This is a genomic window from Staphylococcus carnosus (genome assembly GCF_900458435.1).
GTDB lineage: Bacteria > Bacillota > Bacilli > Staphylococcales > Staphylococcaceae > Staphylococcus > Staphylococcus carnosus.
The window spans coordinates 1,901,751-2,132,436 of sequence record NZ_UHCT01000001.1; the positions used below are offsets into that span (position 1 = coordinate 1,901,751).

Genomic DNA, 230,686 nt, shown 5'->3' on the forward strand with positions numbered 1-230,686 from the left:
AAAAGGAGTAGTTTCATGTCTAAAAAGTTTCATTACAAAGCACCCGCTATCATAGCACTCACTATTGCAGGCACTGCAATCACTACGCATCAAGCTTTTGCAGATAGTTCAACTGGAACTAATACAAACACAGACAGCAATCGTACTGCAGATCAGACACAACAACCGACTAATCAAACGAAAAGCACTCAAGTTCAAACGAATGATTCAAATAATAAAGTTGCAGGTACACAAGCATATAAAGATCCTTCTCAAGTACAACCTGTTAATGATAATCAAAATTTGAACTATGATTCAAAACTTGAGGATTTAGATTCTAAAGCAGACAATAGTAATGTTACTGCTGCAGGACAAACTTCTGATGAGCAGCCATCAAATGTATCTAATACATCTGAAGACAATTCTACAAATACATCTCAGCAACCTGAGCAATCAGCAAAAGACGAGGTTCAAAATCCGACAAATCAAACTAATGTTGACAATAATCAGGCTCAACAAAGTACAAATGATGCAACAAAACCTCAACAAGAACAAGATGCTGTTCAACCACAATCTAATGAAAAAACTTTAGATAATTCAAATGATCAACAAAGTAATATTGAACAAAATAAAGACCAAATAGACAATACAGCGACTGTAAACCCAGAGCAACAAAAGTCTGAACAATCGAACAAAGAAGCGGTACAACAATCTGTACAATCAGAAACTGCAAATACAGAAAGCAAAGCCGCACCTAAATTAGCTATGCGCTCTTTCGCTGCACAACCGACAACTAATACAACTCAAAAACTAGCAGTTCAACCTGCTGCTCAAACGGCTAAAGCACCGGCAACTGCAACTGCTAAAACAGCTGCCACTTCTTCGTTACCGAAGTATAAACCAGCTGTGAACTCATCTATTAATGATTATATTCGTAAAAACAACTTTAAAGCGCCAACTTATGAACAAGATATTTCTCCATATCTTCCTAAAAATGAATACCGCTACGGCAAACCAGAAGGTATTGTAGTTCATGATACAGCGAATGATAATTCAAATATTAATGGCGAAATTAGTTATATGAAAAACAATTGGCAAAATGCCTTTGTACATGGATTTATCGATGGAAACCGTATTGTAGAAACTGCAGATACTGACTATCTTGCATGGGGTGCTGGTCCCGTTGCTAACCAACGTTTCATCCACATCGAGCTTGTGCATGAACATAGTTATGATGGTTTCGCTCGTCAAATGAATAACTATGCCGACTATGCAGCAACTAACTTACAATATTATGGTTTAACACCAGATAGCGCTGAATACGATGGTCAAGGTACAGTTTGGACTCACTATGCCATTTCAAAATATTTAGGCGGAACTGACCATTCAGATCCACACGCTTATTTACAAGCGCATAACTATAGTTATGATCAGTTATATGATTTAATTAATGAAAAATATTTAATTAAACAAGGAAAAGTAGCACCTTGGGGTACTACATCTAGCACAACAACAAATACATCAAACACACCAAAACCATCAACAACACCTTCTAACTCACAATTAAAAGTAATTCCTGTTGATTCAATTGGTCGTGTTGCAGCTAATAACCATGGTGTATATACAACTGTATATGACAAAGCTGGCGTACAAAAACCTTCAGTTAATAACAGAACATATCGTTTAACTAAAAAAGCTTTATTAGGCGATAAATCATTCTATTTAATTACTGACTATAATAAAAATACTAACGTGGGATGGGTTCAAACTAGTGATATCGACTACCGTGTTGGTAAACCTGTCACAGCTAATACAACAACATATTCTGTGCAGCCAGGCACAAAACTTTATCACACACCTTGGGGTTCTGAACTTCAATCTATCGGTTCAGTAACAGGAACAGGCGCTCAACAGTTTAAAGCTCAAAAACAAACTGAAGTCGGTACTTCAACATACGTTTATGGTGCAGTGAATGGTAAAAACGCTTGGGTTGATAGTGCAAAATTATCAAAATATACTGCACCAAAAACTGCTACTAAAACTGTTGCAGCACCAAAAACACAAGTTAAAGCAGCTAGCACTACAACACCATCAACAACTAAAACTGCAGCTAAACCTGTTGCTAAAACTAATACAGCAACTAAAACTGCGGCTAAACCTGTTGCTAAAGCTAATACAGCAACTAAAACTACTGCCAAAACTAATGTTGTAACTAAAGCTGCAACTGCAGTTAAAAAAGCAGTTCAACCAACAGCTAAAGCAGCAACTACAGCTAAACCTGCTGCCAAAACAGCGACTAACACTGCTGTTAAACCTGCTGCGAAGACAACAACTGCTACTAAAGCTAAGAGTACTTCTCCACTTAATCAAACTGTTGTTGTAAATAAATTAGGACAATATGTTTCTAATCAATATGGTTTACGTGCTTCAGTTTATGATGCTAAAGGTTCTAATGCAGCTAAGTATTTAGGTTACACTTACGACATTTTAAGAGAACGTAATCAAGATGGTACACTTTACTATCTATTACAAAACAATGGGCTTACAACACCTCTTGGTTGGGTGAATGCTAAAGATGTGAAAGTTGTAAATCAAAGTAACGCTACCCCTGTTTCAACAAAATACAATGTTAAACAAGGCAGCAACGGACTTTATACAATGCCTTGGGGTACTTCAAAACAACAAATTGATAATTTAAAACAAACTAATAGTGCCTTCCAAGCATCTAAACGTAAAATAGTTGATGGTGCAGCTTATGTTTACGGTACTGTAAATGGCAAAACAGGTTGGATTGCTGAAAAAGATTTAGTTCAATCAAATGCTAAAGCAGCGACTACTCCTGTTAAAGCACAACCTGCTACAGCATATAAACACAACTATATCATCGCAAATGCTGGAAGTAATTATTATAATGCGCCAAACGGTAAAGTTTTAGGTTCATTAAGAGATAAATACGGTAATATCATTTCTGTATATGAAAAACAACTTGTAAACGGTGTTACTTGGTATCACGGAACTTTAGCAAATGGTACTGCAATTTGGGTTAAAGCTGCAGATGTTCGTGACACGTTAACTAGAACAACTACTTCTAATTATTCATTAAACCAAGCAGCTAATATTCAATCTAGCTCACCTTGGCCACCACAGGTTCAACACACACCTGGCAAATGGGTAAATGCGACTAAAGATGAAGTGAAAACTGCAATAGATCCAAAAACTATAACTGAAGATGCTACACAAAAATACCAATTCTTACGTCTAGATAAAGCACAAAATCTTTCAACAAGCAGTGTTAACCAATTGTTGAAAGGAAAAGGTATCTTAGAAGGACAAGGTGCAGCATTTGCTCAAGCTGCACAAAAATATGATATTAATGAAATCTACTTAATATCTCATGCTTTATTGGAAACTGGCAATGGTACATCCGAACTTTCAAATGGCGGATATGTAGATAATAATAATAAAGTTGTTACAAACAGCAGCAAAAAATATTACAATATGTTCGGTATAGGCGCAATTGATACTGATGCTGTCCGTGGCGGATTCAAAACTGCTCAAAATTATGGTTGGGACACAGTAAGCAAAGCAATTGTCGGAGGCGCTCAATTCATTAAAGATGCTTATATTAACCAAGGTCAAAATACGTTATATCGTATGCGCTGGAACCCAAGTTCACCTGGCAACCACCAATATGCTACTGATATTAACTGGGCAAGCCATAATGCAACTCGTATGAAAACAATGTATGATTCTATTGGTGAATCAGGTAAATATTTCGATGTAGATAATTATAAAGGCTAAACAACTACAAAAGGAACGCTCTTCAAGTTGAAGTGCGTTCCTTTTGTTTGCCTAAAATCACATGTCATACCTATGTAAAAACAACTTGTGCTTCTATCAATTATATGACTATATGACAAAACTTTTTTTATTCAATTTCACTAATAGTTCGTTTAATTGTTTAACATCATCTTCAGACAACTTCTCACATCGTGCTTCTATTAATTCTTGACGTGCTTCATTGATCTGGTTAATCAAAATACGTGATTTGTCTGTAATTTCTAGTTCCTTGCATCGTAAGTCTTGATGTGATTGATGACGTACTACATAACCAAGATTGACCAATTTTTTTATCCAACGAGAAACAATAGATTGTTCCTTCCCTACTTTCATTGTTAAATCAAATTGAGACAAGCGATGATACTCGTTAAGGGTTCTCAAAAGTTCTATTTGCTCTGTTGTTAAATTTGCGCGTTGTCCAAAACGTTTGTTTACTATAATCAAATCATTATTTGTAACAGTAATTTGTTGTTCAAGTTGTTTATACATAGCTGACTACTCCACTCATTTTAATTATTTATATTATGAACTACATCGCTACTGAAGTAAAGAGTTAATAAATTTTTAGAGTTGCACAAGATTTATTTCGTTATTTTAAACTCAGTCAGACAATCTCATTATTTAATTGAAGTTTAATTCAAACCAGTAATTCATTATTTTTTGAGCTGCTTTCAGATTAAATACATCTATAATTCATCAAATTTAAACTTTCAACATCATTTAAGTTATAAAAGCAACAAAATATACGACACTTTGCATCAAAAAGTTGTTTATCTTGCAATTTACTATAAATATGTAATACGTTAGGGATATCCTAATTATTTAAAGGAGATACATATCGTTATGCACAAGACACTCGATCATCGCGATTATTTTTTCGATAATGCACGTGCGTTTCTCATATATCTCGTGGTACTTGGTCATCTTATTAATCCTTATGTAGAAGGCCATAAGTTTATGGGATCGCTATATTTATTGATTTATAGCTTTCATATGCCCTCTTTCTTATTTATTTCAGGGTATTTTTCAAAAAATGCAGGTAAACCTGGCCACCTAGAAAAAGTAGCTAAAAAATTATTAGTTCCCTACATCTGTTTTTTCTGTTTCTTTTCAGTTTATTATTATTTAACCGGAAAAAGCAGTAATTTACAGCTAGATCCATTTAATCCTGTATTTGCTTTATGGTTTTTACTTACACTATTTATGTTCCATGTTATTTTAGTTATCGTAAAAAATTATAAAGCCTATTATGTAATGCCTATTGCCATTTTAGTGGCAATGTTTGCTGGTTTTTCTTCTAATATTGATGGTTATATGAGTTACTCTAGAACAATCGTCTTTTTCCCGATTTTTTATCTTGGTTACTTAATGAACAAACATCAAACTATGATTTTGCGTAATAAAAGATGGTTGCCGATATCTATTTCGATATTAATAGCATTTTATGTCATTTATACGATACATCCGATTAATCCTGATTGGTTATTAGGAAGCTCTCCTTATAGTTCATTAGATGGCAAAAATATATTCAGTCCGCTCAAAAGGCTATTATTATACTTTATTATCTGTATAACGATGTTTTCTTTTATGAATTTGATGTCATCCAAAAAACATTTTTATACCTATATAGGTCAGCGCACAATGTATGTTTATTTATTACACGGCATAGCAATCGGTGTTATTCGCGGATTCGACCTTTATCCATTTAAGGATCCGATTTCGATTTTCACTTATATCTATTTATTCGTTACATCTGCTATTATTGTTTATGTATTATCTACAAACTTTGTAGCAAAATGGACAAATCCAGTTATCAATTTAAAATCACCTTCAAAATTTGTACCTTAGTTTTAACAGCTGGCTCATATTCTGTGAGTCAGCTATTTTTATTTTATTCTAAAATTTCTTATCTTCAGATAACTATTCGATTTTTTGCCATTAAATATGATAAGATGAAATTTATATACATATCGAAGTCAATAATAGAGGTGTAACACAGTGAAACTATCTTTAAATAACCAATCTAAATTTTTACGTGCTCCAAGTATTCGTCAATTTTCAAGTCGCATTAAAAATATCCCTGATTGCATCAACCTTACTATCGGACAACCCGACTTTCCAATGCCTGATGTTGTAAAAGAGGCATACATCGAAGCTATTAAAGAAAACAAAACAAGCTATTCACATAATAAGGGTTTAATGGAAACAAGAACAGCGATTAGAAACTATTTTAATCAACGTTATGCTGTTGATTATACAGAAGAAGAAATTATTGTTACGAATGGTGCAAGTGAAGCAATTGATACAGCATTAAGAAGTATTTTAGAGCCTGGCGATGAAATTATACTTCCAAGTCCTATTTATGCAGGTTATATTCCTCTTATTGAAACCTTAGGGGGCAATCCAGTTTACGTAGATACGACAGAAACTAATTTCAAAATCACACCGGAAGCAATTAAAAACAATATTACACCAAATACTAAAGCTATTATGCTTAATTATCCAACTAACCCAACAGGCGTAATTTTGAGTCATGATGAAGCCGCTGCACTTGCTGAAGAATTGAAACAACATGAAATCTTTATTTTAAGCGATGAAATCTATGCTGAGAATACTTTCAAAGGGCAACACACTTCTTTAGCAGAATTTCCAGAAATTCGAGATCAACTACTCTTAATCAGTGGATTAAGCAAATCTCATTCTGCAACTGGGATACGTATCGGCTTTTTATTAGGTCCAGAATATTTAATAGAGAAACTAACATTTATGCATGCCTATAATACAATATGTGCAAATGTACCTGCACAAATTGCCACTGTAGCAGCATTAACAGACGGTAAAGATGCACCTAAAAAAATGAATGAGGCATACAAAGCGCGATTGGCTTATTTGAAATCTCGTTTATTAGAAATGGGCTTCAAATTAGATGCTGAACCTGAAGGTGCTTTTTACATCTTCCCTAGCTTAGCACCATTTGGAATAGACGATGATTTTCAATTTTGTGTAGATGCTTTAGAAAAAGGCCATATCGCCATGGTACCTGGCTCTTCCTTTACAGATGCCGGCAGCGGCCACGTTCGTATTTCATATGCATATGATTTAGATACAATAAAAGAAGGAATGGACCGTTTAGAAAGCTTTTTAAATGATTATATTAAATAAATAATAATAGCGAGAAAGTATCCTGATTTAAGATACTCTCTCGCTTTTTAAATTCCAATGTAAATTATCAAGATTAATTATTTCACTATACTCTAGTTAACTCTACTAAATTTCTACGCTATCAATTTTAAAATTTAAAATCCATTAAGATTCCGCTAAATTTTTATCCACAAAAGTCTGCATCAAGTTATAATAGTTTGATTTTTCATCTTCAGTTAAATTTAACTAATCAACGACATGTGTTGAAATATCAGAAAATTCCTTTTTTAAAGACGTTCCTTCTCCAGTCAAACGAAGCACAACTTTTCTTTCGTCTTCTGGGAGTCTCATTCTTTTAACTAAGTTTTTCTTTTCTAATCTTTTTACAATTGGACTGATAGTTCCAGAATCTAAATGCAATTTGTCACAGAGTGTTTTTACATATATTTCTTCACTATCTTTTATGTAAGATAATACAATATAATTTGGAAAACTAATATTATACTGCTTTAAATATTTGTTAAAGCGATTCACAATTTCTTTAGTTGTAATGTAAAAAAGAAAGCACAAGTCTTGATCAAATTTGCTATTCTGATTATTAGTCAATATATTCCACCTCCATTTAAATATATTCAACTTTTCAATGAATGTCAATATAATACTTTAATTTTTAAAGTAATTTCATTCTGGTTTTTTATAATTTGTTTAATTTAAGCAACTATTTTATTTATTTAATTGATTGCATATTGAGATAGATGTTTTCTATCATGTTTTCTTAAAAATATAAACGTGTACTTTTAAATCACATTAATAAAATTATCAAATATAATTTATTAATAGTTTGTAAAATATTCAAAATAATACAGACTAAAAAAGCTCCCTTTTCAGGGAGCTTAGATTATATATAATTTCTTTAAATATTAAGGGAATTTAGGGAACTGATCAAAATCAGGTTTACGTTTTTCTTTAAATGCATCGCGACCTTCTTTTGCTTCATCAGTTGTGTAGTAAAGTAATGTTGCATCCCCTGCCATTTGTTGTAAACCAGCTAATCCGTCTGTATCAGCGTTCATAGCTGCTTTTAAGAAACGTAAAGCAGTTGGAGAATGTTGCATCATTTCTTTACACCATTGTACTGTTTCGTCTTCGATACGATTTAATGGTACTACTGTGTTTGCCATGCCCATATCCAATGCTTGTTGTGCATCGTATTGGCGGCATAAGTACCAGATTTCACGTGCTTTTTTATGTCCAACGATTCTTGCTAAATAGCCTGAACCATAACCTGCATCGAATGAACCTACTTTAGGACCAGTTTGACCGAATTTTGCATTGTCTGCAGCAATTGTTAAGTCACAAACAACTTGTAATACGTTACCGCCACCAATTGCATAGCCTTTTACCATAGCGACAACTGGTTTAGGAATAACACGGATTAAACGTTGTAAATCAAGTACGTTTAAACGAGGAATTTGGTCATCACCAACGTAACCGCCGTGACCACGAACTTTTTGGTCTCCGCCTGAACAGAATGCTAAGTCACCTTCACCTGTTAAAATAATAGTTGAAATGCTTTGATCATCACGTGCACGTGAAAAAGCATCCATCATTTCTTGAACAGTTTTAGGTGTGAATGCATTACGAACTTCTGGTCGATTAATCGTAATTTTAGCGATACCTTCAAAAAATTCATATTTTATCTCTTCATATTCTTTAAGTGTTTCCCACTGTCTAGTCATTTTGCTCCTCCTTATTTAAAAAACCTATTACTATTATATCAAATTGTTTTGCATCTTCCACATGAACTGTATGTCCTGCTTGCGATACAATATGCACTTCGCAATGCGGGATGACATCTTCCATCTTTTCTGCAATGTTTACAAACTTTTCATCTCGTTCACCGACTATAATACAAACAGGAATAGAAAGTTCATTCAATTCCGGCCATAAATTAGGCATATTACCAGTACCATAATCTCTTAATGCTTTTGCTAATCGTTGAGGATTTTGTGCTAATCTCATCTCACGGATGCGCTGTCTTTCATCTTCACTCATCATTTCAGATTGACTTGCGAACAACGGTAGCTTTTCCCAATCATTAACAAATACTTCAATACCTGCAATTTCTAAAACTTTTGCACGTGCTTCATCGACTTGTATGCGTTCGCTACGTGAAGCATTATCTTGGATACCTGGAGAGGCACTTTCTAAGATTAGTCCTTCTAGTTTGATTTTTCCATGAAGTGCATAATACAAAGCAGTACGTCCGCCCATAGAATAACCATGCATTGTAATGTCATACTTACGGAACGTCTGCAGAACCTCATCTAACTGCTGTTGAATAAACGCAAAATCCCAAGTCTCTGTGTCTAAACTTTGATCTGCTCCATGTCCCGGCAATTCAATTGTTAATACCGAAGTGTGTTTAGCTAAGTGTTCAATATGCTTATCAAATGTAGATGCATCACTTATAAATCCATGCAACATAACCAATAGTTGGTTAGAATGCTCTTTAGATTTGCTTTCATAAAAATTATAGTTAAGCATTGACGATTTCACTCAATTTCTTATATAAAATTTGATGTTGTTGGAGGTTATCCTCACGGTCAGTACGTACTTCATAAATATAAGAATCCAGTTGTGATAAAGAGGTATATTTAAAATCTTCTACTGTTTCCAAATATTTATAACCGAAATCATAAAGTAACGCAGCATGTTTAAATTCCAAATGCGTCGGTGTACCGAATAAACGCTCGAAGTATTGTGCTGCTGATTTTTTTTGAGGAAGATAAGAGAAAATACCTCCTCCATCATTATTTAAGAGCACAATATTAATATGAATATCATTCAGTTTAGCCATCAATAAACCATTCATATCATGGTAAAATGCTAAGTCTCCTATAAGTAATGTCACTTTTTTGTGTACTGCCATTCCAAGTGCAGTTGAAATAACACCATCGATGCCATTAGCCCCTCTATTTGCATAGATTTGCACTTTACCTTTCACAAACAAATTGTCGATGTCTCTGATTGGCATGCTGTTGCTGACAAACAATGTATCTTCTTCTGTAAGTTTTTCTAATAAAACGCCTATATTTGCAGCTTCATCTGTTGCATGATTGACGTAACTTTCAACTTCTGCCACAGCTTGATAATTCATTTGTTGCCACTGTGTCAACCATGATCGACGATGTACAACCGGCACTTCTCCAAGAGATCTAAAGAAATCATTTGCAGACATTTCGAATGTAACATCCGAAGGAACCGGAAAGGCATCAGGCAATGCACTATTTTGCACTAATATTTGGTAAGCATCCGAAGTTTTTAACCATTGATTTAACTTTTTAGATAATGCAGGTTTGCCAACTCTGATGACAAAATCAACATCAGGATTAAATCCAACACGATACAATAGATCATATGTCGAAATAATATTAGGATGTTCTGATTGTCGTAATCCGCTTAAAGGGCCAGCAAGAATCGGCAAATCATGTACAGTAGCGAATGGCAATAATTCTCTTGCATCTTGATGTTGCATGTCCCCTACAATGATAATACCTTTCTTTCTTTTCAAAATTGGAATAATACTATCAATTGAAGCCGTCTTTTGATAAGTCGGAATCTCTTTTTCTTCTGATTTCAATAAATCTGTCATATCAAAATCAGGTGTAAGCGGCTCTCTGAACGGCAAGTTGAAGTGTACAGGTCCTCGTTGGGGACCTTGGAAAAATTGACTCGCTATTTGCATTTGATATCTTACAACTTCAACTGCCCCATTCGAATCATCTGCCAACGGCATATCAAATTGGTGGCGCACAAAATTTTGAAACATATTAACTTGATTCAAAGTTTGCGGAGCCCCGATACCGCGTAACTCATGCGGTCTGTCACTTGTTAAAACAACAAGTGGCAAGTTGCTGATGTCGCTTTCTGCAACAGCCGAAGTATAATTTGTTGCTGCAGTACCTGATGTACATAAAATGGCAACTGGTCGATTACTTCCTTTAATTAATCCCAATGCAAAAAAAGATGCGCTTCGTTCATCCGGATGAATCCAAGTTTTAATATTTGGATGTGCCTCAAATGCTAAAGCAAGCGGAGTAGAGCGTGATCCTGGGCTGATTACTACTTCTCTTATTCCATAAGCATACATCTCAGATGCCATTGTAAATACTTGTTTAGTTAATAAATTTTGATGATTATCCATGATTTTCGACTCCTAAAGCATTCATCATCGGTGTAAATTTAAGTGTTGTTTCTGCTAATTCACTTTCCGGTTCTGATTGCTCAATAATTCCACAGCCAGCATATAATGTTGCTTGATTTTTCTTAATCAGCATTGAACGTATTGCAACGATAAATTGACAATTATCATCCATATCGATATAACCTACCGGAGATCCGTACAAGCCGCGTGTACCAAATTCTTTTTGTTCAATAAATTCAACAGCTTTCTCTTTGGGGTACCCACCAAGAGCAGGTGTAGGATGCAAACGATCCAATAAGCCGATATAAGTTTTATCTTTGAGTTCACCAGAAATTTCAGTATATAAATGATAAAGGTGGTCATTTTTTAATATTTTCGGGTGTTTATTATATTCTACATCAGTGACATAAGGCTCAATATCATCTAATATACTTTGAACAACAAAACGATGTTCATGTAAATTCTTTTCATCTTGTAAAAATTCATTTAAATGCTTTTTATCTTCTGCTTCATCATTAGTACGTTTAATTGTACCTGCAACAGCTTTTGTGGATAAAACTTTATTTTCTACTTCCATCAATTGTTCAGGTGTTTGTGAAAAGAATATAGATTGATCAGATTCCATCACAAAAATATAACTGTTCGATTCATTTTTTAATGCATTTTCTAATACATAAGCAATATCAATATCTTTTTTAAATTGAATCATACGACGACGTGCTAAGACGATTTTTTCATCTTCGTTCATTGTATCAATTGCTTCTCGAACAATATTCAACCATTCATCTTTATAAATATCTTCACTGCGTTTAATATCCCCATTCGCATGTGTTGGTTGAACTTCTGTACTTTCAATTTTATGTGCTAGTGCTTTTAAATCACCTATATCAAATGTTTCTCTAGGTACTGTATAGGTTAAAATAGTTTCATTTTCTTCCATAGTAATCAGTACTTTTGGTAATACAAAGTGATTCAATCCGAATTGACGCCATTCATCATCTGATTTGTGACTTGAAAACTGGAAGCCGCCACAAACTTTCAGATGGTGTTTAGGTGTATCCGGATGGATGAGTGCAATTTTTTCTTTATATTTCTCCCATTCTCGAAAAATAGATTGTTTATTTTCATGATTATTTTTCAATTTTAATAGTGCATCATATCCGAAAAATGCTGTTTTGCCAGAGTTGTCTTTAAAATAAAAACGATCTTTAGCTTGTCCCTCAGTCATTTGAAAGAGCATAATCGGATTTGTCGGCTGGTCAATTTTAATCTCGACAGAAACCCAGGATTCTGAATTTTCATATATGGCGTCGAGAATTTGATCATCCTTAACACTTACAGTCATCTATCTCACTTCTTTCATCATTCAAATTATTCACATTATATCATTGTATCATTTTTTATCTTATACTGTAGTTTGTTTTGCCCATAAATTAGTTGAAAACTTAACAAGATTTGACCTTTCCACTTTCATTGCTTAAAATAAATTTGTTAATCAGATTGCATTTTAACAATTATTATCCGCACTCTGAAATTTGTTATTCCAAAGATTAAGAAGGAGAAAAAATGTCAAATCAATATCAGCAATATTCTACTGTTAGAAAATACTGGCATTTAATGCGTCCACACACACTAACAGCTTCAGTTGTTCCTGTTTTAGTCGGTACCGCAACTGCTAAGCTTTTTCTATTAGGCAGTGAAGATCATTTAAAACTCAGCCTATTTCTAGCAATGTTACTTGCATGTTTACTTATTCAAGCTGCCACAAATATGTTCAACGAATATTACGACTTTAAGAAAGGCTTAGACGATCATACATCCGTCGGTATCGGTGGTGCGATTGTGCGCAATGGTATGAGTCCAAAACTGGTAATAAATCTTGCTATCGCATTTTATGTTATCGCAGGATTACTCGGTCTTTTTATTGCTTCACAATCATCATTCTTATTAATACCAGTTGGAATTGTCTGCATGGCAGTCGGTTACCTATATACAGGCGGACCATTTCCTATTTCATGGACACCATTTGGAGAATTATTCGCTGGCGTGTTTATGGGTCTTATCATTATCTTAATTTCATTCTTTATTCAAACTGATAATATCCAAGGTTATGCAGTTTGGATTAGTGTACCGATTATTATTACAATTGGGCTTATAAATATGGCCAATAATATCCGTGACCGTGTTAAAGATAAACAAAGCGGACGTAAAACTTTACCTATTTTATTAGGTAAAAACAACTCTATTCGCTTTATGGCAGTCATGTATATTGTTGCTTATGTTTGGGTCGTTTACACAGCTTTCTTTGTTCCAGGTGGTTCAATCTTTTACTTGCTTGCGTTATTATCATTCCCATTCCCAGTAAAAGCAATTCGCCGTTTCAAGAAAAACGACACACCTGCTGAAATGATGCCAGCAATGGCAGCTACAGGCAAAACAAATACTGTGTTTGGTCTGCTTTATGCATTAGGTATCTATATCAGTGCCTTATTAGGCGGCATTTAAATAATCATTGTAGTGAAACGTTGAACAGTTATTGTTCAGCGTTTTTCTTATTTATAACCATGTGGTGATATGCATGTCCGTACAAATCTATCGTTCCCTCTGTTTCAAAACCTAATCGTTGATAGAGTTGATATGCACCGTTATTTTCATAATCACAACTCAAACTCAACTTCTTATCTCGATGTTCTTCTATGACATAATGCATAAGTTGTGTTGCAATTCCCTTTCCACGATATTGAGAGAAAACAGCTACTGTTTCAATATACAGTTCATTATCTTCAGCTTCTTTTAATGGTAAAGGTGTTCCTATATCACGCACTTTTTCAGGCAAATCTAGTTTCATCCAGTTTTTTTCTAAATGCATTTCATCTTCGCCTTTATAAGTGATGATAATGCCCGCAACATCTCCATCTATTTCATAAACCAATACATTTTCATAATAAGTTCGATATGGTACTTGTGTAATTGCTTGTTCTAACCAAGTGATAACTTGTGCCTTATCAAAATTTTTCACAATAGGCAATTCCATATCTTCCCAAATAATATAAGATAGCTCTGCAATCTCATGTTGATCTTCAAGTTTAGCTTGTCGTATCATAATGTCCCCTCTTTTTTTATATTAATCACTTATATTTTATCAATAATGTGCAGTTTTTGTGAAAGATGTGTATAGAAGCACAGCTAAATTAATAAAATTATAGATTGTCCTTAAGAATCTCGTCTCTTTTTTCCTTTCACCATACAGTGAACAAGTATCTAAGTTGGAAATATTTCCTTAATTATTACATAATAAAGGTACAAGTGAATTAAACTTAGACAAAAAGGAGAAATTGTAATGAGAGTAAATAAAGTGATTTATATCGCCCTTGCAATCTTTCTAGGAAGCTTCGGCGTTCACAAGTTTTATTCTGGTCAAAAAGGATTAGGAATTCTTTGTCTATTATTCTTCTGGACAGGTATCCCGCATATCATTGCGATTATTGATGCTATTATTACTTTATTCTTCAGACCTGCAGATGAAGACGGAAATATTGCTTTTAATTAAGGAGAGATTTTTTTGAACAAATCAACCATTTTATCGTATTTAGAATCATTTCCTAGTAAATATTTGATTTTATATATGGACAATCAAGCAGAAATTTCAGTTGAAGGTATAAATAAAGATACAGACGAAGGGGTTCTTCATGTAACAGAACCTGCAGAATATGTTGTAAACATTTCTAAAATATCACACTTTGAAATTTTACAACGCTCTACGTATTAAATATTGATAGCAAAAAAACCTGGGATATTCCGAAGATGGAATATTCCAGGTTTTATTATTTAACCATGAAAAATCAGTAACAATACAACCGCCGCAATTTGCGCAATTGACGTTGTGATAATGCGACGTGTATAAAAATAGCTGATTGATAAAATAACTTGAACAATAAGAACAAATATACAAACCCAAATTTGGTCAAAATAGAAAAACAAAGAAGCTGAACATAAAGCAGTAATCACAATTGCTGCCCATGCAGGCAACTTCAAGTTCAATAATTGTTTTTGCAATACAGTACGCATGTAAAGCTCATGACAAGGGATTACAAATAATAATGTTACTAAAATCTGCCATTTAAAATATACTCCTGAACGTGATAAGTCTTTTATTAATGACGTATATGTCACTTCTTGAGACATTAATGACATGATGAGTTGTACAATTATTAAAACAACAGCAGTAATGAGTCCAATACCAATTGATGGCAATAATCGTTTAGAAGCGATATCGCGTTGATAAAACACATAACTGATTTCAGCAAACAACATGATTCCAGTATAAAGATACCAGTATTCTTGTCGTTCTCCCCACATGATAAATAGTATGATGTGGAATATAATGAAACTGATTATAAACCACAACAAAGCTTTTGTATTTGTTTTCATTGTTTATTAACCTTCTTGATCAACTATCTTATAGCGTTTATGATTAATCACCGTTTTTTCCGGTAGATCTAATTCTTCAAAGTTTTCCATAATTGTTAAATCAACAATTACTGAATTATCATTAATTTTTTCAACACGACCTCTAAGTCCATCATAAAATTCTACAATATCTCCTACTTCTGCAACAGTCATTACAGGTCCTCCTCGAATTATACTAAATTATATTGTACTAAAATTTGTGCTCTAAATAAACAAATATCATATGAAAGCGATATAATTATACTAAATTCTAACTTAATTGTGAAATCCCAACTATTTTATTGGCATTTTAGTTCAAAATAAGAGATAAATAAAGTATTAAGGAATAGTAAGTAAGGTTAAAGGAGAGAGAAACAGTGAAATTTGTAAGCAATAACAACATTACAGACCCCAAGCTTAATTTAGCAATGGAAGAATACGTTTTAAAATATCTTCCTCAAGATAGTGATTATTTCTTATTTTACATTAATCGCCCTTCAATTATTATCGGAAAAAATCAAAATACAATTGAAGAAGTTAACCAACAATATGTAGAGGAACATAATATAGATGTAGTGCGTAGAATATCAGGCGGCGGCGCAGTCTATCATGATTTTGGGAATTTAAATTTCAGTTTCATTACTGATGATGATGGAAACAGTTTCCATAACTTCAAAAAATTTACACAACCTATTGTTCAAGCATTAAATAGTATGGGTGTGGATGCTGAAATGACAGGAAGAAATGATATTCAAGTTGGCCAAGCCAAAATTTCTGGGAACGCTATGGTTAAAGTCAAAAATCGTATGTTCAGTCATGGAACATTAATGCTTGATAGTGATTTAGATGAGGTTCAAAATGCACTGCGCGTAAACCCAGCTAAAATCCAATCAAAAGGTATTAAATCAGTTAGAAAACGTGTTGCTAATATTTCTGAATTCCTTGAAGAACCAATTGATATCGAAGCTTTCAAACAAATTATTTTAAAACATATCTTTGGCGAACATGAGGTCGAGGAATATAAATTAACTGATGAAGACTGGAAAAATATCGAAGCGTTAAGCGATGAAAAATATCGAACTTGGGATTGGAATTATGGTAAAAACCCTAAATATAACTTCGAACGAGAAGAAAAGTTTGAAAAGGGCTTTGTACAAATTAAATTACATGTTAAAAGAGGTCGTATCGAGCACGCTAAAATATTCGGAGATTTCTTTGGTGTAGGAGATGTTACTGATTTAGAAGAAGCTTTAATCGGAAGCTTGCATAATTTTGAAAGTATCGAAGAAGCACTTTCAGAATTTGATTTATATCATTATTTCGGGGATATACCTCGTGAAGAATTAATCAGATTAATGTCCTAAAAAAACACAAAAATAAGGACTATTCATTATTAATTAGTAATGAATAGTCCTTTATTTTACCCAGGAACAAGATGATGAATTATCCAATTAAAACATCCTCCAATTGATTATATTCTTCAGTATATCGATTAAAAGCTTCTTCGTCTTTATTAACAAGTGCTTGATCTATCAGTTCAGTCAATTTTTCTTTTCGAACATTGCGTAATGCTTGATCAATCACGAGCTCTACCCCCAAATCATTTACATTAGCTACAAATGCCTGCAACGTCCCATTTTTTACATTGATATTGTGATTCATAGTAATCACTGCCTTTCTCTTTTTTATGTAATTAAGAGTATACCTCGTATTTATTTTAAAATCAACGAATATTCTGACTTTTTAAAAAATAAATAGTGTAATTTTAACACTAAAGTTTCTATTGACTTTTTAAGGTGCTAGTATACAATAATTATAGATTTTGATTATTTTTATAATTCAACATCAAACAATTTAATAGGAGGACATTGATTATGGAAGAACACTACATCTTCAAAAGTAACGACATCGCTATTATACCCATCGTCAAAGAAAATGGACATTATCCCGTCACCAAAATTCTCACTTATGAAAAAGAACCTCGTATATTTAACATTTCCCCGCGAAGAGTATTAGAAAGTTCATGTAAATTTTATGGATCAAAATTTTCTATTTTACGTTCTGATACCATTCGAATAACGGACATCAAAAGTAAACCTCCCATATTGCTCTCACCGATTATTTCTATCATATTATTTTCTACCCAGTCTATCAGCTCTACTTCTAATATTTGGATAAATATTGAATACGTTAAAGATATCAAATCAATAGGATCGAAAGAAACACGTATTAATTTTATTGATGGTCAATTTATCACCGCCCCTGTCACTACACGAACCGTTAACCACCAGTATAAAAACGCAATTTATTACGAACATCTTCTTAAAAAACGTGTGAAAACAATCAAATGGAATATTGAACAACCCATTGACTATTCAAAGCCAGCTTTAGATGTCTATGAAACACTTTGTACTTATCTTATTATAAATCAATCCAAAAACTCATAGCTTTATTTTTTAGTTATATAATTATAGTAGTAAGTTAATAAGCGGGATATTCATATTAATTTGGTGTAAATGTTCCGCTTATTTTTCGTTATTTTCTCTTGAATTTTTTAAAGGTCTTGTTATAATAGTACTTGTGCTTGAATAAATCAGATTAATCCACAGTAGCTCAGTGGTAGAGCTATCGGCTGTTAACCGATCGGTCGTAGGTTCGAGTCCTACCTGTGGAGCCATGGAAACGTACTCAAGTTGGCTGAAGAGGCGCCCCTGCTAAGGGTGTAGGTCGCGAGAGCGGCGCGAGGGTTCGAATCCCTCCGTTTCCGTAAATTACATAGAATAGCTAGAAGCAGTTATAATAATTGCTTCTAGCTATTTTTTTTGTCCTCTAAAACCTTTAATACATAAAGATTTACTGCAAGTTTTGAAGTTTTATCATTTTTATTACTTCTTTTCCTTTTTAGCAACACTCTTAGCAAAAGTCTCAATTAAAAATGACTTTTCATAAGAAACCCCATCTAATAATTTATTGCATTAAGGTTTTTATTTCTTATCTAATTTTCTTCCTAAAATCCCTAATAAAGTTCCAATTATAAATATAATAAGTATAATTAAAAAGTTTAAAAACTGATTGTCATTCTTCAAAAATGGCTCTACTTTGAAAGTATATATGAATATCAAGATTATGAAGAATATTCCTGTTGTTATTTTGTATTTCATACGAATTCTCCTAAATTCAAAAATTATAATATATATATCAATATATTCAACGCTTTGTTACATGCTCATCAAATTCTGCATCTGTTGTTATATTTTTGGCAATACATAGCATTTTTAATTACCTTTTGAAATACCAGCCTTCTTTTGCTGTTTTCTACCAGAAATTCATATGCATGAGTCAATTCGACTTTAATTCCAAAAGAAGCTTCTTTAATCTCCACTTTATTATTAAGTATGGTTTTAATCGTTGAAATTGTTATCCCTTAAATGTCAGATGGTATATTTTTATCTAATTTGTCTCTTTGTTATCCCAGTAGATTTCAACTTCCTTGTCAAAAATTCTTTGAAATTTACCAAATATATTTACTAATGCATCAATGCCATATCCAGTTTGATCAATATAAAGTGCTTCTTTATATTCTTTTTCATATTCGCTGTTTACTACAATTAACTCTATATCATTATCTAAGCATTGTTTTAAAATTATGAACCGTCCAATTCTTCCGTTCCCATCATGGAATGGATGGATTTTTTCAAATTTACTGTGAAACTCAGCGATTTTATTGATATCCATCTTGGTTTTTTTATATTCTTCCATTAACATTTCCATATCAAAATGTATCATTTCTGGACTTGATAATTCTAAATTTACCTTGTTTAATCTAGATGATACAGGTCTATATATATTCCAGCAAGTTTATCAGCGAAAGTATTTAAAGTGTTTTTGAATAAAATACTATGAAACTCTTTTAATAACCTCTCTGTTAACTTTTCATTATGCGTTTCTACCATGAAATCAAATACTACTATTGAATTTGCTGTTTCTATAACATCTTTTAGTTCATGCGGACCAGTAACCTCACTATCAGCAATCAGTTTCATTATTTCACTTTTACTAAACTTACTGCCTTCTAATTTATTAGAATGAAACAAGAACTCTGTTTTAAATTTATTATAAATATCAATATTTGATTTTTTTAACCAAAATAATTGCTTTCCTGTTAACTTCATGATGTTCACTTCCCTATTTTAGGCTAATTTTTTAAAATCCTAAAAAATAATACTTGTTTATTGAATTTCAACTTTGCAACAGAACTTTAATCTCTATATGTATTCAATAATGTCATTATATGTTTTTTTATTGCTATTCGCTCTTTTTCTCCATCCATTAAGTATTGATCTATCATACCAACCAACCCATAGCTAAGAAAATTTAATGTCATATTGAAATCCATTCCTCTTTGCGCACAAACTTTAGGAGATATAACCTCTGATAACATTTTCTGTAAAAATTGGATTAAATGATGGCGACTACCCATGGGTTGTTTATTTACAAATAAAGAGATATAGAATTTTTGATGTCGGTAAAAGAACTCTAACCATTCATCGATGATTAGGTTCAAATTTTCAAATTTTCAACTTTTAAATTACGACAAATTTCTCTTAGTTCTTCTAATCTTTTGATGAATATTTTCTCTAATAAATCATATTTATCTAAATAATGAAGATAAAAGGTCTTTCTAGCTATTTGAGCTATTGTCGTAATTTCTTTCACAGAAATTTGTTCTATTTCCTTTTGATAAAACAGATTCAAAAAAGCATTTTCAATATTCATTTTAGTTTTAATTACTCTTAAATCTTCTTTTTGCATTATAATTCACCTCACTTACAACCCACAATCATAAAAAGTGAGTATTAATTCTCGATTAATATTTTAATTATTTAGTTTTCTTGTTTTCATATCTTAACATAATCATAAGAAGTTGCTATATTAGGTTGCCTAAGTTTCTCAAAAGTATACTTGGGGTATAGTAATCTTCGTACAATAAATGAATGGAGGCAATAATTTATGAAACACAGAATACAAGTAAGCGATGAAGTTGCATTAAACGTTGATGATTTCGGTTCAGGTCAACCATTGGTTTTCTTACACGGCTGGCCAGCAAATAATACGATGTTCGAATACCAAGCTGATTTTGTAGTTGAAAATGGTTACCGCTATGTAGGTATTGATCATCGTGGCTTCGGCTTATCTGATAGAGCAGCAGATGGATATGATTATGACACTATTGCAGACGACATTCAAAAAGTAGTAGACGAATTAAACTTGAAAGATTATATCGTTGTAGGTTTCTCTGTAGGCGGTGCTTTAGCATTGAAATACGGAGTTAAACATAATAATGATAACTTGAAAAAAATGGTATTACTAGGACCTGCGGGACCAAGCTTTGTACAACGCGATGGTTACCCTTATGGATTAAAAGCAGAAGACGTTACTGCTTTAATTGACTCAATCAATGACGATCAACCTAAAGCAATTGGTGACTTTGGTGAAAATTCTTTCTTCAACTCAGATGTTGAAGTATCAGAAGAATATAAAGATTATTTTAATAATATGACTTTAACTTCTTCTCTTATCGGAACAGTAAAACTTGCTGAATCATTAAGAGATGAAGACTTACGTGAAGAAATCAAATCCTTAGATTTACCTGTTTATGGTATTCACGGTACTGCAGATCATGTGTGCCCTATCGAATTCTCTGAATATCTTGAAAAAGAAGCACCTGATTATACACTTTCTAAAGTTGAAGGTGCAGGACACGCTTTATTCTTCGAGAAAAAAGATGAAGTAAACAGATTATTATTAGAAGCTTTAAAAAAATAACTACTTAATATAGATTTATTTATGAGGCGCTATCATGCGCCTCATTTTTTATTTTTATTAATATTCAGAATTTTCTATTGAAATGCCTTTTGTTTCGTGCTATGATACTGTCATTAATTCATTTTTACTTTAGTTCGGTAGAGAGTAAAAGTGTATGTGAAAGCGAGGCTAAGAAATGGACTACATCGAATATCAAGACAAAGTGCTGGAACGTAAAAATTTAGAATTCAAATTTTTAAATTATTTTAAAAACCATCATTATACAGTAATTGATTTGCATTTTATCGAACGATTAAATTGGCAGCAGTTAACCCAAGATGATTTAGAGAGTATGAGTACTAGAAGCATTTGGAAAAATGGTCAAAACTTCTTTGCATTGCGCAACGACTGGACAGATCAGCTTCAACATTATGCAAGAACCTTTGATTTGAATTTCAAACGTGCAGTTTATGCAGGTCCAATTGCTAATAATGAACATATAAGCACCAATCTTGGTATTGAAGTTTTCAATCCATCTTACGAAGATATGCTGACAAGCTTTCAATACATGTTGAAATTCATAAAAGAAGAAATGCAGCAACCAGTCGACTTTGCAGTAATTGGTCATTACCAATTACTAAACTTGCTTTTATCGGAATCAGAGCAAACACCAGAAATCTTACAACTGATAAATGAACGCAACATTTCAGAACTAAGTAAAAAATTATCAGAAATACATCCTCTGGTAAATTTACTGAAACAGCCTACTCATTTACAGTTGGATTATATTCCATCCCTTATTCCTAACGACCACCCTACCTATTTATCATTATTACGCTGGTCTGAGGAATTAAAACGAGTTGGTATTGAAAGTATTCATTTAGACATTACAACAATGCCGCCTAAGTCATATTATATTGGTAGTTTTATGCAAATATTTAAAAATGATCAGTCAGAACCTATAATGTCGGGCGGACATTATGATGGCGAAATTGAAGGTTTCGGCTTTGGTATTAAATTGGATTAGGAGGTAAGTACTATGTTAACTGTTGCCCTCAGTAAAGGAAGATTACTCAAAGACTTTATCAAATTCTTAGAACGAAATAACAATCATGTATGGGCAGATGCAATAATTCATCGCGAACGTAAATTACAAATCACTGCAGACTCTATTAAATTCATACTAGTAAAAGGCTCAGACGTACCGACATATGTAGAAGAAGGTATTGCAGATATCGGGATAACTGGCAGTGATATTTTAAAAGAAAGACCTAATCGCAATATTAATAATTATATCGATCTCCCATTTGGAGAATGTCATTTTTCTGTAGCCGCTAAACCGAACGTTACTAATATACAGCGAGTAGCCACAACATATGTAAAAACAACACGTGATTACTTTAATCAAAAGGGCACTGATATCAGCATCATTCAATTATCCGGTTCAGTTGAATTAGCTGCTGTAGTCGATATGGTAGATGCAATAGTAGACATTGTACAAACAGGTACAACGCTTAAATCGAATGGTTTGGAAGAGAGAGAACAAATCGGTGAAATCAATGCACGTCTTATCACAAATAAGCATTCATTTTTCAGCAAATCAAAAGCAATTGAAAATTTCATCCAACAATTGGGGGTTTCTATTCATGCTCAGTAAAAAAGAATTTTATCATCATTTTGAAACAGCATCGGCTTTAAATCAAAAATTAATTAATAACGTCCAAAACATTATTGAAAATGTTCGAGTACATCAAGATGAAGCTCTTTTTCAATATAATCAACAATTTGATAATGTCGAGCTTTCAACGCTTGAAATATCTCAGACTGATATTGATAACAGCTTAGATAAGATTTCTTCCGAATTACGAGATGCGCTTAAAGAAAGTTACGAAAACATAAAATCCTTTCAAGAACGTATTAAACATGAAAATGTTATCGGAAAAAATACGAGTTTAATATATAATCCACTAGAAAGTGTCGGTATCTATGTGCCTGGCGGCAAAGCTGCTTACCCTTCTACTGTATTAATGACTGCAACACTAGCTGAAGCAGCAGGTGTCGAAAATATCATTGTTGTAACACCTCCCCAACCTGAAGGTGTCGCACCTAGCATTTTAGCTGCTTGCAAAATCGCTGGTGTCAATCGTGTATTCCAAGTGGGCGGAGCACAAAGTATTGCTGCTTTAGCTTTTGGAACAGAAACCATTCCGAAAGTAGATAAAATTGTTGGGCCAGGTAACCAATTTGTCGCTACTGCTAAGCAATTACTTTATGGGCAAGTTGGTATCGATCAGATTGCAGGTCCAAGTGAGATTATGATTATAGCCGATGAAACATCTGAACCTGAGTTTATTGTACAAGATATTCTCGCTCAAGCTGAGCACGATGAAAATGCACGTACCTTCTTACTTTCTACGAGTAAAGTACTTTTAGAAAAAGTAGAAGCATTATTACCTGAAGCGATTAATAAAGCACCTAGAAAAGCAATAATTGAACCAAGCATCCAAAATTTCCATTATGCAATATTAACAAAAGACAACGAAGAAAATATCGAAATCGCTAATTTTGTAGCACCTGAACATTTATCAATTCAATCAAGCAACCCTGAACAATATATTCATAAAATCAAATATGCTGGTGCGATGTTTTTAGGGCCCTATGCTCCAGAAGCACTTGGTGATTATAATGCTGGTCCAAGTCATGTATTGCCGACAAACCAAACTTCTCGTTTTACAAATGGTCTTACAGTCAATGACTTTTTAACAAGTCATTCTGTCATCAGCTACAATAAATCAACGTTTAATCAGCTTGCAGAAGGCGCGATGGAAATTGCACATACAGAAGGATTATACCAACATGAAGAATCGGTGCGTGTCAGAGTGAATAAGGTGGTGCAAGAAGAATGATTAACATTAACCAAAATGAAAGTCCTATCCCTGCTTTGACTCAAGAAGAGATTCTAAAAATAGTAGGCTCTTCTGATTTCAAAGTATATCCGGAGGGACAATATAATGATTTTTTACAAGCTTATGCTGATTACTATAATTTAAACGTCAACCAAGTTTTAGCAGCAAACGGCTCAGATGAATGGATTCAAAAATGTATGCTTACATTACCAAAGGGACCAGTTTTAGCGTTGAATCCAGACTTCGTGATGTATACAGAGTTCGCACAACAAACAGACCGCCCTATTGAATATGTAGAAAGCGATGAAAATTTCCGATTTTCACTTGATACAATACTCTCGCGAATCGAAGAGGTGCAGCCTGCTTTCTTCATCATGAGTGTGCCGCATAATCCGACTGGTGTACAGTATCCTACAGAATTTTTACTCGCAATCAGCGATAAATTGAAAAGTATCGGAAGTTATTTTGTTTTAGATGAGGCGTATATTGAATTCGGAAAAACCATTGATATTCCGCTTCAATCCCATCTCATCATCATGAAAACGCTAAGTAAAGCCTTTGCTTTAGCAGGATTACGTATCGGTATCGTCATTTCAACACCAGAAACGATACAACAACTTAATCGTCTTGCACATCCCTATCCAATGAGCACCTTATCATTACGTCTCGCTGAAGCACTTTTTAAAGACCAAAAGCGTGTAAAACAATTAATTGCTGAACAACGTTTCTTGTGCCGTAAATTACAAGATATTTTCAACCAATATGTTGCCGATAAAATTACAATAATTCCTTCACAAGCTAATTTTGTATTCACATACGGCAAACATGCACGTGAACTAGGTGAATATGTCAAAGCACATGGCTTCTTGCCTCGTATTTATAAAGAACCTTTATTATCAGAAGCCGTACGTTATTCTATCGCAACAGAACAAGAGCTCGATCAATTGGAAGCAATTGTAAAAGAATGGAGTGATCAATTTGAGTTACAGAAAACAACGTGAAACTAAAGAAACAGCAATCGATATTAGAATGGACTTGAACGACAATCAAGCATCCTCAATTAATACAGGTGTCGGCTTTCTTGATCACATGCTGACATTATTCAGCTTCCATAGCGGCATTAATCTGCAAATCAACGTCCAAGGTGACACTGAAGTAGATGATCACCATACAACAGAAGATATCGGAATTGTATTAGGTCAGTTACTCTTAGAAGCCATCAAAGATAAACAATCCTTTACACGCTATGGCGCTTTCTATATTCCGATGGATGAAACATTAGCACGTGTTGTTACAGACATCAGCGGTCGACCATATCTTTCTTTTAATGCTGAGTTTTCCAAAGAAAAAGTGGGTACTTTCGATACTGAACTTGTTGAAGAATTCTTCCGAGGCCTCGTGATAAATGCGCGTTTAACGACACATATCGATTTAATCCGTGGAGGCAATACACATCATGAAATCGAAGCAATCTTCAAAGCATTTGCCAGAAGTTTAAAAATTGCATTATCTGACGATGGTTCAAAAGGTGTGCCTTCCTCGAAAGGCGTGATTGAATGATAGCAATCGTTGATTATGGTGTCGGAAATATCAAAAATGTTGAACGTGCAATTCACCACCTGAGTTATGAAACAGCTTTAACAAATGATCCTGAAGTTATTCGTTCAAGCTCTCATATCGTTTTGCCTGGAGTCGGTCATTTTAAAGACGCCATGCAAGCACTCAAAAATTCAGGACTAGATAAACTATTAATTGAACTGCAAAATGATAAACCATTTATCGGAATATGTCTTGGTATGCAGTTAATGTTCAATCATAGTGCAGAGGGAGACACAGATGGTCTTGGCATGATAAATGGTGAAGTTGTCCCTATCAAAACAGACTATCCAGTCCCCCACCTTGGTTGGAACAATTTAGAAAGTAAACACCCCTTACTTAATCAGGATGTTTACTTTATTCATTCTTTTTACGTACAAACAGATGCACCGATTATTGCTGCAGCCGATTACGGCATACCGATTACGACGATTGTCCAATCAGGTAATAAAATCGGCATACAGTTTCATCCAGAGAAAAGCGGCGACTATGGTTTGGAAATTTTAAATCAGGCATTGAAAGGCGGTTTTATTCATGATTGAAGTATGGCCAGCGATAGACCTTATTGATTCAACAAGTGTGAGATTAACCGAAGGTGATTATGAAACTAAAGAAGCAATGTCACGTACAGCAGAAGAAGCTATTGAATTTTATAGCCGATATAACTGCGTCACACGTATTCATGTCATAGATTTAATTGCTGCAAAGCAACAAACGCCTTTAGAAACGAATTACATTGAACAACTTGTCGGGTTAACTCAATTACCATTTGAAGTTGGTGGCGGTATCCGTACACTTGAAACGATTGAAACCTATTTTGATAAAGGCATTCAAAACGTCATTATAGGCACTAAAGGTATTCAAGATCCAGAATGGTTGAAAACTGTTGCAGAGAAATACCCTGGACGTATTTATATCTCTGTAGATGCCTACATCGATGAAATTAAAGTCAACGGATGGTTAGAAGATACAGGATTAAATTTGTTTGATTACGTTCAGCAAATTGATAGTGCACCTTTAGGCGGCATTATTTATACCGATATTTCTAAAGATGGAAAATTAGAAGGACCTAATTTTGAATTAACCGCAAAACTCGCAGCATCAACGAAACTCCCAGTCATCGCATCAGGCGGTATTCGAAGCAAAGAAGACTTAGAACGGTTAGAAAAAGCTGGTGTTGCTGTAGCGATTGTAGGCAAAGCAGCGAATACACAAAGCTTTTGGGAGGGATTATCGTGATTAAAAAACGTATTATCCCTTGCTTAGATGTAAAAGATGGTCGTGTAGTAAAAGGGGTTCAATTTAAAGGACTGCGAGATATCGGAGACCCTGTCGCATTAGCCGCTTATTATAATGCAGAACTTGCTGATGAATTGGTTTTCCTAGATATTTCTCGTACTGAAAATGGTCATCAAATGATGTTAGATATTATTGAAGAAACAGCATCAAAATTATTCATTCCTCTCACTATCGGCGGAGGTATCAGTTCGACTGATGATATATCAACCTTGCTGAAGCACGGTGCAGATAAAGTTTCATTGAATTCCAGTGCTTTACGCAACCCATCGTTAGTAAAAGAGGCCAGTGAAAAATTCGGTTCCCAATGTATTTGTATTGCTGTAGATGCGAAATGGGAAGATGAACGTAATGATTGGTTTTGTTATACCCATGGCGGCAAACAGCCGACAGATATCCGTGTCCTTGACTGGGTGCGCCAAGTAGAATATTTAGGTGCTGGAGAGTTGTTAGTCACAAGTATGGATTACGACGGTGTCAAACAAGGTTTTGACCACCAACTGCTGAATCAGATTAATACGGTGGTATCTATACCAGTTATCGCATCAGGCGGCGGCGGAAACGCACAGCATTTTGTAGATCTATTCCAACAAACAAATGTTTCTGCAGGACTGGCTGCAAGTATCTTTCATGATAAAGAAACAACCATCGGCGCTGTTAAAACGTATTTAAAAGATAAAGGAGTGGATGTAAGATGGCACTAAAACCAGACTTTTCCAAGGGACTTGTACCAGCAATCTTACAAGATAATCAAACAAAGCAAGTCTTGATGTTAGGCTATATGAATGAAGAAGCCTATGAATTGACCTTACGTGATAAAGTATGTTGGTTCTACTCTCGCAGTAAAGGCCGTTTATGGAAAAAAGGCGAAAGTTCTAAAAACTATCAGCACGTTGAAGATATTCGTCTTGATTGCGACCAAGATACAATACTTGTGATGGTTACACCGGATGGTCCTACTTGCCATACTGGCAATACCAGCTGCTTCAACACAGAAGTTCCCTTCTTTGTCGATAGTTTAGAACAAATCGTAACTTCTCGCGTAAATAGCGATGATGAAAAATCTTATACACAATATCTATTGAAATCTGGTGTTGAAAAAATCACTAAAAAGTTTGGAGAAGAAGCGTTTGAAGTTGTGATTGCAGCAATGAAAAAAGATAAAGCAGAACTTACGAATGAAACTGCAGATGTCTTGTATCACTTATTTGTCTTATTAAATGCTTGCGGTGTTTCTATTTCAGAAGTCAAAGCAGTATTACAATCCAGACACCAAAAAAGCGGCAATTTTAAAGGTGAAAGAAAAGATATTAAAAAATGGTAAATACTATAATACAAAAACAAAGCGATGGTGCACTGAAAAGTATCACCATCGCTTTATTTTTACTTATTTGAATAAATCATTAAACGCTTCTGCCATTGTTGGATGTGTATAAATGTTATTTCCTAATACACTGTATGGAATTTTTTGATCAATTGCGAGTTTTACCAAATTGATAAGTTCTTCAGAACCAGTACTATATAGCGTAGCTCCTAAGATTAAACCAGTTTTTTCATCCATAACTGCTTTCAACATACCTCGTCCATCATTATTTATTTTATGACGCGGAATATTATTAACAGGTAATTTTGTTTCATACACGCTATAACCCGCTTCTCTCGCTTCATCTCCTGTCATACCTACTCTAGATAATGGAGGGTCAATAAATACTGTATAAGGCACAGCACCTCTATTTTGAGTACTGCGTTCTCCGTTGCCGAATAATTGATCTTTTATAATTCTGAAATCATCTAAAGAAATATACGTAAACTGCATACCGCCAACAACATCGCCTGCTGCATACACATTTGGTACATCTGTTTGTAAATGATCGTTAACGACGATTTCTCCTCGTTCTCCTACTTTTATATCTGTATTTTCTAAACCTAAACCTTGTGTATTCGGCTGACGACCTGTCGCTAGCAACACAGCATCTGCTTCATATTCACCATCATTTGTATAAACGATAGTACCATTCTCAATATCTTCAAAACGTTTTGTGTCAACGTTAAACACCAAATTTACACCCGCTGCAGTTAAATCTTCTTTTACTAATTCAACAATCTCAGGATCTTCTTTAGGTAAAATATCGTCATGATTTGCAAGTACAGTGACGTCTACATCTAAATGCGCAAAAAGTGAAGCAAATTCTAAAGCAATGTATTCGGCACCTACAATTACTAATTGTTTAGGTTTAAATGGCAAATCCATAATACCTGCTGAATCATATAAGTGTTCTGATGTTTCAATGCCTTCAATATCCGGAATGACAGGAGTTGCACCTGTATTAATTAAAATATCATCTGCAGTCAACTCACCTAAATCTTGATTTTCATGATCTAATAACACAATTTCATGGTTCGATTTGAATTGTGCAACTGCATCAATGACATCAATCGAAGGTTCATCTGCCAACATATGATAATTTTTTTGATTTAATGCACTTACAACCTGACGCTTGCGATCAAAGGCACTTTCGAATGAGTCACCTTCTAATCCATCGTGAATTAATGTTTTTGAAGGAATGCACCCTACATTAATACATGTTCCGCCATACATTTTTTGATCTCTTTCTATCATAGCAACACGTTTACCTTGTGATGCTGCAAATTTTGCTAATGTTTTTCCTGCTTTACCAAAACCAATTACTGCCAAATCATACTGTTCCATATTTTATCCTCCTCAGAAGTTGAATCACTTTATATCGTTGTTACTGTTTCTTCTAAAATATCTTGAATTGTAAAATCGTCATAATACTGTTTCAACAATGCTTGTTCTTTTGCATGGTGTACTTTCATCGTATCTTCAATTTTTTGAGATATTTCACAATCACTCTCTTTAGTTCCCGTGTACAAACGTCCTTGTGTGCTATGTGCTGTAAAAATCTGAAATAAATCACCCAGGTTAGCAGTTGCGGTGCTTTCATTAGCTTGATACCCGCCATATTTTCCGCGAATCGTTTCAACGTATTGATGTTCGACTAATTGACTTGTCACACGCCGTAATTGTACGGGATTGATACATATCAACTCTGATAATGCTCTACTGCTGAAACGTTCATCTGCATGTTTCGTTAAAAAAGCCAGGAAGTGTACTGCGATATTAAATTCTAAATTGATGGTAGTCACCTTCTTAATGTAACTTTTATAATTACATTTAAACATATGATTGACCTCTAAAGCAATTTATCCAACTCGGTTATCCTATTTTCCTCAATTACACTACTTAAAACTAATTACTCAGATAGACGAAACATTTTGAGGTGATTAAAAATACTGGTTGTATAACGCAAAAAATACGCACTTTATTGTAAATTCTGCTAACAGAATTTACAATAAAGTGCGTATTTATAATGTGATTATTCTTATAGTATTTTAAATGATTATCCTATCTGAATTTTTTCTTTAGGATAGTGATACATGACTGGATCTTTACGTCCCCCAATCATGATAATAAAGGAAATTAATCCCACACGTCCTATAAACATCAGTAACATTAAAATCACTTTTGTGAAATCATTGCCGTCGCCGGATGCGCCAAGTGACAAGCCGCATGTTCCAAAGGCTGACATAATTTCAAAGAACACTTGTAAGAAAGATAATTTTGTCCCTTCAAAAGCTGAAGTTAATATAATTGCAACGGATGTTAAGATTGTCGCAACACCAAATACAGTAAATGTTTTTTGGATATCTGATGGTTGGATTTCACGGTTGAACACCTTGATTGTCGTGCTGTTGGTATCATTTCTGAAATTAATAATAAATAATATCAAAATTGCAAAAGTGGTTGTACGGATACCGCCTCCGACTGAACTTGGTGATGAACCGATAAACATCAATAAGCCCATCAAAATATTGGTTGCATCTGAGAAATGCGTGATGTCGATCGTTTCTAAACCTGCACTTCTTGTTGTTGTCGATTGGAACATCGCATAAAATAATGCTTTGTGCCAGCTAGCACCTTGGAATGCATGGTTGGCTTCTAATAACAAAATCACAATTGTGCCGAATGCAAATAAAGCAAAATATGTAATTGTTGTGATTTTGGCGAAGAGTGAGAAGCGAAAGTTTGGAATTCTATTTTTAATATAAGCTTTCACTTCCAACAATACAGGAAATCCTATCGATCCTAATGTAATTAAGAACATCACGATAGTTTGTACAAAATAATCATCTGCATATGGAATCAAAGAATTACCTGTAATATCTAAACCAGCATTTGTGGTAGACGAAATAGCTACAAAGAATCCTTGCATTAATGCATATTGGATATCTGATGAATCTCTGTAAAAGTAAAACGCCAATAAAAGTGCGCCGACTAATTCTATCAGTAAAATCGCACGAACGATTTCAATAATCAATTTTACCGCACCGCTCATCGTATTACGGTTATTGTCTAACATTATCAATTGTCTTTCTCTTAAACCGATACGCTTTCTAAGCACTAACCATAAAACTGTACCCATTGCCATAACACCCACACCACCAATATTTAAGATGATGAGGATAATAATCTGACCAAATGTTGAATAAGTATCCACTATTGAAATTGATGTTAATCCAGTCACACTAATCCCAGATACTGCCACAAAAAGTGTATCTATAGGATTTACATGTACACCTGGTTTGTGTACGTACGGCAGGTTCAACATTAAGAATGCTGCGACGATGGCAATCAGATAATACATTACTATACCTTGTTGAGGACTGGTTTTTTTAAATAATTGATTAAAAATGGACAACTTTTTTCACCCCAACGTTACTTCAATTTAATCGTAATATCTTTCAGTTTACCATTTCTATAGATTTTTGCCGATAGTGATTTTTTGTCATCTTTATGTTCAAAAATAATTTGGCGATAACGTAAACTATCTTCTATATTCGTACCACCTAATTTTACTATAACATCATCAGGTTTCAAGCCTGCTTTTTCTGCGATAGAACCGTCTTTTACTGCTCTAACAACAGCGCCTTGTTTTACACTGCTAGGCAAATCAAACTGCTGACGTTCACTATCAGATAAATCACCTACGTTTGAAATTTGAACACCTGTATTAGGATAATCAATATGTCCATGTTTTTCTAATTGTTTTGCTAAATCAAGGGCATGATTGACAGGGATTGCAAAGGCCATTCCCTCTACTGCCTGCATATCAATTTTCAAAGATACAATACCGATTAACTTACCATTTTGATCTACCACTGCCCCACCTGAGTTACCAGGATTGACTGGTGCATCGATTTGAAATGCTTTTGTTAAAGTATCATAATTTCCGTCTTTGTCCATATCGACAGGCACGTTTCTATTTAATCCAGAAATAATCCCGCTTGAAACACTGCCTTTAAAATCAGCTCCTAACGGATTCCCTACTGTAATAATAGGTTCAGCTAACTGTAATTGATTAGAATCACCGATTGCTATCGGTTGGACATTGCTATTCTTTTTCACTTTAGCTTTGACAACCGCTATATCTGAATACTTATCTTTACCAATCACTTTGCCGTTTGTTTCTTGTTTATCATCATATAAAATATTCTGGCTTGATTTATCTCCTACTACATGAGCGTTTGTTAATATAAAAATAGAGTCGCCTACTTTTTTGTAGACGACACCTGAGCCGATTTCTCCGTCAGATTTTGGTGCTTCTTTTTCTACCGAACTTTTATTGCTTCCTTTATTTTCAACTGTTACAACAGAATGAATAGTTTCTTTTGCTGCTTTCATCATCGCTGTTTGTTTTTTATCACTGCCGCCAAAGGAAGAAACTTGACCTGAAGATGTTCCATCTCTATCTTGCAGGTTATGGAAAATCGCAAATAACAACAATACTAGAATAATCGCACCGATTACAACTGCAATCTTAGCCCAATTGCGACGCAGAAAATCTGACACTTTAGAATTGCCTTCGTTTTTAGATACATCATTTCTTTTAGAATTCATATTTTTATTTTTAGGTTCCTCATATTCTGACATGTGTGCCGTATCTTCTTTCGATGCTGATTCATTTTCGTATTTGTTTTCAGTTGCCTTGGTTTCAGCTGTATGTACTTCTTTTTGAGTATCCTTACCAGTGTCTTCTGGTCGAATACCTGCTGCACCAGTTTCAATTGCTTCTTTTTTGTCCTGATTGTGATGTTTCGGTGACTCTGCAGTAGCAAATTCTGACTTATCTTTTTGGTTTTTGCTTTCAGCGCTATGTAAATCATCAGAAGATGAATTTTTATCAGTGTTTTCATGCGCTTTTTGTTTTTGATGTTGAATTTCTTCTTGTGTCAGTTTTTCAATCCTTGCTTTTCTCAAATTATCTTTTACACGTTCTTCGTTGTTTTTAGCAAGTTTTGCTTCACGTTCTTTCTCTAGTTTTTTTGCTTCATGTTCTCTTTGTACACGTTCTTCGCGCTCTTTGTTATGGAAGAATGCACGACGTTTGCGTTTATAATGACGTTTCGGTATGACTTGTTTTCCATCCTTATGATTTTTCTTGTCATTTGAATGATTATCTTCTGCCATATTAACGCCTCCTTCACTACAATATAACTATGTCTTATTATGACATATCTAATTATGAATTTCTTGTAAATCCTTGTTATTAGCACAAATAATTTATATTTATCCTTCTAAAAATTAAAAATACTTTCTGATTGCACCTTTTCGGCCTATCAGAAAGCATTTTCTTACATTCCTATATTATTTATTTTTATCTTGTGCTGCTTTTTTATTATGACGTAATGACGTTAACCAACCAATGATAACTAATCCGATCATAACGCCCCAGAAAATACATTGCCATAAAATTGTATGCGGGAAGTTTTCTGGAATAATTTGCACTTGTGGATGTGCAAGTACTAATACAACTAATTTAATACCTACCCAACCTACAATTGCGAACGCTGCTCCTTCTAAACCTGGATACTTATTAAGCAATTCAACAAACCAAGTTGCCGCGAAACGCATTAAGATAACACCAATCATTCCACCAGCAAACATAACTAAGAATTGACCTAAGTCCATTCCGCCAAAGTGAATACCTACTGGTTTTAAAGTGAAAGCAATTGCCATTGCAGCTAACATTGAATCAATTGCGAAAGCGATATCTGCAAATTCAACTTTTGCTACAGTGCCCCAGAAAGCTTTAGGTCCAACTTTCTTTTCATTTCCATGTTGATCATAATGATGGTCATCCCCAGCTTCTGGACTTTCAGGTCCATGCTGGTCGACTTTGAAGAATTGATATAAATTCCGCGCTGACATATAAAGTAAATAAACGGCACCAGCTGCTTGAATAAACCAGAAGTTCACTAAGTAACTAATTAAGAATAATGAAGCAAAACGAAATACAAATGCACCAAGCAAACCATAGAACAATGCTTTCTTTCTTTGTTCAGGTGGTAAATGTCTAACCATTACGGCCATTACAACAGCATTATCTGCTGCTAACAAGCCTTCCAAAAATACTAATACGAGCAATACCCATAAATAAGGTAAAATTAAACTCGGATCCATTAAAAGACCAACTCCTTATTTCATCAAATGTCGCAAGTAATACACGTTGTATACCCACTTTTACACAATAAAAGAGACCCATGCTAAATAAATAGCAAAGGTCTCACTTGAATGTCTCTTTATATAACATTCCATTTTACCGGAAGTAGATTACTTCGTAATGACGATAAAATGTACCGGCAAGCTTTCTGCTTGTCCATCTAAGTTACTCCCCTCTGACATTGCTGTCATAGGTATTCAATTATTTAAAACTATTATACCTTATGCAAGTCTTACAATAAACTATAAAGTTTAATTTCTGGGAATTTTTCTTCAAACCAGCGTGTCGCAAATTCATTTTCAAATAAAAATACCTTTTGCTCATATCGGTCTTGCACTAAGATGGAACGTGATGTACTCATTTTATCTTTGATATCATCTTCATTTTCTACCCAGCGCGCAATCTTACGTCCTACTGGTTCCATAACGACATCAACATTATATTCATTTTTCATTCGGTGTTCGAATACTTCAAATTGTAATTGTCCAACTGCACCTAAAATGATTTGGTTCGTATGCAATGTTTTATAGTATTGAATCGCACCTTCTTGAACAAGCTGCTCAATACCTTTATGGAAATGTTTTTGTTTCATAACGTTTTTAGCTGATACTTTCATGAAAAGCTCAGGTGTAAACTGTGGCAAATCTTCAAAACTGAATTTTTGATTTCCACCAACTAAAGTGTCTCCGATTTGATAATTACCAGTGTCATATAAACCGATAATATCGCCTGCAACCGCATGATTAACAGTTTCTTTATCATCTGCCATAAATGACGTTGAACGTGTGATCTTTTGTTTTTTATTCGTACGTTGCAATTTAACATCCATACCACGTTCGAATGCACCGCTGACAATACGCATGAAAGCAATACGGTCACGGTGTTTAGGATCCATGTTAGCTTGGATTTTAAAGATAAAACCTGAAAAATCTGGTGTAAATGGACTGACTTCCTCTGCTTCTTTTGTAATACGTCCATTAGGCATTGGCGCATGGTCAACATAAGCATTCAAGAAGCTTTGTACTCCAAAGTTAGCTAATGCAGAGCCGAAGAATACTGGTGTTAATTCACCTGCTAATAACATTTCGTTATCAAATTCTTCTCCAGCTTCTTCTACTAACATGAACTCATCTATTGCTTGAGAAAACGTACTGTCTTTTGTGATTTCATGTTCTTCTTCCAACTCATAATCATCATTAAGATGTAATAAGTGTTCTTCATCTCTGAATGGTTCAATTGTACGTTGTTCACGATCGATTATTCCGAAGAAATTTTGTCCCATACCGACTGGCCAATTCATCGGATACGTTTTAATGTTCAATGTTTCTTCAATTTCATCTAATAATTCAAACGGTTCTTTACCGACACGGTCTAACTTATTGATAAATGTAAAAATTGGAATACCGCGCATTTTACATACCTTGAATAATTTTAAAGTTTGCGGCTCAATCCCTTTTGCACAGTCGATTACCATTACAGCACTATCGACTGCCATTAATGTACGATACGTATCTTCAGAGAAGTCCTCATGCCCTGGTGTATCTAAAATATTAATATTGTAATCATCATAATCAAATTGCATCACTGAACTGGTTACTGAAATACCACGCTCTTGTTCTACTTTCATCCAGTCACTTGTTGCAAATTTCCCAGATTTCTTACCTTTAACAGTACCCGCTTCACGAATGGCACCGCCGAATAACAATAATTTTTCTGTTAATGTGGTTTTACCAGCATCCGGGTGAGAAATTATCGCAAAGGTTTTTCTGGATTCTATTTCATCCTTAATACTCATCTTTTGTCTCCTTTTCAAAAATAATTAAAGTAATTTCTTGTGCAAGGTTTTCTGCCTTGTCTTCATCCATTAAATTAAATAGATACATAATCAAATTTTCTTCTACATCTTCTGCAGACTCCTTTATATCTAATTCAGCAGACCAATTGATATCAGGTATAACAACTAATATACAATTTGTCGCAGTTACTTTATCTATATAAGCAGTTGCACCTTCTAAATGCTGAAGTGTTCTAATCTTCAGAAGGCCCACCTCCGAATTTTTTATAAGCAGCTTCTAAACCGATCAAATCATCACGGTGTGGTACTTTAACATGTCCTGGCATAATTTGATAAGGTTCGCGGCCTTTAGAAGCTAAGACAACTGTATCTCCAGGTTCAGCTACATCAATTGCATGGCGAATGCCTTCAGCACGATCTGTATATTCTACATAATTATCATGTGTAGCACCTTTAGCAAGTTCTGCTGTTAACATTTTAGGATCATCGTTTGCTGGGTTATCTGGTGTGAAAATAACATAATCCGCACGGCTTGCTTGTTTACCCATTTCAGGTGTTTTTGTAAGGTCTCTTTCTCCGGCCATACCTATTAAGAAAATCAATTTTTGTTTAACAAACGGTTTGACTGCATCAATTAACTTTTCAATGCCGTCAGTAGTATGTGCATAGTCAATAATCAAGTCTATCGGCAAACTAGGGTCCAATACTTCTAAACGCCCTTCAACAGGCTCCAATTGACTCACTACATCTACAATTTCCTGCATAGGTGTTCCTGTTCCCCATACAGCTGTCATTGCAGCCATGATATTAGAAATATTGAACTTTCCAACATATGGAGAATCTACATGAAACGTTCCATCTGGTGTTACAAAATCAAACGAAGCGCCTGTTAACGATTCTTGTATACGTTCAGCTTTGAATTGAGCAGGACGATGAATACCATAAGTAAATACTTCATATGGTGTCACGCTTGTGAGATACTCAGAAAAATCATCATCTGCATTAACTACCGCAAATTTTTCTTTACGCAAATCTTCGCCTAGCTGGCTGAAAAGCAATGATTTCGCATGACCATAAGCTTCCATAGTCCCGTGAAAATCTAAATGGTCTTGAGTTAGGTTAGAAAAGATTGCAACATCAAATTCAACACCGCTTAAACGTCCTAAAGCTAGACCATGACTTGATACTTCAAGTGTCATCGATTCCGCACCCGCTTCAACTGCCTCATGTATTTTCTTTGTTAAAGTCACAGTTTCTGGTGTTGTATTTTCACCTTTAGTGACAGTTTCATTAATTTGAAATCCGTTTGTTCCAAGATAGGCACTGCCTTTACCTAATTTACGATGAATTTGATGAATCATAGTTGCAATAGAAGTTTTACCATTTGTTCCAGTTACACCATACGTTGTAAGTTGTTCACTCGGATAGTTATACAATTTATGTACAATTAAACTTGCGACACGGCGTGTTTTCGGCACAATAACTTGTGTTACGTCCCCTTCAACTTCTTGTTCACTTTCTACCACAATCAATTTGCAGCCTTGGTTCACTACATCCTGACAGAATTTATGACTATCGACGGTATAACCTTTTGTAGCTACAAAAACACTGCCTTCTTCAGCGGTACGAGAGTCTGTAGTAATGTCAGTAATTTCTCTATCCAAACTGCCCAGCACTTGTTTCGATTTTATTTTTTCGAACAATTCGTTCGCTTTCACATCGATCGCTCCTTTTTTTCCAATACTACTATTTTATACATTTTTATCTCATAAATCTACATACTGATGTTTAATTCTATTGTACAGATTTTTTGTTTGTACATATATTGATTTCTATCGGCTTAATTGTCTCATTATAGTTTGAAAAAGTTTAAACCAGGCAATATGATAGTGTAATATATCTCATTTATTATACAAGAAATGTTAAGTCAGTATGAAAATATTTTTATCTCTTATTAATAAATGTTATAATTCAGTGATGTTAACACGAATCCGGTTTAATGTTCTTAAAATATGCGTTAAACTCATAGCAAGCGGTGGAGGGACAAGCAATTTTTTCTTCACGACATATAGGATAAAACTATAAATTCAATTAACTGGAGGGTGGCTACTCACATGGTTACTCAAAATAAGAAGATATTGATTATTACAGGCTCGTTCGGTAATGGCCACTTGCAAGTAACCAATAGCGTTGTGAACCAATTAAATGAAATGAATCTAAAGCATCTTTCTGTGATAGAGCATGATTTATTTATGGAAGCACATCCTATTTTAACTTCTATTTGCAAAAAGTATTATATCAATAGTTTTAAATATTTTAGAAATTCATACAAGCAGTTTTATTACAGCCGCCCAGAAGATGTAAATAAATGCTTTTACAAATACTACGGTTTAAATAAGCTCATTAATTTACTGATTAAAGAAAAGCCCGACTTGATATTACTGACTTTCCCTACTCCCGTTATGTCAGTTTTAACAGAACAATTCAACATGAATATTCCTATTGCTACTGTAATGACAGATTATAGACTACATAAAAACTGGGTTACACCGCATTCATCTCGTTATTATGTAGCTACACCAGATTTGAAACAAGAATTTGTGAATGTAGGTGTGCCAGAAGATATCATAAAAATTACAGGAATTCCTATTTCTGAACAATTTGATGAAGACATAGATACTAAAGTATGGATGCATAAAAACCATCTTGATCCAAACCGACCTACAATTTTAATGTCTGCAGGTGCCTTTGGTGTTTCAAAAGGATTCGACGTAATGATTTCTGATATATTAGAACGTTCTCCAGAGACACAAATTGTCATGATATGTGGACGTAACAAAGAATTAAAACGTGCTTTACGCCAACAATTTAAAGAATATGCCAATGTATTAATTTTAGGCTATACACATCATATGAACGAATGGATGGCCTCATCTCATTTGATGGTAACAAAGCCTGGAGGCATAACAATTTCAGAAGCATTAGCTAGAAAAATACCAATGATATTCTTAGACCCGGCACCAGGTCAAGAATTGGAAAATGCACACTACTTCCAATCTAAAGGAATGGGAAAAATTGCAGACACAACTGAAGAAGCTATTCAACTGATAACAGAGTTAACTCAAGATGAAAATGCATTAGCTCATATGGCAGAACAGATGCAAGACTTAAAAGTTAAATACCCTACCTATAAATTATGTCGTGATCTTTTACATCTGTTAGATCATTCATCACAATTCGAAGAAATTTATGGAAAGGTTCCTATGTATGCAAAGCTCTTCATCAAGTAGATACAATAATAAGAACTATCAACGTAATTTCATAATTATGCTTGTCATCCTATTCTTAATTGAGTTTGCACGAGGGATGTTTGTCTTGAGCTACTTGCCAATCCTCCCGACTGTGTCATCAGTAGCAGTAGGTCTTACTTCTGCAGCTGTTTCTGTCCACTATATTTCAGATGCAGCAACCAATTTTGTAATTGGATTTTTATTAAAGCGATTTGGTGCTAAACCTGTTTTAACTTTAGGCTTTTTAATGGCATTCGGCAGCCTATTCTTAGTAATATGGTTCCCGTTCAATCCATATATCCTGTTTATAAGTGCAATCTTACTAGGAATTGCATCTAGTCCGATTTGGGTTATTATGCTATCTAGTGTCCGTGATGAAACACGCGGAAAACAAATGGGACATGTTTACTTTGCATGGTTGTTCGGTCTTTTGCTTGGTATGATCGGTATGAATTTGATTATGAAAGTTCATCCGACTTCCTTTGCATTCTTGATGTCATTAATGGTTTTAATTGCTTGGATACTTTATTACTTTGTAAAAATAAGATTAACAAACTACAATACGCGTAAAGTGAGTCAACAATTGAAACAAATCGGTGGGGTGGCTAAGAAAAATGGTGTACTTTTCCCCGGCATTATTTTACAAGGTGCCTCAATTAGTGCGCTTGTCCCAATTTTACCTATCTATGCAACAAAAATTATAAAAGTAAGTACAGTTGAATACACAGTTGCGCTTATTATCGGTGGTATCGGGTGCGCGATTTCAATGCTCTTTTTATCTAAAATCATTGATAATCATGGAAAATCGTTCATGTATCTTACTATCTTTACAGGGTTTATACTGTATACTCTAGGAATATTTGGACTCTCTTTAATTACGAATATATACATTGTTTGGGGAATCGCACTCTTTATCGGCTTAATGTATGGCTTCTTGCTTCCGGCATGGAATACGTTTATGGCTAGTTTTATTCATAAAGACGAGCAAGAAGAAACTTGGGGTGTTTTCAATAGCATTCAAGGTTTCGGAGCAATGTTCGGCCCTATCATCGGCGGTATGCTTTACCAATTTACAGGCTCTGTCAACAACACATTCTATTTTTCAGCAGGTGTATTTATCTTCCTTGCGATTTTCTATGGAGTTTATTTTATAAAACTAAGAAGACATAGAATTTCTTCATAAAAATAATAAAGCGGCACTGATTCCATTTTGAATCAGTGCCGCTTTTGTTATGTATGAAAGTATGAGGTCGGGACATTGAATTTGAAATCTTTCAGATCAATTTTCATTTCAATTAAAAGCCCACTATTTCTGTACAATGTCCTAGCCTCGTACTTTAAATCATTTTAATCAGTACATTCAAAATTGAATGCTTTTCATTCATTATTTAAAGCTAAATGTGTCAATCTCTTTCCACTTTTCAGCATCATTATCATATTGCAATAATGTCAATGCATCAATTGTTTCTTTATAATCGATACCTGCAAGTGCAACTTGACCAAAAATATCTTCGAATTCTTGACTAGTTAAACCTTGGGCAATTGTAAAATGCGGAACAAATGAGTGTTCTGGTTTGCCGTAAAAATCGCCATTATTAAAGCGATTGTCCAACTCTTCTAATTCTGGTGTTTTTTCAACTTTAAAATAAATAACATTGTTGATTGGCGCAAAATTTGACGCTTTAGTTGCGTGAATATGCAATGGCTCAACACCTTGCACACGCTCTTTAATTTCTTCTTTTACTTTATCGAAATCCCCATCTTCTACCTCAAACGAATCTTTAATTGTGATGTGAGGTGGAATTTGCGCATAACGCTCATCGTAACGTTTACGATATGCATCGATTTTTTCACGGAACGTTTTTGATGGAATTAATGCTAACCCTAAGATCATTTGAATTCCTCCTTAATTTAACTATATTGCCATTATAGCAAACATTCAATGAAATCGTTACCAAAAACAATAATTTTACAGAATTAACTGAATAATTTATTCTGCCAAAAAATAAATTAACAACGGTTCCATTAATGTTTTCCATGATTTCCATCGATGTGTACCGTCAAATTCTTCATAATAATGCGTGACTTCTTTTTGATTCAAGACTTGATTTAATTCTCGGTTCGGAGTTAAAAAATCAGCACGTTCTCCTGTTGTCGGTAAAGCAAAATCAATTTCTTCTTTTCCAACGGCCTGCCAAATATTTAAATGGTCGATAAATTGACAACGATCAGCCAAAACATCTACAACTTCATTGAACATTGGACTAAACATTCCAACTTGACTAAATAATCTAGGATAAGAAAGTGCAGTCATCAATGCAATTGAACCCGCTAAACTATCCCCTAATAAAATACGTCCATTTGCGACTTTATATGTTGGGAAGTTTTGATCAATGTATGGAAGTATTTCTTTAGCCATCGCTTTTACTGTCAGAGGGGCTTTACTACCATTCGGTGAAAACTCTTCTCTGCGCAAATCTACTGTTTCATAATGAAAACCAATAATAATAGCACGTTCAATCTTGTCTTCTTTTCTTAATTTTTCATATGTACGATGAATACGACCGTATCTGAAAAAGTCTAGACCATCAAAACAAAAAATCACTTTATATTTAAATAAGGGTGTGTAATCCTCAGGAAGATAAATGGAAAATGTGATATCCCGTTTTAAAAGTTCACTATGGAAAGTTGTTTTATTTACAGTACCTATTTTAAATTCAGTCATCATTCATCTCTCCTCAATTAATATATGCTTCATTGTAACAATTTTTTAACTGATATGGTATCAAGCTAGATATATACTACATCTTTCAGCAAATTTCCGATAGATTTACTACGAATTTGAATTGTTAATTTATTTATTAATTTCATTAAAACTGTTGCACGGAACCTTTTATAACAGTATAATTATTAAAAATCATTGTAACTTATGCATGTCGACACACATACAAATAAATTGAAAAGTTATACGTTTATTTTTAGGGATGGATATAAACGTGTTATTTTTCGGTTTTATAAGGGGGAAGTCATTATGCTAGAAAGTATTGTAGCTTGGTTTAATGAAGTAGTATGGAGTAAACCACTTGTTTACGGCTTGTTGATTACTGGTATTTTATTCTCATTAATGATGAAATTTTTCCAGGTCAGGCATTTTAAAGAAATGATTCGACTGATGTTCCATGGTGAAAAATCACCTACTGGGATTTCGAGTTTTCAAGCGATTGCATTATCTCTAGCCGGACGTGTAGGAACTGGTAACATTGTCGGAGTATCCACTGCTATCTTCATTGGGGGGCCTGGAGCTGTTTTTTGGATGTGGATTACAGCATTCTTAGGAGCAAGTAGTGCATTTATTGAATCTACTTTAGGTCAAATTTTCAAACGAGAAGAAAAAGGTGAATACCGAGGCGGGCCTGCATACTACATTCAATATGGAATTAAAGGGCGTTTAGGCAAAATTTATGGTCTTGTTTTTGCGATTGTAACTGTGATTTCTGTTGGTCTCCTTTTACCTGGAGTTCAATCCAACGCAATTGCCAGCTCTATGCATAACGCTTTTAAAGTTCCGAGTTGGATTATCGCTACAATTTTAGCTGTAATTTTAGGCTTAATTATATTTGGCGGTGTTAAATGGATTGCTAACGTCGCAACTGCAGTTGTTCCATTCATGGCAATTATTTATATCTTAATGGCTGTATTTATTATCATTCTTAATATACAAGCAGTTCCTGCATTATTCGCACTTATTTTTAAATCAGCATTCGGGATGCAAGCAGCATTTGGGGGTATCTTCGGTGCTATGATTGAAATCGGTGTGAAGCGTGGACTTTACTCAAACGAGGCAGGTCAAGGTACTGGGCCGCACGCCGCTGCAGCTGCAGAAGTTTCTCACCCAGCTAAACAAGGACTTGTACAAGCTTTCTCAGTTTATGTTGACACATTATTTGTATGTACAGCGACTGCATTAATTATTTTGATTTCAGGAACATATAACACAACTAATGGCGATGTAGGACCTGGCGGATTACCGAAACTGATTAAAGATAACGGAATATTCGTACAATCAGCTGACGGAACAAAAGACTATTCTGGTACAGCGATGTATGCACAAGCAGGTATTGATAAAGCCTTGCAAGGCGGCAGTTATCATTTTGATCCGACATTCTCAGGTGTAGGTTCATACTTTATTGCAATTGCATTATTCTTCTTTGCCTTTACTACTATTTTGGCATACTACTATATCGCAGAAACAAATATCGCTTATATGACACGAAATAGCTCACGCTTTACGACTACTATCTGGATTAATGTTGCACGTGTGGTATTAATTGGTGCAACTGTATATGGTTCAATTAAAACAGCTGACATTGCATGGAGCATGGGTGACTTAGGTGTAGGTATGATGGCTTGGCTAAATATCATTGCTATTTGGATTCTTCATCGTCCTGCCGTAGACGCCCTTAAAGACTATGAAAGTCAGATGAAGCGTTTAGGATCAGGTAACCACGCTATTTACCACCCTGACCCGAAAAAATTGCCGAATGCGACATTCTGGCTCGAAGATTATCCAAAACGATTGAAAAAAGCACATTTCAACGAAGAACAGGATAACGATGAGGATAATGATCAAAATCCAGAACCTAATGTACCACTTGGCAAAAATTTGAAAGAAGTTTAACTAATTCCATCTATATTTTCTGATTCTATTTATACCTTAAAAAGTAATTATGATATTCAATGATTATATGACATGGGTTCCAAGAGAAACTTTAATTCTTTTGGAACCCATGTTCTTTCAATAACCAATCAATTGACCCTATTTTATAATGTATCTGTTTTCTCTTACAATTTCTTTTAAAATATTACTTTTTGAGCGTTATTAAATAGGATATACTAATATGTAAGTCTATTTCTTTAGGAGGAAATAATTATGCTTAACAAAGTATGGTTCAGGACAGGCATAATGCTTATCATTCTGTTCGTACTGATTAAGTTGATAATGGAAGTTCATGTTATTTTCAATCCAATTATCATTATAGTTAAATCAGTATTATTGCCATTTATTTTGAGCGGATTCTTATTTTATGTATTCCTGCCGCTTCAAAAGTTATTAGAAAAATATCGCGTTCCTCGTTGGGGAAGCATTACAATTATATTTGTAATCCTAATTGGTATCATAACAGCTGCTGTTACTGTAGTAGCTCCACTAATTATGAACCAAATCAACAACTTAATAAAACAAGCACCGCAATTACAACAAGAAACTCAAACGATGATTAAATATGCATTAGATCAAATGGATAAATTGCCTAATGATGTGACAGATCGTGTAAATAAAGTCGTTAAATCATTTGGAGATAACGTTACAAATGTCTTAACAAACTCTATTTCGATTGTATCTCAAATCATTTCAACGTTATTCTTATTGATTATGGTTCCGTTCTTCTTAATTTATATGTTGAAAGACCATGAAAAATTCATTCCATCCATTGCTAAATTGTTTAATGGAGATCGTAAAGTATTCGTAGTAAACTTGCTAAAAGATTTAAACCATACTTTGCAATCATATATTCAAGGACAAGTAACAGTTAGTTTTATCTTAGGTGTAATTCTTTATATCGGATATTCAATTATCGGATTAGATTATACATTATTACTTGTACTCTTTGCCGGTGTCGCTAATATGATTCCGTTCTTAGGACCTTGGATGTCCTTTGCACCTGCTGCAATTATCGGTATTATCCAAAGCCCTACGGCGTTCATATGGGTTTGTGTCGTTACACTTGTAGCACAACAATTAGAAGGTAACGTCATTACTCCTAACGTAATGGGTAAATCATTGAGCATTCACCCGCTTACAATCATCGTCGTCATTTTAGCTGCAGGTAATCTAGGTGGATTCGTATTAATTTTAGTTGCTGTTCCATTATATGCAGTGATTAAAACAATTGTACGTAACGTCTTTAAATATCGTCAGTCTATAATGATGAAAGCTCAAAGCGATGTAAAAGATTAATACCATTAAAACTTAAAAATTAACAACATAACAGGCGTGCATACTTGAACAAATAAGTATGCACGCCTGTTACTTCTACAATAAAGCGCTGTAATTATCTCTTTAAAAAGAAATTACAGCGCTTAATTTTATGCGTTTTCTAAATAGCGTTTCCCGCGCAACGGAATATGTTTCAATGATAAAAGCATCACGAGTGAAATCATATATAAACAAGCAAGGAAAATCATTGTACCTAACATACCTGAATGATCCATCAAGAAGCCAATCGCAATCGGCGATAATCCCCCTACTGCACGCCCAACATTGAAAATAACATTATTGGCCGTACTTCTGATATGTGTGGGATAAAAACTGCTGATAACAGCCCCATAACCCGCAAACATTCCATTAACGAAAAAGCCGACAAAGGCACCACCGATTAATAAAGCAATGGAACTTTGCGCAAAAACATAAAGAAATACAGAAGCCGCAGAGGCAATTAAGAAAATACTATATGATATTTTGGCTCCGAATTTATCAAGAATCTGTCCAAAGCACAACATACCAAGGCTCATACCAATAATTGTACTTATCGTCCATAAAGATGAGTTGGAGACACTTAATCCATGTTGCTTTTGCAAAATTGAAGGCAACCAGTTCATAAGACCGAAGTATCCTGCTACTTGTACACTAGACATTATTGTCAAAGCGATAGTTGTGTGTGCTTTATTCTTTGAATTAAACAAAAGCGTAATCGGTGAATTCTCTTTCTTTTCTAGCGTCTGTTTTGCTTTTGTACGTTTCCAAGCATCTGTTTCATCGAGATTTCGGCGAATATAGAAAGCTAAAATAACTGGAATCACACCGATTAAAAAGAGCGCACGCCATCCCCATAAAGGTAAAATTGCTGCAGCAAGCAATGCTGCTGTTAAAGCTCCCACTTGACCGCCAATCGCAACAACTGAAGATACTCTTCCTAACTTTTTCATCGCAAACACTTCGGCTACGAGTGCCATTCCAATTCCAAACTCTCCGCCGCCTCCCATTCCGGCAATGAAACGTAAAATATATACAATATAAATGTTATGCGCTATTGAAAGCAATGCAGTAGCAATCGCAAATAAGAATATCGTATATGTAAAAATACGAATACGTCCATATTTATCAGCAAGCACTCCGAAAATCACGCCGCCAAAAAGCATACCAAAATTAGTAATTGATGATATAAGCCCCGCTTCTGCAGACGTAATATGAAATTCATTAATAATACTTGATAATGCAAATGCTAAAAACATCACGTCCATGTTCTCAAGACCGAATCCAAGCATAGAAGATGTAAGTATCTTATTAGAATATGACTTGTCTTGCTGATTAATCTTTTTTACCATGATAGTCACCCATTTCAATAATATGTATTATTAAATTTTCTCTGTTACATATCATACACTTTTAAAAACCTATTGGATAGATGTTTTTATACAAAAAACTCTGTAACCCAAAATAGGTACAGAGTAATAGATACATATTTATTATTTAAGCTCTCTCTAATAGGACTGGCTGCTCAAATTATAGAGGTTAAGCAACTTTTAGCTGCTTAACCTTTTTTATACTCTTTTTCTTCAATCATAGTGTCGAATTCTATATTTTTTAATTTCCAGTGTAGTTGATATAAAATGATTCATAGGCGCAACTTATCTCCTTTAATTTTGGTGTGGTTACTTTAAATTATAGAGATAATTGCGCTATTTTTATATCAAAAAATCGGACGAGTGATTTTCTCACCAGTCCGATTTAGTATAGAACTATTATTTAATAGCATGGAAACCAGCGTCAACATGAATATTTTCGCCTGTTACACCACTTGATAAATCACTTAATAAGTAAGCAGCTGTTTTACCGACTTCTTCTTGGTCGACATTACGTTTTAATGGTGCACGTTCTTCGACTTCTCTTAAAATCACATTTAAGTCGCCTACACCTTTCGCACTTACCGTACGGATTGGCCCAGCAGAAATAGAATTTACGCGAATGTTTTCTCCGCCTAAATCTAATGCTAAGTAACGTACATTCGCTTCTAAACTTGCTTTTGCAACGCCCATTACATTGTAATTAGGGATTGCTAATTCGCCGCCAAGGTAAGTTGTTGCTACAATACTTCCGCCTTCTGGCATTAATTTCTTCGCTTCACGCGCAACAATTGTTAAAGAATAAGAACTGATATCTTGTGCAAGCAAGAAACCTTCACGTGATGTATCTGAGAAACGGCCGCGTAAATCTTCTACATTAGAAAATGCGATTGAGTGATAAACACCGTCAATATTTCCTAAGTCTTCACCAATTTGTTTAAAGCCATTGATGACATCCTCATCACTTTGAACATCAATTTGGTACATGTGCTGTTGTTCTTGATTTAATTGATCGTACAATTTTTCTAATTGTTTTTTACTGCGTTCTTTACGATATGTAAATACAAGTTTCGCTCCTAATTGATCTAATACTTTAGCAACACCAAAACCAATACTGCGTTTGTTTGCTACTCCCATAATGACATAAGTTTTACCTTCTAAACTGAACATGAAAACGCTCCTTCATTTCATTATTATTTTCATTCACGATTATAGATATTATAACATTTTTAAACAGTTTACACTGCTTAAAGCTATTCTAGTTATTGGCAATAGAAGTATTTTATCACTTCTAACATATATAGCACAACTCTTAAATAAAACGAAGAAACCCTCCGTATACTTTTCAATATACCGAAGGATTTCTAAAATCTTTATAACTATTATGAATTAAATGCATAATATTCGAGGTCTCGTTTTAATTCGTCTACATATTCTTTTGAACCTGTAACAATCAAACGGTCACCATAACGAAGCGTTGTATCACCATGCGGTACAATTGATTCATTATCACGTACAATTCGAACAAAGATAATATCACCATCGAATGGGAAATTACGTAATTGGATATGATCGAATTTATAGTTAAGCATTTGAATTTCGTAAAGTGATGTTTCAACGTTACTTAATAAGTTCAACATGTTCGGTGTTTCAATTAAACCTGTAAGTAAAATTTTATTACTTAAGAAACTGCTGAAGATTTCGATGCCCTCTTCACGCAAGTTAGATTCTCTTTCTCCTCCTGCTTCAAAACGACAAATCACACGATTGACACCATGTTCTTTTGCCATCGTAGCCACATTGAAGTTAATATCATCATCGTTCGTTGAACATACAACAATATCACTATCGAAAAGCCCTAATTTATCTAGCATTGCTTCATCATAATCCGCAATTTCTACAGTTGTAATGTCATTAGATAGATTACGTTGATCACTTAAATCTTTACGATAATACAATGTAATGGCGTATAAATCAGACATCAAGTTCTGAGCGATTGGAATTGTCAATTGGTTTTTACCAATCAAACTTACATTAATACGTCGCGTTGCTTCTTCTGGCATTGGGAATGTTTTCTTAAATACCATTGGGACAAAGACACATGTAATAACGGCACTTAAAATCAAAATACCTGAAATCTCTGGCGTAATCGTTTTTAATTGTTCAGCAATTTTTGCAGCTGCGATAACCAAAGATAGCGTAGATGTTAATAAAAATGCTGAAGATATCGTTGTCTTTTGATCAAACCAAGGACGTATTGCAAAAACAGGTATAATTTTTGAAATCAAGAATGCTACGATTAAAATTGGAATGATAATCAAAATAGACGGTTCTTTTATTAAAGAAGGAATATTTAAGTCTACACCTACCATAATGAAAAAGATTGGAATAAAGAATCCATATCCAAAAGAATCTAGTTTCTCTACCATATCCTCATTCGGTCCTAGTAAGGATACAATGACCCCGGCTAAAAATGCGCCTAAAATATTTTCAGCGCCTACTCCTTCTGCAAGTGCAACGAGTAAAATAATCAACGCAAAACAAGCACGAACACCAATTTGCGTTGTTCCATCATTTAATTTTTGTAAAAATTGTGCTTTCTTAAACACACCGCCTAAGAAATAAAAGATGACTGTGAAAATGACTAAAACGCCGATCAACCATAATGTTGCACCGCCCTTGCCATTTAAAGCACCATATACAGTTAAAAGAATCATCGTGAATAAATCAGCTAAGACTGCAGTCAATAAGATAAATTGACCGATTCTCGTGCGCATAATATTCATTTCTTTTAACGTTGGTACTACGACACCTAAAGAAATCGTTGAGATGATAATGACCATTAAGAGTACATCATCAATTAAACCAAACCATTTAAATAAATAAGCCAAGATTACAGAAACAACCATAATAAGTCCGAATACAAGTAAAGCTAATTGTAAATGACTTGGTTGCTTTTTCTTATTTTTAGATTTCTTTGTGTTTTGTGTAGGCTGGCTTTTAAAAGCGCTGAAATCTATTTCTAATCCACTAAGGAACATTAAGAAAATAAAACCTAACGTGGAAAGGATGTTTAAAACGTTATCTCTTTCTACCAAGTGAAAACCTGATTGACCAATAACAAGTCCCATAAGTATTTCAGCTACCACTACTGGCAAAAAGTTAATGTTAAGTCTGTTGACAATGATCGGGGTTAAAAAGGCCGCCATGACAACAATTACGAGTGATACAAACTCCATGCGTCCCTCCTTATATGAGATATGACATAAATGTTGTTGCTAAACCGAAATAAATTAACATACTGACAATATCATTTATTGTAGTAATAAACGGACCACTAGCTACTGCCGGATCAATTTTTAATTTATTCATTATCAGAGGAATAATTGAGCCCATAATCGTACCTACTGTCATGGCAATTGTCAAGCTTCCAGCGACAATAAGACCGAGGAGCGGTGTGCGGTAAAGTATCATAATAATAGTAAATAAAACGATAGCACATACTAATCCAGATAAGAAACCTGCACCAGCTTCACGCAATGTAATTTTAAATTTACTCTGATTCTCTACTTCACCTGTTGTAATGTTACGTACTGAAACGGCAAGTGACTGCGTTCCAGAATTTCCGGACATCCCACTGATAATTGGAATAAATGCTGCAAGTAATGCTACTTTCTCTAATGTATCTTCAAATGAGCCTAAAATGGTTGCAGTTATCATACCTAAAAACGTCAATATGAGCAACCAAGGCAGACGTTTAGATGCAGTTTTAACAATAGAATCATCTGTTGAATCGATATCAGATACACCGGCTAAACCAGAGTAGTCTTCTAATGCCTCTTCATCCATAACATCTAAGATATCATCAATTGTGATAATACCCAGTAAGTGGTCTTGATAATCCACTACAGGCAATGCAATAAAATCATAATCTCGCATCGTTTGTGCGACATCTTCTTGGTCATCAGCCACATTTACACTGACAACACGCTCGCTCATAATATCTTCGATATAATCATCATTTTCAGCAACGATTAAATCCCGCAGTGAAAGTACGCCGACTAGTTGCTTATCGTCATTTACTGCAAAGATAACATAAATCGTCTCTGCTTCAGGTGCTTGTTCTTTTACTAACAGCAGCCCTTCTTTGACCGGTGTCGTTGTTTTCAACGAAATATATTCCGTTGTCATAATACCGCCGGCAGTATCTTCTTCATAATGCATTAAAGCTTTAATTTCTTTAGCATCATCTTTATCCATTATTGCAAGTAAAGTTGCAATTTTACGTTTAGATAAATGGTTCATTATATCTACTGCGTTATCGTATGACATATCTTCTAAGATGTTTGCAGCATAATTTACTTTCATTTGGTCAAAAATTTCTTCATATTCATCATCGTCTATTTCTAATTGATCGAAGAAATCTGCCACTTCTTTCGGAGACAGTAAATGATACATTTTTTGATGAATTTCATTATCGCTGTCTTCGAAATATTCACTTTGTTCATAAGTATGCATAGATAAAAATTCTTCACGGAATTTATCAATATCATTATTCAACAAAAGGTTATCTAAAAGCTCTTTATTATATACTTCTTTTTCATCCATGAATTTTTTATCGTCTTTTGCCAATTCATTGTCCTCCTCACTTCTCAATTTGCTTTACAAAGTTGTTGGAAAAGATTATCTAATTCTATCCTTTTCGCATCATCTCTTAACTCAATTTGTTCGTGAGTAATTGGATGCTTGAAACTTAAATAACAACACGCTAACGCTTGACCAGTCACAAAAGTATGTAACCCGCCATATAAACCATCTCCTACAATAGGATGATTGATATATTGGAAATGAACGCGTATTTGGTGTGTTCTTCCTGTATGCAGACGTACTTCACATAATGTATATTGCTCCGAAGCATTGATGGGCTGGTAACTTGTTGCTGCATACTTTCCAGCTTGATCTACTTTCCGCTCAATGATACTGTCTCCAGCTCTCATTATAGGGGCAACTATCTTACTAGTATTTTCTAATTTTCCATTACAAATACAATGATAAACTTTCTTCATTTCAGTTGAAGACATCCTATGATGAAGGTGTCCATGTTTCGCAAACAAAACAATACCGCTTGTATCACGATCTAAGCGTGTAACAATATGAGGTATGGACTGATAATTCCCATCAGCAGCTTGGTCTTTCAAATATCCGATGACTTGTTCAATCAAACTGCCATGCGGGTGTTCACGAGAGGGTGCACAATTCTGCTTTTTGCCTTTTGAGACAGCTATAAAATATTGATCTTCAAAAAGAACATCAATCGGTTGATAATCAGGCACTAGATTCTCACTAGCTTGTTCATCTGGCAATTTCACCACTAAAACATCTCCAATTTCCAATGTTTTTCTAACCGTGACGGGTACTTCATTCACAATTAAAGCACCATCACGTTTAATGGCACTTATCATTTTCTTGGAATATTGGTTTTGTTGTAAAAAGTTTTTTAATACTATAGGCGATAATATTTTATATCTAAATTCCATTAGTCATCGCGTCCGTCAGATATGAACGAATCGTGTACACGTTTCCAGAACGGAAATGGTCTAAAACGTGCAAAACGAATTTCTTCTTCAGATACTTTATATTCAATACTCTTCACGTTATGATGCTTTGTTGTAACGTGATCGATTGAAGTCATAATTGTTCTTTGGTCTACAGGTGTAATTAAGCAATAATGGTGTGCTGGCAGCACTAATGGTGATCCTACTGTACGGAATACACGGTTATTGATAGATGCAATTTCTGTTAATTGAATTGCACGCAATGATGGATGAATCAAAGCACCGCCAAGTGCTTTATTATAAGCAGTAGATCCTGAAGGTGTCGAGATACATAAGCCGTCACCTCTGAAACGTTCGAAATGCTGCCCTCTCAAACTGACATCTGCAACTAATGTAGTATTATCCTCAGTTTTCATTGTTGCTTCATTTAGTGCAATATGATGTGATGGGTTCTTCTCATCATTGTAATTAACTGTGATGTCTATTAAAGGATATTTAATCACTTCGTAGTCACCATCAATAATTTCTCTAATCAATTTATCTGATTCATGCGGCAGCCAATCAGCATAGAAACCTAAATGTCCCGTATGCACGCCTACAAATGCTGTTTCTGATAATCTATAGCTGTATTTATGAAAAGCTTCTAAAAGCGTCCCGTCCCCACCGACTGAAATGACAATTTCAGGCGTTTCGGTATCTTTTATCATCTTTGTATCTTGCATTTGTGCTTCCATATTTTCTTTGATGCTGTTAGATTTATGATCTCCCTTTGACACAATATTATATCGCATGCTGCACCTCACTCTTGATTATGTTTTTTTGCCCTTTTTTTCGAATAGTATCGTTGCGCTTCTTGGATTTCATCTTTAATTTCAGACATTTCTTCATCTAATGAAAAGGCGGCTTCAGCTGCATTTTCTAAACGCTTTTGAATTTCCGGCGGATAATCACCATCATATTTATAACGTAAAGTGTGCTCAATTGTAGCCCAGAAATTCATCGCTAATGTGCGGATTTGAATTTCAGCTAAGATTTTACTTTGTCCCTCTAATGTTTCAATCGGATATTCAATAATAACATGATATGAACGATAACCGCTCTCTTTTGTATTATTAATGTAATCTCTTTCTTCTACCACTTTAAAATCTTTTCGTTGACGCAATAAATTTACGACAATTTCTATGTCATCAACAAATTGGCACATGATACGCAATCCTGCAATATCGTACATTTCTTCGTGCAGACGATCAAACGGAATTTCTCGTTCTGTAGCCTTTTCAATAATACTAGTTAAAGGTTTAACGCGACCAGTCACAAACTCAATTGGTGATGCATCTTGCTCTAAATCGTATATTTTGCGTAAACCTTTCAATTTTATCTTTAATTCATCAACTGCTTGTCTATAAGGGGTTAAAAATCGGTCCCATTGATTCATAGTGATTCACTCCGCTTCACTCCAACTCAAATGCTTCTTCAACTTCTGCTACAAAGTCTTTACCATAATTTGAGTTGCCTTTAATATTGCTTAAAATGTAGTCTAATTCTTGATCAAACTCTTCTAATTTTAAATCATCATTGATATATATTGTTTTACCCTTATTTTCATGAAGCATCGACCACGTTTCTTTCACAAAGATAAGATACGAATAGGATTGACCGTCATCTAATATATAGGCAAATCCATAATTATCGCTATCTACCAGCATTTGTCCTGCCTCTTTTAAGCCTTCTGTAGATTTATCAGTATAGCAATAAATGCCATCGTCTTTCACCTTGATTTCATTCACATAAATTCGCATACCTTCGTTCCTCCTTGTGTTATTCTCCATTATTTTAACATATGTACAGATTCCATTACATAACCTAAACCATTCCTATACTATTAAAGAATTTGAATTACTTTCAATCAATTAAAAAATCATCCATAATAGATAGACAAAGAGGTGAAAATATGGCGATTAATCAAGAAATTGAATACAAACAACTCTTATCTGAAGACCAATATAATGAAATCAAAAAAGCCTTTTTCAGTGGGCAAAAACCTTTCACACAAACTAATTTTTATATCGATACGCCTAATTTTGAATTAGCAGAACAATTAATGGCCTTGCGTATTCGTCAAATTGATAATAATTATGAAATGACACTAAAAGTTCCTGCCAAAGTGGGTCTGACTGAATACAACCATGAAACTGAAATTGTGCCAGAAGAAGGACTACATATTCAGCCTGAACAGCTACCTGATGATATTTATTCAGTATTGCAAAAAAACAATATCAATTTTAAGCAACTCGATATACTAGGTTCCCTCACGACGCATCGTATCGAAACTAAAATTAAAGAAGGATTACTAGTTTTAGACCACAGCGAATATTTAGACACAGAAGATTATGAATTGGAATTCGAAGTTGAAAATCCTGAAATCGGTTTGAAAAAGTTCCAAGAGATTTTAAAAGAATTCAATATAAAATCTGAAATTCCAAAAAATAAAGTTGCACGATTTTTCGAAGCTAAAAGTAAATAAATTCACATATAATGTATAACTCTCTACATCAAAAGTCGTATTACTTTAAAATGTAAAAATTCATGTTATATTAGATATATATTTAAGAAACAGGGTGATGTTATGGCTCCAAAACCATATGAAGTCATAGGTAAAGAGAGATTATATAGTATGATAGATTACTTTTATTCGCTTGTTGAAAAAGACGAAAGAATAAATTATCTATTTCCTGGAGATTTTGCTGAAACCAGTCGCAAACAAAAACAATTTTTAACACAATTTCTAGGCGGACCAGCACTATATACTGAAGAACATGGCCACCCTATGTTAAAAATGCGGCATATGGAATTTAGAATTACGCCGTTTGAAAGAGATGCTTGGTTAGACAATATGAATAAAGCGATTCAACATGCAGAACTGCCTGCAGGTGTTGGTGAATACCTATATGAAAGATTGCGTATAACCGCACATCATATGGTTAATTCTGAAAATTAATTGTAGGTGAATTAGATGTCTGAAGAATTGAAATTAATATGTAACAATAGACAAGATGAAACCAATCTTTCACCTGTGAGTAAAATTGAAATTTATTCTTTCTTCGATCCTTTTGATGAAGATTGCTTCAAACTTTCAGCAATCTTGTCAAAATTAAGAGTTGAATATAAACAATATATCCGTATTCGTCATATTTTAAACCCATCATTGAGAATTTTGACGAAATGTCAAGCACAAAGCAGCTCTGAAAACGATAATATCGCGTTAGCATACAAAGCAGCAGAGTTACAAGGTCGCTCTCGCGCTGAGCGTTTCATCCATTTGATGCAGAATGAAATTATTCCTAAACGAGATATTATTACAGAACAAATGATAAAAGATGCTGCTAAAAATGCAGGTTTAGATTATGAAGTTTTCAAGGAAGACTTAAAGAGCGGAAAACTTAAAGAGAGCTTGAAAGTTGATTTGCACATTGCTCGTGAAATGGAAATAGATCAAGCACCTTCCCTTGTTTTCTTCAATGAAGATGTTACTGAAGAAGGGTTGAAAGTTGAAGGTTTATATCCTTATCATATTTATACTTATATTATTAATGAATTGATGGGTACACCTATTGAAAAAGAATTACCGCCTAAACTTGAGACTTATATAAAAGAACAACAATTTGTTACATTTGAAGAATTATTAACGATATATGAATGGCCAGAAAAGATGTTGCTGAAAGAGTTGAAGAAATTAGCTCTGCAACAAAAAATAGAAAAACTCAGCAATCCTGAAGGCGACTTCTGGAAAGCGAAATAAATCATTTACTTAAGCACTTGCACATTCAGTAGCTTAACCAAAAAGTACAACTTTTGGTTAAGCTATTTTTTAGGCAAGTGTTTTTTTCTATCCAATACATGTATTGGATTGCATTTAACATATACATTTCCCCTATAATCTCAAAACCTCTTTAAATTTATATAACTTACAATACATTTTACAACCATATTTATTCGTACTCCACTAAGGCCTCCGCTACTATTATCTCTGCTACCCAATTGCTCGTAATTAAATTTTTATTTTTAATTTATCAATTTATCTTATGCTAAATAATTTGTTTATACTTTAATTCTATCACACGAAAACAAATGTTTTATATAACAAATTATATGTTATATTCGAATTGAGATATTTTGCATTATTAATTATTAAAAAATGATTGGAGGAATTATTTTGAATAACACCAAGTCTCTTTTAAAAAGCTTTACTATTATTTTGTTCTCATTGATTATGGCACTAAGCGGACTACTCTCTTTCTCAACATCAAGCCAAGCACAAGCAGTACACAAAGCACCTTTAAAAGTAAAAGTCAGCAACACTGAAGTTCCTGCGAAAGCTGAACAACAAGCTGAAACTCAATTCTCCAGCTACGCGCAAGCTTTGTCTCAAATCGACAAATCAGGTACAAATGGAGAATATCAATTAGGTAAGCCTTTTAAAATTTATAAATTTAATGGACAAGAAGACGGCAACTATTACTTCCCTGTATTACAAGGCGAACATATTAAATATGTATTGACTGTTACTCCTAAAAATGAAAATGATGTCAACGCCAATAAAAATAGTGCAAATTACAGTGTGCGTATTTCTAAATTTATCGCAGATTCATTAAATCAATATCGCCAAGCAAATACACCAATCACTATATATACAAATAAAGATGGTTACTTTGCAGAGCATAATCATAAGATTGAAATGATCAAACAAAATTAGCAGATGATAAAACTGCTCCAAGCACACCAGCTGCCCCTAAAATGCAAATGAACAAGACAGTGGACGCTTCACAACCAATTTCTCAACAAAGAAGTGTTGCTACAAAATATGTCAACACATTACCTCACTTCCAAATCCGTGAAACTCAAGGCAATAATGGTTGGTGTGCAGGATTCACTATGGCTGCATTATTAAATGCTACTAAAAATACAAGCCAATACAGAGCACAAGATATTATGAGAACGATTCACCCTGGTTTATCAGGACAGCGATTCCAGTTTACAGGTTTAACACCTGATGAAATGATTCAATATGGTCGTTCACAAGGAAAAAACCCAACTTATTATAACAGTATGCCAAGTTATGATATGGTAGACCAATATACATCAGATAATAAGGGTATAGCTATACTAAGTGAAAGAGTAGAATCTACTAACGGACTACATGGACGTCATGCTATGGCCGTGGTAGGAAATGCTGTACTCGCAAATAATCAAAAAGTAATTGTATTTTGGAACCCATGGGATAGTGACGTATCATTACAACCAGTAGATAGTAACATTATTCCAGTTTCAGACGGTTCTCACTTTAGATGGTTTGCTTCTATCCCTGGTTACTAAACTGGTTACTGAAAAGGAATGACTTGTAATATGGATAAAATAAACATTAATGTGAAATATCTCGAATCTTTATCAAAAGCAGAAGAAGAATTATTGAATCACTTTAAAGGCGAATGGATCAGCCAAGATGATTCGTTATCAGTTAATATACGAATACTTTTTGCGGAACCTAGCGACTTAGAAGATATATATGATATCAAAACAATAAGTACTACGGATAACGAATTAACTTTGTCACAAACTTCAACTCAAGATTTTGTAGTTTGTTTAAAGAAGAAGGATTTACAACATATCAGTTATGAAGTTATGGATATTGAAGGTATCGGAAGTTCTAAGCCTTATTTATTAGAAAAAGGATAACCCCCACTTTTTTCTAATACTAAAAGCCTCTCTCACCTATACAATAAAGTTAAAATACCGGCAGGAGCATGAATTCAATTCATGCACTGCCGGTATTATTTTATATCAATTAAAAAATTCCAATAAAAAAAACGCCGTGTATTCAGACACGGCGCTAAACAAAGGGGATGGGAGAAATTTTTCACTTCAAACAAAGGGGTATGTTTGTTATGTGATTAATTTCATGGTCATAATATACCATGCAGAAATCCCCTTTTCAAGACGGTTGTATTATGAAAACGTTTTTGTCACAAACTTGTCATATTATAAACGATTTCACAATGTTTAAGCTTTGATTAGCTTTTCAAATTCGTCTAATTTTCTTTCAAAAGTTTGGCATGCTTGTTCAATCGGTTCAGGTGATTTCATATCCACACCCGCATTTTTAAGAATTTCAATTGGGTAATTTGAGCTGCCTTTTTTCAAGAATTCATTAATATAACGTTTAACTGCAGGTTCTCCTTCGTTTAAGATTTGATAACTTAAACTTTGTGCTGCACTATAACCTGTAGCATATTGATATACATAATAATTCATATAGAAGTGAGGGATTCGAGACCACTCTTTACTGATATCTTCATCAGTATCTACAATATCGCCAAAGTATTCACGATTAAGTTTCGCATATTCTTCATTCATTCTATTAGCAGTCAATGGTTCCCCTGCTTCTTCGATTTGATGAATTTTATGTTCGAATTCTGCAAACATTGTTTGACGGAATAAAGTTGCGCGGAAACGCTCTAATTCTTGATTTAATAATAATAAACGACGTTCGTCATCTAAATGTTTTTCCATATAGTCACTTAATAATGCTTCGTTTGTAGTAGAAGCAACTTCTGCTACGAAGATAGAATAATCACTGTGATTAGATGGTTGATTTTTTCTGCTGAAATAACTATGTGCAGAATGACCGAATTCATGAATTAATGTGAATAAATCAGATACAGTGTCTGACCAATTTAATAAGATAAATGGATTAGTTAAGTGTGCACCTGAAGAATAACCACCTGAACGTTTACCTTTATTTTCGTAAACATCTACCCAGCGATTGTTTAAGCCTTCTTTAACCACTTCTAAGTATTCATCGCCCATTGGTTCTAACGCTTTTAACATCCAATCTACCGCTTCATCATAAGGCATTTCAAATTTAATATCTTTTACTAGCGGTGTATATAAGTCATACATTTTCATATCATCTAAACCTAATACTTCTTTACGTAAAGCAGTATAGCGATGAAGTAAAGGAAGATATTTATGAACTGTTTTAACTAAGTTATCATATACTTCTTCTGGAATATGGTTGTTGCTTAACGCTTGTTCACGTGCAGTTTTATAATTGTGTGTACGTGCATTGAATACATGTTTTTTCACTTCGCCTGTTAACGTAGCAGCTAAAGTATTATTGTATGCACCGTATGCTTTATATAGATTACGGAATGCAGAACGGCGTAATTCACGATCATCAGATTCAAGATATTTAATAAATGTACCTTGAGTAAGCGGATGTTTATTTCCATCTTTATCTACTGCATCTTCAAATTCTAAATCTGCATTGCTGAACATACCATACACATTACTTGGTGTAGACAATGCATCTTGTGCTTCTGTTAATAATTTTTCTTTATCCGCACTTAAAATATGTGGACGTTGTTCATTGATTAATTTCAAATCAAATGCATAACGTTCTAAATCTTTATTTTCATCAATGAATGATTGGATTTTATCTTCATCGATTTGTAGAATTTCTGGCACAAGGAAACTCCAGCTAGAACTTAATTTAATTGCTAATTGATGAGCACGTGCTTCATATCCTGTATATTTATCATTGCCTGTATCTTGGTCTTGTTTAAGATGAGCATATACATAAACTTTCTCTAGCTCTGTTTCAATCTTATCTTCTAATGCAAGTGCATCATATAATGTTTCTGCATTATCAGCTAAATGGCCTTTATATTTTTCTTCAGCTCCTAAGTAGCTTTCAACATCTTTGAAAGCTTTCTCGAACGCTTCATCACTCTCAAAAATAGTTGTTAAATCCCAAGTGTACTCAGGATATTTTTGTTCTTGTTGTTCTCTTGTCAATTGTTGACTCATACTAAAAAAAGCCTCCTTGAATGATTAAAAATAGTAATAACTTAATTTTCTCATTTATCCCGCTAATTTGCACGTCATTACAACTACACCTATCTCATTTATTAGAATTTACTGATATCTTTAATTAATCGTCGCTGTTAAAAATAGAACAATAGTCAAAAGCACCTTAAACTTTCAATTCATATCTGAAATTTATTTTATTTATAACTAAAAAGCCCCTAAAACCGAATTTTTAACACTCGATTTTAGGGGCTCAATATATAATAGAACGATTTTATCTATATCAAATTAAATTTCTTCAGTATCAGTAAAGAAACGACGAACTTGAGCTGTAACATTGTGGCTCATAATGATTTTAGCGTAATCATTCAAGTACATTTCTGATCTGTCGCTTGGTTGTGTAAATTCAAGTAATTGACTATAGAAGTCGTTAATTACTTCTTCACCTACGTTATCATCAAAATGAATAGCGTAGTAGTATTCATTGTTCAACATATATAATAAATCTTCAAAGTCATCAGTAGGTTGGTTGCTATGATGTGCATAATCAATTACTGACTCTAAATCTTCAAATTTCACGATTACTAAACGTCCATTTGTATGACGTGCACGTTTAGAATGATCAGAAGCATGTGATCTTCTTTGTTGTTGATTACCTTGTACGCTTTCTTCATTTTCATCTTCAAACGATTGTTCTAGTAATTCATTTAATTGTCGGTCGAATTCGTTATTCATATTGTCATCAGCCATATTCATCATTTCTTCATTTTTTGATTTAGAAATGACAACTTCCACGCCTTTTTCAAAAGCATGAACTTGAATCCATAATGGTCCTTCAACTACAAAGTCTTCTTCTTCGTTGATTTCTTCCATCATTGACCAGAAGAATTCTTCGCCACGTTGACGGTTTGTCCATAAATCTTCTCTTTTGAAGCCTCTTGATTCAATATCACCATACGTTATGAAAAGTTTAACTGTTGTGTCATCTACGCGCTCTATTCTCATATCATCTCACTCCTTACAGTCGATGAATAGCAAAACTAGACTTTAGACAAACTTCCTAGAGTCTAGGTATGGTCTACTTTTTCGACAACCTAGAATAGTACCCATATTGTATTAAAACGGTATGCAAATTACAATTTATTTGTTTATAAGTTTGTTAAGTGAAGAGTGACGTACCGTTGACTTATTATACTAACATATTACCCTGTAATACTCTATGAAAACGGTTTGCATTTCAAAATCATAAAAAGCCACAGCACAACTGTACTGCAGCTCCTTACATGGTAATTCAGTTAGAACGTGATTCTTATAAGTCGACCATTCGTTGTGCTTCTTGTAATTGGAACGTACGCACTTTTCTTGGTAAGAAACGACGAATTTCGTCTTCATTATAACCAACTTGCAAACGTTTTTCGTCTAAGATAATTGGACGACGTAATAATCCTGGATTATCTTGGATGATTGTGTATAATTCTTGCAATGGTAAAGAGTCGATATCGACGTTTAATTTTTGATATGTTTTAGAACGAGTTGAGATAATCTCATCTGTTCCGTCTTCTGTCATTTTTAAAATTTGTTTAATTTCATCAATTGTTAAATGTTCTGAAAAAATGTTACGCTCCGTATACGGAATGTCATGTTCTTGTAACCATGCTTTCGCTTTACGGCAAGATGTGCAGCTTGGTGATGTGAATAGTGTTACCATACATCTCACTCTCCTATTATCATGAATTAAATTCATTGATTTTAAATGAATTGGTTAAGGAAATTATTCTAAATTCAAACGCAGTGCTTGTTTATGTTAAGTTAAGTATACTTATCATTTACCTTGGCTATACGCTACAAATTTCTCTTTCTCTTAACTCTATATCTGAATTATACCCACTCTACATTAAAATTAAATGAGAATCGGAAAATTATTTATAGAAAATTTCAAACACATCGACTATTTGATTAATTAGTTCATAGTCTACTTTAAAATCTAAGCAGTATGACATGTAAAAAACTGTCTATGTATATATTTTAACACACCTTACAAACAATGAAAATACTGGTATAATGAAATAAATATTATAATCTACATAGAAAGCGGGCATCAAAAATGGAAACTCTATTTTCAGGAATCCAACCAAGCGGAATTCCGACTTTAGGAAACTACATCGGTGCATTAAAACAATTCAGCGAAGTCCAAGATGACTATAATTGTTTCTTCTGCATCGTAGACCAACATGCGATTACAGTCCCTCAAGATAGACTTAAATTGCGCGAACGTACGCGTCAATTAGCAGCAATTTATTTAGCTTCAGGTATTGATCCGGAGAAATCAACATTATTCATTCAATCTGAAGTTCCTGCACATGTTCAAGCAGGCTGGATGCTAACAACAATTTCTTCTGTTGGTGAATTAGAAAGAATGACGCAATTCAAAGACAAGTCTCAAAAACAAACAGAAGGTATTCCGGCTGGGTTGTTGACTTATCCACCATTAATGGCAGCAGATATTGTGTTATACAATACTAATATTGTTCCTGTCGGCGAAGACCAAAAACAGCATCTAGAATTGACACGTAACTTAGTGGATCGTTTCAATAGTCGCTATAATGATATTTTAATTAAGCCAGAAGTACGCATGCCGAAAATCGGCGGACGTGTTATGAGCTTGCAAGATCCAACTAAAAAGATGAGTAAAAGTGATGATAATGCTAAAAACTTCATTTCTTTATTAGATAATCCAAACACAGCAGCTAAAAAAATCAGAAGTGCTGTAACAGACTCAGATGGCATTATTAAATATGATAAAGATAATAAACCAGGCATCAGTAATTTATTAAGTATTTACTCTAGTCTTACAGACGAATCTATTGCTGATTTAGAAGTACGTTATGAGGGCGAAGGCTACGGTAAATTTAAAGGTGATTTAGCTGAAGTTGTTAAGCAATTCCTTACTGATTTCCAAGAACGTTATGAAAGCTATTATCATTCTGAAAAATTAGATGACATCTTAGATCTTGGACGTGACAAAGCTATCAAAGCTTCTGCACGTACTTTAGAAAAGATGGAACGTGCTATGGGATTAGGACGTAAACGCAGAAAATAACATATTACACACTGAAATGCACCCTGAATTTTAGGGTGCATTTTTTAATCTTACAATTATTTTTAAATTACACAACTTTATATTTATGCAGTAATGAAAACGTTGTATAATAAAATTACAACAACGAATCGGAGTGAGACATCTTGAAATTACATCCATTTAGAATTCTTTTATACATCGCGCTAATCTTATATTTACTTTTTAATTTACTCGTTACTTATCATGCTATCGTAAACTACACTTTGTTTGTTTTATCATTTGTGATATTTGCAAGTATTTTAATTAAAAAGTTATATCATGGCGGTCATTTTCACTTCAACAATAAAAAACAACTGAAAAATCCGCTTCTCAAACATTAAGCTCTATCCAAAATTCGGATGCTTTTTGGATTATCACAAGCCTGATATTATATGTCGAAACAATGTTGCTTGCAGTAATACATCATTAAATAATAAATCCCTCTATTAAGCAGTCGCTGAATAAGCGAAATGTTAATAGAGGGATTTTATATTATTGATAAACTCGACTACCTTGTTCTACAAAATCTTGTGCTTTTTCTTTCATTGCTTCTTTTCTTTCTTTTTCGTCAAAATGATTTTGGCGCAAATCATGTGAAATACGCATTGAACAGAATTTAGGACCACACATACTGCAGAAATGAGCAACTTTAGCAGATTCCTTTGGTAAAGTCTCATCATGGTATTCTCTTGCACGTTCAGGGTCTAACGAAAGATTGAATTGATCAATCCAGCGGAACTCAAAACGGGCTTTACTGATGGCATCATCTCGTTCTGCTGCGCCAGGAAGACCTTTTGCTAAATCAGCAGCATGTGCTGCAATTTTATAGGTAATCACACCTTCTCTGACATCATCTTTATTTGGTAATCCAAGATGTTCTTTAGGCGTAACGTAACAAAACATCGCTGTACCGTGACTGGCAATTTGTGCTGCTCCGATTGCTGAAGTGATGTGGTCATAAGCTGAGCAATATCTGTTGTCAGTGGTCCTAACGTATAAAATGGTGCTTCTTTACAATAAAAATCAGCTAAGTCCTGATTTTCTTTAATTTTATGCATTGGAATATGTCCAGGTCCTTCTATCATTACTTGTACATCATGCTGCCATGCAATGTCTGTTAATTCTCCTAATGTTTTCAACTCTGCAATCTGACTTTCATCATTCGCATCATAAATAGAACCAGGGCGTAACCCATCACCTAAAGAGACTGCAATATCATAACGATTCAGGATTTCACAAATATCACTGAAATGCTCATATAAAAAACTTTCTTCATGATGCGCAAGACACCATTGCGCCATAATAGAACCACCACGGGAAACAATACCTGTTAAGCGATCGACTGTTAATGGAACATACTGTAATAAGACGCCTGCATGAATGGTGAAGTAGTCCACACCTTGTTCAGCTTGTTCAATCAAAGTGTCTCTATAAATTTCCCAAGTCAAATCTTCAGCTACACCATTCACTTTTTCTAAAGCTTGATAAATTGGAACTGTACCCACAGGAACTGGTGAATTTCTTAATAAATATTCTCGTGTCGCATGAATGTTTTTACCTGTAGATAAATCCATAATTGTATCTGCACCCCAATGTGTTGCCCAAACCAATTTTTCAATCTCTGCTTCAATAGATGAAGAGACAGCGGAATTTCCAATATTCGCATTGATTTTCACTTGGAAATTTTTACCGATAATCATGGGCTCTGACTCAGGATGATTGACATTATTAGGAATAATTGCTCGGCCTCGTGCAATTTCATCACGCACAAATTCAGGTTCAACACCTTCACGCAGCGCTACGAATTTCATTTCTTTCGTAATCATACCTTGTCTTGCATAATGCATTTGTGTAATTCGTTTACCGTCTTGTGCACGTTTAGGCTGATATTTAAATGGTGTTTCAACAAATTTTTTATGTCCTTCTTTTTTAAATCCATTATCGATTGATTGAACTCTGCGACCTTCATAACTTTCAACATCATCTCGTGAAAGAATCCAATTTGAACGTAAATCTGGGATACCGTTTTGTACATCCACTTCATACTCTTCTTCATGATAAGGTCCTGCAGTATCATAAACTACAAAAGGTTCATTAACTTGTGTATCATATTCAGTCACAGTATCACTTAATTCGATTTCTCTAAAAGGAACACGGATATCTTCATCCTCACCTTGCTTAAAAATTCTGCGACTTGCCGGGAATCCTTTTTTCAATTCAATTTCATCTTGTCTCATTAAAAATAGCCTCCTCAAATCAATGCTAGGAGGCGTATTTGCCGAAAAATACATGATAAAATAAAAACGCATTCATTTTATTTATGAATGCGCAGAAAAGACTCTATTTTATGACTTCGAAAAAATTATGTAATAACTAACCTATTACAGGAATATACATATTTTCGAGTTTAAATTTCTCTTATCATTTTTACACGCTTCCCTACGCTAGTGCTAACTAGATCAGGTTCAAAGGGTTGATAATATATCTTTCAGCCTATACGGCACCCCTAGCAATGAATATTTAATTTACAAATTTATATTAACATTCATTATTTTAATGTTCAAGTCAATATCTAAAATGAAAAGTAATTAATATCATTCGAGTTTTTTAGCAGTTACACGTTTTCATTTGGATTCAACGGCGCTAATTCCCTGATTGTGTTCATTCTTAATTTATGGCTTTGTACAGGCATATGCAACATCCATTCATCAATCAAACCGCTTCGATTAACCTCATTCAATGTATCAACCACTTCTTCTTTGCTTCCGCTGATAATCCTCATTCTTTTCTCGGTAACTTCGAAGTTTTTTTCTGACTCATTTCGGTATTCATCCACTTGTTGTTTCGTATTTAATACAATTCTGCTTCCATCTTCAAATGTTAATTCGTAATGTCTTTGGGAGAATCTCATAGGCATCTTTTGATTTCCATCTGTTGTCACCACAGCAGGTATCGATACGATGAAACGCCCTTTTGGATAACGTTTTTTATATGCTTTCAACGCATTTTCTAACTCCGACAAATCAGAGTTAATGAAATAAGCATAGACAATACCTGTTTGTGCTTCTGCAGCTTGAATGGCTGAATGTTCACTTGTTCCTAATAAATATACCGGCACAGGTTTATCAGTTTCATCACGATGTGCAGTACGAATACCTTCATATTCACTATGATCAGTAAATTTTTGGGTGTTCAGTTGGTTTAAAAGTGAGAATTTCTCATCAAATTGCTTTAATGGTTTTTGCAGCTCTTCTTGTAATAAATCAACGACTTTTGGATATCCTCCAGGTGCTTTACCTACTGCTAAATCAACACGTTGATGCGACAGTTTATCTATTAAATGAAATTGTTCAATTACTTTTAGAGGATGACAGTGTTGCAGCATAACACCTCCAGAACCAATCCTCATTTGTTTTGTATGATCAAGCAAATACATAATCAGTATTTCTGGAGAAGTTCCTACCACATCTTTAAGATTATGATGTTCAGAGAGAAAATAGCGTGTATAACCTGATTGATCTGCTAGTTGGGCTAATTCTAACGTATGATTCAAAGCTTCTGTTACTGTTTGCCCTTTGTTTATGGGTGTTTGATCTAATATACTCATCGGTAACATGACATTCACCTCAATCTATTTCTTTTCTTAAATGCTAGGTTTGTTCGCTTTTAAAGTCAATTTTATAGCTTTCAGCAAACCAAAAACACACAGCCGAATTGACTGTGTGCTTTATTATATAGATTCTTTTGTTGAAGTGAATTTCTACCATTAAATTTCACTTTATTGATCTTTCTTTTTCTTTCCTGTTTCTCTATCAATACTCTTGTCGATATAGGCATGTTTAAGTGTAGTCTCTCCGCCAATTTCATGGTATACAATACCTTTCAATTGAGGATTACGAAGGCTTGCTGCACCTTGTTGATAAATCGGTGCAACTGGTGCTTCACTTAACATAAATTCTTCAGCATCTTTTAGTTCATTAATACGTTCATTAGGTTTTTTCAATAATGGACCATTCGCTTCTTTCAGCATGTTGTCATATTTCTTGCTGCCCCAACCTGTATTATTTTGAGCATTGCCAGTAGTCATTGTGTCTAAATAAGTCATTGGGTCAGGATAATCTGGTCCCCAACCTGATAATGACATTGAGTAATTCATTGTTAACTCTGCAGTTACACGTTGTTTAAATGGTAATTGTTTAATATTCACAGTTACCCCTGGCAGATTTTTCTCAATCTGTGATTTGATAAACTGTGCTGAAATTTTAGAACTTGGTGTATCTTCAGTGTTCAATGTAAATGTAAATTGGTCTTTACCTAAAGCTTTTTTCGCTTTATCGAGATGTGTTTTTGCTTCTGATTTATTATATTTAAGTGGTGATTTTACTAAATCAGCATAGTCTTTGCCATCTGGAAGAATATCTGTCTTTTTAGAAGTAAATCCATCAAATGGTTTCGAACCATCTCCTAATACATTATCAACATATGCTTTTTTATCAATTGATTGTGCAATTGCATAACGCATATCTTTATTTTTAAATTCAGGCTGCTCTTTTTCGTTCATTTTCAAGAAGAATGTAGAAGCTTTTAAGCGTTTAAATAATGCTGGACTATCTTTATATTTATCAACTTGTTCAGATGTAATACCAGTATTATCTACTGAACCTGTATCATACAAAGATGCACCTGCTTGCTGGTCCTTCAAAATTTTGAAATTGATTTTATCTAACTTAACTGCTTTTTTATCCCAATATTTTGGGTTCTTTTTCATTAAAATTTTGTCTTCCACTTTCCAATCAGTAAGTTCAAATGGACCATTATATACTGCTTTGTCTGCAGTTGTTCCATATTGTTTGCCATATTTCTTCGCAACTTTTTCATTTTGCGGCATATATGTACCGAATGCTAACATTTGGTTGAAATATGGTAACGGCTTGTTCAATTTAATTTGCACTGTATACTTGTCTAGTGCTTTAGCACCTAATTTATTAACCGGCATTTTACCTTCATTAATTTTTTGTGCATTTTTAATATCATACATGATATAAGCATATTCAGAAGCTGTTTGTGGATCTAATGCTTTACGCCAAGCATACACAAAGTCATTTGCGGTAACCGGATCACCATTTGACCATTTTGCATTTTTACGCATCTTGATTGTTAAAGTTTTACCGCCATCGCTTTTCTTAGGCATTCCTTTGGCAATTGCTGGAATAGCTTGGTCTTTTTTATCTAAAGAATATAGTCCTTCGTAAACTTGATTGTAAACATTGAATGAAACAGTATCTGTCGCAAGAACAGTATCTAATGTACTCATGTCTTGAGATAATACTGAACGATATACTTGCCCTTTACCATCATAAATACCGCCGCCTTGGCTGCACCCGCTTAAAACTAACGCTGCAATTCCAAGCATTAAGGCGAATGAAATTAATTTTTTCTTCATAATGCTTCTCCCCCTTACACCGTTTGTTTTAATCTTTGTTTCAATTCTTCCGCTTCTTTATCCGTCACAAATACATAATGTTCCGGTTTAATCTCCTGTAAAGAACGATTCGGATTTTCTTCAGCGTTTTCTTTATAAGTAATACGCGTTCTTGTACGTTCACTTTCAGGATCAGGTTGCGGTACCGCTGATAACAAAGATTGTGTATAAGGATGTAAAGGATGGTTATAAATTTCATCCGCTGAACCGATTTCCACAATTTTCCCAAAGTGCATTACAGCGATACGGTCTGAAATATATTTAACCATAGATAAATCATGCGCAATGAATAAGAATGTAATATTCTTTTCACGTTGCAGTTTCAACAGTAAGTTAACAACTTGTGCTTGAATCGAAACGTCTAATGCCGAAATCGGTTCGTCTGCAATAATAAATTCCGGTTCAACTGCTAATGCACGTGCGATACCAATACGTTGTCTTTGTCCCCCTGAGAATTCATGCGGATAACGATTGGCGTGTTCTTTGTTTAATCCTACTGTTTCTAACAAATCATACACTCGTTTTTTACGTTCTTTTGTACTTTTTGCTAATTTATGAATATCAATGCCTTCTGCAATAATATCCATTACTTTTAATCTTGGATTAAGTGAAGCATATGGATCTTGGAAAATCATTTGAATTTTCTTATTGAACTTCAACATATCTTTGCGGTTTTTAATATCTTGAATATTAACCCCTTCGTAATACACTTCTCCGCTTGTTGCATCATTTAATTTAATTAATGCTTTACCTGTTGTAGATTTACCACATCCAGATTCTCCAACTAAACCAAATGTTTCCCCTTTGAAAATGTCGAAAGAAATATCTTCGATTGCACGAACTTCGTTTCGCTTTCCGACATTAAAGTATTGTTTTAAATTTTTAACACTCACTAATACTTCTTTATCTCCAGCAGGTTGACGTTGTGCGTTTAATTCTGATTGTTCTCTTTCAATTTCGTTTTGTTTTTCTAATGCACCGCTTGTTTCTTCAAAATCTTTGTTTTGATTATCCTTCATTGAACGCCACCCTTTCTACACGTTCAGCGTGCTCAAATTTATTCGGCATTTCTCTTTGACGTCTCACAACCAGTTCAGGTGGTTGTACTTTAGGAGAACGTTCATCTAACAACCATGATTTTACAAAATGTGTTGGTGAAACTTGGAACCACGGAGGTGCTTCTTTAAAATCAATACCTAAAGCATATTGGCTTCTCGCTGCAAATGCATCACCTTTTGGCGGATGCAATAAGTCAGGCGGTGTACCTGGAATAGCGACAAGTTCTGTGTCAGTACCAGTTTCTAAATCAGGCATTGAAGATAACAGTCCCCAAGTATAAGGATGTTGCGGATCATAGAAAATTTCATCAACATCTCCCGTTTCTACCATTTGACCTCCATACATTACAGCCACTCTGTCAGCAATGTTTGCAACAACACCTAAGTCATGTGTAATAAAGATAATGGATGTATCAATTTTCTTTTGCAGCTCTTTCATTAAGTCTAAAATTTGAGCTTGCATTGTAACGTCTAAAGCTGTTGTCGGTTCATCTGCGATTAATACTTTCGGTTCACAAGCAAGCGCTGTAGCGATTACGATACGCTGTCTTTGTCCACCAGAGAATTGGTGAGGATATGCTTTAAAACGTTCTTTTGCATTTGGCAATCCAACCATATTTAGAATTTCCAGTGCTCTTTTTTTAGCTTGTGATTTATTATAGCCGCGATGTTTCATAAGTGGTTCCATGACTTGTTTCCCAATTTGCATTGTAGGATTCAATGAAGTCATCGGATCTTGGAAAATCATTGAAATATCTTTTCCTCTTAATTTAATTAATTCACTTTCCGGCTTTTCAACTAAGTCTTCTCCTAAGAAGTTGATTTTACCTTTCTTGATTCGTCCAACATCGCCTTGGAACAATTTTGTCAAAGCTTTTGTTGTCACAGACTTACCAGAACCAGATTCACCCACAATTGCGAGTGTCTCCCCTTTGTCTAAATAAAAGTCTACGCCTCGAACTGCTTGCACTTCTCCTGCGTCAATATCAAAGGAGACATGCAAGTCGTTCACTTCTAATATTCTTTCTGCCATACGATCTGCCTCCCTTATTTACGCATTTTCGGATCGAATGCATCACGCAATCCATCACTAAACAAGTAAAAGAATAAAATTAATAAACTTAAAATAAGTGCTGGAATAAATAATTCATGCGGATGAATCAATAACATCGCACGCCCATCATTTACAAGAGAACCTAATGAAGTCTTCGGAGCTGGTACACCAATACCGATGAAACTTAAGAAGGCTTCGAAGAAAATTGCACTTGGTACTGTAAACATTGATGTAACTACAATCGCACCTAATGTATTTGGTAAGATATGTCTAAAAATCAATTTTGTTTTTGAAGCACCTAATGTACGAGATGCTAAAACAAATTCTTGTCCCTTTAATTTTAAGAATTCACCACGAACCACACGGCTCATTCCTATCCACCCTGTAATTGCCATCGCAATAATAATTGTCCAAATAGATGGCTCGAAAATTAATACGAAGAGAATTACGACAATCAAGTTTGGTATAGAAGCGATGATTTCTATAATCCTTTGCATGACATCGTCAATCCTGCCTCCGAAGAAACCGGATATTGCGCCATATACTACCCCTATGAAAATATCTAGTGCTGCAGCTACTACACCGATAAATAGTGAAACTTGAGCACCTTGCCATGTACGTGACCATAAATCACGACCTAATTGGTCTGTACCGAACCAGAAGTTTTCTTTTACTCCTGCATCTTTATAAGCATTTGTTCCATCTGCACCTTGTCCATCAAATGGTAAAAATGGAATTTTATCAAGTACTGGAATTTTAGCTGGTAAGTTACGGCGGTCTACATCTTGTTCAGCATAATCATGACCGCTCATCAACGGCCCAACCAATGCCATAATGATAATAAGTATTAAGCCGATCATACCGATAACTGCTAATTTATTACGTCTTAACTGACTCCAAGCATCTTGCCAGAAGTTTTTGCTTTCACGTTGAATTTCCGGTTCTCTTTCAATATCTTGTTCAACGAGTAAAAAATCTGGAGCATTTTCACCGTCAGTAGTATGTGTAAGTGCTGCATTGGAATAGTCTCCATGCAAATGTTCTTTGTTTTCTGCCATTATTTTTTACCTCCTTGCACCCTAATACGCGGATCGATAATTCCATATAAAATATCTACAATGAAAATCGATACAATGAATAACGTACTGAATAAAAGTGTAGTGGCCATAATGACAGAGAAGTCGTTCGTTTGAATCGATCTAACGAATTGATCCCCTAGTCCTGGAACGCCGAAGATGTTCTCGATTGTTAGTGTCCCTGTTAAAATACCTGCTAACATCGGAACGATTATTGTAATAACTGGAATAAGTGCATTTCTAAGTGCATGACCGAAAAGTACACGCATCATAGAATTACCTTTAGCTCTTGCCAATAAAATGTAGTCCGAACTCAACACTTCGATCATTTCCGCCCGTATGTATCGTGCGACTGTCGCAAGTACGCTCGCTGAAAGTGCAAGTGATGGCAAGATGGCAGTTGAAATCCCTTCCCAACCTGCTACTGGGAACCATCTTAATCTTACTGAGAAAACATATTGTAATAACACTGCTAAAACGAATGATGGAACTGATACAGCAATAACTGAAATAACTGTAGAAGAGTAGTCCACCCAAGTATTTTGTTTCGTTGCAGCAGCAACCCCTAAAATTAATCCTAAAATAACTCCAATAACCATTGCCGTTAATCCCATTTCCATTGATGGAATTAAACGAGGTTGAATTAAATCCCAAACCGGTTGGTTATGATATTGGAATGACACCCCGAAATCTCCTGTCACAACATTTTTAAGATAATGCAGATACTGTACAATGACTGGATCATTTAAACCGTATGTCTCGTTTAAAATTTCCTTTTGGTCTGCACTTAACTTTGCATCATTAAATGGTGAACCTGGCATCAATTTCATTAAGAAGAAAGTGATAGTCATAATAATGAACAAAGAAATCAGCATATATCCAAAACGTTTGAGTATATATCTAAACATAGACAATCCCCCTTATGAATTCAAAATAAACATTCCCTCAAAATTTTCAGAAATATTTTAATATTATTATATCTATAATTTGCATTCCAAATCAACACAATTTTTAGAATATTTTAATTGTTGCAACAAAATGTTCCGTAAAACATGTATAATAAACTTAGTATTAACAAGGGATTCTCTAATTTAAAACATCTGTTATTTATGTAAAAAATATTTATAGATATAGTTAATAGTCAGGAAAGAATATAATTTTTAAGTTTAGGAGAAAAATATGAATAAATATATACAATGGTTAATTTGGGTGTTATTTGCACCTATCATAAGTTTAATAATATGGGGTTTCAGAACACATACCTGGTCAAATTACATAGATATCTTATTTATCGTAAGTATGATTTTATTTATAGCAGGCTTCGTGGTAATTCTGGTTCAAGACGGTATTTTTGATGCGACAAGCTATGGATTTAGACGGATTCGTTATCAAATGGGAGGAAAAAAGCACCGTAAAGCTTGGGAAAATGATGAATTTATGAACCCTAAGCAAGCAAAAAGAGACTTTTATTTGGTAGAAGCATGGGCGAAAAGAATGACGATTATCAATGCGATATTAATACTTTTATGTTTATGCGCAATATTTACTTTTTAGAAAAAAACGGCAACTAACGTCGCCGTTTTTAATTTATTATTCTTTAACTTGTTGTACCTTCGGCATTTTAAACAGCACAAGATACATTAAAACAAATCCGATTAATACAATCACACCAGTATAGATTGACATCATCCAAGGGGTTAAAAATGTACTAATTACCAATCCTAATTGAGCAAGTATTTTTGCAGTAGTAAAACCTAATGAACCGATTGAACTATACACACCTCTAGCATGTTCTGGTGTTAATGCAAATCTTTCTGAGTTATATATTGGCGAATAAATTATTTCGCCAATCGTTGCAATAAATGCAAAAACTAAAATAAAAAATAAGACATTAGCTGATGTGATTATAATATAGCCGAAGGTATAGCAAAAAATTCCAATCACAAATATCGCTTTCTTCGAATAACTTTCCATCAAACGATTAACATAAAAGGTTAAGAATGCAACTGTGACTGTATTTACAATCATGATTAATGTGAAAATACGTACTCCATCAATTCTAATCCCTAAAAATGATATCGGGTCAAATGTCTTTTGTAGACGTACAACGACGTATGTATCTAAACTAGCTTCTGCCATAAATACAAAACTAAATGCTAACATCAAGATAATATAGGGTTTGTTTTTGAAGGCTTGTACATATCCATGCAGAAACTTTTTAACTACAGAATCCAACGAATCATGATTTGCAAATTTCTGTTGCACATCATAAATGAATACAAACACATACCAACTAATCAAATTCGCAGCAAGAAACAAACCAAACAGTAAATGACGATGCTCAGCATACAATGCAGCACCTATCAACATACCAATTGCCATAGCGATATTGTTCATCCAATAGAAGAAACGATAAATAAAGTCACGGTGTTGAACTTGAATAGCATCCATAATTGCTGCTTCTAAAATAGGCATTTCAAATGAATTGGTAATGGAAAAAATAAAGAAGGTGATACAAAACAAGATCAATCCAATACCATGCATATTTACGGAGATTATAAGAATCACTAAACACACTGTATAAATACCGTGGACAAAACTGATTACTTTTTTACGTTCAAAGTGATCAGACACATAACCGCCGATAAACGACACTATAAATCCGATGATAACAGTCGCCATCAAGAAAATACCTGCAAAAACAGCGTTAATCATAGTAATTAGATATAGTGCTATAAAGGGTAAAATCGCAGAACTTGAAAGTGTGAGTAAAAAATCACACAGCATTCTTGCTTTTAATGTTCTAGAAAGTTGATTCAATTGATGCACCGATTCCACCCACCCTTATTTATGTATTTAACCTTTTTATTTTAATGCATTAAAGCATTAATTGAAAAATGTGTTATTTTTCAAGGTCTTATTTCATTATACACATTTAATGTTATTATAGTGTATTCATTTCAGTTTATGATTTTAAAATCATTATTCCTATTTTGAATTAAAAGAAAAAAGCATTTGAAACGATTAAAAATAACCGCTTCAAATGCTTATCATTTCTTAATGTATTAATAAACTTTTCTACTACTAGTCTTCGAATTTTTTAAATACTAATACAGCATTGTGTCCGCCAAATCCAAGACTGTTACTCATTGCATAAGTAATATCTAAATCTTGCGCTTCGTTAGGTACGAAATCTAAATCACATTCTGGATCTGGAGTTACTGCATGAATTGTCGGTGCAATTTTGCTATCACGAATTGATAACGCTGAGAAGATTGCTTCTAAACCACCTGTAGCCCCTAATAAGTGACCTGTCATTGATTTAGTTGAGCTGACTTTCAAGTTATTCGCTGCATCACCGAATGTATTTTTAATTGCAAGCACTTCGTTTAAGTCACCTACTGGTGTACTTGTACCATGTGCATTTAAATATTGTACATCTGATGGTTGGATACCTGCATCATCCATAGCTGCTTGCATTGCACGTGAACCGCCTTCACCTTCTGGAGCTGGAGCGGTAATATGGTATGCATCGCCTGTTGAACCATAACCTACAATTTCTGCATAGATTTCAGCACCGCGTGCTTGAGCTGATTCTAATGATTCAATTACTAAAACGCCTGCACCTTCACCCATTACAAAGCCGTCACGGCCTTCTTGGAATGGACGACAAGCTGTTTCTTTATCATCATTTGTAGAAAGTGCTCTGCTCGCACTGAAACCAGCAATAGCCATATGTGTAATAGGTGCTTCACTGCCACCTGTAATCATAGCGTCTGCATCGCCACGTTGAATGATTTTAAATGCTTCACCGATTGAGTTAGTACCTGTTGCACAAGCTGTAACAGTAGAACCATTCGGCCCTTTTGCACCTAAATCGATAGAAACTTGTCCAGTAGCCATATCAGGGATTAACATTGGTACAAAGAATGGGCTGACACGACGAGGACCGCGATTAAGTAATTGGCTGTGTGCAACCTCGAATGTTTCCATTCCGCCGATACCTGAACCAATCCATACACCAATTCTATTTGCATTCGTATCATTGATATCTAATTTAGCATCTTTAACCGCTTCACGTGCAGCAACGACTGCATATTGTGTAAAACGATCCATACGACGTGCTTCTTTTTTCTCGATATAATCTTCAATATTAAAATCTTTTAATTCTCCGCCTAAGTGAACATTGTAATCAGATGTATCGATGCGTGTAATTTCATCAATACCATTAACACCGTTCAAGGCATTTTCCCATGAAGTTTTCGCATCATTACCTAGTGGAGATAATGCGCCTAGTCCTGTAATTACAACGCGTTGCTCTTTGCTCATACTTTATCCTCCTATTTTCCCCATCTTAGTGTAATTGCGCCCCAAGTCAGGCCGCCGCCGAAACCAACAAGAACCAAGACATCATCATCTTTGATTCTGCCGTTTTCAAGTTCTTGGCCGATACTTAACGGAATAGATGCCGCTGAAGTATTACCAAATTTATTTACTGAAACGCTCATTTTCTCTTTAGGGATTCCTAAACGTTCTCTAGCTGATTCCATAATTCTGATATTCGCTTGGTGAGGAACAAACATATCTACATCATCAGCAGTTATACCAGCTTTCTCAACAACATTACGTGAAGCTTCTCCCATAATACGTACCGCAAATTTAAATACTTCACGACCATTCATAAATATTTTACCGTTTTCAGGGTTCAAGTATAAATATTTACCGCCACTGCCGTCAGAGCCCATTTCATAACTCATGATACCGCGTCCTTCTGACACTTCTCCGATGACTGCTGCACCAGCACCGTCACCAAAAAGAATAGCTGTTGAACGGTCTGTCATATCTGTGATTTTAGATAATTTGTCTACACCAACGACTAAAATATTTTGATAATCGCCTGATGCTATGTACTGCTTAGCAGTAATCAATGAATACATAAATCCTGAACAAGCTGCAAGTTGATCCATTGTTGCTACTTTACCTAGTCCAAGACGCTCTTGAAGCATGTTGGCTACTGTTGGAAATGGAAAATCTCCTGTTGAAGTCGCAACGATAACCATATCTATATCTTCAGGTTTTATACCTGCATCTTTAATTGCTTTAACGCTAGCTTCATATGCAAGATCTGATGTTTCTTGATCTTCTCCTGCCCATCTGCGTTCTTTAATTCCTGTCATTTTAGAAATCCATTCATCTGAAGTTTCTAAAAAAGTTTCAAAATAGGCATTGTCTACAACTTTTTCCGGAACATAAGTTCCGAAACCTTTAATACCCACGTCCATGGTTCTACACCTTCTTAAAAATATTTTTAATACCAGGTATTAATTTATCATATTTTTCTTTTTAAACACAAGTGCTTTAACTATCATCTATTATGGGATTACTCATACTATTATAATATCTGAAGACCCGTATCACAATTATTGTGATGTGAATCCTCATATTAAATAAAGTATAAGTATTCTATTTTCCTTCCATCACTATACAAAGTTATTATTCTAATTTATAATTAAACTAAAGATAATTCTATGGAGGCACTACAGATGAGATACATTATGGTACTATTCTGGTCAGTATTGTTGCTTGAAATGGTAAACTTCGTATTAAATAGTTTAGCAGGCGGCGGCAAATTGAATTTTATTATCCCACTTGTATTTGCGGTTATCTTCACAATTGTAGTTGCAATTTTAGATGTGCTTATGAAGCCGGTTAAAAATTCAACTTCTGTGGAAGACAGCAAGCAATAACATATCGACATTAAATCCGGTATTTAATACTGGATTTTTTATTTTACAAAAAATGCTGGAATCTCGAGAAAACCAAGAGATTCCAGCATTTTTGTTTTATCTTAATTTAATTGTGCTTCTTCAACTTTGAAATTTAATTCATTATCGCCTAAATCAACTTTTACAGTTGTACCTTCTGGTAATGATTCTTTAATCATCATACGTGCTAATGGTGTTTCAATTTGACGTTGTACAAAACGTTTAAGAGGTCTTGCACCGAATTGAGGTTCGTAAGCTTCTTCACCTAACCATTTTTTCGCTGCATCTGATACTTCAATAGAAATACGTTGATCAAGCAAGCGAATATTAAGTTCTGTAAGGATTTTTTCTACAATCATACTCATATCGTTAACAGATAATGGACGGAAAAGAACAATATCATCCATACGGTTCAATATTTCAGGTTTAAAGTATTGATTTAAACTTGTCATTACCGCAGATTCTGTAGTTTCTGAAATAACGCCTGTTTCTTTTACTTGTTCAAGTAAAATTTGAGAACCAATGTTGCTTGTCATAATAATAATTGTATTTTTGAAGTCTACATTGCGTCCTTTAGAATCAGTTAAATGTCCTTCATCTAAAATTTGAAGCAATACGTTGAACACATCTGAATGTGCTTTTTCAACTTCATCTAACAAGATAACTGAGTAAGGGTTACGACGTACTGCCTCAGTTAATTGACCGCCTTCATCATGACCTACATAACCTGGAGGTGCTCCGATTAATCTAGATACAGAATGTTTTTCCATATATTCACTCATATCAATTCGAATCATATGTTTTTCTGAATCAAACAATGATGAAGCTAAGGCTTTTGCCAATTCTGTTTTACCGACACCAGTTGGCCCTAAGAATAAGAAGCTGCCGATTGGGCGATTAGGATCTTTTATTCCTGCACGTGCTCTGATAACCGCATCTGCAACTAAATCTACTGCTCTGTCTTGACCTACAACACGTTCATGCAAGATGTCATTTAGATGCAATAATTTATCGCGTTCGCTTTCTACTAACTTAGTTACTGGAATACCTGTCCATTGACTGACGATGTCTCCTATTTCTTCATCTGTTACTATTTCTCGAATAATACGGTCATTATCTTCACTTTGTTCATCTTGGAAAGCATCTTCTAAATCACGCAGTTCTTTTTCTAATTTCGGTATTTTACCATGTTGTAATTCAGCTGCTTTTTCCAAATCATAATTATTTTCCGCATCTTCTAAAGCTTTGCGGCTTTCATCCAATTCTGCACGTTTTTCTTGCAGTTTTGAGATTTTTTCTTTTTCTTGTTCTACGCGAGATTGCAATGCTGATTGTTTTTCTTTCTCATTTGAAAGTTCTTCTTGCAACTCTTTTAAACGTTGTTGACTGACATTATCAGATTCATGTTTCAATGCATTTTCTTCAATTTCTAATTGCATAACACGGCGATTGACTTGATCTAGTTCTGTCGGATTAGAACCTATTTCAGTGCGGATTGTTGCACAAGCTTGGTCTACTAAATCAATTGCTTTATCCGGCAAGAAGCGATCTGTAATATAGCGGTCAGATAATTCCGCTGCTGCTACTAAAGCACGGTCTTGAATTCTCACACCATGATATACTTCATAACGTTCTTTCAAACCACGTAAAATTGATATTGTATCTTCTACATCTGGTTCAGAAACACCTACTTTTTGGAAACGGCGTTCTAACGCAGAATCTTTTTCAATATATTCACGATATTCATTTAATGTTGTAGCACCGATACAGTGCAACTCACCTCTAGCAAGCATTGGTTTCAACATATTGCCGGCATCCATTGCGCCATCTGTTTTACCTGCTCCGACTAGCATATGCAATTCATCAATAAATAATATAATTCTGCCGTCTGAATCTTTGATTTCTTTCAATACAGCTTTTAAGCGTTCTTCAAATTCACCACGGTATTTCGCACCGGCTACTAAAGCACTTAAATCTAATTCAAAAATAGTTTTATCTAATAAAGACTCAGGCACATCTTTTTTTACAATTCGTTGGGCTAAACCTTCAACAATTGCAGTTTTACCTACACCTGGTTCCCCTATTAATACAGGATTGTTTTTAGTTTTACGGCTTAAAATTCGTATTGTATTACGAATTTCTTCATCACGTCCGATAACAGGATCCATGTTGCCTTGACGGACTTCTTCAACTAAATCACGTCCGTATTTTTCGAGCGCTTCATAATTTGCTTCAGGATTTTGTGATGTCACGTGATTTCCTCCTCTGACTCTCTTAATAATTTCTTTTATTACTTCATCTTTATTGCCTACAAATTGCTGAGTTATTTCATTTGTTTCAATCGCAGCAAGTAAAAGATGTTCCATAGAGACGAATTCATCTTCATACGTTTCCATGATTTTTTCAGCTCTATTAAAAAGCGTATTCGTATTATTACCAATATATTGACCATATTGTATATTATCGCCTTTAACTGTTGCATAATGATTTAATTTTTCTTCATATGCTTCAGAAAGTGCTGCTATATCTATATTAGCGCGTTCAAGCACACTTTTAAAAAGACTATTATCACTATTTAATGCAGCAATCAGTACTGCTTCTGCTTCTACATTTTGCTGTTCATGCTGTTTTGCAATTTCAATTGCGCCTTGCAATGATTCTTGAACAGCGTACGTCATTTTATTTGCATCCAATTTATTCACCTCTGTCGATTCAGTATACTTAGCCAAGAACCTTCTTGACTTTGACTTACTTTGACCTTAATAATAGTATAAGCTATATTCTAAGATTTTTTCAACTCATTACTCTCTGTGAAAAGAAAAAAATTAAAAAGAAGCGAGGATTGGATTTCATTGAATCCAACCCTCGAATCTACATTTACTTTACTATTTATTTATCTTTTTTTAATCTCATTGTTTTAATAATTTCATCAGACAGTGCTTTGACCCCTGAGTATTCTAAATGGATACCATCAGGCGCGAAGTATTCGGTGTGCCCTGCTGATCTGCTGTACCAATCTACTAATTTTACATTTTTATGTTTAGCAGCTGCTTCTTTCATCAAGTCATTCACATGTTTTTCGTAATCACGCGGCACACGTGTGTTTACAAGGTACACGTCAGCTTTTCCAAATGAATTGATTACAGTATCAAGTTGATTTTTATCAAAATCACCATTTGTACCAAGTTCAATAATGACCTTGTCTCCTTTTTTATTGTAATGACTATATTGCGAATCAATTAATGGTTTCGCCTGATACATATTTCGACCTACTTTACCATCAATAACAGAACGCGGCACACTTTCTTTAAAGTGTTCACCAATATCTACCATGACAGAATCACCGATTAACAATGGTTGTACATCATCATAGACATCTGTATTTTCTTCCGATTCTGTACCTCCGCCATTTCCTAAGAAATCCATTTTGCCATAAGGAATAGGTCTAACTACATATTTATCAATACTATTTGTATCAAATTGTGTTGCTTTGTCTCCAACAGTATCTTTACCGTATTTATCAAAAAGTCCAGCTAAGATAAGCACAAACGGAATCAAAATAAGCAATATTAAAATCCAGCGGATAATATTACTTTTAGTCCAGTTTCCGATAGAAAGTGCTTTAAACCCTTTTTTACGGAATGGCGTTTCTACATATCGATAAGAGAACTCTGCCATAATAACTGTCAATACTAAATCAATGAAGTACACATAGATTGGAATTTGGCCTGCTACAAAATATCTGTGTGTAAAAATAATGACTGGAAAATGCCATAAATATAAACTGTATGAACGTTTACCTAAATACACAAACACAGGATTACCCATAAATCGAGCCAACAAGCCAGATGGATGTACGATGCTGGCAATCAAGAATAGAGTAATACCAGAAATTAAGTAAAAACCGCCATTATAAATCCAATAACTTTGGTCATCTACATATATAAATAGACAAACTAAAATAGCTAATGCGATTACACCTACAATGTCCACAACTGAACGTACTGCAAGTGGTGGCTCTTTCTTCAACCGATTCGGCGGCCATAAGAACGCTAAAATAACACCTAATAACAATGTTTGCAATCTTGTATCCGTACCGAAATACACGCGTGAAAAATTCATTCCTGGATGTGTCAGCAATACCATCGCTAATAATGAAATTAAAGAAATCACCCAAAAAATCAGTGTAATTTGTTTCGGCTTTTTAACTTTATTCAATAATAAAATGAGAACTACTGGGAAAAATAAATAAAATTGTTCTTCAATTGCGAGTGACCATAAATGTTTTAATGGCTCGAATGAGAATTGATCGAAGTAGTTAACGTCTTTTGCAATGTACCACCAGTTAGAAACATAAAAGAGTGCCGCAAAAGCATCCTGTTTCACTCTTATAATTTCTTCTCTCTGTAAGAGTAAAGTAACAATGGTGACGATGCTGACAACAAATACCATGGCTGGTATCAAACGCTTAATTCGTCTAGTCCAGAATTTTTTTAAGTCAATTTTTCCATTTTTCTTATATTCTATAAGCAATAAACTTGTGATTAAATAACCAGAAATAACAAAAAATGTATCTACGCCTAAGAAACCGCCTGCGAGCCATTGTTTATTTAAATGATAAATAATGATTCCTAGAACCGCAATTGCTCTTAACCCATCGAGTCCAGGCATGTAATTCATTTTTTTAGGCGAGTTATTACTTGAACTGCGCTTCAAATTATTCATGCACTTACCTTTCTTTCCATCTAAAAATTTCCGTTAACATGTGCTATGTATCTATTTAGGAAGCACGTTTGCGTCATAATTACCACCTGTAATATTAATGTAATATTCTTGCAATATCAAGTTATTATATGCGATTTGAGTTAATTCTAAATCGCAGAAAAACATACATCGTTTAAATATGACAATTTTGTGATAGTTTAATTTTAAATAACAAAAGAGAAACGACACGCATTGCATTAAACTTTTTTACAGTTTAACGTTGGGCAATGTATCGTTTCTCTTTATTTAGCGATAACACTATTTATTAATCAAAATCAGCTCACGCCTAAAGCAATTTTCGCATAGCGTGACATCATATCTTTATTCCATGGCGGATTCCATACAATATTAACTTCTGTTTCTTGAATTTCAGGAATCTCTGCAAGTACCATTTTAATTTGTTCAATGATTTGCGGTCCAAGCGGACAACCCATTGAAGTTAAAGTCATTTCTACTTTACATAAACCATCATCATCAAGATCTACTTTATATATTAAACCCAAATTAACGACATCTATGCCTAGCTCAGGGTCAATTACATTTTCTAGTGCACCAAGAATATTATCTTTTAATGCTTCATCCATTTCGCTCACCTCTCTAAGCAATAATTATTAATATTAATATATCAAATATCCGACAAAACTCCAATAAAATGCTATTATTAGAATACACTGAATAAGGTGTCTACTAATAATATAACATCAAAAGATGCGATATTATTAATTACAAACAGCAATGTTTTGTTTATGACTACAAAGGCTAGAACAATAACCTAAAGAATATCATTATACTTGTCTTTAGAAAGTTCAACCTACTTTTAAATTAAAGTTAGCAGTACTTGTATCATTTAACGAATCCTCGCAGCATTAAGGAGTTAATTTTATGGAACCCTATTTAATTTGTTTAGATTTAGACGGGACATTATTGAATGACAAAAAAGAAATCTCACCTTATACATTGAAAGTTTTAGAAAAACTGAAAGAACAAGGTCATTATATTATGATAGCAACAGGCAGACCTTTCCGTGCAAGCAAACCCTATTACGAACAATTAAAACTCAATACACCTATTGTTAATTTCAACGGTGCATTTGTACATAATCCAACTGACCCAGATTCACCTGTGATACACGAAACACTTGATCCTGATTTAGCTACAAGCATTATTGAATCTCTTCAAAAAATGCAGGTAAAAAACATTATTGCTGAAGTCAAAGACCATGTATATATCGATAACTTCGATCAGCACCTTTTTGATGGTTTTTCCATGGGCAACCCTAAAATTGAAACAGGTGATATCGTAAATCAGTTGAAAGAACCCCCGACTTCAATTTTAATTGAAGCAGATGAAGTGATGATACCTCGTGTTAAACAAATGCTATCTCGCTTCTATGCTGAAAGCATTGAACACAGACGTTGGGGAGCACCATTCCCAGTTATTGAAATTGTTAAAAGAGGTATCAGTAAAGCACGCGGTATAGATAGCGTAAAAGATGAATTAGGTGTAGACCGCAATCATATCATTGCTTTCGGTGATGAAGATAATGATACTGAAATGATTAAATATGCAAAACACGGCATCGCAATGGAAAATGGTTTAGATGAATTGAAACACATCGCAAATGAAGTCACTTATTCTAATAACGACGATGGTATAGGCAGATATCTTAACGATTTCTTTAGTCTCAATATCCCATATAATAACGAAACAAAAGTTTATTCAAGATAATATATTTTCAAGTAAAAACAAGGTTTACTTTGGTACTTAGATGAACATGTACTTTAAGTTTGTAACCTTGTCTTTTTTCTTATCCAATAAATAATGAACGGAGGAAAAATTATGACTAAAATAATTATTATTGGCGGCGTAGCAGGAGGCGCAACGTTCGCAAGTCAGCTTCGACGTCTCGATCCTGATTGTGATATTACTATTTTCGAAAAAGACCGAGATGTTACATTTGCGAATTGCGGACTCCCCTATTATCTCGGCAATATTATCGATGATCGTTCTGAACTGCTTCACTTTACACCTGAACAATTCAAAGAAAATAAAGGTGTGACTGCTAAAGTATTTCACGAAGTCATTCAAGTCGATCCAAACAACCAAACAGTAACTGTAAAAAATTTAAAAACCGACGAGGTCTTTACTGAGGATTATGATTATTTAGTGATGAGTCCAGGATGTCGTGCAAACCAATTACCTTTAAATAGCGACATGGCTTTCACATTACGCAATTTAGAAGATACAGATGATATTGAATCCTACATTTCTAATAACAACGTCAAAAAGGCACTCATTATAGGTGCGGGATACATTTCATTGGAAGTCTTAGAAAACTTATACAATAGAGGCATTCAAACAACATTGATTCATCGTTCTGAACAAATCAATAAATTAATGGACCAAGATATGAACAAAGTTATCTTTGATGAAATGGATAAACGACAGATTGATTACCGCTTAAATGAAGAAGTTGATTCAGTAGATGGTCATACTGTTCACTTTAAATCCGGCAACACAGAAGATTTTGATATTATTATTGAAGGCATCGGTATCAAACCGAATACTGAGTTCTTAGAAGGTGCGGGAATTGAAGAAGATGATGCAGGATATATCCCAGTAAATGAATACTTCCAAACAAACTATAGAAATGTATATGCCATTGGTGATATTGTTTCTAACTATTATCGTCATGTGAATATACCTACTCACGTTCCACTTGCGTGGGGTGCCCATCGAGGTGCTAGTATTGTAGCAGAACATATTACTCAGACACGTAATGTTCCTTTTAAAGGCTTTTTAGCTTCAAATGCTGTAAAATTCTTTGATTATACATTAACAAGTGTCGGTGTAAGCCCTTCTGATTTAAAACATTTCGATTACACAATGGTTGAGACCGAACAGATGAACCATGCAGGTTATTATCCAGGCGCTGAACCGCTTCATTTACGTGTATACTTTGAAAATAAATCTAGAAAAATCTTGCGTGCAGCTGCTGCAGGTAAATCCGGTGCAGATAAACGCATTGATATTTTATCTATGGCAATGCAAAATGATATGACTGTCGATGAACTGACAGAATTCGAAAGCGCTTATGCGCCGCCATTCAGTTCTCCAAAAGACATTATTAATATGATTGGATATAAAGCTCAAAACAAATAGTTTTACAAATCTAAATAAATACAAAGCACAAAATAATCTCTTATAAATAGTTGCATTGCAAAGTTATCATTCAGATATGTTATTATAAGGGATGAAATATTGATGAAATGAGGAAATTACATGTTACACTTACACATTTTCAGCTGGGTAATCGGCATTATTTTATTTATCGTTTCTTACATCAGTTTTACTAAAACTGGTGCGCCGAAAAAAGCATATAAACCCTTGCACATGACTTTAAGATTATTCTTAGTTTTAATCTTATTCAGCGGTGTTTGGCAAGTAGTAGAAGAATTCGCGACAGCAACAGGAAGTACACACATGTTATTAACATTAAAAATGATTTGTGGTATTGGCGTAGTCGCACTTATGGAAGTAACATTAGTACGTAAACAACGCGGAGCATCTCATAAAGGTTTATTCTGGGGTACTATCGCTTTGATTATCGTAACAATGGCATTAGGTATCATCTTGCCTGGAGGACCAATTTCAAATATGTTCGTTATCACTAAATAATATATTAATAAAACTCTGCTGCATCTTTTATAACGATGTTCAGCAGAGTTTTTTATTGCACAAAAAAAGAGATTAGAAATGAGTTGCATCACAACCCATTCCTAATCTCAGCTATTATTATTTCATACTATTTTTCTTCCGCAATAAAGTTTGTCAGTGTACCAATATTATCAATTGTTACTTTAACTTCATCACCTGGTTGCAGATATTGAGGAGGGTTCATTCCAGCTCCCACGCCTGCTGGTGTACCAGTTGCAATAATATCTCCAGGATGTAATGCAACATATTTAGAAATCTCAGCAATCAATTCATCGATTTTAAGAATCATTTGGCTTGTATTACCGTCTTGACGAATATCATTGTTAACTTTCGTTACAATATTAACATCCTCAGGTGTTGGTAATTCATCTTTAGTTACGATATAAGGACCCATTGGGCAACCGCCAGTCAAACTTTTAGAAAGGAACGCTTGATCTTGTTGACGTTGAGCAGTTCGGTCAGTAATATCATTAATAATTGTATAACCATACACGTAATCTAAAGCTAAGCCTTTTGGAATTTTTTCTCCAGCTTTACCGATAACTACACCTAGTTCACCTTCGTAATCAAGTGTATCTGTAATATCTTTATGGTTAGGAATTGTAGATTCATCACCAGTTAAAGATGATGCTGCTTTAGTAAATACATATAATCTTTCTACACTATGATTTAATTCATCTGCATGTTTTTTATAATTACGGCCGAAAGCAATGACATTATTCGGTGGTGTTACAGGCGGTAAGAATTCAATATCAGAAAATTGAACTTTATAATCCTCTGAGTTAGAACTGTCTGTAGCCGCTACCACTGCTTTGCGGACTTGTTCTTGGAAATCTAAAGTATGGTTTTGTTCCAAACCTTCTAATAAAGTCTTAGGATGGAAGTCGCCTTCACCAAAATCAGCGAAAACTTTTCTTAAATCCCAAGCTGCTTCTTCACGTTTTACCTTTACTCCATATGATGTTTCATCATTGTGTTTGAATGATAAGAATTTCATTCAGTATCAGCTCCTCATCTCAATCTTATTACCAATTATAACTATATTTTCAGAAAAATAACAAATATTTGTTAAGTTTCTCAAATTTTCGCAATAAAAATGTGCAAACCGTTAATAAGATTATATTTATAAGTATTTACACGCTTATATTTCTCTACCCTTAGAATGAAAGATTAATGTTTTTCGGTTTCTTCTAATGATAATGTTCCAAATTTAAAGAAGTATAAATACCCTTTTACTTCTTTTTGTAAAATTGTTTCTAAAGCTGATCGATAATAATACATTTGTATTTTATAACGTGCTTTCAATTGTTCACCAAGTTCTTCGTCTGATACACCTCGACGTTGATTAAACGTATCTGTTTTATAGTCGACAAAGTAATACTGATTATCTTTTCGATAAATTAAATCAATCATCCCTTGAATAATGGAAACATCTTCATCATCATTCATTTGATGATCAACTTTTGATTGGTTAACCACAAATGGCATTTCTCTCATGATTTGATCACTTTGTGCGATTTCAAGATATAAATCACTTTTAATGAAATTCATGACTTCATCCATCCGTATATCTGGCTTAGCATCGTCTTCAATAATGTTCTTTTCAATCAGTCCATCAATATATTCATCTAATTCAGCACTTGTCATTCTTTCTTCTTTAAATGGAAGATGCTGCATGACCGTATGCATTAATGTACCAATTTCATTTGCTTTACGTTTCTTATGCTGTCTCATGAATTTTGGACGTTCATATGTCGACGCACCTAATTGATATTGACGCACGCGTTCATAACTTGTTCCTGTTTCTTCTGTTTCCAATTGGCGTTTCAGCTCAGATACAGATTGTTTGGTTGGTTTAACAACGTCTTTTTGGTAAGGATATTGGTAATCTAATTGTGTTTCTATCGCTTGTTGTCTTTCTGTATTCGTAGATTGATAGTTTACAATATCATTTACTGTACGGAATTCTTCATCTTCGTTTTGATGAATATCTTGAGCAATATCACTATATTCATCAATATGAATTTCAGCATAAGGATGAATCGCATCATCCAACTCATCAATATTGCGTTCAAATTTCAAATCATTTGTTAGATGATTGGCTTGATATTTCGCCAGTATCGCATAAATGAGCTGCAACGGATTTTTTACTTCTAAACGATAACTCATTGGCAGCATGTTATTTGAAATAGCAGTGTTCAACATCTTATCTAATTCTTTTTCTGCTTTCACACGTCCGACAAGGAAAAGCTGTTCTTTTGCACGTGTCAACGCCACATACATTAAACGCATTTCTTCAGAAATCATTTCTTTTTCAGTTATCGCACGTAAAGTTACAGATGCTAGAGAAGGAAATGCAAAGTCTTTTTCAACATCAAAATAAGTCATTCCCATTCCGTATTTTTGATTTAAAATAACGGGTTTGTATAAATCACTACGATTAAAGGACTTGCTCAATCCTGAATAAATCACAAATGGAAATTCTAGACCTTTACTGGCATGTATAGTCATCATTCTGACTACATCATCATTAGGTCCCACTACATTTTCTTCACCAAAATCTTTTCCGCGATCAATCAATTCATCAATAAAACGTATAAATTGGAAGAGTCCTCTAAAACTAGAGTTTTCAAATTCAATGGCTTTGTTATACAAACCATATAAGTTGGCACGACGTCCTTTACCGCCTATCATGCCGCTGAAATATTGAATGACTAAGCGGTTATTATAAAAACGATCAATTAGTTGATAAACTGGGTGTTCTAAGCTGAATTCTTGGTAAAACTTCAAATCTTTAAGGAAATCTTGAAGTTTTGCGACTAAATCCGGGTCTGCTTCTTTAGTTTTTAAATAGTGTTGGATTGATTGATAGAAATAATCATCGTTTGGACTTGTTACTCTGATACGTGCTAATTCGTCTTCGGTAAATTGGTAGATGACAGAACGCATCAATCCAACAAGATAGATATCTTGAAGCGGATTATCGACTGTTCTTAAAAATGATAATACTAAACGCACTTCTGTTTGTTCAAAATAACCTTCTTTACTGTTGACATGAAATGGTATATCTCTATTTTTAAACGCTTGCTGCAATTCTCTTGAACGATTATAACCACGTTCTAGTATAACAATATCCTTATACGATGGTTTGCGGTAAGAACCTGTTCCCATATCATATACTTCACGATGGTTCATTATCTCTTCAACTTGGTTTGCAATATATTCCGCTTCTTGTTCTGTTCCTGTTAATTCTGATTCTTTATCTTCCACCATGACATTTAAATTTAAAGGATGCGGTTTATCATCAAAAGGTGCACCATAATATAATTGTGCGGCTTCATCATAAATAATCTCACCGACTGATTCATCCATCATATGTTTAAAGAGATAATTGGTTGTTGAAAGCACTTCAGGACGTGAACGGAAATTTTGTGATAAATCAATACGCATTCCAGTTGTACCGTCATGTGAAAATCGAGAATATTTTTCGATAAACAAACTTGGATCTGCTTGTCTGAATTTATAAATCGATTGCTTCACGTCACCTACCATGAATAAGTTGCCATCTGTTTCATCACCGCGTTTAATACAACTCAAAATCTGTTCTTGTACACGGTTAGTATCTTGATATTCATCGACCAGAATTTCATCAAAACCATTTCGATAATGTTTAGCCAGGTCTGTTGGAGTTCCATCTTCATTCATTAAAATTTTCAAAGCAAAATGTTCATAATCTGAGAAATCTAAGATATTTCTACTTCTTTTCTTCTTAGAAAATGTATCAATGACATCTCTAGTGATTTGAGAAAGCACTTCTACACGAGGTGCTAATTTTGCCATATCTGCTTTTAAATCTTCAGCTGAACGTGAAAAATAATCTTGCTGTACTTTTTCTACTGCACCTTTATAGTCATCATAATACGCCTTGGCACTCTCTAATAATTCAAGATTACCATCATTTGCTTCTTTAATTTTCTTAGTGGCACTCGGGAAGCGAGATATAAAACTATGTTTGCTGATTAATTCTGTATTCAAGATGCCGCCTTCCATTGCACGCGCTATGAAAGCACGTTCATCTTCTATAACTTCTAATTGTTTATCGCAACCAGCAAGTTCACTATATAAATCAAAACTTTTATTAAGATTTTCTAATGCTGTATTCATAAACACTTTCGCTAGATTCATCAATAATTCCAAAAACTCATCTTGTGCTTGATTATCTTTATAAGGTGATACTAATGACTTCAACCATTGTTCAGGTTGAGGGTTAGCTACTGCAAAATAATAAACACTTTTGATAATTTGTCTTAAACGCTCATCACTGCGGTCTGATGAAAGTTGTTCTGATAAATCAATAAAGGCAGGATTCAATTCTGCATAATACTTTTCCAATACTTCATCGATGGTTTGTTCTAATAATAAGATATTTTCTGCTTCGCTACTCGTTCTGAAGTTAGGATCAATATCTAACACATCATAATGTTGTTGAATCAATTTCAAACAGAAGCTATGCAAAGTAGAAATTTGCGCTTGATGAATTTTAACTCTTTGGTTTTTTAAGTGTGTATTGCTGGGGTCTTCTAAAGAAGCTTTTTGAATACGCTTTTCAACCCTATGTTTCATTTCTCGTGCACTGAGATTGGTAAATGTAACCACTAACAAGCGGTCTACATCTATTTCATCGCGGAGTATACGTTGAATGATACGCTCAACGAGTACCGCTGTTTTACCTGAACCTGCAGCTGCAGCAACTAATGTATCTTGACCTTTGGCATAAATACTTTTCCATTGATCATCTGTCCAGATGACATCATTGGGTTTCTCCGGTATCATTCTTCATCATCCTCATCACTTTCTTGATTTAATAAATCAATTGGGTTAATACTTTCATCTACTGTTCTGTATTTTTTACTATCAATCATACCGTCAACATGACAAACAGAACGATAATTACAATATTCACATGGCAGCTTTTGTTTATATTTCATAGGTGCTACTTGTGTATGGCCGTCCATAATATCTGAAGCAATTTGAATAAAGTTGTTCTTATTATGTTCGATAAACTTATAGATTGTTTGAGAATCAGCGACTTTACTGCTTTTATTCAAGTTACCTTTTGCACCGACATCTATAGGTACAATATCCGATTTGAATTTAGGTTCCAACCTTGTATCTTCAGCATCTAACACTTCAGGGTCACTGTTAATTAAGCCATTTAATTTAAATGACTTCAATAACTCTTCTTGACGCTTATCCTCATCCATTTCTGCCCAATTCGCAAAATTCACCCGGGGTTCGTGTACATGGAAATATAATAAGCCTCCTGGTTCAGTTGTTTCTGCTAAATTCAACCGTTCTTTATTTTGCAGTACGACATCCATATAAGTCATCATCTGCATTTGTAATCCGTAATAAACCTTCGTTAAGTCTAAAGTACCGCTATATCCCGATGATTTATAATCGATAATATTTACAAAACTGCGGTCCTTACTATTAAACGTATCAATACGATCAATTTGACCACGAATATTAATCGAGATACCTTGTGAAGTATATAGAGATTCTGCTGCAAGCTGCTCGTTAGATTTAGGATTTTTTCTAAATGATTTTTCAAACGCTTGCGGTCTGAATTTAGAAAAAGTGCCTTGATATTTCAATGCTGTTAAAGTTGATTGCACGATTGCACCGATACGTACAGACATATAACGATAATAAGCGGATGAGTTCAATAAGTTGTATTGAACCTCTGGTAAAATATTTTCCAATGCTTCTTGTGTAAGTTTACGGATAGAAGCATCAGTTAAATTACGGAAATCACCATGAATCTTATCTGCAATGTATTTTAATACAGAGTGGAAGATATCGCCTAAATCAAAGTTTTCTAATTTATATTTCGTACGTTCATTCAAACGTAAACCATGTGAAGTATAATGTTTGAACGGACATTGTTGATAACCTTCAAATCGGGACACACTTGCGTTAATTTTATCCCCATACAATGCTTTAGATAGTGATTGGTTTAATTGAATTGTTTTATTATCAAACGTTAAGGCAGAAGTTAAATATTGTAATCCTCTGCTCAATCGTTCATTATGCAACATGGCTTGGTATGCTTCTAACCATGTTTCAGCAGTTAATTCATGGTTCAACCAGCTTTGAAGCTCTTCGAAAAGTGCAATTTTAGTTTGATGCGGATGTTCCATCACTGTAAGCGGATTATGCTGTGCAGCATATTGTACATTTAATACATCAAGATTGGTATAAAGGTCTCGAATGTTTTGAATAAATGGGCTGACTTCCTTATCGTCATTATTCAATCCCATCAAACTATAAGAAAATGTGACATGTGTTGAAGCACGTGTCATAGCAATATAGCATACAAATGCCTCATCCATCTGCAATACATCAGCAGTGGGACTTAATTCAAGCTGTGTTTCTTCTTGGAAATATTTCTTTTCATCATCACTAATCAAACCTGAATTAGAGATTGCTTGCGGCATAGTGCCATCATTCATACCTAACATATAGATATGTTTCTTATTATCTACTTTGGCCAAGTCCATACTACCGATACTGACTTGGTCCAATGTTTGCGGAATCATTACAAATTCTAATTGTTCTAAACCGACATCAAACAATTCAAGAAAACGTTTTTGCGTCATCTCTCTATTGCCGAAAACAGTAGCTAAATCATCTAAAGTTTGGATAAAACCATTCCAAACTTGATCTAATTCTTCAGCTTGTTGATGTTCTCCTGCTAAGTCCAATTCATCACGCTCTGTCATTAACTGACTCGGCAAGTTGAATTGCTCAAATGCTTCATAAAAAGCTGCTGCATATGTTTCAGCAGTGTCTGCCTCAGCTAATGCTTTTTCAAAACGTAATATTTTATCTATGACATAATTTTTCAAATCAATCACACGCTGATAATCCGCTTCTGTTTCCTCAGTCATAGGTTGACGTTTTAATCCCATTAGATTGAATTGCTCAATTTTAAAATATTTATCATCAAGCCAGCGTTGTCCATAGATACCACGTTCTAAAACATAATTCTCTAAAATATCTGTAAGATATCGATTATCCTTAAATTTTTTAGTTAATACTTGCGTTTTAAATAAACGCATTAAAGGTTCAAAACTCCATTTTGATTCAATTACTTCTAATAAAGAACGAATCATTTCCATCACAGGATGATGTGTCATAGATTTCTTTGTATCGATATTGAAAGGAATATCAAATTCTGGGAACACACTTTCCATGAGATGTGCATAAGTTTCATCGCGATAAAGCACAGCGACATCTTGGAAACGAATATTTTCTTCTCGTGCTTTTCGAATAATGTCTCTTGCAATCGCATTAACTTCTTCACGCACATTTGAAGTTTCTAAAATATTTATATTGCCTTCAGCTGCAGCTTTATCAAAGAACACTTCATTAAATGAATGTTCTAAATGACTCAAATCTCGATTTTCAAATCTTTCTTGTTTTGTAAATCGTCGTAAATTGAAATCGATATTTTGTCTTTGTGCAATTTCTTCTATATGTGTGAGAGTAGAAGATGTTTTTCGGAATAAACTAAATGGGTCTTTATCACCATTTGTTGTAAGTAAGATGCTGACTGATTTTGCACACTGTGCTAGTTTTTCTATAATCTGATATTCAAGTGTTGAAAAGTTATGGAAGCCGTCAATATAAATTTCTGCTCTTTTCAACCATTTTGATTCACCCATTTTTTCTATGAACTTATAGAGTGTATCTTCAGAGGATACAAAATTATCGGCTAAACGCTCTTCTAAATGTCGATAAACTAAAGCAATGTCATGTAATTTATCTTGCGTTCTTGTTTGAAGTGGGTTTTCAGAAATAAACTGTTCGAGTTGTTCGGGAGAAACAGCATACTTTTTAAAATCTTGAATTTGTTCACTTAACTTGGCACTGAACCCATAATATTTTGTTTGAGATTGATATAAATTCAGTTCAGAGCGATGGGATTGCAAAATATCAAAAATCATCATTTCTAGCGCACCCTTAGAGGCATATTCTTCAGTCAAACCACCAATTTCTTGAAAAATACGATGACTCAACCGCTCAAAGTGCAGCACTTCTGTTCGTAAACTGCCATTAAGTTCCGGATCTTTAACAAAGTCTTGTTCCAGCTGGAATGTACTTTGCGTTGGTGCAATGATAATGATAGGATCCCCAAGCGGATCTTGTTTCATTTTCGTTTTGATTTCATCAAGCATAGCATGCGATTTACCCGTGCCTGCTCGTCCAATATATGCATTTAATTGACTCACGATTTTCTCCCCCTTTGTTCATATTGTAGCACATACGTTCTCATATATGCGTACTGAAATTGTCCTCATATACCAAAAAAGCTGATACTATATCAAACGTAATAGTATCAGCTTTTTCTCTTATTCAATTTAAATTATCATTTGATAATTCATGACTTATTTTTAATATTTTGTATCCGGATTAAAGTTTACTTTGAAAGATGTAAACGGCCAATAACGCAAGCTTACTTTACCAACAACTTGATCTTCATCAATTAAACCGAATGAACGGCTGTCTTTACTGACTTCACGGTTATCTCCTAATACAAGAAGTTTGTTTTTAGGAATTGTGTTTGAACCATTTGCATTAGGTAAATTTTTCACTTTAAAGCTACCTGTAATTTCATCATAGCTTTTATGTTTTTCATTATAATCTAAATAAGGTTCTTTCACTTTTTTACCATTAACATACAATTGATCATGTTTATATTCAATACTGTCACCAGGCATACCGATAACACGTTTAACGTAGTCGCTGTTTTTAGTAGCGTGGAATACAATCACATTACCTTTTTCTAAACCGCCAGTTTTAAATCCAATCATATTAACGATAACTTTTTCTCCGTCTTTTAGCGTTGGATACATTGAATCACCACGAACCGTATATGATTTCGCAATGAAATTTGTTATGACTAGAACTAATACCAAAGCTATTGCTATGGCTATTATCCACTCTTTAATTTCTTTCTTCACTTTTTAGACACCTCAATTATTCGTTGAATGAAATTCCAAATTTGTTCCAAGGATAATATCGTAATACAACATTACCTATAATATCTTTTTGATGAATCGTACCAAAAATTCGAGTATCGGACTGATTCGCTCGATTATCATTTAAAATCATATATTGTTTAGGTGCAACAATATCTCCTTCAGAATGTTTGATATTTCGTAATGCTAAGTTTTTTATTTGTGCTTTCACAGGATAATCTTCTTTAACAACACGATCATCTCGATAAAGCTGACCATTTTTAAATTCAACAGATTGTCCAGGTAATCCGATGACTCTTCCAAAATAAGTCTTTCCTTTATACTTATACATGACAACATCGCCATTATGTACACTGTTGAAGGTGTTTTGTATTTTACTTACTAAAATACGATCACCTTGCTTCAACGTTGGCGACATCTCATTATTCGGAACAACTGCTCCTATAATAAGAAAAGCTTGAATCAACATTACAATGATAATCGCTATTATCAAGGAAAGCAAATAATTTATAATTTTCCGCACGTTCTACTCCTTTTATTTCATAAAGCGTTTTTCTAATCGGCGACTTAAATACCATAATCCTGCAAGGATAAGTACCATAATAATCACTCGAATCGGGCTTGATAAAATACTATGCATATCTCTGCCCAATACACCAGTCAATGCCATAGCAATTAAGTTTGAAACAGCAAGCACTAAAAAGAAGGTGCGTACTTTCATTTTAGATAAACCTGCAACTACATTCATTAAAGCACTCGGAGTAAATGGAAAACAAAGCATTATAAAGATAGGCGTAACGCCTTGCTTATTAACAAAGTTTAAAAATTTACGCACGTCTTTTCTATTCTTAACTTTATCCATGACATTAGTATTGGCAAACGCTCGTACGATTAAAAATACAACAAAACTACCTAAAAATGTTCCTAACCAAGAAACAATAATCCCTAAAAACAATCCAAATGTATCAACATTCACAAATACAAATACAAATAATGGAAGAACTGGTATAAATGATTCAATAAATGGAAGCAAGAAACCTAACACATATCCAAAATCTCCCATTGAATGCATCCAGCTCTCTACTTGATGTGCTGACATATATCCACCCATCTCTCTATGTAATGCGATTACTACTATTATAGATGGAAACAGTGTATTTTGAAACTGAAACAGGATATAATATTGCCCGTTTAATTTTAATTCAACTATCAATTAAATGAACTGCACTTCTATAAGTATAAAAAAATCCCTTACAACTGAAATCAGTCTCCAGTTGTAAGGAATCATATTATTTCATTAAAATTATAGACGTTCTTCTAATTCTTGTTTTTTATCTTCATAACCAGGTTTACCTAATAATGCAAACATATTTTGTTTATATGCTTCTACACCTGGTTGGTTAAATGGATTTACGCCTAATTGATAGCCGCTCATCGCACATGCTAATTCGAAGAAGTATACCAAGTATCCGAATGTTTCAGGATCGATACGTGGAATTTTAACAACTAAGTTCGGTACTTCACCATCAGTATGTGCTAATAATGTACCTTGGAATGCTTTAGTGTTAACTTCATCAATTGTTTTTCCAGCAAGATAGTTCAAACCATCTAAATCGTCAGGATCTTTTTCAATTGTAATGTCGTATTTAGGTTCTTCTACTTTCACTACAGTTTCAAATAAGAAACGACGACCTTCTTGAACGTATTGACCTAGTGAGTGCAAGTCTGTTGTATAGTTTGCACTTGAAGGATAGATACCTTTGAAATCTTTACCTTCTGATTCACCATATAATTGTTTCCACCATTCATTGAAATATTGTAATGATGGTTCATAGTTGATTAACATTTCAGTAGTATAACCTTTTGCATATAAAATATTACGTAATGTTGCATATTGATATGCAATGTTATCTGAAAGATTATCTGAAGCAAGTTCTTCGCGTGCTTTAGCTGCACCATTCATCATTGCTTGAATATCGATACCTGCTGCAGCAATCGGTAATAAACCTACTGCTGTTAATACAGAATAACGTCCGCCTACATCATCAGGAACAACAAATGTTTCATATCCTTCATTTGTAGCTAATTGTTTCAAAGCACCTTTTTCTTTATCAGTAGTCGCAAAGATACGTTCTTTTGCTTCTTCTTTGCCGTATTTATCTTCTAATAATTGTTTAAAGAGTCTGAATGCAACTGCTGGTTCTGTAGTTGTTCCTGATTTAGAAATTACATTGACTGAGTAATCTTTACCATCTAAATATTGGATTAAATCGTGTAAATAAGTAGATGATAAATGATTACCTGCAAAAACAATTTCAGGATATTCATCACTTGTTCTGAATGCAGAGCTTAACATTTCAATTGCAGCACGTGCGCCTAGGTAAGAACCGCCGATTCCAACTACTACTAATACATCAGAATGTTCTTTAATACGTTTTGCCGCTTCTAAAATACGTGAAAATTCTTCTTTATCATAATCAACAGGTAAGTCCAACCATCCTAAGAAGTCACTGCCTGCACCAGTACCTTCATGAATAATACGGTGAATTGTTTTAACGATTTCTTGTTGTTGAGTTAATTCGTGTTCGCCAACAAATTTTAAAGCTTTACTATAGTCTAGCTCAATATGTGTCATATGAACTGCCTCCTGCTCTTATATTTCAACCATATTTTACTAAATTTCTGACAAAAGTTTCAATAAACTTGTTTATATATTTTGGATTACCCGCTTTATTTGTGACTAAATTGCCATGTTTCCTCCCAATTCTATTAAAAAAATCATTTCGAAGTAAAAACAAATCATTTATTCTTTTTATGTAAAATGCATAAAGAAGCCTATAACCGCCTTATCTCCGTCTCATTTAAGAGTTAATTTTCATTATTTTGTATATTTATGTAAAATATCAGTTTATTTCTCATTATGAATCTGCTATGATGTATACATGTTAAAAAATTCTAACTATTCTAACGAGGTGTAAAATTATGAAAGAAAAAATCGTGTTAGCCTATTCAGGCGGATTAGATACAAGTGTTGCAGTACAATGGCTGATCGATAAAGGTTATGACGTTGTAGCCTGCTGTTTAGATGTAGGCGAAGGAAAAGATTTAGACGAAGTTTATCAAAAAGCATTGGATATGGGAGCTATTGAATGCTATATCATTGATGCCACAGAAGAATTCAGTGATGAATATGTAAGCTATGCCATTAAAGGGAATCTAATGTATGAAAATACTTATCCTGTTGTTTCAGCATTATCAAGACCTTTAATTTCTAAAAAGTTAGTTGAAATTGCTGAAAAAACTGATGCAGTCGGAATTGCACACGGTTGTACAGGAAAAGGAAACGACCAAGTTCGTTTTGAAGTTGCAATTAAAGCTTTAAATCCTGAACTCAAAGTATTTGCACCTGTACGTGCTTGGGGATGGAGCCGTGAAGAAGAAATCGATTATGCTATCCAACATAATATTCCAGTACCTATCAATCATGATTCTCCATACTCAATCGATCAAAACTTATGGGGCCGTGCAAACGAATGCGGAATTTTAGAAGATCCATATGCAGCACCGCCTGCTGATGCGTTTGATTTAACACGAGAAATTGAAGATACACCTGATACACCAGATGAAATTGTCATTCACTTCGAAAAAGGATTACCAGTCTCTATAGATGATAAAGCCTTTCCTTTAGATGAATTGATTCTGTATTTAAATGATTTAGCAGGTAAACACGGCATCGGACGTATTGATCACGTTGAGAATAGATTAGTGGGTATCAAATCTCGTGAAATCTATGAAACACCAGGAGCTGAAGTAATTCTAAAAGCACATAAAGCTCTAGAAACAATTACGTTAACTAAAGATGTAGCACATTTTAAACCTGTAATCGAAAAACAATTTGCTGAACAAACTTATAATGGTTTATGGTTCTCACCATTAACAGATTCATTAAAATTATTTATCGATTCTACACAAGAACATGTTACTGGAGATGTGCGTGTCAAATTATTTAAAGGTAACGCTACAGTAAACGGCAGACGTTCTCCTTATTCTTTATATAATGAAAAATTAGCTACTTATACAAAAGAAGATGCATTCAACCAAGAAGCTGCAGTAGGCTTCATTGAAATTTACGGTTTACCTACTGAAGTAAATTCTATGTTGCATGGAGGTTATTCTAATGAGCAATAAAGCCTGGGGAGGAAGATTCCAATCTGAACCCGAAGCTTGGGTTGATGCTTTTAATGCTTCTATTAATTTCGACCATCTTCTAATTGATGAGGATATCCAAGGCAGCATCGCACACGCAACGATGTTAGCACAACAAGGTATCCTTACTGAAGATGAAAGTAATACTATCATCAAAGGTCTTCAAGAAATCCAACAAGACTATCATGATGGTAAAATCGAATTTACAGAAGCGTTAGAAGATATTCATTTAAATATTGAACATGAATTAATAGAAAGAATCGGTGCTGTCGGCGGTAAATTGCACACTGGCCGCAGCCGTAATGATCAAGTCGCAACAGACTTGCATCTTTATACTAAAAAAGCAGTCAAAGAAATCATCCACTTAATTCATACACTGCAAGAAACAATTGTAAAATTAGCAGATGATCACGTAGATACAATTATGCCAGGGTATACACATTTACAACGTGCACAACCTATCTCATTTGCACATCACGTTATGACTTATTTTTGGATGTTGGAACGTGACAAAAACCGCTTCGAAGATGCATTAAAGCGTATTGATATTAATCCACTAGGTGCAGCTGCTTTAAGCGGAACAACACACCCTATTGATCGAGCTAAAACACAAGAGTTATTAGACTTTGCTGCTTTATACGAAAATAGTTTAGATGCAGTCAGCGATCGTGATTTCGTAGTAGAAACACTCAACGATATCTCTTTAGTGATGATTCACCTTTCACGTTTCTCTGAAGAAATTATTTTCTGGTCAAGCGATGAAGCAAAATTCATCACGTTATCCGATTCATTCTCAACAGGTTCATCTATTATGCCTCAAAAGAAAAATCCGGATATGGCAGAATTGATTCGTGGTAAAACAGGTCGTACAACTGGTCATTTAATGAGTATGTTAATGACATTAAAAGGATTGCCGCTCGCATATAATAAAGATATGCAAGAAGATAAAGAAGGTTTATTCGATGCTGTACATACAGTTACAGGTTCGCTTCGAATTTTTGAAGGTATGTTAGCATCATTAACTGTAAATACTGATCGCTTAAATGAAACTGTGCATCAAGATTTCTCTAACGCGACTGAATTAGCAGATTATCTTGTAGAAAAAGATGTACCATTCAGAGAAGCACATGCTATTGTAGGACAAATTGTGTATTGGTGTATTCAACACGATTGTTATTTATTAGATGTGCCGCTTGAAAAATATCAAGAATTCTCATCTAGTATCGATGACACCATTTACAGCTATTTAAAACCTGAAAATTGCTTGAAACGCAGAAAAAGTTATGGCTCAACAGGTCAAGAATCTGTACGCCATCAAATTAAAGTCGCTAAAGATTTATTATAAACAAGGAAAAGTCGTTTTCTGACACATATTTGTGTATCAGAAAACGACTTTTTTATTTGTATTTAGAAGTTATTTAAATCTAGGGAATAATTCTAATGCATTTTTTCGTTCAATCGCCGCAATTTCGCTTTCACTGAATTTATGATAATTCTCTATAATCTCAATCATTTTTACTGCCTGACTTTCTGGCGCATAATGCGCGTCACTGCCGAATAATAAATGAGATTCGTCTGTTGTTTCTTTTAATGCTTCAAAAGTTGGAGGTTGTGTTGATAAAGCTGTTTCATAATAGAAATCGCTGATATATTCAGCAGGACGCTTATTCAATTCAACAGCATCTTCAAGGTTTTCAATCATCCAACTATAAGATTGATCGATTCTCCATCTTAAATATGGCAATGCACCACCTGCATGTCCTAAGATGAATTTAATATTCGGATAACGATCCATTGTACCGCTCAACACTAAATTCGCTGCTGCACGTGTCGTATTAAATGTAAATTCTAATAAGAAGTCAATTTGGCAATAATATGGTCGATTCTGATCAGCTTGTGCTGCACTTGGATGAATGAAAACAACCGCATTACGCTTATCCAGTTCTTTCATCACATCTTCAAAAATAGGATCTCCTAAGAAGTGTTCGTTATAATTGGAAAGCAAACCTACACCATCTAATTTTAATTCATCCAACGCATACTTCAATTCTTCTATGGATGCATCTACTTCTGGGAGCGGCAAGGTCGCAAAACCACCGAAACGATTCGGATATTTTTGAATCATATCAGCTTCAAAATCATTAATTTTTCTCGCAGTCTGTTTTCTTGTTTCTTTATCAAGCGGATTAAGTCCAGGATCAGAAATAGAACCGATACCGACTTCAATGCCTAAACGGTCCATATAAGCAATACTATCTTCAGGTGTCCAATCTTTGATAGGCATACCGCCTGCTTTATCCACTCCATTTTTCACTAATGCTGATTTATAAACATCTGGAATAATATGATGGTGCACATCAATAATACCCTTATTCATAATATCGTTCCCCTTTTCTAAAATCATTTGAGCTTATCTCTGAACATTCGCTCTCTACCCTTTTCTTAAAAAATTCATTCTTGATTCTAAGAAATAGGAAACATATGAATAAATATTAAAAGATACTGCTAGTCAAACGCAGACAAAATCTGCTTTTTCAAATATCTTTAAAAACAAAAAAACGACTACACCAGTATACTCTGGTATAGCCGTTTCCCAAAAAATTTTTAAATTAAGCCCATCCGCGGTAACGTGCAGCTTCTGCTGTACGTTTAATACCTACGATATACGCAGCTAAACGCATGTCGATTTTACGGTTTTGTGCTAATTCATAAATATCATTAAATGCTGTAACTAATTTATCACGCATTTTTTCGTTAACTTCTTCTTCTGTCCAGTAGTAACCTTGGTTATTTTGTACCCATTCGAAGTAAGATACTGTTACACCGCCGGCACTAGCTAAAACGTCTGGTACTAAAAGAATACCGCGTTCATGTAAAATACGAGTAGCTTCTAACGTAGTTGGACCATTTGCTGCTTCTATTAAGATATCCGCTTTAATATTCGGCGCATTTTCTTTAGTAATTTGGTTTTCAATTGCAGCTGGAATTAAGATGTCGCAATCTAATTCGAATAACTCTTTATTTGAAATTGTTTCTTCAAATAAGTTTGTTACAGTACCAAAGCTGTCTCTGCGATCTAATAGGTAATCGATATCTAAACCTTCTGGATCAGATAATGCACCATATGCATCAGAGATACCCACAATTTTAGCACCTTTATCAAATAAGAATTTCGCTAAGAAACTTCCTGCATTACCAAAACCTTGAATTACGATTTTAGCACCGTTTAAGTCTAAGTCGCGTAATTTAGCCGCTTGTTCAATTGCGATAACCACACCAAGTGCAGTTGAACGGTCACGTCCTTGTGATCCACCTAATACAATTGGTTTACCAGTGATAAATCCAGGTGAATTGAATTTATCTAATGCACTGTACTCATCCATCATCCAAGCCATGATTTGAGAGTTTGTCATTACGTCTGGTGCTGGAATATCTTTAGATGGTCCAACAATTTGTGAAATTGCGCGAACATATCCGCGTGATAAGCGTTCAACTTCGTGAATGCTCATTTGACGAGGGTCGCAAATAATACCGCCTTTACCGCCACCGTATGGTAAGTCAACGATTCCACATTTCATTGTCATCCACATTGACAATGCTTTTACTTCGTCCACGTTAACATTAGGGTGGAAACGCACGCCGCCTTTAGTAGGACCAACTGCGTCATTATGTTGCGCACGGTATCCTGTGAAAGTTTTAACAATACCATCATCCATTCTTACAGGGATACGTACTTCTAAAAATCTCAATGGTTCTTTAACTAAATCATACATGCCGTCATCAAAGCCTAATTTATGCAAAGCTTCTTTAATAATTTGTTGTGTAGACGCCACTAAATTATTATTCTCAGTCATAATCCTTTTCGCCTCTTTTTCCTAACAATGATTTCGCTTTCATTTGTATTGTAACATAAGCTTATCCTTTTTAAAGGGTTTTCATTCCTTTTGTTACAACTTTTTGAACTTAGCTGAATACTTTCTTAATACGTTCCAATGCATCGTCGATTTCTTCTTTTGTAATAATCAATGGCGGTGCAAAACGAATCACTGTATCATGAGTTTCTTTGCATAATAAACCTTCTTCTTTTAACGCCTCAGCATAAGGTCTTGCATCTTCATTTAATTCAACACCGATAAACAATCCGCGTCCGCGAACTTCTTTAATCACAGGATTATCAATTTTTTTCAATTCATCTTGGAAATATTCGCCAAGTTCACGTGAGCGCTCAGCTAATTTTTCATCTTCCAACACATCTAAGGCTGCAATTGAAACTGCTGCAGCTAATGGGTTACCACCGAATGTAGAACCGTGTGATCCTGGTGTGAAGACATCTAACACTTCACTGTCTGCTGCTACTGCAGAAATCGGTAATACACCGCCGCCTAAAGCTTTACCTAAGATATAAACGTCTGGTTTTACACCATCCCAATCTGTCGCAAACGTTTTACCTGAACGGCCAAGTCCTGATTGGATTTCATCAGCGATAAATAATATATTGTTTTCGTCAGCTAATTTGCGGATTTCTTTTAAATAGCCTTCTGGCGGTACATTAATACCTGCTTCACCTTGAATCGGCTCAACTAAAATAGCTGCAGTGTTTTCATTAATCGCATCTTTTAATTGATCTACATCACCGAAGTCTACTTTAAGGAATCCTTCTAGTAATGGACCATATCCACGTTGATACTCCGCTTCTGATGATAATGAAACTGGCGCCATAGTACGACCATGGAAGTTGCCGTTAAAAGCAATGATTTCTGCTTTATCCGGTTCAATATCTTTATGTTCATATGCCCAACGACGCGCAGCTTTAACTGCAGTTTCTACTGCTTCTGCACCTGTATTCATTGGTAATACTTTTTCTTTTCCAGTCAATTCGCTGACTTTTTCATACCAATCCCCAAGGTTATCACTGTTAAATGCACGAGAAACTAAAGTGACTTTATCTGCTTGTTCCTTTAAAGCTTCGATGACTTTCGGATGACGGTGTCCTTGGTTAACAGCTGAATATGCCGCTAACATATCCATGTATTTATTGCCTTCTGGATCAGTTATCCAAATCCCTTCAGCTTCAGAAATGACAATCGGTAGTGGTTTATAGTTCGGCGCACCATAGTGTTCTGTCTTTTTGATAATATCTTCAGATTTTGTCATAAATTTCTCCTCCTTAGATTCCCTTTTGTTTTTTTATTTATTTTGTTACTGCAACGTATTATTCGGTTGTGCAATTTTTAATTTTATTTTCGAAAAAAATCACATTATAGCGTTCTGATCACCAGAGTAAAACTATAATGTGATTCTTTATTCATTTAATCAGTGATGACTTAAATATCTTATAGATGTTCTGAAACTGTACGGCCTTGCATGTGTAATACTAGATAATCAGGGCCGCCTGCTTTTGAGTCTGTACCTGACATTTTGAAACCGCCGAATGGTTGATATCCTACTACAGCACCTGTGCAGCCACGGTTGAAGTATAAGTTTCCGACCATGAAGTCGCGACGTGCTTGTTCAAGTTTGAAGCGGTTGTTAGAAATAACAGCACCTGTTAAACCATATTCAGTTGCATTCGCGTATTCGATTGCTTGATCGAAATCTTTAGCTTTAGTGATACCCACTACTGGACCGAAGATTTCTTCTTGCATTACACGGTCATCATATTTTAAATCTGCAAAGATTGTTGGGTAAACAAAGTTTCCGATTTCATCATCGACTTTGCCGCCTACAACTAAGCGTCCTTCTTTTTCTCCGACTTTCAAGTAGTCTTTGATTTTATTTAATGCTTTTTCATCAATAACTGGACCCATGAAGTTATCATATTCCGCTGAATCACCAACTGTTAATTTTTCAGTTGCTGTTTTTAAGCGTTCAATCAAATCATCATAAACATCGTCTACAGCGATAACACGTGAACATGCTGAACATTTTTGTCCAGAGAATCCAAACGCTGAGTATACAATTGCATCGGTTGCCACATCTAAATCTGCTTCGCTGTCTACAACGATAGTATCTTTACCGCCCATTTCAGCAATAACACGTTTCAAGTGGTTTTGTCCTTCTTGAATTTGAGATGCTTTTTGCATGATGCTTGTACCTACATTTTTAGAACCAGTGAATGAAATTAAGCCAACATCTTTATTTTCAACTAAATAATCACCGATGTCGCTAGAATCACCAGGAATCCAGTTAACTACCCCTTTAGGAAGACCTGCTTCTTCTAATACTTCCATAAATTTATAAGAAATAACTGGTGTATTTGATGATGGTTTTAATAATACAGTGTTACCAGTAACCACTGGTGCTACTGTAGTACCCGCCATAATTGCATAAGCAAAGTTCCAAGGAGAAATAACCACTGATACGCCTATTGGCAAGTAGTCGTATTGGTTGTATTCACCTGGTCGTGAATTTACAGGTTTACCATCTTTTAATTTCAGCATTTGACGACCATAATATTCCATAAAGTCAATTGCTTCTGCAGTATCTGCATCTGCTTCTTTCCATGGTTTTCCGCCTTCTTTAGTTAAAAGTGCTGAAAATTCATGTTTGCGACGACGTGTAATTGCAGCAGCTCTGAATAAGATATCTGCTCTTACTTCAGGTGCAACATTACGCCAAGTTTTGAAAGCTTCTTTTGCTGCATCTACAGCTTTAGCAGCTAACTCTTTGTTTGCTTTAGAAACATAACCAATTGTTTCGTCTCTATTAGATGGGTTAAATGAACGAACCTTATCGTCAGTGAAAATACGTTCACCATTAATAATAAGTGGATACTCTCTGCCTAAGTCATCTTCCACCTTTTTGAGTGCTTTTTCATAAGCCTCTCTATTTTCTGCTTTAGAAAAATCTGTAAATGGTTCATGTTGATATGGAATCATTTTAATCCCCCTTTGTTTAGTGTAAAAATTGTTAAGAAAGCCCTTACATTCACTATAATTACATAAATTCATGTCGATGTAAAAGGAAAATCTTCAAAATTGCGAAAATTTTTAATTCGGTATTTTCAAATTACCCGACACGATGCAAATTATAAGGATTTAGCGAAATTTTACATCAATAAATTTCTGATGACAAATCAAATAATCTATATAAAAACTGCATATCCAAATTGAATATGCAGCTTCATAAAATTATTTATCATCTTTTCTAGGTAACGGATAAAAACCTTGATCAAATTGTTTCCATAAATTAGGCGGTAATTCATGTTTATCTTCTCGAGTAGGATCAAAGTAAGAAATAATTTCATCTGTTTTACCATCTTTAATTTTTTCAATAAAGCGAGGGTCTAATAACAATTCACGACCTAGTGCGATAAACTCTACACCTGTTTCAAGTGCTGACAGCGCATCTTCTGGTGTGAAAATAGAACCGATTCCTATCAACGGCATTTTTCCGCCAATCCACTCATGCAAGAGTTTGATACGCTCTTTATCTTTATATTGGCCTTCTCTAGTTTTTGAATGAATATCGAATAGAGAAGCATGCAAGTAATCTAAAGGTTGTTCTCTTAAATGCTCTAGTAATTCTTTTGTTAATTCCATTCTAATACCCGGTTCTTCTGCTTCTTCTGGTGAGAAGCGGTAACCGATAATGAAATCTTTATCAGCATATTTTTCGGCCGCAGCAACAACTGATTCGACTACTTCTAATGGGAATTTAAATGGATCCTTCCATTCATCATCTCTGCGATTATAATACGGAGAAACAAATTGATGAATCAGATAATGATTTGCTCCGTGAATTTCTACGCCATCAAAACCAGCTTCAATCGCACGGCGTGTGGCTTCGCCAAATGCTTTAATTGTTTCTCGAATCTCGTCAGGTGTAATTTCACGTGCATGATGTTCTTCTTTTTGTCCGAAACTCTTCAAGTCAACCGGACTAGGAGCTGCTACATCTCCGCCAGGTGTAAGGTTAGGTAATGATTGTGCGCCGCCATGGTGAATTTGTACTAATGCTTTCGCTCCATTTTTCTTCATTACATCTGCTAATTTCTTTAATCCTGGAATATCAGAATCATGTGCAACAGAAGGCTGGCCAGGAAAGGCTTTCCCTAAATCAGTCACATTACTTGCTGCTGTTATACTGATTCCTACATCTTTAGAACGTTTCTCCATGTAAGGCAGCTCTACATCTGCAATCGTACCATCATCATTTGAAGAAATGTGTGTTAATGGTGCAAGCACAAATCTATTGCGAATTGCTACACCATTCGGCAGTGTATATTCCGTAAATAAAGTCTCATATTTTTTCTCCATATCAACAAAGTCCTCCTCTTTATTTCTTTGTAAACGTATATTTTACATCAATTAACACTCAATCCAAAAAATACTGCTTAATAAGAGCTTCATTATCTATAATTAAGACGTTTCTTCTATATTCACCATCTACTATTTACCTTTTCAATATGTGTTCAAAACAAAAGGCCAGTATGAGCATTAAATATGCTTATACTGACCTATTAATAGATTAATATATTGCAGCAATCTGTCTTTATCCGCTACAATTTATTTTCTTTAATCATTTTCTTAGACTGCGCAATCCAAACCGGTAAACGTTCTTCTAATGTTTGAAACCCGTATTTTTCAGTTTCTTTGATCTCATCCAATACAGATTTTTTCTCTTTTTTACGCTCATAATTCTTAAAATAATCATTGTCTTTCAGAGACAAATTAAGTTTGCCTTCCTCATCAATTGAGAGTATTTTAGCACGGACGATTTGTCCTTCAGATAAGAAGCGACTTAAATTATGTACGTAATCATTCATTATTTCTGAAATGTGAATGAGTCCTTCCGTGTTGTCAGGGGTTTCTACAAATGCGCCATAAGGTTGAATACCAGCCACTTTAACTTTCACGTGCTGACCTATTTGATAGTGATTATTCAACTTAATAACCCCTTAATTCGTATTATTTCTAACATAATTATCATAGCATAAATAAAAACTAGTCACTAACATAAACAACAATTTAAAAGGTTATTTTCTGAAAAAAATAAGTAAATCACGCAAAATCAGTCGCACTAATTAAGAAGTTTTTTTATTGATACATCCCGTCATTACCGCTTTCAACGAAATCAAATATCAATTCAATCAAACCCGGTTTATAATTAATAAATTTTTCTTTTTCAATTAGCGTTAAAATCTCTTCTCTTCCTGCGAATCGAATATCTTCAACTTCATCTTTCTCTATGTGAATATCATTTAATTGGACTTCTGCTTGAATCAAATACACATCATCAAAACCGAATGGGAAAGTCATCGAAAGTTGAGGACGCATCTTTGTTAAATCAAAATCTAAATCCAGTTCTTCTTTGATTTCTCTTTGGGCTGCAATATTACTAGTCTCACCTTGCATTACTGCGCCTGCTGCACTGAAATCCCATAACCCAGGCCATAATTTTTTATCATATTTGCGCTGCTGAATCAGCATTTCGCCTTGTTGATTAAAAATACAAACATGTGCGACTAAATGAAAAGTACCTTCATCAAGTTTATTACCACGTTCTATTGTTTGACCTTTAAGATGCTGACGGTATTGATTATATAGATCCAATATTTCTGCCATTTCAAATCCCCCTATACGATTTGAATTTTATAGTCCGCAAGTACCTTCTAATGATAAAGCTTCGTTAGCTTTCTTCTGACAATCTTCTATAGCTAATTTTTCTTCAAATGAATATTGAAAAATAGATTGGAATTTTCGTGCTAATTCATTTACATCATCGATTTGGTGTACCGCATCCATCATTTCATACACTTCTGCATCACCCATTGTTTTATCTTCAAAATGCATTGGATTCCAATCTGCAAGTAATTGATATAATGCGATATTCACTTCGTTTTTTTCCATCTCTGCCATGGATAATCCTCCATCATTTCTTTTTTATGCAAATAGAAAGTAGAAATGCGCGCATGACACATTTCTACTTTTTACACATCTTATTTTAACTTCACTGATGATTAGTCTTCAATATCGATTGATTCAATAACCACATCATGTAAAGGTTTGTCTTGTGGTCCTACTTTAGTATTTGCAATGTCTTCTAAAGTATCTTCACCTTCAATGATTTGACCAAATACTGTATGTTTTTGATCTAACCATGGTGTGCCGCCTTTTTCGCCGTAAGCTTCAACGATTTGTTCTGGCCAACCACCATCAGCTAATTGGTTCAACATGTTTTCTGGTACTTCTTTCATTTGAACAATAAAGAATTGAGAACCGTTTGTGTTTGGTCCAGCGTTCGCCATAGATAATGCGCCGTATAAGTTGAAAGCTTCCATTGAAAATTCATCTTCAAATGGTCCGCCATAGATACTTTCTCCACCCATACCTGTTGCTGTCGGGTCTCCGCCTTGTACCATGAAGTCGTTGATAACACGGTGGAAAGTAATACCGTTATAGTATCCGTCTTTCGCATGCTTCACAAAGTTTTCAACTGTTTTCGGTGCTAAATCAGGTAGTAATTTAAAAGTCATGTCACCTTTATTTGTGTGCATTACTGCTTTGATTTCATTATCTTGTACTTCTTTATTTAATTGAGGATAGTTTGCCATGTTAAATCTCCATTCATGTTAAGATTGATATAAGTTTATAGTAACATATACCACAGAAAGGAAGTATTAAAATGTTATATCGGTTTTCACATAAAACAGGTAGTTATGGAGTTTCTATTGTAGAAGAAAATGAAAATGGTGAAGTTCTCGTCAAAGTTGAACAAGTCATCAAGCACCCTAAACAAGGCGATTTGCATGATCCTAATGCTGTTGATGGTGTGTTTTTCCATGAACGTCGTGCGTTGAGCCATTACGAAAAACGCTTTACACCTAAATCAAAACTTCGTGAATTTAATGTTGAAGAGATGCCTTATGAAGCATCATTGCAAAAAGCAATTACGGATTTAGAAGAAAAATTAAAAGAAGCGGATACACCTCATGCAAAACGATCATTAGAAAATTTAGCAGAACTGAAAAAGGATTACAGCATTCAATACAAGCAAAATTTCAAATAATTTTATACTTAAAATGTGCATTTCTTCCTATTTAAAAGTTCCGGTAAATGTAAGCGTGTTACCGTAAAACAAGGTTTTTAGAGCCCTCACAATGATGTATAATGAGGATATCTTATATTCAAAGGAGGACGAATAATGAGTTGGTTACATACAGCAGTATTGTTGCCTTTCATCTTTGCACTCATTATCCCTATTGTTTATCGTTTTATTAAACGCATACATATAGGATGGTTTGTATTACCTGTCCCCGTCGTCTTATTTATTTATTTTCTAAGTTATATTTCGACAACAATGTCAGGTGATCACCGATTTGCAGAATTGAAATGGATGCCGCAAATCGGTATGAATTTTAATTTGTATGTTGATGGGCTCAGTTTACTCTTCAGTTTATTGATTACAGGTATCGGGGCACTTGTTACCTTCTATTCAATCAGCTATCTGAGCAAAAATGAACAGTTGGGGAATTTTTATTGTTATTTACTACTCTTTATGGGTGCAATGCTAGGGGTCGTTTTATCAGATAACGTCTTTATGCTGTATTTGTTCTGGGAAATGACATCATTTTCTAGTTTTTTACTTATTTCTTTTTGGCGCACACGACAAGCTTCATTGTATGGTGCTCAAAAATCACTATTAATTACAGTATTCGGCGGATTATCTCTACTTGGCGGCCTTATCTTAATGACACTATCAGGACATTCAACAAGTATACGCCATCTCATTGCACATGCCTCTGAGATTCAATCTAGTCCAACATTTATATTGGCTATGATTTTGATACTCTTTGGTGCAATGACAAAATCTGCACAGTTTCCGTTTTATATCTGGTTGCCAGATGCAATGGAAGCACCAACACCAGTCAGCGCATATTTACATTCAGCTACGATGGTAAAAGCAGGTATATACTTAGTTGCGCGTTTCACACCAATCTTTGCATTATCAGAAGGTTGGATTTGGACAGTCACAGCAATAGGTCTCATCACTTTATTCTGGGGCTCTCTAAATGCTACAAAACAACTTGATTTAAAAGGAATCTTAGCCTTTTCTACAGTTTCACAACTAGGAATGGTAATGGCAATGTTAGGTATTGGCGCAGTAAGCTACCATTATCAAGGTGCTCAAAGTCAATTCTATGCAGCAGCCTTTATTGCAGCTACATTCCATTTAATCAACCATGCAACATTTAAATGTGCACTCTTCATGGTTGCTGGCATCATCGACCATGAAACTGGCACAAGAGATGTACGTAAACTCGGCGGTTTAATGACAGTTATGCCTATTTCTTTCACAATTACAGTCATTACCGCATTAAGTATGGCTGGTGTACCGCCATTCAATGGTTTCTTATCAAAAGAAAGTTTCATAGAAGCTATGATCAATGTGACACATTCACATTTATTCAGCTTAAACACATTAGGCGTACTCATTCCAATCGTGGCAATTGTCGGCAGTGTCTTTACATTTGTATACTCTGTCCGCTTCATCGGTCAAATTTTCTGGGGTTCATATAAACCAGAAAAATTACCGCACAAACCACATGAACCATCATTTATGATGTGGATTGCACCAGCATTCCTTGCAGTACTTGTTATCGTGTTCGGTTTATTCCCGGCCATTTTAACAAAACCGATTATTGACCCTGCTAGCCGTGCAATCAGTAATGCGCATATACCGCATGCAGAATTCCATTTATTCCATGGATTCACACCTGCATTCTTTGCGACATTATTTATTTATGCAGCAGGTATTGCATTAATCTTTACTTATCATAAATGGGTTAAAGTGATTGAATCTATACCAGAACGTTTAGAATTAAATTATTTATATGATCGTTCTGGCCGTTACATGCCTTTCTACTCTAAGAAAGTTACCCGCACATATATGAGCGGTTTTATTCGTAATAAATTAATGGTTATCCTTGGCAGCTTAATTGCACTGACTTTAATTACGTTGCTTTGTATGCCATTTAGTTTGAACTTTGATCATGTCAGTCGATTACGTACAACAGAAATTATTATCGTCATCATGATTTTAGCTTCAGCCTTTATGATTGTCTTTGCGCGTTCAAGATTATTCAGCATCATTATGTTAAGTGCTGTTGGTTATTCAATGGCAATATTCTTTATATTCTTTAATGCGCCAGACTTAGCCTTAACGCAATTTGTAGTAGAAACGATTTCAACAGCATTATTCTTATTATGTTTCTACCATTTGCCAAATTTAAATCGTTATAACGAGTCCAAATCCTTTAAAGTCGGCAATGCTTTAATTGCTGCAGGTGTAGGAATTGTTGTCACAGTACTTGGTTTAATTGCATATGGTAATAAACATTTTGAATCTATTGCATCTTACTACAAAGAAAATGTGCACAGCCTAGCACACGGAAACAACATGGTAAACGTTATTTTAGTTGACTTCCGTGGTACCGATACTTTATTCGAATCATCTGTATTAGGTATTGCTGGTTTAGGCGTTTACACATTAATTAAATTGCGTTCTAAGCACAAAAACGGTTATGAAAGGGTGGAAGAAAATGAACAGACAGAAAAATAATATCATCTTTCAATACTCAACCATTATCATTTTCTTCTTGATTATGATTTTCGCCTTTTCTCTATTTTTAAATGGACATTATCAACCTGGAGGCGGCTTTATTGGAGGCTTGCTTGTTTCAAGTTCACTCGTGCTTGTTTCAGTAGCTTTTGATGTAAAAACAATGCGTAAGATTTTCCCATGGGACTTTAAAAAATTAATTGCCATCGGCTTATCATTTTGTGCATTAACACCATGTGCAAGCTGGTTATACGGCAAGAACTTCTTTACGCATCGCGTATTTGAAATTCCGCTTCCTTTACTTAAACCGATGCAAGTGCATACTGCCCTATTTTTCGACTTGGGTGTATTGCTCGCAGTTGTCGGCACGGTAATGACTATAATCTTAGCGATTGGAGAGAATGAGTAATGGAAATAATTATGATTATCGTTTGCGGTATCTTAACATCAATCAGCGTTTATCTCATTTTGTCTAAAAGCTTGATTCGTATCATTATCGGTACCGCAGTACAAACACATGCTGCCAATTTATTCTTAATCACAATGGGCGGTTTAAATGAGGGTGCAGTTCCAATCTTTCAGCCTGGAACAAAAAGCTATGTGGATCCTATTCCGCAAGCATTGATTTTAACAGCTATCGTCATCTCATTTGCTGTAACAGCATTCTTCCTTGTACTTACTTTCAGAAGTTACAAAGAATTGGGAACAGACAACGTAGAACGCATGAAGGGAGTGCCTGAAGATGATGATTGAGAATAACTTATTAGCAGCGATGCTTCTCGCACCAATGTTTACAGCAATTATTCTTGTTTTTATCGGTAAACGTCCGTTTATTAAACGTTTTGTGGCACTTGGCGGCTCGCTCGTTGCTTTAGCATTAGCCATTGTCAATTTTATTAATGTATGGCATCACGGGCCTTTAAAATTAGAATTAGGTTCATGGAAAGCACCTTATAGTATCGTATTCGTACTTGATTTATTCAGTGCAACATTAGTAATCACAAGTATTATTGTAACGATATTGATTATCTTGTTCTCATATCAATCTATCGGATTGCACCGCGAAACTTATTATTACTATTTCGCAGTAATGTTTATGGAAACAGGAATTATCGGAGCATTTATAACTGGTGATATTTTCAACTTATTCGTATTCTTTGAAGTCTTCTTGATTTCATCTTATGCACTGTTAGTAATAGGCGGCACAAAGATACAATTACAAGAAAGTATCAAATATGTATTAGTTAACGTTGCATCATCTGCCTTCTTCGTTATGGCAGTTGGTATTTTATATTCTGTAGTTGGTACATTGAATATGGCAGATATCAGCCGTAAATTGGCTCATTTATCTGACAAGGACAGCGGTCTTGTAAGTATCGTATTTATACTGTTCTTATTCGTATTTGCGACAAAAGCTGGTGCATTTCCGATGTATGTATGGTTACCTGGCGCATACTATGCCCCACCATTTGCAATCATCGCATTCTTTGGTGCACTGCTTACAAAAGTCGGCGTCTATGCAATTGCCAGAACATTAAGTTTATTCTTTGTTAATACACTTTCGTTTTCACATTATACTGTTTTAGTCCTTGCATTATTGACCATTATTTTCGGTTCTATCGGGGCAATCAGTTATAATGATACGAAAAAAATCATTATATATAATATTATGATTGCAGTCGGCATCATATTAGTCGGCGTTGCGATGATGAATGAAGATGGTATCATCGGTGCATTATACTATACTGTCAATGATATGTTGATTAAAGCAGCATTATTCTTCTTAATCGGTGTTATGTTGAAAATCACAAAAACTACCGACATCAGAGAGTTCAGCGGCTTAATTAAAGGATATCCGGTTTTAGGTTGGACTTTCTTTATTGCATGTTTAAACTTAGCTGGTATTCCGCCGTTCAGCGGCTTTTACGGAAAAATGTTAATTGTTCGTGCTACTTTTGAAAAAGGTTTTTATATCAGTGGTATTATCGTATTACTTTCAAGTTTATTAATTTTGTATTCAGTCATGCGTATCTTTATCAAAGGCTTCTTCGGAGAAGCTAAAGGTTATAAATTAAATCATAAATTGCATTATCGCGGTTTATTAAGTGTTGCAATTTTCGCTGTTGTACTTTGTGTAGTATTTAGTTTTACAGCAGATTGGTTATATCCATTCTTTAAACAAGCTGCTGTTACATTCTATGATCCTAAAGCTTATATCGACAGCGTACTGGGGGTGAAATAATATGGCAGTTCAAATCTTAGTTAATATATTAATTGCTATATTTTGGCTCTTTGTGAATGACAGTTATACACTTAATAACTTTGTATTAGGTTTTCTTTTCGGCCTCTTACTCGTGTTCTTAATGCGTAAAATATTGCCAGGCCGTTTTTACATCGTAACTCTTTATTATGTTGTGAAACTTGGCTGTACATTCTTAATCGAATTGATTAAAGCGAACATTGATGTCATTCGAATTGTGACGAAACCACACATGGATAATGAACCTGCTTTCTTTGTCTATGACACAGACTTGAAACGACCATGGGAAATTGTCTTACTGTGTACAATGATTACACTCACACCAGGAACGATTGTACTAGGTGTAAGTGATGACAATCGCAAAATTTACATTCACTGTTTAGATTTCAGTACGAAAGAGGAAGAAATAGAAGGTATAAAATCTTCCTTGGAAAAAGCTGTTAGAGAGGTGGGAGAATACTAATGTCTGCATTTAATATTGTTATTATTATTGCATTGATTATCGTTGCACTGTCAATACTTGGAATGCTTGTCCGTGTCATTCTCGGACCTTCTCTCGCAGACCGTGTTGTAGCGCTTGATGCAATCGGTATCCAACTTATGGCGATTGTTGCGTTGTTCAGTATTTTCTTAGATACAAAATATATGATTGTGACAATTCTTTTAATCGGTATTATCGCCTTTTTAGGAACAGCAGTATTCGCAAAATATATGCAGGAAGGTCAGGTGATTGAACATGATCGACACGATAATGATTAGTCTTTCACTTTTCTTTGTTATCGTCGGCGCACTCATCAGTGCCCTTTCTGCGCTTGGTATTTTAAGATTACGAGATGTTTATGGTCGTGCCCATGCTGCGGGGAAAGCTTCTACATTAGGTTCAATGAGTTTATTATTGGGCGTGTTCTTATACTTTATAGGAAAAGATCATTACGCAAATCCGCAGCTTATTATCGGTATCTTATTTATTTTATTAACAGGTCCTTTATCAAGTCACTTGATTATCAGAGCTGCATATAAAATCAAAACACCTTATACAAAGAAAACAAAACTGGATGAAATTAATGAACCAAAAGAAGAAAAACCTAAAGCAGCAAGTAAATAAATCATTACATGAAGTCTTGAGTCAGCCTTTCAGCAGGCTTTCTCAAGGCTTTTTTGTTTTGATGAAACTTGAGCGCCTGGCAAAAATGTGCTATATCGAATAAATCGAAATTATTACGATTTAAGAAGGTGACGCTATGTCTTGGACAATCATCGGCGGTGGTATTCACGCCGTTACCATAGCAATTAAATTACGTGCTGCAGGTCTGCCTGCTGACGAACTGACAATTATAGATCCTCACGAATCCTTATGTGAACAATTTGATGATTTCTCTTGCCGTATCGGTATGCCGTTTTTACGCTCCCCGCACGTGCATCATGTGCACCCTGACCCATTTCATTTAAAAAAATTCGCAAAAACAAATCAATATACTGGTGCAACGTATGGTAAATATCAACGCCCACAACGTGACATGTTTATGGATCATACTCATAAAATGCTGCATGAATTTGATTTGAATGAGCGCCATATTAAAGATTTTGCAGTTAATGTTGATAAAGAAGATGGAAGATGGAAAGTTGAGATGCAAAACCATGATCCTGTTTTCAGTGATAAATTGGTATTAGCTATCGGTAGTAATAATATTCCTCATATTCCAGAAACGTATCAAGCACATGAAGATATTCACCATATTTTTGAAGACGTTGAAATTCCTTATGAAACATCTTCTCATGTAGTGGGAAGCGGTATTACCGCAGCGCATCTGACATTAAAACTTATTGAAGCATCTCAATCATCCAAAGTACATCTATGGATGAATAAGTCGATAGAAGTCTATGATTTCGATGCTGATCCAGGTTGGTTAGGTCCTAAAAATATGACACGATATAGAGAAATCGATTCATCTAAAGAACGATTAAAAGTCATTGTACAAGAACGCCATAAAGGTTCAATGCCGAAAGAACTCTATTTACGTCTAAAAAAACATATGCAAGAAGGCGAATTAGAAATTCACGTGAATGAGATTCAAACTATACAAAATCATAAAATCATCACTGAACAAGATGAATATCAATATGACCATATTTTACTAGCGACAGGCTTCAAGAATAACATCATGCAAATGCCTGTCATTAAAAATTTTGTAGAGAACATAAACGCACCTCTTACAGAAACAAAACACCCTTCTCTAACTGAAAACTTAGAATGGGTACCAGGCGTCTATGTATCTGGCGCATTGGCAGATATTGAGCTAGGGCCTTTTGCGAGAAGTTTTGCAGGCGGCAGAGAATCAGCAAACCGTATTGCTAAAGCATTTAATGGTGAGGAAGAAAAAGTTTCATAAATACAATGTTTTCATATCAGCCATAATGATTAATTTGATGAAAAATCATTATTTAAATATATTAAAAAGAAAGGTTTCCTATGCTCAGAATAAACATAGGAAACCTTTCTTTTTAGGATTGTTAATCATAAGAGAATCAGTGACGTTGTTTTAACAACATCGTACCACGCATCACACTGATTAACTTATCATTATCATCTATAATATTAATATTCCAGACTTGGGTTGTTCTGCCTCCATGAATCAGTTCAGCAATCGCAAATACATTTCCTTCGGTAGCAGAACGAATATGGTTCGTATTCATTTCTAATCCTACTGGTATGATTTTATTCGTATCTACCATATGTGCAGCTCCAACAGAACAAGCCGTCTCGCCTAATGCCATTGTAGCACCGCCATGTAAGTATCCAAATGGTTGCTTTACTTTATCAGATACAGGCATTTTTATCTTTGTATAGCCTTCTTTTACTTCTAATATTTCCATTTCTAATTCTTCTAGTAAATTAGTCAATGTGCAACACCTCGTTTTTCAGACTTACTTTTATAATATCATAGCTGCAATTGTACCAAAGATCATTAATGGAATATTGTAGAACAAGAAGTTAGGTACACATGTATCTCGAATATGATCATGTTGTCCATCTACATCTAAACCAGCTGTCGGCCCTAAAGTAGAATCACTAGCTGGTGATCCAGAATCACCTAATGCAGCAGCTGTTCCTATTAAAGCAATTAATGCCATTGTGCTCATGCCTAATTGTTCACCTAATGGAATGAACAATGCTGCAATGATAGGAATTGTCGCAAAGGAAGAACCTATGCCTAATGTAACGATTAAACCTATAAGATACATTAAGATAATCGCAATAAGTTTATGATCACCTGTTATAGAAGCAATTCCTGTCACTAATGATTTTACATCACCAGTCGCGTTCATTACCCCAGCAAAACCATTGGCTGTTAAAATTACTACACCGATATAAGCCATGATTTTAATACCTTCTGTGAATTCTTTATCCAATACAAACCATTTATATGCTCTAGAAATAAAGAATACCATTACACCTGCAAGCGCACCAAAGATCATAGATTCAGTAAGTAATTGTACGATAAATGTAAGTAAAATCGCTACAATTGTGACCGCTAATACATAAGGTTTTAATTCTTTAGGTGCTTTATTGATTTGTTCTTCGTCATTACGATAGTGACGTGGTTTTCGATATACAAATAATCCTAAAGCTAAACCAACAATATATCCGATTGAAGGTATCAATAAAGCCTTCCAAATCATGTCGAACTCAATCGGATGATGTGCTTTCGCAAATCCTGTTTGGATAATTTGGTGGAAAATTTGTCCAAATCCAAATGGCATTAAAAAGTATGGGAAACATAAACCGAATCCGATTACTAACGCGATTTGTCGTCTATCTATATTTAATTCATTAAATAAACTGAGTAACGGAGGTATAACGATCGGAATGAATGCAATATGTACAGGAATTAAGTTTTGACTGCTCATACTTAATAAAAGTAATGACACAATTAAAATAACTTTAATCGTTGAACGAGACACCCTATTATTTTCCGCATGAATCATATTGATTACCTTGCTCACTAAGTAATCTGTAATTCCACTATAAGAAATAAGTGCTGCAAATCCTCCAAGCAAAGCATAACTTAAAGCCACTTCTGCGCCATCAACAATATTATCAGTAAAAACTTTAATTACTTTTTCTACTGACATACCTGCAACAACGCCGCCAACTAAACCGCTGACAAACAGACTTAAAACTACATTCAGTCTGCATAAACATAATATAATCATTAATAATACTGCTATTACAACTGCATTTAACATCCGCGTTTCTCCTTTACTACGTTATCGAACTAAAGCATTATGTTAGTATAATAACAATGGTAATTATAAAAGTCAATGCTTGGAATTTTTAAATTTCAAATGTTAAATTTGAAAAAAGCACTTGAATTTATATAATATTATAAAATTCAAGTGCTTTTTCATTTTATTTAATTTCTTGTCTCAACCAATCTACAATACTTTGTATTAAGTATCCTGTTGGCCCTTTAGGCCCATTAAAATTGTTGCGGTTTGTAGTTGCTGGGCCTGCAATATCAAAATGCAGCTGCGGAATATTACCGCTGAAATGCATAACAAAGGCTGCAGCAAAAAGTGCTTTTCCCATTCCATTTGTATGATTTACTAAATCTGCAACTTCACTTTTCTTAATCAAATGTTTTTCTGTTTCAGTTACAGGTAGTTCAAATGTCCATTCTCCATTTTCTCCTGCAATTTTAGTAATCTCTTCTAATGGTGCATCACTATTATTTTTAAAGACAGCTGCTTTATCTTCACCCAATGCTGCAACAGCAGCACCAGTTAAGGTAGCAAAATCTAAAATAACGCTCGGCTGATATTGTGATGCATGAAAAACTGCATCTCCGAGCACTAAACGTCCTTCAGCATCAGTATTCAAAACTTCTACTGTTTCCCCATTTAATGCTGTAAATACATCATCAGGCTTCATCGCTTCACCATTTATCATATTCTCAGCAGATGCAATTACACCTACAATATTTATAGGTAATGCTAAACGATGTGCAGCTTCAATCATTCCTAGCACATTAGCTGAACCACACATATCAAACTTCATCTCTTGCATACCTAATTTTGATTTTATAGAATAGCCGCCTGAGTCATAAGTGATACCTTTCCCTACTAAGGCAATAGGTGCTGAATCATCATCTGCACCTTGGTACGTTAAGGTTATAAGTCTTGGGCCGAATTCTGAACCTTTCCCCACTGCATGGATCAATCCAAAACCTTCTGCTTGTAAAGTTTCAGCATCTTTAACTTCAACCTCAACCGATGTTTCTTCGAAATGCGCGCTAATCATATCAGCAAAATATTCTGGCGTTAAAATATTAGGCGGTATATTACTGAAGTCTCTCGCTAATTTAATTCCTTCGCCGATAATTTCGCCGTCTTTAATTGCTGTCACTTCATCTGCCTCAGCACCATGAATTTTCAAATTCAAATGGTATGGGACTCTTTTATCAGCTTTATAATTATTGAAATGATAAAGGGCTTTTTTAGCTTGTAAACTGAATAATTCAGCTATTTCAATTTTCTCAATTGCTTTTGATGCAAATGATTGTAATAGCACGTCAGCAGAAGTAATATGATTACCTTTCAGTGTTTGCAGTAACTTTCCAAATACTTCCATCGTTCTTGCACGATTTAATTCTTTTAAATTACCTAATCCTACAGTAATCAAGCGCACATCTAAACCATTCTCATTAAAACGTGTAGAGCTGACTTTCCCAACTTCACTGCTTATTATATGGTGTTGCTTATATGTATCTAACAATTCCGTCAGATTATGGCCTTGAAAAGTCAATGTTGATAATTGGTTTAAATGGTCGGGCAAAGCTACAACAAGCACATCACTCGCCAATTCATCTTGTTCATCAAATGTGATTTGTATGGGCATAATTCTTCTCCTCCGTTATAAAAAAAGGTTGGAACACTGTTTATTAGCACAGTATTACCAACCTTTGTAATCTTTATCAATCTAATAAAATAATACGTTTTTATTAACGTGTTCTTTTATTAAAATTTACCTTTTTTAAATGCTAAGCCGATACCGCCGATTTTGAAGATAGAACGTGTATCGATAACTTTTTTCATGAAGGCTGCTTTTTTACCAACGATATTTCTACCGTAAACAATACCAACACCATCATGTGCACCTAATGAACATACAGTTCCGCGGTTAACGTAGTTGAATGGTTCTTTAGGTTGGCCATTTAAGATGTTTTTAACGTTTTTAGCAACGCTTTCACCTTGTTGCATTGCAATTTGTGCAGTAGTTGGCAATGGACGTTCTTCGCCTTCAGGGATGTATGCTGATACATCACCGATAACAAATGTTTCATTGAAACCAGGAGCAGTTAAGTCTTGGTTTACAACTAAACGGCCACGTTTAACGCCTTCAAATGAGTTGTCCATGATTTTGCTTCCACGAACACCTGCAGTCCAAACAGAAGTGTTAGCTTCTAATTGTTGTTCTTCGTCACCGACTTTAACTAAGAAACCTTTTTCATTAGCTCCGACGATTGGTGTACCGATTTTGAATTCAACACCACGTTCTTCTAAGTAATTTACTGCGTAATTTACTAATTCATCGTCGAACATTGGTAACATTGTTGGCGCTGCTTCTACACAAGTGATTTTAACTTTGTCACGGTCTACACCGTATTTATTTGATAATTCATCAACGCGTGCTGTTAATTCACCTAAGAATTCAATACCAGTGAATCCAGCTCCACCTACTAAGAATGCAAGATCTTTAGGATCTTTTTCTTTAGAAGATGCATAGTTCGCAAATTTATCTTCGATGTGACGAGATAATTTACGTGCTGTTTGGATATTTTCAATTTGGAATGCGTGGTCTAACATACCTTTAATACCAAATGTTTCACTAACGAAACCTAAACCTACAACTAAAATGTCGTAGTTGAAACGGCCGTTGTTAGTTTCTACAACTTTAGCATGTGGATCAACTTTTACAACTTCACCTTTAAGGAATTTTACACGTTCTTGATTGATAACACTTTCGATTGGATAGATAATATCTTCATAGTTTACAGTACCTGCAGAAGCTTCGTGCAATAATACTGATTCATAGTGATAATCATCTTTATCGATTAAAGTGATTTCAGCTTCGTCAGCTGGTAAAATCTTTTGTAATTTTGTAACAGTTTGCAAGCCTGCATAACCTGCCCCTAAAACAATAACTTTTTTTATTTCAGCCATTTTATTCACCTATGCTTTCTTAAAAATTTGTAATAGAATACGCTTTCTTAATATACCCCATTTGATTGAAAAAAATGTCAAATAAAGACAAATGTCATTCCTCTTAATCTTATAATTATTCAATCATTTTTTCAAGGTAATAAGTAGAAAAGAAATCATGATTTCAGAATTTACTGATACCCTAATAACACTATTATGGTCATACTTCTCATAAATTTTAAAGTAAAAACCATAATAAATGAAAAAAGAGTTGCGTTGAAGCTTAAAAGCCACCTACCCAACTCTTATAATATCGTTTAAATATTAACAATCTTCAGGGTTGCCGGCAACTTTAGCAGTTCGGAATGAACTTCCGCAACCGCATGATGCAATCGCATTCGGATTATCAATTTGGAAGCCTCCGCCCATCAATGATTGTTTGAAATCTATAGTAGTTCCTTCTAATACAGGTTTATCGTAATTATCAACGAGAACTTTTAAACCGTAGTATTCGATAACTTCATCGTTCTCTCCTGGTTCTTCTTCAGCTGTCATACCGTAAGTTAATCCAGTACAACCACCGCCATTAACTTTAATTTTTAAATAGCCATCTGGCATATCATTACTTTCAAGCATACTTTTAACCTCGTATGCTGCTGCTTCAGTAAGAATTACTGTTGGCATAATTATTCCTCCCTAGTTCATTCTATATCGTCAAAAACTGAAACTAGAAAATCCAAGTTTCCTCTATATGCTTATAAATATTTTGCAATAAGTCGTCTGGCGAATCACCTTCAACAATATCACCGTTGACAAGTGCATACAAGCCACTCGAACAAACACCGCAATTTTGTAGGCATCCATATTCCAAAACGTCTACACCGGGGTCTTGGTCAAGTTTGTTATACACATAGTCTCCGCCTTTTGCCATGTTTGAAATGCAAAATTCTACTATTGGATTCATTATTGAACTCCTCTTATAGTTTTGAGTGCCACTATTATAACATATATACAACTAATTCTCTTGAGTACAGATTGAAATTTTTCCTAAAAAAGATTGTTTGTCTGGTAGATTAAAAAAGCTTATAATAAATGAAAGCATATTTTTAAAATAAGCAAAAATGACGTTGATTACAATTTGTCAGAATATCAGTCACCAAGTAGTGATGCAGCGTTATATAAACTTGATAAGAGGGGTTATCGGAATGAAGAATTTAGTATTGTTAGGTGGCGGCTATGGTAATATGCGAATCCTTTCGCACATCTTACCGGATAAATTACCTGAAGATTACACTATCACTTTGATTGATCGTATGCCTTATCATGGTTTGAAACCAGAATACTATGCTCTGGCAGCAGGTACTAAATCAGATAAAGATGTACGATTAAAGTTTCCGGAATCTGAGAAGCTTAACATTGTTTACGGGGATATCTCAGCAATTGATTTAGATGAACAAATTGTTTCTGTCGGCGACACTAAAGTAGATTATGATGAACTCGTTATCGGGTTGGGGTGTGAAGATAAATATCATAATGTACCTGGAGCTGAAGAATACACTTACAGTATTCAAACTTTGGCAAAATCACGTAAAACTTATCATACAATCAGCGACTTGCCTACGGGTTCAAAAGTAGCAATTGTGGGTGCTGGTTTAAGTGGTATCGAACTTGCAAGCGAATTGCGTGAAAGCCGTTCTGATTTAGATATTAGACTTTATGATCGCGGTGAACGCATTCTTGCCCGTTTCCCAGAGAAATTGAGTCATTACATTGAAAAATGGTTTAAGAAAAATAATGTTACTGTTATACCAAACTCAAATATCAACAAAGTAGAACCTGGTGTGATTTATAACCACGATGAACCAGAAGAAGTCGACATTGTTGTATGGACTGCTGGTATTCATCCAGTTTCAGTAGTTAGAAATTTACCAGTTGATGTTAGTAAAAATGGCCAAGTAATTGTCAATCAATATCACCAAATCCCTACATATCAAAATGTATATGTAGTAGGAGATTGCGCGAATCTTCCTCATGCACCAAGTGCACAACTTGCTGAGATACAAGGAGATCAAATCGCTGATGTCATGACAAAACAATGGAAAAACGAACCACTTCCAGATAAAATGCCGGAATTAAAAATCCAAGGATTCTTTGGTTCATTAGGTGATAAAAAAGGCTTTGCTTATGTATTAGATCGACCACTTACAGGTCGCATTGCTTCAATTATGAAATCAGGTATTTTATGGTTGTATAAATATCACAACGGATAAAATCAATTATTATTAAAAGTCAGGATGAAAATCCTGGCTTTTGTTGTATCTATTATAATTTAAGATGCAAAATTGGATAATCTCTTCCTTGATCGTCTTTTTGAGATTCACTATATATTTTAAAGCCATTCTTAATATAGAAATTAAGTGCAGTACGATTATCTTTATTGACATCAACGTATTGTATTTTATTTTCTTGAATAAGATATCTAATTATTTCTGTACCATATCCATTATTGAAAAACTCCGGTTTAATAAACAACATTTCTAAGTTTTGATCATTGGTTCCCGAAAATCCAACAACTTCTTGTCCGTCGAACCATAAATAAGCCTCAACCATTTTAAAGTAATTTGGAATTTCAATCTTTAATTCTAATCTATCTTTCTCTTTTAAAAAATCATGTGTAGCAGTGACAGACTGTTCCCAAATATCCAACGCTTCGGGATAATCTTTTTCTTGAAGTTTTCTTTTGGATAATGTCATATTTTAACTCCCTTTTATTTATTACTTAAAACTATTAATTAATAATCTCCAAAGAAACAAAGGCAACTTAATATAAGTCGCCCTTTTATTTTCATCTTACCTATTTAATTTTCAAAATGTTCATCCACGAATCGAGTGATTTGTTTGGATTGAATGAAGCCATCAGCTACTAACATATCATCCATTGTAACTAATGGATAAAACAGTTCATCATTTTCCAACTGTTCTATATATTGCTGATCATGATCTGATAAGTTTTCAGCATCCTTTTGAAAATCGATATACGTATATTCAAAATTAATATCTGGATATTTACGTTTTAATAGTGCTTGCAACCAATCAAATGTATCTTTAGATGTCGGTGCATTTACACAGCTCGCACACACCACATCAGCCCCATAAACCACTACACTTACTTTAGTCATTTGGCGTCCCTCCATAGATTTTTTTGTCTTTATCTATTATAATAAATGAACAAGCAGAAAAATGAAATTATATACTTGGAAGGAGATATATCCATGCCAACTGAAAATACAACAATTTTTGATCAAGTAGCAGTTGTTATCGAACGTTTACGTCCATTCTTATTACGAGATGGCGGCGATTGCACATTGATTGATGTCGAAGACGGTATCGTTAAATTACAACTTCACGGTGCATGCAATACATGCCCTAGTTCAACAATCACTTTAAAAGCAGGTATCGAGCGTGCATTGCTTGAAGAAGTACCTGGTGTTGTTGAAGTGGAACAAGTATTCTAAGACCATTAAGATATAAAGCATTTTTAAGAGAAGCTTAGCTGATAATTCAGCTGATGCTTCTTTTTTATTTATGTGTATACTTTTTTATAATGTTACTAAGCATTTCTGCAGCACCCTTTTTACCCACTAAATTATCATAATAAGCCGTAAATCTTTCATCTTCTACATAAAGTTCTGCCATAGCATTATGATACGTTTCACTGTACTGTCCACTCATTAACTTCAACCATTTAGCATGCGCATCAAACACTTCATTATCAGTATCGCTATTCTTATTTTCATGACCTCGTTCCATTAAATTTTGTAACCCTCTTTTAATTATCAACTCATATTCTCCTGCTTGATGATACTCTAATTGAGAAAGATGACTCCAATGTTGCTCTGTTTTTTCTAATGTATCATGTCCATACTTTTCAATAACTTCTTGCCCATATTTTTCATTATTTTCATTTATTTTTTCTAATTTAAATGCTTCAAATTTTTCTCTATCTGACATTTGTTTCCCCTCCTGTTCGTTTTCTAAAGTAGTATCAATCAATTGTATTAATCTCGCTAATTCCGATTGTTTTTCAACTAATTTCTGCTTTTGCTGCATCAAAATATGCATTAAATCTGTTTCATCACTTTGTATTAATCTTCTGATCTCAGGGAGCGGAACCTCCATTTTCCTTAAAAACATAATAACTTGCAGAACATCTAAGTCTTCTGAAAAATATATACGATATCCATTTTCAGCTGAGCGATGCGCTTTTAACAACTTTATTTCATCATAATAACGCAATGTACGAGTACTTAATCCTGTCATTTCAGAAACTTCACTCATTAAATATTTCAATTTATCACCTTCTATATTCTTATCATAAAGATTCGCGCAACGTTAAGGTCAATAACTTTTTATTTTTTTATCTGCTTTAAATTTAAATGAGTATAAAAGTTGATCTCTTATCTTCGTTGTTTATATTTATTGAAATAGAAAAACTCGAACTGTTAATACAGCACGAGTTTCAAAATTCAATCTAATTTTAGTGTAAATGCATTGATTGCTACAATTATAGTACTGAGTGACATTAGAATTGCCCCTACTGCTGGAGATAATATCAAACCTGCAAATGCTAACACACCAGCTGCTAGAGGTACTGCAATAATATTATATCCAGCACCCCACCAAAGGTTTTGGACCATTTTACGCATTGTATTTTTAGATAGCGTAAGGAAATGAATGATATCAATAGGATTACTTTTGACGATGATAATATCAGCAGAATCTATTGCAACATCCGTACCTGCACCAATTGCTGCACCAATATCTGCTCTAACTAAACTTGGCGCATCATTAATGCCGTCTCCCACCATCATAACTTTACTGCCGTCTTTTTGATAATTTTGTATAATTGTTTCTTTGTCTTCTGGTAATAATTCAGAATGTACATATTTAATTCCTAATTCTTTCGCAACATTTTCAGCTACTTCTTTATTATCCCCTGTCAACATCACAGGTGTAATTTTTCGTTCTATCAAATCTGAAACCATTTGTTTTGAGCTTTCTTTGATTTGATCACCTTGAGCAATAAAACCAACAACGGAATCACCTTCAATCAAATAGCTGATTGAATTACCTTTTTGTGCCCAATGAGTAAATAATGAAACATCATATTTAAACTGATGCTTTTTCAAATACGATTCATTAACAATCTTAAAACTGTGTCCATTCACTTTTCCTTCTAATCCAACACCTGAAATCGTCTGAACATCCTCCGAGTTTTCAACTTTAGTATCCTTAGATTTCGCGTATTCAATTATTCCACGTGCTAGCGGATGATTAGAAGCACTTTCTAATGAAGCAAACAATTGCAATACTTCGTCATCTGATAATTGACTATCTAGACTTTCATAGTGATTAACTGTAAAAACACCTTTAGTTAAAGTACCTGTTTTATCCATCATGACATAGTTTAAAGGCTGCGCAATCTCTACAGCTTCTCTATTTTTAATAATAAGACCATTGTGGGCACCAATTGAAGTAGAACGTGCAGTAACTAATGGTATAGCTAAACCCAATGCATGCGGACAAGCTATTACTAAAACCGTTACCAATCTCTCAAGTGCGAAATCTATATTATGCGTAATCAAAACCCATACTATAAAAGCAATAAGACCTGCACTTACCGTAAAATAAAAGAGGTATCCTGCAACTTTATCAGATAAAAGCTCTGCTTTTGATTTATCATCTTGTGCTTGACTCACCATATCCATCACTTGTGATAAATAACCTTTACCGCCTGCAGCAGAGACTTTCACTTGAATAGTACCCGAGCCATTAATCGCACCGCCAATAACCTTGTCATCAATATGTTTTGGAACTTTCTTTGATTCGCCTGTTACCAATGATTCATCTACATCAGTATTACCTTTGATAATGATACCATCTGCGGGTATGCTATCCCCTGATTTGACTTCAATGATGTCCCCATCCTTTATATCAGAAGTTTGAATCGTTTCATGGTTACCGTCTTTATTCACTTTAATCGCTTTATTAGGTAACAATGCTGCCATTTTCTCTAAAGCATTTCCTGCGTTGCCAACAGCATTCATCTCAATCCAATGACCTAATAGCATGATAATAATTAAAGTTGCTAACTCCCAGAAAAAGTCCATAGCATGAGAAGAAGTATTACTAAAATGATTAAGATAGAATGCATATAGACTATATACATATGCAACAGTTATACCTAAAGCAATAAGCGTCATCATGCCTGGTTTTTTCTCTTTCAACTCATCCTTAGCACCTGATAAGAATGGTTGGCCGCCATAAACGAAAAGTATGGTAGCAAGTATTAAAACAATCCAATCAGATCCTTTAAATGTAAACTGAAACGGCAAGTGCAAACCCATCATTGGAGATAATATAATAATAGGAAGTGCAAAGATTAATGAGATAAAAAATTTCTTCTTAAAATTACCATGATGATGGTGCCCCATATGATTTTGATGATGCATTCCATGATGATTATGCACATGAGAACTTTCATGTGTATGACTTGAGTTTTGATTTTGAGTCATCTTACAAACTCCTTTCTCAGATCATTGTAATTATCTATATAAAACTATTAAACACAAAGCCTCACTCGCTATTTTCACAGTTTTTTATTGTTATATATCTCTATACCCTCATAGGGTATAATCCAAAAGTAAAAAAACAAGATACAACATCTTTAACATTGTATCTTGCCTTTATTATTGATATTACTTTTCTTTCATATGATAAACGATATGTTCATCGATATAAACCCAACCTTTCCATCCGATATGGACGGCATCTGTAATAACATATGGTTCATAGTCTTTATCAGTCATATCATAAATTTTACCGCCACTATCTACAACAGTACGGTGAATTTTATCATATACAGGTTGTCGTTTATCTTTATCTATACCAATATTGTCATACCATTTACCATTTACTGGTATACTGATATATTCAACATCAGCACCCGCTTCATGCATCGTATCTGCTAATAATTTCAAATCAGCAAATTCTGGAGAATTGATATTAAATTCATAATCTCGATTCATTCTGCGTTTATGTGCTTTAATCAATTTCCAATATTTATCTCGAATATGGTATTGATTTGATTTAGAATGTGCTTCACCATATTGTGTTGCCACATCTCTCATTTCAGACCAAGACGCATCTTCACTTGTAACAGGTTTAACATGTTCCAATGGTACTTTTTTAAAGTTCATCAAACTTTTAATCGCTTCGATTTTAGTTAATTGATTTTCTTTAAATCCGGAAATATAATTACCATCTGTTTTACCTTGATTTTTAGCTGTTTCTCTCAAAAACTCTTTATTGTGGACGTTCTTAAATTGCAACAATCTTTTAGCATAACGCTGTTTCAATTCATCACTCATGTTTTTCTGGTTAAACATTTGATTGATTTGGTTTTGAGACATTCTTGCATCAAAATTCACGTTGGTCAACCCATGGTTCGTAAACCATTGAGGTGAAATGATGAAAGCAATTTTCTTTCCTTTCAAATCATCATATTGAGAGGCTAATTCCACTCCATTGACTAAATCGGTATTCCCGCCAGTACCTATTAAAAATGCTTGGCGTGGAGAATTATGCTTGTTCAAAGCAATTGCTGGATTAAAAGGATCATCTTTTTCTAGCTCACTTGAACCATAAATCGGGTAGTATTGCTTATTATGATGGAACAATTTGTCTTGAATAAGCGGTCCTTTCATAACTTGATCTGTTAAAGACATACGATTTTCTGCCAACGTCTTTTTATTAACCAATCCTGTAAACCAACTTGATGGCAGCAATACAAAAATAATAAAAATTGCACCGCTAATAAAAATCGGTAAAAATGGTTTTAATTTTTTACTCATTTAAGTTCTTCTAAAGCTTCAACAATTTTATTAGGAGTCGCCCACTCATCACGATCAAAGTCCATAATAGATACTTCAATTCCTAATTTATTTTGAATTTCTAATAATAAGCCTACAGTTTGGAAAGAATCGATAATCCCTTCTTCAAAAATTTCAACATCAGGATTTTCTTTCACTACATCGTTTTCTGCAACCTCTGCTAATAAATCTAAAACTTGTTCTCTAAATTCCATAATAATAAATCTCCTTTTTTATTTAAATCAGCTTCCCTGAAAAAATTAAGAATCCGAATGTGACAAAGTGGAATGTAATAATAATACTTAGTGCTGTTGTAAAACGATTATCCCAACGCGGCGGATGTTTCTTGCGCCAACGTTCGTAATAACCATAGCCTATAAATAAGGCAGCATGATAAAGTCCATAGCCAATATAATATACTTCTAATCCGTGCCAAACTCCCATGATAAAGAAGTTTAAGAAGAAAGCTACATTAGACATTGCAAATTGACTTTTCATCAATTTCTTTTTAGACATAAAGAATAGCGATCTCATATAAATACAGTCACGGAACCAAAATGATAATGTCATATGCCATCTGTTCCAGAAATCCTTAATATTTCTAGATTTGAACGGCTGATTAAAGTTCGGTGGTGTCTTAATACCATATAGAAAGCTGACTGCTATCGCAAACAAACTATAACCAGCGAAATCAAAGAATAGATACATACTATAGGCATACATATATAACCAGTATCTTACAAAACCATGCAAATGCATTTGCAATGGCATTACGCCGTATTGGTTCACAAAATACGCAATAATATATTTATATAAGAAACCGAGCATTATCATATGAATTGCTTTCAAAACAAGTCCTCGGTATTCATCACCCGTCGGAACTTTTTTATCATCTTTTACGAATCGTTTATAACGGTCAATTGGTCCAGAAGAAATAGTTGGAAAGAATGAAATAAATTGGAAAAGCTTTCCTAATTTAATTTCTTTAATCGAGCCAGCTCTAATCTCCATAATCAGTTGGACACTTTTAAAGGTTACATATGATATACCCAAGAAACCAATAAATTCAATCAACTTGTGCTCATGGAATTGGATTTGTTGTCCTCCAAGCCATGAACTTGAAAATATTTTCACTAATGCCAGTGGCAAAATTGATAATGTCATCACGATAAAAAACTTAGCAAATGTATTATTTTTTGGTCGTGAATGGTAATACCACATAATCAAGGCTGCTTGCCAAAGCATATAAATAATAAAGCTGACGAGTTGAACACTCAAGTATTTTATACCGAAAAAGTTTAATTTATCGGAAGCAAATATAATTACAATCATAATTGCTGTACTAATACCATTATAAATATAGCTTCGCTTACCTAAAAATCCTAATATTATAACTGGTATAAGCAATATAAAAGCAATTAAGAAGAACGTAAACGTACCATAAGGTGTCATTAATTTAATTCCTCTGCGATTTTTTTACGGTCTATTTTACCATTTGAAGTTAATGGCAACTGATCCATCCACACAAACTTTCTAGGTATCATGTATTCAGGTAAGCTGGATTTTAAATCAGATTTTATTTCATGGGAAAGTTTTGCACTATCTTCAACATTTTCTGTTGGTACAACTGCACCAATGAGTTGTGTTACTCTACCGTTTTTATATATCGGTACGACTACGGCTTCTCTTACCCAACTTGACTGACGTAGGATGGTTTCAATTTCCTCAAGTTCCATACGATAGCCGTTCATTTTAATTTGAAAATCAATACGTCCTTGAATGAACCATTGATCATCTTCAAATTTTGCTCTATCACCAGAACGATAAGAACGTGTATCTTCACTTGTGCTAAATACTTCTTGTGTCTTTTCTTTATTTTTCAAATAACCGACACTAACACTGTTTCCTGTGATAATAAGTTCCCCTTCATCAGTTGTAGATAAAGTTGTACCAGGTCGCGCTTGACCAACTGGCAATGTACTATACTTTTCTAATATCTCAGGTGTAATTTGAATGCTTGTCACAGCCACTGTAGCTTCAGTAGGTCCGTAAGTATTATAAATTGTTGCCGATGGGAAACGTTCTACCAAAGCCTTTGCTGTTCTATGCGGTAAAATTTCTCCGCAGAAGAAAAATTCTTTCAGACTAGGATATTGTTTTTCATCTAAAGTCGGTAATAATAAGCACATTTCAATAAATGATGGCGTAGAAACCCATACATTGATAGGAGTTTTTTGCAACATATCATTTAAAAGCTTTGGCTTTTTAATCATATCTTTATCTACTAGATTTAAAGTGCCTCCTGTAAACAAGCAAGGATAGATTGCCATCACTGACAAGTCAAATGAAAATGGTGCTTGATTCAACCATTCTTGGCCTTTTCCTAATTGATTTAAATCCTTCATCCATTCTGCAAATTCAATTAAACTTGTATATTGAATTTGAACACCTTTTGGCTCACCAGTTGAACCAGATGTAAAAATAGTATAGACCACATCCTCAGGCTTCATATGTGATTCAAATACTTCAGGTGTTGATGTATTTTGAACACCTTCAATTGTTAAAACTTTACCTTGTTTAAATTCAAATGTTTCATCACTTGTATCAAAAATAAATTCAGGTTCTGTTTTATCAATAATCATAGCTGTACGCTCATTAGGCACAGACGTATCAATAGGTACGTAACCGCACCCCGCTTTTATACCTGCTATCATACCGACTACCATGAAAGGTGACATATGACCATATAAAATTACCGGTTTTTTGCTATCTTGAATCAAAGATGCTAATTGGTCAGATAATTCATCTAATTCTTTATAAGACAGTGTGTCATCAATGTGTCTTACTGCTATGCTGTCAGGACTATCTTTGACGATACTGTTTAATACATTAATTATATCTTTCATAACTTTCTCCTTTAATTAGAATTCATTGTAAATAAAGTTATTATGGGTATCTCCCGATCCATATATTAGGTACAAAGTAATGAATATTGCTAAATAAAGAGCAGTTAATAAATATGGCTTCAATTTTTGCATTGTTTCAAATTTTGTTTCGGGTTCTTTGGACTTCATGTTGCACCTCTCTAGTTAATTTAATTTTTTCTTAAGTACGAGTGTGACATGTGCGTCTCTTGTTAAATTCCTGTCCCTAATTCAACAAAAATATAATTCATTATAATCTTTTTCTCATACATTTTCAATTGTATTGGGAGTGTATATAGAAAATTTTATCATTTTCCGACCATTTCACCCTCTTATATACAATTGCTTTTAGTCTTCAAAAGAAAGAAATAAGCTATTTAAAAATTCAACACTCTTTCTAAATTTACTCGTTAAGTTTACTTATATCCTTACAAAATTTCAATATTTTTATGGGTAACATAATTGTAATACTCTATTATCTTTTCTCCATCATACTTAGGACGTAGAAAGAAAAAATTATTAAAAAAGCAGCATTTATCCTATAAATCATAGATAAATGCTGCTTCATATACTTTATTTTTTATTATCTGTAACCGGAGTAATCGGAGGATGTCCTTCTAATACTGCTTTTACATTGCTAATAGAAAGTTGAATCATTCTATCTCTTGTTACAACTGAGGCACTTCCGATATGTGGCAATACGACTGCATTGGATAATTTTAATAATGGATGGTCAGTAGAAATTGGTTCTTCTCTAAATACATCTAACCCTGCACCTGCAATCTCACCATCTTTTAACGCTTGTATTAAATCTTCCTCTACTACTGTTGCACCCCGTCCGATATTGATAAAAATTGCGTCGTTGCGCATTTTTTTAAATGCAGCACGATTAAATTTATCTTTCGTTTCTGGTGTTAACGGCGCAGTACATATAACAAAGTCACTATTTTCTAATAACTCATCGAAACTGACATATAGAACACCTAATTCTTTTTCAGCAATACGATGACGACTTCTATTATGATACATTACATTTGCTTCAAAGCCTTTTAAGCGACGGGCAAATGCTTTACCAATATCTCCCATACCAAAGATACCTACTTTTGAGCCATGTACATCTTTACCTGCTAAAAGATAAGGTCCCCAGCTTTTCCATTTGCCATCACGGATATATTGTTCCGCTTCAACAATTCTCCGTGCAGTTGCTAACATTAACGCAAAACCTAACTCCGCTGTTGTTTCTGTTAACACTTCAGGTGTATTCGTCACAGTTACACCGCGTTCTTCAGCCAATGGAATATCAATATTGTCATATCCTACTGCTAAATTCGCAATGATTTTTAATTTAGGTGCAGCATCTAATGTTTCTTCATTTACTTTTTCACTCAATGTAATAAAGCATGCATCTGCATCTTTTAATTCTTCTAAAAATTTTTCACGGGGCATTGGGACATATTCTTCATCCCACATTTCAACTTCTGCAAATGCTTTTAATTGATCAACAAATCGTTCTGGAATTTTCCGTGTCACTAACACTTTAGTCATAGTAACACCTACCCTTCTAATTCATTTAAAACCTCATTTAAATCTTTGAATGTGTATGTTGGTTGTGTTTCTTTTTGTGCAAGTTCTTCTTTGCTTGTTACACCTGTTTGTACATGAATTGTATCAATACCAGCGTTAATTCCTGACATAATATCTGTTTCATAAAGGTCGCCTACCATTGCAACTTCATCTTTAGGCAATTTCAATATATCCATCGCCATATCCATAATGATAGGTTGCGGTTTACCGATAAATGTCGGTTGAACTTGAGTAGATACAGTAATGACACTTGTAATAGCACCATTACCAGGTAAAAATCCGCGTTCATTAGGTATTGAAATATCTTGGTTTGTAGAAATAAATTTGGCACCATTGCGTACACCTAAAGTAGCTTGTGCAAATTTTTCATAATTTACATTAGTGTCTAATCCAACTACCACATAATCTACATGTGTATCGTCGATTAAAGTGAGACCTGCATCTAATAAAGCAGTACGGATACCGCCCTCTCCGATAACATAAATCGAAGCATTAGGATTTTCTTTTTTGATATATCCTGCAGTTGCTAATGCTGAAGTGATTACTTCTTCAGGTTTCGCCTCAATACCAAAACCAGCTAATTTCTTCACTACATCACTTGGTACTTTTGTTGAATTATTTGTTACAAAAAGATGAGGAATATCTTTTTCATTTAAATAATCAATAAATTGCTTAGCACCATCAATTTCATCAGAACCTTTATACATAGTTCCATCTAAATCAATCAAATAACCTTTATAGTGTTTCATAAAGTTAATGCTCTCCTTTTCCAAATGCGGTCACAGGCACATTTTCGTTATTTAAAAAATGAATTACTTCATCAATAAAATTACGATAATCTTCAAGTGATGAATCAAACAAAGGAATCAGATCTTCTGTATCTAATTGATCATATTCATGAACAAAACGTTTACGTACATCCACTGTTTTGTTAATTCCCTCTTTTGTTTTTGGGGAAATCACTTTTTCCAATTCAAGAATATCAATAACATCCTTATAATTGCCTGGATCTCTTAAAACAAAACCATCAATAATCATATTTCCAATATCCACAGAAGATTCGATCAGCATTTGCGCAATTCTTTCAAATGCGTAATGATTCCCTTTTTGTTCTGGGTAATCTTCTGTTAATTGTTTTAAATAATTCAATTTAAGTTCTAATTTCTCTTTATCCACAAAATACATGCCAATCACTCCTATTCCCTTCAATCATATCACATCTTTGCAGTACAATTCATTAGTAGATATACTTATATAAAGACGCTGTAAAGGAGTCGATGATAAATGATAGATATGTTTTTATATGATGATAATGAAGAAGCTGATGTTCAATACGTAGGAATGGTTGGAGAGGAAAGTCGTTATGATTTAATGATGTTTCAGACCAACCGTCATTATGGGAAAGTTTTAGTATTGAATATGCAGACTAATAAATTCGGTATCCTCGGACCGGATGATTTAGCCGAAGATGGATATGTCGCATATGTATTAGGAGTCAGTGATGCTGAAGGTGAAGAACTCACTGAATACTTAAAGGATGTTATACCTAGCGGGACTTTTGATAGCGGGGAATACTAATTAAAAAGGTTGAGATATCAATTTTGATGAATGATATCTCAACCTTTTATTATTGTTCTGGCTCTTGTTCTTTCGGAATACTGGGTTCAATTTTTACATCATGCAATTTATCTGAAGGATTATCAATAAGCTCACTATCTTCTGATTCACGTATATTTTTTAACTCTCTTTCAGGTATGCGTCTAAGTACAAAATACGCACAACCGAAATTACAGTACTCTAATAAATAATCTTGAATCGTTGAAAATCGTTTACTGATTTCAGCTTTTTTATTTGAGTCTTTATAAAAACCTTTTAAACGCAATTGTTCATAACCGAAATCACCGACTACATAATCATATTTATCTAGTATTTCAGAATAACGGTTTACGAATTGCTCTTCATCAAAGCAATCACGATATTCTTCTATTAATTCAAAGTATTTATCTCCTGCTTTAATCATCATTCTCACCTAATTTATATTCATTGTTCTTACTTATCTGTTAATATATTTTCCATTATACAACAAAAACTTAGATACCATATCCCATTATGGCACCTAAGTCTCTTAAAACCCAAACTATTAAAATGAAAGAAACGAGTCTTTTGACTCGCCCTTTCTAATTTTCACTATAAAATATTACGATTATGCTTCGTTTTTAGCCGCTTCTAATTTTTCATCACCAATACGTTGTCTTTCTTTAGCCGCTTCATTAACTTGCTCATCTGCATGATAAGAACTACGTACTAATGGTCCAGCTTGGCAATGTTTGAATCCTTTTTCCATTGCTACTTTTCTTAATTTACCGAATTCTAATGGAGAATAATATTTTTGAACTTTCAAGTGCTTACGAGATGGTTGTAAATATTGACCAATAGTCAAAATATCAACATCTGCTGCACGCAAATCATCCATAGTTTCATGAAGTTCTTCAATAGTTTCACCTAAACCTACCATGATACTTGATTTTGTAGGAATATCCGGTTGCAATTCTTTAGAACGTCTTAAGAATTCTAAAGTACGATCATAAGTTGCACGTGCACGAACTCTTGGAGTCAAGCGACGTACTGTTTCAATGTTGTGGTTCAAAATGTCTGGTTTTGAAGCCATTAATGTTTCAAGCGCATCATAATCTCCACCCATATCAGAAGGTAAGATTTCAATCGTTGTATAAGGATTGCGCTCTCTTACTTTTCTGACAGTTTCAGCATAAACATTTGAACCTGCATCTCTTAAATCATCACGCGCTACTGCCGTGATTACAACGTGTTTCAAATTCATCAACTCAACTGATTCAGCAACACGTTCTGGTTCGCCCAAGTCTAATTCATTCGGCAAGCCTGTCTTAACTGCACAGAAACGGCAAGCACGCGTACATACCGCTCCTAAAATCATAAACGTAGCTGTACGGCGTTCACCCCAGCATTCATGTATATTCGGACACTTTGCTTCTTCGCAAACAGTGTGTAAATTCTTCTCACGCATCATCTTTTTCAGACCAGTATAGTTTTCGTTCGTGTTCAGCTTAATCTTCAACCAATCTGGTTTACGTAAAATCTCTTCATTTTTTGTAGCCATTACAACACATACCCTCCTGTGTACTCATCTTCACCTTATTATAACGAACTTATAAAGAAATGAAAACGCTATAACTCATAATTTCACAGTTCTAATAATTTCTTTTTGAAAATATCCCGTAAAAACTCAGGCATTAGATACTCTGTCGGCAAATCTTTAAAGATAGGGAAATAACGTCCAAAGGTATACATATCAATTGTTCCTAAAGTATAGATGTGATCATCTTCTATTTCTTTACCTTGAACAAAGAAACGGGCTTCAGATTCAATATAACCCATCTTATATAAAATATAGCCACCAAAAATATCTCCTCGGAATCCTAACCCTTGCGCATGCTCATGCATATAATTTTGTTCTTCAGCAGTTAGAATTACCGATTTCAAATCTTTTCCTGAAATTTTTATTCTGACAGCATTAATTGGATGCGGCAACATTTGATGCACATCAAATTCTGTCACTTTTGGTCCATTAATACCTTTAACTATCAGACCTGCATTTATAATTGTACAATCTGCATGTGTAAATTCATATACACTTTGTGCAAGCAGATATGACGTTTTAGTGATGACATCCGTACGTCGCGGCAAATCAACTGGATGATCTATAATCGGATCACTCATCAAACATTTTCCTTCTTCAGCAAAATGCGTGTCGACTTCAGGCAAAGTATCTACTGGCAATAACTTTGCTTCTTTATGTACAACTTTTTTATTTTCAATTTTTAAATCAACTTCACCAAGATAATGTCCATATTTACCAGCGGCTGCCATCAAAACACCATTCTTCACTTCACCGTGCTCAAAATAATGATGTGTATGACTTCCGAAAATCACATCAATTTCAGGCAGTTCTTCGCACAATTTACGATCAAAGAAAATACCACAATGGCTCATCACAATGAGTACATCATATTGTCCCTTTTGTTTTTCAATTTCATCTTTGATAGCTGCCATCGGGTCTGTTACTACCCAATCCAATGCACGATAAAAAGGAGTGAATGGTGCGGTTGCTGCGACAAATAAAATATGCGTATCTTCAATGGTTTCTATAAAACTTGAAGTCATATGATGCGGAAGATTGCCTTCTTCATCAAATACATTGCTGCAAGTCACTGTAAAGTCTGCATCTTCATACAGTGCATTTAAATCATCATGCGAAATAGTCATACCTTCATTGTTTCCTATTGTCGCAATATCACAATGAGCAGCATTCAATAGTTGAACGTTTTTTTGGCCATGGGTCGCTTCAGTAACAGGTGCAGACAAATCCACGTGGTCGCCAATATCGATGTAGAGAGACGGATGGTTTAATTCAGGTCTATGTTGAGCCATATACGCTGCAATTCTTTCATAGTCATGCAAGTGGCTATGAATATCATTAGTATGGTAAATCGTTAATTCCATGCTTAATTGTCCCCCTTTAAAGAATTGATTTTATAATTAAATAAATACCCATCAAAAGCATGACTGTACGCAATAATACAACGACAGTATTCGATTGAATAGATTGATTAATTTTAACACCTAATTTAGCACCAAAATAACTCGATATAACTAATACAATTGCATAATGCCATGCGACATGCCCTTGAAAAATATGTCCGATAGAACTCATGACACTAGAGAAGAATATCATCATCATACTCGTACCAACTGCAACATGAGGTGGGAATCTAAACACAATCAGCATTAATGGTGTCATTAATGCCCCGCCGCCGATTCCAAACAAACCTGTCAAAATACCGATACCAAAAGTAGCAAAAAAGGCAAATACAGGAGGAACATGATAATGATATGTAGTGCCGTCATTTGCAATGTATGTACGTTCATATTTCTTTTTTTCAAAAAGAGAGATGGGTTTTATATAATAACGCACCATCAAGATAATGGAAACAAAAATTAAGAAGATACCAAAATATAAATTGAATGAATCTAGAGTTAAGTATCGACTTAATAATGAGCCGACTAATGAACCTGGCAACAAACCAATCAAAAAGATATAACCATTTTTGATATCAACTTGTTTAGATTTCATATACCCTAATGTCGAAGTTAAACCTGTTACAATCAAAATGATTGAAGATGTACCTATTGCAATTTGCGGGGTAATTCCAGTAAGTAAATGATGTTCTACACCAAAATATACCATAGTCGGTACAATAATAATGCCTCCGCCAATACCTACAATAGAACCGAGTATGGCAGACAATGCACCAATCAGAATGAGTAATAAAATACTCAGCATTTAATCACTTCCTAAAATAATTTAAGTTGCTGCGGCGCTAATCCTTCATAATCAATACCTAAAATTTCTTGAAGTTCTTTAGCATTCCCAGCTGCATGACCACCTGAATTGTTATTAAAAACAACATATATTTTCTTCGCTTTATGTTGAATGATGCGTATCTGATCAGCTAAACTTTCTAATTCTGCTGTTGAATAATCATATAAATACCGCACATCTCGCCACGCTTCATCCGTCATATCTTGTTTAGTCCAACCATGTCTATTACGGCCATGATAACGAACAAATGCAGTGTCTGTTGTTATTCGATTGACCATAGGTGCTGAACCTTCTCCAACTTGCGGTTCATCTACAATCGCATGTATTAAATGCTGTTCAGTTAAAAATTGAAGTGTATTTTCTTTCATATCACCTTCAAACCAAGTTTGATTACGAAATTCAATACACACAGGCACATCCTTTAATTGCTCTCTCACATAACGAATGTAATTGATATTTTGTGTCTTACAGTCAAACCAAGGTGGGAATTGTACAAGTACCATTGCTAATTTATCTGCTTCAACTAATGGCGAAATCATCAAACGAAATTGTTCAAATAGTTCATCTCTTGTTTCTGCATAGTCTTTATAATCTGCATGCAGCGTCAAGGCTTGATGAATTTTCACCACGAACTTAAAACGTTCAGGTGTTTCTTTAATCCATTTACGTATATTACGTTCTGGCTGAATGGCATAATAAGATGCATCCAATTCTACCACTGGAAAATGACTGGCATACGTCTTTAATTTATCTGTTTTTCGACTTAAATCAGTATAAAGCGAATCATGGTCGCCCCAACCTGTCAGTCCTATATCTATCATAGTAATCACCAGCTTCATTTTATCATATTTTATTGTGAGAACACTTTGCGTAAACTCAAATTTACTTATTCTATAAAAAGCTAAAAGAAGATGCTGCAAAATTTTTCAGCACCTTCTTTGATATCTATCTCCTAATTCCATTTTTATTCATTTCTTCAATTTCATCCACAATAGTATTAATAATTTTACTTGCTTTTCGATTGGTTGCAAGACGAGGTGTCTGACCGCTCCATAGTGACATCAATTTATCATTATGTTGTTCTGTAGAAGCTTTTCTGATTCCTGATGTTAATTGATTTTGAATTGGATAATCTGGGATTTCACCATTAAACTCAGATAAATAATTAATAAAATCATTTCGAATACCCCGTGCCATTTTACCGCTGAATGCATTCGTTAAAACTGTAGAGGTATCTGTACTATTTAATATCGCTTCTTTATAAGCAATATCTGCACCGCTCTCTTGAGAGGTTAAAAAGGCTGTCCCCATTTGTACACCAGATGCACCTAGTATCATACTAGCAAGTACACCGCGACCATCCATAATACCTCCAGCTGCAACAATTGGAATAGAAACAGCATCTGCTACTTGAGGTATCAGTGAAATATTTCCAACCATCGGATATTCACCATTTTCTTTCATAAATGACCCCCGATGGCCACCCGCTTCACTTCCCTGCGTAACAATAATATCCACTCCGGCCGTTTCATTGGCTGCTGCTTCTGCTACCGAAGTTGCTGTACCCATCACAACGATATCATGCTCATGCATCCTGCGAATCAAATATTTATCTGGGATTCCAAAAGTAAAACTTGCAATGGGCACTTCTTTTTTAATTAGAATATCTATTTGTGCTTCTAATAACTGGTCTTGTGATAAATTAATCACCGGATTTTCTAGATTTAAAGCACGACGGTATGGACTTAACCATGCATTCATTAAATCCACTTGCGCTGGAAGTAATCTCTGTTTATTGGGTACAAATAAATTTACTGCAAAAGGTTGTGATGTTAATTGTTTTACAGCATCAATTTCTTCTTCCAAACGTTCTAATCCGAAATATCCTGCACCTATTGTTCCTAAGCCGCCGCTTTCACTGACATGAGCGACTAATTCAGGCATTGTATTGCCTGCCATACCTGCTTGAATAATTGGATATTTGATTCCTAATTGCTTGCTGACTTTTGTATCTGACCACATCTCTATCTCTCCTATTTTATAGTCATTTTCTAATCGTCATTTTATTTTTTACCTTTTATTTGCTTATTTTTGTTTTTCAAGCGTTGTTCTACCATATTTTGTTCACGTTGATCCATCTCATCTTCTATATCTAAACCTAGTAGTTGTTCTATTAAATCTTCCATTGTGATAATAGCATCTGTACCACCATATTCATCCAGTACAATTGCGATATGCTTACGAGAAGCAATCATCTTACGCATTACCCACTCAGCCTTATTATGTTCATTGACAAATAAAGGCTCTGAAATAAAATCACGTAATGTCTTATTATGTTGACGACTCCATATCAATAAATATTTAGAATGGAATACACCTACAATATCATCAATATCTTCATCATATACTGGATAGCGTGTATAAGGATGCGACATGATAATTTTATACACTTCATCATAAGGTGTATCAATAGAAAAGGCAGTCACATTTACACGGGGTGTGGTATCCACGTCGTTAACTTTCAATTGATCAAATTCCATCACACTTTGCAGTCGATTACGCTCATATTCATTGAATGCACCTTGAGTTCCTGCAATCGCAACCATCGTCCGAACTTCTTCTTTAGACATCTTTTGTGCTTGGAAACGATCATTGATTAACATTTTGTTAATTAAACCAGTTAAAGCATTCAATACTTTCGTAATCGGTGACAAAATAACCACAAACAAATGGATAACTGGGTAAACAATTCTTGAAATTGCATCAGGATAAGTGGCTGCCACAGATTTTGGAATAACCTCTGAAATTATAATGACGACAACTGTAATAATTGCCGAAGCAATTCCGACATTCCATCCATGATCGACTGCATAAATAGTCACCAAAGTAGGCAATACGATATTCGCACTGTTATTAGCAATTAATATTGTAGTGATGAACTCTCTGGGTTTATCCAAAAGCTTCACTAATTTTTTAGCACGTGGATCTCCCTTCCTGCTTTCAGTCTTCAACTTCACTTTATTGGCTGCTGTTAATGCTGTCTAACTTCCAGAAAAGAAGAATGACACAAAAATTAAAACAATAATCGCTATCATCATGATGGTAGACACTCCTTCTAAACAGATGCATATCCGTAATTTAACTATGTGTTTAAGACTTAAATTCCCTTAACATTTACTAAGTAAACGGTTAAACAATTAGGGGATCTAAATATTAATACCTTTATTTTACACAACTTCCCCCTTTTGAATAGTAAATTTTTCAAAGAAATACGGACTAAAAAGAAGCCCCAAAAACCAAGTTATATACCAGGTTTCTGAGTCTTAAAAGAAATATGTCAGATAATACATAAAATGCAATATCATGAAGATAACTGCCGCTATAATAGAAGCTGTTAAAAAACGGTTGCCGTTGACTTCATCGTACTTTTTAAGTTTCACACTGCAAATAATACTGCCAATCGCAAACAAAGGACTGACTAACGTTAAAATTATGAAAATAATGATAAATATTTTTAATGTTGTCGCTGTATTTTTCATATTTGGACTCCTTATCCGTTACAGGTTGTCTTTTTACAATTCTTTAACTTATACCCTTTATACCACAGGAAGTATTTTTTTTAAATATAAACAAAAAAAGCAGCGCGTAAATTCTAAATTTACACACTGCTTATAATCATTTATTAGATTATTAAAATCAACTTGGAGTTAACCGATTGAGCCTTCCATTTCGATTGAAAACAGTGTTTTTTAGGAATTTTTGAAATTAAAAACGTTGATTTCATGCGGTTTTTAAGCACTTAAATTATCTGAACTTTTCTATTTTCCAACAAAATGGTATCAAAAATGGTATCAAAAACCCACCTATTCAGTATATAGTATAGGTGGGTAGAATTATGTATAAAAAGTACACAAAACTGTATTATTGGAGGGAGGTGTAATGTAAGTTTTAATGCTCCGTATAATTGGGGGGGCATGAATGATACAGATTTATATGTGTACTAATGTTAATTATAGAGCTAATGATTTTTACAGTCAAATTTTACTTTTTATAAGTTCTATATCAATCTTGACTTTAAAACTCATAAAAAAAGAGGACTGCTCAGCCAAGCAATCCTCCAATGGATGGACATTATCCATTACTCACACTTCAATTATAACTTAACTTATGCTCCCCACAACACCAGTGTTTATGCCATTTCGTTGGCATACCGTTGTCGTAGATAAAAATTGTCGTGGTTAGACTCTCTAGCTGACAGATTGCCCATTGTTACGCAATCAAATGTCACTTACAAAACAGCCCATCTTTTCATTTAGGTGGGCTGTTTTATGGATTGTTATTAAAACCTCCATCTACTTTGATTTCTTTCATTTTTTCGACTTCTTTTTTATTATTTAATGTAAAAACGTGTACTTTTAGACCATTTTCATGTGCCCGTTCCACTAATTCTTTTTCAGTTTTTTTATAATTAATTCCTATGCCATAAGAAAACTTAGATAACCTTTTTAGCTCTGTATCAGTTAATTTGCTTATGTCATTATCCTCCACTAATAATATTAGAGGTATATTTTTGTTCATTTTATGTATATTAGATAGGCTTTTCTCTGAAAATGACTGAATTATAATCCTACCATTTTTTAAATTATGAGGCGTTAATAAAGTTTTTTTATTTAATTCATCAATTAACTTTCTATCCATTCCTGGATAAGCTTCTGGTGTTTTGGTTTCGATGTAGAAATTTGTCTTATTATAATATTTTTTTAACACATCTGATAACAAAGGAACTTTTTCATTCGAATATTTCCCATCAAACCAAGAGCCCGCATCTAACTTTTTTATTTCGTTATTAGTTTTATTTTTTACCAGACCACTACTATTAGTAGTTCTAGTAACATCATTATCATGCATAACAATTAATTCTTTATCTTTAGTCATCTGTAAATCTAATTCTAAATAATCAGCTTCTTGTTTAATAGCTTTATCATAAGCAGCATATGTATGTTCTGGTGCTTTTCCACTTGCTCCTCTATGTGCTATATTTAAATAATCCTTTTCTAATATATTATTATTACTACACCCTGCTAATAAATAACTACTCAATAAACCAAATGCTAATAGTCTTTTCATTTTCCCCATCCTACATATGTTATATTTCGTTGTACTATCTACCATTTTTTATTTTATTAATTCATAACCGACCAACATTTTAATTCGGCCGGCTATAGTTTATACTTTTAAGTTTTTCTATATCTTTTTCTAAACGATCTACTTTTACTGATTGACCATAAAAAGCTAATCCGAAAAATGCCGCTGATAAAGTTGGTAGAATCCATACAAGGTTATCCATGTTTATCACTCCGATTCTCTATGTATTCTTTTATATCTAGCACAAAATTATTTACCATATGATAAACCTCATCTAAAAAACTAAAAACTTCCCTATTATTATATTCGAAATATAATTCTTCTTCATATGTATAACCTTCATTTTTAGTTATATCAATTTCTTTATCATCAATAACTATTCCTTTACTATCGCTATCTTCATCTCTAATTATAGTAACATTATTGATTAAAATATTGTTCCCATAGACACCCGTGCCACTATTTTCAATAATGTTCTTTCGATGAATGTTGATACTAGAGTGTTTTTCATTATTTTGCATTTTATTAAATTCATTATATAAGTTTGTCGAAAATAAATTGCCAAAAATTGTTCTGCCCTTTTCGTCCCTAACGCCAAATCTCTGTTCTAAAACGTTGTAAAAGTTTTCGTCATTTTTAAAATCATTTTTATTAGGGATATAGCTATTTATTTTTTTATTAATTTTATTATAATTTCTTAAATACTTGATTGAATATTCCATTGAAGATTTAAGTACATTTAACAATAAATTAATCATAATTTGATCGTTCAAATTTATTGCTTGTTTCTGTTTTAACAATTCTATGTGATACAAGTAGAATTCTAATTTTTGTATACTCTGATCATATAAAGTTAACTCTTTTAGGCGTTTCATAAAACAACCTCTAGTTTTTGGCATTTATTCGTTTTGGAGTAAATTATAATATAGTCTTTATCTTCTTGCTCATAGATGCTACGATCTTCAAAATGTAAAATACGATTAAATTTTAATTTAGACAAGTATTCTTCTATCATAATTTTGTACTCTGTTATACAAATTATATTTGTTTTTGGATTTTCATAATCTTCTATATGTTCAAAAAGTATATACATATAACACACCTACTTTTTTGCTTTCATTATACCATATACCCTTCCATTTCGATTGAAAGCAGTGTTTTTTTAGGAATTTTTGAAATTAAAAACGTTGATTTCATGCAGTTTTTAAGCGCTTAAATTATCTGAACTTTTCTATTTTCCAACAAAATGGTATCAAAAAACCCACCTATTCAGTATATAGTATAGGTGAGTAAATTATGTATAAAAAGTACACAAAACTGTATTATTGGAGGGAATGTAACGTAAGTTTTAATGCTTCGTATAATTGGGGCATGAATGATACAGATTTATATGTGTACTAATGATAATTATAGAGTTAATGATTTTTACAGTCAAATTTTACTTTTTATAAGTTCTATATCAATCTTGACTTTAAAATACATAAAAAAAGAGGACTGCTCTGCCAAGCAATCCTCAAATATGGATGCACATTGCAACCATGAACTCTATTTATATTATAGCAATTTATTTACTTCCAAACAATTTCGCCCCAGTATTTTTCATTTTTAATCTTCTGTTCTTTATCAGTGATTTTACAAACTGCACAATAGAAATCTTTGTCGCTTGAACCGGGTTGCACATATTTGAAACGAACCCACCAATGACCATCTTTTTTGATGACTTGGTCAAATGGAACGTAATTACCATTTTTTAACCATGATCTAGGTTCGACTTCTGTACCGTTTAATCCTGGAGATTTTCTAACTTTAATTGTTCTGTCTGCAGTAAACTTGCCTTTCCAATTCCATACAGTTTGTTTTTCTTTAGGTTTACTAGCTTTAGCGCCGATTTGTCTACCATTAATTGCCTCTGCAATTCGTTTAGTGAAACTATCTAAATTATTTGTAATGTAATTCATATCATGTTTACTTGTAATGAAACCAAGTTCTATTAATCTATAGTTTAAATTTAATCGACCTGTTACATTAGCGTTTAACAAATCGTTTCTAGGTGTAACACCTCTGATTTTACCAACCGTTTTACCTAATGCACTAGATAAGGCTTTGTCTATATCATCGGCTGGGTATCTATCACTAATAATTACATGACCGCCACTTGCTTGTGGGCTTGCTGCGTCTAAATGGAACTCTACAATAATATCAGGTTTTACGTTCTTTTTAACCCAATACAATCCATAATCTGAGTAGTTCCCAACTTGTTGTCCATAGCGTGTATCTTGATATAAATCTTGATTCATTGTTTTACCACCATATAAGACAACGGTATGCCCTACACTTTCAAGATACTTTTTAACTCTAGGAATGATATTTTTACGATTAAAGTCACGTTCATTATATCCATTTGCAACGGCACCAGGATCATTTGAATATGCTCCTTTACCATGACCGGCGACAAGCATAATCTTTTTACCTTTGTTCGCTTTAGCTTTCCTAGCTGGTTTAGATTTACTTTTAACCGCGTTAAGTTTAGTTGATTTAGCGTAGAATGGACGGATAAACCACATTGGGAAATCATATCCATGTGTACGGCGTGTAGCTACTTCTGGAGGCGTCCAATAAGCACCACCCAACCAGTTTTGCTCAAGTATCGTAATTGAATTTAAAGTAGCTTTTAATACGATACCTACATGTCCATAACCTTCTCCATAATTACGATTGAATATCACAACATCGCCTGGTAACGCTTGGAACGATTGTGTATTTTCATATACAGTCGCCTCATTTGTGAAGTTATTCCATGTTGGTATGTCTGCAGCACCCACACCTTTTAAGCCGTGATTGAATAAATAAAGCCAATATTGGTTGGCTAGATCAAAACACTGAACACCATATGCGTTATCGGGATTATACGCATGTCCCTCCATTGATTTTAAATAACTAATCGCTTGTTTATATGTTCTAATTGATGTCATTAGAATTCATCTCCATTCATTTGAGGGGCGCCACCTGTTGAGTAAGTGCCTGCTTTAGATTGTTTGATTACTTTTTGGCCTTTTTGGGCATGATGAGTGAAATTGTTGTTTTTCCACCACGTCCAAAGAGATACAACACCAGTAATTAATGTACTGATTGTCACTTCATCGACCGGTATTGGCGAAATGTGATTTAAAGCTAAAGCTTGGTTAACCCATGCTAGTATTAATAAAATTGTTCTTACAATTGTTCCTGTATCCATATGTTTTGCTCCTTTCGAGTAAAATAAAAAGCCGACACATATGTGCCGACTTTATAATCTATACATTCCAACTAATATCGAAAGATAAATAGTTTACGTTTGCATCTGTTCTCCAACCAGTTGCCGGCGCATTTACGACTAAATGATACGTTCCAAAATCTTTTGCTTCTGCAGCAGTCGAAATTCTTGCTTGTGCTACTTCTGTTGCCCCATTAGAATTACCAACAAATATTAAAAATGGTTTGGTTAAATTCGTAGTTAAAGCATTTGTATATAAAGTTTCAGGGGTTTCTGTAAATGGTAAGTTAATTTTAATTGGTTCTTTAACAAGTTGATTTGTGTTTTCATCAAATTTAGCGATAAATCTGGCATACACTGACCAATCAACTTTTCTTCCAACTCTATGAGCTTTACTTGATGACAAGGAAGTTAAACCAGTTATATTTGATGATAGTTGAGCCAATGATTTATTTTGTCTGTGATAATTAATATCAAATAGTCTATATGGTGCTTGTATACCTATACCATTTGAGCCTTCGTAAAAAATACCAGCTTGTGGTTGGTATACCAATCCTGCAATCATAGTTGAATTTGCAATGTAATTTAGTGGTTGTCTTGAAGGATTAGGGAACATCACTTTACTTGTTGCTACACTATCATCTTTAGTCATACCATTAACAAATGAGTTTCTAAAGCCAACTGAATAGATATACCATTCCACTGCTTCTGCACCATAGTTATTGAATGTGTTGTATTGACCGTCTAAAGCTACAATGAAAGTCTTTTTGCCATTTAATTCACTTGGTAAGAAACTAGGTGCATTTCCAATAGCCCCGTCGCCTTGCAATGTTTCAGCATAAATATTATTGAAGAAATTACCGTCAGTTTCTCTTAATAAAAAACCAATCCATGTACGTGCAACTCTGAAATTATTAAATGTATTTCTGTTATTATTGAATTTATTCATGAAATATCCTACGCCTAAGTCAACACAGATTTGAGCGTGAATAATGTGGAAGTTATCAAAAATATTATAGTGGTTTCCTGCGCCATGTGTGAATTGTAAACCTGTGCCAACGTATTCCATCCAAATATTTTTAATTCTGTTCATTGACGCACTACTAGGCTCGGTAGTTGAAGGATCTTGACCTATATATATCCCGACCTGACAATCATTTATACTGATATCCTCTATAATATTATTTGAGCCATATAACGACAACGCTGCTTGATGTGGCAATTTCTCTTTCGACGTATAATCTGCTGGAATTTTACCGGATTTTCTTGTAAGAATACTGTCTTTACCATTTCCGTATATTTTAATACCAAATCTGTAATTGTATGATGTCATGTGTTTAGTTTCTAAATTTTTAGATATATAAAAAGTACCTGACGGAATAAAAATAGTGCTTCCGTCTATTTCTGCCTCTTTTATAGCGTCTTGAATTATTTGGTAATTGTCTGTTGTACCGTCGCCGATTGCACCTCGTGCTACGATATTAATAACTCGTTGTGTGTTGTTTAATTTAACATCTGAATTATTTAACCTTTCATTTAGACTATTAAAATTGTCTCTAGCATTAATAACCTCACTGTCAACTTGTTTAGCAGATGATAATTTTTCAAATTCTTCAGATACTCGATTTTCTGTATATGGAATTAATAAATCTTTAACATCATTAGGGTCTGCGTCTTGTCCTTTGAAATCATCTGGGTTTTCTTCAATTATTCTACGAACAGTATCTTCAACTAAGTTGACGCTTATTTCTTTTTCAACAGCACCTTCTATACCAGAATCAAGGATATTGAAGTTAAAATTAGCAACGTGAACAGAACGCTCTTTAGATTCAAGGAATAACTTCGCATCAACTTTACCTATGTGCTTAATGATTTTTGTAGGAATGATGTATTGGATTAGCCCGCTTTCAGGTAGAACAACATCCACTGGTTCATTCAGAAATATTGATTTATCTTGCAGGAATAAGTCTAATCGTGGTTTCATATCTATTGTGTTTAGATTAACTGGTTGTCCATTCCAGTTAATGTAGATACGGATAGAACTTGTGTTGTCATCCTCTGTGTAAAAATTAGCGCCAATGTTTCCTAAATCTACACTTTTATTATTGATGTTCGCTTGTACATCTTTATTTTTAAATATAGTCATTAAATCACTCCCTTGTATATTAAAAAGCCGACACATATGTGCCGACTTATTTAAAGAAGATATTTGCTACCAAAGAGATAAGCGGGACTAATACAATCCCTGCAAATCCCAACCAGTAGCCGATTACTTCTCTGTTTCCTTTCGCTTCTGCTTCTACGGTTCCTTGTAAATTTTTAATTTCTTTCTCATGACTTTTTGTTTCGTATTCTAAATCAGTAACTCTAGTGCCTACTGTTGCTAATGATTCACTCATTTTTTCTAAGTGTTTTTCTGACCTAGCTTGTGACTCGAACGATTTTTCTTGCAGCAATGTCTGTCTATCTAATTTATTCAGCAAACTATTAAAGTTTTCTGTGTGTTTCTTATCTACTTCGTTTATGCGTTCGTGTATTTTACCCCTCGATTTTTCCCACTCGTGTTTTAGTACATATTTATCTTCGTCCATAGATACCTAAACCACCTAAGAAACCGACAAATCCGAGCCATGCCGTCATGATAATCATTTGCGCTGGGGTTAGCCAATTAAGCGCATTATATACAGCTGCCGATGACATTAAGAAGTGTATGATGGCACTTCCTAACCCACCTATTAACATAAAGTAATCCGAAGTATTATTCACAGATCGTTTGCCGAAAAATAAACTTGATAGAATCAGACAAGTACCGAATATAAGCAGTAACAAACCCCAAATCCAAATAGACATAACGTCATTTAACGCTTGGTAAAAAGCACTCTCTTTGATTACTCTTTCAGGGCTTATGAACCAGTAGAGGCCTCGTACATCTACAAACACGCCTAATCCAAATAAAGATAATGTGGCTAGTTTATCGCGTATTGTAAACTGTTCATTCATGCGTTCACCCACTTTCTATAAAATAAAAAGCCACTAAATTAATAGTGACCTTCTGGTATTCCATCTTCTTTATCATCTTGATATTCTTCCTTAGTGATTCTTGCGTAATCTTCTTTAGTTAAACAACCTAATTCAACATAGGTTTTAATATCATCGTTTGTGTAGCATTTAATATCGTAAAAATATTTAATACTTTCAAATGTTGGCCACATTATTCAACACTTCCTTTAAGTTTTGAAATCTCAAGCATTGCTTTCGCTAACTCTTTTTGAGTTTCTCTTAATTGTACATTACCTTTAGCAATTTGCATTTGTGATTGTGCAACTATGAGTTCTAAAGGGTCAGGCTTTTGTGTGATACCATTGTTATTTTGTTCTGTATCGTTTGCTGTTGCACCATACCATTTTTCACCATCAAACTTGCGTGGTGGATAAAGATTGCTAGGTGGCATGATTTCTGTATACTGATACACACCTTGTTCTTTTAAATCTTTTTCTGATAAACTTCCATCTTCATTAGTTAATACTAAATATGGATTTCCGTTATAATCAAACACTTGTTTATACATTCAATCACCCCACGATATAAGTTAATTGTCCGTAGACAAAATCACCTGTATTAATTGTATTATCATTATTTTGCCATATTTTAAACACTTTGTTTGTTACATCATAACTGCATTTAACTGGGTTTTTACCTGAATTACCGTCTGTTCTTGCTAAAAAACTAAATGCATATTTAGGTAGCACATTTGACGGCAAAGTTAAGAATGATGTTTCGGCTTTAGCAGATGTCATTCTAACGTTGAATATGATATTGCAAACTCCGTTTTTTACTCTATAAACCGAAGGACCTAAATCTGTATCGGCTTCAACGCCACTCATTAACGGTAGTTCTTGCCAACCTGTATCAGAAATATTTTTATCTACATATACTTTTGCGTCTGACAAAGCCTTATCCGCTTTAGCTTGTGACCCTGATATGGATTCTTTATCGTTTAAAGGATCATGCCAATTCGACCAAACATTATTAAAGCGATTGATGTATAATTTATCTGAATTTTGAGGTTGAAAATATACAATTTTAATAACATTTCTTTTTTGAACATTTACAAAGCCATCAGTACCAGAAGGGGTACTAACTGATTCAGAAGCAAAGTAACTTCCAGGCTCTAATCCATTTAGATATTCATTATTTAACAAATCTGCTTTCGTTAATTCTTTCGATGAACCATCATTGTTTGTTAATTTATATTTTTGCCAATTATCCGTAATTGAGGATTTAACATAGCCTCCAGCTTGAACATCAGAGTTAAATTTATTAATCTTCTCATCCATTGTGTTATAAACAGTGTTTAATTGGTTCGTATAGTCACTACCTGTATTTGTGATTTCTTTTAAGGTACTATCTTTAGACGTTTTAATCTCATTTAGACTTTTAGTTTTCGCCGAAGTAAGTTCGTCTAATCCTTTTGTTGATGCGTCTAATACAGCTTGTGCTAAATTCTCGCCGTTAGCAAAAGTTTCTTCCATTCGTTCGTATCTTTCAGTGATGTTCTTTTCTAAATCTGCAAAGTGTTTGATGTGTATTAATTTTGTTTCGGCATCTATACTATCAATTAAAGTTTTAGCTATATTAAAAGAGAACAACCGTTCAACAACAGTGTCCTCTTTCCCTTTAATTGCTATATCAACTTGTCCTGTTACCTTACCTGTATGGCGTAACATTTCATCTGACAATGTATACGATAAAATACCATTTATACCATCCTTTATCGTTAAATCATCTCTCACTATAGATCCATCTTCAAATTCTAAACTTATATTTGTAACCACATTACTTTCACCCAATAACAATGGTTTGTGATTTCTAGTTACAATAAAATTTAATATTGATGTTTGAATATCTCTCGTGTAAAAATTAACGTCTAAATTAGACAACGGTTGGTACTTAGCAGTAGTTTCTAAAGGTATATTTGTCTGTTTATCCATAGTCATTATCAATACACACCTTTCGTGCTCGTTTTTATAATATTGTTGTAGTCCGATACATTCCAATAACCAATTTTCGTATTAGCGTCACCATCTATAAATATGCCGCCAGAGCCACCGTTATTGAATATAGTAGTGTTTTTCATATTAACACCACGTATAGCAAATGATTTATCTGAACCGTAGGCGTGATTATGTGCTACTTCGCCAGTGTCAAAGTTATTTAAGTAAATACCACCACGTTCGTTACCGTCGATGTTATCAGTATTTGGATTTGAAACAGTATTAGATCTAACAAAGGAATACGACGCATGTTGAACATATATGCCATTTTTACCTGTAGTATTAACTAAGTTGTTCAAAATGTTAATGTATTTATTTTGTGCGTAATACCCTGTATACGGTGAAACTTCATTATAAACAGCTTCTGTTTTGATATTATTCAAATAATTCTTCTCAATAAACACGTTGATACAGCCTTTATATCTTACACCTCGATAAGCATATGAGATTGTATTGTCCTTAATATGCATATCATCGCATAAATTCATAACAATCGCTTCACCGATATCGTTGTTATCAGATACGAAGAAGTTATTTGTGATTTTGATGTTTTGCACAGGTGCGCTTATGCCATTATATTGTTGACCAAATACTGAAACACCTGTTTTCTTATATTCTTCAAACGAATTATTGTTGATTGCATATAATCGACCAGCTTGAGGAGTACCTGACGGAATACCTTTAACATCATTCGCACTTTTATCTTCGCCACCCACTGATGAAATACGAACACCTTCATAGCAACGTCTAAATGAATTTTCCGTTATTTTCGTATTCACCCATTTATAAGGTCGAACGGCTGCTTGTTTGATATCTTCAAATGTATTCCCTACAATTTTGATATCTTCTTGATAGATGTTATGCACACTGTAGTGGTTACCTATTGCTACATTAAATCCTTCAAGTATATCTGACTTTCTAAATGTACAGTTTTTAATCGATACTTCTTTACATGGCGTGCCATCATTATAGCCTGCACCACCAATACCTTCAGCTGTATACTCACCGATTTGTATTGCTTCTTTAAAGTTATCACCCGTTAAATTGATATACCCTTCAAATGTACAGTTATCAAACGTTAAACTTCTAACACCGTTTGCATCCACACAGTGATAACTAATTAGGTTTCTAAATCTCACATTGTTAAAAGTAATGTTCTCTGCATGTTTTAGTATCACCATGTCAATAGCAGTCGTTTTGAACTTATCAATTTGTTCATAGTTAGAATCTAACGTACCACCTTCAAAATGAATGTTACCTCGACCTTCATAGCCATAGAACGCATCTTCACTCGGTCCATTCATGAAGAAACCACCACCCCAGCCACGAAGGAGGATTGCATTGTTATCCATTTTTACTGTTGTGTTCTCATAAATAATAAGTCTTTTGCCTATTAAATATTTACCAGCAGGGATATATAATGTTCCTGAACCGTTATTATGAATTCTGTTTAAGGCATCTTGAATATAATCCGATACGTCTGTCTTACCAGTTTTATCTGGGTGATACTCATCAATGTTTATAGAACTGATTTTTTCTTCTACACGATTGATGTCTGTATAAACATCGGAAAAATCTGTAAATAACCTTTGAGATAAGATGCCATGTTGTGTACCATCTTGACCGACACGTGCATCTGTTACTTCTTTAACACCATCACCATCTACACCGACAACTAAATTCTTAACTTCATTTAACAAATAAACAATCATCTTATCTAGTGTTGTGTTGGCATGCGTGATTTGTTTACTGTCATGTGCTTTTAATTGCTCATATTGATGATAAATCATTTTATCTTCAATACCATTTGTGAAACTGAGTACGTTCTTAAAGTTACTTATTGTTTCGTTTCTCCAACGTTGATCTAATTGGTTACTCATATTTGTTTGCATTGTAAGCATAATTCTATCCCTCCATTCTTTCAGTTGTTAATACACCTTTATCGTCTACAACGATTTTAAATTTCTGTCCTGTTGGTGCTTGAACGATTAAATCACTTCTAATATATTGTGTGACGATTGATTCAATTAAATCTTCTAAGCCGATAACACCTTCTGTATGTGTTTGTGGAAAAGCATCTTCGCCCTCATAACTCATTCTTATAATTGGAATTTCTTTACTCATCTACTAAAACACTCCCAACGATTGAGCCCCCAGTGTATCCGGTAGAAGGGCTATAAATATTATTTAACTTGCTTTTATTCAGTGCAGCGCTCACGCTTTTCATTTTACGATTTAATACATTACTGATTTGAACAATATCTCTCTTGTTATTACTAAACCCAATTTCATCAGGTGCAGGATTAAGTGGATGCACTTGTATGAGAGAAACGACTTTTAATTCAGTGTTGTAACCCATGATTTCATGGATAAACCAAATCGCATCTCGTTCTTCAATCTTTTCATCGCCGATGTAATTAATATCTAATTCAATATCAGGCTCGTCTTTTAACTCTTTTTCAAGTTTACTTTTTAATTCATCTTTATCTGTTATGGATTCATCGAAGTGATCAGGTGCCTCTCTGTGTCCGAACACATCATAGCTTTTAGATGATTTGTAGACATAAGTTGAACTGTATAAGTCATCACCTTTTAAAACAGCTGTTGTGTTGATAACCGTAGCTTTTTCTGTACCTACATACATACAAGGCGCCGACTTCTTATAATCTACACCTGATTTTTTACCTTTAAAAACGGCTTTAACAGTGTATTTACCTTTTTTCGTATTCTTTGATAAAGTTATGTTTTGGGTCGTTGCCGACTTACTGTAGCAACTATATTCGCCAACTTTCTCACCATTGAAATACAAATCGAGCATGCCACCTTTACTCATTTTCTTTAATGAGAAAACAATAGTTTCATTACCATATTTACATTCCAATTCATATGAAAAAGACGCGCCGACTTCTTCGGTGCGCCATGTGCCATCTTTTATAAACTTGCCACTATAGGTTAGGTCTTTCGGTTTTACAGGTGAGTAGTTTTTAGTATCTTTACTTGTTAGTTTTTTACCATAGCCTTTAATCACAGTTTTTAATTCTTTGGTATCTATGCTCGCTTTTACTTCACTGTTATTATATTTATAGCGAATTGTTTTCTCAGTGGGTACATAGAATGAATTGTTATCATGGATATAAATTTTCTTATTATCTGCATAATAGATAAATCCAAATAGCTCTGCACCTTCTACAAGATATTCCATACCATTTTTTTCACCTAAACCTTCAAAGGATACTTTGTTATTAAAGCTACCTTTAATCTCATAGGAATATCCTAGCTTATTACCTTTGAATCCATACTCTAAAAATTCATTGAGTGTTACCTTTTGAGCTTTGTTAGAATCTGAATCGTCATTTATTGTTTCTGAATCTGTATCTTTGCTTACATAATGGTTTTGAAACTCAAACATGATATGCGTAGCGATGATTTCTTTTGTATGAATAAAACCGTCAAATGATGGTGAGGCTGTTTTGATTACATACTTTTGACCCTTATATTCAATATAGGCTTCATTCTGCAATAGATTATAAACATCTTCATTGTACCTTGTTTTATAAGCGATAAAGGTGATTTGTCTTGTGTTGTTACGTTCATACTCATATTTAAACGTGTCATAAGCAAAGTCTAATAACAATTCAGACATGGTTTCATTAATATCAGTAACAATAATATCTGTACTCAAACTTTATCACCTACCTATAAATAAAAGGGAAGATAAACTGGATATTAACACCACTTACACTTCCCCAAATTTCAAAATCATTATAACCAGGTGCTAACGTGATAATGCCATGATTGGTTAATCTGCCACATCGTTTTGTTTCAATATAAGGATAAGCACCATCTAGTAAAAAACTTTGATTGGTTTCTAACTTACCTTTATATTCGAAAATATCACCTGTTGTTTTATTAACTAGCCTAAATCCTGTTGTAGTGTTTAACCTAATCCATATCTGTAATTCGTGTCGTAATCTAGGGTCTATGGTATCGTCACTGCCATTGAATATTGAAAATTTCTGTCTGTTGTGCGTATAAGCAATCTCATTATCAGGCATAACGCCACTTTCAAATTGCCATTTATCTGACATTAAAGAAAACTGATCTGTTTTATATAGCGATTCTGAATAGCCCTTATAGACTTGAAAAGTGACTTCAAATTCCATAGATGCAAAATCTTTCACATTAGTTGCTATATTTGGTGTAGCGACTGCAAACTTTTTATTAGGTATATCAGACGTTACTACTGAATAGTGTTTTCTTCTGAAAAACAAACGTCTTAGTTTCTGTTCTGCTAAATACACATCTTCTACATCTTGTGAATCTAAACCAAATCGTAAAACTAAATTAAAAGGTGCGAAACTAATCGCACCTGGTATCTCTCCATCTAAGCCATTTATTACTAATTTATTATCATTGTAGTTAGGGTAGTCTTGTTTTGTATCTAAAAATATAAAACCAGGCAGCGCTTCATTTACATCAATCGTACCTGTATCGGTTAATAACTTTAACCATTTATCATTTATCAAACTATGCTGCCCCCTTTACTATAAGCTTCTAGCGATATGCTATTACCGTTTTTCTTGTTGAAATGTTTATTTAAACTATCACCATCAATACCAACAGGTAGATTCTGAACAACATTAATCAATGTTTGAGTTAAGTTATTATTCTGTGCATTAAGTGAAATGTTTTGTTGTAATAAACGTTCAATTGTTGAATTGTCATTGTTTACAGTTACTTCTGTTTTACCTTTATTCATACCAACATAGCTCATAGCTTGTTCAATTAATTGAATCGCACGGTTACGACGAGTCAAAGGTACAACCATTTCTGGTTTGTTTCCTTCGCCGATTTCAGCAATCTGATGTTTCGTAACCATACCACCGTTAGCATAAGGACCTCCTACACCGATAGTACTTAACATTCTTCCGCCATAACGAGCCTTTGCATAACGCATACCGGCAATCAAGTTATCTAAACCATTCAATACATTACCATGCCCTGGAAGTTTATATGCGTTGAACGTACCAGGTTTAACTTGTACTAAACCACGCGGTGTACCCTCTGAACTTCCTGGTCCTGTTGCACTTGGATTACCAGATGATTCAGTATTGATTTGTCTTAACCAAGCATTCGCATAAGCAGAATTGGCAGGTAGTCCAGCAAGTCTCAATGCTTGCATTACTTCTGGTCTCCATGCACTTACTTCTCTAGGCGCAGAACTTTTACCGCCTTTTTTACCTGGATGTGCTTTCAACCATTTTATAGGGTTAATAGGTCTGCCGTTTTGATGCATTTCATAGTGTAAATACGGACCAGTAGATGCACCAGTGTTACCTGAAATACCAAGTTTTGTGCCTGGATGTACTCTTTGTCCTTCATGTACTAACCATTTGCTTAAATGTCCGTAAATAACATCCAAATCTCCGCCATGTACTTGAATATAGTGTCCAAATCCGCCCGGCATTTCTTTTGTATGAGCTGTACCGCTGATTGTTGAATAAACTGGTTCGTAAATATAAGGCAAGTCGATACCCGGATGTGGCCAGTTAAAAGCATATCCTGGTGGCGGTCCGTTAGGACTGTACGGCGTATTGATTCCTCTTGATAAATCAATCCATCCTCCAGCACCGTCTCCGCCTGATTCGTCAAACCATGATTGCACTTTATCAACTAATTTTTTCTTCAGAATTGAATAAGCACCTTTAGCCATTTTTACTGTTGCGTTGTCTCCGCCACCGAAGTTGATACCCATTTTATCCATAACTTTCTCAACAAGTTTACCTGGATTCTCTAAGAATTCACCAACATCTTTAGTAACACCTTTGATTCCGCCCCATATTCCGGAAGCCATATCTTCGGCACTTTCAACAGCATCATTTCCTACCTCTTTAGCTTTTTCAATAACATTTTTAGACTTGTCTTTGACTACTTTTTTAGCAACTTGAGAACCTTTTGTTGCATCTTTAACTAAAGATTGAAGTGGATGCTCTAAATAATCATCCAGTTTCTTTTTGAATGATCCTTTGGCAAATCGAGGAATAGAACCTTTTGAGAGTTTAGGTATCATACCCATATTCTGCATACGTTGTGTAGCCGTACCGTTAATTACACCGTCACCTTTGTTGAGTTTAACAATGACATCACGACCTTGCGGTGCATGCAATGAGCCGTCTGCACGTTGAATTAACTCTTGATGTCCGTTTGAACCACTTCCGTTTCCTGGACCTCTATCATTTACCAGTGCCATTGTCGGTGCCATAACACCGCCATTACTGTCCGTTGCTAATGATGAGCCGTCGAATGTACCTGTGGATAAAGTGGGGATAGGCTTAATAAGTGTTTTATCAGTAATCGCTTTGGCAATGTTGTTAATACCGCCAATCATACTGTTCAAACCGCCGATTGCTTTGTTAGCAACTTCTTTACCTAAACTTGAAGCAGCAGAACCGAAATCTTTCTTGATGTTTTTAATCCAACCTAAAGTTTTATCAAGCCAACTTTTCCAACTACCAAAAGTCTTTTTAGCTTTTTCTTCGGCTTGTGCAGCAATTTCTTTAAAGCGGTCAGTCGCTTTATTTTTCATGTTTTGGAAATTCTCTTTAGAATTACTGTAAGTTTTGCCGAACCACTTCTTGCCTGAATTGAATACACTCTTAGATTTTTCTTCTGCTTTATTAGCTATATCACCGTATCTTGACTTGGTATTATTCCACATGTTCTTAAAGTTTTCTTTAGCATTACCATATGTTTTACCAAACCATTTTTTACCAGAGTTAAACACACTATGTGTTTTTTTTTCAACTTTATTAGCAATATCGCCGAATCTATCTTTAGTCGTATTCCATGTATTTTTGAAATTGGATTTAGCATTTGCAGTAGTATTCCCAAACCACTTCTTAGCAGAGTTATAAGCATTTCTAGTAGATGAGCCTATCTTGCTACTGATTTTATTCCAGTTATCGTCAGTATTCTTCTTAGCAGACTTGAACCAACTGGAAGTCTTGCCTGGAAGTTGTCCGAGCCACTTCCTACTGTTATTGAAAGCACTCTTAGTCGAACTTGAAATTTTATTACTGATTTTGTTCCAGTTATCATCTGTATGTTTCTTAGTTGATTTGAACCAGCTTGAAGTTTTTCCAGGTAATTGACCGAACCATTTCTTAGTGTTGTTTAATGCGTTTCTAGAAGATGAACTAATCTTACTGCTTATCTTATTCCACTTGTCATCTGTATGCTTTTTAGTAGATTCGAACCATCCAGATACTCTACCAGGCAATTGGCCGAACCATTTCTTAGCGTTGTTCAAACCATTTTTAGTAGCAGAACCGATTTTATTAGAAATATTATCCCAGGTCTTTTTGGTAGTAATCCAAATTTTCGCACCTTTAACAACTGTTGTATCAATCATCTTCTGCCAACCAGTTTTTACTTTACCAGTTTGAGAATCAATATTTGCGCCTACACCTTTATTTTGCTTTTTAGCTTCATTCACTACATCTTTATGTTGTTTCTTGGCTTTGTCTTTTGACTCATCATATTGTTTCTTAGCATTTTTTATTACTTTGTCGGCTTGTTCTTTTGAAAGTGTTCCATTCTGATCACGTTGTTTGATTGCTTCGGCCACAGTATCTTTATACTTTTTCTTGGCATCAGAAATAGTCTTATCTCTTTCTTTCGCACTTTCTTTAATAACATTAGAAGCTGCTTGAATAGATAACTTACTCTTGTTTTGTTTCATTCTTTCTAAAATTGCTTTTTGTTCAACCTCGCCTTTAGACATAGATTTAACAACTTTAGAATCGAGTTGTGTTTGAAGTTCTTCAATCTGTTTGATTTCAGACTTTTTCAATGCTCTATGTTCATCATGAGCTTTTTTGTATATAGCTTGAATTTTTTCTTGTGTCTTTTGAATACTTGCCGATTCTTTTTCATTTTGTTGTTGTGCTTGCGCTATAATTTTAGCTTCTTGCTTTTTAGTTAAACCGTTAGTGTCTCTAAAGATTTTATTCAGTCCGGATATTTCTTTATCATGGCGACTATCAAGTTGCTTGCTTATCTCATCACCCATTTTTTTATAAATGTTAGTAATTTGTTGATACTGTTCATTACTGATTTTTCCATGATGGAGTTTGATTTCTTCAAGTTTCAAAGTGGATTGTTTAGAAAGTTTATTATAAGATTTCAAAGCTTTTTCAGTGCCTTTAGATACTCCTTTAGCAAACACATCAGTTGTGTCTGAAGCTTTTGAAACCATTTTATCTAAACCATCAAAACTTTTCTTAATACCTTTGAATAATAAGCCTTCTTGTAAACCTTTGGCCATATCGTTTTTGAAGTCGTCCCAGAACTTGCCCATTTTGTCTTTAGCTTTATCAATCCAAGAAAAGTCCATACTATCTCCGACTTGTTTTACAAGTTTCCCCATATTGTCGAAGCCTTTTCTGAACCAATCCATTTTTTCATAGGCTACACCGAAAATAGTCGTAAGTATTGTAAGGGGAACGCCGACTTTACCTATAATTTTAGTACCGGTTTTCAATGTATTACCTAAACCACCGAATTTACCGGTTGTTTTCATAATTGTGTTAGTAAATGAGCCGAACAAACCAGTAGATCCTTTGACAGATTTTCCGGTTGTCACAAAAGATGCTGCCGCACCTTTGTTAGCAGTAGCGTTAACGGCTGCTTCTGCAGTATTGATTGCCATTTGTCTGTTTAATGAAGCCATAACCTTTTGCAGCGCTTCCGACCGCTCTAAGTACCAATCCTAGTCCTAAAACAACAGGTCCTAATGCAGCTGCAAAAAGCCCCATTCCGATTGCACCCTTACGAACCCAACCCGGCAAACTACTGAAACCTTCCACAAAGCCTTGAATACCTTTAGCAGCGCCTTGAATTGCCGGTGTTAAGTCTTTACCGACTTGAATACCTAAAGTTTCAAACGCACCTTTCAATTGTTCTAGTGCACCTTTGAGGTTATTCTTCATCTGGTCTGCTGCTTTCTTACTTGCACCGTCTGAATTTTTAAGGGAATCACTGTATTGATTAACTTTGTCTGGTCCCGCTTCAATCAATGCTAAGAAACCACTTGCAGCTTCTGTACCTACCACAGTAGAGACGTTGGCAAGTTTCTGTTCTTTCGTCATTCCTTTCATTTCTTCACGGAATTGACCAACCAAATTACCCATGCCGACAAATTTTCCTTCATTATCAGTTAAGTGAATGCCCATTTTCTCAATTTCTTTCGCAGCCTTACCCGTAGGATTAGCTAATCTAATGAATGAGGCACGAAGTACAGTACCGGCAGTAGAACCATCTAACCCAGCATTCGACATGATTTCAATTGCTGCAGAAGTATCTTCAATAGACACACCTAACGCTTTGGCAGGTGTACCCGCATATTTTAATGCTTCACCCATGTAACTAATATCAGCAGCACTGTCATTTGCAGCAGTCGCTAATAAATCAGCCACATGTGATGAGTCGCTTGCTTTGAGGTTGAATGAGTTGATAGATGAAGCCATAACAGTTGCAGTAGTTGCCATATCTGCACCACTGGCTTCGGCTGCACTGATGACTCCAGGCATTGCTGACATCACTTGGTTAGCGTTAAACCCTAAAGCAGCTAACTCTTCCATGCCTTTAGCTACTTCAGATGCCGATTGACTAGTTTTTGCGCCTAACTCCATAGCTTGATTGGACATAGCTTTCATTTCTCCGCCACTCGCTTGTGCAATTGCACCTACACGTGACATCTGCGCTTCGAAGTCTGCACTTATTTTAACTGCTGCACCTAATCCGGCTACAATAGGAGTTGTAACGCCCATAGTCATGTTACGACCAACATCAGTCATCTTACTTCCGATTGTTCCGAATTTCCCCGCCATATTATCCATATGATCCGCTGTCTTTGTGTACTGACTGTTGGCAATCGTCTGCTCTTTGTTAAACTCTTTCATTTCGCTTGTTGTTTTGTCGATTGCTCTTTGAAGATTATTTAAAGAAGCTTTCTCATTATTAACTTGATTTTCTGCCGCAGCTAAGTTTTTATTGTGGTCTTTGATTGTTTTATTAACGTCATTGTATTCTTTTTCAGTCTGTTTCAACTCTTTGTTTGTTTTATCATAAGTTGATTTAACTTTTTCATTGGAATCTGATAACTTTTTGTTTTCACCACGTAATTTTTCTACTTGCGTTTCTTCTTTTTTATATCTCTCATCAAGTTCTTTATGTTTTTGAGATTGTTTTTCTACCGCTTCGCTTGCTCTCTTAAGTTGCGTTGTTGTAGCCTTGTTGCTATTCTTTAATTCTTTTTCTGCTTTCTTTAGCTTTTCTAACCTTTGAGCAGCTTTTTCTCTTTGATTATTCGTACGGTTGGATTGAGTTTCTGCCTTTTTTAATTCTCGATTGCTTTCTTTCAAACTTGCATTAGATTTTTCTAACGCTTGTTTGTTTTTCTGGTTAGCAGCAGTCAGTGACTTGTAAGCTTGTTCAACACCTTTGACTCGGCTTGTTGCTTTAGCGTAGTTAGCATTCAGTTCTTTCAGTTCACTTTCGGCTTGATTGAACATTTGTTTTTGTACTTTCATCTTATTGTTCAATCCGTCTATTTTGGCTTTGTACTGATCCATTGAGCGCTCAGCTTTATCAAATGCAGATAAATTAGCTTTCATCTCACTGTTAACCACACCTAACTGACGTTTCAAACCTTTCATACCTTCTTGTACGCCTAAGGAATCAAGCTTCATCTCTAACGTTAAACCTTGCAGTTTTTCGTTCATATTACCCTCCTTTCTAGCTACCGAATAACATTCTTAAATCGGTACCTGTATATACTTTTTCTTCTTCTTGCTGTGGTTGCTCTTCTTCATTGTCGTCGTTAAGTAGATCGAGCAATTCAAAGTAAGGTTGTTCTTTTGCTTGTGTAATGGTCCAACCATACTTTTCCATGCAAAAACGCTGTAAAGCTTTAAGATTGGATAAAACTTCTTTTATTGATATTAGTTTTCTGTCTTTCCCACTTCATCTGTTTCATTTTTTGTATCTTCGTCATCGTCTCCTTGGATTTCTCGAAACACATCACCTAATGCTTTTGTATATTGACGTGTTCCCATGTTGTTTAATACTTCTTCTTCTGTCAATCCTTGGTCTGCAAAGAGACTCACTAAGTATTGACGTTCCAACTCTCTGACTTTTTTCGCATCAGGCTCATCTTTAGCAGATTCTTTTTGTGTTTTATCTAAAAACTCATAGAATTTTTCTGCTTCGCCCATTGTGATAATGTCTTTAGAGTAAGTTGAAGTTTTGCCTGTTTTATTATCTTTAATATCGAATTTTATTGTCATTTTTGTAGTCTCCTTTAAATTAAATAAATAAAAAAAGACGCAGTGTATTAAACTGCGTCCGTAGTAACTGTGATGTTGATTGTTCCAGTTTTACCACTTCCGTCATCAGCTTTAGCAGTGATTACTGCTTTGCCTTCAGCTGCACCATGAATAGCGCCTGTTTTAGCGTCCACAGTGACAATATCAGTGCTATCTGATGTGTAAGTCACTGATTTATTAGTTGCTGTAGTCGGTGCTACAACAGCTTTAACAGAATCGTCTGCACCTGTCTTGATTTCTTTAGTATTCGGGCTAAAAGAAATACCGGTAACTAAAATAGGATTAGTTTTGAAAGTCGGTACATCCACTTTATCGGATTCGGCACCATCTTCTTCAAAGGCTACTTGGTAAGTACCTTTCGGATATTCAGTGTCAGCATTCAAACCAGAAACGGAGACAGTCAAACGACCCTCTCCGTCTTGTGTGCCTACAACCTCATCATCTTTATATACTTTTAATGTTTTGACCATAATATCAACTCCTTGCCCCTATTCAGCAGATATATTAACGGATTTTGCATTAGGTTCCGCTTCTACATTTTGGGGATTAGCTGGGTGTACCAGTACCTTCTTCATCTGAATTTTTTAAAGAATCTGTGTAACCGACAAACACTTTCTTGAAGAATTCATCTTCTCCATCTTTGCCTTCATGGTAACCATAAACGATACCTTGGTTTTCACCGTCAACTTCGATAGTGCGGTTCATCCAGTCTCCAGTTAATTTCGTTGGTTCTGGCGCTTCTGCTTTTTCACCTTTCGTTTTGAATTCAATTGAATCTAAACTGAAAGTACCTTTCAATAACGCTACATATACAGGTTCGCCAGTTAAACCGTCCTCAGATACTCCAATCATAGCAACGTAAGGTGCGCGAGTGTTTTCGCCTACCCAAGCAGTGCCGTTTTGGTCTTTCTCACGTCCTAATACTGCGTTTAAATCATCACTCGGAATGTTGAAAATATCCATATCCGATTTAACTTCATTTGTACCTTGTTTTTTCATCCAAACACGTTTGTTTGAAGCGAACATGTCAACCAATTCTGGTGCTAAACCAGTAATGTTAAGGTTGACTGTACCACCGTTTTCGTCTTTCCATTCAAATTGCTTTTCTACTGTTTGACCGTCTTTGCCGTATACGCCGACTAAAACTTTTTTGAAACCTACTTTATATGAGCCTTGTCCATTTGCCATATGTTTGTTCCTCCTTGATTTTAGGCATAAAAAATACACATCTATTCGATGTGTAAGCCTTTGTAATATTGATTTTTCGGAATGCCTTGATAGCGTCTTGATTTGACGTATCTTTTAGTTTCTTTGAAATATTCATCCAACTGTGTGGAAGCTTGATACAAGTCATGCTGCATAAGCAGATACCTAATTCGTTTGGTTAAATCGATTGTTAATTGGTCTTTATACGTTTCAACGTCTACTTGGATCAGATAAGTTTCTGAAAGATATTTGTCAGAATTGTATGTGCTAGGTACATCATTGATAGGCGATAGGACAACAAAAGGTTTTGACGTATCAGCGTTTTCTGATGTCGTGTAAAAATAAATCCTATTACCTATGTTCTGTTTGATTAATTCATCGTTTTTAATGACATCATACACATAATTAAGAATGTTCATAATGACCGCCTCAATTCTTCTTTGATGATTTGTCTGTATCTTGATTCGGAAGATTCCAAAGTTTTAGCGATAACTCCCATTCCTCGAGGTGTGTATTTGATGCCGTTGCGTGTGTAACCATGTTCGTTCAAATGAATTAATCGGAATCTGTCCATAGGTCCTACCCAATCAATCACAACTGTTCTCAATTTATCGCTTGCAGCAGTGAAAGGTTTGGTTTTATGCATTTCATCAATACTTGCACCTGTATCTTTAAACACTTCAAAATTCTTTTTCAATTCTTTTAGTAAATACTCTGAAGCTTTTTCCAATGCGTCATCTGCTTTTCTTCTCATTGCAGTTTCTCCAAATCTTCTTTCCAACTGCCTTTCCAACTCTTTTACACCTTTTAATTCCACACTCATTTTTTATCGCCTAACACAATAGTGATGAAGCCTGTTTCCGGTGCGTCTAATCGCACTTCATATACATTGAAAGTTTGCTGTTCCAACCTAAAATCTTCCACACGAACAATGTGATTTGTTTTTGGTGTATAGTCTTGCCATGGATCACGTATCACAATCGTTAATCCTAGCGAAGCCTCGTAAACACCCAATATTTCTTGGTCCTTCATGGAAGGTGCATAGGTATGAGCAAAGCATTGATATAATGTCTTTTCTTCGAAGTCATCCGGATAAGGTCCTTCATTCACATATTGATAAAAAATGACGGGCGTACGCATGTCGCCAGATTGTACTTTTCTATTCTTGAATCTCATCTGTGCCAAATGCATCACCCTCATATACTTGATTTTGCAAACCGAAGTCTGTAATTAGAGTTGAAAAGTTTTCATGGAAAAATTGGAGTTGCTCATTGTAGACATAACGCGAACGTTCTAAAACCAATTCACGACCAATCATGTTTTCATCTAAATCAAAAACCCCACAAGTCGATTTGATAGCTACAAAAGATTTGTTCAAAATCTCTTTTAATGACTCATCTTCTGAACTGTGAAAAATATGCATACGACTTTTGAATTCGTTTAATAATTCATCCATATAATCGCCCCCTATTCCGCAGAAATAGAAGCAGATTTACTCTTTGCGTCTACTCCTACATTTTGGGGAGTATTAGGGAGTAGTAGAGTCGATTGCTAAGTCATATACTGCAGCAACTTTGTTATCTTTCGCTTTACCGTAAGCAAATTGTTTAGCAGTGAATAAATTCATATCTTCGATTGCTAAAGTCTGTTCGAATTTTTGAATGTTGATGCCTCCGCCTAAATAACCATCGTAGCGACCTTTAACGTAAGTTAAAACTTTGCCAGGAGTTTGTGCGATTGATTCGATTACATTCAAGTTGTAAGGCAATGCAGTTACATATACACCGTTAGCATTTAAATGCGTGTATTGTGCTTGGATATCGAAGGCGTCTGATGGATTCACAACCATTGTTACGTTCCCTTTAACGACCACTGAATGACCTTTTTCATTAGTTGAATGGAATTTGAATACTTTAGTCAATTCTTTAACCGTTGTTTCAGAATCTTTGAAAGTTAAAGTGCCTTCTGATTCTTTTTCTGGATAAACGCCACCAGTAACGGACACACCTTCTTGTACTTGACGGTTCAATCCGATTGGTTGGTCTTTACCAGTACCGTTCAAGAATGCAGCTTCTAAAGCTACTGCGAATGCTTCTTCAATTTGTAAGCGAACAAATTGTTCAATCCATGCTGGACCGAAGTCTTGCAAGTCTTTAGGTAATACTACAAATGCTGTTAATTTGTTTTGGATTGCAGTTTCTTCACTGAATGCAGCATCTAATTGACCTTTGATGTCGCCAAAGATTTTACCCCAAACCGCAACGCCTGATGTTTCTGATTTCAAGAATTTCAAACGTAATCCAGCGTTTTTGATTCCTAAGTCTGCAAGTAATGGATGTTCTGTTGTTAAATCTTCAAAGATGCGATCAATCGTTTCTTCAGGTAATAATTTCTCTTCTTTGTAACCTACTTCTGTATTGATTTCGTTGAAGAATTTGCGTTGTTGTGCAGTTAATTGTTTATCTGCATTCGGCAGACTCGCAATTGCTTCCGCTTCTTGTTTCGCATGTTTCTTTGATTCTTCGAATAATTCGTTAATCATTTGGCCATACAATTCGGCTTGTTTTTCTTCTGTTTCACCTTGTGACAATGCGTTCAAAAATTCTTCGCGCGCTGTCTTGAATTCATCTGATAATTTGATAGTCATCTTGTGACCTCCTCATTTTTTGTATTAAAAAAAGAACTTATGCTTAACCTTGTTTTGAGGTTTGCTAAGTTCTTCTTTTTCTTCTAATTTCTCAATAACTTTATTTGCAATTTGTTCCACGTCAATTTTGATTTCAGGAGTTTTGTTCATCATTGCTGATACTTTGTCGATTGCATTTTTAGGAATCATATGACCTGTGTTAGCGACTAAACGTGTTGCGGACTCATCAAACATCTTACTGTCTGCAAACCCTAAATCAACTGCATCTTGTGCGCTCATCCAGCTTTCTTCATTCATCAAATCAAGAATTTCCTGTTCGGATTTACCTGTTTTGTTCATGTAAGCATTAGCGATACCTCTATTCACACTGTTCAACATTTTAGAAGCAGAAGCCATTGCTCTGTCATCTCCATAAGCAAGTGTGCTCGCATTATGAATCATCATTTGCGCCGTAGGACTCATTTCAATTGTGTCGCCCGCCATTGCAATAACAGAAGCAGCGCTTGCAGCAACGCCTACAACTTTGACATTGACATTACCGGCATAAGATTTTAATGCAGTATAGATTTCACTTCCAGACATGACTTCTCCGCCCCCTGAATTGATGATGACTTCCACATCTTCATTAGTAGAAGGCAGCGCATTAATAATGTCGTTTGGTGAAGTTGCATCCATATCTAGCAAATCGTAAATCCATTTTTCATTATTTGGTACAATCGCACCTTTTACGTTAATCTTCATCAGTTTCACCTCCTTCTGGTGTGCTATCCGCAGTTTCTTCTCTTGTTGTTGTATAGTTCTTAGTTACAAAGTATTGATCCATTTGAGGGTCGTCTGACGGTTCCTCACCTAACATCACTAATACTTGGTTCGGTGTGAACGTGCTTGAAGATACAAGTTTGTCGATTGATTCAGCCATTTCTAACGGGTCTTTCTTATCGATGCCGATAACTTTAATCCGTTTGCCTTTGATAACTTCATTTTGTTTCAACAATTTAGCGTTCAATTCATCTTCAATCTTCTTAATCAAAGGCTTGATACAGAATTTAATGTACGATTTCATCGCATTATCCAAATCCGCCATCTCTCCATGAATAAGAGAGGGAGGGATACCGATTGCTTTAGCCACAATATCAATTAATGACCTGAAAAGCTTGCCCAATTCATCAAAAGGTGCATTGTTTGATTTAGATGCAGAAGATACATCTTGATAGTCAAACCCTTTTGTTAATGGCGCAACTGCTACTCCATTGTTACTGAATGAATTAACGACTTTATCGACATAGTTTTGCATTTTTTCTGTATTCTTTTCGCCGTTGACTGCACTGGAATCAACATTCATGATGCCTCGTATCTGATAATTACGCATTTGAGCGCTTATCATACGTCCGAATATCTCTCCATAGTCTGCAAATAAGCCTTCAGTAAATTTATTCAGTTTGTCATTGTTGTAAGTTAAGTAAATAACCTCGTCCATATTAAATGAACGTTCAAATTCATAATCGCTTACTGTTACATCTTCGAAAATATCGGGATACAGCGCATATTTTTTACGATTATAATTGTCTGCCACTACTAAATCTTTGGTATCTGTCACGACAATCAACACTTCATTGTCATAAATCAATTTGTAGATAACTTTCTGCCAAAAATCTGTTGAAGATAAATCTGTATTCGGTCTAACATTCAATTTGTACCAGGATTGGTCTTTTAAAGACTTATTATCAGCGTCTAAAAATCGAAACTCTGATTGTGAAAGAGTTCTTGCTAAAAATTCAATACAAGTATTCAATGCTGCTTGTTTCAAATAAGCTTTTTCAGATGTATCTTGAAACAATTCCAAATCATACATCCAGCTTGCTTCTTCATGTCTGCCGAAAATCTTATCAAATAATCCAGCCATTACTTTCCTCCTTTCTAAAAGTCAATTGCGTTCAAGAAGTCAAGACTCGAACTGACGTCCGCTTCCAATAAATCGTCTGCTCTGTATAAAGCGTGAATAAATGCTTGGAACCCGTCTGTTTTACGTCTAATCTCATCTTTCTTGATATATTCTTTGTTGCCATCCGGTTTGATTTTGACAGCAACGTTATTTGTGTACCAACGCATCATAGGATTGTCATCGAATATGACATTATGGTTAGCAAACATGGTTTCAATTCGAGGTGCTAACAATGATTGTATGGCTCTAGGATTTCTAATCACTTCAATTTCTATTCCGTATTCTTCAAATAGTGGTCTTAATAGATCCATTCTGAAATTATCAGCAATCACTTTTTCTAATCCGTATGTTTCTCGCATTTTATCGAACCATAAGACAATATGAAGTGGATTGATAGAAGGTTCATCTACAATTGTGAGTAATCCCTCTTTCTCCCACTCATGAATAGGTGCTTTCAATTTCACTTTGTCTAAAAAGCCTTTACGTACAAATGAATGTGACTTCCAAATGTAGTCATCGCCCTCTCTGAAAAGCAATCCGACTGCTGCAAAGTCTTTGATACTTGCATAATCCAAACCGCCTAAGCATTGTCTTTGTTCCAACTCAGGAAATGGTCTGTTTGTCGCTAAAATTTCTTCCCATGGTGCTACAACTTTTTCTAAATCTACTTCAGGAAGATTCATACGCTTAGTCATAAATTCTTCACGTTTAGATGGCGCAAAAGTCATTTCATTGTATTGGTTTTTAACTTTTCTGAATAAACCTTGTGCATATTCGCACATCGGCTCACTGAACATCGGATTAGCTTTCTCCCACATCGTTGGATCATCAACTTCCTTAGGGTCATCCAACTTGCAAATGAACGGGAAAATTCTATCGTCTGGTGTTTCGCCTTTAAGCAAAGAAAGTGAACGTTCTTTCAATTTGTCTAAGAAGCCCTCACGCACATAACCGTCTGTACCGATAAAAAATTCACGTGGATTTCTGACTTTACCTAATCCAGAACTGAACACATCTACTGTTTCGCTATCTTCGTATCTATGTACTTCGTCATAAATGACACAACCTTCACGACCACCATCTTTTGTACCAGCATTCGAAGTTCTGAATCTGAAACGTGATTTAGTTTCTGTGTCAGTGATTACCAACTTAGTCAGATAGAACATATCTTCCAATTCGTTACGTTCAATCATGTTATAAGCTTCTTCAAATGACGTTTTAGCTTGGTCCTCTGAATTGGCTACTACAGAAATATCGTAATTAGGAATACCATGCAGATAGCTGATAAAGTAATTCGACAGCGCTGTAATAAATCCGTTTTTACCTCCGCCACGACCTAACGTAATAAAAAACTGCTCGAAATATAGGAAGTTCCCTTCTTTTTCGAACAGAAATATAAATGGTACTATAAACTTTTGGAATGGTTGCAGTGGGAAGTACCACTTCTCAGTAAATTTGATAAAGTTTTCAATTTGTTCTTCATCAAAATATAAGTCACCACGACTAAGTACATCTCTTTCAAGATATGCAATAAGCATAATCCGTTCTTTGTTAAGCAATATTTTGCCTGTTTTCCATAAACGGATATAGTCATCAATATACTTATTCTTAATCATACTAAGTCACGACGTACTGGCTTCTCTGGTTCGTCATCCTTTTTTGGTAATAAATCAGAGAGTTGCTTGATGATACGTTGATAAGATTGATCGCGTGTGTTGTAAAGTCGTGCAACAGGTCGTTCCCTTTCATACGGTTCAGTTTTTTCGGATTGCGTGAACAGCATATACTCTCCATTTTCTTGAATATCTTCCCACATATAGTCCAACATGACTCTCAAACGTGCTGCTTGAATAATTAATCCCTGAACTACGTTCAATTTGTCTTGTGGAACGTCCTTGTATATGTCTAATAAGCGTTCTCGTTCTTGCACAACTTTTTCATCGTCATCTCTTACTCTCATCTATATCACCTCTTTCTTTAGTCAATTTTCAGGGAGGGGTTACGCAATTTTTTTCATTTTAAATCTGCGGAATCGATTCCCCATCACCGGTTCCCCCTCCAAAGTTTTTTCAAAAAAATTTTGACCCGGGGGGATTTAAATATTTTTTTATTTAATTTTTAATCCCGAAAATATTTTTACCACTTTTCATCTTGCCATTTATTTTCTTTTCGTTTCCAAGTCGTGTAATGTCTGTCGTGAATTTTGTTATGACAATCAACACATAATGTTTCTAAGTTATCATCTTCCAATGCCAATTCTGGATGATGTTCTAACTCTTTTATATGATGGACCACTAACTTAATCTTTTTACGACCATTCTTATTAGGCTCATATACATCAAGAGATACCTTACCTTGTCGCTTACAAGATTGACATTCGAACTGGTCGCGCTCTTGGATTGCCTTTCGCTTGTGTCTCCACTCGCTGCTATTGTAGAACGCACGTCGTTGTGCTTTGCTTAGTGCCACATGCCACCTCCTACTTACTGCTTACTCATATCAACACTGACATGCTTGATAGTATTCATATCAATAAACAAAAGAGACACACCATGTTAGTGATGTGCCTCAGTTATAATATAGTATTCTCATTCACATAGATACATAGTGACCACCGTACCTCTCTATCTGTATCAGATATAAAGAAAGACACAACACTCAATGTGCCATGCCTTATGTACTACTATCGCTATAACTCGATTATAACTTAATAGATATGTGATACCTAATAGTGTTCGATGTGTCCAAAGTGTTCGATGTGTTCTAACTGTAGTTGCCTTGCTGTACATCCATGTACACATTGACTATCTCATTCACACGACCATAGAAGTTAGATCTGCTATTGATACATGCAATGTCCATGATAGTCTTATGCTTCATACCACGCTTCATCATCTGAAGTATATGATAGTTGACCTCATCAGTAACGTACTCCTCATGTTCATCAATGAACTGCATCTTCTCTATCATCTTTATCTTACGTCTCCATTGCTTGTTCCTATTGATGACCTTCACTAATACTTTATCTCCAGTAGTACCTTTAGCTTTAGGTAATGTAGCTTCTATACCATACTGTGCAACAGATGTACTATCACTATCATATATATCTGCTTCTACCATATTCTGATAGAACTTATAGTTATCCAACATCTCTCTTACTTCTTTCTCTGTGTACAATGTGCAGGCCTCCTACATTAGTTTGTTTTCAATATCTGATTTGAATTGTTTTAATTGTTTGATGTATGCTTCTTTATGTTTGATATCTTCTTGCCATTCTTTTATTTGACGTTGATATTTATCAATAGTGTTCTTCGCAATATCTATATCCACTTCAATGTTATGAATCTGCGACTGGTAAAATTTATCCATTATCATCATTCCTTTCAATAAGTGTTTGTATAATAATATCCTTTAACTTTAACTCTTCATTCAACTCTCGATTCGCTATATAAAGCACAAGCGAGAGGAGAGCAAAGAGAATGGTTAGTGCTATCCACATTATTTACTTACCTCCCGCATTATAGTTATGAACCCCATTCAAATCCGCCTGACTGTTGATGTCGTAATCACATGGTGCATCTATCTCATTGTTAGCTGTTAAGCGTATGATAATCTCATTCGTAACGTACTTGCTTAGTTCGTATACAGTGAGGAGTGAGACAATATAGAGTAGGCGTTTAGGATATTCAGACTTATACGTGCCTTTGGTAAAATGCTGTTTGATTGAACGTTTACTGCTAAATAAAGCCCCAGTATTTACTTCTCTATATCTATACCTCTTACCACTTAATACTATAGGATGTTTCAGTTTCTTAATCTCAAACATCTCACCTGACATGTTCATTGTGTTTCCAACATAATATGGTGTCTTTAGCATATACATAGTCATAGGTTAATCCTCCATGTAACGTTTGAAGAAAGCGCCTTTGTTCATAACTCCCCAAGGCTTACAATCTTGCTCAAAGTCATACCATCTATAGAATATTGTTCCTGGATATATTGGAGCATCTTCTTTGTCAGAGACATAGTGGTTTAATAGCAAATACTCCTTACCGTCTGTTCTTGTTAGTAATGGTTCTGAACGTCCTATAAATTCACATACCTCTTTAAAATTCTCTTTTCCTTTAAACTCAATATACTCAACTACGTCTGGTCTTTTAATCGCTTTTTTAATCATTTATTTTTCCTCCTTTAGTTAAATCCGTAGTATGTTGGTATCCACAATCATCACAGCTTCTAACAATAACTACTGGCCCATTACTTCCATACGCACGTTCGGCATCTACATTTAAACTCTTACATCTCGGACACTGGAAGAATGTCTTGTGCTCAAAATAATCGTTGTGTTGAATGAATTTTTCATCGTCTCTATCAATCGTATATATACCATTTGTTTTTAGTGTTTGACTTTTGAGTGCTGTAACTATTTCGTAGTCCCACATATTTACTCACTGTCCTTTCTTATAATCTTTACCGAATAATGTTTCTTTTTCTTCTTCAGTAAAACGCTCATGTTTAATAGTTGTACCTAACCCTCTATTCGCTAACATTCTAGGTTCTTTCACCATCCTCTCAGCCTCTTCCTTACTCTCTGCCTCAATCACAGTGTAGGTTTCATTCTCACGTGCTTTAGTTACATGAGTGAAAGGGTGACCGGTTGAGTCTGTTATGTGTCGGATTAGAAATTGCATTCACAACACCTCATGCGTAATTACATATTTCGTAAGTTTACCACCACATTTTATGGCTACATTATTCGCTTCATCATAATTGTTATATTCAAATAAAGTTGCTCGCTTGATATCATCTGTAAATCCAAATCCTCCTATACGATATTTGAATAAGTAAATACCTTTATTAACTTCAACTACATAATGTGTATCTTTATCTACTACCATCCACACTCACTCCTTATTAAGCAATGCCTTAACTTTATCTAGTATGTCTTTATCTTGTTCCACTTGAACCAAACCCTTTTTCTCCTCTTGCTGTTTCATTACTAAACTCCTTAACTGGTTCTAACTCTGGTTTCCATATTGGTACGATAACCAACTGTGCTAGTCGGTCGCCTTTGTGAATTGTATAATTAGTATTTACGAATTTGCTGACGTATCCATGTTCAAATTTATTTTGAATATTAAAATAAGCATCTTCTTCTGTATCGAACTCTTGACTATCATTCTTAATATTAATCTTCATATGTCCTTGATAACCTGCGTCAATCTTTCCTGTTTCAACTACAAGGTGCGTTTTACTACTAACACCACTTCTACTTGTAAGCAATCCAACATAACCTTTAGGAATATTTACTGCTATATCAGTAGCGATTAATGCTTTTTCTTGTGGCTCAAGTATCACTGTTTCTGCTGCGTATATGTCATAACCAGCGTCCGTCGCATTTGCACGTGTCGGCATTGTTGCGTTGTCTGATAGTAGTTTGATTTGTAGGTTAGTCATTTATAAAAGACCTCCATTTTTATACAACCATACCTTTGCCTTTTTAGTGATTATTTCTTCCTTTGATTTTAATAAGTCTCTTGGACCTAACTCTATATTGATGTTTACGTCTAATGGTTTATCACAAGTATGCTCGTCATACATTTTTGCTTTAGCATATAATTCGTTATAAGTTTTTAAATCTATTGTTACTGTGTTAGTCATTTACTTGTCCTCCCTTAATTCGATCCATTTCATGTTTAACTGACTTATATTGATAATTACTTGGGTTCCATTCCATCTTTTCATTGATGTATTCTTCTAACTCCAGCCACTCATTTCGTAATTTATTAACATCATCTATTAATTCATCTCTGTTCGCTTTGTACTTGTAAGCTAATTCTTTATCAGTCATTTGATAGCAACTCCTTATCTTCGAAAATGTTGCCTTTTGCTGTTTGTTAACTCACGCATGGTTTTTTTATTAGTTCCTCCGTAATCTCGTTCCACGTCTGCACGCCACGTCCGTCTGTGATGTCCAGTATCACACCGTAGACGTACTGGTTAATGCTAAACTCTGCTCTATCTTGTTCTCGATTAACATGCCCTGTTCCCTGTCTGATGTCTGTACACTGTACATACACCTTACATTCGTGACCGCTGTGCATTAATCCCTGAATATAGCCCATTTCGGCGATTGTGCCCTGATTGTGAGTGAGATAATCGAAAATCAGAATGTCGCTTTCAGAAATTCCATTCGTATCATTTCTCACAATACGCTCAGCTAATCCTTCTTGTACTGCGTTGTTTTTATCGTTCACACTCTTATCATCTTGCGGTACATAAACATCAAAGCCTAAACGTTTCAGATCATCACGTTCCCACGCTCTTCGCATTTGGTCTCCGAGATCTAGCATTCCGCCACCGAGATATATTTGTTTATTCATTTGTCAGCACCTCTTTCAGTCGCTTTGCATAGACTTCTATTTTTTCCAACTCTTTCACTTTTTCATCTTTACGACCTAATCGTGTAGCATATTTGATAATGTTGCCTGTCATGAAACCTTTGAACTCTTGAGATGTCATCTGCTGTCTAAGAAATTCGATTACATCTATCCCGTCTTTGCCTTGGTAATGAGAAGGAATACCTTTATCCGCATCATTGACGAAAAACGGTTCCTCGTTTTCGTAATCTTCTGACTTCTGATTACTTAAAGGTAATGTATCAAAGTAATCTTTATCAGTGATTGTTGCTTCGTTTGACACACCGTCCAATTGCACAACAACTGCTTGTGGTTCTGCATGTCGTACAACTCTGCGGATTACAGTAGCGTTGTGTCCTTCATCAATATTCATATCGTTGTATCGCCAAATAATGATTCTGTCGTTCACATTCAAGTCTTTAATCTCTTTCATCTAACGCACCGCCTTTTTCATTAAGTCGTTCTCGCATAAGTATTTAAACCATTCACTAGGTTTGACTGCTTGCGGTGTTCCATCGTAGAGCCACGGTTTTAAACGCTTTTTTCTTTCTTCTTCCAATTTCTCAGCTTCCAACTTACGTTCAATATCATCTGTCGCTAGGTCATAATGTGTTCTGCCGTTATATTCTACGTAATAATCAATATCTCCTAAAATCTCATCAATCCATTCACCTTTTTTGACTCTTTCAGTAATCCGTGCACCTACAACATTGATACGTTCTTTTTCTCTTACTGGAATATAAAATGACATTTCTATCATTGGGATCATCCAACATATTTCGTTATTCTTTGTTACATAAGTCGAGTTGTATTTCAGTGCTTGCTTTAAAGTCCATCCTTCATTAATTCTTTGTTGAACCAGTGCTAAACTTAATTGTTTTACTCGCATTTCTGCTCTCTGTTTATTTGTTAATACTATTTCTCTACCATCAATAACTATTGGTGTTTTCGATTTTGCATACATTTCTCTCACTCCATTATCCATTTCATCTCGAAGTCATCTGCTTCAATCACTTCGCCGTCAATATGGTCCTCTTTATTTTTGTGAATCTCATCTATTGCTTGTTCCTCTGCTAGATATATGTCTTGAGTGTCTACTTCAATATCTTTCTCGAAAGTTAATGTGTACTGCATCCTTACTATCATTCGACCATCTCAACTTTCATAATGATTTTTGGCGTTTCCCCATATTTTTTAAAACTTTTAACTTCTACAATTTGATTATCGTCTTGCCACAAGTGATTATTTGCAGCATCCAATACTGTTTTAATCAAATTATCTATATCTGGTTTCGTACGTTTATACTGACCTACCATTGCTAACCGCTTCTTGTTACTCCAACTCAAAGGCGGAATGAATAAGAATTGCAATGTTACGATTAAATTGCCTTCCATCATCAATTTCGGCATTTGTTTTTGTATGAACTGTTTATGATCCGTATAAGTTTTAGGCATATATGTTTGAACATATTTACCTCTCATAGAAAAACGTGGTCGAGGTGAGCCGATAGGCGCTTTATGTGTTTCGTTGAAATTAATTTCTAATTCCATGTTTCACCTCAAATTCCATCACACCCGGCGTGTACACTCTCTTATTTACTTCTACATCTATTTGCTTCTGTAACTTATCAGCGTTGCCATTTGCAGTGTCTATGTGCAACTGAGCGTATACTGGACTGCAACCTAATATTTCAATGATATTTTCTTTAGTTAACATTAAAAGTTTAATCCTCTCATGCGGAAATCTTCGCCATTCATATTTATTGTGGTAGTATTCTTCATCATTCTGCTGAATATCTTGGCTAGATCCTTATTTTGTATTAATTCTTTACTACTGTTGTTAGTTGTGATGATGTTGTGCTTGCCTGTACGTGATTCCATTACTTCAAACATCTTTTGTACACCGAAGTTGCTTAGTGACGTTCCGTAGTCATCCAGTACAAGTAAATCTACATCTGCTATCGCTTTATCTAAGTCTCTTTCAGTTAGCTGCGATTGTTTGTTGTACGTATCTTTGTAAGTGGTAATCAATTGAGGTACATTCATGTATAAGACTGAATAACCTTTCTCTCTCACTCTTTTGATAGTTGCCATAGATAAATGACTCTTGCCTGTACCATACGTTCCGAACAACAAGATTGATTGTTTATTATTTAATGTGAAGTTGTTAGCGTAACGTTCCAGTAATGCTTTAGCTTTTGCTAGTTGTTGGCTTGTTGGATCATAGTTGTTAAAGTCTGCATCCGCTAAATCATCATTGATAATCGATTTCTTGAATATTGCATTAGTCTTGATACGTTGCTGCTTCTTCTTAAAGTTTTCGGTAGACTCTTTGGCCAGTGCTATCATCTTGCAATCACAACCATCTTTAATGACTTGACCATTATCAAACTCATAGTAATCATAGTCACGACCGCACTTTTCACAATGCAATCCCATTTCTTGTTTGACTACTTTGTTTCTGAATTTAGCTTGCTTAGCTATTTTTGAAAAAGCATCCATCTAAAACACATCCTCGTATTGCTTTTTCCAGTCCTCATCTACTGCATTAGATTGTTGTTGGTTAAGGTAACCCTCAAATTTAGTACCGAATAATGTCTCGGGTCTCAAATACTTTTCCATGTCTGTATCTTTCCACTCCGATACTTTGTTATCGATTACTTTTATGAAGTCATCTAATGTAAAACCTTCATCAGTTCTTGCGCGTATGACCGTTTGATTTTTCTTAGTCGTAGATTTGTAGTGCTTATCTGTCTGTTGGTTAAGATAATTAATTACATCACGGTAAGGGTACGCAGTCGACGAAGGAGACAATATATTATTGTTAGTAGTCTCTGTAGTAATCTCTGTGTAGTCTCTGGTATTGGTCGTGACATTTTGTCCTCTTGCATCGTGACAATTTGTCATGCTCGTCGTGCCATTTTGTCCCGATGGTCGTGCCACTAGATTATTCAAGTTTTCATAGTTGATTGAATACCATTTAGTACGGTCAAAACCGGCTCTATTGTAGTTACCTACATATAAAAGGTCTTGCTTTTCTAAACTACCGAATGCTCTTTTGATAGTTCTTTCGCTCCAAAAAGGAAATTGCTTTGCCCAATTAGGATAGGAATTATATATCCAACGCTTACCGTCATAGTTATGCTTACTACTATTTAACCAGTAGTGTATTTGCTGCAAGATTATCGCTTCATTTAATCCTACCTTTTCAGCTAATTTAGGTAAGACTTGTATTGGATAATCGTCAATTAATAATTTGCTCATTCATTTTTTCCTCCTCTCAACATTTTGTTAAGCCGATCATCTACTGAAACCCAACTGTTCTCTAAGTGGTATTTCTCATTGAAACTATCCATACCGATAGCATGCTGTTCCTTATGATGTTCTGAACATAATGCAAGTACCTTGTTGTTTAAGTGGCTTATCTTGCGTCTGTTGCGTCCTCGACCTACCGCATGATAATGAGCTAACTGTGCATGAGTTTTACCACAGATAACACAGTTACGATTGACCGTTGACCAATATAGAAATACTTTATCGTTTTTGAGTAAGTCACTTGTTTTATAAGCTAATGGAATATTGTTATGAAATATCCAATCAAGTGTAACTTCTATGATTTGGTTTGCTTGGGTACGCGTGCAGTCGCTCAATGAGAGGCGTTTTTCATACCCATAAAGGACTTCTACGTAATCCATGAACAAATACCTCATATAGTCACGGGGCTGCCCTGTGTGGCTCTCTATGTCGTTACATAAGGCGAATATCTTTTTGCGCTGTTTATCTGTAATTTTGTATGGATCAATAGGCTTACATTCGACTTCGACATCAAGCCCGTTATCTAGTAATAACGATGTTTTGTTATCTATATCTACACCCTCAATGACAACGGTAGTTGTACCGTCATCTTGAGTAATGTAATTTTTGATTTTAGCCATTTATATCAACTTCTCGACTTTGTATTTATTGCCATCTGTATCCGTTAACTTCGAACAGTTGTTTTTCAATCGACCACTTACATATCCGTGATTGCGACCTAAAAACTTACTAGCTCTACTCATACTTATAAATTCATATTCAATGCCAAGATGATTCGTTAATCTTACGGCCATATTGGTAGTGCTTAATCCGTTTTCGAAAGCATGATTAATATTCTCTTTATAATTACACCATTCAAGATTGCTCACATTATTATTTTTAGGATTACCATCAATATGATTTATACAATCCTTACCTTCAATTCTTGGTATGAAAGCAAACGCTACTAATCGATGAACTAAAAAGTATTTTGGTTTTCCATCTTTCCAAAGTGCTACTCTTGCATCTCTACCATTAGGCGTTTTGTCTTTTAAGTAACGTTGCTTCCAATGTTTCCATTTTTTAAAGCGTTTTGACCAACTAACTTTATCTTTATGAGTTCTTACTCGACCTTTATTGCTTACTTCGTAGATACCTTCATAACCAACCACATCTTTCCAAATTTCAGCCATTTAATCACATCCTAGAAAGGGAGTTCCGATTCTGAAATATCGTCGCTAGCATTTCCAAACGGGTTATTGCCTGCTGGTGCTTGCCCTTGTTGTTGTTGAGGTTGATTGTTTTGTTGATTGTTATTCTTTGGCTCTAAGAATTGAACACTATCTGCTACTACTTCGGTTACAAACACACGTTGTCCTTCCTTATTTTCATAGCTGCGTGATTGTAAGCGACCATCGACACCTGCTAAACTGCCTTTATTCAAATAATTATTGACGTTTTCTGCTTGTTTACGGAATACAACACAGTTGATAAAGTCCGCCTGTTGCTCTCCATTTTTACTCTTAAAATTACGGTTGACTGCTAGTGTGAATGTTGCTACATCTACACCGCTCGGGGTTGTTCTGAATTCTGGATCTTTTGTTAAACGACCTACTAATACGACTCTGTTAATCATTATTCATTCTCCTTCGCTTGTTTTGACCAGTTATCTAATTTTTTGATGCACACAGTGATTTGACTATTACTTAAATTTTGAACATCGTTGATACCTAGTTTTTGCTGGACATCATCAACGCTTACTTGTTTTCCTACAGACTGCATAAGTTCGCTGAATTTCAACATTTCTTCTTTTAATGTCCCAATCGCTTTAGCATCTGGTTTGGTATATTGCTCGCGCTTTTCTTTTGCATCTGCATCATCTTCATCAGTTGGAATATTGAAGAATTTCATTAAGAAGTATCTTTCTGCGTAAGTTAGTGCAGTACCATGTGCTTTAGAAACGTCATCTTGTTGTCCTACTGCATAAAATGTTACTTCGAACTGTTCTTCTGGTTTGTCTGCATTGATCCACACATAAGTCAATTTCATTTCAACGATAAATTCTGATGTTGTAATCTCACGACCAGCTTTTTTATTAAATCTTGTCACATCAATTTGTTTGTAATTTTCTTCTGATGTTTTTGGTACAAGTAATAAATTGTTTTCAATCATCTTATTTCTAATTCTGTGTAATACTTGCGAACCACTAACATATGAGTAGTTGTAGCCTTTAGTATCTTTAGTGAATCCATCTATATTAGCTTTAACATCTGCTATTTTCTGGAATAGGTTCATTTCCTGTGTCATATGCGACCTCCTCATATTCAGTTGTTTCTGTAACTGTCTTTTTTATTGCAGTATGGAATGTCATATCTACTGCTGCATCTTCCATTCCGTTGAACTCTCTAGCGTCACTAAGGCTGGTTGAATATTTGATTGTAGTGTTTTGTTCAGTGGGTCTGTTTGTAACATATAGGTTGGTATCAGTAATCTTAATAAGATAGGTAACTGTTTGTTTAGGCATTGGAACTCACCTTTTTTCTGTCACTCAATAGTTTTTCAATAAGCTTGAGTGTACGTAGTTGTTCATCATCAGTATCTTGACTACTTACAATAAAAAAACGAATACCTGAATTATATTTGACGTCATAGTGAGCAAATATTAAAGTTTGTCGTGGATCTTTTGAATACTCTATATATCCTTCGATTTCCGACTCATCTAACATGTCGATAAATTTATGTGCATATTTTTTAAGGCCCATGTAGTACCTCCTGTAAAAATTTGTTATGATGAAAGTGTCTAATTTCATCTTTGACTGTTAGCAATTGCCGTTGCTAGCAGTCTTTTTTTAATACTTAATCGTAAATAAAGTAATATACTCTTCGTCGTCATCTTCAACCTCTTCAGTATCGAATACGTCTGTTTCGTAGTACCAAACTAAAAAGAATACATATACCGCTAACGAAGCTATAAATCCCCACGCCATCGATATAATTGCATCGCTTGTTATTGCACTTAGAATGAATGAAGTTACAAACCAAAACGCGTATGCTATCCAAAATGACTTCATTGTTTCACCTCTTTTTTAACGTTAAATTCTTTTAATTCTCGAATTGCTTCATCCGACAAATCACAATATGGGAATTTTTCTCTCACTAATTGGATAGGAACCTTCCCTCTAATTGCAATAAATCCTTCTTCTTCAAGTTCACTGTTCAACTCCCTTACAATTGAAGATGCTTTACTTTTACTAACACCTGCCAACATCTGTATATCTTTTATAGTTAAATAATTGATGATCATAATAGCGACTCCTTTCGTGTATAATTTGGTTATCGCTACTGCGATAGTGGGTGGTGTGAAAATATGAATAAGTACTTAGTTAGTTATGATTTGCATACACCAAGAAAAGAATATAATTCACTTTGGTATTTGCTTAAATCATTTAAAGATTCGTTGCATATCCAAGATTCTGTTTGGCTAGTTAAATCTACGAAAACACAACAAGATATAAGTGAATTATTGCAAGAAGTTCTTGATAGCGACGATTCATGGATAGTTTTAAAATTCGATTCTAATATTTCAGGTGCATTAGATGACGAAGTAGCTAAAAAAGTTATTGAACTTTATCAAGCTTAATTACTCTTCTTTTTTTTGGTTTATAAGTTATAAATTCGTTATAATGAATTTTTTTCACAGCACTCTTAATCTCTTCCGCCAAGATGACGATTAGGAGTGCTATTTTGATTGCTTTGAGTTTGCTCATTTTATTTCCTCCTTTAATTCCGCTCGATTGTAGGATTTGTTCATAAATTTTCTGCTATACTCCTATTGAGGAGGTGATTTAAATAACTCCTGGTATATTTTGGAAACTTTTAGTTGCTTACATTAAAGGTTCGGTGAATATTGAGTTTGAAGATAAAAATTTAAGTGAAATGTTAGATAAAAACTACATATACTCCGAACATGGAAAAACTTTTTACGTTAACGGTTTTCCTATACAAGGTTCAACAACTAAAAGATTTATAACTACTGAAGGTAGAAAAGCTTTTTGGAAAGTCATTTTTAAAGTATTTCTACCTTCACTCATAGGAATAACTGGAATACTTGTAACAGTATTAAAATTATTAATAGGAAATTGAAAATATTTAACTTTCTATTAATATCAACTATCTCCCATCCAGTAATCTTGATGTGGTCATCGCTACATCGAGATTTTTTATTTTGCTCTTGAATGTTCACTTTGACTCACCTCCTTTAATTCCGCTCGATTGTGGGTTTTGATATAATCACCTAAGGAGGTGATATTATGAACATTGATAACATCCGAACATTTCTGAATCGATACGAGGATATGTTTTTAAGACTCCACTTAGATAATGGCGATAATGTTGAAGTTGAAGTTTTAGAAAACACACCTTCAATCGCAGGTATTCTTCAAGTCAAAAAACCTGAAAAGATCATCGTTAATTTAGACAGAGTGGTTTGGATAGAATATTTAAATACTAGTTCTGAACCACCAAAATTTATCTAGTGACTTCTTTGTAAGCTAAGACCAAATTCGCAGTTGCCTCAATCAACTGTGGGTTTGGGTTTTTTTGTATTTCTTTTAATAAAATATTGATCGTTTCATACATTGTGTTCGGGTTCGTTTTCAAAGAGTTTTCTTGCATTCCATTCACCTCCTTTAACCTCTCTCGATTGTGGGCAGGATATTGTTGTCTTTGAGCAAGTCATAAATGAACAGTCTGCCCTTTTGCGTCCATTTAGTAGTGACTTTTGAGTGTTCTTCATCTAATGCATATGTGCTTGTATGTGTGTAACCTTTATCTTGATGTTTCGCGTATAACAACCAAATATCGCCATGTTTATATTGAACGCCTAATTCATGCAACAACTTGTTCAGCGCTCTAGCACTCATTCCGTAATCTTTAGCAATCTTGCTTACTGATAATAAAGATTTGTTTTGTAGAACCAGATCGTAATAAGTAGCTTTGGGTTTCAGTTCATGCACCTGTTGTTCTGCAACCAAACGACCTTCACGTTCTTTTTTAAATTCAGTTAAGATATTAATGATGTAATCCGGATTCTGGATCGTTTGTTCAATCACGCTATCCGTTGCGTAGATTCCATGTTTGCGAATTGCTGGTAAAACTTTTGATGTTACCCATCTTTTGAAACGTTTTGCTGATTCTAATTTTGATGAGAAGATTAAACTGTATAATCCTGATTCATTAACTGCCGTAAGTCCTCGATTTGGCAAATTTTCTAAAGTCGTGTTTCGCGACGTTAGAATTTTCTTATCATCTTCATCAACATGTTTATTTAACGCATCACGTGTATTTGAGTATCCTAAAACTTCCGCCACATCTTTTCCTACAAAATAAGGTTCATCATCCATTATTAATGTCCTTACTGGTAATTCTTCGAAATTAAATACTTGTAATTCGCTCATTTATAACCCTCCTCTCATTTCGGAAAAACCGAAACGTTAATCAAAAAAAATATTGTCCGTACCTATACCTAATGCTTCAGCGATTCTCTTAATTGTAGAATATCTTGCGTTTCTGATATTCTTAGTATCATCTTCGTAATTCTGAATAGTCCGTTCTGTCACTTCTGCCTGTTTGGCAAGGCTCTTTTGAGTTAAACCCTTCATTTTACGCCAATTCGCTAAAGGTAAGACGATAGGTTTACCATGCTCGTCCTTAATGAACATTTACTCACCTCTTTCGATTTGGTATGTACATAGTGTATCATTTCGGTTATTCCGAAGTCAAGAAAAATAATTCATTTTATCCGAAATTTTTTTCGGTTTTTCTGTTTTCTTTTTCAGGTTTTTGTGTATAATATAGGTAGATATTTAAAAAACATAGATTTAGGGGGCATTAAAATGTTTAGCCGAAATTTAAAATACTTACGTCAGAAAAATGGATTAGAACAGATTGATTTAGCACATAAATTAGGCAGAAAAAGTGCCTCTAGTATTAGTGAATGGGAAAAAGGTAAATACACACCTAAAATGTCAACTTTAAACAAACTTGCAGAAATTTTTAATGTAAGTATAGATGAATTGATGAACGAAGATTTAGAGAATGGCACAAGTTCCGAACCAAAAACTTTAGCTGCACATTTAGAAGGACAAGACTATACGCAAGAAGAATTAGATAAAATTTTAGAATTTGCAGAAATGGTAAGAAAAAGTAGAGATAAATAAAGGAGTTGCTGCTATATGAGTAAATACGAAAAAATGTTAATCACACATGAAAATATAGCGATAAAAGATACGTTTGAATTACCTGGCAAATTCAAAGGTTTTTACACAGATGGCGTAATATTGATAGACAAATATTTAAGTCCTAAAGAAAAAGTTGAAGTGTTGGCCGAAGAAATAGCACATTGCAAATTTACATATGGAAACATTATAGATGAAAGCGAAATGTTTAATCGAAAATTAGAGTTGAAAGCGAAACGTATGGGCGCGGAAATGATTATAACTCTGAGTGGAATTATCAATGCATTCGAACATGGCATCTATAATCTATATGAACTTGCCGAATACTTTGAGGTATCGCAACATTATGTTTTAAATGCAATAAAACACTACAAAATGAAACTTGGTTTATCAACCTGCCATGATGGTTATCTCATTCGATTTGAGCCGTTGCAGGTTTTTAAATATATAGATAAAGAATAAGGAGATGTTATTTTGAAAGAAAATATATAACTGAAACAAAAAATCATAAATTACAAACTTTAAAAGATTACTTTAATTTAGATGACGGATGTTCACATGATGCTTTAAATGATGCGAAAGCAACTGGTGAATTAGCTTTACTTTTAATCGAAAGACAAAATAATCTTTAGGAATGTTCCTATCCCGGTCCTATATGCCAATATCAAATAAGCACCTAATTCTGTAAATAAGCGTTTAACTTGACAGGGCATTCACTTGCCCTATTTTTTATCCCCTCCAGTATGGGGCGAATAGGTATAAAAATAACGCCTACGTTAGTAGACGCTGAAAGGTGAAATGATATGAAAATTAAAAATTATACATTAACTTATGATAATTATAGAAATTTAATTACCATTTATGCTGAGACAGAGTCAGGTAAACCTTTCAGCTATGTATTTAGTGAAGACCAAACAGTTAGAGAAATAAGAGAGAAGTTAATAGAAATAGCTAATAAATTGGAGCAAAATGAACAAGTAGAGTAGTGTATGTAATACAAAAACCTCAACTACTAATGATATTAATAGCCGAGGTTTTGCAGTTTACTTTCAAAAAATTGGGAGATGTTTATAAATCTACCTATTTTAGGAGAGTATTAATTATACCAAAATCAATTTGAAAATACCAGCTTCTATATAGCGTGGGAGCTAAAGAAGCTGGTATCAACTTTTGTAAATATAGGGGTTTTCGCTGCGGTTTCACCCGCATATTTATTTTAACACATTATAGATATTTTAAAAATAAATATGTAAGAGATAATGGCGGAGTATTAAAAGTAAACAAAATAAATTACAATAGCGACTTTTATATCGACGCCGACAATAAAGTTTTGAAACTTGAAATTCACAATACTTTTTATGATGAAATGTAAAATTATGTTCACTTAACAAATCAATAGCTCTAGGGTACACCACCGTACCCTTATTATTTTTTACCTTTTTTTGAGGAGGAATGAGTAAAAATGCCAGTATATAAAGATAGTAGTACAAACAAATGGTATTTTTCCGTCAGATATAAAGATGTTTATGGCAACAATAAACGCAAAATGAAACGAGGATATAACACTAAAAGAGAAGCTAAGTATGCAGAAGCTGCTTTTTTAAACGATATCAATGAAGGTTATAGCGATTCAAATACATTTGATTATGTATTTAATCATTACTTAGAACACAGTGATCTAAGACCTAAAACTAAAAAGCGCAAAATAAATGAATATAACCGGCACTTTAAAGATAAATTCGGACATATTAATATGAATAAAATTACGCAGAACCAATGCCAAGAGTTCCGCAAATATTTAATGGATAATATTCCTTCCACTAACACAGCACGCACAATATGGTCTGGTTTCAAAGTAGTCATCAATTACGCTAAAAAATACTTTGGTTTACGTACTGACCCTACTATTTCTATCAAGCCAATTCCGCGCATAAAAACTAAACCGAAATACATGTTGAGAGAAGAATTTGATGAGCGTGTGAAAGAAGTAGAAGAACAAGATTATCAAGAATTGTTTAAGCTCATGTTCTATACTGGATTGAGAATTGGAGAAGCTATGGCTTTAGTATGGACCGATTATAATAAATATAAAAAAGAGATATCCATAGACAAAACTATGGACATCTCCAACAGAACAATATATCCACGTCCTAAAACTGACAGTTCAGAAGATATTGTTCCACTACCTAATTTTATTAATGAAATGTTAGCTGAACGTTACCAACGCGAAAAAGCAGCTAACAAGTATTTTGATGAACGCAGCTATTTCATTTTCGGTGGAATAGCACCTAAACATTATAGCCATGTTCATAAAAAATTTCAAAAGGCTTTTCCACAATATAACATACACACGCTGAGACATTCTTACGCATCTTATCTTGCAAATAACGGTGTAGATATTTTCGTTTTACAGTCACTTATGAGACACGCTCAAATCACTGAAACGATGGGCACTTACAGCCATTTATACACCCAGAAAAAGCATGATGCGATAGCCATATTTGATGAGTAAATGGTATCAAAATGGTATCAATAGCCTTTTTTCAACTTCGAGAATGGCTCAACCACGCCTCTGAAGGCTATCCGATACTACCTTCCATTTCGAATTTAATCAAACGGTTCATTTCTACTGCATATTCCATTGGTAGTTCTTTAGTAAATGGTTCGATGAAGCCCATTACGATCATTTCAGTAGCTTCTTCTTCTGAAATACCGCGACTCATCAAGTAGAAGAGTTGTTCTTCTGATACTTTAGATACTTTCGCTTCATGTTCTAATGAAATGTCATCATTCATGATTTCATTGTAAGGAATTGTATCTGAAGTTGATTTGTTGTCTAAGATTAACGTATCACATTCAATGTTCGCACGTGCACCTTTGGCTTTACGACCGAATTTAACGATACCACGGTAAACAACTTTACCGCCATCTTTAGAAATTGATTTAGAAACAATAGTAGAAGATGTGTTTGGCGCTAAGTGAATCATTTTAGCTCCTGCATCTTGTACTTGACCTTTACCTGCTAATGCAATTGAAAGCGTGCTGCCTTTAGCACCTTCGCCTGCTAATACACAGTTAGGATATTTCATAGTCAATTTAGAACCTAAGTTACCATCAACCCATTCCATATTACCATTCTCATGAACCATTGTACGTTTTGTAACTAAGTTATAAACGTTGTTAGCCCAGTTTTGAATTGTAGTATAACGAACATGCGCATCTTTGTGTACAAAGATTTCTACTACTGCTGAGTGTAGAGAGTTTGTTGTATAAACAGGTGCTGTACAACCTTCAACATAGTTAACTGATGCACCTTCATCAGCAATAATCAATGTTCGTTCGAATTGACCCATGTTTTCTGAGTTGATACGGAAGTATGCTTGTAATGGTGTATCTAATTTAATATTTTTTGGTACATAGATGAATGAACCACCTGACCAAACTGCTGAGTTTAATGCAGCGAATTTATTATCGCCAGCTGGAACAACTGATGCGAAATATTCTTTGAATAATTCTTCATGTTCTCTCAATGCAGAGTCAGTATCTTTAAAGATAACACCTTTTTCTTCTAATTCTTCTTCCATATTTTGGTAAACAACTTCAGATTCATACTGTGCAGAAACACCAGCAAGGTATTTTTGTTCTGCTTCAGGGATACCTAAACGGTCGAAAGTACGTTTGATTTCTTCAGGTACTTCGTCCCAAGAACGTTCAGCATGTTCTGATGGTTTAACGTAATAAGTGATATCATCAAAATTTAATTCTGATAAGTCGCCACCCCATTGAGGCATTGGCATTTTATAGAATAACTTCAATGCTTTTAGACGGAAGTCTAACATCCATTGAGGTTCTTCTTTCATTTTAGAAATTTCAGTTACGATATTTTCTGTTAATCCTCGTTCTGATCTGAAAATGGAAACATCTTCGTCGTGGAAACCATATTTGTAATCCCCAACATCAGGTGCTTGTTTAGCCATTTCAATCACTCCTTTTATATAATCAACACGATATAATTTACACGTGACAATATTTCAATTTAATAGAGCATCTTGTTGATTGTCCGAATAAGTCGAGTTTGAAAACTGAACTTATTATAAATTGTATTATCTGCTCTAAGATAACACTTTATGTTACTAGCTTATCATTTAACTGGTTTATTCGAAACCTTATAAACCAGCTGCTTATATTTTACCCGTTATATACTGACTTAATTTGCATCTTGCTCAGAATTTGCATCTGCTTTACCTTCACGTTCCACAGTACCTTTTTCTAAAGCTTTCCATGCAAGTGTTGCACATTTAATACGTGCTGGGAATTGAGAAACACCTTGAAGTGCTTCAATATCACCCATATCTTCTGTCAACTCGTAATCTTCACCGAGCATCATTTTAGAGAATTCTTGACTCATTTCTAATGCTTCTTTTAAAGAATGACCTTTTACTGCTTCAGTCATCATTGAAGCACTAGACATAGAGATTGAACAACCTTCTCCATCAAATTTTGCATCTTGAATAATGCCATCTTCAATATCGAAAGTTAGATGAATACGGTCTCCGCAAGTTGGGTTATTCATATCAACAGTAAGAGAGCCGTTATCCAATTTGCCTTTGTTTCTAGGGTTTTTATAATGGTCCATAATTACAGATCTATATAACTGATCTAAATTATTAAAATTCATATGAGAAAAACTCCTTCGTTTGTTTCAAAGCATATACTAGTTGATCAATGTCTTCTTTCGTATTATAGATATAGAAACTTGCTCTCGCCGTTGAAGATTGACCCAACCATTTCATTAATGGTTGTGCACAGTGATGACCTGCACGTACAGCAACACCTTCAGTATCAAGTGCTGTTGCAACATCATGCGGATGAATATCTTTTATATTAAAAGTAATCACACCTGCACGTCTGTCTTTTGGAGGTCCGTAAATTTCTAAGTCTTCAACTTGAGACATCTGTTCATACGCATACTCAGTTAATTCTTTTTCATGTGCATGAATAGCATCAAAACCAATGTTTTCAAGATATTTGATAGCTTCTGCTAACCCGATTGCTTGTGCAATTAGAGGTGTACCTGCTTCAAATTTCACAGGTAAATCTGTCCAAGTTGCATCGTATTTGCCTACAAAGTCAATCATGTCACCGCCATATTCAATCGGTTCCATATTTTTAAGCAAATCACGTTTACCATAAAGTACACCAATACCTGTTGGTCCTAACATTTTATGCCCACTGAAGCTGTAGAAGTCTACATCTAAATCTTGCATATCTAATTTCATATGAGGTGCAGCTTGTGCGCCATCTACACTGATAATTGCGCCATGTTCATGTGCAACTTTGGCAATTTCTTTCACATCATTAATTGTTCCTAAAACATTAGAAACATGTGCGACTGCAACAATTTTTGTTTTATCGTTAATAGTCGCTTTGACATCTTCAATATTTAATTCGCCTGTTTCTGTCATAGGGATGAATTTTAATGATGCATTTTTACGATGCGCAAGTTCTTGCCAAGGTACGATGTTTGCGTGATGTTCCATTTCAGTTACAACGATTTCGTCGCCTTCAGAAATGTTCGCATAACTGCGTGCAACTAAGTTGATAGATGCTGTTGTACCTCTTGTGAAAATAATTTCTTCGAAGTAATGTGCATTGATGAAACGTCTTACTGTTTCACGTGCACCTTCATAACCGTCTGTTGCTAAAGAACCGAGTGTATGCACACCACGGTGAACATTGGAATTATAGCGTTTATAATAATCATCAATTGCTTCAATTACTTGAAGTGGTTTTTGACTTGTTGCTGTTGTATCTAAATAAGCCAAGCGTTTACCGTTAACTTGCTGTTTTAAAATCGGAAAATCTTCTATAATTTCATTAACATTTAGTGTATCGGCCACTTTATCCTCAGACCTTTCTTCATTAATAATCACTTGTCTTGCAAAAATAATAGCTGACAGGATTTCAATGAATAATTTTCTGGGAAATCTTCGTGTTGAAGAAGAGTGCAGATAAGAAGACTGAAACAGCTTTTTCGTAAAGCAAATACCAAAAGCTTGAAGCAGTCCCTTTCCTTATTCTCTCCTGCCTAGCTTATCTCTATTATTTTGCTACTTTTAATTCAATAACTTCACGTAATTGACGTTTAACGTCTTCAATTGGTAATTCTCTAACTACTGGGTCTAAGAATCCGTGAATAACTAAGCGTTCTGCTTCTTGTTGAGAAATTCCTCGACTCATTAAGTAGTAAAGTTGTTCATCATCTACACGACCAACAGAAGCTGCGTGTCCTGCCTCAACATCATCTTCATCAATTAAAAGAATTGGGTTCGCATCTCCGCGTGCTTTTTCAGAAAGCATTAAGACACGAGATTCTTGGTTCGCTACTGATTTAGAACCGCCATGTTTGATATAACCAATACCATTAAAGATAATTGTTGCACTATCTTCTACAACACCGTGTTTTAAGATGTAGCCATCTGTTTCGACACCATATTGTACAATTTTAGATGTGACATTTGATTTTTGAGAACCTGTACCTACAGCTACTGATTTCAATTCGCTTGTAGAACGATCACCAATCAAGTTTGTTGTATTATCAATGATTTGGTTGCCTTCGTTCATTAAACCAAGTGCCCAGTTGATTGAAGCATCTGCTTCAGTCACACCGCGACGGATGATGTGTCCAGTAAATCCTTTATCTAAATAATCTACTGCACCATAAGTGATTTTTGAATTTGCCCCTGCAATTACTTCTGAGACAATATTCACTTGACTGCCTTCTCCGCTCACATCAGAAAGATAGTTTTCTACGTAAGTCACTTCAGCACTTTGTTCAGTCGCAATAATAACGTGATTGAAGAAACTTGCATTTTCATCATCATGCAATACAACATATTGAATTGGGTTTTCTACTACAACATTTTTAGGTACATAAACAAATATGCCGCCATTAATTAATGCTGTGTGTAAAGCAGTTAATCGATGTTCATCTACAGTTACTGCATCTTGCATCAAGTATTTTTGTACTAAATCACCATGATTAACTAGAGCTTCTGCTAAACCTTCAATAATTACGCCGTCTTTTTGTGCTGATTCAGAAACACGAGAGAAAGCTAATGTGTTGTTGTGTTGGATTATCAAGTTTTCTGATTTTTCCACATCGATAACTTTTTCAATTGAATCAGGTACATCATTAATATCTTTATATTTATCAGAAGTAGTTTCTAATTGTTTAAATGAGTCAAAATCCCATTTGTCGATTTTTGTTTTATCTGGTTTTGGCATTTCCAAAGTTTCAGTAAGTTTCAATGCTTCTTTACGTAAATCTGTCATCCAAGAAGGTTCATTGTGGGCTTGTGAATATTCAACAAGTTCTGCTTCAGAAATGTTCAAAGTTTCAGTCGTCATAACTTCATTTCCTCCTAACGATACTTATAACATTTAATCAGTTGTCTTATCAGTTTGCATTAAAATTATGCTTCACTGAATTCTTCTTTAACCCATTCGTAACCTTCGTTTTCAAGACGTTGTGCTAATTCTTCTCCGCCTGTTTTAACGATTTTGCCGTTATACATAACGTGTACGAAATCTGGAGTGATGTAGTTTAATAAACGTTGGTAGTGAGTAATAATTAATGAACCGAAGTCATCTCCGCGCATTTCATTAATACCTTTAGATACAACTTTCAATGCGTCGATATCTAAACCTGAGTCAATTTCGTCAAGGATTGCAAATTTAGGTTGCAACATCATTAATTGTAAAATTTCGTTACGTTTTTTCTCACCGCCAGAGAATCCTTCGTTAAGGTAACGTTGCGCCATATTTGGATCCATATCCAAGAATTCCATCTCTTTATCTAATTTCTTAATGAATTGCATTAAGTTGATTTCTTTACCTTCTTCACGTTTAGCATTGATTGCTGAACGCATGAAGTCAGCATTTGTTACACCAGTAATTTCTGATGGATATTGCATAGCTAAGAATAAACCTGCTTTTGCACGTTCATCTACTTCTAATTCTAAAACATTTACACCGTCAAGTAGTACTTCACCTTGTGTAACTGTATATGCAGGGTGACCCATGATAGCAGCTGATAGTGTAGATTTACCAGTACCGTTTGGTCCCATAACTGCATGAATTTCTCCAGTATTAATTGTTAAATTAACACCTTTTAAGATTTCTTTATCCTCAATAGACACGTGTAAGTCTTTAATCTCCAATGTTGATGGCATTAAAAGTCCCTCCGTAAACATAAATAGTATTTCATATACTAGTTTATAATAATTTTAATCTGTAGTCAAAACCGCACTACATTGGTACATTTATAAATTATAACGCAATTGAACCCTATAATAAACCTTTTAAGCACCTAAATTAAAAGAATTCTAATATAGTAATCACTATTAAATCTATAATTTTTCGTGATTTAATTCACTAAAATAATTCTTTCTCATTCTCATTTTCTTACGGCTAATTATCATTTCCAATATTTTTGTCACAATAATAATATTGACAAATTTCAACAAGTTAAGCATTCTACTTCCGATTGCAAAAGAAAAAACTCCTCCAACCTAACAGGTCAGAGGAGTAAGAAAATCATTATATTATTTGGCAGGGATTACTGCACCGTCATATTTTTTATTAATATAATCTTTGATTTCTTTAGATTGTAAAACTTTGATTAAAGCTTTGATTTTTTTCTTATTTTGATCGCCATCTTTAACAGCTACTAAGTTTGCGTAAGGATTGTCTTTTGGTTTTTCAAGCGCAATTGAATCTTTTTTAGGACTTAAATGTTGTTCGATAGCAAAGTTAGAGTTGATGATAGCTGCATCAACATCTTGGTTTTGATAAATTTTCGGTAAGTATTCTGCAGATTGTTTGTTGTTGAATTTAATATCTTTTTTGTTTTCTACAATATCGCTGAATTTAGCATCTTGAATTTTAACGCCTTTTTTCAATTTGATTAAACCGTCATCTACGAAGAATTTCAAGAAACGTCCTTCTTCAGCAGGGTTGTTTGATACATATACTGTAGCGCCTTTTGGAAGGTCTTTTAAGCTTTTATATTTTTTAGAGTATACACCCATTGGTTCTAATTCTACATTACCTACAGATACAAGTTTATAACCTTTACTTTTCTTTTCAGTGTTTAAGTATGGTGTATGTTGGAAGAAGTTGGCATCCAATTCGCCATTATCCACTAATTTATTTGGTGTAGTGTAATCATTGATTGTTTTAATTTTTAAGTCATAACCTTCTTTTTTCAAGATTGGTTTTGCTTTTTCTAAAATTTCAGCATGTGGTGCTGGTGATGCACCTACTGTAATTGTTTTCGAATTTTCACTGCTCGTTTTGTCTTTGTTGCCACAAGCTGCTAATGCTGCTGTTAATACTAAAACTGCTAAAATACTAATAATTTTTTTCATTTGCTTTACCCCTTTTGAAATTTAAAATAATTATTAACGCTTGTCTATTTTATTTGTAGCCCAGTCACCCACAAATTGGATGATGAACACGAATACTAAAATTAAGATAGTAGAAACTAAAATAACGTCATTTTGGTTTCTTGTGAATCCTGTTAAATATGCTAAGTTTCCTAAACCGCCTGCACCGATAACACCAGCTACTGCAGTTGAACCAACTAAAGCAATCGCAGTTACAGTTATACCTGAAATCAATGCTGGACGAGCTTCTGGAATTAATACTTTTCTGATAATTGTCCAAGTATTAGCCCCCATTGAACGTGCAGCTTCGATAACACCTTTGTTAATCTCTTTAAAAGCAATTTCCACTAAACGCGCATAGAACGGAGCGGCTCCAATGACTAACGCTGGCAATGCACCAGTCGGTCCACTAATAGTTCCTAAAATCAAACTTGTAAACGGAATTAACAATAAGATTAAAATAATGAATGGAATCGCTCTGAATAAGTTAACTATAAATGACACAATTTGATAGAAAACTTTTGCTGCTGGTGAAGTACTCTTAGCCGTCAAGAATAACAATACGCCTAAAATTAAACCTATAACAAAAGCAAACACTGTCGAAATAGCCGTCATATATAATGTTTCAAGAGAAGCTTGCCATACTTGATCCCACTGCACATTAGGCATCGTTATCATTTCTTGCAAAATATCACTGAATGACTTATCCATGACGTACCACCTCCACGTTCACATTATGACTTTCCAGTTCATTTTTGAACTCCTCGAAATATTCAGTTTTCAATCCTGCAATATGTACAATCAAGAAACCGATAGGTCCATTTTTAGAATGACGAATATTTGCTTCTAAAATATTTACATCTAAATTATATTTTTGAGTAATAAAGGACACAATAGGTTCAGTTGTTTCTTCCCCTGCAAAATTAAATCTAAGAATATAACCATCTTGCGATTCTGGAATCAATTCTTCGATTGACTCATCAAATTCATCATTTAAGCCTTCTTTAACGAAACGCTTAGTAACCTGATGTTGAGGATTTTCAAATACTTCTTTGACATTTCCGCGCTCAATCACACGTCCATTTTCCATAACGGCAACTTCATCACAGATTTGTCTAATAACGTTCATTTCATGAGTAATAATCACAATTGTTAAATCTTGTTCTTTTCTTATTTTCAAAAGCAGTTCTAAAATTTCATCAGTTGTTTGCGGGTCTAACGCACTTGTTGCTTCATCACATAACAAGACTTTAGGATCATTTGCTAATGCTCTTGCAATACCGACCCTTTGTTTTTGACCTCCAGACAATTCAGAAGGATATGCTTTTTCCCGTCCGCTTAAACCTACTAATTGAACAAGTTCTTTTGCTCTTTTCACAGCGTCACGACGGTTATACCCAGCAATTTCCAATGGAAATGTAATATTGTCCAACACAGTTCTTGACCATAATAAATTGAAATGTTGGAAAATCATGCTGACTTTTTGACGTTTCTTTCTTAATTGTGCTTTAGAAAGCTTACCTAATTCTTCTCCGTCTATAATCACTTCGCCTGAAGTTGGTTCTTCTAAATAATTTAAGATTCTGACAAGAGTACTTTTACCAGCGCCTGAAAACCCGATAACGCCATAAATAGTACCTTCAGCTACATCTAAATCGACATGATCAACAGCTAGTACATCTTGATGTTTCGTCTTATACCGTTTGACGATTTGTTTTAGTTGAATCACCCTATACTCCCCTTTCCTTGCTTACACTACCAAATTAAAAATGCTTTCTCTTATCGCTGCTTATAGCAATAAAGAGAAAGCAATTTAAAATTTCTTTCTCTCATCTTCAAAAGCAGTTCAACTTTTTGTGAATTGGCACCATTTCTATATAAAGACGGTTGCCGGGTTTCGCAGGGCACATCCCTCCACCTCTCTTGATAAGAGATAACACTATTTAATTGATTTTTATCCTACCACTTCACTCAGTGATAGTCAATAACTATTTTAAATTTTCTAATAAATATGGAACAGATTGAAATGCGTAAATACGCTTCATTTCTTCATCTTTGGACATTATCAATAATACGGGAACAGATTGAATTTGATATTGTTCACTGAAGTCTGCATGAAAATTCAAATCAACCTTTGTAACAGGCAACTGTAAAATCTCATTCGCAATGTCTAGCATGCGTTCTGAAATCTTACAAGTTCCGCACATCGGAGTATATCCGAAGATAAGATGTTTATCTTTATCAAAGTTTTGCGTAATATCTGTCCGCTCTTCTTTACTCGTACTCATCTATAAACTAATCCTTTCACAGGAGCTTCTTCTTTTACTTCAAATCCGTATTTTCTAAGCACTCTGGCAAGATAAGGTCTAGGACAGCGTGCCACTTCGCAGTATGTTTTATCTACAAAGATATGCCCGCTTTCTGAAAGATATTGTTTAAACCATTGTCGGATACGATTACCTTCTTTATCTGCATCCACAAGGATAAAGACTGGGCGTTCATATAGGGATTCAATCATACCATCCAACTTATCAATTCCCATTGTCCCGTGTGTACACATGATTTGAACAGGCTCGTTTATCACCTCTTGAACACGCTTTTTATCTGTCTTACCTTCAACAACGATTACTTTATCTAACAATGCCATATTCACTACACTCCAATACTCTCGTGATATCATTGCATAATACTTGCAAACGTGGTGCTTAAGTTAAGAAATACGTATCGATATTTAGTTTTAATCATAAACTTATAACTATATTTTAACGCAGACACTTATTGCTTTGCATGAAACTTGTTTATGTTTCACACACTATGTAGATGTTGTTAAGTATCTGCACTTTACCGATATAATTAGTTATATCCAAAATAGCGAAAAAAATAACCCCAAAATACAAAGTATCCTGGAGTTGCATATCAATATAAATTATTCACCAATCATTTCTTTATATTGATCAGCTGACAATAAGTCATCTAATTGACTTTCATCATTTAATTTCACTTTCACCATCCAAGCTTTTTCGTATGGTGATTCATTAACGAATTCAGGGCTGTCTTCTAATTCTTCATTGATTTCTACAACAGAACCTGATACAGGTGCATATAATTCAGATACAGTTTTAACTGATTCCACGCTACCGAAAGATTCGCTTTCTTCAATATCATCTTCAGTTTCTGGTAATTCTACGAATACAATATCGCCAAGTTCTCCTTGCGCATATTCAGTGATACCGATTGTTACTGTATCGCCCTCAACTTTTACCCATTCATGTTCTTTTGAATATTTTAATTCCTCTGGCACTGCCACACGAATCCCCTCCTATAAAATAAATGAATACATTTCAATGATGCCATATGAAGCCTTTTCATTCAACTATTTATAGACATCTTTTAATTTTTTATATTTTTTGGTTAATTTAATTATGCAAATTTCCATTGCAATGATTTCTTAGAGAATCAAGCCTTAATTCACCCATGTTTCTTTGTACTCTTTTTCATTGAAACCAAGAGTGATTTTATCACCTGAAACCGCTAATGGACGTTTAACTAACATACCGTCCGAAGCCAATAAATCCAGTTTTTCATCGTCTGATAAATCATCTAAGCGATCTTTAAGACCTAATTCACGGTATTTACCTCCGCGCTTATTGAATAATTTATCAATCTCGACGCCGGTCTTATCAATAATATCTTGTAATTCTCTTTTATTGGGGTTTAACTCCACAATGTCAATTGGTTCATAACTTACGCCATATTCATCTAAAAATTTGGCAGCCTTCTTACATGTTGTACAATTTTGATACTGATAAAATCTAATCACAAATATTGACCTCCTTTAACTTTGTTTATAATATACCAAATTATCATTTAAAACGCTTTAATTTATAGGTTAAAATTTTTTTAGATTTGCTAAACATTAGTTATAATAAAGGTACGATAATTTAATTGAAGGAGAGAACGAATAATGGAAGCTATTAAAACACGTGAAGATTTTGATAAAATTATTCAAAGTGCTGAGCCTGTAATTATTAAATTCGAAGCAGGTTGGTGTCCCGATTGTCGCGCTATGGATATGTGGATTGATCCTATTATCAAAAAATATGATGAATACAAATGGTATTCAGTTAATCGTGATGAACTTGAAGAAGTAACACAAGAAAATGAAGTGATGGGTATCCCTAGCTTATTAGTTTTCCAATATGGAGACAAACTAGCACATTTACATTCTGCAAATGCTAAATCTCCTGAACAAGTAGAATCTTTCTTAAGTGAAACATTCAACAAATAAATACAGACAACAAAAACGGGCTGTGATTTCTATGTGAATCACAGCCCGTTTTAAAATTAATATTCCGAAATAAAACTTTCAGTGTGACGTGGTTTTTTCGGAGGGATTTTTCCTTCTAAATCTGTTAAATATAAAAATCCAACCAAATCTTCGTCAGCTTGTACGCCTAATACTTTTCTTACTTTAGGAGAAAAGATGTACTCAGGCGACTTCCAACATGTTCCAATTCCTGCTTCATAAAGTAAAAGCATGAGATTTTGTGCATATGTTCCAAACGCTAAATGATTTTCAAGATTTTCTTTTTGTCTTGGATCTCTTTTAACAATCATAACTAATAATCCGCCAAGTTTTGTCACAGCATCAAAGTGACTTTGTTGTTTCTCAGGCTCGTTTCTAAAAGCAAAGCGAGAAACTGAACGGCTCATATCTCCTAATCGATCTTTAGAAACATGCACAATTCTCCAAGGTTCCCTCATACCATGATTCGGTGCATCTGTAGAAAGTTTAAGTGCTTCATACAATGCTTCATCATCTATATGCATATCATGGTCAAATATTTTCACACTGCGTCTTGAAGTAATTGCATCTTTTAATTCCACAGTCTAACTCCCTTTCATTTAATGATAATCATTATCATTTATAGTATAGAATGTCGAATGATCTAATTCAAATTATTTGTTTATTTCGTATATATTCAAAAGTTCTTTTAATTGACCGACATGAATTTGACCAGGTGCTTGCGGTGTTCCTAAACAACCGTATGAAATTATTCCGCCAAACACTCCTTGTGCAGTTCTTGAAATTAAGCCAAGATGAGACATTGAGATACCTACTGGTTTAGCCTCTATACTTTCTGATGCAGTAGCAAGTGCCTCTAATAAATTTAAAACATCTTGCTTTTCATTCGGCATAACCGCTAATTTTACAATGTCTGCGCCTAGTTTATTCATTTTAAAATATAAAAATTTTAATACTTCCAAATTTGGCGTTTTGTCAAAATCATGTTGTGACAACACTACTTTAAGTCCCGCAGATTGTGCTTGTACAATCAATTGTAATAATATTTCGGTCTGTGCTTCATCCCACTCAATATCCACCATATCGTATCCTTGAATTTGAATAAGATCTTGTAAGAATTCGTAATAAGTGTTTCCATTTTTTTGTCCTTTACCGCCTTGCACTGATGTACGATAAGTTACCAATACTTGAACATCCAATTGCAAATCTTTTAACGTCTTGAATAAACGTTCTAAATCAGCTATTTCAAAAGATTCTCGTTGATCGATACGTAATTCGATAATATCGATACTTTTTTGTTCTCTTATTAAATCTTTTTTCAGTTGATCAGTAATCTCCTCTTTAGGAGCTATTGTCACAGCAACATCTACTTTACTCATAATGCTCCCCTCACATTCCTTTTAAGTTTGTAATTATTACTTTTACCTTATTTGTTTTAAATATAACCATTGTTAATGTCTATCCAAGAAAATAATCAGAATAAAGAAAAATACCGCAATCAAAAGTACTAATGTTGGTATAAGAAATCCTAGCCATTCCATAGTTGTAACCTCTTCCAAATACATATTCTATTTATTATATCAAAATTATTAATTAGATTGTATATTAAGCAACTCTTTAACCCACAGTTCTTTTGTTATTTTTCTAAAAAGGTTGTGCTATATTTCCTTAATTTCTTTAAATTTTCAATAAATACATGAATTTGTCATTGCTTTGTTTATATCCCTATTATAATATTAAAATTAACTATTACTGATGATAGAATTTTACAAATAATAGAGAACGATTTTGATAAACGGGGTGTGAATAAATGAAAGAGATACGCTTATTAACACAAGATGATTTAGAAGATGTTTACAGACTCTTCAAAGAGGCGTCACAAGATAGAAAAAACATTTACACTTGGGCTATTTACGATGAAAGTAATATTTCCGAAGAGTATTTTACACACTTGCTTGATGAAAATAATACAATTCAATACTTATTCGGGGTCTTTCACAATGGTGTTTTAGTAGGTGCTCTAACTTTATTCCATCCTATTATTGTAGGAACAAAGCATAAGAGCATTATTGAAAATATGTATGTTAAAGATATCGATCACTTAGACGAGCAATTACTTAACTCAGTCGTTGAATTTTGTCAGGAAATGAATATAGAAAAGATATTAGCCCCGGTAGCTTCAAATAACATTGGCGCAATGGTTTTTTATAGCGAATACGGCTTTTCAAAAGCAGGTTTTGAAACAAACTCACGTAAATATGGAGACCATTATATAGATGAACATTGGTTGATTTATCCAATAGAAAGCGTTACAAGTTCACATACTTAATGGAAAACTAGGAGGCCAAAGCTTGAAATTCACAAAATTCAATTTAAAACAGGCATTAAACAGTGAAGTATCTACCGCTGACTTTCCAGAGACTTTAAAGAAAATTCGAGAATGTAGCGTCGCTAAATACGTTTACGATGTAAAAAAAGGCATCTATACTTTTACAAATCAAGATGGAGACGAAATTCACATTGAGGGTAATAGTACTTCAATTATAATTCCGCGTCATGTTGATAAGACTGCTTTCAATGAGGTTTTACAAGCTTCGCGCGCAGGAGAATTTACATTCGATGAATTTTGTAACCGAGCAGCATCTTTCGGTATAGCTTCTTGGTTAGTTGATTTGATTCATTTTAACACTACCTATTTTAGTAAATCAGGCGATGTTGTTAAAATTGTTGAAATACCTAAAAATTAATCTACCTATTGGCGCTCTGCCGATAGGTTTTTTAGGCATAAAAAAATTCGGTACATTCCCGTGTACCGAATTGACTAAGTAAAGTAAGTTGTAATTAAGTGACCGCAAATCGTAACGGTTACGTTTTATATTACAGTATTAAACTTTATTTGTAAACCTTAAATCGTAAATTTTTCGATTTAATTTTATTTAAAAAACAAGTGCAACGGTATTAACCAATTTGCACTTGTTTATTTTTAATTATTTTCATATATACTCATTGCCCTATTGGCTGATTCTAAAAGATGATGCTCCATATAATGCTCGTGTACATAGTCATAAATGTTTTGAACGTTTGTCTCTTCTTTTGGAAAATTGTGATCTTTCGTAATGTAATCAGCTAATTGACCAAACGGCGTATCATCTTCCATAAATGTGAGAATAAATTTATAAAATGACATTCAACAACCTCACTTAAAGGTATTTCCTTATCTGAAATTCAATAAATTTTATTTTCGATACTCCGAAAAACATTTCTTATCAGTTTGATAGGATTTGTTCAAGTATAACATATTAGTTAAATTAAAAATACAGTTTTTACAAAATATTTTTAAACTTAAAAATTGATTTCTTTTATTTTTCTTATTTATGCTAATTCAGATTTTATAACCATTAATTCTGCATCTGTTAATGCCTCTAGACTATGTTTTTCATCGGGCTCTATTCTTACCAATGAACCTGGCGCAATTCTTTCATCAAAATCTTCACCTTTAAACTGAATTGTTCCTCTGACAGGAACAACCACCACACAATTTGGTGACGAATGTATCGGCAATGATTCTCCTGCTTTAAATACGATATTTACAATCGTTTGATTATCTGATTGATAAATCGGACCTGTTTTCCCTGTTCCTGTTATCTTTTTCATAGTAACCACCTCTATTAATGTTGTGAATTTCATAATGTTTCTAGTGACTCAATTTCAAATTAACTAAAACCTTTGTCAATTACAAGTTCCGCTTCCAAAATAATTGATGTTTAGTGCCAATATTTGTCATATAAAATGTTGGTTAATCACATTTTTCAATTATATTTTAACACCAAAAAAGAGAGCTCGCATTCCTGCGAACTCCCTTATTTAAAACTTTTAAAAGCCTCTGCCGGCACCGCCGCCAGAGAAGCCGCCGCCACCGCCGAAGCTTCCTCCGCTGTAGCCGCCTCCTGACGAACCATTTCCAAATCCACCAGAACCTGGACCAATCCACCACATGCCAGAATCATCTCGTCTTCTGCCGCCTCCTCTAGGAGGTCCGCCGCCATTTTTAGTTATTATAATTAAAATAATGATAACAATAACAAAAATAGCTCCAAATGATTCTAAAAAGCCGCCGCTTCCAGAATGATCTGTTTCTTTAGGTGCTTTTTCTTTAAAGTGTTTACCGTCATATCCATAGGCTTTTGCGATTTCATCCCAAATCGCATTATAAAGATTTGTAATACCTTGGCTGTAGTACTGCTTACTTTCTGCTTTACTATCAGCTTCTATTGCTTTTTTAGCATAAGGAGAAAATTTTTCGTCGATTAATCGTCCGACTTTAGCATCATTAAGTACGCCTTCTAAACCATCTCCTACAGCAACTTGAACGCCTCTATTATTATTTTCATTGCCATTATCCAAGTTAACAAGTATTACAATCCCACGATTGTGCTTTTGATCTCCGACTTTGTAATGTCGGCCTGCTTCATACGCATAGTCTTCTCTTGGTGTATTTCCAATTGACTTCATGGTCATTACTAAGATATCTGCATCAGTACCATCTTGAAGTTTTTGTCCTTTTTTAACAATATCATCTTTATCTTTTTGTGAAACTATGTCTGCATGATCTTGTACAAAAACCGGTTTTTCGAGTGGTGGAAATTTCTCTGATGCAAAAACACTCTGTCCTGCCAACAATACCCCAACAAACATAACAGCTAACCAGCCGATTATGTGTTTAATCATTGAGACGAATCAGTACCGAAATCTACTTTTGGAGCTTTTTCGGCACCTTTATCAGCTTTGAAGTATTCTTTCTTATCGAATCCGAAAATTTTAGCAACGATTGTTGTTGGGAAGTGTCGGATGGCTTGGTTATATTCATTTACAGAATCATTATAATCTTTTCTTGAAACAGCTATTCTATTTTCTGTACCAGCTAATTCGTCACGTAAACCAGTGAATTGTTTATCTGCTTTTAAATCAGGATATTTTTCACTGATTGCGAGCAATCTGCTTAATGAAGAATTCACTTCATCATTTGCCTCTGCTTTTTCTTTTGGCGAATTTGCACCAGCTAATTTGCTGCGTGCATCTGATACTTGTTTGAAAACATCTTCTTCATGTTTTGTATAACCTTTTACTGTATTGACTAAGTTAGGGATTAAATCCACACGTCTTTGAAGTTGATTGTCGATATTAGATAATGCTTTATCTGTATCTTCATCTAAACCAATCAATTTATTATATGGACCTATCATCATCGCACCAATAATCACGATTACAATACCAATAATAATAATCGGGGTAAGTGTTTTCTTCAATTTCTTGACTCCTTTTTCTAATAGATTCTTAACTATATTATACATGAAATCTACTAATATCACGATTATTGATACCATACAGAGTTTAATTACTGAAAAATTGTTGCAAAAATATTTTTCATTAAAATAGTGCATATAGGCAAAAAATATGTATAATAACAAATGTATTAGAACTACCAATAAAAGTTGAATAATTTATTAAGAAGGTGTTTACGTGGATTTCTTAAAGAAACCTTTATCGGTTTATCTGTTATTATTTTTAACCACAACACTCATCGGAGCATTTTTATTGTACTTGCCTATTACAGGAAAGCAGCCTACACCATTTATAGATGCTTTCTTCGTTGCATCCAGCGCATTTACTGTAACAGGTCTATCTACAGTAGATATCACAACACAATTTAACTGGTTAGGTGATTTAATTATAATGTTACTTATCCAAATCGGCGGCCTTGGGATAGTAACAATCACAACTCTAACTTTAATCATAGCAAATAGAAGAATATCGCTACACGACCGTCGTCTTATCATGGTGACTTGGAATGTAGAAGAACCTGGCGGTATGGTTCGGTTTATACGTCAACTTGTAATTTACAGTTTTACATCTGAATTGATTGGCATGCTGTTGCTTTCCTTATCATTTATTCCTAGATATGGATTCGGAAAAGGGGTATATATTAGCTTATTTACATCTGTATCAGCATTCAATAATGCAGGATTCGCCCTTTTCTCTAAAAATATGATTGGTTTCAATAACGATCCCGTAGTTAATATTGTCATACCGTTATTAATCATATTAGGAGGATTAGGCCCTTTAATTATGCTTGACTTGCTCAAAACAAGACGATTATCTAAATTAAAATTGCATACTAAAGTCGTCATGTCTACAACGCTTGTATTAATTATTGGCGGTGCTATTTTGTATTACATCTTAGAATTCAATAACACGTTGAAACACTTTAATATCTGGGGTCAGGTCGGAACTGCATTTTTCCAATCTGTTACTACAAGAACAGCAGGCTTTCAATCAGTTGATTTAGGGCTAATTCATACACCTACTGCTATATTAATGATGATTCTCATGTTTATCGGAGGGGCGCCTTTCAGCGCTGCAGGCGGAATCAAAGTCACAACTTTCATGGTATTAATCATGTTTGTATATAGCACATTAAAAAATGAGAATTCAACAGTTATTTTCCATAGAACCATCCAACCTAAAACAATTAGCAAAGCAGTCGCAATTACAGCTGTTAGCGGTATATTTGTATTATTCATCACCTTCATAGTCAGTCTATTAAATGAAACAACTCCTTTCATCAAAGTCATTTTTGAAGTTGTTTCTGCATTTGGCACTGTAGGTTTGAGTATGGATTTCACAACAGAATATCACGCTGCAACAAAGGCGATTATTATCCTCGTTATGATTTGCGGTAAAATAGGTGTCGCTACAGTATTAGCACTCTTTATCCCTAACAAAAAACGACTTTACCAATATGCAAAAGGAAATATTTACCTTTAATTTTCATCAACAAGGTTGAACTTCAAAATTCAACCTTGTTTTTTTATGTTACTAGATATACATTCTTAGTATATCGTTTGCAAATTATTCAATTTAAGGGGATGGATATATGAAAAAAGTCTTATTTTTAATTTTAGCCAGTTTTTTAGCACTTGCTGCATGCAGTGATGATGACAAAACATCTCATAAGAAAGACAAACAAACTTCAAAAAGTGAGAAAAAGGACAAAAATAAAGCTAGTAAAAAAGAAAAATCAAAACATGATACTAGAGGGTCAAACGAAAAAATAGCAGAAAAAAATCAAGATGATTCATCAGTTGACACAAAAAATCAATCTTCAACTCAACATCAAAATCCACAAGTGAACCTTGGAGATATCCGAGATCGTTCAACTTTAGAATCGATTATTTATGGAGATTATTCTGAAATGGAGAAAATTCAAGCATACAATAGTGCAGTTGCAAACGGCGTAATACCTCAAGGCAATGTCATGGAAGGACCTGCAAGTGCTGCATACCAAAGTTCACTTCGTGTTGAAAGTGGTGCTGAGAAATCTGTATATGACCAAAGTCAATCATCTGAACAAGATGAGCCTACAGAAGATGTAAATACTGAAATTAATAATGCTCAAACTGAAGATGAATATGTAGATGCTTTACGAAAAAAATATAATGGCGGACTTTCAAGCGGAGAAATGCAAACAAAGACTGCTATAGAACAAGGTTACTATGATGGTGATGATGGACCAGAAGTTTACCAAAAAATTAAAGAAAGAGAAGCAGATATCGAAGCCGGAAAGTATGATCAATACAAACAATAAATTTAATTAAATATATATGCTACTACCTATCGGGATTTGTTTAAGAATAAATCCCGATTTTTCTTTGATGGTTTTAATGCACAAATTTTCTAAAATCATGGATATCTAGCATTTTCAAGACAAATTATCTATCTACAATTCGTTGTATAATGTATAATAATTATACAATTGAATTATGGAGGCACATCATGGGACTTTTTGACAACATTAATCTTGAAACTGAATATTTACGCTCTTTATCTGTAAAAAAACGCAAAGCCTATAAGGAAAAACCAGTTTCAGTAAAAAAAGAACTTCTAAATCAATTCAAATATGAGACAGAAACATTCAACAACAAAGCATCTCACGATATCATCAAACGATTTTTAGAATCTAAAGGCATTTATGAACCCACTGAAAAAATGATCAGCGCAATTGGTAATCGAGAATTAGATAATTTCATTTACCAATCTCCAAGTCCAAATACGTCTGAAACACCTTCAAGTACACATGAAAAAGAAGATAAGATCAATTGGCAAAACGAAAAAATCATAAAACAAAATGAAGAAATTATTCACCAAAATAAAAAAATCATAAAGTTGCTTACTAAAATACATGAAAAAAGTTAAAAACAAGCCATTTCGTTATTTCATTGAACGAAATGGCTTGTTTCATGCTTTATTATTTAAATTTATATCACAACGAGGAGGAATCTTATCATGCTGCCATTTATCAAATAATAACTTCACATACATTTGATATGCCTCTCCTCCATAAATCCGTTTTTCTCCTTCAATATAAAACGGCGGTAAATCTTCATGTGAAAGACTTAATGTTTGGTCTGTCTTTTTAACAACATCGTATAAACCTTCCAATTCTTTTTTAAACACTTCTGATCTTTTACCGCCTCTGCGCATATGTTCTTCATTCATTGCAGCTAATAATATCCATGCACCCCAAAGATAAGGTTTACCGTTATTATAAACTGCCTCTACTACTGGATGATGTCTATACCCAGGTCCTGTTTTGATTACATCTAATTCACCTAAACATACTCTAATTATCTGATACAACTCTAAGACTTGTTTTGATAAACGACGGTTATCTAAAAATTCCGCACTGACTTTAGGATCAGGACTGACTCTGAATATCTGCATAAAGAACCACCCTCTTCTATCTTTGCCCTAATTATACAAAAAAGCAGTGGAACAACCTATCAATATAGATTGTTCCACTGCTTATTTTAATCAGCTAAAGCAAAAATTATGACATTTTTACAACGTTAGCTGCTTGTTCACCACGGTCGCCTTCAACGATGTCGAAGTCTACGCTTTGGCCTTCTTCTAAAGTTTTGTAGCCGTCGCCTTGGATTGCTGAGAAGTGTACGAATACGTCGTCGCCATTTTCTCTTTCGATAAATCCAAAACCTTTTTCTGCGTTAAACCATTTAACTGTACCGTTATTCATATAAAAATCCTCCATGTGCTTTTGCACGAATATTTGTAACTTGTTAATAAAAATCAATGGGAGTAAATTCATACGAATAAAACTTCAAATCAATTTCACGAACAATAATTACTTAACTTTCATAATACACTTCTTTTTATGCTTTGTATACCTTTTTGTCTTTTTTATTTTCAAAAAGACAGTTTTGAACAGAAATTATAATAAAAGAAGTTTTTTTATCTTCAAATAGTCGTGATTGATTAGTTCACTTTTATTACTTCTATTTCTTAAAATATTTTCATAAAAATAACATTTTATATAATGAATTGTTAATCCTTAGTTTATTCCACTTTTCTCATAGCCTTAGTAAGATTAATTTATCTTAGAAAAAGGAGCATTCACATCATGAAAAAACAAATTATCAAAAAAGTGATTCTATCAACAAGCATTACACTTATGGGTCTTGGAGCTGTCAGTACTTTCAATTCAGATCCTTCACTATCTTCACAAGTACATGCAGCCCAATTCCAAGGTCAAAATCAAGCTGACGAATTAAAAAAATATTATTCACAAACTCCAGAAATATTTTCTAACAAAAAATTAACACAAGTTGAAGAAGGCTCTGATAAAGGAAAGATTTATGTAAAAATTCAAAGCTCATGGGGTGCTTTTATCAACGTAATAGGCAATCAAAGTTGGGGGAATGTTAATAAATTACGCGGCAAACAAGTTGATGTTTTCGGTATTAAAGATAAACCAACTTCTCAATACTGGTGGGCATATACTGAATATTTCACAGGCGGTGTCACACCAGCTGCTAATCCTAGCGCACCAGTCTACCCGATCAAAGTAACAGTTAAGAAAAATGCGCATGTTAAAAGTTCTTTTGATATTAAAGCATTTGAAACTCGAAAAGACAAAATCACTTTGAAAGAGTTAGATTTCCAAATTCGTAAAGCTTTAATTAACAACAACAACTTATACAGCAACGGTCAAAATACTGGAACAGTTCAAATCACTACTAAAGATAACCAATTATTTACTTTTGATTTAAATAAAAGACTAGAAAACGAACGTGCAAATGTTTACGTAGATGGCAAAAATATAGCTACTATCATTGCTGATATTAAATAGTTTAATCTGGATATTTTACATTATTCACCTGCATAAAAATAACGAAGACAGAATGCTCTATATAAAAGCAATCTGTCTTTTTAACATTTATTTTTTCTTATTTTATTATTTTTAAAAATGTTGGATGTTGGTCAAGATATTTTTCCTTCCAAGGAATATCTACTCTATTCCACTCGCTATTAGCAAATTTATATAAACCGCGGTTATTTAATGCATAAAACGTATCAAGAGCTTTAGGATCCGCTTCAAGTTGACTGATATACATATCTTCATTAGGCAATCCTTCTGATGAGTCCTCCCAACTGCCCTCATCATTTCTTCGGAAAACAGTTGAACGAGGATAACCTTTATCTTCATCTCTATGATGTGCAGCAAACGCATTTTCTGCAGCACCTACAAAAATATCTCTCTCACTATTAGGATTGACTGCTATGGTATATAAATAAGGATATTTTTCCAATCCTTCACTAGAATAAGACCAGCTCATACCATCATTATCACTCTCAGCAAAAGAATGGCCCTTTATAGCTAAACCATCTCCACATACTGCAAATAACTTACCCGGTACAGCATTATGCGTAGCCATCTGATGAACATCTCTTGGGCTGAAGAAAGGACGATCATTCCATGATTCCCCGCCATCGTTGCTATTAATAAAAGCACCGAATTCAATAGCAGCATTTAATGTATTTTCTTCTTTTGAGCTTGGCATTAAATCTTGAACATGGTGTGTATAGGGACGTGCTGGAAATTCCCAAAAAGGTTGTGACGGCAAATTTTGAACTTCTTCAAATTCAGTAAACGTTTGACCGCCATCCTCAGAATAATAAATAGCACTCGGTTCCGTTCCAACATATAATATGTCAGGATTATTAGGATTGATTGCTACAGCTGTTATATACGCTGATTTAATACCTAACCCTTTTGTCGGTTCATGATAAGCATTCATTTGACCAATTGCTTTCCAATGATTGCCTTCATCATTACTCTTCCAAAGACCATTTCCATACGTGGCACAGTACATTATCTCTGGAGAATCAGGATGTTGCACTAAATCAACAGGATGTGTGCCTTCAAGACGTGTTTCTATATCAAAACCGCCATTATTTTTTTCATTTATGATAACGAGTTCATCTACCATACCTAAGAAAATTTTTTTCACTTTAATAAACCCTTTCTCAATAATTATTATCTTGGTCATGATTTCCCTTAATCACGCTTATTTAATCAGTCAATATTAAAGCAATGTATATAGAGCGCATATTGCTAAATTTTAATTCTCAAATCATAATTAAAAGACGATAGTTTATTAAAGCAAATCCTCTATAGATTCACCGATTTTCACATATTGATTTCCAATAACACGACTTATCGGATTTAATTTCTCTACATCCACATATCCATGTTCTACATCATATATTTCATCATCAATATAAACTGCTTTCACTTGTCCTATTAACATATCTGTTCCATTTTTTTCATCACCTAATGATAAATGTTCTACTAATTCACATTCATATCGTACCTTAGCTTCTTTAACACTTGGTACACTTACTGTTTTTGAAGGAGTAGTCGTCAGGTTGGTCTTTTCTAATTCGTTAATATCATGAGGATAGTTATCACCTGTTTTGACTACTTCTTTGACAATTGATTCATCTACAATATGAACAACAAACTCTTTATTTTTAATAATGTTAGAATTTGTATCCTTAAGTGCACCATCTTGTTTTCCGACAGAAATCATCAACATCGGAGGTTCCGGACAAACCACATTAAAAAATGCAAAAGGCGCTGCATTTAAGTTTCCATTTTCATCTTGTGACGTTACAAAAGCGATCGGTCTAGGCGTCACTGTACCTATAAGAAGTTTATACATATTACCCATTTCTGTTTCACTTGGATTTATGAACATTTTGACACCCCACTAATATTATTCTTCTAATTCAAGTCTAAGATATTTTTCGTACGACTTAAATCTAAACACACTACATACCTATTTTATAGACAGACAATACGAAAACTGTATCTTATTTTCAGATGAACACGGTGAAAGTGAGAATACGTACAATTTATAAAAGTGAGAATGGGTATTTGAATAATTAAAGTTGTGTTACGACTGGAATAATTAATGTTTCAATGGAGTGCATCTATGAAATGCATTTCACTCATTTCAAACTCAATATAAAGAGGACTTTTTATGTACTTTATTCTAGCTATTTTTACATTGATTAGTTCTAGTGTGAGTCTAGTCTATTCAATACAAGCTTGTGTAACCACCAGAAATACAAACGCATATTATACATTAGCAAGAAGTTTTCCAATATTCTTATTATCTGTATGCACATTGATAAACTACAACAATACTTTTTTAATCACAATTTCAATCATCATGATAGCTGTCCATTTTTTCGATAGCATAGTAGGATATATTGAAAAAGATAAATTTAAAACCTATGGCCCATCATTAACATCTGTTATAAATTTAGTTTTATTATTTTTATTTATATTTTAGTGAATTCACAAAATACAATGCAGCTATAAATTACGCCTTTATACCAAATAAAAACGGTAAATTACACTTAACGTTCTTTTTGAAGGATTTAGGCGTATAAAAATGAGTACGTATATCGTCATTATGATGTTATTCATGAAGTGTTTAATTCTAAGATTGAACATTTGATAATACAAGACAAAATAAAAAGAAACGCTGATTTAACAACGTTTCTCTCAAATCTGATATAACAAATATTAACGAATATTTGTGTATGTATGGAGACGGCGGGATTTGAACCCGCGTCCAAGGATCCTGATACAAATCTTTCTACGTGTGTAGTCTATTAATCAATTTCACATGATGATAGGAAATAGACAACCAACACCATGCTAGTCCGCTTAATCTCTTCTAGACAGACTTCGAACAGCAGTGTCTAGCGTATCCTACTAAAGTTGAATCGCGTTAACAGTACATAGGCGATACTGTTAGGCGATGCAGAGTGCTATTACGCAGCTACTGCTAAATTATTGTTTGTTTTGCCAGTTATTATAAACTGAGTGTGTTGATAACGAAGACAACCCTCCGACACGCTTAATAAGCTCTGGGGACCCCTGTCGAATCCAAAACGTCCCCGTAATATTAATAACAGATTCAACATATGTTGAATCCGATAGCTTTCTTAATCATATCAAATTAAGCGCTAAGACGCAATTCTAACGATTAAAATCAGCAATTATAACTTGAAGAATGAGAAACGACAAATTAAAAATGCCGCTTCCCCAAATCATTAATAACGATCTTTCATCGCGCGTTGCATATCACGTTTAACCGCTTTATCTTTCAAGTCTTGACGTTTATCATATTTTTTCTTACCTCTTGCTACGCCAATCAATACTTTACAAACACCATGTTTAAGATAAAGCTTTAACGGAATAATCGAATATCCGATTTCTCTTGTACGTGTACCGAGTTTTTCAATTTCTCTTTTGTGCAAAAGTAGTTTTCTCGGACGCAGTGGATCATGATTGAATCGATTACCTTCTTCATAAGGTGCAATATGCATATTATGCACATAAATCTCACCATTTTTCACTTGCGCGAAACTATCTTTCAAATTTGCACTGCCACGTCGAATTGACTTAATCTCTGTTCCTCTTAACACAATGCCCGCTTCAATCGTATCTTCTATATTATAATCATGTCTTGCTTTACGATTCTCCGCTAAGGTACCTGGAGATTTTTTCTTCTTTTTCGACATCGTGTTCACCTCTTGTTGAATTAATTTCAATGTGAGGATGAACTGAATTTATCACAGTTCTTCCTCAATCATACTTTATTTCTTTTTACGTGCTTTTTGTTTTACTTTCTTACTTTTATAGTAAGGTTTATGTTGGGTATTATTTTGCTTGTCACGGCTTCGTTGATTTTTACCTTTGCGCTGTTTCTTTTTACCTTTTTTCTTGTCGCCGCTTAAACTTTTACCGCGCGATTTGGCTTGAATTGTTGTACCGCGCGCAGGACGATCTTCAGATTTTCTACGTTTAGGTTCTGGCATGCCAACAATTTGGAAATCAATCATACGTTGTTCTACATCTACATTCACAACTTTGATTTTCACTGAATCTCCAATACGGAACACATTACCAGAACGTTCACCTATCATTGCCATTTGACCTTCTGCAAATTGGTAATAGTCATCTGTCATGTTAGAAACATGAACCATACCTTCTACAGTGTTCGGCAATTCAACAAACATACCGAAGTTGGCAACTGAGCTGATAATACCTTCGTACTCTTCACCAATATGTTGCAGCATAAATTCTGCTTTCTTCAATTCATCAGTATCACGTTCTGCTTCAATGGCACGACGTTCACGATTTGAAGTATGCTCTGCAATTTCAGGCAATTTATCTTCCCATTTTTTCAATTCTTTACGATCCATTGTTTCATCAATAAGATATTTACGAATTAATCGATGAACCACTAAGTCAGGGTAACGACGAATTGGTGATGTAAAGTGTGTATAATAATCAGCTGACAAACCGAAGTGTCCTAAATTGGCATCTTCATAACGTGCTTGTTGCATAGAACGCAACATCATCGTTGAAACAACAGTTTGTTCTGGCAAGCCTTTCACTTTCTCGTGAATTTCTTGCAACGTACTTGGAGAAATATCTTCTCCTGTACCTCTCACCATAATACCGAAATTCGTAATAAAATCGAAGAATTGTGTTAAACGGTCTGATTTAGGCTGCTCATGGACACGGTAGATAAATGGTACTTCCATTTTACTGAAGTGTTCTGCAACTGTTTCGTTGGCTGCTAACATAAATGATTCAATTAAACGTTCACCTTCACCGCGGTCACGCATTTGCACATCAACCGGAATACCTTCTTCATTAACAAGCACTTTAGCTTCATCAATATCAAAATCAATCTCACCGCGACGTTTACGCATTTCTTTTAAGCGATTTGATAAGTCCTGTGCTAAATCCAGCATAGGTGTTACGTCTTTATATTTTTCTCTAAGTTCAGGATCTTTATCAGTAATAATTTTATTCACTTCATCGTAAGTCATACGATGATCTGATTCGATAACACTGTCGAAGATTTCGTGATTTTTCACATTACCATCTTGGTCAATTTCCATACGGCAACTTAAAGTCAGGCGATCTACATTTGGATTTAATGAACAAATTCCATTACTTAAACGATGCGGAATCATCGGAATCACACGGTCTACTAAATAAACACTCGTACCGCGATCATAAGCCTCTTTATCTAACGCTGATCCTTCTTTTACATAATGACTGACGTCTGCAATGCTGACTGTTAATTGTGTGTTGCCATTCGGCAATTTTTTAAGACTGATAGCATCATCCAAGTCTTTAGCATCTGCGCCATCAATAGTAATTGTCATTTCATCACGTAAATCTCTGCGTCCTTCAATCTCAGAAGGTTCGATTGTTTCTGGAATGGCTTCAGCTTCTTTCAACACTTCATCTGGAAACTCAATTTCAATTCCATGTTGATAAATAATAGATAAAATATCTACACCCGGATCATTTTTATGCCCTAAAATAGCAGAAATATGACCTTCTGGATTGTCATTGCCTTGTGCATATTTTGAAATTTGCACAAGTACTTTATGTCCTTCAACTACGCCTAAACTTTGGCCTTTCGGAATAAAGATATCTTGCATGATACGTTTATCATCTGGAATCACAAAACCGAAATGACGACCTTCAGTGTAAGTACCTACAACTTGAGTCACTGAATGTTTTTCTATTGTTTTAACTTCGCCTTCTACTTTACCTTTAAATTCACCTTTTGATGGTTGGACCTCAACAATGACTGTGTCTCCATCCATAGCACGGTTTATTTTTGTTGGCGGTATAAAAATATCTTCCATTTCTTCATCTTCAGGACGCAAGAATGCAAATCCCTTTTTATTTTGACTTAAAGTACCTTTTACCAGATTATTTTTCATAGTTTGACTTCCTTTTCTTTGGTAGCGGTCCGTTTTCGTTCGTTCGACTAAGCCAGATTGTTCTAGTTCAACTAACACCTTAATTAAGTCTCTAAATGAGTCGGCATTGTTTAAACCTAAACAATCTTGAAAATCAGAAACTGACATGGGTTCATAATCAGGTTGTTTAATAATCTCTGCTACAGATTGTTTTAAATTCATTATGCCCCCTCCTTTCATTATTTATTCGTTTCTAGTTACTATTCAGGCCAATCAAGACTTTCAAGGAACTCGTAAATATCCTCGAAAACTTTTTCTTTTTCTTTATCAATTGTAATAACATGACCGGAATCCGCATACCATTTTATATTTTTGTCTTCAGAAGATGCTTCATCATAAATCACATTTGCAGATTCAGGATTAATCATTTTGTCTTGTTCTGCTTGAATGACAAGTAATGGATCCATCACTTCATCTACGTGATCTCGAACACCTTGTATTGTTTGCTGTAATTCTTTTAAAGTATGAGTCGGATGGAAAGCTTCCATCTCGCGATTGATTGTCGCCTCATCTTTCCCTTGGTATTTTTTAAAGTTGCGCGCATATTCAAGAACGCCTTCATACATTGAGCCTTCTGTCTTAATAAACATAGGCGCACACATCGTTACAATACCCTCTACATCTCTATTTAAGCTTAACTTAAGGGCAAAATCTCCACCTAAAGATAAGCCGGCTACCACAATTTCATCATATCCATGTTCCACTAAAAAGTCGTAACCATCTAACGCATCTTTAAACCAGACATGCGGGCTGGATTGCAAAATTTCTTCCGGTGGCGCTGCATGGCCTTCATATTGAGGCGCATAAGATGTGTAACCTTTTTTCTGTAAAAAGCGCCCGAGTTGTCTTACATCGGAAGAGTTTCCAGTAAAACCATGTAACAATAATACTGCTCTTTTTCCTTCTTCAAAAAAGAACGGCTTTGGCAATTTAATCTGCATGTCTTTCAATCCTTTCATGATTCCCATTTAATCAAATTTACTCATAGTTCCATTATAAAGAAAAAAGCCCGACTTTTACATTGTCGGACCTTACATATTGAAATAAGTAATTGCTAACATTAACACGAAAAATGCAATCGATAAACCAATTGTTACACGGTTTAAGAATAAGTCAACACCGCGTTGCTTTTGTTTTCCACCGAAGAGCTGTTCAGCACCGCCGCTGATTGCTCCTGAAAGGCCGTTACTTTTGCTTTCTTGGAGTAACACAACTGTGATTAAAGCGATACAGTCTATAACTAATAAAACTGTCAATAAAGTGTGCATGCGTTAGTCCTCCATTCATAATATACTGTACAAGTGTAACATATTTCAATGTAGTTTATCAACATTTGGTCTAACTTGTTCCCATATGCTCTAGCGATTAAATGTACTTTTACGTTTAATTGAGATCACTAGCATATAAACTGCTAAGGCAAGTGAACCGATAATTGTAATCCATAAAGGTAAAGTCATGAAACCTGATTTCACGTGATTAATACTTTGGATAATCACACCTGCATTGACTGCAGTATAAAAAGCTTGTGAAATATATACAGCAAATAAGAACCACCATAGATATGTGTGTTGATTCCATATTGCAATTAACCCGCACATATAAGCAATTAAATACATGATTCCTGTTAAACGGTAGCTATTAATGAAGTTTCCAACTGCATTTTTTGTTGCATTAATATGGTGTGATGTAAGAATATCTGCTACCACGCTATTATCTAAAGAAACAAAAAGGTATATGGCATATATCACTGCTAATATCACTGAAGCATAGGCAATAAATCGTCCAGATTTTTTTGCTCTTAATTCCTTTTCTTGCTCTGTAGTCTGCATTTCAATTCTCCTTAATTCAAGATGAATAATTATTTCTATTGATTCAATTATATCAGTTTATGTTTAATTTTCGACAAAAACTCGGCATAAAAAAGAAACTGCTAAAGTCCTTATGAACTTTAACAGCTTCTTTAAAAGGTTATACTTTATAAAGTTTTGCGTGAACTCAATATTGGTAAACCTTTACTTATTTATCTAAATTATAGAAAGAGTGAATGCCGTCGAATTCAGCTGTTTCGTATAATTCATCTTCAATACGTAATAATTGGTTGTATTTTGCAATACGGTCCGTTCTTGATAAAGAACCAGTTTTAATTTGTCCTGCATTTGTAGCTACAGCTATGTCAGCAATTGTAGTATCTTCAGTTTCACCAGAACGGTGTGAGATAACTGCTGTGTAACCAGCTTTTTGAGCCATTTGAATTGCATCAAATGTTTCAGTTAAAGTACCGATTTGGTTAACTTTGATTAAGATTGAGTTACCAATACCTTTTTCGATACCTTCAGATAATTTTTTAGTATTTGTAACGAATAAATCGTCACCTACTAATTGAACTTTTTTACCTAAACGATCTGTAAGTTGTTTCCAACCATCCCAGTCATTTTCATCCATACCATCTTCAATTGTGATGATTGGATATTTATTAACTAATTCTTCTAAGTAGTCAACTTGTTCAGCTGAAGTACGTTTAGCACCTTCTGGACCTTCGAATTTAGTATAGTCATATACACCATTTTCGTAGAATTCAGAAGAAGCGATATCAAATCCAAGGTAAACATCTTTACCTGGTTCTAAACCTACTGCTTTGATTGCTTCTAAAATTGTATCAACAGCATCTTCAGTACCGTGGAATTTAGGAGCAAATCCACCTTCGTCACCTACTGCAGTTTCTAAACCGCGTTTTTTAAGAATTTTAGCTAAGTTGTGGAAGATTTCAGCACCCCAGCGTAATGATTCTTTAAATGAATCAGCGCCAACAGGTAAAATCATGAATTCTTGGAATGCAATCGGCGCATCAGAATGAGAACCACCGTTTACAATGTTCATCATAGGAACTGGTAATTGTTTACCATTGAATCCACCTAAATATTTATAAAGTGGTTGGCCTAATAAGTCTGCAGCTGCACGTGCAACAGCAATAGACACACCAAGAATAGCGTTTGCACCTAATTTACCTTTGTTTTCAGTTCCATCTAATTGAATCATCATTTTGTCGATTGAAACTTGGTCTAATACTGAAAATTCGCCTTCAACGATCTCTGGTGCGATTTTTTCGTTTACATTTTCAACTGCTTTAGTAACACCTTTACCTAAGTAACGATCTTTGTCACCGTCACGTAATTCTACGGCTTCGTATTCACCAGTTGATGCACCTGATGGTACTAATGCACGACCGAATGCACCACTTTCAGTTAATACTTCTACTTCAACTGTTGGATTACCTCGAGAATCTAGAACTTCGCGAGCATAAACATCTGTAATAATTGGCATGTTGATAATCTCCTTTTCATAATAGCTTTCGCTTATATTATAACTTTTTTTCCTTAGAAATTGAATTAATTATCTAGTAATGACACACTAAATTCTTAATGTTCGATTAAAGAAACACCTGTCATTTCTTCAGGTTGTGATACATTTAGTAAATCAAGCAATGTAGGCGCTAAATCACCTAATTTACCTGTTTCACGTAATGTTACGCCTTCTTTAGTAACAATGACTGGAACTGGGTTAGTTGTATGAGTTGTCATAGGTTCATCATCATCAGTTAACACTTGATCTGAGTTACCATGGTCAGCTGTAATAATTGCATGTCCGCCCATATCTATAATTTTGTCTACAACTTCACCTAAACATTCGTCTACAGCTTCAATTGCTTTAACAGTAGGTTCAAGCATACCGCTGTGACCAACCATATCTGGGTTAGCGAAGTTTAAGAGAATTAAATCTAAATCCCCTTTATCAAGTTCTTCTAATAATGCATCTTTGACTTCATATGCACTCATTTCAGGTTTCAAATCGTAAGTCGCAACTTTAGGTGAATCAATCAAGCGACGACGTTCTCCTTCAAACTCTTCATTACGTCCACCACTCATGAAATAAGTAACATGAGGATATTTTTCAGTTTCAGCAATACGTAATTGTTTCAAGTTGTTTGCTTCAGCAACTTCACCGATTGTTTGTTTCAAATCAACTTTTTCAAAAACAATACTTGCATCTACTTGATCATTATATTTAGTGAAAGTAGCAAAGAATAAATCATTAGGTTGTTCAACATCGAAACCTTTGAAATCTTTGTTTGTAAAGATTTCAGAAAGTTGGCCTGCTCTATCAGGACGGAAATTGAAGAATACTACTGAGTCGCCATCTTGAACGCCTTCATTTTGTTCTTTGATTGAGAAAGGTACAACAAATTCGTCAGTTACACCATTTTCATAATTTGCTTCAATACCTTCTTCTGCTGATGCATATTCAGGTGCATCGATATCACGGATTGCATTATAAGCTTTTTCTTCACGTTCCCAACGTTTATCACGGTCCATCGCATAATAACGTCCGGAAATTGAAGCAAATTGTCCGATACCGATTTCTTTGAATTTCTCTTCAGTTTCTTTCACATATTTCAATGCTGATTTTTGATCCACGTCACGACCGTCTAAGAATCCATGAACGTAAACTTTATCTAATCCTTGTTTTTTAGCAAGTTCTAGAATCGCAAATAAATGTTTATAGTGACTGTGCACACCGCCATCAGATAATAAACCGAAAACATGAAGTGCAGAATCATGTGATTTCACATGATCAATTGCTTCATTCAAGACTTCATTTTCAAAGAAATCTCCATCTTCAATCGCTTTATTAATTCTTGTCAAACTTTGATATACAATACGTCCTGCCCCGATGTTCATATGACCGACTTCAGAGTTACCCATTTGTCCTTCTGGTAATCCAACAGCCAAACCGCTTGCTTCGATTTGTGTAGTTGGATATTTTTCATAATAACGGTCAAAATTGGGTTTAAATGCTTGTTTGACTGCATTGCCGTGTTCACTTTCTCTGTTCGCAAAACCATCAAGGATGATTAATGCTGTTGGTTGTTTTGCCATATTATTTAGCACCTTCTAATAATTTTACATAGTCTTCTACTTTCAATGAAGCACCGCCGACTAAAGCACCATCAATATCTGATTCTGCCATATATTCAGCGATATTATTAGGTTTTACACTGCCGCCGTATTGAATACGAACTGCATCTGCTACTTCTTGGTTTGAAAGTTCAGCAACTGTTTTGCGGATAAATGCGCTCATTTCATTAGCATCTTTAGCTGTAGAAGATTTACCAGTACCAATTGCCCAAATAGGTTCGTAAGCGATAACTACTTGTTTTAATTGTTCGTCAGATAAACCTGCTAATGCTTTTTTAACTTGATCTGATACAACTTCTTCAGCTTTTCCGCTTTCACGTTGTTCATTTGTTTCACCAACACAGATGATTGGAGTCATACCGTGTTTAAACACAGCGTGGACTTTTTTATTAACATCTTCATCAGTTTCGTGGAACAATTCACGACGTTCAGAATGGCCGATAATTACATATTTAACACCTAAATCTGCTAATGCAACTGGAGATGTTTCACCAGTAAATGCGCCGCTTTCTTCGTAATAAGTGTTTTCAGCACCAATTTCAAGTCCTTCTGCTTTACCTTCTTTTACTAAAGTAATTAATGCATCTAATTGAATAGTTGGTGCACAAATAACGGCTTCTACTTCATTTGTATCTGGTAATTGAGGTAATTCGTTTACAAAGTCTTTAGCCTCTTGTACAGTTTTATTCATTTTCCAGTTACCTGCAATAATTGGTTTTCTCATTATTAAACTCTCCTTGAAAAGTTATTATAAAAATACTATTTCTTATTTATCACTGATTGATTGGATACCAGGCAATTCTTTACCTTCAAGGTATTCAAGTGAAGCACCGCCGCCTGTTGAAATATGAGAGAAATCGTCCTCAAATCCAAGCATCATAGCTGCAGCAGCAGAGTCACCGCCACCAATAATAGTAGTCGCATCTTTCATTTCAGCAATTGCTTCACAAACACCTACTGTACCTTGTGCAAAGTTTTCAAATTCGAATACACCCATCGGTCCATTCCATACAACTGTATGTGCACCTTTAAGTTCTTTTTCGAATAATTCAACAGTTTTAGGTCCAATATCAAGTGCTTCTTGATCTGCTGGAATTTGGTCGATTGTAACTACAGTAAATTGTGCTTCATTAGAGAATTCTCTAGCTACTTTAGCATCTACAGGCAATACAATTTTATCGCCAGCACGTTCTAATAAATCTTTAGCAAAGTCTACTTTATCTGCTTCTAATAAAGATTTTCCAATTTCATAACCTTGTGCTTTTAAGAATGTATAAGCCATACCGCCACCGATAAGGACTTTATCAGCTACATTCAATAAGTTTTCGATGACTCCGATTTTATCTGATACTTTGGCGCCACCTAAAATAGCTACAACTGGTTTATCCGGGTTATTTACAACACCGCCGATAAATTTGATTTCTTTTTCCATCAAGTCTCCAGCTGCACTTTCTAAGTTAGATGCAATACCTACGTTGGAAGCATGTGAACGATGCGCAGTACCAAAAGCATCATTTACAAATACATCGCCTAATGAAGCCCAATATTTTCCTAATTCAGGATCATTTTTAGATTCTTTTTTACCATCTAAATCTTCAAAACGTGTATTTTCTACTAAAAGTACTTCGCCATCTTTTAATTCTGCGATTGCTTTTTCTAAAACTTCACCACGTGTATGTGGGATAAAGTTAACATCTTTTCCTAATTTTTCGCTTAAACGCTCAGCAACTGGACGAAGTGTTAATTTTTCTTTATCACTTTCTTCTTTGACTTTTCCTAAATGTGAGAAAAGAACAAGTCTTCCTCCTTGATCAAGGATATATTCAATCGTTGGTAAAGCTTGAACAATACGGTTGTCGTTAGTAATTTTTCCATCTTTTAAAGGTACGTTGAAATCAGCACGTTCTAATACAACCTTACCTTTTAAGTCTAAATCAGATACATGTTTTTTAGCCATCTAAACTTCCTCCTTTGAATGAAAGCATGATTCTTTAATGTCTATAGATTGAGATTAGCATATAGCCGTTAATATTGCAGAAAAAACATCCAAGTAGTTGAAAATTTTTCCATTTAAAAACAAACTATCCGCTAATTCCACTGCAACTTATGATAATTTAAAATAAGCGGAGAAGCGTATGTGCCTCTCCGCTTACTCAAAAGCTGATCATTTTAATTCAACAGCACATTTACAGCTTGTCAAATTACGATCTTATTATCAAATTATTTTACGTCTTTAATAAGGTATTCTAAAGTACGTACTAATTGTGCAGTGTAAGACATTTCGTTGTCATACCAAGCTGCTACTTTAACTAATTGACGGCCTGAAACAGTCATTACACGAGTTTGAGTTGCATCAAATAATGAACCGAATGTCATACCTACAACATCTGAAGATACGATTTCGTCTTCGTTGTAACCGAATGATTCGTTAGAAGCTTGTTTCATTGCTTCGTTTACTTCGTCAACTGTAACGTCTTTATCTAATACAACTGTTAATTCAGTTAATGAACCAGTTGCAACAGGAACACGTTGAGCGCCGCCGTCTAATTTTCCGTCGATTTCAGGAATTACTTTACCAATTGCTTTAGCTGCACCAGTTGAGTTTGGAACGATGTTTTCAGCTGCTGCACGAGCACGACGTTTGTCACCTTTTCTGTGTGGACCATCTTGAGTATTTTGGTCACCAGTATAAGCATGGATAGTAGTCATGAAACCTTCAACTAAACCAAAGCTGTCATTTAAAACTTGTGCTACAGGAGCAAGAGAGTTTGTAGTACAAGAAGCACCTGAAACGATTACGTCAGAGCTGTCTAAAGTATCTTGGTTTACGTTATAAACGATTGTTTTAACATCACCAGTAGCTGGTGCTGAAATTAATACTTTTTTAGCGCCTGCATCGATATGAGCTTTTGCTTTTTCTTCACTTGTATAGAAACCTGTACATTCTAATACAACATCAATGTCTAAATCTTTCCAAGGTAATTTGCTTGCATCTGGTTCTTCGAATGATTTAACTTCTTTACCATTCACGCGGAATCCGCCATCTACAACTTCAACTTCTTCAGTGAAACGTCCTTGCATTGTATCGTATTTTAATAAGTGTGCTAACATTTCATCATCTGTTAAGTCGTTTACTGCTACTACATCGATACCTTCAACATCTTGAATTCTTCTAAATGCTAAACGACCGATTCTACCAAAACCATTAATTGCTACTTTAACTGCCATTATTATGGCCTCCTTTAAAAAGATATTGTTAAAAAGTGAAGTCACTTTTTTATAACCAAAATTGTTTAAGATTGTACGATAGTTTTAGCTGCACCTTCATCTGTAATTAAAATCGTGTTTTTAGGGGCAATTGATAAATAAGCTTTTATCGCTTCACCCTTCGAAGCACCTCCGGCTACAGCAAATATATATTGCTTCGATTCTAAATCTTCCATTTGAAGTCCTATCGTTTTAACTTTATGGACGATATTACCATTAGTATCGAAGTAATAACCAAATGCTTCTCCGACAGCATTGTGATGTTGAAGCATTTCAATCACATCTTTAGGTGAATGGCGTCTGTTCGCCATTTTCAGCGCATCACCAATGCCGTGAACAGTGATATTTGATTGTTTTATTTTGTCTAATGTATTAATGACAGAAGGTTCTTGCAACAACAATTCATATGTAGATTCACTGACATTGTCAGGAACATATAATGTTGTATAATCTCCTCCAGTCTGTTCTGCCATACTCGCTGCAATTGTGTTGGCTTGGTAAACCATATTTTCTCCCAAACCGCCTCTTGCAGGTACAAAAAATGTTTTAAACGGCAGTACATGCATTGAATCACTAACTGATGCCATCGTTGACCCGCCAGTTATAGATACTATTGCATCTTTATAAAAAGTTTTTTCTAAGAGTTGTCCAGCTTGATTACCCATTTCTTTTTTAACTGCACTATCAATATCTGTATCACCAGGTACAACATACACGTTATTAATTTGATAACGCTCTTTAATCAATTGTGCTAAATGGTAACCATCAGAATACATATTGAAGTATGTTTCTAATTCGTCAATTAAACGTTCGCCTTCATCAGTAATTTCCATTCCTGTAGGCTTAACTTTAATTAATTCTTGTTTTTTTAATGTATTCGTTTCTGATCTTAATACACGCTCAGTCAAGTTCATGTATTCACTCAAACTTCTTCTTCCAACAGGTTGGTGCATCTTGATAGTAGTGAGTATAGTAAATCTACGATACATTCTGTCGACAAGCTCAGGAATCAATTTTTGTTGGACTTTAAGCAAGTCTTCCACTACTATTTCCTCCTCTATATCTATAAGGGTCAGTATGCAACCACACTTTGACGTTTTAAGTCCCGGGTGGGACAAAAAATAACATCTCTTATATTTGCAATAATACTATCATCTGTTTTAAAAAGCAAGTCTAAATGCTTAAGATACAAAACTTCTTCTATCATTGCACACAATACTTGCTAACAATTATATTATACCCTTTTCTCATACGAAAAATCATCTTTTAACTTTAGTTTTCAGCCTTATTTTTTTCTTTTAATTACCTAAGCTATGAAATATCTACTATAATAGTCTTTCAAAGGAGGGTTTTAATATGGCTGAAAAAGATGAACAACCTGAAGTTATTGATCCAGAAGACCCTAGATATAAAGACGACACATATTTTCAACCTACCCATTCCAACCAGCAAAAATCCAATTTTGAAAATCAAAGACGTATTAAATATTATTCTTTTGGCGGTTGTTTTCCAATCGGATGCGGTTGCTTGCCGATTCTTATCATTTTATCGTTTTTAATTACATGGTTATTAAATCTAATGAATTAGAAAAAAATGAATTAGAAAAAATGGAGCACGCTCTTATTCAATTTAAGAGAATGCTCCATTTTTGTGTTTAATATATTAGTGTTGTGATGATTGATTATTTGAGCTTGGCTTTTGCGCAGAGTTATTACTTGAATTAGAAGGTGTTTGTTTTGATTGCGCTTGATTAGAGCCACTTGATGATTGTGTGTTTGATTGGTTGCTGCTAGGCGTGTTTTTTACTGTTGGTTGTTGTTGTTGCTGTTCTTGCCCTGGCCTGGGCTTATTATTTGATTGTTGATTTTGAGAATTTTGCTGCTGCTTTTGTTGTTGGTTTTGATTTGATTTTTGTTGCTCTTGTTGTTGCTGTTGCTGCTGTTGTTTCTGCTTATCATCTTGTGCTTTTTGTTGCTCTTGCTGTTTTTGCTGCTCCATTGCTTTATCAGCTTGCTCTTTGGCTTGTTGCTGACGCTCTTTTGCAACTTCTTCATTTTTCTTTTGTTGCTCTTCAGCTTGTTTTTGAGCAGCTTCTTGATCCTTGCGTGCTTGTTCCTGTTGTTTTTTCGATTGTTCTTGTTGTGCTTTATTGTTTTTTGGTTGCTGCTTTTGAACATTTTGATTTTGTTGTTCTTGTCTTGCTGCTTGCTCTCGTTGTGCGTTTAAATTATTTTGTCTTTCTTGTTCTGCAGCTTGTTGATTTGCCCATTCTTCTTCCTGACGCTGTTTTTCTTTACGTTTTTTCTCTTCGTCTTTTTTCTTTTTCTCTTCACGTTCTTTTTTTTCTTTTTTCTCTTTTTTCTCTTGCTTTTCTTTCTTTTGTTCTTGACTTAATCGTTCACTGCCTTTTTTAGAATGATCCACAAAAGAGAAAGTAGCGAATGCGAGCGTAAATAATAAAATTACAACGATAATTGCACTTACTATTTTAGCAAGATTGCTCATCTTATTTTTAGATGATCTGTCAAAATCATTTCGACCTTTATTAGACATGTGCTCTCCTCTTTCCAATTTCTATTCCTAATAATATACTCATTGAGACTTTTCACACTTTAATTTTATTTACCCAATTGAATTGTTTTTTACATAGTTTTCATTAACTAATCATAACATTTTCCCATGATATATACATCATTTTGAAAGTAAATATGGAGATATTTAAAATAATTTAACAATTGCCAATAACTTTGATGTCACCTCTTAGAATATATGAATAGCAATAACGTGGTTATGTACGAGGATGATTAAACTTTAAAACATTGATATAATAATAAGCACATATTCATCTCTAATAAAAAATAATGGACCTATACGCTTCTCGCATAGGCCCAATACTAAAGGGAGTCAAAATTTCACCTTCGCACGTATATTATGGGGTATACTGTTTTTAATTAAGAGATGTTTAATTAATTTTCGAAGGTACTTTCATTATAACTTTTTCAATTAGGTTTTAAATACTTTTGTTAAGTTTTTAATGACATATTAATGACTAAAAATTGAATAAACATTGAATATTTAGAATGAATATTATTTAGCAACATTTAAATTTGTACATACATAACTATAAATGAGGTGGATATATATGAAGGAATTCTTAATTACAGGTGGAACAGGCTTAGTCGGCAGTCATCTTGTTGATGCCATTCATGATACAGATTCACATATCACAATATTAACGCGTCAAGATCGTCATAACTTAGATGATAAAATCACTTATGTCAATTGGGAAAAAGAAGGATGGGAAGAAAAAGTACCTAATCACATCGACATCGTTATTAACCTTGCCGGGGCTTCTTTAAATAATCGTTGGACTGATGATTATAAACGCGAACTCATGTTAAGCCGTATTCGCTCGACCCAAGCACTTTTTGAATTATTTGAACACAAAGGCACGCATCCTTCTGTATTATTCAATGCTAGTGCAGTCGGTTACTATCGTCCTGATTTCCACCGCACCTATACAGAACTTTCTAAATGTGATCCTCATGATTTTTTATCTGATATCACATATCAATGGGAAAGATTAGCGCGTCAATTTGAAAAACTAGGAACACGCGTTATAATTGGCCGCTTCGGAATGATTCTTTCTGATGAAGGTGGCGCTTTACCAACTATGAAACTCCCATATAGATTTTACTTTGGAGGTAAATTAGGAACTGGTTTCCAATGGTATTCATGGATACACATCGCTGATTTAACAAGAGCGATATTATTCCTAATTAATGATTCACAAGCAGAAGGTGTTTTCAATCTCACAGCCCCCGTATCTGAACGTCAAAATTTATTTGGATACACTTTAGCTAGAGAAATGCACAAGCCACACGAAACATGGGCGCCGAGTTTAATACTTCGTCTTGTTTTAGGGCAACGCGCAACCATTATATTAGATACACAAAAAGCGATTCCGAATCGCTTGCAAGCACGCGGTTTTAATTTTGCTTTTCCAAACTTAAAAGCAGCGCTAGATAATTTAGCTCGTGAGTAATTTAGTGTATAATAGTAACCTATTCCACATACAATTTTATTGTTGTATGGAAATCTGATAGAAGATATCAGTAGTGTAATTAGAACGAAGGTGTTTCAATATGTCGTCACAGATTTTACTAGTATTAGCAAGTGTGCTATTAATTTGTATCGGAAGTTTTGCAATGACAACACAGATGCCCTCTCTTTTTATCGCACTTCTATATTTATTAATAGGTGTTATTTTGTTGGCCAGTGTCTTAATAAAATATGTTAAAGAGCGCAGCCAAAAATAAAAAAAGTTCCGGAAATTAATTTCCGGAACTTTTTATCGTTTATTCATTTTATTTTTCAGGTTGCATTACTTCATCAATTAAACCGTATTCTTTAGCTTCATCAGCTGTTAAGAAGTTATCACGATCTGTATCTTTTTCAATTTGTTCAATTGATTGACCAGTACGTTCAGCTAAAATTTTGTTTAATTTAGCACGTGTTTTTAAGATGTGAGTTGCAGCAATTTCGATTTCAGTTGCTTGTCCTTGAGCACCGCCAAGTGGTTGGTGAATCATTACTTCAGCATTTGGTAAAGCGAAACGTTTACCTTTTGCACCTGCTGCAAGCAAGAATGATCCCATTGAAGCAGCCATACCGATGCAGATTGTTTGTACATCTGGTTTAATGTGTTGGATTGTGTCATAAATTGCAAATCCAGCAGTCACACTGCCCCCTGGTGAGTTAATATATAAATAAATATCTTTCTCAGCATCTTGTGCTTGTAAGAATAATAATTGTGATACGATTGAGTTTGCTACGTTATCGTCAATTGCTGAACCTAACATGATAATACGGTCTTTTAATAATCTTGAATAAATGTCATAAGCGCGTTCACCGCGGTTAGTTGTTTCTATTACTGTAGGAATTAAATTCATTACATTTCCTCCTTGTACTTTTATGAATTAACTATATTTTAACCTAAAAG

Annotated in this window: 246 protein-coding genes, 2 tRNA genes, 1 other RNA gene, 4 pseudogenes and 2 riboswitches; of the genes and pseudogenes, 67 read left to right on the top strand and 186 right to left on the bottom strand. The window is 34.5% G+C overall.

Going from position 1 to position 230,686, the window contains the following annotated elements; genetic code table 11:
- Positions 1-15: 15 nt before the first annotated feature.
- Positions 16-3,780: a glucosaminidase domain-containing protein gene (locus tag DYE31_RS09145; RefSeq protein WP_015899914.1), complete on the top strand. Its 3,765-nt coding sequence runs from the start codon at positions 16-18 to the stop codon at positions 3,778-3,780.
- Positions 3,781-3,888: 108 nt separating this feature from the next.
- On the opposite strand, the gene DYE31_RS09150 is transcribed toward DYE31_RS09145, so the two are convergent.
- Entirely contained in the window at positions 3,889-4,308 is a 420-nt protein-coding gene (locus DYE31_RS09150) for a MarR family transcriptional regulator (RefSeq protein ID WP_015899913.1), read from the bottom strand.
- 354 nt (positions 4,309-4,662) lie between these two features.
- On the opposite strand from DYE31_RS09150, the gene DYE31_RS09155 reads away from it, so the two are divergent.
- A complete protein-coding gene (locus DYE31_RS09155) occupies positions 4,663-5,667 on the top strand; it encodes an acyltransferase family protein (protein ID WP_015899912.1) in 1,005 nt (334 codons plus the stop codon).
- Between the two features lie 150 nt (positions 5,668-5,817).
- The gene (locus DYE31_RS09160; RefSeq protein ID WP_015899911.1) at positions 5,818-6,981 is read left to right on the top strand and encodes an aminotransferase class I/II-fold pyridoxal phosphate-dependent enzyme; all 1,164 of its coding nucleotides are present in this window, start codon (positions 5,818-5,820) and stop codon (positions 6,979-6,981) included.
- A gap of 225 nt (positions 6,982-7,206) precedes the next feature.
- On the opposite strand, the gene DYE31_RS09165 is transcribed toward DYE31_RS09160, so the two are convergent.
- From DYE31_RS09165 to DYE31_RS09185, 5 genes are all read right to left on the bottom strand, one after another.
- Entirely contained in the window at positions 7,207-7,566 is a 360-nt protein-coding gene (locus DYE31_RS09165) for a MarR family winged helix-turn-helix transcriptional regulator (protein WP_015899910.1), read from the bottom strand.
- Positions 7,567-7,880: 314 nt separating this feature from the next.
- Entirely contained in the window at positions 7,881-8,699 is an 819-nt protein-coding gene (menB, locus tag DYE31_RS09170; protein ID WP_015899909.1) for a 1,4-dihydroxy-2-naphthoyl-CoA synthase, read from the bottom strand.
- The gene (gene menH, locus DYE31_RS09175) at positions 8,692-9,507 is read right to left on the bottom strand and encodes a 2-succinyl-6-hydroxy-2,4-cyclohexadiene-1-carboxylate synthase (protein WP_015899908.1); all 816 of its coding nucleotides are present in this window, start codon (positions 9,505-9,507) and stop codon (positions 8,692-8,694) included. Before menH ends, menB begins: the two co-directional genes overlap by 8 nt.
- On the bottom strand, positions 9,500-11,167 hold the full coding sequence (gene menD, locus DYE31_RS09180; RefSeq protein ID WP_015899907.1) for a 2-succinyl-5-enolpyruvyl-6-hydroxy-3-cyclohexene-1-carboxylic-acid synthase: 1,668 nt from the start codon (positions 11,165-11,167) through the stop codon (positions 9,500-9,502). The genes menH and menD overlap by 8 nt, the downstream gene beginning before the upstream one ends.
- Entirely contained in the window at positions 11,160-12,512 is a 1,353-nt protein-coding gene (locus DYE31_RS09185) for an isochorismate synthase (RefSeq protein WP_015899906.1), read from the bottom strand. The genes menD and DYE31_RS09185 overlap by 8 nt, the downstream gene beginning before the upstream one ends.
- A 221-nt stretch (positions 12,513-12,733) precedes the next feature.
- On the opposite strand from DYE31_RS09185, the gene DYE31_RS09190 reads away from it, so the two are divergent.
- Positions 12,734-13,672, top strand: a complete 939-nt coding sequence (locus DYE31_RS09190) for a 1,4-dihydroxy-2-naphthoate polyprenyltransferase (RefSeq protein ID WP_015899905.1) — start codon at positions 12,734-12,736, stop codon at positions 13,670-13,672.
- Between the two features lie 28 nt (positions 13,673-13,700).
- On the opposite strand, the gene DYE31_RS09195 is transcribed toward DYE31_RS09190, so the two are convergent.
- On the bottom strand, positions 13,701-14,270 hold the full coding sequence (locus DYE31_RS09195) for a GNAT family N-acetyltransferase (RefSeq protein ID WP_015899904.1): 570 nt from the start codon (positions 14,268-14,270) through the stop codon (positions 13,701-13,703).
- A gap of 237 nt (positions 14,271-14,507) precedes the next feature.
- On the opposite strand from DYE31_RS09195, the gene DYE31_RS09200 reads away from it, so the two are divergent.
- Positions 14,508-14,717: a TM2 domain-containing protein gene (locus DYE31_RS09200; RefSeq protein ID WP_015899903.1), complete on the top strand. Its 210-nt coding sequence runs from the start codon at positions 14,508-14,510 to the stop codon at positions 14,715-14,717.
- A 12-nt stretch (positions 14,718-14,729) separates the two neighbouring features.
- Complete coding sequence (locus DYE31_RS09205; RefSeq protein WP_015899902.1) at positions 14,730-14,936, top strand: hypothetical protein; 207 nt, start codon at positions 14,730-14,732, stop codon at positions 14,934-14,936.
- A gap of 59 nt (positions 14,937-14,995) precedes the next feature.
- On the opposite strand, the gene DYE31_RS09210 is transcribed toward DYE31_RS09205, so the two are convergent.
- Both DYE31_RS09210 and DYE31_RS09215 read right to left on the bottom strand, forming a co-directional pair.
- Positions 14,996-15,598, bottom strand: a complete 603-nt coding sequence (locus tag DYE31_RS09210) for a CPBP family glutamic-type intramembrane protease (RefSeq protein WP_015899901.1) — start codon at positions 15,596-15,598, stop codon at positions 14,996-14,998.
- Between the two features lie 6 nt (positions 15,599-15,604).
- The gene (locus tag DYE31_RS09215) at positions 15,605-15,790 is read right to left on the bottom strand and encodes a YkvS family protein (RefSeq protein WP_015899900.1); all 186 of its coding nucleotides are present in this window, start codon (positions 15,788-15,790) and stop codon (positions 15,605-15,607) included.
- A gap of 203 nt (positions 15,791-15,993) precedes the next feature.
- On the opposite strand from DYE31_RS09215, the gene DYE31_RS09220 reads away from it, so the two are divergent.
- A complete protein-coding gene (locus DYE31_RS09220) occupies positions 15,994-16,980 on the top strand; it encodes a lipoate--protein ligase (RefSeq protein ID WP_015899899.1) in 987 nt (328 codons plus the stop codon).
- Between the two features lie 79 nt (positions 16,981-17,059).
- Here the strand turns inward: DYE31_RS09220 and DYE31_RS09225 are convergent, their stop codons facing one another.
- On the bottom strand, positions 17,060-17,278 hold the full coding sequence (locus DYE31_RS09225; protein ID WP_015899898.1) for an IDEAL domain-containing protein: 219 nt from the start codon (positions 17,276-17,278) through the stop codon (positions 17,060-17,062).
- A gap of 212 nt (positions 17,279-17,490) precedes the next feature.
- Between DYE31_RS09225 and DYE31_RS09230 the strand changes: the two genes are divergently transcribed.
- From DYE31_RS09230 to DYE31_RS09240, 3 genes are all read left to right on the top strand, one after another.
- Positions 17,491-18,063 carry a competence protein ComK gene (locus tag DYE31_RS09230; protein ID WP_015899897.1) on the top strand — a complete coding sequence of 191 codons (573 nt, stop codon included), beginning with the start codon at positions 17,491-17,493 and terminating at the stop codon, positions 18,061-18,063.
- Positions 18,064-18,218: 155 nt separating this feature from the next.
- A tRNA-Asn gene (locus DYE31_RS09235) sits at positions 18,219-18,293 on the top strand.
- A 1-nt stretch (position 18,294) separates the two neighbouring features.
- Positions 18,295-18,383: transfer RNA gene (locus tag DYE31_RS09240), tRNA-Ser, on the top strand.
- A gap of 683 nt (positions 18,384-19,066) precedes the next feature.
- Here the strand turns inward: DYE31_RS09240 and DYE31_RS09245 are convergent.
- The 4 genes from DYE31_RS09245 to DYE31_RS09260 form a co-directional block, all read right to left on the bottom strand.
- On the bottom strand, positions 19,067-19,402 hold the full coding sequence (locus DYE31_RS09245) for a Fic family protein (protein ID WP_015899896.1): 336 nt from the start codon (positions 19,400-19,402) through the stop codon (positions 19,067-19,069).
- A gap of 32 nt (positions 19,403-19,434) precedes the next feature.
- On the bottom strand, positions 19,435-19,788 hold the full coding sequence (locus DYE31_RS09250) for a Fic family protein (protein WP_015899895.1): 354 nt from the start codon (positions 19,786-19,788) through the stop codon (positions 19,435-19,437).
- A gap of 86 nt (positions 19,789-19,874) precedes the next feature.
- Complete coding sequence (locus DYE31_RS13040) at positions 19,875-20,180, bottom strand: TetR-like C-terminal domain-containing protein (RefSeq protein ID WP_041612958.1); 306 nt, start codon at positions 20,178-20,180, stop codon at positions 19,875-19,877.
- Positions 20,177-20,428 (bottom strand): TetR/AcrR family transcriptional regulator, encoded by a 252-nt coding sequence (locus DYE31_RS09260; RefSeq protein WP_015899894.1) that lies wholly within the window; start codon positions 20,426-20,428, stop codon positions 20,177-20,179. Before DYE31_RS09260 ends, DYE31_RS13040 begins: the two co-directional genes overlap by 4 nt.
- Before the next feature lie 198 nt (positions 20,429-20,626).
- On the opposite strand from DYE31_RS09260, the gene DYE31_RS09265 reads away from it, so the two are divergent.
- The 10 genes from DYE31_RS09265 to hisIE all read left to right on the top strand — a co-directional run bounded on the left by DYE31_RS09265 (position 20,627) and on the right by hisIE (position 28,543).
- Positions 20,627-21,442: an alpha/beta fold hydrolase gene (locus DYE31_RS09265; RefSeq protein WP_015899893.1), complete on the top strand. Its 816-nt coding sequence runs from the start codon at positions 20,627-20,629 to the stop codon at positions 21,440-21,442.
- Positions 21,443-21,617: 175 nt separating this feature from the next.
- Complete coding sequence (locus DYE31_RS09270; RefSeq protein WP_015899892.1) at positions 21,618-22,448, top strand: ATP phosphoribosyltransferase regulatory subunit; 831 nt, start codon at positions 21,618-21,620, stop codon at positions 22,446-22,448.
- Positions 22,449-22,460: 12 nt separating this feature from the next.
- Entirely contained in the window at positions 22,461-23,078 is a 618-nt protein-coding gene (gene hisG, locus DYE31_RS09275; RefSeq protein WP_015899891.1) for an ATP phosphoribosyltransferase, read from the top strand.
- A complete protein-coding gene (gene hisD, locus DYE31_RS09280; protein WP_015899890.1) occupies positions 23,068-24,327 on the top strand; it encodes a histidinol dehydrogenase in 1,260 nt (419 codons plus the stop codon). The genes hisG and hisD overlap by 11 nt, the downstream gene beginning before the upstream one ends.
- Positions 24,324-25,328, top strand: coding sequence for a pyridoxal phosphate-dependent aminotransferase (locus DYE31_RS09285; RefSeq protein ID WP_015899889.1), 1,005 nt, complete (start codon positions 24,324-24,326; stop codon positions 25,326-25,328). The genes hisD and DYE31_RS09285 overlap by 4 nt, the downstream gene beginning before the upstream one ends.
- Positions 25,306-25,887 (top strand): imidazoleglycerol-phosphate dehydratase HisB, encoded by a 582-nt coding sequence (gene hisB, locus DYE31_RS09290; RefSeq protein ID WP_015899888.1) that lies wholly within the window; start codon positions 25,306-25,308, stop codon positions 25,885-25,887. Before DYE31_RS09285 ends, hisB begins: the two co-directional genes overlap by 23 nt.
- Complete coding sequence (gene hisH, locus DYE31_RS09295; RefSeq protein ID WP_015899887.1) at positions 25,884-26,465, top strand: imidazole glycerol phosphate synthase subunit HisH; 582 nt, start codon at positions 25,884-25,886, stop codon at positions 26,463-26,465. The genes hisB and hisH overlap by 4 nt, the downstream gene beginning before the upstream one ends.
- Entirely contained in the window at positions 26,458-27,162 is a 705-nt protein-coding gene (hisA, locus tag DYE31_RS09300; RefSeq protein WP_015899886.1) for a 1-(5-phosphoribosyl)-5-((5-phosphoribosylamino)methylideneamino)imidazole-4-carboxamide isomerase, read from the top strand. Before hisH ends, hisA begins: the two co-directional genes overlap by 8 nt.
- On the top strand, positions 27,159-27,923 hold the full coding sequence (gene hisF, locus DYE31_RS09305; RefSeq protein ID WP_015899885.1) for an imidazole glycerol phosphate synthase subunit HisF: 765 nt from the start codon (positions 27,159-27,161) through the stop codon (positions 27,921-27,923). The genes hisA and hisF overlap by 4 nt, the downstream gene beginning before the upstream one ends.
- Entirely contained in the window at positions 27,914-28,543 is a 630-nt protein-coding gene (gene hisIE, locus DYE31_RS09310) for a bifunctional phosphoribosyl-AMP cyclohydrolase/phosphoribosyl-ATP diphosphatase HisIE (protein WP_015899884.1), read from the top strand. The genes hisF and hisIE overlap by 10 nt, the downstream gene beginning before the upstream one ends.
- Before the next feature lie 63 nt (positions 28,544-28,606).
- On the opposite strand, the gene merA is transcribed toward hisIE, so the two are convergent.
- The 8 genes from merA to DYE31_RS09350 all read right to left on the bottom strand — a co-directional run bounded on the left by merA (position 28,607) and on the right by DYE31_RS09350 (position 38,315).
- Positions 28,607-29,929: a hypothiocyanous acid reductase MerA gene (merA, locus tag DYE31_RS09315; RefSeq protein WP_015899883.1), complete on the bottom strand. Its 1,323-nt coding sequence runs from the start codon at positions 29,927-29,929 to the stop codon at positions 28,607-28,609.
- A 29-nt stretch (positions 29,930-29,958) separates the two neighbouring features.
- Positions 29,959-30,378, bottom strand: a complete 420-nt coding sequence (gene hypR / locus DYE31_RS09320; protein WP_041613098.1) for a redox-sensitive transcriptional regulator HypR — start codon at positions 30,376-30,378, stop codon at positions 29,959-29,961.
- A gap of 263 nt (positions 30,379-30,641) precedes the next feature.
- The gene (locus DYE31_RS09325; protein ID WP_015899881.1) at positions 30,642-32,000 is read right to left on the bottom strand and encodes a TrkH family potassium uptake protein; all 1,359 of its coding nucleotides are present in this window, start codon (positions 31,998-32,000) and stop codon (positions 30,642-30,644) included.
- Between the two features lie 17 nt (positions 32,001-32,017).
- Entirely contained in the window at positions 32,018-33,769 is a 1,752-nt protein-coding gene (locus DYE31_RS09330; RefSeq protein WP_015899880.1) for a S1C family serine protease, read from the bottom strand.
- A 177-nt stretch (positions 33,770-33,946) separates the two neighbouring features.
- A complete protein-coding gene (locus DYE31_RS09335) occupies positions 33,947-34,762 on the bottom strand; it encodes a TerC family protein (protein ID WP_015899879.1) in 816 nt (271 codons plus the stop codon).
- Between the two features lie 272 nt (positions 34,763-35,034).
- Entirely contained in the window at positions 35,035-36,597 is a 1,563-nt protein-coding gene (locus tag DYE31_RS09340) for a peptide chain release factor 3 (protein ID WP_015899878.1), read from the bottom strand.
- Positions 36,587-36,850, bottom strand: coding sequence for a YueH family protein (locus DYE31_RS09345; RefSeq protein ID WP_050731403.1), 264 nt, complete (start codon positions 36,848-36,850; stop codon positions 36,587-36,589). The genes DYE31_RS09340 and DYE31_RS09345 overlap by 11 nt, the downstream gene beginning before the upstream one ends.
- Positions 36,831-38,315 (bottom strand): UDP-N-acetylmuramoyl-L-alanyl-D-glutamate--L-lysine ligase, encoded by a 1,485-nt coding sequence (locus tag DYE31_RS09350; protein ID WP_015899877.1) that lies wholly within the window; start codon positions 38,313-38,315, stop codon positions 36,831-36,833. The genes DYE31_RS09345 and DYE31_RS09350 overlap by 20 nt, the downstream gene beginning before the upstream one ends.
- A 396-nt stretch (positions 38,316-38,711) precedes the next feature.
- Between DYE31_RS09350 and DYE31_RS09355 the strand changes: the two genes are divergently transcribed.
- Together DYE31_RS09355 and ltaA are read left to right on the top strand one after the other, a co-directional pair.
- Positions 38,712-39,887 (top strand): diglucosyl diacylglycerol synthase, encoded by a 1,176-nt coding sequence (locus DYE31_RS09355; RefSeq protein WP_015899876.1) that lies wholly within the window; start codon positions 38,712-38,714, stop codon positions 39,885-39,887.
- The gene (gene ltaA / locus DYE31_RS09360; protein ID WP_015899875.1) at positions 39,865-41,070 is read left to right on the top strand and encodes a lipoteichoic acid biosynthesis MFS flippase LtaA; all 1,206 of its coding nucleotides are present in this window, start codon (positions 39,865-39,867) and stop codon (positions 41,068-41,070) included. Before DYE31_RS09355 ends, ltaA begins: the two co-directional genes overlap by 23 nt.
- Positions 41,071-41,271: 201 nt before the next feature.
- Here ltaA and DYE31_RS09365 read toward each other — a convergent pair whose 3' ends face one another.
- Both DYE31_RS09365 and DYE31_RS09370 read right to left on the bottom strand, forming a co-directional pair.
- Positions 41,272-41,781 (bottom strand): YjcG family protein, encoded by a 510-nt coding sequence (locus DYE31_RS09365; protein WP_015899874.1) that lies wholly within the window; start codon positions 41,779-41,781, stop codon positions 41,272-41,274.
- 96 nt (positions 41,782-41,877) lie between these two features.
- Positions 41,878-42,612, bottom strand: coding sequence for an esterase family protein (locus tag DYE31_RS09370; RefSeq protein ID WP_041612957.1), 735 nt, complete (start codon positions 42,610-42,612; stop codon positions 41,878-41,880).
- A gap of 306 nt (positions 42,613-42,918) precedes the next feature.
- Here DYE31_RS09370 and DYE31_RS09375 point away from each other — a divergent pair, with 306 nt between their 5' ends.
- The gene (locus DYE31_RS09375; protein WP_015899872.1) at positions 42,919-44,565 is read left to right on the top strand and encodes an alanine/glycine:cation symporter family protein; all 1,647 of its coding nucleotides are present in this window, start codon (positions 42,919-42,921) and stop codon (positions 44,563-44,565) included.
- A gap of 252 nt (positions 44,566-44,817) precedes the next feature.
- The gene (gene cozEa / locus DYE31_RS09380; RefSeq protein WP_015899871.1) at positions 44,818-45,903 is read left to right on the top strand and encodes a lipoteichoic acid biosynthesis protein CozEa; all 1,086 of its coding nucleotides are present in this window, start codon (positions 44,818-44,820) and stop codon (positions 45,901-45,903) included.
- Between the two features lie 128 nt (positions 45,904-46,031).
- Here cozEa and DYE31_RS09385 read toward each other — a convergent pair whose 3' ends face one another.
- The 8 genes from DYE31_RS09385 to DYE31_RS09420 all read right to left on the bottom strand — a co-directional run bounded on the left by DYE31_RS09385 (position 46,032) and on the right by DYE31_RS09420 (position 54,642).
- On the bottom strand, positions 46,032-47,270 hold the full coding sequence (locus tag DYE31_RS09385; protein WP_015899870.1) for an MFS transporter: 1,239 nt from the start codon (positions 47,268-47,270) through the stop codon (positions 46,032-46,034).
- Positions 47,271-47,687: 417 nt separating this feature from the next.
- Positions 47,688-48,458, bottom strand: coding sequence for an enoyl-ACP reductase FabI (gene fabI / locus DYE31_RS09390; protein ID WP_015899869.1), 771 nt, complete (start codon positions 48,456-48,458; stop codon positions 47,688-47,690).
- A gap of 212 nt (positions 48,459-48,670) precedes the next feature.
- Positions 48,671-50,527: a monovalent cation:proton antiporter family protein gene (locus tag DYE31_RS09395; RefSeq protein WP_015899868.1), complete on the bottom strand. Its 1,857-nt coding sequence runs from the start codon at positions 50,525-50,527 to the stop codon at positions 48,671-48,673.
- A 10-nt stretch (positions 50,528-50,537) separates the two neighbouring features.
- On the bottom strand, positions 50,538-51,896 hold the full coding sequence (mgtE, locus tag DYE31_RS09400; RefSeq protein ID WP_103211889.1) for a magnesium transporter: 1,359 nt from the start codon (positions 51,894-51,896) through the stop codon (positions 50,538-50,540).
- 44 nt (positions 51,897-51,940) lie between these two features.
- The gene (locus DYE31_RS09405) at positions 51,941-52,825 is read right to left on the bottom strand and encodes an RluA family pseudouridine synthase (protein ID WP_015899866.1); all 885 of its coding nucleotides are present in this window, start codon (positions 52,823-52,825) and stop codon (positions 51,941-51,943) included.
- Positions 52,825-53,634: an NAD kinase gene (locus DYE31_RS09410; RefSeq protein ID WP_015899865.1), complete on the bottom strand. Its 810-nt coding sequence runs from the start codon at positions 53,632-53,634 to the stop codon at positions 52,825-52,827. Before DYE31_RS09410 ends, DYE31_RS09405 begins: the two co-directional genes overlap by 1 nt.
- Positions 53,635-53,642: 8 nt before the next feature.
- A complete protein-coding gene (locus tag DYE31_RS09415) occupies positions 53,643-54,278 on the bottom strand; it encodes a GTP pyrophosphokinase (RefSeq protein WP_015899864.1) in 636 nt (211 codons plus the stop codon).
- A gap of 16 nt (positions 54,279-54,294) precedes the next feature.
- The gene (locus tag DYE31_RS09420) at positions 54,295-54,642 is read right to left on the bottom strand and encodes a UPF0738 family protein (RefSeq protein WP_015899863.1); all 348 of its coding nucleotides are present in this window, start codon (positions 54,640-54,642) and stop codon (positions 54,295-54,297) included.
- Positions 54,643-54,794: 152 nt separating this feature from the next.
- Between DYE31_RS09420 and DYE31_RS09425 the strand changes: the two genes are divergently transcribed.
- From DYE31_RS09425 to DYE31_RS09450, 6 genes are all read left to right on the top strand, one after another.
- Positions 54,795-55,367: a CYTH domain-containing protein gene (locus DYE31_RS09425; RefSeq protein ID WP_015899862.1), complete on the top strand. Its 573-nt coding sequence runs from the start codon at positions 54,795-54,797 to the stop codon at positions 55,365-55,367.
- Positions 55,368-55,469: 102 nt separating this feature from the next.
- Positions 55,470-55,841 carry a truncated hemoglobin YjbI gene (locus DYE31_RS09430; RefSeq protein ID WP_015899861.1) on the top strand — a complete coding sequence of 124 codons (372 nt, stop codon included), beginning with the start codon at positions 55,470-55,472 and terminating at the stop codon, positions 55,839-55,841.
- Positions 55,842-55,856: 15 nt separating this feature from the next.
- Positions 55,857-56,642, top strand: a complete 786-nt coding sequence (gene yjbH, locus DYE31_RS09435) for a protease adaptor protein YjbH (RefSeq protein ID WP_015899860.1) — start codon at positions 55,857-55,859, stop codon at positions 56,640-56,642.
- A gap of 414 nt (positions 56,643-57,056) precedes the next feature.
- Complete coding sequence (locus tag DYE31_RS09440; RefSeq protein ID WP_015899859.1) at positions 57,057-57,596, top strand: staphopain proregion domain-containing protein; 540 nt, start codon at positions 57,057-57,059, stop codon at positions 57,594-57,596.
- Between the two features lie 41 nt (positions 57,597-57,637).
- Complete coding sequence (locus DYE31_RS09445; RefSeq protein ID WP_050731402.1) at positions 57,638-58,216, top strand: C47 family peptidase; 579 nt, start codon at positions 57,638-57,640, stop codon at positions 58,214-58,216.
- A gap of 30 nt (positions 58,217-58,246) precedes the next feature.
- Positions 58,247-58,576 carry a cysteine protease inhibitor staphostatin B gene (locus DYE31_RS09450; protein WP_015899857.1) on the top strand — a complete coding sequence of 110 codons (330 nt, stop codon included), beginning with the start codon at positions 58,247-58,249 and terminating at the stop codon, positions 58,574-58,576.
- Positions 58,577-58,900: 324 nt separating this feature from the next.
- Here the strand turns inward: DYE31_RS09450 and pepF are convergent, their stop codons facing one another.
- The 3 genes from pepF to spxA all read right to left on the bottom strand — a co-directional run bounded on the left by pepF (position 58,901) and on the right by spxA (position 62,417).
- Positions 58,901-60,709 (bottom strand): oligoendopeptidase F, encoded by a 1,809-nt coding sequence (pepF, locus tag DYE31_RS09455; protein ID WP_015899856.1) that lies wholly within the window; start codon positions 60,707-60,709, stop codon positions 58,901-58,903.
- Positions 60,710-60,997: 288 nt separating this feature from the next.
- Positions 60,998-61,714: an adaptor protein MecA gene (gene mecA / locus DYE31_RS09460; RefSeq protein WP_015899855.1), complete on the bottom strand. Its 717-nt coding sequence runs from the start codon at positions 61,712-61,714 to the stop codon at positions 60,998-61,000.
- A gap of 304 nt (positions 61,715-62,018) precedes the next feature.
- The gene (gene spxA / locus DYE31_RS09465; RefSeq protein WP_002481951.1) at positions 62,019-62,417 is read right to left on the bottom strand and encodes a transcriptional regulator SpxA; all 399 of its coding nucleotides are present in this window, start codon (positions 62,415-62,417) and stop codon (positions 62,019-62,021) included.
- A 396-nt stretch (positions 62,418-62,813) separates the two neighbouring features.
- Between spxA and trpS the strand changes: the two genes are divergently transcribed.
- Entirely contained in the window at positions 62,814-63,809 is a 996-nt protein-coding gene (gene trpS / locus DYE31_RS09470; protein WP_015899854.1) for a tryptophan--tRNA ligase, read from the top strand.
- 510 nt (positions 63,810-64,319) lie between these two features.
- Here trpS and thiC read toward each other — a convergent pair.
- From thiC to opp3b, 7 genes and pseudogenes are all read right to left on the bottom strand, one after another.
- A pseudogene (gene thiC / locus DYE31_RS09475) lies at positions 64,320-66,064 on the bottom strand (phosphomethylpyrimidine synthase ThiC).
- Between the two features lie 182 nt (positions 66,065-66,246).
- Positions 66,247-66,345, bottom strand: a riboswitch (TPP riboswitch).
- A gap of 96 nt (positions 66,346-66,441) precedes the next feature.
- Positions 66,442-67,443, bottom strand: a complete 1,002-nt coding sequence (locus tag DYE31_RS09480) for an MsnO8 family LLM class oxidoreductase (protein ID WP_015899851.1) — start codon at positions 67,441-67,443, stop codon at positions 66,442-66,444.
- Between the two features lie 162 nt (positions 67,444-67,605).
- The gene (locus DYE31_RS09485) at positions 67,606-69,270 is read right to left on the bottom strand and encodes a peptide ABC transporter substrate-binding protein (protein ID WP_015899850.1); all 1,665 of its coding nucleotides are present in this window, start codon (positions 69,268-69,270) and stop codon (positions 67,606-67,608) included.
- Between the two features lie 14 nt (positions 69,271-69,284).
- Complete coding sequence (locus tag DYE31_RS09490) at positions 69,285-70,328, bottom strand: ABC transporter ATP-binding protein (protein ID WP_015899849.1); 1,044 nt, start codon at positions 70,326-70,328, stop codon at positions 69,285-69,287.
- Positions 70,318-71,400, bottom strand: a complete 1,083-nt coding sequence (locus DYE31_RS09495) for an ABC transporter ATP-binding protein (protein ID WP_015899848.1) — start codon at positions 71,398-71,400, stop codon at positions 70,318-70,320. Before DYE31_RS09495 ends, DYE31_RS09490 begins: the two co-directional genes overlap by 11 nt.
- Positions 71,401-71,414: 14 nt before the next feature.
- A complete protein-coding gene (gene opp3C / locus DYE31_RS09500; protein ID WP_015899847.1) occupies positions 71,415-72,479 on the bottom strand; it encodes an oligopeptide ABC transporter permease in 1,065 nt (354 codons plus the stop codon).
- On the bottom strand, positions 72,479-73,405 hold the full coding sequence (gene opp3b, locus DYE31_RS09505; protein ID WP_015899846.1) for an oligopeptide ABC transporter permease: 927 nt from the start codon (positions 73,403-73,405) through the stop codon (positions 72,479-72,481). Before opp3b ends, opp3C begins: the two co-directional genes overlap by 1 nt.
- A gap of 271 nt (positions 73,406-73,676) precedes the next feature.
- On the opposite strand from opp3b, the gene DYE31_RS09510 reads away from it, so the two are divergent.
- On the top strand, positions 73,677-74,051 hold the full coding sequence (locus tag DYE31_RS09510; RefSeq protein ID WP_015899845.1) for a DUF3899 domain-containing protein: 375 nt from the start codon (positions 73,677-73,679) through the stop codon (positions 74,049-74,051).
- A gap of 36 nt (positions 74,052-74,087) precedes the next feature.
- Here the strand turns inward: DYE31_RS09510 and DYE31_RS09515 are convergent, their stop codons facing one another.
- From DYE31_RS09515 to DYE31_RS09525, 3 genes are all read right to left on the bottom strand, one after another.
- A complete protein-coding gene (locus DYE31_RS09515; protein ID WP_015899844.1) occupies positions 74,088-75,326 on the bottom strand; it encodes an MFS transporter in 1,239 nt (412 codons plus the stop codon).
- 255 nt (positions 75,327-75,581) lie between these two features.
- Positions 75,582-76,826, bottom strand: a complete 1,245-nt coding sequence (gene fabF / locus DYE31_RS09520; protein WP_015899843.1) for a beta-ketoacyl-ACP synthase II — start codon at positions 76,824-76,826, stop codon at positions 75,582-75,584.
- An 11-nt stretch (positions 76,827-76,837) separates the two neighbouring features.
- Positions 76,838-77,779, bottom strand: coding sequence for a beta-ketoacyl-ACP synthase III (locus DYE31_RS09525; RefSeq protein ID WP_015899842.1), 942 nt, complete (start codon positions 77,777-77,779; stop codon positions 76,838-76,840).
- Between the two features lie 261 nt (positions 77,780-78,040).
- On the opposite strand from DYE31_RS09525, the gene DYE31_RS09530 reads away from it, so the two are divergent.
- The gene (locus tag DYE31_RS09530; RefSeq protein ID WP_015899841.1) at positions 78,041-78,244 is read left to right on the top strand and encodes a YjzD family protein; all 204 of its coding nucleotides are present in this window, start codon (positions 78,041-78,043) and stop codon (positions 78,242-78,244) included.
- A 101-nt stretch (positions 78,245-78,345) separates the two neighbouring features.
- Here DYE31_RS09530 and clpB read toward each other — a convergent pair whose 3' ends face one another.
- The 3 genes from clpB to DYE31_RS09545 all read right to left on the bottom strand — a co-directional run bounded on the left by clpB (position 78,346) and on the right by DYE31_RS09545 (position 83,610).
- Positions 78,346-80,955, bottom strand: a complete 2,610-nt coding sequence (gene clpB / locus DYE31_RS09535) for an ATP-dependent chaperone ClpB (RefSeq protein WP_115314386.1) — start codon at positions 80,953-80,955, stop codon at positions 78,346-78,348.
- Positions 80,956-81,151: 196 nt separating this feature from the next.
- Complete coding sequence (locus DYE31_RS09540; protein WP_015899839.1) at positions 81,152-82,987, bottom strand: acyltransferase family protein; 1,836 nt, start codon at positions 82,985-82,987, stop codon at positions 81,152-81,154.
- Positions 82,988-83,301: 314 nt separating this feature from the next.
- Positions 83,302-83,610 (bottom strand): metal-sulfur cluster assembly factor, encoded by a 309-nt coding sequence (locus DYE31_RS09545; RefSeq protein WP_015899838.1) that lies wholly within the window; start codon positions 83,608-83,610, stop codon positions 83,302-83,304.
- A gap of 298 nt (positions 83,611-83,908) precedes the next feature.
- Here DYE31_RS09545 and DYE31_RS09550 point away from each other — a divergent pair, with 298 nt between their 5' ends.
- From DYE31_RS09550 to DYE31_RS09560, 3 genes are all read left to right on the top strand, one after another.
- The gene (locus DYE31_RS09550; RefSeq protein WP_015899837.1) at positions 83,909-84,754 is read left to right on the top strand and encodes a Cof-type HAD-IIB family hydrolase; all 846 of its coding nucleotides are present in this window, start codon (positions 83,909-83,911) and stop codon (positions 84,752-84,754) included.
- 111 nt (positions 84,755-84,865) lie between these two features.
- Entirely contained in the window at positions 84,866-86,188 is a 1,323-nt protein-coding gene (locus tag DYE31_RS09555) for a CoA-disulfide reductase (RefSeq protein WP_115314387.1), read from the top strand.
- 120 nt (positions 86,189-86,308) lie between these two features.
- Positions 86,309-86,704, top strand: coding sequence for a YisL family protein (locus tag DYE31_RS09560; protein WP_015899835.1), 396 nt, complete (start codon positions 86,309-86,311; stop codon positions 86,702-86,704).
- A 127-nt stretch (positions 86,705-86,831) separates the two neighbouring features.
- Here DYE31_RS09560 and DYE31_RS09565 read toward each other — a convergent pair whose 3' ends face one another.
- The 7 genes from DYE31_RS09565 to DYE31_RS09595 all read right to left on the bottom strand — a co-directional run bounded on the left by DYE31_RS09565 (position 86,832) and on the right by DYE31_RS09595 (position 98,425).
- Entirely contained in the window at positions 86,832-87,740 is a 909-nt protein-coding gene (locus DYE31_RS09565) for a fumarylacetoacetate hydrolase family protein (RefSeq protein WP_015899834.1), read from the bottom strand.
- Between the two features lie 173 nt (positions 87,741-87,913).
- On the bottom strand, positions 87,914-91,576 hold the full coding sequence (gene addA / locus DYE31_RS09570) for a helicase-exonuclease AddAB subunit AddA (protein ID WP_015899833.1): 3,663 nt from the start codon (positions 91,574-91,576) through the stop codon (positions 87,914-87,916).
- A complete protein-coding gene (gene addB / locus DYE31_RS09575) occupies positions 91,573-95,040 on the bottom strand; it encodes a helicase-exonuclease AddAB subunit AddB (protein WP_115314388.1) in 3,468 nt (1,155 codons plus the stop codon). Before addB ends, addA begins: the two co-directional genes overlap by 4 nt.
- Positions 95,041-95,202: 162 nt before the next feature.
- A complete protein-coding gene (lepB, locus tag DYE31_RS09580) occupies positions 95,203-95,772 on the bottom strand; it encodes a signal peptidase I (RefSeq protein WP_015899831.1) in 570 nt (189 codons plus the stop codon).
- 16 nt (positions 95,773-95,788) lie between these two features.
- The gene (lepB, locus tag DYE31_RS09585) at positions 95,789-96,313 is read right to left on the bottom strand and encodes a signal peptidase I (protein ID WP_015899830.1); all 525 of its coding nucleotides are present in this window, start codon (positions 96,311-96,313) and stop codon (positions 95,789-95,791) included.
- Positions 96,314-96,325: 12 nt separating this feature from the next.
- Positions 96,326-96,889 carry a TVP38/TMEM64 family protein gene (locus tag DYE31_RS09590; RefSeq protein WP_015899829.1) on the bottom strand — a complete coding sequence of 188 codons (564 nt, stop codon included), beginning with the start codon at positions 96,887-96,889 and terminating at the stop codon, positions 96,326-96,328.
- Between the two features lie 204 nt (positions 96,890-97,093).
- Positions 97,094-98,425, bottom strand: a complete 1,332-nt coding sequence (locus DYE31_RS09595; RefSeq protein WP_015899828.1) for a glucose-6-phosphate isomerase — start codon at positions 98,423-98,425, stop codon at positions 97,094-97,096.
- 347 nt (positions 98,426-98,772) lie between these two features.
- Between DYE31_RS09595 and DYE31_RS09600 the strand changes: the two genes are divergently transcribed.
- A complete protein-coding gene (locus DYE31_RS09600) occupies positions 98,773-99,978 on the top strand; it encodes an argininosuccinate synthase (RefSeq protein WP_015899827.1) in 1,206 nt (401 codons plus the stop codon).
- Positions 99,968-101,341, top strand: coding sequence for an argininosuccinate lyase (argH, locus tag DYE31_RS09605; RefSeq protein ID WP_015899826.1), 1,374 nt, complete (start codon positions 99,968-99,970; stop codon positions 101,339-101,341). Before DYE31_RS09600 ends, argH begins: the two co-directional genes overlap by 11 nt.
- Before the next feature lie 69 nt (positions 101,342-101,410).
- Here argH and DYE31_RS09610 read toward each other — a convergent pair whose 3' ends face one another.
- The 9 genes from DYE31_RS09610 to DYE31_RS09650 all read right to left on the bottom strand — a co-directional run bounded on the left by DYE31_RS09610 (position 101,411) and on the right by DYE31_RS09650 (position 110,551).
- Positions 101,411-102,373: an amidohydrolase family protein gene (locus DYE31_RS09610; RefSeq protein ID WP_015899825.1), complete on the bottom strand. Its 963-nt coding sequence runs from the start codon at positions 102,371-102,373 to the stop codon at positions 101,411-101,413.
- Between the two features lie 232 nt (positions 102,374-102,605).
- Positions 102,606-103,850 carry a Glu/Leu/Phe/Val family dehydrogenase gene (locus DYE31_RS09615; protein ID WP_015899824.1) on the bottom strand — a complete coding sequence of 415 codons (1,245 nt, stop codon included), beginning with the start codon at positions 103,848-103,850 and terminating at the stop codon, positions 102,606-102,608.
- 109 nt (positions 103,851-103,959) lie between these two features.
- Positions 103,960-105,150 carry an ornithine--oxo-acid transaminase gene (locus tag DYE31_RS09620; protein WP_115314389.1) on the bottom strand — a complete coding sequence of 397 codons (1,191 nt, stop codon included), beginning with the start codon at positions 105,148-105,150 and terminating at the stop codon, positions 103,960-103,962.
- Positions 105,151-105,329: 179 nt separating this feature from the next.
- The gene (gene pruA, locus DYE31_RS09625) at positions 105,330-106,874 is read right to left on the bottom strand and encodes an L-glutamate gamma-semialdehyde dehydrogenase (RefSeq protein WP_015899822.1); all 1,545 of its coding nucleotides are present in this window, start codon (positions 106,872-106,874) and stop codon (positions 105,330-105,332) included.
- Between the two features lie 252 nt (positions 106,875-107,126).
- A complete protein-coding gene (locus DYE31_RS09630) occupies positions 107,127-108,254 on the bottom strand; it encodes an NADH-dependent flavin oxidoreductase (protein ID WP_015899821.1) in 1,128 nt (375 codons plus the stop codon).
- Positions 108,255-108,496: 242 nt separating this feature from the next.
- Positions 108,497-108,883, bottom strand: coding sequence for a S1 domain-containing post-transcriptional regulator Ygs (gene ygs, locus DYE31_RS09635; protein ID WP_015899820.1), 387 nt, complete (start codon positions 108,881-108,883; stop codon positions 108,497-108,499).
- Between the two features lie 151 nt (positions 108,884-109,034).
- A complete protein-coding gene (locus DYE31_RS09640) occupies positions 109,035-109,562 on the bottom strand; it encodes an NUDIX hydrolase (RefSeq protein ID WP_015899819.1) in 528 nt (175 codons plus the stop codon).
- Between the two features lie 27 nt (positions 109,563-109,589).
- Entirely contained in the window at positions 109,590-109,856 is a 267-nt protein-coding gene (locus DYE31_RS09645) for a DUF1871 family protein (RefSeq protein WP_015899818.1), read from the bottom strand.
- A 101-nt stretch (positions 109,857-109,957) separates the two neighbouring features.
- Positions 109,958-110,551, bottom strand: coding sequence for a peptidylprolyl isomerase (locus DYE31_RS09650; RefSeq protein WP_015899817.1), 594 nt, complete (start codon positions 110,549-110,551; stop codon positions 109,958-109,960).
- A 71-nt stretch (positions 110,552-110,622) separates the two neighbouring features.
- On the opposite strand from DYE31_RS09650, the gene kapB reads away from it, so the two are divergent.
- The 9 genes from kapB (at position 110,623) to DYE31_RS09695 (ending at position 118,209) form a co-directional block, all read left to right on the top strand.
- Positions 110,623-111,006 carry a sporulation phosphorelay system protein KapB gene (kapB, locus tag DYE31_RS09655; protein WP_015899816.1) on the top strand — a complete coding sequence of 128 codons (384 nt, stop codon included), beginning with the start codon at positions 110,623-110,625 and terminating at the stop codon, positions 111,004-111,006.
- Positions 111,007-111,141: 135 nt separating this feature from the next.
- Positions 111,142-113,559, top strand: a complete 2,418-nt coding sequence (locus DYE31_RS09660) for a Na+/H+ antiporter subunit A (protein ID WP_015899815.1) — start codon at positions 111,142-111,144, stop codon at positions 113,557-113,559.
- On the top strand, positions 113,540-113,968 hold the full coding sequence (locus tag DYE31_RS09665; RefSeq protein ID WP_041612956.1) for a Na(+)/H(+) antiporter subunit B: 429 nt from the start codon (positions 113,540-113,542) through the stop codon (positions 113,966-113,968). The genes DYE31_RS09660 and DYE31_RS09665 overlap by 20 nt, the downstream gene beginning before the upstream one ends.
- Positions 113,968-114,312: a Na+/H+ antiporter Mnh1 subunit C gene (gene mnhC1 / locus DYE31_RS09670; protein WP_015899813.1), complete on the top strand. Its 345-nt coding sequence runs from the start codon at positions 113,968-113,970 to the stop codon at positions 114,310-114,312. Before DYE31_RS09665 ends, mnhC1 begins: the two co-directional genes overlap by 1 nt.
- The gene (locus tag DYE31_RS09675) at positions 114,305-115,801 is read left to right on the top strand and encodes a Na+/H+ antiporter subunit D (protein ID WP_015899812.1); all 1,497 of its coding nucleotides are present in this window, start codon (positions 114,305-114,307) and stop codon (positions 115,799-115,801) included. Before mnhC1 ends, DYE31_RS09675 begins: the two co-directional genes overlap by 8 nt.
- Position 115,802: 1 nt before the next feature.
- Positions 115,803-116,282, top strand: coding sequence for a Na+/H+ antiporter subunit E (locus tag DYE31_RS09680; protein ID WP_015899811.1), 480 nt, complete (start codon positions 115,803-115,805; stop codon positions 116,280-116,282).
- On the top strand, positions 116,282-116,578 hold the full coding sequence (locus tag DYE31_RS09685; RefSeq protein ID WP_015899810.1) for a Na(+)/H(+) antiporter subunit F1: 297 nt from the start codon (positions 116,282-116,284) through the stop codon (positions 116,576-116,578). Before DYE31_RS09680 ends, DYE31_RS09685 begins: the two co-directional genes overlap by 1 nt.
- On the top strand, positions 116,556-116,924 hold the full coding sequence (locus DYE31_RS09690; RefSeq protein ID WP_041612955.1) for a Na+/H+ antiporter subunit G1: 369 nt from the start codon (positions 116,556-116,558) through the stop codon (positions 116,922-116,924). The genes DYE31_RS09685 and DYE31_RS09690 overlap by 23 nt, the downstream gene beginning before the upstream one ends.
- A 136-nt stretch (positions 116,925-117,060) precedes the next feature.
- Positions 117,061-118,209, top strand: a complete 1,149-nt coding sequence (locus tag DYE31_RS09695; protein WP_015899808.1) for an NAD(P)-binding domain-containing protein — start codon at positions 117,061-117,063, stop codon at positions 118,207-118,209.
- Between the two features lie 136 nt (positions 118,210-118,345).
- On the opposite strand, the gene DYE31_RS09700 is transcribed toward DYE31_RS09695, so the two are convergent.
- The 6 genes from DYE31_RS09700 to DYE31_RS09725 all read right to left on the bottom strand — a co-directional run bounded on the left by DYE31_RS09700 (position 118,346) and on the right by DYE31_RS09725 (position 123,986).
- On the bottom strand, positions 118,346-118,720 hold the full coding sequence (locus tag DYE31_RS09700; RefSeq protein ID WP_015899807.1) for a PaaI family thioesterase: 375 nt from the start codon (positions 118,718-118,720) through the stop codon (positions 118,346-118,348).
- A 30-nt stretch (positions 118,721-118,750) separates the two neighbouring features.
- The gene (locus DYE31_RS09705) at positions 118,751-120,067 is read right to left on the bottom strand and encodes a Na+/H+ antiporter family protein (protein WP_015899806.1); all 1,317 of its coding nucleotides are present in this window, start codon (positions 120,065-120,067) and stop codon (positions 118,751-118,753) included.
- 163 nt (positions 120,068-120,230) lie between these two features.
- Positions 120,231-121,718, bottom strand: a complete 1,488-nt coding sequence (locus DYE31_RS09710; protein ID WP_065865661.1) for a M17 family metallopeptidase — start codon at positions 121,716-121,718, stop codon at positions 120,231-120,233.
- Between the two features lie 119 nt (positions 121,719-121,837).
- Complete coding sequence (locus tag DYE31_RS09715; protein ID WP_015899804.1) at positions 121,838-123,043, bottom strand: NAD(P)/FAD-dependent oxidoreductase; 1,206 nt, start codon at positions 123,041-123,043, stop codon at positions 121,838-121,840.
- Positions 123,044-123,346: 303 nt separating this feature from the next.
- On the bottom strand, positions 123,347-123,706 hold the full coding sequence (locus tag DYE31_RS09720; protein ID WP_015899803.1) for a HesB/IscA family protein: 360 nt from the start codon (positions 123,704-123,706) through the stop codon (positions 123,347-123,349).
- Positions 123,707-123,749: 43 nt separating this feature from the next.
- Positions 123,750-123,986 (bottom strand): YuzB family protein, encoded by a 237-nt coding sequence (locus tag DYE31_RS09725; protein WP_015899802.1) that lies wholly within the window; start codon positions 123,984-123,986, stop codon positions 123,750-123,752.
- A gap of 241 nt (positions 123,987-124,227) precedes the next feature.
- Between DYE31_RS09725 and DYE31_RS09730 the strand changes: the two genes are divergently transcribed.
- Positions 124,228-125,292, top strand: a complete 1,065-nt coding sequence (locus tag DYE31_RS09730; protein ID WP_015899801.1) for an NAD(P)/FAD-dependent oxidoreductase — start codon at positions 124,228-124,230, stop codon at positions 125,290-125,292.
- 52 nt (positions 125,293-125,344) lie between these two features.
- Here the strand turns inward: DYE31_RS09730 and DYE31_RS09735 are convergent, their stop codons facing one another.
- Both DYE31_RS09735 and DYE31_RS09740 read right to left on the bottom strand, forming a co-directional pair.
- On the bottom strand, positions 125,345-125,776 hold the full coding sequence (locus DYE31_RS09735; protein ID WP_015899800.1) for a GNAT family N-acetyltransferase: 432 nt from the start codon (positions 125,774-125,776) through the stop codon (positions 125,345-125,347).
- A gap of 104 nt (positions 125,777-125,880) precedes the next feature.
- On the bottom strand, positions 125,881-126,201 hold the full coding sequence (locus tag DYE31_RS09740) for a YuzD family protein (protein WP_015899799.1): 321 nt from the start codon (positions 126,199-126,201) through the stop codon (positions 125,881-125,883).
- A 93-nt stretch (positions 126,202-126,294) separates the two neighbouring features.
- Here DYE31_RS09740 and DYE31_RS09745 point away from each other — a divergent pair, with 93 nt between their 5' ends.
- A complete protein-coding gene (locus tag DYE31_RS09745) occupies positions 126,295-126,537 on the top strand; it encodes a NifU family protein (RefSeq protein ID WP_015899798.1) in 243 nt (80 codons plus the stop codon).
- A 64-nt stretch (positions 126,538-126,601) separates the two neighbouring features.
- Here DYE31_RS09745 and DYE31_RS09750 read toward each other — a convergent pair whose 3' ends face one another.
- The 10 genes from DYE31_RS09750 to DYE31_RS09795 form a co-directional block, all read right to left on the bottom strand.
- Entirely contained in the window at positions 126,602-127,372 is a 771-nt protein-coding gene (locus DYE31_RS09750; protein ID WP_015899797.1) for a MerR family transcriptional regulator, read from the bottom strand.
- Positions 127,373-127,548: 176 nt separating this feature from the next.
- Positions 127,549-129,534: a heavy metal translocating P-type ATPase gene (locus tag DYE31_RS09755; RefSeq protein WP_231839068.1), complete on the bottom strand. Its 1,986-nt coding sequence runs from the start codon at positions 129,532-129,534 to the stop codon at positions 127,549-127,551.
- Between the two features lie 246 nt (positions 129,535-129,780).
- Entirely contained in the window at positions 129,781-130,935 is a 1,155-nt protein-coding gene (gene dltD, locus DYE31_RS09760) for a D-alanyl-lipoteichoic acid biosynthesis protein DltD (protein ID WP_015899795.1), read from the bottom strand.
- Positions 130,932-131,168 (bottom strand): D-alanine--poly(phosphoribitol) ligase subunit 2, encoded by a 237-nt coding sequence (gene dltC / locus DYE31_RS09765; protein ID WP_015899794.1) that lies wholly within the window; start codon positions 131,166-131,168, stop codon positions 130,932-130,934. Before dltC ends, dltD begins: the two co-directional genes overlap by 4 nt.
- A 22-nt stretch (positions 131,169-131,190) precedes the next feature.
- Complete coding sequence (gene dltB, locus DYE31_RS09770) at positions 131,191-132,405, bottom strand: D-alanyl-lipoteichoic acid biosynthesis protein DltB (protein WP_015899793.1); 1,215 nt, start codon at positions 132,403-132,405, stop codon at positions 131,191-131,193.
- Complete coding sequence (gene dltA, locus DYE31_RS09775) at positions 132,405-133,859, bottom strand: D-alanine--poly(phosphoribitol) ligase subunit DltA (protein ID WP_015899792.1); 1,455 nt, start codon at positions 133,857-133,859, stop codon at positions 132,405-132,407. The genes dltB and dltA overlap by 1 nt, the downstream gene beginning before the upstream one ends.
- 15 nt (positions 133,860-133,874) lie before the next feature.
- Positions 133,875-133,991: a teichoic acid D-Ala incorporation-associated protein DltX gene (locus DYE31_RS09780; RefSeq protein ID WP_371093434.1), complete on the bottom strand. Its 117-nt coding sequence runs from the start codon at positions 133,989-133,991 to the stop codon at positions 133,875-133,877.
- A gap of 459 nt (positions 133,992-134,450) precedes the next feature.
- Positions 134,451-135,422: a 2-hydroxyacid dehydrogenase gene (locus DYE31_RS09785; protein ID WP_015899791.1), complete on the bottom strand. Its 972-nt coding sequence runs from the start codon at positions 135,420-135,422 to the stop codon at positions 134,451-134,453.
- Positions 135,423-135,430: 8 nt separating this feature from the next.
- Positions 135,431-136,210, bottom strand: a complete 780-nt coding sequence (locus DYE31_RS09790; RefSeq protein ID WP_015899790.1) for a TIGR01457 family HAD-type hydrolase — start codon at positions 136,208-136,210, stop codon at positions 135,431-135,433.
- 4 nt (positions 136,211-136,214) lie between these two features.
- Entirely contained in the window at positions 136,215-136,646 is a 432-nt protein-coding gene (locus DYE31_RS09795) for a DUF86 domain-containing protein (protein ID WP_015899789.1), read from the bottom strand.
- A gap of 99 nt (positions 136,647-136,745) precedes the next feature.
- Here DYE31_RS09795 and DYE31_RS09800 point away from each other — a divergent pair, with 99 nt between their 5' ends.
- Positions 136,746-137,039, top strand: a complete 294-nt coding sequence (locus DYE31_RS09800; protein WP_015899788.1) for a DUF3055 domain-containing protein — start codon at positions 136,746-136,748, stop codon at positions 137,037-137,039.
- 49 nt (positions 137,040-137,088) lie between these two features.
- On the opposite strand, the gene DYE31_RS09805 is transcribed toward DYE31_RS09800, so the two are convergent.
- The 64 genes and pseudogenes from DYE31_RS09805 to DYE31_RS10110 all read right to left on the bottom strand — a co-directional run bounded on the left by DYE31_RS09805 (position 137,089) and on the right by DYE31_RS10110 (position 184,530).
- Positions 137,089-137,481: a YutD family protein gene (locus DYE31_RS09805; RefSeq protein ID WP_015899787.1), complete on the bottom strand. Its 393-nt coding sequence runs from the start codon at positions 137,479-137,481 to the stop codon at positions 137,089-137,091.
- 183 nt (positions 137,482-137,664) lie between these two features.
- Positions 137,665-138,597 (bottom strand): lipoyl synthase, encoded by a 933-nt coding sequence (lipA, locus tag DYE31_RS09810; RefSeq protein WP_015899786.1) that lies wholly within the window; start codon positions 138,595-138,597, stop codon positions 137,665-137,667.
- An 83-nt stretch (positions 138,598-138,680) separates the two neighbouring features.
- Positions 138,681-140,000: a bifunctional metallophosphatase/5'-nucleotidase gene (locus DYE31_RS09815; RefSeq protein WP_015899785.1), complete on the bottom strand. Its 1,320-nt coding sequence runs from the start codon at positions 139,998-140,000 to the stop codon at positions 138,681-138,683.
- A gap of 16 nt (positions 140,001-140,016) precedes the next feature.
- Complete coding sequence (locus tag DYE31_RS09820) at positions 140,017-140,841, bottom strand: sulfite exporter TauE/SafE family protein (protein WP_015899784.1); 825 nt, start codon at positions 140,839-140,841, stop codon at positions 140,017-140,019.
- A gap of 11 nt (positions 140,842-140,852) precedes the next feature.
- Positions 140,853-141,701, bottom strand: a complete 849-nt coding sequence (locus DYE31_RS09825) for a DUF72 domain-containing protein (RefSeq protein WP_015899783.1) — start codon at positions 141,699-141,701, stop codon at positions 140,853-140,855.
- 124 nt (positions 141,702-141,825) lie between these two features.
- Positions 141,826-142,902 carry an NAD(P)H-dependent flavin oxidoreductase gene (locus tag DYE31_RS09830; RefSeq protein ID WP_015899782.1) on the bottom strand — a complete coding sequence of 359 codons (1,077 nt, stop codon included), beginning with the start codon at positions 142,900-142,902 and terminating at the stop codon, positions 141,826-141,828.
- Between the two features lie 41 nt (positions 142,903-142,943).
- A pseudogene (locus DYE31_RS09835) lies at positions 142,944-143,978 on the bottom strand (hemolysin family protein).
- Positions 143,979-144,203: 225 nt separating this feature from the next.
- Positions 144,204-144,419, bottom strand: a complete 216-nt coding sequence (locus DYE31_RS09840) for a hypothetical protein (RefSeq protein ID WP_015899780.1) — start codon at positions 144,417-144,419, stop codon at positions 144,204-144,206.
- A 787-nt stretch (positions 144,420-145,206) separates the two neighbouring features.
- Entirely contained in the window at positions 145,207-146,007 is an 801-nt protein-coding gene (locus DYE31_RS09845) for a glycerophosphodiester phosphodiesterase family protein (protein ID WP_015899779.1), read from the bottom strand.
- 79 nt (positions 146,008-146,086) lie between these two features.
- Positions 146,087-146,227 carry a hypothetical protein gene (locus DYE31_RS12700; protein ID WP_015899778.1) on the bottom strand — a complete coding sequence of 47 codons (141 nt, stop codon included), beginning with the start codon at positions 146,225-146,227 and terminating at the stop codon, positions 146,087-146,089.
- Entirely contained in the window at positions 146,220-146,900 is a 681-nt protein-coding gene (locus DYE31_RS09850) for a hypothetical protein (RefSeq protein ID WP_015899777.1), read from the bottom strand. The genes DYE31_RS12700 and DYE31_RS09850 overlap by 8 nt, the downstream gene beginning before the upstream one ends.
- A 693-nt stretch (positions 146,901-147,593) precedes the next feature.
- Positions 147,594-148,997, bottom strand: coding sequence for an N-acetylmuramoyl-L-alanine amidase (locus DYE31_RS09860; RefSeq protein ID WP_015899776.1), 1,404 nt, complete (start codon positions 148,995-148,997; stop codon positions 147,594-147,596).
- Positions 148,997-149,260 (bottom strand): phage holin, encoded by a 264-nt coding sequence (locus DYE31_RS09865; RefSeq protein ID WP_015899775.1) that lies wholly within the window; start codon positions 149,258-149,260, stop codon positions 148,997-148,999. Before DYE31_RS09865 ends, DYE31_RS09860 begins: the two co-directional genes overlap by 1 nt.
- 58 nt (positions 149,261-149,318) lie before the next feature.
- The gene (locus tag DYE31_RS09870) at positions 149,319-151,424 is read right to left on the bottom strand and encodes a BppU family phage baseplate upper protein (RefSeq protein ID WP_015899774.1); all 2,106 of its coding nucleotides are present in this window, start codon (positions 151,422-151,424) and stop codon (positions 149,319-149,321) included.
- A 46-nt stretch (positions 151,425-151,470) separates the two neighbouring features.
- Positions 151,471-151,869, bottom strand: coding sequence for a hypothetical protein (locus DYE31_RS09875; RefSeq protein ID WP_015899773.1), 399 nt, complete (start codon positions 151,867-151,869; stop codon positions 151,471-151,473).
- Complete coding sequence (locus DYE31_RS09880) at positions 151,856-152,290, bottom strand: hypothetical protein (RefSeq protein ID WP_235851280.1); 435 nt, start codon at positions 152,288-152,290, stop codon at positions 151,856-151,858. The genes DYE31_RS09875 and DYE31_RS09880 overlap by 14 nt, the downstream gene beginning before the upstream one ends.
- A gap of 26 nt (positions 152,291-152,316) precedes the next feature.
- Complete coding sequence (locus tag DYE31_RS09885; protein WP_015899771.1) at positions 152,317-152,490, bottom strand: XkdX family protein; 174 nt, start codon at positions 152,488-152,490, stop codon at positions 152,317-152,319.
- A complete protein-coding gene (locus tag DYE31_RS09890) occupies positions 152,490-152,846 on the bottom strand; it encodes a hypothetical protein (protein WP_015899770.1) in 357 nt (118 codons plus the stop codon). The genes DYE31_RS09885 and DYE31_RS09890 overlap by 1 nt, the downstream gene beginning before the upstream one ends.
- Positions 152,847-152,850: 4 nt before the next feature.
- On the bottom strand, positions 152,851-154,275 hold the full coding sequence (locus DYE31_RS09895) for a BppU family phage baseplate upper protein (protein ID WP_015899769.1): 1,425 nt from the start codon (positions 154,273-154,275) through the stop codon (positions 152,851-152,853).
- A gap of 2 nt (positions 154,276-154,277) precedes the next feature.
- Positions 154,278-156,233 carry a glycosyl hydrolase family 28-related protein gene (locus DYE31_RS09900; RefSeq protein WP_015899768.1) on the bottom strand — a complete coding sequence of 652 codons (1,956 nt, stop codon included), beginning with the start codon at positions 156,231-156,233 and terminating at the stop codon, positions 154,278-154,280.
- 4 nt (positions 156,234-156,237) lie between these two features.
- Entirely contained in the window at positions 156,238-156,456 is a 219-nt protein-coding gene (locus DYE31_RS09905) for a hypothetical protein (RefSeq protein WP_015899767.1), read from the bottom strand.
- Positions 156,449-158,014, bottom strand: a complete 1,566-nt coding sequence (locus tag DYE31_RS09910) for a prophage endopeptidase tail family protein (protein ID WP_015899766.1) — start codon at positions 158,012-158,014, stop codon at positions 156,449-156,451. Before DYE31_RS09910 ends, DYE31_RS09905 begins: the two co-directional genes overlap by 8 nt.
- 10 nt (positions 158,015-158,024) lie before the next feature.
- Complete coding sequence (locus DYE31_RS09915; RefSeq protein ID WP_015899765.1) at positions 158,025-158,858, bottom strand: phage tail domain-containing protein; 834 nt, start codon at positions 158,856-158,858, stop codon at positions 158,025-158,027.
- Positions 158,855-162,403, bottom strand: coding sequence for a peptidoglycan DD-metalloendopeptidase family protein (locus DYE31_RS12760; protein ID WP_413081304.1), 3,549 nt, complete (start codon positions 162,401-162,403; stop codon positions 158,855-158,857). The genes DYE31_RS09915 and DYE31_RS12760 overlap by 4 nt, the downstream gene beginning before the upstream one ends.
- A gap of 144 nt (positions 162,404-162,547) precedes the next feature.
- Positions 162,548-165,116: pseudogene (locus DYE31_RS09920) on the bottom strand (phage tail tape measure protein); the annotation flags it as partial.
- 13 nt (positions 165,117-165,129) lie between these two features.
- The gene (locus DYE31_RS12765) at positions 165,130-165,285 is read right to left on the bottom strand and encodes a hypothetical protein (RefSeq protein WP_015899762.1); all 156 of its coding nucleotides are present in this window, start codon (positions 165,283-165,285) and stop codon (positions 165,130-165,132) included.
- 50 nt (positions 165,286-165,335) lie between these two features.
- Positions 165,336-165,680, bottom strand: coding sequence for a phage tail assembly chaperone G (gene gpG / locus DYE31_RS09925; RefSeq protein WP_015899761.1), 345 nt, complete (start codon positions 165,678-165,680; stop codon positions 165,336-165,338).
- A 47-nt stretch (positions 165,681-165,727) separates the two neighbouring features.
- A complete protein-coding gene (locus tag DYE31_RS09930) occupies positions 165,728-166,189 on the bottom strand; it encodes an Ig-like domain-containing protein (protein WP_015899760.1) in 462 nt (153 codons plus the stop codon).
- A 76-nt stretch (positions 166,190-166,265) separates the two neighbouring features.
- Positions 166,266-166,907 carry a major tail protein gene (locus tag DYE31_RS09935; protein ID WP_015899759.1) on the bottom strand — a complete coding sequence of 214 codons (642 nt, stop codon included), beginning with the start codon at positions 166,905-166,907 and terminating at the stop codon, positions 166,266-166,268.
- 41 nt (positions 166,908-166,948) lie between these two features.
- Positions 166,949-167,344, bottom strand: a complete 396-nt coding sequence (locus DYE31_RS09940; RefSeq protein ID WP_015899758.1) for a hypothetical protein — start codon at positions 167,342-167,344, stop codon at positions 166,949-166,951.
- Complete coding sequence (locus tag DYE31_RS09945; protein WP_015899757.1) at positions 167,341-167,748, bottom strand: hypothetical protein; 408 nt, start codon at positions 167,746-167,748, stop codon at positions 167,341-167,343. Before DYE31_RS09945 ends, DYE31_RS09940 begins: the two co-directional genes overlap by 4 nt.
- The gene (locus DYE31_RS09950) at positions 167,745-168,101 is read right to left on the bottom strand and encodes a hypothetical protein (protein WP_231839067.1); all 357 of its coding nucleotides are present in this window, start codon (positions 168,099-168,101) and stop codon (positions 167,745-167,747) included. The genes DYE31_RS09945 and DYE31_RS09950 overlap by 4 nt, the downstream gene beginning before the upstream one ends.
- Complete coding sequence (locus tag DYE31_RS09955) at positions 168,085-168,381, bottom strand: hypothetical protein (RefSeq protein WP_015899755.1); 297 nt, start codon at positions 168,379-168,381, stop codon at positions 168,085-168,087. Before DYE31_RS09955 ends, DYE31_RS09950 begins: the two co-directional genes overlap by 17 nt.
- Before the next feature lie 72 nt (positions 168,382-168,453).
- Positions 168,454-169,572 carry a phage major capsid protein gene (locus DYE31_RS09960; protein ID WP_015899754.1) on the bottom strand — a complete coding sequence of 373 codons (1,119 nt, stop codon included), beginning with the start codon at positions 169,570-169,572 and terminating at the stop codon, positions 168,454-168,456.
- Between the two features lie 24 nt (positions 169,573-169,596).
- Positions 169,597-170,313 (bottom strand): head maturation protease, ClpP-related, encoded by a 717-nt coding sequence (locus DYE31_RS09965; protein WP_015899753.1) that lies wholly within the window; start codon positions 170,311-170,313, stop codon positions 169,597-169,599.
- A complete protein-coding gene (locus DYE31_RS09970; RefSeq protein WP_015899752.1) occupies positions 170,303-171,475 on the bottom strand; it encodes a phage portal protein in 1,173 nt (390 codons plus the stop codon). Before DYE31_RS09970 ends, DYE31_RS09965 begins: the two co-directional genes overlap by 11 nt.
- Positions 171,476-171,489: 14 nt before the next feature.
- The gene (locus DYE31_RS09975) at positions 171,490-173,130 is read right to left on the bottom strand and encodes a terminase large subunit domain-containing protein (protein WP_015899751.1); all 1,641 of its coding nucleotides are present in this window, start codon (positions 173,128-173,130) and stop codon (positions 171,490-171,492) included.
- Positions 173,127-173,474, bottom strand: coding sequence for a hypothetical protein (locus DYE31_RS09980; protein WP_015899750.1), 348 nt, complete (start codon positions 173,472-173,474; stop codon positions 173,127-173,129). Before DYE31_RS09980 ends, DYE31_RS09975 begins: the two co-directional genes overlap by 4 nt.
- A 176-nt stretch (positions 173,475-173,650) precedes the next feature.
- Entirely contained in the window at positions 173,651-173,983 is a 333-nt protein-coding gene (locus DYE31_RS09985) for an HNH endonuclease (protein ID WP_041612952.1), read from the bottom strand.
- 294 nt (positions 173,984-174,277) lie between these two features.
- Positions 174,278-174,691, bottom strand: a complete 414-nt coding sequence (locus DYE31_RS09990; protein WP_015899749.1) for a hypothetical protein — start codon at positions 174,689-174,691, stop codon at positions 174,278-174,280.
- A 12-nt stretch (positions 174,692-174,703) separates the two neighbouring features.
- Positions 174,704-174,883, bottom strand: a complete 180-nt coding sequence (locus DYE31_RS09995; RefSeq protein WP_015899748.1) for a hypothetical protein — start codon at positions 174,881-174,883, stop codon at positions 174,704-174,706.
- A gap of 133 nt (positions 174,884-175,016) precedes the next feature.
- A complete protein-coding gene (rinB, locus tag DYE31_RS10000) occupies positions 175,017-175,403 on the bottom strand; it encodes a transcriptional activator RinB (RefSeq protein ID WP_041612951.1) in 387 nt (128 codons plus the stop codon).
- A gap of 3 nt (positions 175,404-175,406) precedes the next feature.
- Positions 175,407-175,691, bottom strand: coding sequence for a hypothetical protein (locus DYE31_RS10005; protein ID WP_015899747.1), 285 nt, complete (start codon positions 175,689-175,691; stop codon positions 175,407-175,409).
- Positions 175,684-175,956, bottom strand: a complete 273-nt coding sequence (locus tag DYE31_RS10010; protein ID WP_041612950.1) for a hypothetical protein — start codon at positions 175,954-175,956, stop codon at positions 175,684-175,686. The genes DYE31_RS10005 and DYE31_RS10010 overlap by 8 nt, the downstream gene beginning before the upstream one ends.
- Before the next feature lie 129 nt (positions 175,957-176,085).
- Positions 176,086-176,205, bottom strand: a pseudogene (locus DYE31_RS12910) (DUF1381 domain-containing protein); the annotation flags it as partial.
- Entirely contained in the window at positions 176,206-176,412 is a 207-nt protein-coding gene (locus DYE31_RS10020) for a hypothetical protein (RefSeq protein ID WP_015899745.1), read from the bottom strand. It abuts the pseudogene before it with no gap.
- Positions 176,413-176,461: 49 nt separating this feature from the next.
- Positions 176,462-176,971 (bottom strand): dUTP diphosphatase, encoded by a 510-nt coding sequence (locus DYE31_RS10025; RefSeq protein ID WP_015899744.1) that lies wholly within the window; start codon positions 176,969-176,971, stop codon positions 176,462-176,464.
- On the bottom strand, positions 176,972-177,175 hold the full coding sequence (locus DYE31_RS10030) for a hypothetical protein (protein ID WP_041612949.1): 204 nt from the start codon (positions 177,173-177,175) through the stop codon (positions 176,972-176,974).
- Positions 177,168-177,365 carry a hypothetical protein gene (locus DYE31_RS10035; protein ID WP_015899743.1) on the bottom strand — a complete coding sequence of 66 codons (198 nt, stop codon included), beginning with the start codon at positions 177,363-177,365 and terminating at the stop codon, positions 177,168-177,170. Before DYE31_RS10035 ends, DYE31_RS10030 begins: the two co-directional genes overlap by 8 nt.
- Positions 177,366-177,411: 46 nt before the next feature.
- The gene (locus DYE31_RS10040; RefSeq protein WP_015899742.1) at positions 177,412-177,897 is read right to left on the bottom strand and encodes a nucleoside 2-deoxyribosyltransferase; all 486 of its coding nucleotides are present in this window, start codon (positions 177,895-177,897) and stop codon (positions 177,412-177,414) included.
- Positions 177,890-178,366 carry a DUF3310 domain-containing protein gene (locus DYE31_RS10045; RefSeq protein WP_015899741.1) on the bottom strand — a complete coding sequence of 159 codons (477 nt, stop codon included), beginning with the start codon at positions 178,364-178,366 and terminating at the stop codon, positions 177,890-177,892. Before DYE31_RS10045 ends, DYE31_RS10040 begins: the two co-directional genes overlap by 8 nt.
- On the bottom strand, positions 178,367-178,897 hold the full coding sequence (locus DYE31_RS10050) for a hypothetical protein (RefSeq protein ID WP_015899740.1): 531 nt from the start codon (positions 178,895-178,897) through the stop codon (positions 178,367-178,369).
- Between the two features lie 5 nt (positions 178,898-178,902).
- Positions 178,903-179,079: a hypothetical protein gene (locus DYE31_RS12705; protein WP_015899739.1), complete on the bottom strand. Its 177-nt coding sequence runs from the start codon at positions 179,077-179,079 to the stop codon at positions 178,903-178,905.
- Positions 179,076-179,483 carry a RusA family crossover junction endodeoxyribonuclease gene (locus tag DYE31_RS10055; protein WP_015899738.1) on the bottom strand — a complete coding sequence of 136 codons (408 nt, stop codon included), beginning with the start codon at positions 179,481-179,483 and terminating at the stop codon, positions 179,076-179,078. The genes DYE31_RS12705 and DYE31_RS10055 overlap by 4 nt, the downstream gene beginning before the upstream one ends.
- Before the next feature lie 165 nt (positions 179,484-179,648).
- Positions 179,649-180,434 (bottom strand): ATP-binding protein, encoded by a 786-nt coding sequence (locus tag DYE31_RS10065; RefSeq protein WP_015899737.1) that lies wholly within the window; start codon positions 180,432-180,434, stop codon positions 179,649-179,651.
- Entirely contained in the window at positions 180,435-181,196 is a 762-nt protein-coding gene (locus DYE31_RS10070; RefSeq protein ID WP_015899736.1) for a conserved phage C-terminal domain-containing protein, read from the bottom strand.
- A complete protein-coding gene (locus tag DYE31_RS10075) occupies positions 181,193-181,867 on the bottom strand; it encodes a putative HNHc nuclease (RefSeq protein WP_015899735.1) in 675 nt (224 codons plus the stop codon). Before DYE31_RS10075 ends, DYE31_RS10070 begins: the two co-directional genes overlap by 4 nt.
- Positions 181,868-182,419: an NUMOD4 domain-containing protein gene (locus DYE31_RS10080; protein WP_015899734.1), complete on the bottom strand. Its 552-nt coding sequence runs from the start codon at positions 182,417-182,419 to the stop codon at positions 181,868-181,870.
- Positions 182,420-182,430: 11 nt separating this feature from the next.
- The gene (ssb, locus tag DYE31_RS10085; RefSeq protein ID WP_015899733.1) at positions 182,431-182,862 is read right to left on the bottom strand and encodes a single-stranded DNA-binding protein; all 432 of its coding nucleotides are present in this window, start codon (positions 182,860-182,862) and stop codon (positions 182,431-182,433) included.
- A complete protein-coding gene (locus tag DYE31_RS10090) occupies positions 182,862-183,533 on the bottom strand; it encodes an ERF family protein (RefSeq protein ID WP_015899732.1) in 672 nt (223 codons plus the stop codon). Before DYE31_RS10090 ends, ssb begins: the two co-directional genes overlap by 1 nt.
- The gene (locus tag DYE31_RS10095; protein WP_015899731.1) at positions 183,490-183,750 is read right to left on the bottom strand and encodes a DUF2483 family protein; all 261 of its coding nucleotides are present in this window, start codon (positions 183,748-183,750) and stop codon (positions 183,490-183,492) included. The genes DYE31_RS10090 and DYE31_RS10095 overlap by 44 nt, the downstream gene beginning before the upstream one ends.
- Positions 183,743-183,988: a hypothetical protein gene (locus DYE31_RS10100; RefSeq protein WP_015899730.1), complete on the bottom strand. Its 246-nt coding sequence runs from the start codon at positions 183,986-183,988 to the stop codon at positions 183,743-183,745. Before DYE31_RS10100 ends, DYE31_RS10095 begins: the two co-directional genes overlap by 8 nt.
- An 87-nt stretch (positions 183,989-184,075) precedes the next feature.
- Entirely contained in the window at positions 184,076-184,297 is a 222-nt protein-coding gene (locus DYE31_RS10105) for a hypothetical protein (protein ID WP_041612947.1), read from the bottom strand.
- Positions 184,294-184,530, bottom strand: coding sequence for a hypothetical protein (locus DYE31_RS10110; protein WP_015899729.1), 237 nt, complete (start codon positions 184,528-184,530; stop codon positions 184,294-184,296). The genes DYE31_RS10105 and DYE31_RS10110 overlap by 4 nt, the downstream gene beginning before the upstream one ends.
- 63 nt (positions 184,531-184,593) lie before the next feature.
- On the opposite strand from DYE31_RS10110, the gene DYE31_RS10115 reads away from it, so the two are divergent.
- Positions 184,594-184,866 carry a hypothetical protein gene (locus tag DYE31_RS10115; protein ID WP_015899728.1) on the top strand — a complete coding sequence of 91 codons (273 nt, stop codon included), beginning with the start codon at positions 184,594-184,596 and terminating at the stop codon, positions 184,864-184,866.
- Here DYE31_RS10115 and DYE31_RS12770 read toward each other — a convergent pair.
- Positions 184,844-184,993 (bottom strand): hypothetical protein, encoded by a 150-nt coding sequence (locus DYE31_RS12770; RefSeq protein ID WP_167313206.1) that lies wholly within the window; start codon positions 184,991-184,993, stop codon positions 184,844-184,846. The genes DYE31_RS10115 and DYE31_RS12770 overlap by 23 nt on opposite strands.
- A gap of 543 nt (positions 184,994-185,536) precedes the next feature.
- Between DYE31_RS12770 and DYE31_RS10125 the strand changes: the two genes are divergently transcribed.
- Positions 185,537-185,761, top strand: a complete 225-nt coding sequence (locus DYE31_RS10125) for a hypothetical protein (protein WP_015899727.1) — start codon at positions 185,537-185,539, stop codon at positions 185,759-185,761.
- Here DYE31_RS10125 and DYE31_RS12775 read toward each other — a convergent pair.
- Genes DYE31_RS12775 through DYE31_RS10135 form a run of 3 tightly spaced genes read right to left on the bottom strand, consistent with a single transcriptional unit; the run spans position 185,754 to position 186,946 of the window.
- Entirely contained in the window at positions 185,754-185,900 is a 147-nt protein-coding gene (locus tag DYE31_RS12775) for a hypothetical protein (protein ID WP_165380129.1), read from the bottom strand. The two genes, DYE31_RS10125 and DYE31_RS12775, sit on opposite strands and share 8 nt — an antisense overlap.
- Before the next feature lie 14 nt (positions 185,901-185,914).
- Positions 185,915-186,682, bottom strand: coding sequence for a phage antirepressor (locus DYE31_RS10130; protein WP_015899725.1), 768 nt, complete (start codon positions 186,680-186,682; stop codon positions 185,915-185,917).
- Positions 186,683-186,718: 36 nt separating this feature from the next.
- Entirely contained in the window at positions 186,719-186,946 is a 228-nt protein-coding gene (locus tag DYE31_RS10135) for a helix-turn-helix domain-containing protein (protein ID WP_050731401.1), read from the bottom strand.
- A 174-nt stretch (positions 186,947-187,120) separates the two neighbouring features.
- Here DYE31_RS10135 and DYE31_RS10140 point away from each other — a divergent pair, with 174 nt between their 5' ends.
- The 4 genes from DYE31_RS10140 (at position 187,121) to DYE31_RS10160 (ending at position 189,974) form a co-directional block, all read left to right on the top strand.
- On the top strand, positions 187,121-187,444 hold the full coding sequence (locus tag DYE31_RS10140) for a helix-turn-helix domain-containing protein (RefSeq protein WP_015899724.1): 324 nt from the start codon (positions 187,121-187,123) through the stop codon (positions 187,442-187,444).
- Positions 187,445-187,459: 15 nt separating this feature from the next.
- Complete coding sequence (locus DYE31_RS10145; protein WP_015899723.1) at positions 187,460-187,924, top strand: ImmA/IrrE family metallo-endopeptidase; 465 nt, start codon at positions 187,460-187,462, stop codon at positions 187,922-187,924.
- A 341-nt stretch (positions 187,925-188,265) separates the two neighbouring features.
- Entirely contained in the window at positions 188,266-188,448 is a 183-nt protein-coding gene (locus tag DYE31_RS10155; RefSeq protein ID WP_015899722.1) for a hypothetical protein, read from the top strand.
- A 476-nt stretch (positions 188,449-188,924) separates the two neighbouring features.
- Positions 188,925-189,974: a site-specific integrase gene (locus tag DYE31_RS10160; protein ID WP_015899721.1), complete on the top strand. Its 1,050-nt coding sequence runs from the start codon at positions 188,925-188,927 to the stop codon at positions 189,972-189,974.
- 67 nt (positions 189,975-190,041) lie between these two features.
- On the opposite strand, the gene sufB is transcribed toward DYE31_RS10160, so the two are convergent.
- The 12 genes from sufB to DYE31_RS10220 all read right to left on the bottom strand — a co-directional run bounded on the left by sufB (position 190,042) and on the right by DYE31_RS10220 (position 200,731).
- The gene (gene sufB / locus DYE31_RS10165; RefSeq protein ID WP_015899720.1) at positions 190,042-191,439 is read right to left on the bottom strand and encodes a Fe-S cluster assembly protein SufB; all 1,398 of its coding nucleotides are present in this window, start codon (positions 191,437-191,439) and stop codon (positions 190,042-190,044) included.
- A 230-nt stretch (positions 191,440-191,669) separates the two neighbouring features.
- Positions 191,670-192,140, bottom strand: coding sequence for a Fe-S cluster assembly sulfur transfer protein SufU (gene sufU / locus DYE31_RS10170; RefSeq protein WP_015899719.1), 471 nt, complete (start codon positions 192,138-192,140; stop codon positions 191,670-191,672).
- The gene (locus DYE31_RS10175; protein ID WP_015899718.1) at positions 192,130-193,362 is read right to left on the bottom strand and encodes a cysteine desulfurase; all 1,233 of its coding nucleotides are present in this window, start codon (positions 193,360-193,362) and stop codon (positions 192,130-192,132) included. Before DYE31_RS10175 ends, sufU begins: the two co-directional genes overlap by 11 nt.
- A gap of 202 nt (positions 193,363-193,564) precedes the next feature.
- Positions 193,565-194,872 carry a Fe-S cluster assembly protein SufD gene (gene sufD / locus DYE31_RS10180; protein ID WP_015899717.1) on the bottom strand — a complete coding sequence of 436 codons (1,308 nt, stop codon included), beginning with the start codon at positions 194,870-194,872 and terminating at the stop codon, positions 193,565-193,567.
- A 65-nt stretch (positions 194,873-194,937) separates the two neighbouring features.
- A complete protein-coding gene (gene sufC / locus DYE31_RS10185) occupies positions 194,938-195,696 on the bottom strand; it encodes a Fe-S cluster assembly ATPase SufC (RefSeq protein ID WP_015899716.1) in 759 nt (252 codons plus the stop codon).
- 372 nt (positions 195,697-196,068) lie between these two features.
- Positions 196,069-196,893 carry a MetQ/NlpA family ABC transporter substrate-binding protein gene (locus DYE31_RS10190; RefSeq protein WP_015899715.1) on the bottom strand — a complete coding sequence of 275 codons (825 nt, stop codon included), beginning with the start codon at positions 196,891-196,893 and terminating at the stop codon, positions 196,069-196,071.
- A gap of 33 nt (positions 196,894-196,926) precedes the next feature.
- Complete coding sequence (locus tag DYE31_RS10195) at positions 196,927-197,622, bottom strand: methionine ABC transporter permease (protein ID WP_015899714.1); 696 nt, start codon at positions 197,620-197,622, stop codon at positions 196,927-196,929.
- Positions 197,615-198,640: a methionine ABC transporter ATP-binding protein gene (locus DYE31_RS10200; RefSeq protein ID WP_015899713.1), complete on the bottom strand. Its 1,026-nt coding sequence runs from the start codon at positions 198,638-198,640 to the stop codon at positions 197,615-197,617. The genes DYE31_RS10195 and DYE31_RS10200 overlap by 8 nt, the downstream gene beginning before the upstream one ends.
- 97 nt (positions 198,641-198,737) lie before the next feature.
- Positions 198,738-198,844: riboswitch (SAM riboswitch) on the bottom strand.
- A gap of 55 nt (positions 198,845-198,899) precedes the next feature.
- Entirely contained in the window at positions 198,900-199,199 is a 300-nt protein-coding gene (locus DYE31_RS10205; protein WP_015899712.1) for a thioredoxin family protein, read from the bottom strand.
- Positions 199,196-199,558: a toprim domain-containing protein gene (locus DYE31_RS10210; RefSeq protein ID WP_015899711.1), complete on the bottom strand. Its 363-nt coding sequence runs from the start codon at positions 199,556-199,558 to the stop codon at positions 199,196-199,198. The genes DYE31_RS10205 and DYE31_RS10210 overlap by 4 nt, the downstream gene beginning before the upstream one ends.
- A gap of 279 nt (positions 199,559-199,837) precedes the next feature.
- On the bottom strand, positions 199,838-200,218 hold the full coding sequence (gene gcvH / locus DYE31_RS10215) for a glycine cleavage system protein GcvH (RefSeq protein ID WP_015899710.1): 381 nt from the start codon (positions 200,216-200,218) through the stop codon (positions 199,838-199,840).
- Between the two features lie 156 nt (positions 200,219-200,374).
- Positions 200,375-200,731, bottom strand: coding sequence for an arsenate reductase family protein (locus DYE31_RS10220; protein ID WP_015899709.1), 357 nt, complete (start codon positions 200,729-200,731; stop codon positions 200,375-200,377).
- A 144-nt stretch (positions 200,732-200,875) separates the two neighbouring features.
- Between DYE31_RS10220 and DYE31_RS10225 the strand changes: the two genes are divergently transcribed.
- Positions 200,876-201,199, top strand: coding sequence for a thioredoxin family protein (locus DYE31_RS10225; RefSeq protein WP_015899708.1), 324 nt, complete (start codon positions 200,876-200,878; stop codon positions 201,197-201,199).
- A 56-nt stretch (positions 201,200-201,255) separates the two neighbouring features.
- On the opposite strand, the gene DYE31_RS10230 is transcribed toward DYE31_RS10225, so the two are convergent.
- Both DYE31_RS10230 and aroD read right to left on the bottom strand, forming a co-directional pair.
- Positions 201,256-201,798 (bottom strand): nitroreductase family protein, encoded by a 543-nt coding sequence (locus DYE31_RS10230; RefSeq protein ID WP_015899707.1) that lies wholly within the window; start codon positions 201,796-201,798, stop codon positions 201,256-201,258.
- A 72-nt stretch (positions 201,799-201,870) separates the two neighbouring features.
- The gene (gene aroD / locus DYE31_RS10235) at positions 201,871-202,596 is read right to left on the bottom strand and encodes a type I 3-dehydroquinate dehydratase (protein ID WP_015899706.1); all 726 of its coding nucleotides are present in this window, start codon (positions 202,594-202,596) and stop codon (positions 201,871-201,873) included.
- A gap of 431 nt (positions 202,597-203,027) precedes the next feature.
- On the opposite strand from aroD, the gene DYE31_RS10240 reads away from it, so the two are divergent.
- Positions 203,028-203,546, top strand: a complete 519-nt coding sequence (locus DYE31_RS10240; protein ID WP_015899705.1) for a GNAT family N-acetyltransferase — start codon at positions 203,028-203,030, stop codon at positions 203,544-203,546.
- Between the two features lie 22 nt (positions 203,547-203,568).
- Positions 203,569-203,964, top strand: a complete 396-nt coding sequence (locus tag DYE31_RS10245; RefSeq protein ID WP_015899704.1) for a DUF1398 family protein — start codon at positions 203,569-203,571, stop codon at positions 203,962-203,964.
- 236 nt (positions 203,965-204,200) lie between these two features.
- On the opposite strand, the gene DYE31_RS10250 is transcribed toward DYE31_RS10245, so the two are convergent.
- The 4 genes from DYE31_RS10250 to DYE31_RS10265 all read right to left on the bottom strand — a co-directional run bounded on the left by DYE31_RS10250 (position 204,201) and on the right by DYE31_RS10265 (position 206,523).
- Complete coding sequence (locus DYE31_RS10250) at positions 204,201-204,404, bottom strand: YozE family protein (RefSeq protein ID WP_015899703.1); 204 nt, start codon at positions 204,402-204,404, stop codon at positions 204,201-204,203.
- 185 nt (positions 204,405-204,589) lie between these two features.
- Positions 204,590-204,871, bottom strand: coding sequence for a cupin domain-containing protein (locus tag DYE31_RS10255; protein ID WP_015899702.1), 282 nt, complete (start codon positions 204,869-204,871; stop codon positions 204,590-204,592).
- A gap of 219 nt (positions 204,872-205,090) precedes the next feature.
- Entirely contained in the window at positions 205,091-205,945 is an 855-nt protein-coding gene (locus tag DYE31_RS10260; RefSeq protein ID WP_050731400.1) for a TPM domain-containing protein, read from the bottom strand.
- The gene (locus DYE31_RS10265) at positions 205,942-206,523 is read right to left on the bottom strand and encodes a LemA family protein (protein ID WP_041612945.1); all 582 of its coding nucleotides are present in this window, start codon (positions 206,521-206,523) and stop codon (positions 205,942-205,944) included. Before DYE31_RS10265 ends, DYE31_RS10260 begins: the two co-directional genes overlap by 4 nt.
- A 214-nt stretch (positions 206,524-206,737) precedes the next feature.
- Here DYE31_RS10265 and DYE31_RS10270 point away from each other — a divergent pair, with 214 nt between their 5' ends.
- The 3 genes from DYE31_RS10270 (at position 206,738) to DYE31_RS10280 (ending at position 209,470) form a co-directional block, all read left to right on the top strand.
- Positions 206,738-208,042, top strand: coding sequence for a TrkH family potassium uptake protein (locus DYE31_RS10270; protein ID WP_015899699.1), 1,305 nt, complete (start codon positions 206,738-206,740; stop codon positions 208,040-208,042).
- Positions 208,043-208,151: 109 nt separating this feature from the next.
- On the top strand, positions 208,152-208,862 hold the full coding sequence (locus DYE31_RS10275; RefSeq protein WP_015899698.1) for a hypothetical protein: 711 nt from the start codon (positions 208,152-208,154) through the stop codon (positions 208,860-208,862).
- A gap of 188 nt (positions 208,863-209,050) precedes the next feature.
- Entirely contained in the window at positions 209,051-209,470 is a 420-nt protein-coding gene (locus tag DYE31_RS10280; RefSeq protein WP_015899697.1) for a hypothetical protein, read from the top strand.
- Between the two features lie 42 nt (positions 209,471-209,512).
- Here the strand turns inward: DYE31_RS10280 and DYE31_RS10285 are convergent, their stop codons facing one another.
- On the bottom strand, positions 209,513-209,998 hold the full coding sequence (locus DYE31_RS10285; RefSeq protein WP_015899696.1) for a pyrimidine dimer DNA glycosylase/endonuclease V: 486 nt from the start codon (positions 209,996-209,998) through the stop codon (positions 209,513-209,515).
- 106 nt (positions 209,999-210,104) lie between these two features.
- Positions 210,105-210,308, bottom strand: a complete 204-nt coding sequence (locus DYE31_RS10290) for a cold-shock protein (protein WP_015899695.1) — start codon at positions 210,306-210,308, stop codon at positions 210,105-210,107.
- Between the two features lie 384 nt (positions 210,309-210,692).
- On the opposite strand from DYE31_RS10290, the gene DYE31_RS10295 reads away from it, so the two are divergent.
- Positions 210,693-211,421, top strand: a complete 729-nt coding sequence (locus DYE31_RS10295) for a superantigen-like protein SSL12 (protein WP_015899694.1) — start codon at positions 210,693-210,695, stop codon at positions 211,419-211,421.
- 97 nt (positions 211,422-211,518) lie between these two features.
- Here DYE31_RS10295 and DYE31_RS10300 read toward each other — a convergent pair whose 3' ends face one another.
- Both DYE31_RS10300 and DYE31_RS10305 read right to left on the bottom strand, forming a co-directional pair.
- Entirely contained in the window at positions 211,519-212,583 is a 1,065-nt protein-coding gene (locus DYE31_RS10300; protein ID WP_015899693.1) for a WD40/YVTN/BNR-like repeat-containing protein, read from the bottom strand.
- 147 nt (positions 212,584-212,730) lie between these two features.
- On the bottom strand, positions 212,731-213,333 hold the full coding sequence (locus DYE31_RS10305; protein ID WP_015899692.1) for a flavin reductase family protein: 603 nt from the start codon (positions 213,331-213,333) through the stop codon (positions 212,731-212,733).
- A 285-nt stretch (positions 213,334-213,618) separates the two neighbouring features.
- On the opposite strand from DYE31_RS10305, the gene DYE31_RS12915 reads away from it, so the two are divergent.
- The gene (locus tag DYE31_RS12915) at positions 213,619-213,933 is read left to right on the top strand and encodes a hypothetical protein (protein WP_081427453.1); all 315 of its coding nucleotides are present in this window, start codon (positions 213,619-213,621) and stop codon (positions 213,931-213,933) included.
- Positions 213,934-214,188: 255 nt separating this feature from the next.
- Here the strand turns inward: DYE31_RS12915 and ssrA are convergent.
- From ssrA to DYE31_RS10370, 12 genes are all read right to left on the bottom strand, one after another.
- Positions 214,189-214,548, bottom strand: a transfer-messenger RNA (tmRNA) gene (gene ssrA, locus DYE31_RS10315).
- A gap of 154 nt (positions 214,549-214,702) precedes the next feature.
- The gene (smpB, locus tag DYE31_RS10320) at positions 214,703-215,173 is read right to left on the bottom strand and encodes an SsrA-binding protein SmpB (RefSeq protein WP_015899691.1); all 471 of its coding nucleotides are present in this window, start codon (positions 215,171-215,173) and stop codon (positions 214,703-214,705) included.
- A gap of 75 nt (positions 215,174-215,248) precedes the next feature.
- A complete protein-coding gene (gene rnr / locus DYE31_RS10325; RefSeq protein WP_015899690.1) occupies positions 215,249-217,606 on the bottom strand; it encodes a ribonuclease R in 2,358 nt (785 codons plus the stop codon).
- 38 nt (positions 217,607-217,644) lie between these two features.
- A complete protein-coding gene (locus DYE31_RS10330) occupies positions 217,645-218,385 on the bottom strand; it encodes an alpha/beta hydrolase (protein WP_015899689.1) in 741 nt (246 codons plus the stop codon).
- Between the two features lie 90 nt (positions 218,386-218,475).
- Positions 218,476-218,712 carry a preprotein translocase subunit SecG gene (secG, locus tag DYE31_RS10335; protein WP_015899688.1) on the bottom strand — a complete coding sequence of 79 codons (237 nt, stop codon included), beginning with the start codon at positions 218,710-218,712 and terminating at the stop codon, positions 218,476-218,478.
- A gap of 90 nt (positions 218,713-218,802) precedes the next feature.
- Positions 218,803-219,273, bottom strand: coding sequence for a hypothetical protein (locus tag DYE31_RS10340; RefSeq protein WP_015899687.1), 471 nt, complete (start codon positions 219,271-219,273; stop codon positions 218,803-218,805).
- A 187-nt stretch (positions 219,274-219,460) separates the two neighbouring features.
- On the bottom strand, positions 219,461-220,765 hold the full coding sequence (gene eno / locus DYE31_RS10345; RefSeq protein WP_015899686.1) for a surface-displayed alpha-enolase: 1,305 nt from the start codon (positions 220,763-220,765) through the stop codon (positions 219,461-219,463).
- 95 nt (positions 220,766-220,860) lie between these two features.
- Positions 220,861-222,378, bottom strand: a complete 1,518-nt coding sequence (gpmI, locus tag DYE31_RS10350) for a 2,3-bisphosphoglycerate-independent phosphoglycerate mutase (protein WP_015899685.1) — start codon at positions 222,376-222,378, stop codon at positions 220,861-220,863.
- A 1-nt stretch (position 222,379) separates the two neighbouring features.
- Complete coding sequence (tpiA, locus tag DYE31_RS12920; RefSeq protein WP_015899684.1) at positions 222,380-223,141, bottom strand: triose-phosphate isomerase; 762 nt, start codon at positions 223,139-223,141, stop codon at positions 222,380-222,382.
- Positions 223,142-223,183: 42 nt separating this feature from the next.
- Complete coding sequence (locus DYE31_RS12925; protein ID WP_015899683.1) at positions 223,184-224,374, bottom strand: phosphoglycerate kinase; 1,191 nt, start codon at positions 224,372-224,374, stop codon at positions 223,184-223,186.
- Between the two features lie 263 nt (positions 224,375-224,637).
- On the bottom strand, positions 224,638-225,645 hold the full coding sequence (gene gap, locus DYE31_RS10365; protein WP_015899682.1) for a type I glyceraldehyde-3-phosphate dehydrogenase: 1,008 nt from the start codon (positions 225,643-225,645) through the stop codon (positions 224,638-224,640).
- Between the two features lie 65 nt (positions 225,646-225,710).
- Positions 225,711-226,727, bottom strand: coding sequence for a sugar-binding transcriptional regulator (locus DYE31_RS10370; RefSeq protein WP_015899681.1), 1,017 nt, complete (start codon positions 226,725-226,727; stop codon positions 225,711-225,713).
- 313 nt (positions 226,728-227,040) lie between these two features.
- Here DYE31_RS10370 and DYE31_RS10375 point away from each other — a divergent pair, with 313 nt between their 5' ends.
- On the top strand, positions 227,041-227,271 hold the full coding sequence (locus DYE31_RS10375; RefSeq protein ID WP_015899680.1) for a hypothetical protein: 231 nt from the start codon (positions 227,041-227,043) through the stop codon (positions 227,269-227,271).
- Positions 227,272-227,346: 75 nt separating this feature from the next.
- Here DYE31_RS10375 and DYE31_RS10380 read toward each other — a convergent pair whose 3' ends face one another.
- Positions 227,347-228,237: a DUF4887 domain-containing protein gene (locus DYE31_RS10380; protein WP_015899679.1), complete on the bottom strand. Its 891-nt coding sequence runs from the start codon at positions 228,235-228,237 to the stop codon at positions 227,347-227,349.
- A 589-nt stretch (positions 228,238-228,826) separates the two neighbouring features.
- On the opposite strand from DYE31_RS10380, the gene DYE31_RS10385 reads away from it, so the two are divergent.
- Complete coding sequence (locus DYE31_RS10385; protein ID WP_015899678.1) at positions 228,827-229,729, top strand: TIGR01777 family oxidoreductase; 903 nt, start codon at positions 228,827-228,829, stop codon at positions 229,727-229,729.
- A gap of 100 nt (positions 229,730-229,829) precedes the next feature.
- Positions 229,830-230,003 carry a hypothetical protein gene (locus DYE31_RS12710; protein WP_156248335.1) on the top strand — a complete coding sequence of 58 codons (174 nt, stop codon included), beginning with the start codon at positions 229,830-229,832 and terminating at the stop codon, positions 230,001-230,003.
- 48 nt (positions 230,004-230,051) lie between these two features.
- On the opposite strand, the gene clpP is transcribed toward DYE31_RS12710, so the two are convergent.
- Positions 230,052-230,636, bottom strand: a complete 585-nt coding sequence (gene clpP / locus DYE31_RS10390) for an ATP-dependent Clp endopeptidase proteolytic subunit ClpP (protein ID WP_015899677.1) — start codon at positions 230,634-230,636, stop codon at positions 230,052-230,054.
- Positions 230,637-230,686 lie beyond the last annotated feature (50 nt).

What these genes read in the sequence shown, in the direction of transcription:
- DYE31_RS09545 (WP_015899838.1), bottom strand. Translation starts at nt 83,610, where the DNA reads ATGGATGAAGCATTAAAAGATAATATTCTTGGTGCACTAGAAAATGTA.
- hisH (WP_015899887.1), top strand. Translation starts at nt 25,884, where the DNA reads ATGATAGCAATCGTTGATTATGGTGTCGGAAATATCAAAAATGTTGAA.
- DYE31_RS09720 (WP_015899803.1), bottom strand. Translation starts at nt 123,706, where the DNA reads ATGCCAACAGTAATTCTTACTGAAGCAGCAGCATACGAGGTTAAAAGT.
- DYE31_RS10090 (WP_015899732.1), bottom strand. Translation starts at nt 183,533, where the DNA reads ATGACACAGGAAATGAACCTATTCCAGAAAATAGCAGATGTTAAAGCT.
- DYE31_RS09410 (WP_015899865.1), bottom strand. Translation starts at nt 53,634, where the DNA reads ATGCGATATAATATTGTGTCAAAGGGAGATCATAAATCTAACAGCATC.
- DYE31_RS09270 (WP_015899892.1), top strand. Translation starts at nt 21,618, where the DNA reads ATGGACTACATCGAATATCAAGACAAAGTGCTGGAACGTAAAAATTTA.
- DYE31_RS12700 (WP_015899778.1), bottom strand. Translation starts at nt 146,227, where the DNA reads ATGGATAACCTTGTATGGATTCTACCAACTTTATCAGCGGCATTTTTC.
- eno (WP_015899686.1), bottom strand. Translation starts at nt 220,765, where the DNA reads ATGCCAATTATTACAGATGTTTATGCTCGCGAAGTTCTAGATTCTCGA.
- hisD (WP_015899890.1), top strand. Translation starts at nt 23,068, where the DNA reads ATGCTCAGTAAAAAAGAATTTTATCATCATTTTGAAACAGCATCGGCT.
- DYE31_RS09375 (WP_015899872.1), top strand. Translation starts at nt 42,919, where the DNA reads ATGCTAGAAAGTATTGTAGCTTGGTTTAATGAAGTAGTATGGAGTAAA.
- DYE31_RS10110 (WP_015899729.1), bottom strand. Translation starts at nt 184,530, where the DNA reads ATGATCATCAATTATTTAACTATAAAAGATATACAGATGTTGGCAGGT.
- DYE31_RS09600 (WP_015899827.1), top strand. Translation starts at nt 98,773, where the DNA reads ATGAAAGAAAAAATCGTGTTAGCCTATTCAGGCGGATTAGATACAAGT.
- DYE31_RS09970 (WP_015899752.1), bottom strand. Translation starts at nt 171,475, where the DNA reads ATGGCTGGATTATTTGATAAGATTTTCGGCAGACATGAAGAAGCAAGC.
- rnr (WP_015899690.1), bottom strand. Translation starts at nt 217,606, where the DNA reads ATGAATTTAAAACAATCTGTAGCAGAGATTATTAAACAACCTGATTAT.
- mnhC1 (WP_015899813.1), top strand. Translation starts at nt 113,968, where the DNA reads ATGGAAATAATTATGATTATCGTTTGCGGTATCTTAACATCAATCAGC.
- sufC (WP_015899716.1), bottom strand. Translation starts at nt 195,696, where the DNA reads ATGCCATCAACATTGGAGATTAAAGACTTACACGTGTCTATTGAGGAT.
- DYE31_RS09340 (WP_015899878.1), bottom strand. Translation starts at nt 36,597, where the DNA reads ATGAGTATTAAGGATGAAATAGAATCCAGAAAAACCTTTGCGATAATT.
- DYE31_RS09885 (WP_015899771.1), bottom strand. Translation starts at nt 152,490, where the DNA reads ATGTGGCCAACATTTGAAAGTATTAAATATTTTTACGATATTAAATGC.
- DYE31_RS09825 (WP_015899783.1), bottom strand. Translation starts at nt 141,701, where the DNA reads ATGATAGATATAGGACTGACAGGTTGGGGCGACCATGATTCGCTTTAT.
- DYE31_RS09365 (WP_015899874.1), bottom strand. Translation starts at nt 41,781, where the DNA reads ATGATCTTAGGGTTAGCATTAATTCCATCAAAAACGTTCCGTGAAAAA.
- DYE31_RS09555 (WP_115314387.1), top strand. Translation starts at nt 84,866, where the DNA reads ATGACTAAAATAATTATTATTGGCGGCGTAGCAGGAGGCGCAACGTTC.
- DYE31_RS09795 (WP_015899789.1), bottom strand. Translation starts at nt 136,646, where the DNA reads ATGTATTTTGTGGATAAAGAGAAATTAGAACTTAAATTGAATTATTTA.
- merA (WP_015899883.1), bottom strand. Translation starts at nt 29,929, where the DNA reads ATGGAACAGTATGATTTGGCAGTAATTGGTTTTGGTAAAGCAGGAAAA.
- DYE31_RS09975 (WP_015899751.1), bottom strand. Translation starts at nt 173,130, where the DNA reads ATGATTAAGAATAAGTATATTGATGACTATATCCGTTTATGGAAAACA.
- opp3b (WP_015899846.1), bottom strand. Translation starts at nt 73,405, where the DNA reads ATGTTTAGATATATACTCAAACGTTTTGGATATATGCTGATTTCTTTG.
- trpS (WP_015899854.1), top strand. Translation starts at nt 62,814, where the DNA reads ATGGAAACTCTATTTTCAGGAATCCAACCAAGCGGAATTCCGACTTTA.
- DYE31_RS09510 (WP_015899845.1), top strand. Translation starts at nt 73,677, where the DNA reads ATGAATAAATATATACAATGGTTAATTTGGGTGTTATTTGCACCTATC.
- DYE31_RS09630 (WP_015899821.1), bottom strand. Translation starts at nt 108,254, where the DNA reads ATGGAGAAAAAATATGAGACTTTATTTACGGAATATACACTGCCGAAT.
- DYE31_RS09445 (WP_050731402.1), top strand. Translation starts at nt 57,638, where the DNA reads ATGCAAATGAACAAGACAGTGGACGCTTCACAACCAATTTCTCAACAA.
- mgtE (WP_103211889.1), bottom strand. Translation starts at nt 51,896, where the DNA reads ATGGATGAAAAAGAAGTATATAATAAAGAGCTTTTAGATAACCTTTTG.
- DYE31_RS09615 (WP_015899824.1), bottom strand. Translation starts at nt 103,850, where the DNA reads ATGACTGAGAATAATAATTTAGTGGCGTCTACACAACAAATTATTAAA.
- DYE31_RS10005 (WP_015899747.1), bottom strand. Translation starts at nt 175,691, where the DNA reads ATGATTAAAAAAGCGATTAAAAGACCAGACGTAGTTGAGTATATTGAG.
- DYE31_RS09805 (WP_015899787.1), bottom strand. Translation starts at nt 137,481, where the DNA reads ATGATTAAAGCAGGAGATAAATACTTTGAATTAATAGAAGAATATCGT.
- DYE31_RS10330 (WP_015899689.1), bottom strand. Translation starts at nt 218,385, where the DNA reads ATGCAGATTAAATTGCCAAAGCCGTTCTTTTTTGAAGAAGGAAAAAGA.
- DYE31_RS10050 (WP_015899740.1), bottom strand. Translation starts at nt 178,897, where the DNA reads ATGTATGCAAAATCGAAAACACCAATAGTTATTGATGGTAGAGAAATA.
- DYE31_RS09560 (WP_015899835.1), top strand. Translation starts at nt 86,309, where the DNA reads ATGTTACACTTACACATTTTCAGCTGGGTAATCGGCATTATTTTATTT.
- DYE31_RS10305 (WP_015899692.1), bottom strand. Translation starts at nt 213,333, where the DNA reads ATGTTCATAAATCCAAGTGAAACAGAAATGGGTAATATGTATAAACTT.
- smpB (WP_015899691.1), bottom strand. Translation starts at nt 215,173, where the DNA reads ATGTCGAAAAAGAAGAAAAAATCTCCAGGTACCTTAGCGGAGAATCGT.
- DYE31_RS09425 (WP_015899862.1), top strand. Translation starts at nt 54,795, where the DNA reads ATGGCGATTAATCAAGAAATTGAATACAAACAACTCTTATCTGAAGAC.
- DYE31_RS09945 (WP_015899757.1), bottom strand. Translation starts at nt 167,748, where the DNA reads ATGAGTGTGGAATTAAAAGGTGTAAAAGAGTTGGAAAGGCAGTTGGAA.
- fabF (WP_015899843.1), bottom strand. Translation starts at nt 76,826, where the DNA reads ATGAGCAAAGAGCAACGCGTTGTAATTACAGGACTAGGCGCATTATCT.
- DYE31_RS10065 (WP_015899737.1), bottom strand. Translation starts at nt 180,434, where the DNA reads ATGGATGCTTTTTCAAAAATAGCTAAGCAAGCTAAATTCAGAAACAAA.
- DYE31_RS09845 (WP_015899779.1), bottom strand. Translation starts at nt 146,007, where the DNA reads ATGAAAAGACTATTAGCATTTGGTTTATTGAGTAGTTATTTATTAGCA.
- DYE31_RS09215 (WP_015899900.1), bottom strand. Translation starts at nt 15,790, where the DNA reads ATGACTGTTGCAGAAGTAGGAGATATTGTAGAATTTTATGATGGACTT.
- DYE31_RS12915 (WP_081427453.1), top strand. Translation starts at nt 213,619, where the DNA reads ATGTACTTTATTCTAGCTATTTTTACATTGATTAGTTCTAGTGTGAGT.
- DYE31_RS09955 (WP_015899755.1), bottom strand. Translation starts at nt 168,381, where the DNA reads ATGGATGAATTATTAAACGAATTCAAAAGTCGTATGCATATTTTTCAC.
- lipA (WP_015899786.1), bottom strand. Translation starts at nt 138,597, where the DNA reads ATGGCTACAAAAAATGAAGAGATTTTACGTAAACCAGATTGGTTGAAG.
- yjbH (WP_015899860.1), top strand. Translation starts at nt 55,857, where the DNA reads ATGTCTGAAGAATTGAAATTAATATGTAACAATAGACAAGATGAAACC.
- DYE31_RS09335 (WP_015899879.1), bottom strand. Translation starts at nt 34,762, where the DNA reads ATGGATCCGAGTTTAATTTTACCTTATTTATGGGTATTGCTCGTATTA.
- DYE31_RS10115 (WP_015899728.1), top strand. Translation starts at nt 184,594, where the DNA reads ATGAATAAGTACTTAGTTAGTTATGATTTGCATACACCAAGAAAAGAA.
- addA (WP_015899833.1), bottom strand. Translation starts at nt 91,576, where the DNA reads ATGATACCGGAGAAACCCAATGATGTCATCTGGACAGATGATCAATGG.
- DYE31_RS09150 (WP_015899913.1), bottom strand. Translation starts at nt 4,308, where the DNA reads ATGTATAAACAACTTGAACAACAAATTACTGTTACAAATAATGATTTG.
- gpG (WP_015899761.1), bottom strand. Translation starts at nt 165,680, where the DNA reads ATGACAATAAAATTCGATATTAAAGATAATAAAACAGGCAAAACTTCA.
- DYE31_RS09705 (WP_015899806.1), bottom strand. Translation starts at nt 120,067, where the DNA reads ATGTTAAATGCAGTTGTAATAGCAGTATTATTAATGATTATATTATGT.
- DYE31_RS09935 (WP_015899759.1), bottom strand. Translation starts at nt 166,907, where the DNA reads ATGGCAAATGGACAAGGCTCATATAAAGTAGGTTTCAAAAAAGTTTTA.
- DYE31_RS10035 (WP_015899743.1), bottom strand. Translation starts at nt 177,365, where the DNA reads ATGACTGATAAAGAATTAGCTTACAAGTACAAAGCGAACAGAGATGAA.
- DYE31_RS09830 (WP_015899782.1), bottom strand. Translation starts at nt 142,902, where the DNA reads ATGTGGTCAGATACAAAAGTCAGCAAGCAATTAGGAATCAAATATCCA.
- DYE31_RS09355 (WP_015899876.1), top strand. Translation starts at nt 38,712, where the DNA reads ATGGTTACTCAAAATAAGAAGATATTGATTATTACAGGCTCGTTCGGT.
- DYE31_RS09790 (WP_015899790.1), bottom strand. Translation starts at nt 136,210, where the DNA reads ATGAAACACTATAAAGGTTATTTGATTGATTTAGATGGAACTATGTAT.
- DYE31_RS09745 (WP_015899798.1), top strand. Translation starts at nt 126,295, where the DNA reads ATGCCAACTGAAAATACAACAATTTTTGATCAAGTAGCAGTTGTTATC.
- DYE31_RS09250 (WP_015899895.1), bottom strand. Translation starts at nt 19,788, where the DNA reads ATGAAGTTAACAGGAAAGCAATTATTTTGGTTAAAAAAATCAAATATT.
- DYE31_RS12765 (WP_015899762.1), bottom strand. Translation starts at nt 165,285, where the DNA reads ATGGAAAAGTATGGTTGGACCATTACACAAGCAAAAGAACAACCTTAC.
- DYE31_RS09870 (WP_015899774.1), bottom strand. Translation starts at nt 151,424, where the DNA reads ATGACTATATTTAAAAATAAAGATGTACAAGCGAACATCAATAATAAA.
- ltaA (WP_015899875.1), top strand. Translation starts at nt 39,865, where the DNA reads ATGCAAAGCTCTTCATCAAGTAGATACAATAATAAGAACTATCAACGT.
- DYE31_RS09195 (WP_015899904.1), bottom strand. Translation starts at nt 14,270, where the DNA reads ATGATACGACAAGCTAAACTTGAAGATCAACATGAGATTGCAGAGCTA.
- DYE31_RS09900 (WP_015899768.1), bottom strand. Translation starts at nt 156,233, where the DNA reads ATGCTTACAATGCAAACAAATATGAGTAACCAATTAGATCAACGTTGG.
- DYE31_RS09490 (WP_015899849.1), bottom strand. Translation starts at nt 70,328, where the DNA reads ATGAAGGATAATCAAAACAAAGATTTTGAAGAAACAAGCGGTGCATTA.
- DYE31_RS12770 (WP_167313206.1), bottom strand. Translation starts at nt 184,993, where the DNA reads ATGAGCAAACTCAAAGCAATCAAAATAGCACTCCTAATCGTCATCTTG.
- mecA (WP_015899855.1), bottom strand. Translation starts at nt 61,714, where the DNA reads ATGAGAATAGAGCGCGTAGATGACACAACAGTTAAACTTTTCATAACG.
- dltD (WP_015899795.1), bottom strand. Translation starts at nt 130,935, where the DNA reads ATGAGTAAAAAATTAAAACCATTTTTACCGATTTTTATTAGCGGTGCA.
- sufU (WP_015899719.1), bottom strand. Translation starts at nt 192,140, where the DNA reads ATGAATTTTAATAATTTAGATCAGTTATATAGATCTGTAATTATGGAC.
- DYE31_RS09530 (WP_015899841.1), top strand. Translation starts at nt 78,041, where the DNA reads ATGAGATACATTATGGTACTATTCTGGTCAGTATTGTTGCTTGAAATG.
- DYE31_RS09230 (WP_015899897.1), top strand. Translation starts at nt 17,491, where the DNA reads ATGGAAGAACACTACATCTTCAAAAGTAACGACATCGCTATTATACCC.
- DYE31_RS09610 (WP_015899825.1), bottom strand. Translation starts at nt 102,373, where the DNA reads ATGAATAAGGGTATTATTGATGTGCACCATCATATTATTCCAGATGTT.
- DYE31_RS09820 (WP_015899784.1), bottom strand. Translation starts at nt 140,841, where the DNA reads ATGCTGAGTATTTTATTACTCATTCTGATTGGTGCATTGTCTGCCATA.
- sufB (WP_015899720.1), bottom strand. Translation starts at nt 191,439, where the DNA reads ATGGCTAAACAAGCACCTGATGTTGGGGATTACAAATATGGTTTCCAC.
- DYE31_RS10075 (WP_015899735.1), bottom strand. Translation starts at nt 181,867, where the DNA reads ATGGCTAAAATCAAAAATTACATTACTCAAGATGACGGTACAACTACC.
- DYE31_RS10190 (WP_015899715.1), bottom strand. Translation starts at nt 196,893, where the DNA reads ATGAAAAAAATTATTAGTATTTTAGCAGTTTTAGTATTAACAGCAGCA.
- DYE31_RS10250 (WP_015899703.1), bottom strand. Translation starts at nt 204,404, where the DNA reads ATGTCATTTTATAAATTTATTCTCACATTTATGGAAGATGATACGCCG.
- argH (WP_015899826.1), top strand. Translation starts at nt 99,968, where the DNA reads ATGAGCAATAAAGCCTGGGGAGGAAGATTCCAATCTGAACCCGAAGCT.
- secG (WP_015899688.1), bottom strand. Translation starts at nt 218,712, where the DNA reads ATGCACACTTTATTGACAGTTTTATTAGTTATAGACTGTATCGCTTTA.
- DYE31_RS09245 (WP_015899896.1), bottom strand. Translation starts at nt 19,402, where the DNA reads ATGATACATTTTGATATGGAAATGTTAATGGAAGAATATAAAAAAACC.
- DYE31_RS10225 (WP_015899708.1), top strand. Translation starts at nt 200,876, where the DNA reads ATGGAAGCTATTAAAACACGTGAAGATTTTGATAAAATTATTCAAAGT.
- rinB (WP_041612951.1), bottom strand. Translation starts at nt 175,403, where the DNA reads ATGACTATGTATATGCTAAAGACACCATATTATGTTGGAAACACAATG.
- DYE31_RS09740 (WP_015899799.1), bottom strand. Translation starts at nt 126,201, where the DNA reads ATGACTAAAGTAAGTGTAGTGGTTTATGGGGCTGATGTGGTGTGTGCG.
- DYE31_RS09660 (WP_015899815.1), top strand. Translation starts at nt 111,142, where the DNA reads ATGAGTTGGTTACATACAGCAGTATTGTTGCCTTTCATCTTTGCACTC.
- DYE31_RS10340 (WP_015899687.1), bottom strand. Translation starts at nt 219,273, where the DNA reads ATGCAGACTACAGAGCAAGAAAAGGAATTAAGAGCAAAAAAATCTGGA.
- DYE31_RS10285 (WP_015899696.1), bottom strand. Translation starts at nt 209,998, where the DNA reads ATGCAGATATTCAGAGTCAGTCCTGATCCTAAAGTCAGTGCGGAATTT.
- hisA (WP_015899886.1), top strand. Translation starts at nt 26,458, where the DNA reads ATGATTGAAGTATGGCCAGCGATAGACCTTATTGATTCAACAAGTGTG.
- dltA (WP_015899792.1), bottom strand. Translation starts at nt 133,859, where the DNA reads ATGAAAGATATAATTAATGTATTAAACAGTATCGTCAAAGATAGTCCT.
- DYE31_RS09415 (WP_015899864.1), bottom strand. Translation starts at nt 54,278, where the DNA reads ATGAATCAATGGGACCGATTTTTAACCCCTTATAGACAAGCAGTTGAT.
- DYE31_RS09815 (WP_015899785.1), bottom strand. Translation starts at nt 140,000, where the DNA reads ATGGAATTAACGATTTACCATACTAATGATATTCATAGCCACTTGCAT.
- kapB (WP_015899816.1), top strand. Translation starts at nt 110,623, where the DNA reads ATGTTATATCGGTTTTCACATAAAACAGGTAGTTATGGAGTTTCTATT.
- DYE31_RS10040 (WP_015899742.1), bottom strand. Translation starts at nt 177,897, where the DNA reads ATGAATAAACAAATATATCTCGGTGGCGGAATGCTAGATCTCGGAGAC.
- DYE31_RS09430 (WP_015899861.1), top strand. Translation starts at nt 55,470, where the DNA reads ATGGCTCCAAAACCATATGAAGTCATAGGTAAAGAGAGATTATATAGT.
- DYE31_RS09995 (WP_015899748.1), bottom strand. Translation starts at nt 174,883, where the DNA reads ATGGATAAATTTTACCAGTCGCAGATTCATAACATTGAAGTGGATATA.
- DYE31_RS12705 (WP_015899739.1), bottom strand. Translation starts at nt 179,079, where the DNA reads ATGATAGTAAGGATGCAGTACACATTAACTTTCGAGAAAGATATTGAA.
- DYE31_RS09385 (WP_015899870.1), bottom strand. Translation starts at nt 47,270, where the DNA reads ATGGTAAAAAAGATTAATCAGCAAGACAAGTCATATTCTAATAAGATA.
- DYE31_RS09850 (WP_015899777.1), bottom strand. Translation starts at nt 146,900, where the DNA reads ATGAAACGCCTAAAAGAGTTAACTTTATATGATCAGAGTATACAAAAA.
- DYE31_RS09965 (WP_015899753.1), bottom strand. Translation starts at nt 170,313, where the DNA reads ATGAAGATTAACGTAAAAGGTGCGATTGTACCAAATAATGAAAAATGG.
- DYE31_RS09675 (WP_015899812.1), top strand. Translation starts at nt 114,305, where the DNA reads ATGATTGAGAATAACTTATTAGCAGCGATGCTTCTCGCACCAATGTTT.
- DYE31_RS09710 (WP_065865661.1), bottom strand. Translation starts at nt 121,718, where the DNA reads ATGCCCATACAAATCACATTTGATGAACAAGATGAATTGGCGAGTGAT.
- DYE31_RS09665 (WP_041612956.1), top strand. Translation starts at nt 113,540, where the DNA reads ATGAACAGACAGAAAAATAATATCATCTTTCAATACTCAACCATTATC.
- clpP (WP_015899677.1), bottom strand. Translation starts at nt 230,636, where the DNA reads ATGAATTTAATTCCTACAGTAATAGAAACAACTAACCGCGGTGAACGC.
- DYE31_RS09875 (WP_015899773.1), bottom strand. Translation starts at nt 151,869, where the DNA reads ATGGACGAAGATAAATATGTACTAAAACACGAGTGGGAAAAATCGAGG.
- menH (WP_015899908.1), bottom strand. Translation starts at nt 9,507, where the DNA reads ATGCTTAACTATAATTTTTATGAAAGCAAATCTAAAGAGCATTCTAAC.
- DYE31_RS10160 (WP_015899721.1), top strand. Translation starts at nt 188,925, where the DNA reads ATGCCAGTATATAAAGATAGTAGTACAAACAAATGGTATTTTTCCGTC.
- DYE31_RS10020 (WP_015899745.1), bottom strand. Translation starts at nt 176,412, where the DNA reads ATGGTAGTAGATAAAGATACACATTATGTAGTTGAAGTTAATAAAGGT.
- DYE31_RS09595 (WP_015899828.1), bottom strand. Translation starts at nt 98,425, where the DNA reads ATGACACATATTGAGCTAGACTATAGTAAAGCTTTAAAATTTGTTGGC.
- DYE31_RS09725 (WP_015899802.1), bottom strand. Translation starts at nt 123,986, where the DNA reads ATGAATCCAATAGTAGAATTTTGCATTTCAAACATGGCAAAAGGCGGA.
- DYE31_RS10375 (WP_015899680.1), top strand. Translation starts at nt 227,041, where the DNA reads ATGGCTGAAAAAGATGAACAACCTGAAGTTATTGATCCAGAAGACCCT.
- DYE31_RS09450 (WP_015899857.1), top strand. Translation starts at nt 58,247, where the DNA reads ATGGATAAAATAAACATTAATGTGAAATATCTCGAATCTTTATCAAAA.
- DYE31_RS09420 (WP_015899863.1), bottom strand. Translation starts at nt 54,642, where the DNA reads ATGCGAATTTATGTGAATGAAATCAAGGTGAAAGACGATGGCATTTAT.
- DYE31_RS10080 (WP_015899734.1), bottom strand. Translation starts at nt 182,419, where the DNA reads ATGGCTGAAATTTGGAAAGATGTGGTTGGTTATGAAGGTATCTACGAA.
- DYE31_RS09735 (WP_015899800.1), bottom strand. Translation starts at nt 125,776, where the DNA reads ATGACATTATCCAAAAGAAAACTTCAAGAAAAAGATTATCCCGAAGCG.
- DYE31_RS10255 (WP_015899702.1), bottom strand. Translation starts at nt 204,871, where the DNA reads ATGAAAAAGATAACAGGAACAGGGAAAACAGGTCCGATTTATCAATCA.
- DYE31_RS09200 (WP_015899903.1), top strand. Translation starts at nt 14,508, where the DNA reads ATGAGAGTAAATAAAGTGATTTATATCGCCCTTGCAATCTTTCTAGGA.
- hisIE (WP_015899884.1), top strand. Translation starts at nt 27,914, where the DNA reads ATGGCACTAAAACCAGACTTTTCCAAGGGACTTGTACCAGCAATCTTA.
- DYE31_RS10275 (WP_015899698.1), top strand. Translation starts at nt 208,152, where the DNA reads ATGAAAAAAGTCTTATTTTTAATTTTAGCCAGTTTTTTAGCACTTGCT.
- DYE31_RS09550 (WP_015899837.1), top strand. Translation starts at nt 83,909, where the DNA reads ATGGAACCCTATTTAATTTGTTTAGATTTAGACGGGACATTATTGAAT.
- spxA (WP_002481951.1), bottom strand. Translation starts at nt 62,417, where the DNA reads ATGGTAACACTATTCACATCACCAAGCTGCACATCTTGCCGTAAAGCG.
- DYE31_RS10095 (WP_015899731.1), bottom strand. Translation starts at nt 183,750, where the DNA reads ATGCCTAAACAAACAGTTACCTATCTTATTAAGATTACTGATACCAAC.
- DYE31_RS09905 (WP_015899767.1), bottom strand. Translation starts at nt 156,456, where the DNA reads ATGAGTAAAGAAATTCCAATTATAAGAATGAGTTATGAGGGCGAAGAT.
- DYE31_RS10135 (WP_050731401.1), bottom strand. Translation starts at nt 186,946, where the DNA reads ATGTTCATTAAGGACGAGCATGGTAAACCTATCGTCTTACCTTTAGCG.
- DYE31_RS09225 (WP_015899898.1), bottom strand. Translation starts at nt 17,278, where the DNA reads ATGAATCACAATATCAATGTAAAAAATGGGACGTTGCAGGCATTTGTA.
- DYE31_RS09620 (WP_115314389.1), bottom strand. Translation starts at nt 105,150, where the DNA reads ATGACAAAATCTGAAGATATTATCAAAAAGACAGAACACTATGGTGCG.
- DYE31_RS10380 (WP_015899679.1), bottom strand. Translation starts at nt 228,237, where the DNA reads ATGTCTAATAAAGGTCGAAATGATTTTGACAGATCATCTAAAAATAAG.
- DYE31_RS09370 (WP_041612957.1), bottom strand. Translation starts at nt 42,612, where the DNA reads ATGACTGAATTTAAAATAGGTACTGTAAATAAAACAACTTTCCATAGT.
- DYE31_RS09690 (WP_041612955.1), top strand. Translation starts at nt 116,556, where the DNA reads ATGATCGACACGATAATGATTAGTCTTTCACTTTTCTTTGTTATCGTC.
- sufD (WP_015899717.1), bottom strand. Translation starts at nt 194,872, where the DNA reads ATGACGACTGAAACTTTGAACATTTCTGAAGCAGAACTTGTTGAATAT.
- DYE31_RS09960 (WP_015899754.1), bottom strand. Translation starts at nt 169,572, where the DNA reads ATGACTATCAAATTATCAGATGAATTCAAGACAGCGCGCGAAGAATTT.
- DYE31_RS09680 (WP_015899811.1), top strand. Translation starts at nt 115,803, where the DNA reads ATGGCAGTTCAAATCTTAGTTAATATATTAATTGCTATATTTTGGCTC.
- DYE31_RS09800 (WP_015899788.1), top strand. Translation starts at nt 136,746, where the DNA reads ATGATAGATATGTTTTTATATGATGATAATGAAGAAGCTGATGTTCAA.
- ssb (WP_015899733.1), bottom strand. Translation starts at nt 182,862, where the DNA reads ATGATTAACAGAGTCGTATTAGTAGGTCGTTTAACAAAAGATCCAGAA.
- DYE31_RS09685 (WP_015899810.1), top strand. Translation starts at nt 116,282, where the DNA reads ATGTCTGCATTTAATATTGTTATTATTATTGCATTGATTATCGTTGCA.
- DYE31_RS09895 (WP_015899769.1), bottom strand. Translation starts at nt 154,275, where the DNA reads ATGACTATGGATAAACAGACAAATATACCTTTAGAAACTACTGCTAAG.
- DYE31_RS09155 (WP_015899912.1), top strand. Translation starts at nt 4,663, where the DNA reads ATGCACAAGACACTCGATCATCGCGATTATTTTTTCGATAATGCACGT.
- DYE31_RS09480 (WP_015899851.1), bottom strand. Translation starts at nt 67,443, where the DNA reads ATGTTACCGATGAGTATATTAGATCAAACACCCATAAACAAAGGGCAA.
- dltB (WP_015899793.1), bottom strand. Translation starts at nt 132,405, where the DNA reads ATGACACCTTATGGTACGTTTACGTTCTTCTTAATTGCTTTTATATTG.
- hisG (WP_015899891.1), top strand. Translation starts at nt 22,461, where the DNA reads ATGTTAACTGTTGCCCTCAGTAAAGGAAGATTACTCAAAGACTTTATC.
- cozEa (WP_015899871.1), top strand. Translation starts at nt 44,818, where the DNA reads ATGCTTAACAAAGTATGGTTCAGGACAGGCATAATGCTTATCATTCTG.
- menB (WP_015899909.1), bottom strand. Translation starts at nt 8,699, where the DNA reads ATGACTAGACAGTGGGAAACACTTAAAGAATATGAAGAGATAAAATAT.
- DYE31_RS10010 (WP_041612950.1), bottom strand. Translation starts at nt 175,956, where the DNA reads ATGTGGGACTACGAAATAGTTACAGCACTCAAAAGTCAAACACTAAAA.
- DYE31_RS10290 (WP_015899695.1), bottom strand. Translation starts at nt 210,308, where the DNA reads ATGAATAACGGTACAGTTAAATGGTTTAACGCAGAAAAAGGTTTTGGA.
- DYE31_RS10280 (WP_015899697.1), top strand. Translation starts at nt 209,051, where the DNA reads ATGGGACTTTTTGACAACATTAATCTTGAAACTGAATATTTACGCTCT.
- tpiA (WP_015899684.1), bottom strand. Translation starts at nt 223,141, where the DNA reads ATGAGAAAACCAATTATTGCAGGTAACTGGAAAATGAATAAAACTGTA.
- DYE31_RS10145 (WP_015899723.1), top strand. Translation starts at nt 187,460, where the DNA reads ATGAGTAAATACGAAAAAATGTTAATCACACATGAAAATATAGCGATA.
- DYE31_RS09930 (WP_015899760.1), bottom strand. Translation starts at nt 166,189, where the DNA reads ATGGTCAAAACATTAAAAGTATATAAAGATGATGAGGTTGTAGGCACA.
- fabI (WP_015899869.1), bottom strand. Translation starts at nt 48,458, where the DNA reads ATGTTCAGTTTAGAAGGTAAAACTTATGTCATTATGGGAGTAGCAAAC.
- DYE31_RS09865 (WP_015899775.1), bottom strand. Translation starts at nt 149,260, where the DNA reads ATGGATACAGGAACAATTGTAAGAACAATTTTATTAATACTAGCATGG.
- DYE31_RS09405 (WP_015899866.1), bottom strand. Translation starts at nt 52,825, where the DNA reads ATGGAATTTAGATATAAAATATTATCGCCTATAGTATTAAAAAACTTT.
- DYE31_RS09330 (WP_015899880.1), bottom strand. Translation starts at nt 33,769, where the DNA reads ATGGCAGAAGATAATCATTCAAATGACAAGAAAAATCATAAGGATGGA.
- DYE31_RS10105 (WP_041612947.1), bottom strand. Translation starts at nt 184,297, where the DNA reads ATGAAGTCATTTTGGATAGCATACGCGTTTTGGTTTGTAACTTCATTC.
- DYE31_RS10210 (WP_015899711.1), bottom strand. Translation starts at nt 199,558, where the DNA reads ATGGCATTGTTAGATAAAGTAATCGTTGTTGAAGGTAAGACAGATAAA.
- DYE31_RS09840 (WP_015899780.1), bottom strand. Translation starts at nt 144,419, where the DNA reads ATGAAAAATACAGCGACAACATTAAAAATATTTATCATTATTTTCATA.
- pruA (WP_015899822.1), bottom strand. Translation starts at nt 106,874, where the DNA reads ATGATTCCATATCAACATGAACCATTTACAGATTTTTCTAAAGCAGAA.
- DYE31_RS09755 (WP_231839068.1), bottom strand. Translation starts at nt 129,534, where the DNA reads ATGCATCATCAAAATCATATGGGGCACCATCATCATGGTAATTTTAAG.
- menD (WP_015899907.1), bottom strand. Translation starts at nt 11,167, where the DNA reads ATGGATAATCATCAAAATTTATTAACTAAACAAGTATTTACAATGGCA.
- DYE31_RS10055 (WP_015899738.1), bottom strand. Translation starts at nt 179,483, where the DNA reads ATGGAATTAGAAATTAATTTCAACGAAACACATAAAGCGCCTATCGGC.
- aroD (WP_015899706.1), bottom strand. Translation starts at nt 202,596, where the DNA reads ATGAGTAAAGTAGATGTTGCTGTGACAATAGCTCCTAAAGAGGAGATT.
- DYE31_RS09640 (WP_015899819.1), bottom strand. Translation starts at nt 109,562, where the DNA reads ATGGCAGAAATATTGGATCTATATAATCAATACCGTCAGCATCTTAAA.
- DYE31_RS09890 (WP_015899770.1), bottom strand. Translation starts at nt 152,846, where the DNA reads ATGTATAAACAAGTGTTTGATTATAACGGAAATCCATATTTAGTATTA.
- DYE31_RS10045 (WP_015899741.1), bottom strand. Translation starts at nt 178,366, where the DNA reads ATGAAAGAGATTAAAGACTTGAATGTGAACGACAGAATCATTATTTGG.
- DYE31_RS09285 (WP_015899889.1), top strand. Translation starts at nt 24,324, where the DNA reads ATGATTAACATTAACCAAAATGAAAGTCCTATCCCTGCTTTGACTCAA.
- DYE31_RS09950 (WP_231839067.1), bottom strand. Translation starts at nt 168,101, where the DNA reads ATGAGATTCAAGAATAGAAAAGTACAATCTGGCGACATGCGTACGCCC.
- DYE31_RS09185 (WP_015899906.1), bottom strand. Translation starts at nt 12,512, where the DNA reads ATGACTGTAAGTGTTAAGGATGATCAAATTCTCGACGCCATATATGAA.
- DYE31_RS09860 (WP_015899776.1), bottom strand. Translation starts at nt 148,997, where the DNA reads ATGACATCAATTAGAACATATAAACAAGCGATTAGTTATTTAAAATCA.
- DYE31_RS12710 (WP_156248335.1), top strand. Translation starts at nt 229,830, where the DNA reads ATGTCGTCACAGATTTTACTAGTATTAGCAAGTGTGCTATTAATTTGT.
- DYE31_RS12760 (WP_413081304.1), bottom strand. Translation starts at nt 162,403, where the DNA reads ATGGGTGATGAGATAAGCAAGCAACTTGATAGTCGCCATGATAAAGAA.
- DYE31_RS10155 (WP_015899722.1), top strand. Translation starts at nt 188,266, where the DNA reads ATGAAAATTAAAAATTATACATTAACTTATGATAATTATAGAAATTTA.
- dltC (WP_015899794.1), bottom strand. Translation starts at nt 131,168, where the DNA reads ATGGAATTTAGAGAACAAGTTTTAGATTTATTAGCAGAGGTTGCAGAA.
- DYE31_RS10100 (WP_015899730.1), bottom strand. Translation starts at nt 183,988, where the DNA reads ATGGGCCTTAAAAAATATGCACATAAATTTATCGACATGTTAGATGAG.
- DYE31_RS10385 (WP_015899678.1), top strand. Translation starts at nt 228,827, where the DNA reads ATGAAGGAATTCTTAATTACAGGTGGAACAGGCTTAGTCGGCAGTCAT.
- DYE31_RS10070 (WP_015899736.1), bottom strand. Translation starts at nt 181,196, where the DNA reads ATGAGCAAATTATTAATTGACGATTATCCAATACAAGTCTTACCTAAA.
- DYE31_RS09395 (WP_015899868.1), bottom strand. Translation starts at nt 50,527, where the DNA reads ATGGAGTTTGTATCACTCGTAATTGTTGTCATGGCGGCCTTTTTAACC.
- DYE31_RS09645 (WP_015899818.1), bottom strand. Translation starts at nt 109,856, where the DNA reads ATGGCAGAGATGGAAAAAAACGAAGTGAATATCGCATTATATCAATTA.
- DYE31_RS10025 (WP_015899744.1), bottom strand. Translation starts at nt 176,971, where the DNA reads ATGACTAACCTACAAATCAAACTACTATCAGACAACGCAACAATGCCG.
- DYE31_RS12925 (WP_015899683.1), bottom strand. Translation starts at nt 224,374, where the DNA reads ATGGCTAAAAAACATGTATCTGATTTAGACTTAAAAGGTAAGGTTGTA.
- gap (WP_015899682.1), bottom strand. Translation starts at nt 225,645, where the DNA reads ATGGCAGTTAAAGTAGCAATTAATGGTTTTGGTAGAATCGGTCGTTTA.
- pepF (WP_015899856.1), bottom strand. Translation starts at nt 60,709, where the DNA reads ATGAGTCAACAATTGACAAGAGAACAACAAGAACAAAAATATCCTGAG.
- DYE31_RS09980 (WP_015899750.1), bottom strand. Translation starts at nt 173,474, where the DNA reads ATGAGAGTAAGAGATGACGATGAAAAAGTTGTGCAAGAACGAGAACGC.
- DYE31_RS09485 (WP_015899850.1), bottom strand. Translation starts at nt 69,270, where the DNA reads ATGAAGAAAAAATTAATTTCATTCGCCTTAATGCTTGGAATTGCAGCG.
- DYE31_RS10240 (WP_015899705.1), top strand. Translation starts at nt 203,028, where the DNA reads ATGAAAGAGATACGCTTATTAACACAAGATGATTTAGAAGATGTTTAC.
- DYE31_RS09940 (WP_015899758.1), bottom strand. Translation starts at nt 167,344, where the DNA reads ATGAACATTCTTAATTATGTGTATGATGTCATTAAAAACGATGAATTA.
- DYE31_RS10295 (WP_015899694.1), top strand. Translation starts at nt 210,693, where the DNA reads ATGAAAAAACAAATTATCAAAAAAGTGATTCTATCAACAAGCATTACA.
- DYE31_RS09565 (WP_015899834.1), bottom strand. Translation starts at nt 87,740, where the DNA reads ATGAAATTCTTATCATTCAAACACAATGATGAAACATCATATGGAGTA.
- DYE31_RS09695 (WP_015899808.1), top strand. Translation starts at nt 117,061, where the DNA reads ATGTCTTGGACAATCATCGGCGGTGGTATTCACGCCGTTACCATAGCA.
- DYE31_RS10130 (WP_015899725.1), bottom strand. Translation starts at nt 186,682, where the DNA reads ATGAGCGAATTACAAGTATTTAATTTCGAAGAATTACCAGTAAGGACA.
- DYE31_RS09145 (WP_015899914.1), top strand. Translation starts at nt 16, where the DNA reads ATGTCTAAAAAGTTTCATTACAAAGCACCCGCTATCATAGCACTCACT.
- DYE31_RS09650 (WP_015899817.1), bottom strand. Translation starts at nt 110,551, where the DNA reads ATGGCAAACTATCCTCAATTAAATAAAGAAGTACAAGATAATGAAATC.
- DYE31_RS09525 (WP_015899842.1), bottom strand. Translation starts at nt 77,779, where the DNA reads ATGGACGTGGGTATTAAAGGTTTCGGAACTTATGTTCCGGAAAAAGTT.
- DYE31_RS09785 (WP_015899791.1), bottom strand. Translation starts at nt 135,422, where the DNA reads ATGACTAAAGTGTTAGTGACACGGAAAATTCCAGAACGATTTGTTGAT.
- DYE31_RS09265 (WP_015899893.1), top strand. Translation starts at nt 20,627, where the DNA reads ATGAAACACAGAATACAAGTAAGCGATGAAGTTGCATTAAACGTTGAT.
- DYE31_RS10125 (WP_015899727.1), top strand. Translation starts at nt 185,537, where the DNA reads ATGAACATTGATAACATCCGAACATTTCTGAATCGATACGAGGATATG.
- DYE31_RS10195 (WP_015899714.1), bottom strand. Translation starts at nt 197,622, where the DNA reads ATGGATAAGTCATTCAGTGATATTTTGCAAGAAATGATAACGATGCCT.
- DYE31_RS09730 (WP_015899801.1), top strand. Translation starts at nt 124,228, where the DNA reads ATGAAGAATTTAGTATTGTTAGGTGGCGGCTATGGTAATATGCGAATC.
- opp3C (WP_015899847.1), bottom strand. Translation starts at nt 72,479, where the DNA reads ATGGCAGAAAACAAAGAACATTTGCATGGAGACTATTCCAATGCAGCA.
- DYE31_RS09715 (WP_015899804.1), bottom strand. Translation starts at nt 123,043, where the DNA reads ATGGCTGAAATAAAAAAAGTTATTGTTTTAGGGGCAGGTTATGCAGGC.
- DYE31_RS09260 (WP_015899894.1), bottom strand. Translation starts at nt 20,428, where the DNA reads ATGCAAAAAGAAGATTTAAGAGTAATTAAAACTAAAATGAATATTGAA.
- DYE31_RS09190 (WP_015899905.1), top strand. Translation starts at nt 12,734, where the DNA reads ATGTCAAATCAATATCAGCAATATTCTACTGTTAGAAAATACTGGCAT.
- DYE31_RS12775 (WP_165380129.1), bottom strand. Translation starts at nt 185,900, where the DNA reads ATGCAAGAAAACTCTTTGAAAACGAACCCGAACACAATGTATGAAACG.
- DYE31_RS09540 (WP_015899839.1), bottom strand. Translation starts at nt 82,987, where the DNA reads ATGAATAATTTGAAGCGCAGTTCAAGTAATAACTCGCCTAAAAAAATG.
- gpmI (WP_015899685.1), bottom strand. Translation starts at nt 222,378, where the DNA reads ATGGCAAAACAACCAACAGCATTAATCATCCTTGATGGTTTTGCGAAC.
- DYE31_RS09780 (WP_371093434.1), bottom strand. Translation starts at nt 133,991, where the DNA reads ATGCAAAAATTGAAGCCATATTTATTAACTGCTCTTTATTTAGCAATA.
- DYE31_RS10205 (WP_015899712.1), bottom strand. Translation starts at nt 199,199, where the DNA reads ATGAGTACGAGTAAAGAAGAGCGGACAGATATTACGCAAAACTTTGAT.
- DYE31_RS09495 (WP_015899848.1), bottom strand. Translation starts at nt 71,400, where the DNA reads ATGGCAGAAAGAATATTAGAAGTGAACGACTTGCATGTCTCCTTTGAT.
- DYE31_RS10030 (WP_041612949.1), bottom strand. Translation starts at nt 177,175, where the DNA reads ATGACTAACACAGTAACAATAGATTTAAAAACTTATAACGAATTATAT.
- DYE31_RS10260 (WP_050731400.1), bottom strand. Translation starts at nt 205,945, where the DNA reads ATGATTAAACACATAATCGGCTGGTTAGCTGTTATGTTTGTTGGGGTA.
- DYE31_RS09590 (WP_015899829.1), bottom strand. Translation starts at nt 96,889, where the DNA reads ATGTCAGCACATCAAGTAGAGAGCTGGATGCATTCAATGGGAGATTTT.
- DYE31_RS09210 (WP_015899901.1), bottom strand. Translation starts at nt 15,598, where the DNA reads ATGAAAACAAATACAAAAGCTTTGTTGTGGTTTATAATCAGTTTCATT.
- DYE31_RS10140 (WP_015899724.1), top strand. Translation starts at nt 187,121, where the DNA reads ATGTTTAGCCGAAATTTAAAATACTTACGTCAGAAAAATGGATTAGAA.